Annotated in this window: 198 protein-coding genes, 11 tRNA genes, 3 rRNA genes, 2 pseudogenes, 3 riboswitches and 1 other annotated feature (2 of these 218 cut by a window edge); of the genes and pseudogenes, 169 read left to right on the forward strand and 45 right to left on the reverse strand. The window is 41.1% G+C overall.

The features are described from left to right. The 3 genes from MKZ05_RS02510 to MKZ05_RS02520 all read left to right on the forward strand — a co-directional run. A protein-coding gene (locus MKZ05_RS02510) for a hypothetical protein (RefSeq protein ID WP_050945533.1) crosses the window boundary here: on the forward strand, nucleotides 1-228 show its end. The gene continues 282 nt to the left of window position 1, outside the view; 228 of the gene's 510 nt are visible here — the last part of the coding sequence; its start codon lies beyond the left edge, outside the window; its stop codon occupies nucleotides 226-228. Nucleotides 229-450: 222 nt separating this feature from the next. After that, a complete protein-coding gene (locus MKZ05_RS02515) occupies nucleotides 451-897 on the forward strand; it encodes a hypothetical protein (RefSeq protein WP_339162339.1) in 447 nt (148 codons plus the stop codon). An 89-nt stretch (nucleotides 898-986) separates the two neighbouring features. Further along, entirely contained in the window at nucleotides 987-1211 is a 225-nt protein-coding gene (locus MKZ05_RS02520) for a hypothetical protein (protein WP_003214145.1), read from the forward strand. Between the two features lie 39 nt (nucleotides 1212-1250). On the opposite strand, the gene MKZ05_RS02525 is transcribed toward MKZ05_RS02520, so the two are convergent. The 4 genes from MKZ05_RS02525 to MKZ05_RS02540 all read right to left on the reverse strand — a co-directional run bounded on the left by MKZ05_RS02525 (nucleotide 1251) and on the right by MKZ05_RS02540 (nucleotide 4014). Then, complete coding sequence (locus tag MKZ05_RS02525) at nucleotides 1251-1514, reverse strand: hypothetical protein (RefSeq protein WP_003214365.1); 264 nt, start codon at nucleotides 1512-1514, stop codon at nucleotides 1251-1253. Between the two features lie 98 nt (nucleotides 1515-1612). After that, the gene (locus MKZ05_RS02530) at nucleotides 1613-2182 is read right to left on the reverse strand and encodes a GNAT family protein (protein ID WP_310026086.1); all 570 of its coding nucleotides are present in this window, start codon (nucleotides 2180-2182) and stop codon (nucleotides 1613-1615) included. Between the two features lie 70 nt (nucleotides 2183-2252). After that, nucleotides 2253-3530 carry an Nramp family divalent metal transporter gene (locus MKZ05_RS02535; RefSeq protein ID WP_003214137.1) on the reverse strand — a complete coding sequence of 426 codons (1278 nt, stop codon included), beginning with the start codon at nucleotides 3528-3530 and terminating at the stop codon, nucleotides 2253-2255. Nucleotides 3531-3753: 223 nt separating this feature from the next. Next, a complete protein-coding gene (locus tag MKZ05_RS02540; RefSeq protein ID WP_003214275.1) occupies nucleotides 3754-4014 on the reverse strand; it encodes a GlsB/YeaQ/YmgE family stress response membrane protein in 261 nt (86 codons plus the stop codon). 157 nt (nucleotides 4015-4171) lie between these two features. On the opposite strand from MKZ05_RS02540, the gene MKZ05_RS02545 reads away from it, so the two are divergent. Next, complete coding sequence (locus tag MKZ05_RS02545) at nucleotides 4172-5002, forward strand: EcsC family protein (RefSeq protein ID WP_050945536.1); 831 nt, start codon at nucleotides 4172-4174, stop codon at nucleotides 5000-5002. A gap of 25 nt (nucleotides 5003-5027) precedes the next feature. Here the strand turns inward: MKZ05_RS02545 and MKZ05_RS02550 are convergent, their stop codons facing one another. Further along, nucleotides 5028-6125 carry a DctP family TRAP transporter solute-binding subunit gene (locus tag MKZ05_RS02550; protein WP_137055552.1) on the reverse strand — a complete coding sequence of 366 codons (1098 nt, stop codon included), beginning with the start codon at nucleotides 6123-6125 and terminating at the stop codon, nucleotides 5028-5030. Nucleotides 6126-6208: 83 nt separating this feature from the next. Here MKZ05_RS02550 and MKZ05_RS02555 point away from each other — a divergent pair, with 83 nt between their 5' ends. From MKZ05_RS02555 to MKZ05_RS02590, 8 genes are all read left to right on the forward strand, one after another. Next, nucleotides 6209-7813 (forward strand): sensor histidine kinase, encoded by a 1605-nt coding sequence (locus MKZ05_RS02555; RefSeq protein WP_339162342.1) that lies wholly within the window; start codon nucleotides 6209-6211, stop codon nucleotides 7811-7813. Beyond that, nucleotides 7810-8493, forward strand: a complete 684-nt coding sequence (locus MKZ05_RS02560) for a response regulator (RefSeq protein WP_339161267.1) — start codon at nucleotides 7810-7812, stop codon at nucleotides 8491-8493. The genes MKZ05_RS02555 and MKZ05_RS02560 overlap by 4 nt, the downstream gene beginning before the upstream one ends. 124 nt (nucleotides 8494-8617) lie before the next feature. Next, complete coding sequence (gene dctP, locus MKZ05_RS02565) at nucleotides 8618-9886, forward strand: C4-dicarboxylate transporter DctP (RefSeq protein ID WP_339161269.1); 1269 nt, start codon at nucleotides 8618-8620, stop codon at nucleotides 9884-9886. A gap of 209 nt (nucleotides 9887-10095) precedes the next feature. After that, nucleotides 10096-11118, forward strand: a complete 1023-nt coding sequence (locus MKZ05_RS02570) for an AI-2E family transporter (RefSeq protein WP_050945541.1) — start codon at nucleotides 10096-10098, stop codon at nucleotides 11116-11118. A 63-nt stretch (nucleotides 11119-11181) separates the two neighbouring features. Then, a riboswitch (cyclic di-AMP (ydaO/yuaA leader) is annotated at nucleotides 11182-11314 on the forward strand. A gap of 78 nt (nucleotides 11315-11392) precedes the next feature. Then, a complete protein-coding gene (locus MKZ05_RS02575) occupies nucleotides 11393-12634 on the forward strand; it encodes a dicarboxylate/amino acid:cation symporter (RefSeq protein WP_034620244.1) in 1242 nt (413 codons plus the stop codon). Nucleotides 12635-12760: 126 nt separating this feature from the next. Beyond that, nucleotides 12761-13687, forward strand: a complete 927-nt coding sequence (locus MKZ05_RS02580) for an ABC transporter ATP-binding protein (RefSeq protein WP_339161272.1) — start codon at nucleotides 12761-12763, stop codon at nucleotides 13685-13687. Continuing rightward, nucleotides 13665-14432 carry an ABC transporter permease gene (locus MKZ05_RS02585; RefSeq protein ID WP_339161275.1) on the forward strand — a complete coding sequence of 256 codons (768 nt, stop codon included), beginning with the start codon at nucleotides 13665-13667 and terminating at the stop codon, nucleotides 14430-14432. The genes MKZ05_RS02580 and MKZ05_RS02585 overlap by 23 nt, the downstream gene beginning before the upstream one ends. A gap of 117 nt (nucleotides 14433-14549) precedes the next feature. Then, entirely contained in the window at nucleotides 14550-14885 is a 336-nt protein-coding gene (locus tag MKZ05_RS02590) for a hypothetical protein (protein ID WP_003214381.1), read from the forward strand. Nucleotides 14886-14984: 99 nt separating this feature from the next. Here MKZ05_RS02590 and fbpB read toward each other — a convergent pair whose 3' ends face one another. Further along, the gene (fbpB, locus tag MKZ05_RS02595; RefSeq protein WP_003214266.1) at nucleotides 14985-15134 is read right to left on the reverse strand and encodes a Fur-regulated basic protein FbpB; all 150 of its coding nucleotides are present in this window, start codon (nucleotides 15132-15134) and stop codon (nucleotides 14985-14987) included. A 346-nt stretch (nucleotides 15135-15480) separates the two neighbouring features. Then, on the reverse strand, nucleotides 15481-15801 hold the full coding sequence (locus tag MKZ05_RS02600; protein WP_034663973.1) for a thioredoxin family protein: 321 nt from the start codon (nucleotides 15799-15801) through the stop codon (nucleotides 15481-15483). A gap of 183 nt (nucleotides 15802-15984) precedes the next feature. Between MKZ05_RS02600 and MKZ05_RS02605 the strand changes: the two genes are divergently transcribed. The 7 genes from MKZ05_RS02605 to MKZ05_RS02635 all read left to right on the forward strand — a co-directional run bounded on the left by MKZ05_RS02605 (nucleotide 15985) and on the right by MKZ05_RS02635 (nucleotide 23431). After that, nucleotides 15985-17067 carry a D-alanine--D-alanine ligase gene (locus tag MKZ05_RS02605; RefSeq protein WP_044140559.1) on the forward strand — a complete coding sequence of 361 codons (1083 nt, stop codon included), beginning with the start codon at nucleotides 15985-15987 and terminating at the stop codon, nucleotides 17065-17067. A gap of 81 nt (nucleotides 17068-17148) precedes the next feature. Beyond that, nucleotides 17149-18513: a UDP-N-acetylmuramoyl-tripeptide--D-alanyl-D-alanine ligase gene (gene murF, locus MKZ05_RS02610; protein ID WP_339161279.1), complete on the forward strand. Its 1365-nt coding sequence runs from the start codon at nucleotides 17149-17151 to the stop codon at nucleotides 18511-18513. Between the two features lie 27 nt (nucleotides 18514-18540). Next, nucleotides 18541-19233: an alpha/beta fold hydrolase gene (locus tag MKZ05_RS02615; RefSeq protein ID WP_339161281.1), complete on the forward strand. Its 693-nt coding sequence runs from the start codon at nucleotides 18541-18543 to the stop codon at nucleotides 19231-19233. A gap of 127 nt (nucleotides 19234-19360) precedes the next feature. Further along, nucleotides 19361-19699, forward strand: coding sequence for a hypothetical protein (locus MKZ05_RS02620; RefSeq protein ID WP_003213982.1), 339 nt, complete (start codon nucleotides 19361-19363; stop codon nucleotides 19697-19699). Between the two features lie 165 nt (nucleotides 19700-19864). After that, a complete protein-coding gene (locus MKZ05_RS02625; RefSeq protein WP_003214093.1) occupies nucleotides 19865-21355 on the forward strand; it encodes a DEAD/DEAH box helicase in 1491 nt (496 codons plus the stop codon). A gap of 110 nt (nucleotides 21356-21465) precedes the next feature. Next, the gene (locus tag MKZ05_RS02630; RefSeq protein WP_003214135.1) at nucleotides 21466-21945 is read left to right on the forward strand and encodes a PH domain-containing protein; all 480 of its coding nucleotides are present in this window, start codon (nucleotides 21466-21468) and stop codon (nucleotides 21943-21945) included. Next, nucleotides 21935-23431 (forward strand): PH domain-containing protein, encoded by a 1497-nt coding sequence (locus MKZ05_RS02635; RefSeq protein WP_339161286.1) that lies wholly within the window; start codon nucleotides 21935-21937, stop codon nucleotides 23429-23431. Before MKZ05_RS02630 ends, MKZ05_RS02635 begins: the two co-directional genes overlap by 11 nt. Before the next feature lie 57 nt (nucleotides 23432-23488). Here the strand turns inward: MKZ05_RS02635 and MKZ05_RS02640 are convergent, their stop codons facing one another. Next, a complete protein-coding gene (locus MKZ05_RS02640; protein WP_339161289.1) occupies nucleotides 23489-24094 on the reverse strand; it encodes a rhomboid family intramembrane serine protease in 606 nt (201 codons plus the stop codon). A 94-nt stretch (nucleotides 24095-24188) separates the two neighbouring features. Here MKZ05_RS02640 and acpS point away from each other — a divergent pair, with 94 nt between their 5' ends. The 14 genes from acpS to MKZ05_RS02710 all read left to right on the forward strand — a co-directional run bounded on the left by acpS (nucleotide 24189) and on the right by MKZ05_RS02710 (nucleotide 35180). Beyond that, nucleotides 24189-24554: a holo-ACP synthase gene (gene acpS / locus MKZ05_RS02645; RefSeq protein ID WP_106066426.1), complete on the forward strand. Its 366-nt coding sequence runs from the start codon at nucleotides 24189-24191 to the stop codon at nucleotides 24552-24554. Between the two features lie 160 nt (nucleotides 24555-24714). Further along, nucleotides 24715-25731 carry an outer membrane lipoprotein carrier protein LolA gene (locus MKZ05_RS02650; RefSeq protein ID WP_106066425.1) on the forward strand — a complete coding sequence of 339 codons (1017 nt, stop codon included), beginning with the start codon at nucleotides 24715-24717 and terminating at the stop codon, nucleotides 25729-25731. A gap of 134 nt (nucleotides 25732-25865) precedes the next feature. Next, nucleotides 25866-27047, forward strand: coding sequence for an alanine racemase (gene alr, locus MKZ05_RS02655; protein ID WP_339161293.1), 1182 nt, complete (start codon nucleotides 25866-25868; stop codon nucleotides 27045-27047). Nucleotides 27048-27341: 294 nt separating this feature from the next. Then, nucleotides 27342-27623: a hypothetical protein gene (locus MKZ05_RS02660; protein ID WP_003214273.1), complete on the forward strand. Its 282-nt coding sequence runs from the start codon at nucleotides 27342-27344 to the stop codon at nucleotides 27621-27623. Nucleotides 27624-27627: 4 nt separating this feature from the next. Continuing rightward, complete coding sequence (gene ndoA, locus MKZ05_RS02665) at nucleotides 27628-27978, forward strand: type II toxin-antitoxin system endoribonuclease NdoA (protein ID WP_003214169.1); 351 nt, start codon at nucleotides 27628-27630, stop codon at nucleotides 27976-27978. A gap of 113 nt (nucleotides 27979-28091) precedes the next feature. Then, a complete protein-coding gene (locus MKZ05_RS02670) occupies nucleotides 28092-28922 on the forward strand; it encodes an RsbT co-antagonist protein RsbRA (RefSeq protein ID WP_044140569.1) in 831 nt (276 codons plus the stop codon). Between the two features lie 4 nt (nucleotides 28923-28926). Beyond that, nucleotides 28927-29295 carry an RsbT antagonist protein RsbS gene (rsbS, locus tag MKZ05_RS02675; RefSeq protein ID WP_003214235.1) on the forward strand — a complete coding sequence of 123 codons (369 nt, stop codon included), beginning with the start codon at nucleotides 28927-28929 and terminating at the stop codon, nucleotides 29293-29295. Between the two features lie 2 nt (nucleotides 29296-29297). Further along, nucleotides 29298-29699 (forward strand): anti-sigma regulatory factor, encoded by a 402-nt coding sequence (locus tag MKZ05_RS02680; RefSeq protein WP_003214085.1) that lies wholly within the window; start codon nucleotides 29298-29300, stop codon nucleotides 29697-29699. A gap of 10 nt (nucleotides 29700-29709) precedes the next feature. Further along, nucleotides 29710-30717 (forward strand): PP2C family protein-serine/threonine phosphatase, encoded by a 1008-nt coding sequence (locus MKZ05_RS02685; RefSeq protein ID WP_065097543.1) that lies wholly within the window; start codon nucleotides 29710-29712, stop codon nucleotides 30715-30717. Between the two features lie 59 nt (nucleotides 30718-30776). Beyond that, on the forward strand, nucleotides 30777-31106 hold the full coding sequence (locus MKZ05_RS02690) for an anti-sigma factor antagonist (protein WP_044140572.1): 330 nt from the start codon (nucleotides 30777-30779) through the stop codon (nucleotides 31104-31106). Then, nucleotides 31103-31591: an anti-sigma B factor RsbW gene (gene rsbW, locus MKZ05_RS02695; RefSeq protein ID WP_111913360.1), complete on the forward strand. Its 489-nt coding sequence runs from the start codon at nucleotides 31103-31105 to the stop codon at nucleotides 31589-31591. Before MKZ05_RS02690 ends, rsbW begins: the two co-directional genes overlap by 4 nt. Further along, complete coding sequence (sigB, locus tag MKZ05_RS02700) at nucleotides 31557-32345, forward strand: RNA polymerase sigma factor SigB (protein WP_012009000.1); 789 nt, start codon at nucleotides 31557-31559, stop codon at nucleotides 32343-32345. Before rsbW ends, sigB begins: the two co-directional genes overlap by 35 nt. After that, entirely contained in the window at nucleotides 32345-32944 is a 600-nt protein-coding gene (locus MKZ05_RS02705) for a PP2C family serine/threonine-protein phosphatase (protein ID WP_044140574.1), read from the forward strand. The genes sigB and MKZ05_RS02705 overlap by 1 nt, the downstream gene beginning before the upstream one ends. Before the next feature lie 76 nt (nucleotides 32945-33020). Continuing rightward, on the forward strand, nucleotides 33021-35180 hold the full coding sequence (locus tag MKZ05_RS02710) for a Tex family protein (protein WP_309217964.1): 2160 nt from the start codon (nucleotides 33021-33023) through the stop codon (nucleotides 35178-35180). 19 nt (nucleotides 35181-35199) lie between these two features. Here the strand turns inward: MKZ05_RS02710 and cmpA are convergent, their stop codons facing one another. Then, nucleotides 35200-35334 carry a cortex morphogenetic protein CmpA gene (gene cmpA, locus MKZ05_RS02715; protein ID WP_095286213.1) on the reverse strand — a complete coding sequence of 45 codons (135 nt, stop codon included), beginning with the start codon at nucleotides 35332-35334 and terminating at the stop codon, nucleotides 35200-35202. 99 nt (nucleotides 35335-35433) lie between these two features. Here cmpA and MKZ05_RS02720 point away from each other — a divergent pair, with 99 nt between their 5' ends. From MKZ05_RS02720 to MKZ05_RS02780, 13 genes are all read left to right on the forward strand, one after another. Beyond that, nucleotides 35434-35907 (forward strand): SprT family protein, encoded by a 474-nt coding sequence (locus tag MKZ05_RS02720; protein ID WP_309217961.1) that lies wholly within the window; start codon nucleotides 35434-35436, stop codon nucleotides 35905-35907. A 194-nt stretch (nucleotides 35908-36101) separates the two neighbouring features. Next, the gene (locus MKZ05_RS02725) at nucleotides 36102-37079 is read left to right on the forward strand and encodes a thiamine pyrophosphate-dependent dehydrogenase E1 component subunit alpha (protein WP_065097539.1); all 978 of its coding nucleotides are present in this window, start codon (nucleotides 36102-36104) and stop codon (nucleotides 37077-37079) included. Between the two features lie 20 nt (nucleotides 37080-37099). Continuing rightward, a complete protein-coding gene (locus tag MKZ05_RS02730) occupies nucleotides 37100-38137 on the forward strand; it encodes an alpha-ketoacid dehydrogenase subunit beta (protein ID WP_309217960.1) in 1038 nt (345 codons plus the stop codon). A 17-nt stretch (nucleotides 38138-38154) separates the two neighbouring features. Further along, nucleotides 38155-39285 carry a dihydrolipoamide acetyltransferase family protein gene (locus MKZ05_RS02735; RefSeq protein ID WP_309217959.1) on the forward strand — a complete coding sequence of 377 codons (1131 nt, stop codon included), beginning with the start codon at nucleotides 38155-38157 and terminating at the stop codon, nucleotides 39283-39285. Between the two features lie 18 nt (nucleotides 39286-39303). Continuing rightward, nucleotides 39304-40683: a dihydrolipoyl dehydrogenase gene (gene lpdA, locus MKZ05_RS02740; RefSeq protein ID WP_327840876.1), complete on the forward strand. Its 1380-nt coding sequence runs from the start codon at nucleotides 39304-39306 to the stop codon at nucleotides 40681-40683. A 108-nt stretch (nucleotides 40684-40791) separates the two neighbouring features. After that, nucleotides 40792-42639, forward strand: coding sequence for a sigma-54-dependent Fis family transcriptional regulator (locus MKZ05_RS02745; RefSeq protein ID WP_339161298.1), 1848 nt, complete (start codon nucleotides 40792-40794; stop codon nucleotides 42637-42639). A 208-nt stretch (nucleotides 42640-42847) separates the two neighbouring features. Next, nucleotides 42848-42922, forward strand: a tRNA-Asn gene (locus tag MKZ05_RS02750). A 4-nt stretch (nucleotides 42923-42926) separates the two neighbouring features. Beyond that, nucleotides 42927-43017: transfer RNA gene (locus tag MKZ05_RS02755), tRNA-Ser, on the forward strand. Nucleotides 43018-43026: 9 nt separating this feature from the next. Next, nucleotides 43027-43098 (forward strand) — tRNA-Glu (locus MKZ05_RS02760). A 21-nt stretch (nucleotides 43099-43119) separates the two neighbouring features. Beyond that, nucleotides 43120-43194, forward strand: a tRNA-Gln gene (locus MKZ05_RS02765). Between the two features lie 30 nt (nucleotides 43195-43224). After that, a tRNA-Lys gene (locus MKZ05_RS02770) sits at nucleotides 43225-43300 on the forward strand. A 7-nt stretch (nucleotides 43301-43307) separates the two neighbouring features. Further along, nucleotides 43308-43390: transfer RNA gene (locus tag MKZ05_RS02775), tRNA-Leu, on the forward strand. Nucleotides 43391-43437: 47 nt separating this feature from the next. Next, a tRNA-Leu gene (locus MKZ05_RS02780) sits at nucleotides 43438-43521 on the forward strand. A gap of 166 nt (nucleotides 43522-43687) precedes the next feature. Here MKZ05_RS02780 and MKZ05_RS02785 read toward each other — a convergent pair. Next, entirely contained in the window at nucleotides 43688-44557 is an 870-nt protein-coding gene (locus MKZ05_RS02785; RefSeq protein ID WP_309217954.1) for a LysR family transcriptional regulator, read from the reverse strand. Nucleotides 44558-44732: 175 nt separating this feature from the next. On the opposite strand from MKZ05_RS02785, the gene MKZ05_RS02790 reads away from it, so the two are divergent. From MKZ05_RS02790 to MKZ05_RS02825, 8 genes are all read left to right on the forward strand, one after another. Beyond that, nucleotides 44733-45290, forward strand: a complete 558-nt coding sequence (locus tag MKZ05_RS02790; RefSeq protein ID WP_309217951.1) for an NAD(P)H-dependent oxidoreductase — start codon at nucleotides 44733-44735, stop codon at nucleotides 45288-45290. A gap of 102 nt (nucleotides 45291-45392) precedes the next feature. Then, on the forward strand, nucleotides 45393-47726 hold the full coding sequence (locus MKZ05_RS02795) for a molybdopterin-dependent oxidoreductase (RefSeq protein ID WP_339161301.1): 2334 nt from the start codon (nucleotides 45393-45395) through the stop codon (nucleotides 47724-47726). Nucleotides 47727-47967: 241 nt separating this feature from the next. After that, nucleotides 47968-49155 (forward strand): MFS transporter, encoded by a 1188-nt coding sequence (locus tag MKZ05_RS02800; protein WP_309217946.1) that lies wholly within the window; start codon nucleotides 47968-47970, stop codon nucleotides 49153-49155. 241 nt (nucleotides 49156-49396) lie between these two features. Next, complete coding sequence (locus MKZ05_RS02805) at nucleotides 49397-50182, forward strand: arylamine N-acetyltransferase (protein WP_309217943.1); 786 nt, start codon at nucleotides 49397-49399, stop codon at nucleotides 50180-50182. A gap of 46 nt (nucleotides 50183-50228) precedes the next feature. After that, a complete protein-coding gene (locus tag MKZ05_RS02810; protein WP_309217941.1) occupies nucleotides 50229-51404 on the forward strand; it encodes a macrolide family glycosyltransferase in 1176 nt (391 codons plus the stop codon). Between the two features lie 758 nt (nucleotides 51405-52162). Then, complete coding sequence (locus tag MKZ05_RS02815) at nucleotides 52163-52957, forward strand: alpha/beta hydrolase (protein WP_309217939.1); 795 nt, start codon at nucleotides 52163-52165, stop codon at nucleotides 52955-52957. A gap of 195 nt (nucleotides 52958-53152) precedes the next feature. Continuing rightward, complete coding sequence (locus tag MKZ05_RS02820; RefSeq protein WP_044140587.1) at nucleotides 53153-53659, forward strand: GrpB family protein; 507 nt, start codon at nucleotides 53153-53155, stop codon at nucleotides 53657-53659. Nucleotides 53660-53945: 286 nt separating this feature from the next. After that, entirely contained in the window at nucleotides 53946-54149 is a 204-nt protein-coding gene (locus MKZ05_RS02825) for a cold-shock protein (protein WP_003214229.1), read from the forward strand. Between the two features lie 280 nt (nucleotides 54150-54429). Here MKZ05_RS02825 and MKZ05_RS02830 read toward each other — a convergent pair whose 3' ends face one another. After that, nucleotides 54430-54891, reverse strand: a complete 462-nt coding sequence (locus tag MKZ05_RS02830) for a CarD family transcriptional regulator (protein ID WP_003214090.1) — start codon at nucleotides 54889-54891, stop codon at nucleotides 54430-54432. Between the two features lie 248 nt (nucleotides 54892-55139). Then, nucleotides 55140-56189, reverse strand: a complete 1050-nt coding sequence (locus MKZ05_RS02835; RefSeq protein ID WP_253621820.1) for an NAD(P)-dependent alcohol dehydrogenase — start codon at nucleotides 56187-56189, stop codon at nucleotides 55140-55142. 217 nt (nucleotides 56190-56406) lie between these two features. On the opposite strand from MKZ05_RS02835, the gene MKZ05_RS02840 reads away from it, so the two are divergent. Next, nucleotides 56407-56808, forward strand: a complete 402-nt coding sequence (locus tag MKZ05_RS02840; RefSeq protein WP_310026165.1) for a MerR family transcriptional regulator — start codon at nucleotides 56407-56409, stop codon at nucleotides 56806-56808. Between the two features lie 42 nt (nucleotides 56809-56850). On the opposite strand, the gene MKZ05_RS02845 is transcribed toward MKZ05_RS02840, so the two are convergent. Further along, complete coding sequence (locus MKZ05_RS02845; RefSeq protein WP_003214284.1) at nucleotides 56851-57582, reverse strand: glycoside hydrolase family 16 protein; 732 nt, start codon at nucleotides 57580-57582, stop codon at nucleotides 56851-56853. Between the two features lie 303 nt (nucleotides 57583-57885). Here MKZ05_RS02845 and MKZ05_RS02850 point away from each other — a divergent pair, with 303 nt between their 5' ends. From MKZ05_RS02850 to MKZ05_RS02885, 8 genes are all read left to right on the forward strand, one after another. After that, nucleotides 57886-58464 (forward strand): TetR/AcrR family transcriptional regulator, encoded by a 579-nt coding sequence (locus tag MKZ05_RS02850; RefSeq protein ID WP_050945624.1) that lies wholly within the window; start codon nucleotides 57886-57888, stop codon nucleotides 58462-58464. 72 nt (nucleotides 58465-58536) lie between these two features. Then, on the forward strand, nucleotides 58537-59976 hold the full coding sequence (locus MKZ05_RS02855) for a DHA2 family efflux MFS transporter permease subunit (protein ID WP_050945631.1): 1440 nt from the start codon (nucleotides 58537-58539) through the stop codon (nucleotides 59974-59976). 195 nt (nucleotides 59977-60171) lie between these two features. Then, a complete protein-coding gene (locus MKZ05_RS02860; protein ID WP_284907724.1) occupies nucleotides 60172-61065 on the forward strand; it encodes an alpha/beta hydrolase in 894 nt (297 codons plus the stop codon). A gap of 140 nt (nucleotides 61066-61205) precedes the next feature. After that, on the forward strand, nucleotides 61206-61571 hold the full coding sequence (locus tag MKZ05_RS02865; protein WP_003213869.1) for an MmcQ/YjbR family DNA-binding protein: 366 nt from the start codon (nucleotides 61206-61208) through the stop codon (nucleotides 61569-61571). A 105-nt stretch (nucleotides 61572-61676) separates the two neighbouring features. Then, nucleotides 61677-62438: an SDR family NAD(P)-dependent oxidoreductase gene (locus tag MKZ05_RS02870; RefSeq protein ID WP_050945638.1), complete on the forward strand. Its 762-nt coding sequence runs from the start codon at nucleotides 61677-61679 to the stop codon at nucleotides 62436-62438. A 105-nt stretch (nucleotides 62439-62543) separates the two neighbouring features. Further along, nucleotides 62544-63296 carry a MerR family transcriptional regulator gene (locus MKZ05_RS02875; RefSeq protein ID WP_327840869.1) on the forward strand — a complete coding sequence of 251 codons (753 nt, stop codon included), beginning with the start codon at nucleotides 62544-62546 and terminating at the stop codon, nucleotides 63294-63296. Continuing rightward, nucleotides 63293-64303, forward strand: coding sequence for an alpha/beta fold hydrolase (locus MKZ05_RS02880; protein ID WP_327840867.1), 1011 nt, complete (start codon nucleotides 63293-63295; stop codon nucleotides 64301-64303). The genes MKZ05_RS02875 and MKZ05_RS02880 overlap by 4 nt, the downstream gene beginning before the upstream one ends. A 387-nt stretch (nucleotides 64304-64690) precedes the next feature. Next, complete coding sequence (locus MKZ05_RS02885; protein WP_339161311.1) at nucleotides 64691-65839, forward strand: type II asparaginase; 1149 nt, start codon at nucleotides 64691-64693, stop codon at nucleotides 65837-65839. Nucleotides 65840-65871: 32 nt separating this feature from the next. On the opposite strand, the gene MKZ05_RS02890 is transcribed toward MKZ05_RS02885, so the two are convergent. Together MKZ05_RS02890 and MKZ05_RS02895 are read right to left on the reverse strand one after the other, a co-directional pair. Further along, a complete protein-coding gene (locus MKZ05_RS02890) occupies nucleotides 65872-66771 on the reverse strand; it encodes an alpha/beta hydrolase (RefSeq protein WP_327840863.1) in 900 nt (299 codons plus the stop codon). 56 nt (nucleotides 66772-66827) lie between these two features. Next, nucleotides 66828-67280: a MarR family transcriptional regulator gene (locus MKZ05_RS02895; RefSeq protein WP_113386753.1), complete on the reverse strand. Its 453-nt coding sequence runs from the start codon at nucleotides 67278-67280 to the stop codon at nucleotides 66828-66830. 204 nt (nucleotides 67281-67484) lie between these two features. Between MKZ05_RS02895 and MKZ05_RS02900 the strand changes: the two genes are divergently transcribed. The 7 genes from MKZ05_RS02900 (at nucleotide 67485) to MKZ05_RS02930 (ending at nucleotide 76101) form a co-directional block, all read left to right on the forward strand. Then, entirely contained in the window at nucleotides 67485-68090 is a 606-nt protein-coding gene (locus tag MKZ05_RS02900) for a TetR/AcrR family transcriptional regulator (protein WP_050945645.1), read from the forward strand. A gap of 31 nt (nucleotides 68091-68121) precedes the next feature. Beyond that, complete coding sequence (locus MKZ05_RS02905) at nucleotides 68122-69318, forward strand: MFS transporter (RefSeq protein WP_137055580.1); 1197 nt, start codon at nucleotides 68122-68124, stop codon at nucleotides 69316-69318. Between the two features lie 132 nt (nucleotides 69319-69450). Further along, complete coding sequence (locus tag MKZ05_RS02910) at nucleotides 69451-70482, forward strand: acyltransferase family protein (RefSeq protein WP_226804695.1); 1032 nt, start codon at nucleotides 69451-69453, stop codon at nucleotides 70480-70482. Nucleotides 70483-70631: 149 nt separating this feature from the next. Beyond that, nucleotides 70632-72818: an MMPL family transporter gene (locus tag MKZ05_RS02915; RefSeq protein ID WP_327840857.1), complete on the forward strand. Its 2187-nt coding sequence runs from the start codon at nucleotides 70632-70634 to the stop codon at nucleotides 72816-72818. A 103-nt stretch (nucleotides 72819-72921) separates the two neighbouring features. Further along, nucleotides 72922-74106, forward strand: a complete 1185-nt coding sequence (locus tag MKZ05_RS02920) for a sensor histidine kinase (protein WP_339161315.1) — start codon at nucleotides 72922-72924, stop codon at nucleotides 74104-74106. A 5-nt stretch (nucleotides 74107-74111) separates the two neighbouring features. Continuing rightward, nucleotides 74112-74762, forward strand: coding sequence for a response regulator transcription factor (locus MKZ05_RS02925; protein ID WP_212046662.1), 651 nt, complete (start codon nucleotides 74112-74114; stop codon nucleotides 74760-74762). Between the two features lie 643 nt (nucleotides 74763-75405). Further along, a complete protein-coding gene (locus tag MKZ05_RS02930) occupies nucleotides 75406-76101 on the forward strand; it encodes a GNAT family N-acetyltransferase (protein WP_233421747.1) in 696 nt (231 codons plus the stop codon). Here the strand turns inward: MKZ05_RS02930 and MKZ05_RS02935 are convergent. Then, nucleotides 76096-76569 carry a GNAT family N-acetyltransferase gene (locus MKZ05_RS02935; RefSeq protein WP_050945651.1) on the reverse strand — a complete coding sequence of 158 codons (474 nt, stop codon included), beginning with the start codon at nucleotides 76567-76569 and terminating at the stop codon, nucleotides 76096-76098. The two genes, MKZ05_RS02930 and MKZ05_RS02935, sit on opposite strands and share 6 nt — an antisense overlap. 54 nt (nucleotides 76570-76623) lie before the next feature. On the opposite strand from MKZ05_RS02935, the gene MKZ05_RS02940 reads away from it, so the two are divergent. After that, complete coding sequence (locus MKZ05_RS02940; protein ID WP_050945652.1) at nucleotides 76624-76893, forward strand: YesK-like family protein; 270 nt, start codon at nucleotides 76624-76626, stop codon at nucleotides 76891-76893. On the opposite strand, the gene MKZ05_RS02945 is transcribed toward MKZ05_RS02940, so the two are convergent. After that, nucleotides 76890-77429, reverse strand: a complete 540-nt coding sequence (locus tag MKZ05_RS02945; protein ID WP_106030203.1) for a GNAT family protein — start codon at nucleotides 77427-77429, stop codon at nucleotides 76890-76892. The two genes, MKZ05_RS02940 and MKZ05_RS02945, sit on opposite strands and share 4 nt — an antisense overlap. Continuing rightward, nucleotides 77426-77821 (reverse strand): VOC family protein, encoded by a 396-nt coding sequence (locus MKZ05_RS02950; protein WP_289406221.1) that lies wholly within the window; start codon nucleotides 77819-77821, stop codon nucleotides 77426-77428. Before MKZ05_RS02950 ends, MKZ05_RS02945 begins: the two co-directional genes overlap by 4 nt. A 193-nt stretch (nucleotides 77822-78014) precedes the next feature. On the opposite strand from MKZ05_RS02950, the gene MKZ05_RS02955 reads away from it, so the two are divergent. From MKZ05_RS02955 to MKZ05_RS02975, 5 genes are all read left to right on the forward strand, one after another. After that, nucleotides 78015-78557, forward strand: a complete 543-nt coding sequence (locus tag MKZ05_RS02955; protein WP_137055587.1) for a dihydrofolate reductase family protein — start codon at nucleotides 78015-78017, stop codon at nucleotides 78555-78557. 108 nt (nucleotides 78558-78665) lie between these two features. Next, the gene (locus MKZ05_RS02960; protein WP_003213943.1) at nucleotides 78666-79139 is read left to right on the forward strand and encodes a MarR family transcriptional regulator; all 474 of its coding nucleotides are present in this window, start codon (nucleotides 78666-78668) and stop codon (nucleotides 79137-79139) included. Further along, complete coding sequence (locus MKZ05_RS02965; protein WP_050945654.1) at nucleotides 79123-79746, forward strand: nitroreductase family protein; 624 nt, start codon at nucleotides 79123-79125, stop codon at nucleotides 79744-79746. The genes MKZ05_RS02960 and MKZ05_RS02965 overlap by 17 nt, the downstream gene beginning before the upstream one ends. A 17-nt stretch (nucleotides 79747-79763) precedes the next feature. Continuing rightward, nucleotides 79764-80816, forward strand: a complete 1053-nt coding sequence (locus tag MKZ05_RS02970) for an LLM class flavin-dependent oxidoreductase (protein WP_050945655.1) — start codon at nucleotides 79764-79766, stop codon at nucleotides 80814-80816. 348 nt (nucleotides 80817-81164) lie between these two features. After that, nucleotides 81165-81458, forward strand: coding sequence for a hypothetical protein (locus MKZ05_RS02975; protein WP_044140610.1), 294 nt, complete (start codon nucleotides 81165-81167; stop codon nucleotides 81456-81458). A 33-nt stretch (nucleotides 81459-81491) separates the two neighbouring features. On the opposite strand, the gene MKZ05_RS02980 is transcribed toward MKZ05_RS02975, so the two are convergent. Further along, nucleotides 81492-82055, reverse strand: a complete 564-nt coding sequence (locus MKZ05_RS02980) for an XRE family transcriptional regulator (protein WP_050945656.1) — start codon at nucleotides 82053-82055, stop codon at nucleotides 81492-81494. 111 nt (nucleotides 82056-82166) lie between these two features. Between MKZ05_RS02980 and MKZ05_RS02985 the strand changes: the two genes are divergently transcribed. Next, entirely contained in the window at nucleotides 82167-82754 is a 588-nt protein-coding gene (locus MKZ05_RS02985) for a LysE family transporter (RefSeq protein WP_003214091.1), read from the forward strand. A 4-nt stretch (nucleotides 82755-82758) separates the two neighbouring features. Here the strand turns inward: MKZ05_RS02985 and MKZ05_RS02990 are convergent, their stop codons facing one another. Then, a complete protein-coding gene (locus MKZ05_RS02990; RefSeq protein ID WP_050945657.1) occupies nucleotides 82759-83310 on the reverse strand; it encodes a GNAT family N-acetyltransferase in 552 nt (183 codons plus the stop codon). A gap of 122 nt (nucleotides 83311-83432) precedes the next feature. After that, nucleotides 83433-84326, reverse strand: coding sequence for a LysR substrate-binding domain-containing protein (locus MKZ05_RS02995; protein ID WP_137055591.1), 894 nt, complete (start codon nucleotides 84324-84326; stop codon nucleotides 83433-83435). Between the two features lie 162 nt (nucleotides 84327-84488). On the opposite strand from MKZ05_RS02995, the gene MKZ05_RS03000 reads away from it, so the two are divergent. The 3 genes from MKZ05_RS03000 to MKZ05_RS03010 all read left to right on the forward strand — a co-directional run bounded on the left by MKZ05_RS03000 (nucleotide 84489) and on the right by MKZ05_RS03010 (nucleotide 86627). Further along, a complete protein-coding gene (locus MKZ05_RS03000) occupies nucleotides 84489-85478 on the forward strand; it encodes an aldo/keto reductase family protein (protein WP_050945658.1) in 990 nt (329 codons plus the stop codon). Nucleotides 85479-85630: 152 nt separating this feature from the next. Beyond that, nucleotides 85631-85816 carry a CsbD family protein gene (locus MKZ05_RS03005; protein ID WP_003213978.1) on the forward strand — a complete coding sequence of 62 codons (186 nt, stop codon included), beginning with the start codon at nucleotides 85631-85633 and terminating at the stop codon, nucleotides 85814-85816. A 148-nt stretch (nucleotides 85817-85964) separates the two neighbouring features. Further along, nucleotides 85965-86627, forward strand: a complete 663-nt coding sequence (locus MKZ05_RS03010; protein ID WP_339161325.1) for an O-methyltransferase — start codon at nucleotides 85965-85967, stop codon at nucleotides 86625-86627. A 36-nt stretch (nucleotides 86628-86663) separates the two neighbouring features. Here MKZ05_RS03010 and MKZ05_RS03015 read toward each other — a convergent pair whose 3' ends face one another. Continuing rightward, nucleotides 86664-86984: an AzlD domain-containing protein gene (locus MKZ05_RS03015; protein ID WP_106030211.1), complete on the reverse strand. Its 321-nt coding sequence runs from the start codon at nucleotides 86982-86984 to the stop codon at nucleotides 86664-86666. Beyond that, nucleotides 86981-87706, reverse strand: coding sequence for an AzlC family ABC transporter permease (locus MKZ05_RS03020; protein WP_327840848.1), 726 nt, complete (start codon nucleotides 87704-87706; stop codon nucleotides 86981-86983). Before MKZ05_RS03020 ends, MKZ05_RS03015 begins: the two co-directional genes overlap by 4 nt. A 293-nt stretch (nucleotides 87707-87999) precedes the next feature. Between MKZ05_RS03020 and MKZ05_RS03025 the strand changes: the two genes are divergently transcribed. Both MKZ05_RS03025 and MKZ05_RS03030 read left to right on the forward strand, forming a co-directional pair. Next, nucleotides 88000-88875 carry a DMT family transporter gene (locus tag MKZ05_RS03025; RefSeq protein ID WP_251191070.1) on the forward strand — a complete coding sequence of 292 codons (876 nt, stop codon included), beginning with the start codon at nucleotides 88000-88002 and terminating at the stop codon, nucleotides 88873-88875. 71 nt (nucleotides 88876-88946) lie between these two features. Further along, the gene (locus MKZ05_RS03030; protein WP_226804703.1) at nucleotides 88947-89966 is read left to right on the forward strand and encodes a S66 peptidase family protein; all 1020 of its coding nucleotides are present in this window, start codon (nucleotides 88947-88949) and stop codon (nucleotides 89964-89966) included. A gap of 192 nt (nucleotides 89967-90158) precedes the next feature. Here MKZ05_RS03030 and gltP read toward each other — a convergent pair whose 3' ends face one another. Beyond that, nucleotides 90159-91409, reverse strand: coding sequence for a glutamate-aspartate/proton symporter GltP (gltP, locus tag MKZ05_RS03035; RefSeq protein ID WP_034620243.1), 1251 nt, complete (start codon nucleotides 91407-91409; stop codon nucleotides 90159-90161). A 369-nt stretch (nucleotides 91410-91778) separates the two neighbouring features. Between gltP and MKZ05_RS03040 the strand changes: the two genes are divergently transcribed. The 12 genes from MKZ05_RS03040 (at nucleotide 91779) to tsaD (ending at nucleotide 101024) form a co-directional block, all read left to right on the forward strand. After that, nucleotides 91779-91855, forward strand: a tRNA-Arg gene (locus tag MKZ05_RS03040). An 11-nt stretch (nucleotides 91856-91866) separates the two neighbouring features. Continuing rightward, nucleotides 91867-91940, forward strand: a tRNA-Gly gene (locus MKZ05_RS03045). Nucleotides 91941-92076: 136 nt separating this feature from the next. Then, a 16S ribosomal RNA gene (locus MKZ05_RS03050) occupies nucleotides 92077-93625 on the forward strand. A gap of 182 nt (nucleotides 93626-93807) precedes the next feature. Next, a 23S ribosomal RNA gene (locus tag MKZ05_RS03055) occupies nucleotides 93808-96738 on the forward strand. Nucleotides 96739-96799: 61 nt separating this feature from the next. Then, nucleotides 96800-96915 (forward strand): 5S ribosomal RNA (gene rrf / locus MKZ05_RS03060). Together the 16S, 23S and 5S rRNA genes with 4 tRNA genes alongside form the textbook arrangement of a ribosomal RNA operon. 18 nt (nucleotides 96916-96933) lie before the next feature. Then, nucleotides 96934-97010 (forward strand) — tRNA-Met (locus tag MKZ05_RS03065). 48 nt (nucleotides 97011-97058) lie between these two features. Next, nucleotides 97059-97135: transfer RNA gene (locus MKZ05_RS03070), tRNA-Asp, on the forward strand. Between the two features lie 276 nt (nucleotides 97136-97411). Beyond that, on the forward strand, nucleotides 97412-98389 hold the full coding sequence (thiL, locus tag MKZ05_RS03075; RefSeq protein WP_226804704.1) for a thiamine-phosphate kinase: 978 nt from the start codon (nucleotides 97412-97414) through the stop codon (nucleotides 98387-98389). 13 nt (nucleotides 98390-98402) lie between these two features. Then, the gene (tsaE, locus tag MKZ05_RS03080) at nucleotides 98403-98879 is read left to right on the forward strand and encodes a tRNA (adenosine(37)-N6)-threonylcarbamoyltransferase complex ATPase subunit type 1 TsaE (RefSeq protein WP_003214433.1); all 477 of its coding nucleotides are present in this window, start codon (nucleotides 98403-98405) and stop codon (nucleotides 98877-98879) included. Further along, on the forward strand, nucleotides 98860-99549 hold the full coding sequence (gene tsaB, locus MKZ05_RS03085; RefSeq protein WP_327839965.1) for a tRNA (adenosine(37)-N6)-threonylcarbamoyltransferase complex dimerization subunit type 1 TsaB: 690 nt from the start codon (nucleotides 98860-98862) through the stop codon (nucleotides 99547-99549). Before tsaE ends, tsaB begins: the two co-directional genes overlap by 20 nt. Nucleotides 99550-99574: 25 nt before the next feature. Continuing rightward, nucleotides 99575-100003 carry a ribosomal protein S18-alanine N-acetyltransferase gene (gene rimI / locus MKZ05_RS03090; protein WP_003214231.1) on the forward strand — a complete coding sequence of 143 codons (429 nt, stop codon included), beginning with the start codon at nucleotides 99575-99577 and terminating at the stop codon, nucleotides 100001-100003. Continuing rightward, complete coding sequence (tsaD, locus tag MKZ05_RS03095; protein ID WP_339161333.1) at nucleotides 99996-101024, forward strand: tRNA (adenosine(37)-N6)-threonylcarbamoyltransferase complex transferase subunit TsaD; 1029 nt, start codon at nucleotides 99996-99998, stop codon at nucleotides 101022-101024. Before rimI ends, tsaD begins: the two co-directional genes overlap by 8 nt. Nucleotides 101025-101295: 271 nt before the next feature. Here tsaD and MKZ05_RS03100 read toward each other — a convergent pair whose 3' ends face one another. Next, entirely contained in the window at nucleotides 101296-103218 is a 1923-nt protein-coding gene (locus MKZ05_RS03100; protein WP_339161335.1) for an ABC-F family ATP-binding cassette domain-containing protein, read from the reverse strand. A 139-nt stretch (nucleotides 103219-103357) separates the two neighbouring features. Here MKZ05_RS03100 and moaC point away from each other — a divergent pair, with 139 nt between their 5' ends. Genes moaC through tatC form a run of 4 tightly spaced genes read left to right on the forward strand, consistent with a single transcriptional unit; the run spans nucleotide 103358 to nucleotide 105490 of the window. Continuing rightward, a complete protein-coding gene (gene moaC / locus MKZ05_RS03105) occupies nucleotides 103358-103849 on the forward strand; it encodes a cyclic pyranopterin monophosphate synthase MoaC (RefSeq protein ID WP_339161337.1) in 492 nt (163 codons plus the stop codon). A gap of 15 nt (nucleotides 103850-103864) precedes the next feature. Further along, entirely contained in the window at nucleotides 103865-104518 is a 654-nt protein-coding gene (locus tag MKZ05_RS03110; protein WP_003214118.1) for a redox-sensing transcriptional repressor Rex, read from the forward strand. 27 nt (nucleotides 104519-104545) lie between these two features. Then, a complete protein-coding gene (locus tag MKZ05_RS03115) occupies nucleotides 104546-104725 on the forward strand; it encodes a twin-arginine translocase TatA/TatE family subunit (RefSeq protein WP_003214302.1) in 180 nt (59 codons plus the stop codon). A gap of 6 nt (nucleotides 104726-104731) precedes the next feature. Next, complete coding sequence (gene tatC / locus MKZ05_RS03120) at nucleotides 104732-105490, forward strand: twin-arginine translocase subunit TatC (protein ID WP_095117754.1); 759 nt, start codon at nucleotides 104732-104734, stop codon at nucleotides 105488-105490. Between the two features lie 39 nt (nucleotides 105491-105529). On the opposite strand, the gene MKZ05_RS03125 is transcribed toward tatC, so the two are convergent. From MKZ05_RS03125 to MKZ05_RS03135, 3 genes are read right to left on the reverse strand one after another with little or no spacing between them, the layout of a single operon-like run. Continuing rightward, a complete protein-coding gene (locus MKZ05_RS03125) occupies nucleotides 105530-106156 on the reverse strand; it encodes an NUDIX domain-containing protein (RefSeq protein WP_339161340.1) in 627 nt (208 codons plus the stop codon). 56 nt (nucleotides 106157-106212) lie between these two features. After that, nucleotides 106213-106407, reverse strand: a complete 195-nt coding sequence (locus MKZ05_RS03130; protein WP_003213897.1) for a YdiK family protein — start codon at nucleotides 106405-106407, stop codon at nucleotides 106213-106215. Continuing rightward, complete coding sequence (locus MKZ05_RS03135) at nucleotides 106404-107138, reverse strand: CPBP family intramembrane glutamic endopeptidase (protein WP_226804708.1); 735 nt, start codon at nucleotides 107136-107138, stop codon at nucleotides 106404-106406. The genes MKZ05_RS03130 and MKZ05_RS03135 overlap by 4 nt, the downstream gene beginning before the upstream one ends. 230 nt (nucleotides 107139-107368) lie before the next feature. Between MKZ05_RS03135 and groES the strand changes: the two genes are divergently transcribed. The 5 genes and pseudogenes from groES to MKZ05_RS03160 all read left to right on the forward strand — a co-directional run bounded on the left by groES (nucleotide 107369) and on the right by MKZ05_RS03160 (nucleotide 115740). Beyond that, complete coding sequence (groES, locus tag MKZ05_RS03140) at nucleotides 107369-107653, forward strand: co-chaperone GroES (RefSeq protein WP_003214120.1); 285 nt, start codon at nucleotides 107369-107371, stop codon at nucleotides 107651-107653. 55 nt (nucleotides 107654-107708) lie between these two features. Continuing rightward, a complete protein-coding gene (gene groL / locus MKZ05_RS03145; protein ID WP_003213977.1) occupies nucleotides 107709-109343 on the forward strand; it encodes a chaperonin GroEL in 1635 nt (544 codons plus the stop codon). A gap of 1171 nt (nucleotides 109344-110514) precedes the next feature. Then, nucleotides 110515-114414: a hypothetical protein gene (locus tag MKZ05_RS03150; protein ID WP_339161342.1), complete on the forward strand. Its 3900-nt coding sequence runs from the start codon at nucleotides 110515-110517 to the stop codon at nucleotides 114412-114414. Between the two features lie 627 nt (nucleotides 114415-115041). Further along, nucleotides 115042-115167 (forward strand): annotated as a pseudogene (locus MKZ05_RS03155) (MarR family transcriptional regulator); the annotation flags it as partial. A gap of 156 nt (nucleotides 115168-115323) precedes the next feature. Next, nucleotides 115324-115740: a hypothetical protein gene (locus MKZ05_RS03160; protein WP_284907741.1), complete on the forward strand. Its 417-nt coding sequence runs from the start codon at nucleotides 115324-115326 to the stop codon at nucleotides 115738-115740. 45 nt (nucleotides 115741-115785) lie between these two features. Here MKZ05_RS03160 and MKZ05_RS03165 read toward each other — a convergent pair whose 3' ends face one another. Both MKZ05_RS03165 and MKZ05_RS03170 read right to left on the reverse strand, forming a co-directional pair. Further along, nucleotides 115786-116253 carry a hypothetical protein gene (locus tag MKZ05_RS03165; protein WP_339161345.1) on the reverse strand — a complete coding sequence of 156 codons (468 nt, stop codon included), beginning with the start codon at nucleotides 116251-116253 and terminating at the stop codon, nucleotides 115786-115788. A 123-nt stretch (nucleotides 116254-116376) separates the two neighbouring features. Continuing rightward, nucleotides 116377-117051 (reverse strand): hypothetical protein, encoded by a 675-nt coding sequence (locus MKZ05_RS03170; RefSeq protein ID WP_044141452.1) that lies wholly within the window; start codon nucleotides 117049-117051, stop codon nucleotides 116377-116379. Between the two features lie 209 nt (nucleotides 117052-117260). On the opposite strand from MKZ05_RS03170, the gene MKZ05_RS03175 reads away from it, so the two are divergent. After that, nucleotides 117261-117629 (forward strand): septal ring lytic transglycosylase RlpA family protein, encoded by a 369-nt coding sequence (locus MKZ05_RS03175; protein ID WP_044141453.1) that lies wholly within the window; start codon nucleotides 117261-117263, stop codon nucleotides 117627-117629. 73 nt (nucleotides 117630-117702) lie between these two features. Continuing rightward, nucleotides 117703-118752, forward strand: coding sequence for a hypothetical protein (locus MKZ05_RS03180; protein WP_335365501.1), 1050 nt, complete (start codon nucleotides 117703-117705; stop codon nucleotides 118750-118752). A gap of 216 nt (nucleotides 118753-118968) precedes the next feature. On the opposite strand, the gene MKZ05_RS03185 is transcribed toward MKZ05_RS03180, so the two are convergent. The 3 genes from MKZ05_RS03185 to gabP form a co-directional block, all read right to left on the reverse strand. After that, entirely contained in the window at nucleotides 118969-119343 is a 375-nt protein-coding gene (locus MKZ05_RS03185; protein ID WP_003214068.1) for a carboxymuconolactone decarboxylase family protein, read from the reverse strand. Between the two features lie 285 nt (nucleotides 119344-119628). After that, the gene (locus MKZ05_RS03190) at nucleotides 119629-121161 is read right to left on the reverse strand and encodes a multicopper oxidase domain-containing protein (RefSeq protein WP_050945680.1); all 1533 of its coding nucleotides are present in this window, start codon (nucleotides 121159-121161) and stop codon (nucleotides 119629-119631) included. A 97-nt stretch (nucleotides 121162-121258) separates the two neighbouring features. Beyond that, the gene (gene gabP, locus MKZ05_RS03195; protein WP_003214237.1) at nucleotides 121259-122647 is read right to left on the reverse strand and encodes a GABA permease; all 1389 of its coding nucleotides are present in this window, start codon (nucleotides 122645-122647) and stop codon (nucleotides 121259-121261) included. 482 nt (nucleotides 122648-123129) lie between these two features. Between gabP and MKZ05_RS03200 the strand changes: the two genes are divergently transcribed. The 5 genes from MKZ05_RS03200 (at nucleotide 123130) to guaA (ending at nucleotide 130222) form a co-directional block, all read left to right on the forward strand. Continuing rightward, a complete protein-coding gene (locus MKZ05_RS03200) occupies nucleotides 123130-124029 on the forward strand; it encodes a cation diffusion facilitator family transporter (RefSeq protein WP_050945681.1) in 900 nt (299 codons plus the stop codon). A 102-nt stretch (nucleotides 124030-124131) separates the two neighbouring features. Further along, nucleotides 124132-125094 (forward strand): MoxR family ATPase, encoded by a 963-nt coding sequence (locus MKZ05_RS03205; protein ID WP_339161349.1) that lies wholly within the window; start codon nucleotides 124132-124134, stop codon nucleotides 125092-125094. A 101-nt stretch (nucleotides 125095-125195) separates the two neighbouring features. Beyond that, entirely contained in the window at nucleotides 125196-126281 is a 1086-nt protein-coding gene (locus tag MKZ05_RS03210; protein ID WP_339161351.1) for a DUF58 domain-containing protein, read from the forward strand. 9 nt (nucleotides 126282-126290) lie between these two features. Beyond that, complete coding sequence (locus MKZ05_RS03215; protein ID WP_339161353.1) at nucleotides 126291-128495, forward strand: transglutaminaseTgpA domain-containing protein; 2205 nt, start codon at nucleotides 126291-126293, stop codon at nucleotides 128493-128495. Nucleotides 128496-128680: 185 nt separating this feature from the next. After that, complete coding sequence (gene guaA, locus MKZ05_RS03220) at nucleotides 128681-130222, forward strand: glutamine-hydrolyzing GMP synthase (protein ID WP_113386774.1); 1542 nt, start codon at nucleotides 128681-128683, stop codon at nucleotides 130220-130222. A gap of 79 nt (nucleotides 130223-130301) precedes the next feature. Here guaA and MKZ05_RS03225 read toward each other — a convergent pair whose 3' ends face one another. The 4 genes from MKZ05_RS03225 to MKZ05_RS03240 form a co-directional block, all read right to left on the reverse strand. Next, nucleotides 130302-130787 carry a YbaK/EbsC family protein gene (locus tag MKZ05_RS03225; protein ID WP_339161356.1) on the reverse strand — a complete coding sequence of 162 codons (486 nt, stop codon included), beginning with the start codon at nucleotides 130785-130787 and terminating at the stop codon, nucleotides 130302-130304. Between the two features lie 18 nt (nucleotides 130788-130805). Further along, the gene (locus MKZ05_RS03230; protein ID WP_339161359.1) at nucleotides 130806-131885 is read right to left on the reverse strand and encodes an AraC family transcriptional regulator; all 1080 of its coding nucleotides are present in this window, start codon (nucleotides 131883-131885) and stop codon (nucleotides 130806-130808) included. After that, nucleotides 131886-133547, reverse strand: a complete 1662-nt coding sequence (locus tag MKZ05_RS03235; RefSeq protein WP_339161362.1) for a 2-isopropylmalate synthase — start codon at nucleotides 133545-133547, stop codon at nucleotides 131886-131888. It abuts the gene before it with no gap. Between the two features lie 57 nt (nucleotides 133548-133604). Continuing rightward, nucleotides 133605-133869 (reverse strand) — a binding site (T-box leader). 259 nt (nucleotides 133870-134128) lie between these two features. Beyond that, nucleotides 134129-135016, reverse strand: coding sequence for an AraC family transcriptional regulator (locus MKZ05_RS03240; protein ID WP_339161365.1), 888 nt, complete (start codon nucleotides 135014-135016; stop codon nucleotides 134129-134131). 661 nt (nucleotides 135017-135677) lie between these two features. Between MKZ05_RS03240 and MKZ05_RS03245 the strand changes: the two genes are divergently transcribed. The 8 genes from MKZ05_RS03245 to MKZ05_RS03280 all read left to right on the forward strand — a co-directional run bounded on the left by MKZ05_RS03245 (nucleotide 135678) and on the right by MKZ05_RS03280 (nucleotide 143041). Next, nucleotides 135678-137441 carry an ABC transporter ATP-binding protein gene (locus tag MKZ05_RS03245; protein ID WP_106029990.1) on the forward strand — a complete coding sequence of 588 codons (1764 nt, stop codon included), beginning with the start codon at nucleotides 135678-135680 and terminating at the stop codon, nucleotides 137439-137441. A gap of 37 nt (nucleotides 137442-137478) precedes the next feature. Then, nucleotides 137479-140073, forward strand: a complete 2595-nt coding sequence (lanKC, locus tag MKZ05_RS03250; protein WP_339161368.1) for a class III lanthionine synthetase LanKC — start codon at nucleotides 137479-137481, stop codon at nucleotides 140071-140073. A gap of 253 nt (nucleotides 140074-140326) precedes the next feature. Further along, entirely contained in the window at nucleotides 140327-140446 is a 120-nt protein-coding gene (locus MKZ05_RS03255; RefSeq protein ID WP_189282669.1) for a class III lanthipeptide, read from the forward strand. A gap of 39 nt (nucleotides 140447-140485) precedes the next feature. Next, a complete protein-coding gene (locus MKZ05_RS03260; RefSeq protein ID WP_189282668.1) occupies nucleotides 140486-140602 on the forward strand; it encodes a class III lanthipeptide in 117 nt (38 codons plus the stop codon). 32 nt (nucleotides 140603-140634) lie between these two features. After that, nucleotides 140635-140751: a class III lanthipeptide gene (locus MKZ05_RS03265; RefSeq protein WP_189282667.1), complete on the forward strand. Its 117-nt coding sequence runs from the start codon at nucleotides 140635-140637 to the stop codon at nucleotides 140749-140751. A gap of 130 nt (nucleotides 140752-140881) precedes the next feature. Continuing rightward, nucleotides 140882-141739 (forward strand): ABC transporter ATP-binding protein, encoded by an 858-nt coding sequence (locus MKZ05_RS03270; protein ID WP_106029992.1) that lies wholly within the window; start codon nucleotides 140882-140884, stop codon nucleotides 141737-141739. Continuing rightward, complete coding sequence (locus tag MKZ05_RS03275) at nucleotides 141736-142374, forward strand: ABC-2 transporter permease (RefSeq protein ID WP_106032818.1); 639 nt, start codon at nucleotides 141736-141738, stop codon at nucleotides 142372-142374. Before MKZ05_RS03270 ends, MKZ05_RS03275 begins: the two co-directional genes overlap by 4 nt. Before the next feature lie 376 nt (nucleotides 142375-142750). Beyond that, nucleotides 142751-143041, forward strand: a complete 291-nt coding sequence (locus MKZ05_RS03280; protein ID WP_106029994.1) for a YfzA family protein — start codon at nucleotides 142751-142753, stop codon at nucleotides 143039-143041. Nucleotides 143042-143134: 93 nt separating this feature from the next. On the opposite strand, the gene MKZ05_RS03285 is transcribed toward MKZ05_RS03280, so the two are convergent. Further along, the gene (locus MKZ05_RS03285) at nucleotides 143135-143698 is read right to left on the reverse strand and encodes a GNAT family N-acetyltransferase (protein WP_339161372.1); all 564 of its coding nucleotides are present in this window, start codon (nucleotides 143696-143698) and stop codon (nucleotides 143135-143137) included. Nucleotides 143699-143701: 3 nt separating this feature from the next. Next, a complete protein-coding gene (locus MKZ05_RS03290) occupies nucleotides 143702-143887 on the reverse strand; it encodes a Fe3+ hydroxamate ABC transporter substrate-binding protein (protein ID WP_339161374.1) in 186 nt (61 codons plus the stop codon). Nucleotides 143888-144066: 179 nt separating this feature from the next. Here MKZ05_RS03290 and MKZ05_RS03295 point away from each other — a divergent pair, with 179 nt between their 5' ends. Next, nucleotides 144067-144612: a sigma-70 family RNA polymerase sigma factor gene (locus tag MKZ05_RS03295; protein WP_339161378.1), complete on the forward strand. Its 546-nt coding sequence runs from the start codon at nucleotides 144067-144069 to the stop codon at nucleotides 144610-144612. Beyond that, entirely contained in the window at nucleotides 144581-146026 is a 1446-nt protein-coding gene (locus tag MKZ05_RS03300) for a DUF4179 domain-containing protein (RefSeq protein ID WP_339161380.1), read from the forward strand. The genes MKZ05_RS03295 and MKZ05_RS03300 overlap by 32 nt, the downstream gene beginning before the upstream one ends. A gap of 18 nt (nucleotides 146027-146044) precedes the next feature. Here the strand turns inward: MKZ05_RS03300 and MKZ05_RS03305 are convergent, their stop codons facing one another. Then, a complete protein-coding gene (locus tag MKZ05_RS03305; protein ID WP_339161382.1) occupies nucleotides 146045-147232 on the reverse strand; it encodes an MFS transporter in 1188 nt (395 codons plus the stop codon). 101 nt (nucleotides 147233-147333) lie between these two features. On the opposite strand from MKZ05_RS03305, the gene MKZ05_RS03310 reads away from it, so the two are divergent. The 23 genes from MKZ05_RS03310 to ablB all read left to right on the forward strand — a co-directional run bounded on the left by MKZ05_RS03310 (nucleotide 147334) and on the right by ablB (nucleotide 171126). After that, nucleotides 147334-148230, forward strand: a complete 897-nt coding sequence (locus MKZ05_RS03310) for a LysR family transcriptional regulator (protein WP_339161385.1) — start codon at nucleotides 147334-147336, stop codon at nucleotides 148228-148230. A 597-nt stretch (nucleotides 148231-148827) separates the two neighbouring features. Continuing rightward, nucleotides 148828-149370 carry a hypothetical protein gene (locus MKZ05_RS03315; RefSeq protein WP_111912132.1) on the forward strand — a complete coding sequence of 181 codons (543 nt, stop codon included), beginning with the start codon at nucleotides 148828-148830 and terminating at the stop codon, nucleotides 149368-149370. A gap of 228 nt (nucleotides 149371-149598) precedes the next feature. Continuing rightward, a riboswitch (purine riboswitch) is annotated at nucleotides 149599-149700 on the forward strand. A gap of 144 nt (nucleotides 149701-149844) precedes the next feature. Then, a complete protein-coding gene (locus MKZ05_RS03320; RefSeq protein WP_050945706.1) occupies nucleotides 149845-151170 on the forward strand; it encodes an NCS2 family permease in 1326 nt (441 codons plus the stop codon). Between the two features lie 219 nt (nucleotides 151171-151389). Further along, on the forward strand, nucleotides 151390-152190 hold the full coding sequence (locus MKZ05_RS03325) for a hypothetical protein (RefSeq protein WP_339161389.1): 801 nt from the start codon (nucleotides 151390-151392) through the stop codon (nucleotides 152188-152190). Between the two features lie 206 nt (nucleotides 152191-152396). Further along, entirely contained in the window at nucleotides 152397-152951 is a 555-nt protein-coding gene (locus MKZ05_RS03330) for a DUF2179 domain-containing protein (RefSeq protein WP_024424505.1), read from the forward strand. Next, a complete protein-coding gene (locus MKZ05_RS03335; RefSeq protein ID WP_050945708.1) occupies nucleotides 152948-153148 on the forward strand; it encodes an NETI motif-containing protein in 201 nt (66 codons plus the stop codon). Before MKZ05_RS03330 ends, MKZ05_RS03335 begins: the two co-directional genes overlap by 4 nt. Nucleotides 153149-153227: 79 nt before the next feature. Continuing rightward, a riboswitch (purine riboswitch) is annotated at nucleotides 153228-153329 on the forward strand. Between the two features lie 169 nt (nucleotides 153330-153498). Next, nucleotides 153499-153987, forward strand: coding sequence for a 5-(carboxyamino)imidazole ribonucleotide mutase (gene purE / locus MKZ05_RS03340; RefSeq protein WP_230031543.1), 489 nt, complete (start codon nucleotides 153499-153501; stop codon nucleotides 153985-153987). After that, nucleotides 153980-155122, forward strand: coding sequence for a 5-(carboxyamino)imidazole ribonucleotide synthase (purK, locus tag MKZ05_RS03345; RefSeq protein ID WP_268458145.1), 1143 nt, complete (start codon nucleotides 153980-153982; stop codon nucleotides 155120-155122). The genes purE and purK overlap by 8 nt, the downstream gene beginning before the upstream one ends. Beyond that, the gene (gene purB, locus MKZ05_RS03350) at nucleotides 155119-156414 is read left to right on the forward strand and encodes an adenylosuccinate lyase (RefSeq protein WP_003213884.1); all 1296 of its coding nucleotides are present in this window, start codon (nucleotides 155119-155121) and stop codon (nucleotides 156412-156414) included. The genes purK and purB overlap by 4 nt, the downstream gene beginning before the upstream one ends. A 72-nt stretch (nucleotides 156415-156486) precedes the next feature. After that, nucleotides 156487-157209 carry a phosphoribosylaminoimidazolesuccinocarboxamide synthase gene (purC, locus tag MKZ05_RS03355; protein ID WP_113386794.1) on the forward strand — a complete coding sequence of 241 codons (723 nt, stop codon included), beginning with the start codon at nucleotides 156487-156489 and terminating at the stop codon, nucleotides 157207-157209. Continuing rightward, nucleotides 157202-157456 (forward strand): phosphoribosylformylglycinamidine synthase subunit PurS, encoded by a 255-nt coding sequence (purS, locus tag MKZ05_RS03360; RefSeq protein WP_003214349.1) that lies wholly within the window; start codon nucleotides 157202-157204, stop codon nucleotides 157454-157456. The genes purC and purS overlap by 8 nt, the downstream gene beginning before the upstream one ends. Beyond that, nucleotides 157453-158136 (forward strand): phosphoribosylformylglycinamidine synthase subunit PurQ, encoded by a 684-nt coding sequence (gene purQ / locus MKZ05_RS03365; RefSeq protein WP_044141518.1) that lies wholly within the window; start codon nucleotides 157453-157455, stop codon nucleotides 158134-158136. Before purS ends, purQ begins: the two co-directional genes overlap by 4 nt. Next, nucleotides 158120-160351 (forward strand): phosphoribosylformylglycinamidine synthase subunit PurL, encoded by a 2232-nt coding sequence (gene purL, locus MKZ05_RS03370; protein WP_050945711.1) that lies wholly within the window; start codon nucleotides 158120-158122, stop codon nucleotides 160349-160351. Before purQ ends, purL begins: the two co-directional genes overlap by 17 nt. Further along, nucleotides 160327-161757, forward strand: a complete 1431-nt coding sequence (gene purF / locus MKZ05_RS03375) for an amidophosphoribosyltransferase (RefSeq protein WP_003213939.1) — start codon at nucleotides 160327-160329, stop codon at nucleotides 161755-161757. Before purL ends, purF begins: the two co-directional genes overlap by 25 nt. A 95-nt stretch (nucleotides 161758-161852) precedes the next feature. After that, the gene (gene purM, locus MKZ05_RS03380; protein ID WP_034620207.1) at nucleotides 161853-162893 is read left to right on the forward strand and encodes a phosphoribosylformylglycinamidine cyclo-ligase; all 1041 of its coding nucleotides are present in this window, start codon (nucleotides 161853-161855) and stop codon (nucleotides 162891-162893) included. After that, nucleotides 162890-163459, forward strand: a complete 570-nt coding sequence (gene purN, locus MKZ05_RS03385) for a phosphoribosylglycinamide formyltransferase (RefSeq protein ID WP_044141522.1) — start codon at nucleotides 162890-162892, stop codon at nucleotides 163457-163459. Before purM ends, purN begins: the two co-directional genes overlap by 4 nt. A 15-nt stretch (nucleotides 163460-163474) precedes the next feature. Next, a complete protein-coding gene (gene purH, locus MKZ05_RS03390) occupies nucleotides 163475-165013 on the forward strand; it encodes a bifunctional phosphoribosylaminoimidazolecarboxamide formyltransferase/IMP cyclohydrolase (RefSeq protein WP_284907767.1) in 1539 nt (512 codons plus the stop codon). Nucleotides 165014-165025: 12 nt separating this feature from the next. After that, complete coding sequence (purD, locus tag MKZ05_RS03395) at nucleotides 165026-166303, forward strand: phosphoribosylamine--glycine ligase (RefSeq protein WP_309217293.1); 1278 nt, start codon at nucleotides 165026-165028, stop codon at nucleotides 166301-166303. A gap of 139 nt (nucleotides 166304-166442) precedes the next feature. Continuing rightward, nucleotides 166443-166679 (forward strand): hypothetical protein, encoded by a 237-nt coding sequence (locus tag MKZ05_RS03400; RefSeq protein ID WP_212046334.1) that lies wholly within the window; start codon nucleotides 166443-166445, stop codon nucleotides 166677-166679. 70 nt (nucleotides 166680-166749) lie between these two features. Continuing rightward, the gene (locus MKZ05_RS03405) at nucleotides 166750-168252 is read left to right on the forward strand and encodes a hypothetical protein (protein ID WP_339161396.1); all 1503 of its coding nucleotides are present in this window, start codon (nucleotides 166750-166752) and stop codon (nucleotides 168250-168252) included. Next, nucleotides 168212-168730, forward strand: coding sequence for a stage II sporulation protein M (locus tag MKZ05_RS03410; protein ID WP_212046332.1), 519 nt, complete (start codon nucleotides 168212-168214; stop codon nucleotides 168728-168730). The genes MKZ05_RS03405 and MKZ05_RS03410 overlap by 41 nt, the downstream gene beginning before the upstream one ends. Before the next feature lie 604 nt (nucleotides 168731-169334). Next, nucleotides 169335-170081, forward strand: coding sequence for an ABC transporter ATP-binding protein (locus MKZ05_RS03415; RefSeq protein WP_212046331.1), 747 nt, complete (start codon nucleotides 169335-169337; stop codon nucleotides 170079-170081). Between the two features lie 199 nt (nucleotides 170082-170280). Beyond that, nucleotides 170281-171126, forward strand: a complete 846-nt coding sequence (gene ablB / locus MKZ05_RS03420) for a putative beta-lysine N-acetyltransferase (protein WP_212046330.1) — start codon at nucleotides 170281-170283, stop codon at nucleotides 171124-171126. On the opposite strand, the gene MKZ05_RS03425 is transcribed toward ablB, so the two are convergent. Further along, complete coding sequence (locus MKZ05_RS03425) at nucleotides 171121-172779, reverse strand: PucR family transcriptional regulator (RefSeq protein ID WP_212046329.1); 1659 nt, start codon at nucleotides 172777-172779, stop codon at nucleotides 171121-171123. The two genes, ablB and MKZ05_RS03425, sit on opposite strands and share 6 nt — an antisense overlap. Before the next feature lie 190 nt (nucleotides 172780-172969). On the opposite strand from MKZ05_RS03425, the gene MKZ05_RS03430 reads away from it, so the two are divergent. The 4 genes from MKZ05_RS03430 to MKZ05_RS03445 are packed head-to-tail and all read left to right on the forward strand — an operon-like array spanning nucleotide 172970 to nucleotide 176954. Then, nucleotides 172970-174334 carry an aspartate aminotransferase family protein gene (locus tag MKZ05_RS03430; RefSeq protein ID WP_212046328.1) on the forward strand — a complete coding sequence of 455 codons (1365 nt, stop codon included), beginning with the start codon at nucleotides 172970-172972 and terminating at the stop codon, nucleotides 174332-174334. A gap of 12 nt (nucleotides 174335-174346) precedes the next feature. After that, a complete protein-coding gene (locus MKZ05_RS03435; RefSeq protein WP_050945719.1) occupies nucleotides 174347-175033 on the forward strand; it encodes a CoA transferase subunit A in 687 nt (228 codons plus the stop codon). Next, nucleotides 175009-175674: a 3-oxoacid CoA-transferase subunit B gene (locus MKZ05_RS03440; protein WP_339161401.1), complete on the forward strand. Its 666-nt coding sequence runs from the start codon at nucleotides 175009-175011 to the stop codon at nucleotides 175672-175674. The genes MKZ05_RS03435 and MKZ05_RS03440 overlap by 25 nt, the downstream gene beginning before the upstream one ends. A gap of 14 nt (nucleotides 175675-175688) precedes the next feature. After that, the gene (locus tag MKZ05_RS03445) at nucleotides 175689-176954 is read left to right on the forward strand and encodes a peptidase (protein ID WP_050945721.1); all 1266 of its coding nucleotides are present in this window, start codon (nucleotides 175689-175691) and stop codon (nucleotides 176952-176954) included. A gap of 32 nt (nucleotides 176955-176986) precedes the next feature. Here MKZ05_RS03445 and MKZ05_RS03450 read toward each other — a convergent pair whose 3' ends face one another. Then, complete coding sequence (locus tag MKZ05_RS03450; RefSeq protein ID WP_034320223.1) at nucleotides 176987-177208, reverse strand: DUF2892 domain-containing protein; 222 nt, start codon at nucleotides 177206-177208, stop codon at nucleotides 176987-176989. 124 nt (nucleotides 177209-177332) lie between these two features. Between MKZ05_RS03450 and MKZ05_RS03455 the strand changes: the two genes are divergently transcribed. From MKZ05_RS03455 to MKZ05_RS03465, 3 genes are all read left to right on the forward strand, one after another. Further along, the gene (locus tag MKZ05_RS03455) at nucleotides 177333-179075 is read left to right on the forward strand and encodes an adenine deaminase C-terminal domain-containing protein (RefSeq protein ID WP_003214450.1); all 1743 of its coding nucleotides are present in this window, start codon (nucleotides 177333-177335) and stop codon (nucleotides 179073-179075) included. A gap of 549 nt (nucleotides 179076-179624) precedes the next feature. After that, a complete protein-coding gene (locus tag MKZ05_RS03460) occupies nucleotides 179625-179939 on the forward strand; it encodes a YerC/YecD family TrpR-related protein (protein WP_003214053.1) in 315 nt (104 codons plus the stop codon). A gap of 159 nt (nucleotides 179940-180098) precedes the next feature. Continuing rightward, a complete protein-coding gene (locus tag MKZ05_RS03465) occupies nucleotides 180099-180503 on the forward strand; it encodes a VOC family protein (RefSeq protein ID WP_050945722.1) in 405 nt (134 codons plus the stop codon). Nucleotides 180504-180653: 150 nt separating this feature from the next. Here the strand turns inward: MKZ05_RS03465 and MKZ05_RS03470 are convergent. Together MKZ05_RS03470 and MKZ05_RS03475 are read right to left on the reverse strand one after the other, a co-directional pair. Continuing rightward, nucleotides 180654-181058, reverse strand: a pseudogene (locus tag MKZ05_RS03470) (DUF3916 domain-containing protein). Between the two features lie 102 nt (nucleotides 181059-181160). Further along, nucleotides 181161-182744 carry an FMN-binding glutamate synthase family protein gene (locus tag MKZ05_RS03475; protein WP_050945723.1) on the reverse strand — a complete coding sequence of 528 codons (1584 nt, stop codon included), beginning with the start codon at nucleotides 182742-182744 and terminating at the stop codon, nucleotides 181161-181163. Nucleotides 182745-182883: 139 nt separating this feature from the next. Here MKZ05_RS03475 and MKZ05_RS03480 point away from each other — a divergent pair, with 139 nt between their 5' ends. Beyond that, nucleotides 182884-183114: a hypothetical protein gene (locus MKZ05_RS03480; RefSeq protein WP_003214314.1), complete on the forward strand. Its 231-nt coding sequence runs from the start codon at nucleotides 182884-182886 to the stop codon at nucleotides 183112-183114. On the opposite strand, the gene MKZ05_RS03485 is transcribed toward MKZ05_RS03480, so the two are convergent. Further along, a complete protein-coding gene (locus MKZ05_RS03485; RefSeq protein ID WP_050945724.1) occupies nucleotides 183095-183508 on the reverse strand; it encodes a DUF2283 domain-containing protein in 414 nt (137 codons plus the stop codon). The two genes, MKZ05_RS03480 and MKZ05_RS03485, sit on opposite strands and share 20 nt — an antisense overlap. 272 nt (nucleotides 183509-183780) lie before the next feature. On the opposite strand from MKZ05_RS03485, the gene MKZ05_RS03490 reads away from it, so the two are divergent. The 18 genes from MKZ05_RS03490 to MKZ05_RS03575 all read left to right on the forward strand — a co-directional run. Then, nucleotides 183781-184473 (forward strand): heptaprenylglyceryl phosphate synthase, encoded by a 693-nt coding sequence (locus MKZ05_RS03490; RefSeq protein ID WP_041816135.1) that lies wholly within the window; start codon nucleotides 183781-183783, stop codon nucleotides 184471-184473. Nucleotides 184474-184530: 57 nt separating this feature from the next. After that, nucleotides 184531-186753: a DNA helicase PcrA gene (gene pcrA, locus MKZ05_RS03495; RefSeq protein ID WP_050945726.1), complete on the forward strand. Its 2223-nt coding sequence runs from the start codon at nucleotides 184531-184533 to the stop codon at nucleotides 186751-186753. A 44-nt stretch (nucleotides 186754-186797) separates the two neighbouring features. Then, a complete protein-coding gene (gene ligA / locus MKZ05_RS03500) occupies nucleotides 186798-188804 on the forward strand; it encodes an NAD-dependent DNA ligase LigA (RefSeq protein ID WP_212046324.1) in 2007 nt (668 codons plus the stop codon). A gap of 42 nt (nucleotides 188805-188846) precedes the next feature. Continuing rightward, the gene (locus MKZ05_RS03505) at nucleotides 188847-190007 is read left to right on the forward strand and encodes a CamS family sex pheromone protein (protein WP_223251227.1); all 1161 of its coding nucleotides are present in this window, start codon (nucleotides 188847-188849) and stop codon (nucleotides 190005-190007) included. A 133-nt stretch (nucleotides 190008-190140) separates the two neighbouring features. Next, nucleotides 190141-191340 carry an MFS transporter gene (locus tag MKZ05_RS03510; RefSeq protein ID WP_034620241.1) on the forward strand — a complete coding sequence of 400 codons (1200 nt, stop codon included), beginning with the start codon at nucleotides 190141-190143 and terminating at the stop codon, nucleotides 191338-191340. A 91-nt stretch (nucleotides 191341-191431) separates the two neighbouring features. Then, nucleotides 191432-195898, forward strand: a complete 4467-nt coding sequence (locus MKZ05_RS03515) for an amino acid adenylation domain-containing protein (protein WP_339161405.1) — start codon at nucleotides 191432-191434, stop codon at nucleotides 195896-195898. Beyond that, on the forward strand, nucleotides 195895-197436 hold the full coding sequence (locus MKZ05_RS03520) for a serine hydrolase domain-containing protein (RefSeq protein WP_339161408.1): 1542 nt from the start codon (nucleotides 195895-195897) through the stop codon (nucleotides 197434-197436). Before MKZ05_RS03515 ends, MKZ05_RS03520 begins: the two co-directional genes overlap by 4 nt. Next, entirely contained in the window at nucleotides 197399-198379 is a 981-nt protein-coding gene (locus tag MKZ05_RS03525; protein WP_339161409.1) for a C39 family peptidase, read from the forward strand. Before MKZ05_RS03520 ends, MKZ05_RS03525 begins: the two co-directional genes overlap by 38 nt. Beyond that, a complete protein-coding gene (locus MKZ05_RS03530; RefSeq protein WP_050945731.1) occupies nucleotides 198376-199086 on the forward strand; it encodes an alpha/beta fold hydrolase in 711 nt (236 codons plus the stop codon). Before MKZ05_RS03525 ends, MKZ05_RS03530 begins: the two co-directional genes overlap by 4 nt. Next, nucleotides 199083-199940 (forward strand): 3-hydroxyacyl-CoA dehydrogenase family protein, encoded by an 858-nt coding sequence (locus tag MKZ05_RS03535; RefSeq protein WP_003214220.1) that lies wholly within the window; start codon nucleotides 199083-199085, stop codon nucleotides 199938-199940. The genes MKZ05_RS03530 and MKZ05_RS03535 overlap by 4 nt, the downstream gene beginning before the upstream one ends. 14 nt (nucleotides 199941-199954) lie before the next feature. Continuing rightward, nucleotides 199955-201010, forward strand: coding sequence for an HAD-IIIC family phosphatase (locus MKZ05_RS03540; protein ID WP_113386809.1), 1056 nt, complete (start codon nucleotides 199955-199957; stop codon nucleotides 201008-201010). A gap of 27 nt (nucleotides 201011-201037) precedes the next feature. Beyond that, the gene (locus MKZ05_RS03545; protein WP_050945733.1) at nucleotides 201038-201307 is read left to right on the forward strand and encodes an acyl carrier protein; all 270 of its coding nucleotides are present in this window, start codon (nucleotides 201038-201040) and stop codon (nucleotides 201305-201307) included. Then, nucleotides 201294-202436: an acyl-CoA dehydrogenase family protein gene (locus MKZ05_RS03550; RefSeq protein ID WP_339161412.1), complete on the forward strand. Its 1143-nt coding sequence runs from the start codon at nucleotides 201294-201296 to the stop codon at nucleotides 202434-202436. Before MKZ05_RS03545 ends, MKZ05_RS03550 begins: the two co-directional genes overlap by 14 nt. A gap of 19 nt (nucleotides 202437-202455) precedes the next feature. Then, nucleotides 202456-211545, forward strand: coding sequence for an amino acid adenylation domain-containing protein (locus MKZ05_RS03555; protein WP_339161415.1), 9090 nt, complete (start codon nucleotides 202456-202458; stop codon nucleotides 211543-211545). Nucleotides 211546-211565: 20 nt separating this feature from the next. Beyond that, nucleotides 211566-214235, forward strand: coding sequence for a non-ribosomal peptide synthetase (locus MKZ05_RS03560; protein ID WP_327840035.1), 2670 nt, complete (start codon nucleotides 211566-211568; stop codon nucleotides 214233-214235). Beyond that, nucleotides 214228-218733 (forward strand): type I polyketide synthase, encoded by a 4506-nt coding sequence (locus tag MKZ05_RS03565; RefSeq protein ID WP_339161418.1) that lies wholly within the window; start codon nucleotides 214228-214230, stop codon nucleotides 218731-218733. Before MKZ05_RS03560 ends, MKZ05_RS03565 begins: the two co-directional genes overlap by 8 nt. Before the next feature lie 18 nt (nucleotides 218734-218751). Further along, on the forward strand, nucleotides 218752-225984 hold the full coding sequence (locus MKZ05_RS03570) for an SDR family NAD(P)-dependent oxidoreductase (RefSeq protein ID WP_339161421.1): 7233 nt from the start codon (nucleotides 218752-218754) through the stop codon (nucleotides 225982-225984). Further along, nucleotides 225977-230686, forward strand: the 5' portion of a protein-coding gene (locus MKZ05_RS03575; protein WP_339161424.1) for an HAD-IIIC family phosphatase. It continues 1701 nt past the right edge of the window; 4710 of the gene's 6411 nt are visible here — the first part of the coding sequence; its start codon is at nucleotides 225977-225979; its stop codon lies beyond the right edge, outside the window. Before MKZ05_RS03570 ends, MKZ05_RS03575 begins: the two co-directional genes overlap by 8 nt.

Here is a 230686-nt window from a genome sequence, read left to right on the forward strand (position 1 = left end):
CAGATAGAAGAATCTAATGATAATACCTATATAGACGAAAAAGGTAAATTAGACGTGTATATAGGTAGGGATAAGGTATTCATTTCATTCTCAGAAAATGATGCAGTATCTATTTTACAAAATGATACAGTAGGATTTGCTTTGGATAAAGAAGAAGTAGTATGTGGTATTATCATAAGTGGTATGTTAGAACATGAAAAGAAAACATTAGAAGATGCATTGAATTAGAGTATTATGAAATACAAAAACCTTGATGACTAAATGTCTTAAAAGGTTTTTTGTGTTGATCGGAGTTTAGAAAATTATTTGATAGTGATGAATATGGTGAAGGAATTTTTCATTATCAAGAAAGTGCTAGAAGCCACCTCATGAGCAAGTGAAAACGGATTATATAATTTTTTACAGCTGTTTTTTGTTTTGTTCAAACATAGAAACGGAAAGGGTTTTTAAATATTGAATGATATATTGACAAAGAAGTTAGTTGTAGAAAGTGGTATTGAGTTTGAAAAGTCTCTAGAGTATGGGGGACCCTATGAACTAGCGATTGTAGAATATACTCAAGGAGGGAAAGAAAAACTATTTACGGGACTAGCCTATGATATGTACGAAAACGGACATGTTGAAAGTTATTTCTATGTAGAGAAAGGTATTAAACAGGGGAAGTACGTGGAGTTTTACCAAAATGGCAGTTTGAAAAAAATAGGGTATATGAGGAAGAACACTACAGAGGGATATCAAGTGGAGTTTTTTGAGAATGGAAATAAAAAGTATGAGTGTGAATGTATTGCTGGCCGAGAGATGACTTACATAAAATATGATAAAGATGGTCATGTGAAAGAGTATAAGGAAGAACCTAATGAATCAGATTTAATATATGCTGAAAAATTCAATGAATGATCAATGGTCAAATGAATTATCAGTTAAAAAAGCTTAAAATGAGAAGAAATCAAATAGAAGTCATTACAAATTGAAAAGGAGAAACAACCATGCTATGGATCCTCACACAAAACCAACAAACGCTGATTCATGTCCAAGAAGTCTCAGTAAGCGGCAAAAAAATTGAAGGGATGATCTTGGGGAGTACTTCCTGGGCAAAGATGCTCGGCAAGTATGACTCAAATGATCGCGCAGCCGAGATCCTTCAAGACATGATGAAGACGATTGAAGAACATCCAAATGCCACAATGACATACCGAATGCCGCTTCAATAAAAAGAAACCACCTTTCCATCGTGAAAAGGTGGTTTTTGTTTAGGATGGTGTTTTTCCAAAGGCTAAGAATAAGGGAATGCCTGTGCCAACAAGGGTGGTGGCAAATAGGAACATACCGCAAATAAATAGAAAATGGCTGGCTGAAAAGACGAGTGCCAGAATGAGAAAAACGATGCTGAGTCCTATCATGCTATAGGATGGGACAAAGCGGCGTTTGTAGGTGGCTTTCTTTGTTAGGAAGGAGAAGAAAATACCAAATAACAAAGGGACAATCCATAAGTAAAATAAAATAATAAGAGACATACATCATACCTCGATTTTTCCTTCTATTTTATCAGATGCCGATCACAACGGATACTACAAAGCTTCACTTTGTAAAATAATTCATGCAATCGACACAATTAAGTGGGCTGATTCATCGAATGCGTTTTTTGTTTCATATATTCAGGCTGTAAAAGGGCGTACACACAATGATCGGTAAAGCGATTGCCCAGCCATTCACATTGTCTTAAAATTCCCTCAAGCGAAAAGGATAATCGCTCTGGGATGCGTCTGCTTTTCTGGTTATCGACAGCAGCCCTAATCTCAATACGATGCAGCCCGCACTCTTCAAATAAATAGCGAATGACTGCTTGGCATGCTTTTGTCATGATGCCTTTTCCTTGATGGCCTTCTCCGAGCCAATAGCCGACTGAAACGGTTCTATTGATCCAATGAATTTGATGGGTGCCAATGATGCCGACAAGTTCTCCATGTGACCAAATGCCCGCTTGAAAACCGTTGTTCTGCATCGCTTGCTGCATCGCACCTTGGATAAACGCCATACTGTCTTCCTCTGTCTGCGTTGAATCCACCCAAAGCATCCATTCACGTAAATGCTCTCTCGACCGCTGGATGAGCAAATACAGACTTCTTGCGTCTCTTGGCTCAAGCAGCCGCATGGATATCTCTTGATCCTGATAAACAAACATGTACCCACATCCTCTCAGGGGAATTCTACCATAACCAAATGGAAAGAAAAAGACAGCTCAACACGGTCTTTTACATAAACGTATCTACAATTAAGAAGAGATTAAGTGCTACAACAAGAGCTGCTATCACCCAAGATATTCCTGTCACCCAGCGGGCATTCGTTAATTCACCCATAATTCGTTTTTTACTTGTAAATAAAATGAGCGGAATTAAAGCAAAGGCAATCCCAAACGATAAGACGACCTGACTCATCACAAGCGCAGAGGTCGGATTCACTCCAGATGCAATAATCGCAATAGGAGGAATGATGGTAATCAGCCGGCGAACATACAGCGGGATCCGGTATTGAATAAAGCCCTGCATAATGATGTCGCCTGACAATGTACCGACAGAAGAGCTGGATAGTCCGGCTACAAGCAGACCTACACCAAATAAGATGGCTGATACAGGCCCTGCGAGTGTACCAAAATGCTGAAACGCAACATCCAAATCTTCAACAAAAAGACCATTTTTATAAAATAAAGCGGCTGCCACAATCAACATGCTGGCATTGATGGCCCCGGCGACGATCATTGCAATGAGGATATCTAAAAACTCAAAGCGGAAAATCTGCTTTTTCTCCTTTTCCGTTCTGCCGACGACTCTTCTTTGGGTTAAAGCTGAATGTAAGTAGATTGCGTGAGGCATGACAGTGGCACCTAAAATTCCAGCTGCAAGCAGCACGCTGTCTGCGCCATCAAATTTTGGAATGAACAGTCCGCCAGCGACACTTGCGATATCTGGTTTGGCGACAAAGGTTTGTACAGCGAAAGCGATCACGACAACGAACAACATGCCTGTGATACCTGCTTCTAATGCTCGATATCCTCGTCTTTGCAGCTCCAATATCGCAAATGAACCGATAGCCGCGATAATGGATGCTTCAAGCAGCGGGATTCGAAAGAGCAAGTATAAACCAAGTGCCGCCCCGATAAACTCAGCTAAATCCGTGGCAATAATGACGAGCTCTCCCTGAATCCATAAACCGATCGAAACGGGCTTTGGAAACTCTTCACGTGCGATTTCAGGTAAGTTTTTGCCTGTCGCAATTCCAAGCTTTGCGGATAAAGACTGGATGAGCAAAGCCATGAGATTTGATATGAGAATGACCCATAAAAGGAGATATCCATATTTGGAGCCAGCCGCAATGTTGGTGGCGAAATTTCCTGGATCAATATAAGCAATGGCTGCGATAAAAGCAGGACCGAGAAAAGGAAGGAGTCTTCTAAATCCCTTGACTTTTCCTTCAAGTGCACGCTCAGCTGCCTCTGACATGTGTGCCTGTGCCTCGATGTATTTGTTTGTCATATGTCATCACCTAGATTCTACAAAGTTTTGCTTGGGCACAAAATGTTTCCTTGATGCAATTTTTAATCATCATATGCCCATCTTCATGAAAAGTCAACTATCTGAACTAATAGGTTTGTTTATCATATGTAAGTGAAAAAAATAGATACCTTGTCAATCCAACACATAAAAAACACCGCCTTTATAGACGGTGTCCCTACTGCTTCCTCTGTTATTTGTTTTTTTAAGATACCCTTGATCCCACACTACGGAAGATCAGGCTTAAGATGATGACAAAGATCGCTGCACCTAAGATTGCTGGAATGATCGCAAAGCCTGCCAAACTAGGACCCCACGTTCCAAGTAATCCATGACCAATCCAAGCACCTGCAAGTCCTGCAATCATTGAACCGATCCATCCTCCTGGTACACTACCTCCAGCGAGTGCACTGCCAATAAGGCCGATGACAATCGCCACAACTAATGAAATCAGAAATCCTAACATGTTGATCACTCCTCTTTTTGTTTGTGTATTAAGCAATAACCGTTTTGAAAAAGTTTCAAACCTTTCGAAACCGATTCAATGTTCTATACGTATGATGGAAAAGGATTGTGTATAATAACAAACAAATACTTCAGCAGCATCTAAGGAGGAAAAAGGCATGGAGGAAAGAGAGTGGCTAAAAGCACAATTAAAGCAGATTGAACAGTGGGAGAAAGATCAGCAAAAGGTATGGTTTTGGGAGAAACTCAGCCGCCTGCCATTTCAAATGCTGGACAAGCTGACGCCTGCCTTTATCCAGAAAAAAATCGGTGTGCTGCTAGATGAAATGGGGCATTACATTCAATCAGGCGGTGCCTATTTGACATCAGAAAAAGGCATCATCCATCAATTTCAAAAGAAATGTGCCGACGAATCGATTCAGCGTATAGAAGATATAGAAAAAGCTCCAATTGAAATCATGGATGCGATTAGTGAACATATGGGGAGAAATAGGACGAATCTCGCCACGGTACAAGGGGCGACAACGGGTGTCGGTGGTATGTTTACACTGGCTGCAGATATTCCTGCGGTACTTGGTCTCTCCCTTAAAACACTACAGGATATTGCCGTCACCTATGGCTATGATCCTAAAAACAAGGAAGAGCGGGTCTTCATCATAAAATGCTTACAGTTGACCTCTGCTGATGTGGTTGGGAAGAAATCGATATTAAAAGAACTCAGGAGCTATCATGCTTCCGAAGGGAAACACGAAAACATGTTCTCACAAATCCAAGGATGGCGTGAGGTAGTCTATAATTACCGAGATTCATTTGGCTGGAAGAAACTGTTTCAGCTTGTTCCCGTAGCAGGGATTTTATTTGGCGCAGTTTCCAACCGCTCACAACTAAAAAGTATTGCCGAAACAGGCATGATGCAATACCGAAAGCGAAGAATTGTCTCAAGATTAGAAGAGCTCACGCAGCAAGAACAGAGTGAATCTGGTGCATAAAAAATCCCTTTCTCAAAGGGATTTTTTATTTGGTCTTATCCTCTTCTTGAAAAGCATGGATCGGAGAATGTTCATAACGCGCACGCAGCTCACGTATCTGTTTGATTAGGGTAGAACCAATGGTTTTTTCGGCTTCCTCATACAAAGGATCGAGGGCTTTCATCCATTTTTGTCTTTCTGCTGGCGTCAATTCATGAATGGCAATCTGCGATTCCCGTTTAATGTCCTCCAGCTGATCTTTGTTCATCTGTTCTGCATGTTTTTCATTCCAAGCTGTTGTTTCTTCCATCGCTTCAAGTAAAATTCGTTTCGTTTCAGGTGTCTGGCGATCAAAGAAGGATTGATCTGTTAAGACCACATAGCCTAAATACCCGTGATTACTGATCGTCATATAGTCTTGTATATGATAGAATTTTTTTGAATAAATATTTGAAATGGTATTTTCTTCACCATCTACTTTTTTTGTTTCTAATAGCTGAAACGTCGAATTAAACGATTCCTGATAGGGCTTTGCGCCAAGAAGTTTGAATTGTTTTTCAATCATGTCGCTTTGCATAATGCGGAGAGATTGGTTTTTTAAATCACTAGGCTGTTTGATTGGACCTTTATTAGAGGTGATTTGCTTAAAGCCATTTGTCCAATACGCCATTCCCTTTAGCCCGTCTTTTTGCAGGGTGCCAAACAATCTTTGTCCAATTGCACCGTGCAAGCCTTCCTGAACCGCATCATAATTAGAAAAAGCAAAAGGAAGGTCAAGTGCCAGCCACTCAGAGGATAGCATGCCGAGCTTCGAGGTAGATGGTGCGATAAATTGAACTTGATTCTCTTTGAGTGCATTAATTTCTTCTATATCAGAATAAAGACTTCCGTTGGAGAAAATTTGAATGGTGATCTTCCCATCGGATTTTTCGTGCACAAGCTCAGCAAATTTCTTTGCGGCAAGTCCTTTTGGTGTATTATCTGCCACGACATGGCTAAATTTGAACACAAGCTGATCCTTCAGCCCTGTCTGTTCATCGTCAAAGGTCGTCGCTGCCTTTGGCATCATATGATAAAAACCAAAGTATAAAGCGGTTACAAAACCGATCAAGAGCAATAGTGTATAGGCGAGTAAATTCTTCATGCGTCCGATCCCCCTTATGTCAAGCATACTTGACCGAGGAAGAATTCGTAAAGATACAGGTGAAAAAAATGATGAGAAATCGATTGAAATTACAACAATTATCTATTAGATGGAAGCTCACCATCCTCACATATTTCGTTGTCATTTTCGCCCTTTTAATCGGAGGAATTGTCCTTGTTGGGGGAATCCAGCAAACAGAGGAACGAGAGCTTCGAAAAAGGCTCATGAACACAGCGAGAACAGTTGCGGAGATGAATGAGGTGAAGCAGGCGTTAGCTGATCAAACAAAGAAGCGTGACCGATTACAGCATGCCATCGAAGAGATTCGGATTATTCAAGACGCTGACTACATTGTCGTCATGGATATGGAGCATGTGAGATTAACGCATCCAGTGAAAGCAAGGATTGGCCAGCGTTCGGAGGGAACAGATGAAGAGCCTGCTTTTGCCGAGCATATTTATTTCTCAGAAGCAGAGGGAGAGCTTGGGACCGCCATCAGAGCCTTTTATCCAGTGAAGGATGATCAATTTAATCAAACAGGGGTCGTCCTTGTAGGGAGAACGCTGCCAAGTATGATCGATATATTAGGAGAAATGAAGCGGGATATCCTCATGATCCTTTTGCTGACGCTCAGCTTTGGGCTTGTAGGTTCATTTTTACTCGCTCGTCATATTAAACAGCAAATGTTTAAGCTGGAGCCGCATGAGATTGTCAGAATGCTAGAGGAGCGAACCGCAACCTTTCACTCTATTAATGAAGGGGTCATCGCCATTGATAATCAGCACATGATCACCATTTTTAATGAAAAGGCGAAGCAAATCTTTGGCGTGACAGGGGATGTCGTAGGCCGGAATATTTGGGATGTGCTGTCTGACACAAGACTTCCAGAGATCATTGATCGTGCTGAGCCTGTCTATAATGAAGAAATTCATATGAGCGGAAAGCGGATTATGAGCAGCCGGATTCCGATTGTCATGAAAAAGAAAATTATCGGAGCGGTCGCCATTTTTCAGGACCGGACAGAAGCGGCAAAATTGGCAGAGGAGCTAACCGGAGTTAAGAACTTTGTTGACGGTCTGCGGGTACAAAATCATGAGCATATGAACAAGCTTCATACGATTGCTGGGCTGATTCAGCTTGGTAAACCCGATCAGGCACTTGATCTAGCCTTTCAAACGACGGAAGAGCAGGAACATGTGCTGGACTTTCTTCACCGCGTTATTCAGCATGATGCCGTTGCGGGATTATTGATGAGCAAAATCAGAAGGGGCAAGGAGCTAGGCATAAAGGTCGAAGTAGACGAACATAGCTGTCTGCGTGATTTCCCTGAGCGTCTAGATCAACATGATATGACGAAGCTGCTTGGCAACCTGATCGAGAACGCCTTTGCTTCGTATGATACTGTAGAAAGAGACACAAAATGCATTTCGATTAGTATTGATCAAACCGAGGATGTCCTCGCGATTTTAATTGAAGACAACGGCTCCGGGATTGAAGAGGAAATGATTCCTTCTATTTTCGATAAAGGCTTCACACACGGCAAAGAAGGCGGAACAGGCTATGGCCTGTATATTGTAAAAACGATTATCGACAAAGGGATGGGAAATGTAGAAGTCACATCAAGCATCGGCATTGGTACCACCTTCTCAATCGAATTCCCAATGATCATAGAGGAGAGAGACAGATGACTCAGATTAAGGTGCTATTAATTGAAGATGATCCGATGGTGCAAGAAGTGAATAAGGAGTTCATTAAGAGTGTTCCTGGCTTTCAAGTGGCGGCAATCGCAGGTAATGGGGAGCAGGGCATCCAGCTCATCAAAGAAATTCGTCCAGACCTTGTTGTCCTCGATGTATATATGCCAAAAAAAGATGGCGTAAAGACGCTTCAAGACATTAGAAAGCAAAAGATACAGGTGGACGTGATCGTTATTTCTGCGGCAAAGGACAAAGAGACGATTGGCACCATGCTTCAAAATGGTGCACGAGATTATATCATCAAGCCATTTAAGTTCGAACGTATGAAAGAATCACTTGAAAGCTATAAAGCGTTTAAATCTAAAATTCGCACAGCAGCAGAATTTTCTCAGGAGATGCTGGATGATATCATACGAAAGCCTGCTGTTATGCAGGAAGATACTTGGCTCCCTAAGGGGCTGAATGTGCATACGATGAATGAAATTAAAGCCTATATGGGCATGCAGGAAGGTCCGCAGTCTGCAGAGGAAGTTGCCAATGCACTCGGCATTGCACGTGTCACGGCACGCCGGTATTTAGACTTCTTAGTGAAAGAAGGCGAGCTGAAATTAGATATGCAATATGGCGGGGTAGGCCGGCCTGTCAATAAATATATCGTACATTCTGACTAAGAGACCAAAAAGACCAAAATGTACGATATGTTCATAAGCTTCACAGCCTTTGATGAAATCGCTATCATTTAGCTACAGATAACAGTTAAGCGTTTACATCAAAGGGTGAGGGAGTTGATTTTTTATGAAGAGGCTTTTGAAGAACCTGACATTTCAGGTGATTGCAGCTGTCATTATCGGGATCATTGTCGGGATGGTTTGGCCAAACGTCGGAAAAGAAATGAAGCCGCTTGGTGACACCTTTATCAATGCCGTTAAAATGGTCATCGCACCAATTATTTTCTTAACCATTGTTCTTGGTATTGCCAAGATGGGGGATATGAAAAAGGTTGGAAAAGTTGGGGGAAAAGCATTTATTTATTTTGAAGTCGTCACGACGCTTGCTTTGGTCATCGGTCTTTTTGTCGTCAATATCATGAAGCCAGGTGCAGGTCTGGACTATAGCAAGCTTGAAAAAGGGGATGTTTCACAGTATACCCAAAACGGGGGACAGGGTATCGACTGGATGGAATTTGTCACACACATTGTGCCATCTAACATGGTAGATGCTTTTGCAAAGGGTGATATTTTACAGGTCTTATTCTTCTCTATTTTATTCGGTGTTGCGCTTGCTGCACTTGGCGAGAAGGGGAAAGGAATCATTGAGTGGCTTGATAAGCTGTCACTTGTTTTCTTTAAAATCATTGGATATATCATGCGTGCTGCGCCGCTTGGTGCATTTGGGGCAATGGCCTATACAATCGGTCACTTTGGTTTGGCATCGATTAAACCGCTCGCAAGTCTGATGCTCTCCGTTTATTTGACTATGTTCCTGTTCATCTTCGTTGTGCTGAATATCATTTGTAAAATGTATGGCTTCAGCCTGTTTGGTTACCTGCGATTTATCAAGGATGAAATTTTAATTGTTCTTGGCACAAGCTCATCAGAATCCGTGCTGCCAAGAATGATGGATAAAATGGAACGCTACGGGTGCTCTAAGTCTGTTGTGGGTCTTGTCATCCCAACAGGGTATTCCTTTAACTTAGATGGAACCTCGATCTACTTATCGATGGCTGTGGTCTTCTTAGCGCAAGTGTTTGGTGTAGACTTGTCTATCGGCCAGCAGATCACCATTATCCTTGTTCTAATGCTCACATCAAAGGGAGCGGCTGGGGTGACAGGAAGCGGATTTATCGTGCTGGCTTCTACACTCGCTGCACTACAGGTCATTCCGCTAGAGGGGCTTGCACTTCTGCTTGGAGTAGATCGATTCATGAGCGAAGGAAGAGCCATCACAAACCTCATTGGAAATGGAATCGCGACAATTGTTGTGGCGAAAAGTGAAGGTGAATTTGACGAAGAGAAGAGCAAAACAGCCCTTCAAGAAATGCGCAATATGAAGCAAGCTGTATAGTATAAAAACAACCAAAAACCGAAACCTTATGTCTACATGGGGTTCGGTTTTTTCTTGTGTTGAAAAGAAAAAACATGAAAGCTTGATAAATTTAGGTCGAATCGTAAGACCTCAATGACCTTTTGTTATATAATTTACAGAAAGATCCGATATAATGTATATCAGATCCAATGAAAAATAGACTTTAGTCCTGGCAGGTGTATAACGAAATGGCAGCATTTTTAAAATTGTTCGAAAAACCCGGTGTTAAGCGGTTTTCTGTATTTGTAGTATTAGCCACAGCCTTATATTTATTAAGAGGAATGATGAATTTAATTCTCTTGACCTTCATATTCACCTTTTTGATGAATCGGTTAGAAGAGGTCATTAGAGGCTTTTTAAGTCGCTTCCTGAAAATAGGGCAGAAATCGGTTATTACCATTTTGTATATTCTTTTGGCTGGTGGATTGACGGTTGGCGGATTCGTGTTTGTGCCAATCATCGCCAAACAGGTGGAGCAGCTATTTCATTTAGGAAAGAAAATTGCAGATCATCCACAAGATTTACCCTTCATTGATGTCATCACGAACGTATTCGGAGATTTTAAAATATCAGCTTACTTTGAGAAAGGGTTTAATTTCCTCTATACATACTTAACTGATTTCAGTACGTTCAGTATCCAGGTCATTATGTCCTTAATATTAAGCATGTTCTTCCTGTTCGAAAAGGAACGCCTCATTCAATTCATGAACAAGTTCAAAACGAGTAAAATCTCTGTGTTCTATAACGAAATCGCCTTCTTTGGACGTAAATTTTCCAGAACGTTCGGAAAGGTACTCGAAGCACAGTTTATTATTGCAACTGTTAACTGTGTTTTAACAACCATTGCGCTAGGTATTATGGGATTCCCGCAATTATTTGGATTAGCGGTCATGGTCTTTTTGCTAGGCTTAATCCCTGTGGCAGGTGTGGTTATCTCACTTATTCCACTCAGCATTATTGCGTATACGCTTGGAGGCGGCATGTATGTCCTGTATATCGTGCTTGTGATCGTCATCATCCATGCCATTGAAGCCTATTTCCTAAACCCGAAGCTCATGTCAGCAAAAACAGAACTCCCTATCTTCTTCACATTTGTTGTGCTGATCTTCTCTGAACACTACATCGGCATTTGGGGACTGATTATTGGTATCCCGATCTTTGTGTTCATTTTAGATATTTTGGAGGTCACGAATAAGGAAGAAAGTAATTAAAAAGTTCATATGAACCTGTTTACAATTTTCCGAAAATAAGGTATAAATAGTATGAAAATATCATATTACCACACGCTTAATCCTTCTAAAGGAATGGGGGACCCATGTTTTTGGGGTGAATTTTTCTCTGTGAGAAAAAAGGACATCTCTTCGTCCTAACCCGTCAGCTAACCTCATCGGCGTGAAGAGAGTAAACAGTGGTACGTGTATGGAAACAAAGACCCACGAGAAAACTCTCTTGTGGGTCTTTTTTGATGAGGAAGGGGAGATTTTATTGAAGCTAGCGACGAAAATTATTATTGCCTTGTTTGTAGGTGCAATCACAGGACTATTGCTTAACATTTTTGCTCCAAATGTATTCAAAGTGTTAGACCCTTATCTATTTACGCCTCTAGGTCAAATCTTCTTAAACCTGATTAAAATGTTAGTGGTGCCGATCGTATTCTTTTCCATCACACTAGGTGTAGCAGGTCTAGGTGATCCGAAAAAGCTTGGCAGAATCGGCGTAAAAACCATTACTTATTTCCTGCTTACTACTACTTTTGCCATCATCATTGGCATTTCATTAGCCTTATTAATCAAGCCGGGAGCATTCGGTCATTTTGATACGAAAGCAGCTGATTATTCCGCAGAGGAAGCCCCATCAATGGCAGAAACACTACTCAACATCATCCCAACCAATCCAGTCCAATCTTTAGTTGAAGGAAACATGCTTCAAATCATCGTCTTTTGTGTATTTTTAGGTCTTGGCATTGCCATGCTTGGGAAGAAGACGGAAGGTTTGCTAAAGCTGTTTGAACAAGGAAATGAATTAATGATGTACCTTGTCGGCATAGTGATGAAGTTCGCACCGTACGGAACATTCGGTTTGATCGCAACTGCCATTGGCAGTCAGGGATTTGATGCGATGAAAGCGATGGGCCTTTATTTCTCGGTCGTGTTAGTTGCGCTCGTGCTGCATTTCTTCCTGACTTATGGGTCAACTGTCGCCATTTTAGCGAAACGAAATCCGATGGCATTTTTCAAAGGTTTTTCTCCAGCAATGGTTGTTGCATTTAGTACATCAAGCAGTAACGCAGTCCTGCCAGTCTCAATGGAAACAGCCCAGAAACGTTTGAAGGTGCCGGAGCCGATTTCAAGCTTTGTACAGCCGCTTGGTGCAACCATTAATATGGATGGCACAGCGATTATGCAAGGGGTCGCGACTATTTTTATCGCGCAAGTGTATGGAGTTGAACTGACGCTTGTCCAAATGCTGACGGTTGTCTTAACGGCTGTCTTAGCAAGTATCGGTACAGCGGGTGTGCCAGGAGTTGGGCTCATCATGCTCGCTATGGTACTGAACTCTGTGAATCTGCCGGTTGAAGGCATTGCGCTCATCCTTGGCATAGACCGCTTATTAGATATGGCAAGAACCGTTGTCAATATTACAGGTGACGCCGCATGTGCGGTGATTGTGACAGAAACGGAGAAAAAACACGAGACAGACGCAGCATCACCGAACCTATCCATGTAATGTAAAAGAAGGGCTGACTCGATCAGCCTTTTTTTCATGGAGTCCCTTGTCTTGCGTGATATACTTTTAACAGAATGAGCGGTCTTATTTGCCGCCATAGGCTTTACATCAGAAGGAGGAACCACGTTGGAATCTGCTGTTCTAAAAGTAGAGAAAGTCGATAAACGAATTGGCCGGAAAATGATCTTACAAGATATATCTATAGAAATAGGGAAGGGGGAAATCGTCGGCTTACTAGGACCAAATGGGTCTGGAAAAACAACCTTGATTCGTTTGATCGTTGGCTTGATGAAAAAAAACAATGGCCGAATCATGATCAATGGATATTCACAGGATGAGGATTTCCTACATGCGATGTCATCTGTTGGTGCCATCATAGAAAATCCCCAATTTTATTCTTATTTAACAGGCTTCGAAAACCTTGAACTGTATGCGGCGATGCACGATGGAGTGACAGAGGAACGAATGCAGGAAGTGGTGAAAAGAGTTCGTCTGGAGCACGCCATTCATCAGAAGGTGAAGACATATTCACTGGGGATGAAACAAAGGCTTGGGATTGCACAAGCCATATTACATCAGCCGAACCTGCTCATTTTAGACGAACCGACAAATGGACTTGATCCTGCAGGTATGAAGGAATTCAGGGAGCACTTGCAAACGCTAGTAAGAGAAGAAGGAACGTCCGTCTTATTCGCCACACATTTATTGCATGAGGTTGAAGAGCTGTGTGACCGCATGATCATCATTCAAAAAGGACAGATCAAAGCCAGTGCCATGCTTCGAGACATAGAGGGGAAAGAACAGATGCTCATGAATATTCAGCCAGTGGAAAAGGCGGCTGCATGGCTTGATACACATGCCTATACATATGAACGAAACGGAGCGCATGTATTACTTCAATTGAACAAAGACCAAGTGCCTGAGCTGAACAAACAGCTTGTTCTGGCTGGATTTGCTGTACTTGAAATGACGCCTCAAAAGCCATCAATTGAAGAGGCATTTATGAAATGGACGGAAGGCGGGACGGCAGATGCTTCAACTCATCAAGAATGAGCATAAGAAAATTACGAGGAAAAAGATCACGTTCATTGCACTTGGATTGATTGTTGTGTTTCAATTAGCGATGGCTCTAGCGTTGAAACGAGTCATCTCCAGCTTTGGTGGACAAGACACTGTCGCCAACTATTTTGCTTATTCCACAAATGTCGTGTTTATTTTACAGGTGCTCGCGGTTGTCATTGGCGCGACCTTGATCTCAACAGAATTTCAAAAAAGAACGATCAAGTTTTTATTGATACGGCCCAAAACAAGGCTGCAAATTTTCCTGTCAAAATTCATCACACTTGTGCTGACGGTCATCTATTTGTTTGTTTTTTATTATGTCATTGCTTTCCTATTTGGCTTTATTTTCTTTGGTACTGCATTTGATGAAAGTACGGGACGATTATTTGAGCATACATTTGCTGTGATCGGATCTCAGTGGGTGGAAGTGATCATGATGGCAAGCTTCGCTTTTATGTGTTCCAGCTTGTTTAGGAACAGCCTCGTTGCGCTTGTGACCTCGTTTTTTGTTTTATATGCAGCTAAATCACTTGTGCCTATTATGTCTCTTTTAGAAAATCAGTGGGGGAAAATCCTGCTTTTTGCTAATACAGACTTTACTCAGTACAGCTTTCAAGGACCGCCGCCGTTCCAAGGCATGAGCCCTTTGTTTTCTCTATTTATGGTAGGGGCGCATTTTGTTTTCTTTGTTGGCACGGCTTGGGTTCTTTTTTGGAAGCGTGATGTAAATGTGTAAAAATTGTGTCAAATAACAAGAAAAATTCGTGACATCTTTGTGAAAACGAGTCTGCATTTCACGATAACCGGCTGATTTTGTCTTATAATAAGAGGGAGTCTTGGAGGTGGCACTATCGTGAAAAATTTCATTACGGCTTTACCCATTTTGTTGCTGCTGTCGTTTTCGTTTGTGTCTTTTGCCTTCCAGTTTGATCATCTTATTTATTTCAGACTAGCGCTGGGGATCTTTTCGTTAGCGGGTCTTTTCTTTCTGTATACACTTAAAAGAAACATGAAATGGTTCATGGTTTATTTATATGCGAGCTGGATCATACTTGCAGCTGTCACAACATTTGAGGAGCCTGTCTTTTCTCAGTTCTTCTTCGGTGGTTTAACAATGACTATGGGTTATCTCACATATATGCTCATTTATTTAGGAATGAAGCAGGACCGTGTAGCGAAATCACATTAAAACAAAAGCCGATAAAATCACAGCATAGATTTTATCGGCTTTTTTTGTTGAAAAAGACAAAAGAGAGGAGCAGCCAGCTTTGACTGCTCCCCCTTATGTTTATGATTCACGTCCAGCAGCTGCAAGCTGCTTCTGATGCTTTTTGTCGATGGTTTCGTATATACTTTCCATCATTTTAGGATCGCGCATGATGGCTTTCTTGTTTTCTTCAATCAATTGCTGATACGTTTTGATTTTCTTCTTAGACATGTGACTCATCGCTCCTTTATAAGAATAGACGTCTATAGGATTCCACATAGATGAAATTGATAATCATTTTCAATTAGCACCTCTATTATACAAAGCACAATGCCGGAAGTAAAGATTATATTCAGAAAATTCACGTAATCGACAAATTCGAAGCCTAGTCGACGCTCATTCTTTCCCAGGAAATAATTTCTGTCATTTCTTGTCGTAAGAGAAGCCTCTATATAAAACATTCTTTCGCTCATTGAAACGTTTTGACTGAACAATTCGTCTTATGAAGAGATTTGATGTAAGAGATGGAGAAAAAAAGACACCAGCAAGTGTTTGCTGATGTCCTTCGTTTCACGATTTAAGAAACGTGCCCTTGAAGAAACTCTGTCACTTCTTCAGGTGATTTTGCGTTTGCACTGTGTAAATGACCTGTTTTTTCGCCATTTTTGAAAATTAACAGGCTTGGAATACCCATGACCTGATACGTTTCTGCTAATTCAGGGAAATCATCTTTGTTTATTTCAAACCATTCATGGTGAGCATACGCCTCTAAGATGTCTGGAATGAACATGTCCATTCTTGTACAGTCAGGACACCATGTTGCAAAGAATTTAACGATGACTTCTTTGTCAGATTGAATGATTTCATTGAATTGTTCAGTACTTGTGATTTTTTTCAATTTGTCACAACTCCTTTTCAATGTCATTTTAATATAAAATAAAGGCGAATGACATACAAATGCTCGGGAGGCGCTTACAACTTTACAAATCATTTCAATTCCGTAACAACAAAAATTAATTAGAGCATTTTTGCTTGAAAGTGATAAGATAGTAAAGATGAATTTTAGTGGGGGGAGTATCCATTGAAAATAAGTTTAGGATTGATTTACGGCGGAAAGTCAGCCGAACATAATGTATCACTGCAAACAGCCCTTGCAGTTACAAAAGCACTTAACACTGAGAAGTTCGATATACATCCAATTTATATTACAGAAGAGGGCGAATGGCTAAGAGGAGAAAAACTCACTGAACCAGTATCAAACGTCAGAATGCTTCAATTTGAACAGAGCGCAAAGACGTTTTTACCAACTTCTTTAAATGAGAGCATGTTTCCACAGCCTGCATCCGCTGATGAGAAGATTGATGTTGTCTTCCCATTGTTGCACGGGCCAAATGGTGAAGATGGAACGATGCAAGGATTACTTGAACTGCTAAATATCCCGTATGTCGGCAACGGCGTTCTTGCTTCTGCCGCGGGTATGGATAAAGTCATGATGAAAGATGTTTTTGCTCAAGCAGGACTTGCACAAGCAAAGCACCTTTCCTTCAATAAAAAAGACTATGAGAAAGCCACAGCAGACAGCTTAGAACAGGTAGAACAAGTACTTGGCTATCCATGCTTTGTGAAACCTGCCAACATGGGATCAAGTGTTGGAATAAGCAAATGCCGCAGCAAAGAAGAGCTGCAAACCGCATTCGACTTGGCTTTCCAATATGATCGTCGTGTGGTCGTAGAAGAAGGCGTCGTAGGAAGAGAAATCGAGATAGGTGTATTAGGAAATGACGAGCCGAAGTGCTCTGTCGTTGGTGAAATTGCACCTAAAACAGATTTTTATGACTACAAAGCAAAATATGAAGATGGCGATACAGATTTGATCATTCCTGCGAGTGTGTCAGAAGATGAATACAAGACGATTCATGATATGGCGATTAAGGCATTTAAATCCCTAGATGGTTCTGGTCTTGTACGTGCAGACTTCTTCCTCACAGAAAAAGGCGAAGTGTTGATCAATGAAGTGAATACAATGCCTGGATTCACACCATTCAGTATGTTCCCGCTTCTTTGGAAGCACACTGGTGTAGAGTATCCAGAGCTAATTGAAAAGCTAGTGTCACTTGCAATTGAACGCCATCAAGAAAAACAAACCATTAAAACGACTTTTTAATGTGAGCAACAAGCAGACACTATCCTTTGGTAGTGTCTCTTTTCCTTCAAACGTGAAATGAGAAAGAGAGGCGAAAAAATCATGATCAAACGTACAGTGAATCAAATCGCCCAAATGGCTGGTGGGACACTATCTAATCAAGCTTTTGGCGAAGAGCAAATTTACGGAGTGACGACAGATACACGAAAAGTATCAAAAGGTGCATTGTTTATCCCCTTAATTGGAGAACATTTTAACGGTCACACATTTGCTTCTAAAGCAGTAGAGCTTGGAGCCGCAGCCGTTCTTTGGAATCAAAAAGAAGCCAATCCACCGTTCGGTGTACCTGTCATTCTTGTCGACGATACACTGGCAGCACTGCAGCAATTGGCAAAATCATATTTAAAAGAAGAAAACCCCCGTGTTGTCGGTATTACAGGAAGTAACGGGAAAACGACGACAAAAGATATGATTCATTCCGTTTTACAAACAACGTATCAAGTTCATAAAACAGACGGTAACTTTAATAATCATATCGGTCTTCCGCTCACCATTCTAGCGATGCCAGAAGGTACAGAGATAGCTGTATTGGAGATGGGCATGAGTGCAAGAGGCGAGATCGAGTTCTTGTCGAACCTAGCTGAGCCTGATGCAGCAGTCATCACCAATATCGGAGAATCTCATATGCAAGATTTAGGATCAAGAGAAGCCATTGCTGATGCAAAATGTGAGATCGCAAAAGGGCTAAAAAAGGATGGCATCTTTTACTACTTAGGAGATGAACCTTTGATCCGCGACAGAGCGACTGCACTTTCGCAGCAAGTGAAAACCTTTGGAGAAGCAGAGAACTGTGATATCAAGGTAACGCATATCAACCAGCTTGCAGAAGGAACTGAATTTCAGGTTGAAGGGTATACCCAGGGGTTTCTCATTCCTGTATTAGGGAAACATAATGTAAAGAATGCCCTTGCTGCCATTGCCATAGGCCAGCATTTCGGACTGAATGAAAGACAAATCGCCCAAGGACTCATGCAAACAAAGTTGACAGGGATGCGTCTTGAACTGTTTAAAACGGAAAAAGGAATCACTGTTATCAATGATGCGTATAATGCAAGTCCTACTTCCATGAAAGCTGCCATTGATCTTGTAGGAGATATGGACGGCTTTGCAAATAGGATTCTTGTCCTTGGAGACATGCTTGAGATGGGCAGCGAGGAAGAAACGTATCATTATGAACTAGGCCGCTACATCAAGCCTGAATTCATTGATCATGTGATGACGTATGGCCGCCTAGGTGCATTCATCGCTGAAGGAGCAAAGAAATCATTCGGTGATGCGCGTGTGTTCTCATTTATGGACAAAGAGGAACTGAAGAAAAAACTTGCTGATGTAGCAGGTCCTGACGATGTTGTTCTCGTCAAAGCCTCACGCGGCATGAGATTAGAAGAAGTCATTACTGCGCTATAAAAAGTGAGCGGCAAAGAAGGTGACAGAATGATTGGCTGTCTATGTATACATGGATTCACTGGCGCCCCCTATGAAGTGGAACCGCTAGCGCAATATTTAAAGCAGAAGACAGATTGGAACGTTCAGTCTGTCACGCTTCCGGGGCATGGAGATGAACTTCAGCTAAAGGGTATTCTCTATCAAGAATGGATTGCGACAGCTGAATTAGAACTTCTTTCTCTTTACAGAAAATGTGATACCATTTTTTTGATCGGGTTTTCCATGGGAGGAATGATTGCTTCTTATCTTGCAGCGAAGTATCCAGTTGCTCGTCTCGTCCTTTTAAGTGCTGCAGCGAAATATGTGAATCCAAAACAAATGATTCAAGACACAAGGCAGTTGGTGAAAGAATCATTGTCTGGGCTGATTGATACGAACCCTTTGTATGATAGATACCGTCATAAGCTAACGAGCACACCGCTGTCAGCCGCTGTTGAATTTATGAAGCTGGTGAAGCAAACGAAGAGCTCCCTTGAGAAACTACACCTCCCTGTGTTAATTGTTCAAGGGGAAAGCGATGGGATTGTGCCAGCTTCAAGTGCACAATTTATTGATCATAAAATCCCGTCTCGTCAGAAAGAAGTGTTTTATTTACCTGACTGTAAACATCATGTTTGTCACGAGCCGTGTGCACAGCAATTGTTTGGAAAAGTAGAGCAATTTCTAAAAAAAACAATTTAATCTATAGAAAAGCGAAAATGTGGCTAAACTAATATAAATTGAATCCCACTTGTTAAAAATTGCATCATTTTTGTCGAATGAGTGACAAGCCTATGGTACAATAGGAAAGAAAAGGTGGCTGATTCGGTTGTTTCAATACGACGGAAAAACCTTTGTCCCGCAGTCTAATTCGAGTAACGGAGAAGTATCGGCAGGCACCATATTTCAATATCGTCAGGACGGGAATATATTAACGGGCACATATCAAGGCGGCAGTATTGTATCTGGTGTACTTGTAGGAACTGTAAATGAGGATGGAACACTTCATTTTAGATACCACCATGTCAGCAAAGACGGCAGCATGAGAAGCGGGTCTTGCAATTCTACACCTAAGCAGTTGGATAACGGAAAAATTCAACTGTTCGAAAAGTGGAAATGGATGGATGGCGATCAAAGTGATGGTGAATCTGTCATTGTGGAACAGTAGATATATCCATTTCTGTCTTGTTGAAAAACAAATAGTGTAATGGTAAGATATAAGGTAGGGTAATTCGGGCTTTGTATATAATGGACCTGTCCTTTCGGGTAAGGGCAGTTTTTAATGATCATTCACGAGATTACTGAAACAGCAATTAGAAGGAGTTTGAATAATTTGACTATAACGTTTCAAGATTTTCAATTAAGCGAAAGTCTCATGAAAGCTATTAACCGCATGGGATTTGAAGAAGCAACACCGATTCAAGCGGAAACAATTCCTCTCGGTCTTCAGAATAAAGATGTCATTGGACAAGCACAAACAGGAACAGGAAAAACTGCAGCGTTTGGTATTCCTCTTGTAGAAAAAATTGACCCAGCGTCTCCAAATATCCAAGCGATTATCATTGCGCCAACAAGAGAATTAGCGATTCAAGTATCTGAAGAGCTATACAAAATTGGCCAAGACAAGCGTGCGCGTGTACTTCCGATTTACGGTGGACAAGATATCGGTCGCCAAATCCGTTCGCTCAAGAAAAATCCTCATATCATCGTAGGGACTCCAGGACGTTTACTCGATCACATTAACCGTCGTACAATGCGTCTTCAAAATGTTGAAACTGTTGTGCTTGATGAAGCAGACGAAATGCTAAACATGGGTTTCATCGAAGACATTGAATCGATCCTTTCAAATGTACCAAGTGAACACCAAACACTTTTATTCTCTGCGACAATGCCTGCACCAATTAAGCGCATTGCAGAACGTTTCATGACAAACCCAGAACACGTAAAAGTAAAAGCGAAAGAAATGACTGTCTCTAACATCCAACAGTTCTACTTGGATATCCATGAGCGTAAGAAGTTTGATACATTGACTCGTCTTCTTGACATTCAATCACCTGAGCTTTCAATTGTCTTCGGCCGTACGAAACGCCGCGTTGACGAATTGACTGAAGCACTTAACCTTAGAGGTTATACAGCTGAAGGAATTCATGGTGACTTGACTCAAGCGAAACGTATGGTTGCGCTTCGTAAATTCAAAGAAGGTTCAATCGATGTGCTTGTAGCAACAGACGTTGCAGCACGTGGACTTGATATCTCAGGCGTAACACACGTGTATAACTTTGACGTACCACAAGATCCAGAAAGTTACGTACACCGTATTGGACGTACTGGACGTGCTGGACGTACAGGTATGGCGGTGACATTTATCACACCGCGTGAAAAAGATATGCTTCGTGCGATTGAGCAAACAACTAAACGTAAAATGGATCGTATGAAAGAACCAACACTAGATGAGGCAATCGAGGGACAACAACAAGTAACAATTGATCGTCTGCGCACAATCATCAGTGAAAACAACTTAAACTTCTACATGACAGCTGCTGCTGAATTACTAGAAGATCATGATTCTGTCACAGTGGTTGCGGCTGCCATCAAAATGATGACAAAAGAGCCAGATGCAACGCCTGTTCGTTTGACAGATGAAGCACCAATGGTTTCAAAACGCAATCGTAACAACCGCAGCTCTTCTAAACGTAGAGACGGTGGCGGCGGAGGCGGCTATCGCGGAAAAAGTCGTTCATCTTACGGTGATAAAAAGCGTTCTTCAAATGACCGCAATCGTTCTTCTAGCGATCGCCGTCAAAAGAAATCTTATAATAGCTAATTTAAAAGCGAATCCTTTGCAGGATTCGCTTTTTTTAACAGGTTTACTGAAACTTTTTAGGCTTTCTTTCGTAATATATTGATAGAAAAGTAAGAGAATGGGGGAAGAATGTGAGAAAACAGCCGCAACGTCAAATTAGTTTAAATGGTTTAAAGGTATGGCGTCTTCAAAATGGAATTATCTCATTGATTTTCTTACTCATCATCATTGGGGTATTTGTTGCTAGTTATTATCTACAGTGGCCATATTGGATTGGCGCCATCCTCGCCGGTTTATGGGTCTTACAGGTTATTTTTGGCATTTGGCTTATACCGAAAATACGTCATCGCATCTGGCGCTACGAAGTATTCGAAAATGAAATTGAAATTCAGCATGGACTCATTCGCGTTACACGTGTGATTGTACCGATGGTGCGTGTCCAGCATGTCGATACATCACAAGGGCCGCTCTTAAGGCGCTACCGTTTGGCATCTGTTCAAATATCGACTGCTGCCACAGTTCATGATATACCGGCGCTAGAATTAGAAGAAGCAGATGAGCTTCGTGATTACATATCTCGTTTAGCAAGGGTGACGGAAGATGATGTCTGAACCAAAACGTGTACATCCAATCTCGATGTTCATTGATTTTATATCAGATGCCGTATCCATGATTAAAAACTTCATTATCCCTTTTTTCGTGCTTATTTTTGTGAACTCGAATTCGAGCATTCGTTTTTATGCATTTATCTTTCTTGGTGTGCTTCTTTTATGGAAAGCTGTTTTAACCGTTTTAGCATGGAGGCGCTTCACCTACCGGATGGAAGAGGATGAATTTCGCGTAGAATCGGGCGTCATCACAAAAAAGAAAAAATATATTTCGTTAGAGCGAATTCAAACGGTGAATACAAGTGAAGGTATCTTCCAACGGATTTTTGGTTTGGTGCGGGTCCAAATCGAAACAGCTGGCGGAACAGACGGTCCGGAAGTGAGTCTGACGGCGATTACAAAAGCAGAAGCGGAACAATTAAAGCAATCGATTTTCAACCGGAAGAAAAGCTTGCAGCAAGAAGAAGTGGATGAAAATGGGGATGTCCCGCATGATCCTCTGACAGCGCAGCAACCTGTAGAAAAAGAAATCAATGTTTCCTACCGAATGGGTGTACCAGAGCTGCTTTTGGCTGCGACCACTTCCAGTGGGATCGGAGTCATTATTTCTGGGTGCCTCGCCATTTACACACAAATAGATGAAATTCTTCCTTTGGACGGTTTCCTCAAGCGGTTTTCTTTTTTAAGTCATGCGAGTGTTGAGATTTATGCGATTCTCATATTTATTGCCGTATTGATTGCTTGGATTCTTAGTGTTGGGGTAACAGCCCTTCAATATGCGAATTTTACCGCGAAACGAAAAGGGAAAGACATCATCATCACAAGAGGGCTCATTGAGAGGCATCAAATGACCATTCCGCTTGCGAGAATTCAAGCAGTGAAAATCAAAGAAAATATTCTTCGTGAACCCTTTGGCTTTGCGACGGTGATGCTTGTGAGTGCAGGAGGTTCTATTACAGAAAAAGAAACCTCTTCCGTCTTATTTCCACTGATTCGGAAGAAAAAAATCAACGAACTGCTATCTCAATTCACAGATGATTATCATTTGGCGCCAGAAGCTGAACTGAAAAAGGTGCCAAAGCGTTCGCTCAAGCGCTACCTGATCTCTTTCGGCTTTGTGCCATTACTTGTCGGCGTAATCCTATCTGTCCGTTTTCCGCCATGGGGGTATTTGGCACTTATTCCGCTGCCTATTGCTTTGTTTTTTGGTTATTTAGCTTATAAACAATCAGGCTATAAGATCAAAGATCCATTGATTCAACTGACATCAAGAGGCATTGGCAAAACCACTGGCATTGTCTTGAGAAAACGAATGCAAAACTATACGATGACGCAATCTTTCTTCCAAAAGAAAGGCCGAGTGGCGAGTATTCACACCTTTGTGAAATCCTCTGCGCTGCTTGATTCCTTTGGTGTGCATCACCTTGAGGAAGAAGATGCAGCACGTGTAATGGATTGGTATTCGTATGAAAAAAATAAATCTTCTTAAACAAAAAATGTCGATCCGCTTCCTGTTCATAGGAGTGATCGACATTTTTTTATGAGGTTAGTAGCGTCTTTTTTTTGAATGGAAAAATAGCGTAAGAGGTGCTAGGAGCATGCCGCCGATTAATCCAAATAAGTGAGCCATGATATTGATGTTCGAGTTGACGAACGTCATGATGACAGAGACGGCAAGAATTGTTAAGATCACCTGAGAATTGCCGCGGTCCATCATATGCGGTTTAAATAGAACAAGGTATAAATAAACGCCAAACAAACCGAAGATCGCACCAGACGCGCCGACATGTACATACTCTAAAGGCTCCACCCAATAGGTTCCGAGATTGCCAATGAACCCTGCATCAAGATAGATAATGAGAAATCGAACCTTCCCAAGCAAATGCTCAAGCGCTGGAGCGAATAAGAACAAAGACATAGAATTGAACAAAATATGGGTCAGACTTCCGTGAAGGAAAATAGGTGTGACGAGCCGCCACCATTCTCCAGTAGCTACACCATAATTGAAACCGACGAGATGGTCGTGACCAAGCTGTATAAGAGGGATAGGAAGCGCAAATATAAGCCATAGACCAAATTGCAAAGCAAGGATCGTTGTGACGATTGGATACGATCTAATAAATTGTTGAAAGCTCTCCGTTCGAATAAACATAACAAACCCCTTTTGACTAGATAATGGTAAGTTTATAGTAACACGTTTATGAAGAGAACATCCAAATTAGTACGAGTATCATAGGAGGTACCTCATGATCAAAGGAATAGGTATTGATATAGTAGAGATCAACCGGCTCGCGCGAGTGCTTAGCAGACAGCCTCGTTTACCAGAACGGATTTTAACGTTAAGTGAACAAGACATCTTTCACGCACTTAGTGAAAAGAGGCAGCTGGAATTTTTGGCAGGACGTTTTGCAGCAAAGGAAGCTTTCGCTAAGGCATACGGAACGGGAATTGGCCGGCATTTAAGCTTTCATGATATGGAAATCCATAAAGACGAACTTGGAAAACCCTTCATCAAAAGCGAAAAGACGAAGGGTGACCAGGTTCATGTGTCCATCACTCACACGAAAGAATATGCTGCTGCACAAGTTTTAATTGAAAGGTTGTCAAGCTAGTCTGCATATTGTTTGTCCCCCCTTCATATATTGGGTAGTGCGATAAGGAAGGGCGAGTTGCTAACAGGCTTTGATGGTTCGTGGTACGCAGTTAACTCTTGAGGCGTACTGTTAAAGTCAAACAAGCGGTTTCTTCCTTTTAACACAATTAACGAAGGGGTTGAAAAGGGTGAGGAAAAGCTTTGTTTTGCTTGTAACGGGAATCCTTTTTGTACTGATTCTCTCCGCATGCGGTCAAAAATCTCAGCAGGATATCGTTGGAGATTTAAACAAAAAGGCAGAGGAAATGACATCATACAAAGCCAAAGCAAAAATGACCATTGAGACAGGAAATGACCCGCAGGAGTATCAAGTAGAAATTTGGTACAAGAAGCCGGAACTTTACCGTGTCTATTTAGAAAATCCGAAAAAGGATCAGAGTCAAGTCATTTTAAGAAATGGCAATGGTGTGTTTGTGCTGACACCTTCATTGAACAAGAGCTTCCGTTTCCACAGTGATTGGCCGAATAATAGCAGTCAGGTCTACTTATTTGAGTCACTCGTGAAGGACATTAAAAATGACAGTGCCGCTCAATTCAAAGCGAAAGATTCAAAGTATGTGTTCGAAACCAAAACCAATTATCAGCACAACCAAATGCTGCCTACCCAAGAGATTATCTTTCATAAAAAAACGATGGCGCCTGCCAGTGTGAAAGTGCTGGATAGCGACAAAAAGCCAATGGTGAAAGTGGAATTCTCTCACTTTGAATTCAATAAATCCTTTGGCAAAGATGCATTTGATGAGAAGAAAAACATGACACTCTCTCAAATGGATGTTGCCACAAGTGCAGACCCATCTGACAGTTTTGCGGTGAAAACGCCAGTTGACATGCCAGAGGGTGTGAAAAAGATGGAAGAGAAAGAAATGATGACAGATGCCGGGAAGCGTTATGTCATGACGTATGGCGGAAAGAAATCCTTCACACTTATTCAGGAAAAAGCGAGAGTCGCTGAAGCATCTACGCCTGTGACAATGAACGGTGAGCCAGTCGACCTTGGCATGACAGTTGGGGTTCTTACAGATCAATCCCTTTCATGGACATCTGACGGAGTGGACTACTTGATTTCTTCAAGTGATCTATCGAAGGAAGAGCTCTTGATGGTTGCAAAGAGTGTAGAAGGCCAGTCAGCTAAATAAATACCTCAGGCGAGAGCCTTAGAAATGAAAAATCAGCCCTATGCAAGGGCTGATTTTTTTGATTTGTTTCACTTTATTCTTGATTTTTAGTATCATATGAGGGGATTGAATCATTCAATAGGGAAGTGTGACGGATGGACACAAATGCCTTTTATAGAGACACATGGGCAGAAATTAATTTATCAGCAATCAAGCATAATGTTTCACATATGAAAGATCATATCGGTCAAAGTGTTCAACTAATGGCTGTGGTGAAAGCCAATGCATATGGACATGGAGATATAGAAGTGGCAATAGCTGCCCTCAAAGCAGGAGCAGACGTATTAGCCGTCGCCTTTTTAGATGAGGCCGTTTCTTTAAGAAATAAAGGCATCACAGCACCAATACTTGTACTCGGCGCTGTACCGCCGGAATATGTCAAAGCCGCCGTTCGATACAATGTCATCATGACCGCTTACTCCATCGATTGGCTGAGAGACGTCACCAAAATGGTGAAAGGGCAGATGGGACAACCGATACGTTTTCATTTGAAAATAGACAGCGGAATGAACCGATTAGGTGTGAAAACGATAGAGCAAGTGAACGAAGTGAAAAAGCTTGTCAGCGAGCACTCTTATTTACAGCTGGAAGGCGTATTTACTCACTTTGCGACAGCAGATGAAAAGGATGAAGCCTACTTTGATCGGCAGGTCGACACCTTTCAAACACTGCTTGAGCCGCTTTATACGGACAAGCTGCTCGTTCATTGCGCCAACAGTGCTGCAGCTTTAAGGTTTAAAGACGTTTTGTTTAATATGGTTCGCTTCGGCATCAGTATGTACGGGCTGTCACCGTCTGAAGAAATCAAAGATGAATTGCCTTTCAAGCTCGAAGAAGCCATGTCTCTTCATACAAAGCTTGCCCATGTAAAGCATATTCAAAAGGGTGAGAGTGTCAGCTATGGGGCAACGTATACAGCCAATCAAGATACGTGGATCGGCACGGTTCCAGTCGGCTATGCAGATGGATGGATCAGGAAGCTGGCAGGAACGGAAGTGCTCGTTGGCGGAAAGCGCCGGAAGATCGCAGGAAGGGTTTGCATGGATCAATTCATGATTGAACTGAAAGACAAGCTTCCAGTAGGGGAGCCGGTCGTTTTAATTGGTCAGCAAGGAGAAGACATGGTATCAGTCGATGAAATCGCAAAAAGGCTTGAAACCATTAACTATGAAGTCACTTGCTCGATTGGCCACCGCGTCCCAAGAGTATATTTAGAGCACGGCGAAAGAGTGCATGTGCGGAATCCGCTCCTTCAAGGCGGGCCAAGTTTTTTATAAACAACATTCAAAAGAACGATAGTCAAACTGACTTCGTTCTTTTTTATTCGACAAAAGTAGGGTAAACATTCTCCCTTTTTTAGAGATTTTGGAAATACCGTATGATTTTCGGAAAAAAGCGTATAATGGGAAAGAGGAACTCCATTATCATCTTGATTTACGGGTGGCCGAACGTAATATCATCATCTAAAAAAGAAATCATGAAACAGCTTTGCTTGTGCATTGAATAATGGTATGATTAGTCTTGGAATGGATCGATACGGTATCCGTAAGTTTTGTGGAGGTGTATGTTTTTTGTCTGAATCCAGCGCAACAAATGAAATGAAGATTCGACTGCCGGAGGCTTTAATGTCTGAGATCGAACGAGTAGCAGAGCAGGATAAGGTAACAAGAAATGAATTGATCTACCGAGCGACAAAAACGTATATTCGTGAACGTAATATTCGACAAAATCGTGAATCGATGAGACGCGGCTACATGGAGATGGCGAAAATTAATCTGAATATCTCTTCAGAGGCACAATACGCAGAGTTTGAGGCTGAGAATACAGTTGAGCGATTAGTCAGCGGGGGTTAAACATTTGATTGTTAAACGCGGTGATGTTTACTTTGCTGATTTATCTCCTGTTGTTGGCTCCGAGCAGGGCGGGGTTCGCCCGGTATTGGTGATTCAAAATGACATTGGAAATCGCTTTAGCCCGACTGCTATCGTCGCAGCCATAACAGCCCAAATACAAAAAGCGAAATTACCGACTCACGTCGAAATTAATGCAAAGCGCTACGGCTTTGAACGAGATTCTGTCATTCTTTTGGAACAGATTCGTACAATCGATAAACAAAGATTGACAGATAAAATCACACATCTTGATGATGAGATGATGGAGAAGGTTGATGAAGCCTTACAAGTTAGTTTGGCTCTTATTGATTTTTAATATGGTGAGATATGGTTGCTCTACTGGAGCAACTTTTTTTGTGTTCAATTTTTATTAACGTTATAATGAAGAAAGACTAAAGAAGAGCTTTAAATGTAAGTAGGGGGTAAAACATGTCGAATCATATCGTGTTAGCTTTTGCAAGAAAGCATCAAAAGGAATTAGAAAAAGAGTGGACGGACATTTTAAAACGACTCGGAGAAAAAGAAACGGACATGATGCTGAACGACAAAATGTATGAAACCATCTGTTCGGAATATGTTCAACTAATCATTACATCTCTTTCAGAGGGGTATAGTGAGGATTTTGAAGAAAAAGTGCAAAATTTTGCTTTAAAAATTGTTCAAATGGGTATATCACTTAAGTTACTGGCAAACGGTCTAACGGAAATCCGTACACATTTATATGAAAAAATGAACGATGACAAAGATACAACACAAGAAAGTCATGACCTCATTTGGCAAATCGATCGATTCATCACACCCATCCATAACGAGATCTTAAACCAGTACTCCATCTCATGGGAAAAAACCGTCAGCCTTCAAAAAATGGCGCTGCAGGAACTTTCTGCCCCGCTAATTCCTGTATTTGAGCACATCACCGTCATGCCACTTGTTGGAACAATTGATACAGATCGTGCGAAAAAAATTATGGAGAACCTGCTCAATGGTGTTGTCAAACATCGCTCACAGGTCGTCTTAATTGATATTACGGGTGTACCTGTCGTGGACACAATGGTGGCCCACCATATCATTCAAGCGTCAGAGGCTGTGAGATTAGTAGGAGCGAAGTGTTTACTTGTCGGTATTCGCCCAGAAATAGCCCAAACGATCGTTAACCTTGGAATTGATTTATCACAGGTTACAACAAAGAATACCCTTCAAAAAGGAATTCAAACTGCTTTGGAAATGACAAATCGAAAAATTGTTTCATTGGAGGGATAACCAATTGAGAAATCACCCGAAGATTCCAATCTTAAAACTATATAACTGTCTTCTGATTTCAATACAGTGGGAGCTTGATGATCAAACAGCTCTTCACTTTCAAGAAGACTTACTGAATAAAATTCATGAAACAGGAGCAAACGGTGTTGTCATTGACTTAACATCTGTCGATATGATTGATTCATTTATCGCAAAGGTATTAGGTGATGTGATCACCATGTCCAAGCTCATGGGGGCAAAAGTTGTATTAACAGGAATACAGCCGGCAGTCGCTGTGACGCTTATTGAACTTGGTATATCACTGGAAGAAATTCAGACAGCACTAGATCTTGAACAAGGGCTTGAGACACTGAAGCGGGAATTGGGGGAATAGATATGAAAGACCAATCCTGTGTGAAAATATTGACGGAATGGGATATAGTCGCAGCAAGACAATTGGGGCGCAATGTTGCAAAAGAACTTGGTTTTGGAACAGTTGACCAAGCAAGAATTACGACGGCCATTTCAGAATTAGCTCGAAACATCTATTTATACGCTGGTAAAGGTCAGATTTGTATAGAAGAAGTGATGGAGCGCGGAAAGCGTGGACTCAAGGTCATCGCAGCCGATGAGGGGCCTGGCATCATGGATATACGTAAAGTGATGGAAGACGGATTTTCTACATCAGGCGGACTCGGAGCAGGCTTGCCGGGCGTCAGAAGACTGATGGATGAATTTAAATTAGATTCTGCACCAGAACAAGGAACGGAGATACAAGCTGTTAAGTGGCTTCGCTAGGAGGGAAACCATGGATTTTAAGGAGGTAATGGAGCAGCGGTACCATCAGCTGCTCAGTCGTTATATCAGTGATTTAACTGAAACATCGCTTTATCAAGCTCAAAAATTTAGCCGTAAAACCATTGAGCATCAAATACCTCCTGAAGAAATAGTGAGTGTTCACCGAAAAGTGATTCAGGAGCTTTACCCTGATTTGCCGGAAGATGTTTTTCATTCACTAGACTTCTTAATTGAAGTCATGATTGGGTACGGACTTGCCTATCAGGAACATTTAACACTTAGAGGCATCCAGCAAGAAATTAAATCTGAAATTGAAATTGCTGCAAATGTTCAGCAAACCCTTCTGGAAACGAAAATTCCAGAAGGAGATACGTTCGATATTGGGGCGATCAGTGTACCGGCAAAACAGATGAGTGGAGATTATTACCATTTTGTAACGGATCACGATACGATTAATATTGCGATCGCAGATGTCATTGGAAAGGGAATCCCAGCTGCGCTTTGTATGTCGATGATTAAATATGCGATGGATTCCTTGCCTGAGTCAGGGAGCGGCCCAACTAAAGTGCTGAAAACCCTTAATCGTGTTGTCGAGCAAAACGTAGACCCAAGTATGTTTATCACCATGTTTTATGGCAGTTATAATAAAGAAACGCATGAATTTAAATATGCATCGGCTGGTCATGAGCCGGGCTTTTTCTATTGCAATAAAGAGAACCAATTTTACGATTTAGATGCAAAAGGGCTTGTCCTTGGAATCGCACCAGATTTTGATTATAAGCAGTATGAGAAGCATTTGGACGTAGGAGATATGGTGATCTTATTCTCTGATGGTGTCACAGAATCTAAGTCGGAGGACGGCTTTTTAGAGCGGGAGGATATCAAAGCGCTTATAGCAGAGCACCTATCCTACTCAGCTCAGGAAATGGTCGATGCCATCTATGCCAGCTTACTCAAGCTACAAGATTTTCAGCTTCACGATGACTTCACTTTACTTGTGCTCAAAAGAAAGGTTTAGAAAGTGAAGATGCGGGTATATAAAATTCTAGGAAACAAGAATTTCGAGGTGAATGCATAATGAATATGACAGTGAAAGAGCATCAAATAGATCAAAAAACGAAAATTAGTGTCAGCGGAGAAATCGATGTGTACTCTGCTCCTCAGCTAAGAGAAACACTCATGCCTAAAGCCGAGGCGGGAGAGCATCTTGAAATTTGTTTGAAGGATGTTACGTATATGGATAGTACAGGATTAGGTGTATTTGTTGGGCTGTTTAAAGCGGCTCAAAAAGCAGGTGGAACACTAAAGCTTGAGAACTTGTCAGAACGGCTTGTAAGGTTGTTTGAAATTACTGGACTAAAGGACATCATTGACATTTCTGCAAAGACAGAGGGTGGGGTACAATGAACGAATCAGTAGATCTAATCGAGATGAAAATCCCAGCGAAACCAGAATACGTAGGCATCATTCGCCTGACTCTTTCAGGCGTAGCAAGCCGAATGGGTTATGCCTACGAAGAGATTGAAGACTTAAAAATTGCCGTCAGTGAGGCCTGTACAAATGCAGTTCAGCATGCCTACAAAGGTGAATACGGCGAAGATGGAGAGGTAGCAGTTCGCTTTCTTGTCTATGAGGATCGTCTAGAAATCATTGTTGCTGACAAAGGCGGTAGCTTTGACTTTAAGCAAAAGCAGGAAGGATTAGGGCCTTACACATCTGCTCATACGGTGGATCAATTGGCAGAAGGAGGTCTTGGTTTATACTTAATGCAAACATTGATGGATGAAGTCGAGGTGCAAGCAAACTCCGGAGTTACCGTTGCGATGACAAAGTTTTTAAACAGGGAGCGAGTTGACCATGACACAACCATCCAAAACTATGAAACTAACTAAAGATGAAGTGGATCGCCTTATCCAAAGCTATCAATCCAATCAAGATGAGCAGGCGCAGCTCACGCTGGTCGAATGCTATACAAACTTGGTCGATATGTTGGCAAAAAAGTATTCAAAAGGAAAAAGCTTTCATGAGGATCTCAGACAAGTTGGAATGATTGGTTTACTTGGCGCTATTAAGCGATATGACCCACTCGTCGGTAAATCATTTGAAGCCTTTGCCATTCCAACCATCATCGGGGAAATCAAACGCTTTTTACGAGATAAAACATGGAGTGTCCATGTACCAAGGCGAATCAAAGAGCTTGGACCAAGAATCAAGATGGCCGTTGATCATCTAACAACAGAGACGCAAAAATCACCGAAAGTCCAAGAAATTGCAGAGTACCTAGATGTGACAGAGGAAGAAGTACTGGAAACCATGGAGATGGGCAAAAGCTATCAAGCACTGTCTGTTGACCAAGGCGTAGAGGCTGATTCTGAAGGAAGTACAGTCACCATTTTAGACGTTGTCGGCTCACAAGAAGAGGGCTACGAACGTGTAAACCAAAAAATGATGCTTGAGAGTGTGCTTCATGTTCTGACAGATCGAGAAAAAGAGATTATCAACCTGACTTATTTGCAAAATAAGAGTCAGAAAGAAACAGGCGATTTACTAGGGATATCCCAAATGCATGTATCGAGACTGCAACGGAAGGCAGTTAAAAAGCTACGAGATGCATTATCAGAAGATGCGTCTATGGAGCTAGGGTAATGAAGCAGATTGAACAGCACGAGCATGTGAATGCCATTATCTATCAATCGAATAAAGAAGGGAAATCATGCTGCGGGGACAGTTTTTTTATTAAAGCAGATGATGAAGAACTAATTTGTGCTGTGGCAGACGGATTAGGCAGCGGTCAGTTCGCCAATGAATCATCTTCTTTAGTCAGCGAAATTGTCGAAGAATATGGACATGAGGATATGACGACCCTCATCGAAAGATGCAATCAGGCGATGAAAAATAAACGCGGAGCCACAGTTGCGATCTTAAAGGTGAATTTTTCCCAGCAGCAATTTACCTATTGTTCGGTTGGTAATATTCGGTTCATCTTGAATGCCCCTTCTGGCGACTATATTTATCCACTTCCGACATCAGGATACTTATCAGGGAAACCTAGAAAATATAAAACATACACCTATTCCTACGAAAAAGGATCAACATTCATTATGTATTCAGACGGATTGAATGTGCCAAACATGAGAATGTGTTTAAAGCATAGTCATTCAGTTGCAGACATTGCCAAACAACTTGAAACATACACACAAGACAAGAAGGACGATCTCACCTATGTACTTGGTCAGCTCACGTAAAATAGCTGACCTTTTTTCTGTTTTGCCGATTTTTTTGATACACTAAAAGAGAAGACACAGTGAGAGGATGCAAAGTATGAAGACATCTGACTTTTTATTGAAACAAATTGCAACAGAATTAAAGCTTTCAACAAAACAAATTGAAAGTGTCATCAAGCTCTTAGAGGATGGCAACACCGTCCCGTTTATTGCCCGTTACCGGAAAGAGCAGACAGGCTCACTGGATGAGGTGCAAATTCAAACCATTTCAGAGCGCTATACATATATCCAAAATGTCATGAACCGAAAAGAAGAAGTCATCCGATTAATCGCAGAACAAGACAAACTGACGGATGAATTAAAACAAAAAATTGAGCAGGCTCATAAACTGCAAGAGGTCGAAGATTTATACCGGCCATTCAAACAAAAACGTAAAACAAAAGCAAATGTAGCCAAAGCAAAAGGGCTCGAGCCGCTGGCTGAATATGTACTCACGCTGCCAAACGATGAGATCGAGAAGAAGGCCGCTTCTTTTATCAACGAAGAAAAAGAAGTAACAAGTGTAGAAGAGGCACTTGAAGGCGCGCAGCACATCATTGCTGAACAGCTGGCAGATGATCCTGATATGCGGAAATGGATTCGCAGCGAAACGTACCAAAAGGGAAGTCTGGTCACATCAGGAAAAGACATCGAGAGCGATGAGAAAAATGTCTATGAAATGTATTACGATTATCAAGAGCCCATCAAAAAGATAGTGCCTCACCGCGTACTAGCGGTCAATCGTGGAGAGAAAGAAGGCATCTTAAAGGCAGCCATCGAGCCACCTGCTGAAAATATTCGTTTCTATCTCGACAAACAAGTCATAAAAGGCAAACAGACGACGGCGAGACCGTTTATCGAAGCGGCAATTGACGATGCGTATAAACGCCTCATTCAGCCTTCCATCGAACGAGAAATACGCAAAGAGCTGACAGAAAAAGCAGAGGAACAAGCGATTCATATTTTTGCTGAAAACTTAAGAAAACTACTGCTTCAGCCGCCGATGAAAGGGAGACGTGTACTTGGAGTGGACCCTGCATTTCGTACAGGCTGTAAATTAGCCGTCGTGGATGATACAGGAAAAGTCCATCATATAGGCGTCATTTACCCGCACCCGCCTGTACAGAAAAAAGCGGAAGCGAAACAAAAAGTGAAAGAGATCATTCAATCATCTAACATTGAAGTCATTGCGATTGGAAACGGAACAGCCTCAAGAGAGACCGAACAATTCATTGCAGACCTCATTCAAGAGCTGGATCAGCCGGTCTCCTATTTGATTGTGAATGAAGCAGGAGCAAGTGTATACTCTGCGTCTGCACTGGCGCGAGAAGAGTTTCCAGACCTGCAAGTCGAAGAACGAAGTGCTATATCCATTGCTCGAAGATTACAAGATCCTTTAGCAGAGCTCGTGAAAATTGATCCGAAGTCTGTCGGAGTGGGCCAATACCAGCATGACGTGAGCCAAAAACAATTAAACAGCTCGTTAACCTTCGTGGTAGAGACGGTCGTCAACCAAGTCGGTGTGAACGTCAATACGGCCTCACAGGCGCTGCTGCAATATGTGTCAGGTCTTTCAAAAGCCGTCGCAGGGAATATCATCAAGCGCCGCGAAGAGATTGGAAGATTCACAAGCAGAAAAGAGCTAAAGGACATTCCAAGACTTGGGGCAAAGACTTATGAGCAGTGTATCGGTTTCCTGCGCATCGCAGATGGACAAGATCCACTTGATCGGACAGGCATTCACCCAGAGAGCTATAAAGAAACAAAACAGTTCTTACGCATGATCAAGATGACACCAAATGATCTTGGCACAGAGCAATTAAAGGAGAAAATCGCAGAGGTCAAACTGGACGAAGCAGCAGAGCAGCTTGATATTGGTATCATTACACTTCAGGACATCATCGATCAGCTGACAAGACCTGAGCGTGATCCGCGCGATGAAGTACCAAAACCTCTTTTAAAAACAGATGTGTTGAAATTGGAGGACTTGAAGCAAGGAATGGAGCTGCAAGGAACGGTAAGAAACGTCGTAGACTTCGGCGCATTCGTTGATATCGGTGTAAAACAGGACGGGCTTGTCCATATTTCTAAACTCAGCAGCCGTTTTGTGAAGCATCCGCTTGACGTTGTATCAGTTGGTGACATTGTGACTGTATGGGTGGACTCCGTTGATCAGGTAAAAGGCCGCGTTGCCCTCTCCATGCTGAAACCAGAGTAAACAAAAAACGAGGCGCACCTTAGGATGGGGTGTGCCTTGATGTGACTGAATGTTTTTTTCTGTAGAAGTACCAGCATTGATTCAGCAACTTGATTTGGTAATGATTTTTTTCGAAAAAAGCCTTCTGCATCTGATTTTTCAGCCAGTTGGGCATCGCCCATTCCTCCTTTGATCAAAACAGTGGATGTACCTTCAATGTATGCAAAGGGGAAATTGTCCTGTTCGATGTTTTTATAGAAAGGAACGATCTTGATTGAAGGAGAGCGAGTTACAGCAGTTAACAGAGCATATTTCTGAGCATTTCTTTGGTAAGGCATTCCGCCATCAGGCTGTTTTTAATGACCGTCTCAAAACGACAGGCGGGCGATATTTACTTGGTACACACAATATCGAACTGAACCGCCGATACCTAGAGGAACATGGACGAGAAGAATTAATCGGGATCATTAAGCATGAGCTGTGTCATTATCATCTGCATCTTGAGGGAAAAGGCTATCAGCATCGTGACCATTCCTTTAAAGAGTTATTAAAACAAGTAGGAGCCCCGCGTTTTTGTACACCGCTAAAGACCGTACAAAATAAACGGCGTGTACAGAAGCGGCATGAATATGTCTGCACAGGATGCGGTCAGTATTTTATCAGGAAAAGACGGTTTGATACCTCTCGTTATGTGTGCGGCGTCTGCAAAGGAAAATTAAAGTGGCAGCGTACAATCGGTTCAGAGTGATAAGCATTCCTTTAGAGGATGCTTTTTTTTTGTGAGATGAAGTAGACACATTGAGACAAATAGAGACGCAAGTCTCATTTTGTCTCTTTTTTGATCGATGTGAATCGCTCAAAGCCTAAGCTTTCAAGTGCCATGATGTTGGCACGCTTTTTGCTTGTATAGAAGTGCAAGCAAAAAAGATAGGAGGTTTTATCATGGAAATGGCACTCACAAAAGAAAAAGCCGTTTGGATGTATCAAAAAATGCAGGAAATTCGCCAATTTGAAGATCAAGTACACACGCTTTTTACAAAAGGGATCTTGCCAGGTTTTGTCCATCTTTATGCTGGTGAAGAAGCTGTTGCTGTCGGAGTCTGCGCTCATCTGAATGAACAAGACAGTATTACAAGTACACACCGCGGCCACGGTCATTGTATCGCGAAGGGCTGTGATCTAAAAGGAATGATGGCAGAAATCTATGGAAAAGCCACAGGTCTTTGCAAAGGAAAAGGTGGATCTATGCACATTGCAGATTTTGATAAAGGAATGCTAGGTGCCAACGGAATTGTTGGAGGCGGCTTTCCACTTGCGTGCGGGGCAGCCCTCACAGCTAAATATAAAAAAACAGATAATGTAAGCGTTTGCTTTTTTGGGGATGGTGCAAACAATCAAGGGACTTTTCACGAAGGAATCAACCTCGCCGCTATCTGGAAACTGCCAGTCATTTTCATCGCAGAAAACAATGGTTACGGGGAAGCGACCCCATTTTCCTATGCTTCAAGCTGCAAATCGATTGTGGATCGAGCCGCCAGTTATGGTATTCCGGGTATTCAAGTAGATGGAAAAGATGTGACAGCCGTTTATCAAGCAGCAGAACAAGCGATAGAACGAGCAAAAAATGGAGAAGGTCCGACATTGATTGAATGCATGACATATCGGAATTATGGTCATTTTGAAGGGGACGCCCAGCGCTACAAAACAAACCAAGAAAAAACAGAACACCAAGAAGAGAAAGATGCCATCACTCTTTTTAAAAATGAATTATTAAAGGAGCAGCTGCTGACGGATCAAGAGATATCAAGTATTGAAGCGGCTGTAGCAGAAGCGATAGATGAAGCTGTTAGATTCAGTGAAGAAAGTGAATATCCAGATCAATCCGAATTATTGACCGACGTGTATGTTTCGTATCAATAAATCAGAAAGGGGAGAGGGAAATGACAAGAGAAATCAGCATGTCTAGTGCTTTGAATGAAGCGATTAAAATGGCGATGAGAAGAGACGAAGATGTCATTTTAATGGGAGAAGATGTTGCGGGAGGCGCTCATGTAGATCACTTACAGGATGATGAAGCATGGGGCGGTGTTCTTGGTGTAACGAAAGGAATCGTACAGGAATTTGGACGTGAGCGTGTCCTTGACACACCGATTAGTGAAGCTGGCTATGTTGGTGCGGCTATGGCAGCTGCGTCAACAGGGCTAAGACCAATTGCGGAGCTTATGTTTAATGATTTTATCGGTACTTGTCTGGACCAAGTCCTGAATCAAGGCGCAAAATTTCGATACATGTTTGGCGGAAAAGCAGAGGTGCCAATCACAATTAGAACGACACATGGGGCGGGTTTTAGAGCAGCTGCCCAGCATTCGCAAAGTTTGTATGCACTATTTACAAGCATCCCTGGTTTGAAAGTAGTTGTGCCTTCTTCACCATATGATGCCAAAGGGCTGCTGCTGGCAGCGATCGAGGATCAGGACCCTGTCATCTTTTTTGAAGACAAGACGCTTTACAATATCACAGGAGATGTGCCGGAAAGGTATTACACACTGCCACTTGGGAAAGCAGATGTGAAGAGAGAAGGATCTGATGTAACAATCTTTGCAGTAGGCAAACAAGTGCATACAGCACTCGAAGCAGCAGAAGAGTTAGCTGCTCAAGGTATTGAAGCGGAAGTGATTGATCCAAGAAGCTTGTCGCCGCTCGATGAAGAGGCCATTCTGACTTCAGTAGAAAAAACAAATCGTCTTGTCATTGTCGATGAAGCAAATCCAAGGTGCGGAATTGCCGCAGATATCTCTTCTTTGATTGCAGATAAAGGATTTGATTTACTTGATGCTCCAATCAAAAAAGTGACGGCTCCTCATACACCGGTACCATTTTCACCACCTCTTGAAGATATATATCTACCAACACCTGATAAAGTTGTGAACACCGTATTAGAGATGATTGGCAAGAGTCATGAGAAGATCTTGAACTGAAGAAAGGAGAGAGGGAGATGGCTGTCGAAGTTGTGATGCCTAAATTGGGCATGTCGATGAAAGAAGGAACGGTATCTGTCTGGAATAAGGAGGTTGGTGAGACCGTAAATAAAGGGGAAAGCATTGCAAGCATCAACTCCGAAAAAATTGAAATGGAGATCGAATCACCTGCTGAAGGAACCATATTGGATATAAAAGTGTCAGAGGGAGAAGGTGTACCGCCTGGCACGGTCATCTGCTATATCGGTGAAGGAAATGAACCAGTGGAGGAAAAGAAAGCTAGAGACAACCAGTCAAAACCAAAGAAAGAGAGAAAGAAAATCTCACCTGTTGCCCGTAAAATGGCGAATAGCGCAAACCTAGACATTGATACGCTCGTGGGGACAGGACCAGGTGGAAGAATTACAAAAGAGGATGTGCTTCATGCGCTTCCTGAACGGGAAGAGAAAAAACAAAATGAGACAGAGCATCAGCCTATTAACATGATGCGGAAAACAATTGCCTCAAGAATGATGGAAAGCCTGCAAACAAGTGCACAATTAACCATTACGATGAAAGCGGACGTGACACAACTTACAAACTTACAACAACAGCTAAATGAAACAGCCATAGCACGTTACGATACAAAGTTGACCATCACCGATTTTGTAGCCAAAGCAGCGATCCTTTCGTTGTTAGAACATCCTGCGATGAACAGTCAATATCATAACGGAGTTTTGGAAACCTTTGAGAATGTTCATCTTGGGATTGCTGCTGCGTTAGATAACGGATTGGCTGTACCGGTCATTCAGCATGCGGAGCGGTTAACGCTGATAGAGCTAGCGAAGAGCATTAAATTGTATGGCCAAAAAGCACGTGAAGGAAAGCTTCTCCATGATGAAATCCAAGGTTCGACCTTTACATTGACCAATCTTGGAGCCTATGGTGTAGAGCATTTCACACCAATTTTGAATCCGCCGGAAGCGGGTATCCTTGGTGTCGGCACAATGTATGACACCCCGGTTTATCAAGAGGATGAATTGTGCAAAGGGACCATCCTGCCTCTCAGTCTTACGTTTGATCACCGCGTGCTGGATGGAGCGCCGGCGTCCGCATTTTTATCAACGGTCAAAGCACATTTAGAAGAACCAATATCCACTCTTTTATAGGAAGGAGGTGAACGTACCATGACACTGGTCATTATAGGAGGCGGACCAGCAGGTTATGTGGCGGCCATAACAGCCGCCCGTTTCGGCAGGGAGGTTGTGTTAATTGATCAAGGTCAGCTGGGAGGAACCTGCCTCAATGAAGGCTGTATTCCGACCAAAGCACTTTTGCAAAGCGCCGATATGTATGAGCATGTGAAATCGGCTGGACATTTTGGAATTGAGCTTCCAGAACATGAGCCTATCATCCAATGGAATGCTGTCCAAAAACGGAAGCAGTCTGTCGTCAAGCAGCTCACTGATGGTGTTCGCTACTTGATGAATAAAAACAAAGTTACCGTGGTGAATGGGAAGGCTTCATTTCTATCAGCACATGAGCTATTGATAGAAAGTGAAGGGAAGTCTGACATCATTCAAGCAAAACAAATCATTATTGCATCAGGGGCAGCGCCTGCTGCTTTACCTTTTGCACCTTTTGATGGCGAATGGATCATTCACAGCAAGGATGCCATGTCACTTTCTTCGATACAAGATTCGCTTTGCATCATTGGGGGCGGGGTGATCGGCTGTGAGTTTGCGAGCATCTTTAGCAGAATGGGATCAAAGGTTGTCATGGTTGAACGGGCAGTACACATTTTACCTGAAGAAGATCGTGATACAGCACAATGTCTTCACGAGCAACTCGAAGAAACGGGTGTAGACATTTTGACGTCCGCCGCAGTCAAACAGCTTGATTCCTCTTCAAGAAAAGTAGTGGTGGAGAATAATCAAGGAGAGCGGTGTGAAATCCAGTCGGATCTTTGCTTAGTGGCCATTGGCAGAAATCCGCAGCTTGGAGAATTGAATCTTGATCAGGTTGGTATTGATTTTGATAGAAACGGCATCTACGTCAATGAACATATGCAAACCAATCACCCGCATATCTATGCGTGCGGTGATGTAACAGGTGGGGTCCAGCTTGCTCATGCTGCTTTTCATGAAGGAACGGTTGCGGCATCCCATGCATCAGGAGAACATGTAAAGGTCAATGAGCAAGTAATTCCGAGGTGCATCTACACTTCTCCAGAAATCGCCAGTGTTGGGTTAAATGAAGAGAGTGCTAGAAAACAATATGAGGAGATTCGGATAGGGACATGTGCATTTTCTGCAAATGGAAAAGCATTAATCTTAAATCAACCAGCCGGTCACGTAAAGGTCATTGTAGAACCGCAATATCAAGAAATATTAGGTGTTTCAATCATCGGACCAAATGCAACAGAACTGATTGGACAAGCGGCGGTGATGATGCATACAGAGCTGACCGCTGATACTTTAGAGCAGTTTATTGCGGCACATCCGACACTTTCAGAGGCGATACACGAAGCCTTGCTGCAAACCATTGGACGAGCGGTACACTGCTGAAAAAGGCTTCTTTTCTATCCGATTGACTTCTTGGGTTAGCTAATGATAATTGAAAGCGCTTTTATAATTATCTATAATGAATAAAAAGCCCCTAGAGGAGAGGATGGAATGAATCCGACGCCTTGTTATTTAAATACGTGGAAACGTTTTGTTCGTGAAGGTTTGCTTGATCAGTCTCGTCTGAATAAGAGAGTGGTGGAATCATGGCACAGGTGTAAACAGGCAAATGTGAATCCGTATTTAGATAAAGGACAGTCGTTGTTAGAAAAGGAAAGATTCAGTGCCCAAAAAAAGAAATATTCATTATTCCTAAATGCGGCTCTCCCTTACTTAAATAAAATCAGTCAGCAATTAAAAGAATCTGACATGCTGGCCTTACTCATCGATGCAGACGGTTATGTGCTAAGTCTGACAGGAAGCGAAAGAACGATGGTGGAAGCAAGAAGAATAAATTTTATGGAGGGTTCACGCTGGACCGAAACTGATGTAGGGACAAATGCGATCGGAACGGCACTCGTCATCGGAGAAGCGGTGACGATCAATGGAACTGAGCATTTTTCTATCGCCTCTCACCATTGGAGTTGTTCAGCCGCCCCTATTCGCGATGTAGACGGTACAATCATAGGGGTGATTGACATCTCCTGTATGACGGATAACAAGCACCCTTTTATGCTTGGAATGGCATCAACGGTTGCTTATGCCATCGAGAGAGAAATTCAAGTCCAGCAAAAAAGGAGGGAGATGGAGCTAATCACTCACTGTCTCCAGCAGGTGGAAGTAGACAAACCGTATGTGGTCTGTAATGAAAAAATGCAAATTGTTTCTGCCAGCAGGTCGATTAGAGAACGATTTTCAGACTGGTATGGAATGGATGTCGAGCGGCTTAAGGATCATCCATTTGTTATCAGAGGGAAACAGATCATTCAATCAGAGCACGATGGAAAGATGCTAGGCATATCCCTTTCCCTTGAAGAAGCAACGAAAAGCAGCATAACCGTTTCTTTTGCTCAATTTCCCGGGGAATCCGGAACAAGTAAGGTATTTCAACAGACGCTCAGCGAAATGAAACGAGCGGCACAAACAGATGCAAATGTATATATTTGGGGAGAAACAGGTACAGGAAAGGAACTGACCGCTAGAGCTATTCACTCTGCCAGTGAAAGGCATAAAGGACCGTTTATTGCTGTTAATTGCGGAGCCATTCCTGAAAGCCTTTTAGAAAGCGAATTATTTGGCTATGCTGAAGGGGCTTTTACAGGGGCAAAACGTCATGGAGCTAAAGGGAAATTTGAACAAGCTCATAAAGGAACACTCTTTTTAGACGAAATTGGCGAAATCCCATATGCGATGCAAGTAGCGCTTCTTAGGGTGATAGAAGAAAGGAAAGTCGTACCGCTCGGCGGGACACACGAAACCCCTTTGGATATTAGAATCATTACAGCGACACACCGTAATATGAACGAACTGCTGAAGGAAGGAAAAATACGAGAAGACTTGTATTACCGTCTTCATGTCTATCCAATCAACATCCCGCCGCTTAGAGAAAGAAAAGAAGACATTCATGATTTATATCGCTATTACCAAAAGAAGCACCACTGGCATGCGGCGTTTCCTGAATCATTTTTTCAGAAATTACTGGAGTATCATTGGCCAGGAAACATACGAGAGCTTTTTAACCTATTTGAACATCTAAGGGTCCTCTTTCCGCAAGGCGGATGGATTGGTGAATCGCAATATGCTTCAGTATTAGAGGCGATTGATCAGAAAAAGCAGAAGCTGCATCCAGCAGAGTGTACTGAAACTCCAAAAGAACTCACATTCAGGGAACGCATTCAAAAGCAAACAGTGATAGAAGCACTGCATAAAACAAAAGGTCATGTGTCAGAAGCAGCGAGGTTAGCAGGAGTGCCAAGAAGTACTTTTTATAAATGGATGAGAAAGTTTCATCTGTCTTAATCTCATGGAAGGCTGGATTTAGGCCCTTGGTCTACGTGAAGAGGTCGGGGGCTTTATGCCAAGTAAACAAATGGCATGGAAAAAGGCTTGACTGTTATATTAGTATATGTTAAATTATAAAAGCCGTCGCAAATGAAGCAGGGATGAAACGCTTAAAAATTCTTGACACATTTTTCTGGCATATATATAATGAAACATGTCTTATTATTCCGCAGTAGCTCAGTGGTAGAGCTATCGGCTGTTAACCGATCGGTCGTAGGTTCGAGTCCTACCTGCGGAGCCATAATGGAGAAGTACTCAAGTGGCTGAAGAGGCGCCCCTGCTAAGGGTGTAGGTCGCGCGAGCGGCGCGAGGGTTCAAATCCCTCCTTCTCCGCCATTATTTTATGGCCCGTTGGTCAAGCGGTTAAGACACCGCCCTTTCACGGCGGTAACACGGGTTCGAATCCCGTACGGGTCATGTTTTGTTTTTTTGATTCGTTGGGCTATAGCCAAGCGGTAAGGCAACGGACTTTGACTCCGTCATGCGTTGGTTCGAATCCAGCTAGCCCAGCCATTTTTTTATATGTTTTTCTGCATAGCAGATGAGCCATTAGCTCAGTTGGTAGAGCATCTGACTTTTAATCAGAGGGTCGAAGGTTCGAGTCCTTCATGGCTCACCATTGTCACGCGGGTGTGGCGGAATTGGCAGACGCGCTAGACTTAGGATCTAGTGTCTTTATGACGTGGGGGTTCAAGTCCCTTCACCCGCATTGTTTTTCAAACAGTGCACTTATGAATATATGAGCACATCATACACGCGGTCGTGGCGGAATGGCAGACGCGCTAGGTTGAGGGCCTAGTGGGTGAATAACCCGTGGAGGTTCAAGTCCTCTCGGCCGCATCAATGATACCAAGGGTTGTAGACCTTTGGTATTTTTATTTTATATAACTTCTAAATGAATCTGTCCAAAATAAGTCCACTTACCTTAAGTAAGTGGACTTATTTGTTTGAAATTATATTTTTATAGAGTGTCGTTCAATTGCAGCCATACCCTTTTGAAGTCAATCTAGCTCTTAAAAAGAGAACAAGCCGTTTGAATAAAGACTTCTGTAGCCTTAGAGATATCCTTCATATTTGGAACAGCTATACCGATGTCTCTATATGTGTTTGGCTTCAATTCACGAAAAACCACATCTTCAGGTAGGGATAATATGTTTTTTTTCGTTGTAATTGTAATCCCTAACCCTTCTTGTACCATACATAATGCTGTGTCGATGTAATCAATGACAAACCTAATCTTAGGTTTCAAATTTAAATCTTTAAATAAAGAGAGAATTTGAAGCTCATAACCCCCTCTTCCAATGATGATGTCTTCATGTTGTAAGTCAGGAATACCGATTGTGTCTTTTTGATATAAAGGATGACTCGAGTGCATAATGACAATTAATTGATCTTTCATTAAAGGCACGATATCAAAATCTTCTTCAGGTGGAATAATCATTCCTACATCCACCGTTTTAGAACGTAACCATTCTTTGACTTGAACTACACTTCCTTCTGAAATCTTGACTTCAAGGCCTGGATATTGATCTTCCATTGTTCGTATAATCTTAGGGATAAATCTTGTACATGCCGTTGGATAAGCCCCAATATGAACTTTTCCAATCTCTAACCCCTGTTCAGCTGCAATTAATTCATCTACCTTCTGCAAATCACTCAGGATATTTCTGAAAATAATTAAGACACGTTCTCCTACGTCAGTAAAGAACAACCGATTCTTTTTATTTCTCATGATTAGTTTTGTTCCTAATTCTGCTTCAATAGTTGCTACAGCGCGGCTTACCGCAGGCTGTGTCATGTGTAATTCCTCACCAGCTTTTGTGAAACTTCTTGTTTCTGATATTTGGACAATCAGTTGAATTTGTGATCTATTCATAGCGTTTTCGTTATCTCCTATATAATTAATATGCATTTTAATTATGTTGGAACTTAATGTATCATAATAGTAAATATAAATTCAAGAAATCAACCGGAAAGTGAGTTCGTTATCATATTTTATTTTTATTAAACAATACATGAATTTGGATTTAAATTTTTGGAGGAGGATCATAATGAAAAATATTTTAATCATTAATGCTCATGAATATCATGAGATGGCAAAAGGCCAATTAAATCAAACGTTAACAAAAAGAATGGTAGACAAGTTAAGCCCATTTTATCAAGTCAAAACGACAAATGTGGATAGCGGTTATGAAATAAAAGAAGAACAGGACAAGTTTATATGGGCTGATATGGTTATCATTCAAACACCTGTTTATTGGTATCACTACCCGGCTGCATTTAAAAAGTACATGGACACGGTATATGAACATGGAATTTTTTATAAAGGAACAGAAATTTATGGTGAAGGCGGTTTATTAAAAGGTCGTCAATACATGCTTTCTGTTACTTGGGGTGCAGGTGAATGGATTTTCAATAATCCAGCTGAGCAGCCTTTCTTTGAGGGAAGAGAAGTAGATGAGATACTATTTGCAATGCATAAAGCACAGCAATTTATAGGAATGAAACCTCTGAAAACACTTTCAAATCATTCGGCTCTCAAGCCGGATATAGAGAAAATATTTGAGAAGACGGATCAGCATTTAGAAGAGGTATTTTCTTTATCTTAGAATGACGGGAAATCTGTATTTAAGCTGTATGCATCATCATTGGCCCGGAAAAATTCCTGGATTTTAACTAATGACTTCAGCCTGAAAAAGGAGAGAAGTATGATGAGTACTAGTGAAAAAAGGAGATCGGGATTTTGTTCACAATGCGTTTCAAAATGTGGAGTTATATCCATTACGAAAAATGATCAGTTAATAAAGGTGATTCCTGACAAAAATCATCCGAATGGAGGAATCTGTCCAAAAGGAGCCGCAGCCCCTCAAATAGTCAATCATCCTGATCGTATTCTGTTCCCTTTAAAAAGAACTAATCTAAAGGGACAAGACCCTGTATGGGAAAGAATCACATGGCAAGAAGCCTTTCGAACCATTACTGATAGGCTCAAACAGATTCGTTCAGAAACAGGGGCGGAAACTGTTTCATACACTTATCCAACTGTTGGTGCGAGTGGAAGTTTTAACTGGGGCCCATATTTGCAGCGATTGATGAATCTTTATGGTACCCCCAACTATATATCCCATACAAATGTCTGCCAATGGGCAAGGGACGAGGGATCAAAATACACTTATGGTGTTGGGTTGCCTCAACCTGACTTTGAACATGCCAACTTGATATTAATATGGGGACATAATCCAGCAGATACGAATCTACAGACTTGGAAAAGACTGATGGCAGCACGAAAAAGGGGAAGTAAACTAGTGGTCATTGATCCACGTCGAACAACGACAGCTGGAGCGGCAGATTTGTGGATTGCGCCGAATCATGGAACTGATATTGCTTTAATATTAGGTTGTATTCAGTTTTTGATTAAGAATCAATCATATGACGATCAATTTTTACTCAACTGGACAAATGCCCCTTTCTTAGTCGATAAGCATACAGGGAAATTCCTTCGACCTGAAAATCATCAGTCGAATGAATTTTTAACTCTTCATCACAAGCAGAAACCATTTAAAATTAATACTTTAGAAGATCCTGAGATATGGTCAGAACAAATAGTGCTTACAGGTGAATATGAAAATGAGGACGTTTCTTCGGAAACCGTATTTTCACAATTAATGAAAAGAGTTTCTTCTTTTACGATTGAACATGTAGAAAACATCACGGGTGTTCCAGCTGAGAAGTTAACGGAACTGGGGGAATTATTATGCCAAGTAAATCCGATCGCTTATTATTCATGGAATGGCTTAGAACAGCATGTAAATAGTTCATCAACCAATCGAGCATTATGTATCCTTTATAGTCTGACTGGTTGTTTTGATAAGCAAGGGGGAAACATTATCCTCCCATCTTTACCAGTAGGCTTAATTAAAGGTGGAAATTTGATACCACTTTCACAACAGCAGAAACGTCTAGGATTAGAACAGAGACCCTTAGGTGCTCCCAAAATATCCGCATCTGGATATGATTTTGCCGATGCTGTATTGAACAAATCTCCTTATCTGATAAGAGGATTGTTAAGCTTTGGCGGTAATATGGTCACTCAAAACCCAGGAAGTGAAAATATGATAGAAGCCTTGAAAAAACTAGAATTTCATGTCCATGTCGATTTGTTTCATAGTCCAATGACAAGGTTTGCAGATATTGTCTTACCTGCTGCTCATGCTTGGGAGTCACCGAGTTTGTTGACTGGTTTTGAGGGGGATTTACAAACGGCGCAACATATTCAATACAAACCTCCGATGTCAAAGCCTCCTGGAGAAGCTCGTCCTGACCTACAAATCATAATGGACCTAGCTTTAGAAATGGGTTATCAAGAAGAATTTTGGGATGGGGATATTGAGGCTGCGTTTAATTACTATCTTGGCCCTCTCAATGTAACCGTAGCTCAACTCTTAGCTCAGCTAGAAGGAATATCCATTCCCTTAAACGTGAATTATTGTAAATATACGGAAAATAAGAATGGTGGAGTCAGTGGCTTCTCCACTCCAACGCGTAAACTAGAAATTTATTCTGAATTTTTGTTAGAGCGTGGGTATGATCCACTACCCCAGTTTGAGAAACCAATAACTGTTCCGCATTATCAGAAAAAATCTAAAGACTTTCCATTAGTTCTTTCTTCTTTTAAATTAAAAGGTTTTTGTCATAGCCAGCATCGAAATATTGCAAGACTAAGGAAAATGCATCCCGATCCTTTTGTTGAAATCCATCCACAAACAGCTCAAGTGTACAGCCTAAATGAAGGAGAATGGGTTTATTTAGCATCTCCTCATGGCAGGATGAAGGCAGTCGCTCGACTGACACAAAGTATACCCTTGGGTACGGTCTATACCCAAGCAGGCTGGTGGGATAAGTGTGATGAACTAGAATTAGCTGAATTTGATCCATCCTCAGTAGAAGGTGCAAATGTAAATCAGTTAATAGGCACAGATCAGCTAGATCCCTTATCAGGCTCCGAACCATTGAAATCTTATCACTGCCAGATTTATAAAATATGATGAACATTTTTATCTAATTGAAGAATAGAAAAAGTAAAAATACTATTAAAAGCTGAAGATTCCAAACATTGGGAAATTCGGCTTTTTTCATCTATATTACATAAAAACAGACTGATTTTATTTTGAAATGCATATCATTTTTGTTATCTCTTATATAATTAATATGCATTTTATTTATGTAATGACTTCATGTACCATTAAAAAGGATTGCGCATCAAGAAACGTATCGGAGGTAACAAGTATGATCAATCGTAATAGATTATTTCTATTTGCACTTATATTAGCTGCATTTAATCTGAGACCGGGTATCACGTCAGTTAGCCCAGTTCTAAATGGAATAACGGAGGAACTAAGCATGAGTTCGATGTCAGCAAGCTTACTCACGTCTATTCCTTTAATTTGTTTTGGTTTTTGTTCATTATTTGCAGGCCGATTGGCCAGTCGCTATCAATCAGAGAAAATTATTACCTTTTTTATCGCCTTGATAGGAGTTGCAACACTTTTACGTGTCTTTTCAAATTCTTCCGTAAATCTATTGATAACGGCTTTGTTTATTGGTGCGGGAATCGGAATTGTCAGTCCTTTACTTTCAGGTTTTATCAAAAGCTACTTTCCAGAGAATGCTGCTTCTATGATAGGCATCTATTCTACATCAATGGTCGTTGGTGCATCTATTTCAATTGGACTGACGACACCGCTGCAACACATGCTAAATGATTCATGGAAAAACGGATTAGCCTTCTGGAGTATTTTTGCTCTAGTCGCACTTCCACTTTGGTTCTTGGTTACTAAGCAAGCTCAAAAACACACCCATAAATCGTCCAAAAAGATTCGTGCGTCCTTGCCTTTAAAGAATAAAGAAGCCTGGCTATTAACTTGTTTTGTTGGTCTTGTCATTCTACTGTTTTATTGTTTTGCAGCTTGGCTGCCAGCAATTGTAGAGGAAAAAGGAGAAACTGCGGCATTTGGTGGTCTTATTGGTACTATAACCATGCTCGCACAGCTGCCGGCCACCCTTTTCTTGCCTAGTCTCTTAAAGGTAATGCCAAGCAGAAGATTTTGGATTACATTTTTCACACTCAGCGTGATGATTGGTTTATCACTGTTATGCTTTACAAACATCACACCTATTGTTGCGAGCATATGTCTCGGAATAGGCAGTGGGGGACTTGTTTCACTCACTTTATTATTACCAATCGATAAGACAGCTTCACCAATTGAAGCAAGCACCTGGTCAGCAATGACTCAAGCAATTGGATATATGATAGGTGCAGTGGGTCCATTTATCATTGGGTTCCTGCATGATTATTTAGGAAGTTTTGTTCCTACATTGTATCTGCTTATCACTCTAGGCTTGATTATTATCCTCTTGGGATGGAAACTGACGAGACAAGTTGGCTCTTTAGGAGTGGGAGTACCAGTGAAATAACATCATCACGAATGGTCATCCATTTGTTTGGTTGTGAAATGTGAGCCTGAAGAAACTAGAGTATTGAATTTAATGATAACCAAGGCTCTCTGACTATAAAGTAAAACTTGTTCAAGTAAAGTTTAGTGAACATATAAAGAAGCGATTTTGAGTAAGAAAATTGAAAATCATCTTTATTCAACTTAAAATAAAGGTTGGTAAATGATAATAATATACTTAAATGTAAAATGGAGGTTATCTGGTGTCGTCATTAAGGGAGCGTATTTTTTCAAGAGTAGATTTAGAATCAAAAAGGGTCATACAGTTTGAAGATTTACCTGATCTCCTTCAATCTTTTGCGAGGAGTATTCCTTTTGAAAATATAGATGTCATCTATAAAAATTATAGAGTCATTTCTAAAGAAAATCTTCAAAAGAAACTTTTAGATCATCATCGAGGCGGTTTATGTTATGAGATAAATCCACTCTTATACTACTTCCTTAAAGATTGTGGATTTGATGTTCAATTAATATCAGCAACAGTATATGATCATTCATCAGAGAACTGGTCAATTGATCATACACATGTAGCTATTATGTTAACATACCATCACAGAATGCATCTAATTGATTCGGGTTTTGCATCATTTCTTCCTCTTTCACCAGTTCCTTTTACAGGTGAGGTTGTACAGTCTCCCGTTAGAAATTATCGAGTAAGAAAACTGAACACTGAAAAAGGGTCCTATGTTTTTGAAATGCAAGAAAAAAATACATTAGAATATGGAGAATGGAAACTAGGATATGCTTTTAATCTGAACGAGATATCAGAAATAGAGTTAAATGAGATGCAAGAAACCATAGCAAAAAATAAAAAATCACCGTTTAATAAAAACCTTCTCGCTGTAAAAATAATAGAAGATGGACATATTACGTTAACAAAAGAAAAATTCATCAAAATTAAAAACGGTAAAAAAACGAAGAAGGTTTTGAATGAAGATCAGTATGTCAAGATACTGAATGAAAAATTTAACATTAATCTTTTTAATTAAAAGTGTATATCTTTTAGGCTCGTTTCATTAGGGAGGAGTATGACTTATGAATGTATTAATGATCAATTTTCCAGGGGAGGGGCATGTTAACCCAACTCTTGGCATAGTGAAAGCATTAATTAATCGGGGAGATACGGTTTATTATGTTACAACAGAAGAGTTTAAGGAACGAATTGAAGCTTTGGGCGCGAAAACATATCTCCACCCAAATTACCTTAAGGGACGGACACCTCAAAACACAAGCATTCATGAATTCGTGCAAGTCCATTTAAGGATTTCTATTGATATTTTAACGATCGTTCAGGAGCTTGCTCAATCCATTACGTTTGATTATGTGTACTATGATACGTTCGGTGCAGGATTATTGGTCAAAGAATACTTAAATATTCCAGCCATTTCTTCATCATCGTCGTTTGTTGTTCCTGAAGAACAATTCTTAACAACGTTAGAAAACAGCTCTGTATCACTCAGCTCGTCTTCAGAAGTGGAGAGGGAAAATGAAATGTTAATAAAGAAAATAGAGCACAGCTTCAATGTTAAGGTGAAGCATCCTTTTCAATTTCTTATGAATACAGCTGATTTGAATATCGTCTATACCAGTAGAGAGTTCCAGCCAAATAGCGAACATATAAACGATTCTTATATCTTTATTGGGCCAACTATCACGAAACGCAAGCAAACCAACAATTTATCATTAGATGAATTAAAAGCCCAGAAAGTCATTTATGTATCGATGGGTACTCTTTTTTTGGGTGGAGAGCCCTTTTTCAAAACTTGTATGGAGGCATTTAGAGATTTTAAAGGTAAAGTAGTATTTTCAATTGGAGATAATACGAAAATCTCTAAATTAGAGCCCTTCCCAGAGAATTTCATTGTTCGTCACTATGTACCACAGCTGGATGTCTTGCAGCATACAGACGTCTTTATTACGCATGGTGGAATGAATAGCACGAGTGAGGCTGTCCATTATGAAGTGCCCCTTATTGTGATCCCTCAAGCTAATGATCAGCCAATGATCGCCAAACGGCTGGAAGAACTTCAAGCTGGCTATACAATTCATCCAAATGAGGTCAGTGTACCAAGGTTAAAAGAAGCTGTTGATCTTATACTTTCTAACCCTTCATATCGAGAGAATGTTAGAAAGTTAAGTGTAAGCTTTAAAGAATCTGGAGGAGAAGAGAAAGCTTTGAGAGCAATAGATGAGTATTTAGCATCGTTCTAAAAGGTGAATTTTTTAAAATTTTTACTGGGAGTATTATTCATTTGAATTCAAGTTCTCTCGGCCGCATCAATGATAGCGAGGGTTGTAGACCTTTGGTATTTTTGTTTTTTATGACTTCTAAATAAATCTGTCCACTCACCGTAAATAAGTGGACTTTTTTTGTTTGAGATAGATATTTTTATCTAATGAAAGAATTTTAATAAGAACGCTCAGTTTTGATTATAAAAAGATGGCGCATGCTATCTTATCCGAATATGCTGAAGTGTATACTTTAGAAAGATTCTTAGACTATTTAAGTAATGAATTGCCGAAGCAACCGGAACAAATTGCATTATTTGATAGAATGGATTTATTTAATTAACTTTGATCATGCTTGCCCATTTTTATTTCACTTCTTTATTTTTGTAATTCAATATAGAAAAATGAAGAAACATCAGTTGACCTGAGAATGTCCTGGATTAATGTTAAAAAGTCTAATTAAATATAAAGAAAACAAAAAAATGTAATGTAATCAACTTTTCGTAAGTGATGTTACAAATTTTCTAGGTTGAGGGCCTAGTGGGTGAATAACCCGTGGAGGTTCAAGTCCTCTCGGCCGCATCTAAGAAACCAAAGGTTGTAGACCTTTGGTTTTTTTGTGTTTTCGAAGTAATTGAACTGTTATTTATGACAGTTTACGGTGATACCAAATTCAGTGGAACAAAGAATTTTGCTAAAATTGTGATAAAATATTGAAGGATAGGAAAGGGGAAAAATACATGTCAATTTACCATAAAGTCATTGGAGAAGGATTTCCAATTGTAATATTACATGGTTGGACACTTGACCATCAAGTGATGTTACATGCATTGGAACCGGTATTTGAAAAACAAAGCGGTTGGAAAAGAATATACATAGACTTACCGGGGATGGGACGTTCCGAGCCGCATCCATCTATTCAGAACTCAGATGATATGTTAGAAGCGGTATTGCGTCTTTTGGACGAGATTATTCCTGATGAACAGTTTATTGTTTGTGGTTATTCGTATGGAGGGTACATAGCTAGAGGTATTGTTCATTCACGCCGGGAAACCGTTCGTGGATTACTGCTTGTGGCCCCAATGACTATACCTGTATTCGATAAAAGAGTCGTGCCAGAGAAGACCGTTCTAAAAAGTGACAGCAGCTTGATATCACAACTTTCTCCAGAGGAGACGGATGAATTTTGTTCCATGGCAGTTGTGCAAGGAAAAACGGAATGGGAAAGATTTCGAGATGAAATTCACCTTCCTTCTAAACAAACAAATCATGAATTCATCAATAACATTCTTCAAAATGGGTATGGCTATACCTTCGACATTTCAGCTGAATTTCAGTATCCTACGCTCATTATCACAGGGCGTCAAGACGATGTAGTCGGATATCAAGATGCGTGGCGGCTGATCGAAAACTATCCAAGGGCAACTTTTGCAGTGCTTGATATGGCTGGCCACAATCTGCAAATCGAACAACCCGATGCATTTAACTCATTAGTTCATAACTGGTTAATCAGACTTGAATCGGAAAATGTGTAGTTGTACACCTTTGTATAAATAGAAGGTTTCTTGATTCGGGTTCATAGCTGTATTAATGATTTTTATAGTTTCTAAACGAAAAAGTCCACTCAACTTAAGTAAGTGGGCTTTTTGTTTGAGTTATCTTAAAGGCTTCAATTAGGTTGTGCTGAAATTTCCAACTAAACAACGAAATAATAAGGAGGGGTGGAGCTTATGCTTGGATTACCAAGAGGGGAAGTTTTTTTAGTTCCTTGGTCTGCTGAATGGGGCAAAGAATTTGAAAGGGAAAAGAAACGAATAGTAGAGGTCATTGGGCAGTACACGGTGAATGTGCATCATATTGGAAGTACAGCAGTAAATGGTTTGAGTGCGAAACCCATTATAGATATTGCGATTGAAATAGATTGTTTTCTGGACGGGAAACAGTGTGTAACAGCTTTGCAAGAGCTTGGTTATTCATATAGAGGAATCAATGTATTACCTGAAAGACACTATTTCAACAAAGGAGAACCACGTACACACCAAATCCATATGTATCAAACAGGCAATAGGTATTTACTTGAACAGTTAAATTTCAGGGATTATTTAAGAAGTAACGAATTAGTGAGAAATGAGTACGAGCAGCTCAAACTGAACCTATCAAGTTTAAATAAAAAAGACAAACACAAATATGCCGAGGGAAAAACTAACTTTGTTCAGTCGATTTTAGAGAGAATTTAGATAAAGATTGCTTTTCGTGCTGAAAATAACATATTTTATGCGCAAATGATTGAACATAGCTAAATGAACGTTTCATCATTAAATCCCTGTCTTATTTGTGTTACCATAGCACATTTTGTGCTCTTTTAAATCCTAAATTGCAATTATTTCCGAATCATGTTACAATAAGGTTAATTATTTTTGTTCGGCGTAAAGGATAGCATGAAGAAAGACTTTTCGTCTTGAGGATACTTTGGGCAAGGATAGTATAATACATTGTGTGATAACGCACTAGGAGGCAACAAACATGGAACAAGGTACAGTAAAATGGTTTAACGCAGAAAAAGGTTTTGGATTTATCGAACGTGAAGAAGGCGACGATGTATTCGTACATTTCTCAGCTATCCAAGGTGACGGATTCAAATCTTTAGACGAAGGTCAAAAAGTAACATTTGACGTAGAGCAAGGTTCTCGTGGAGCTCAAGCTGCTAACGTTCAAAAAACTGCTTAATCTTCATTTTTTAAAACAGGTTCTCTGTAGAGAGCCTGTTTTTTTGTGCTTTCATTTATTTCTTCAATAAAAAACCCTACTCAGCGTACAAGTAGGGAGATGTTACAAGGTAATCGTAAAAAAATTCATGCTTCAAAGGTTTATCAACAGTATAGCATATTGGATTTACAATATGCGGAATTTGCCTAAATAAATTCTTTTTTCTTTCATTAATTGAAGGGTGGGTCAGAGAACTTGAATTCAAAAATGGTGAGGGATGCCCAAAAGAGCGGCAGAGTTCTTAACAGAAACTTTTGATTTGTTTTTCTGTAATCCCTTTGATGACCTCTAATTCACTTAGCAAAAATTCATGGGCGTCATCTAGCATTTTCTTTTCACTTGCATTTAGTGCTTTCTCTTTTTTCATACGCATCAGGTCACGTACAACTTCAGCACCGTCTTGGATGCTACCCGTTTTTATTTTGTTTGTATTAATTGTATGCCGTTCTTTCCATGTCGGTATTTGATCTGATTCGCCATGCTGGAAAATGTCCATCACATTGTTTAATGCCAGTATATCTGTAACAGGTCTAATGCGTGAACCCGATATTTTCCGTGTTGGAATCATCACTTTCATATGACTGATTGACATATTAATCACATAATACTGTTGTTTTTCATCTGAAAATTCTTTTTCTTCTATGGCTTCAATTATACCTGCTCCGTGCATTGGATAAACAATGTTATCACCAATTTGAAACATATCATCCGCCTCCATATCATGTATCTACTTTAAGGGTACCACACTTAGAGATAAAATAATCAAATTTTTAATAATAACATGTTTATTTATTTTTTGTCAATAAATTTAGTTCTAAAAAAAAGAGATGATTTCATGAAAATGTTGGATGATTTTTGAACATATCCTCTAAAATCTCACTACAAGAAAAACAGGATATCCACCATTAAAAAAGACCAGCCATTGAGCTGGTCTTTCCAGATAGAATCCGATCATAATGTCGAAATATCAATGACAAACCGATAACGCACATCACTTTTCAGCACACGTTCATACGCTTCATCAACTTGACTTGCGTTAATCACTTCAATTTGTGGTGCGATATGGTGAGCAGCTGCGAAATCGAGCATTTCTTGTGTTTCTTGGATGCCGCCAACGAGTGAACCAGCAATGCTACGGCGGCCGGAAATTAATGAAAAGACATGGAATTGATCTGGATTAGGCGGTGCACCGACATTCACTAAGGTTCCATCCACGCGAAGTAAGGATAAATAGGCGTCTACATTGATATTGGCAGAGACTGTATTGAGAATGAGGTCATATTGACCGGCTAATGTTTTAAATGTATCGGGATCACTTGTGGCAAAATAGTCTTTTGCACCAAATGACAGTGCCTCTTCTTTTTTATTCATAGAGCGGCTCAATACCGTGACTTCAGCGCCAAGTGCACGTGCGAATTGAATGGCCACATGACCGAGTCCACCCATCCCGACGATGGCCACTTTTTTACCCGGGCCTGCCTTCCAGTGCTTTAACGGAGAATAAGTGGTAATGCCAGCGCAGAGAAGAGGACTTGCGGCATCAAGGGATAATTGATCTGGAATGCTGACGACAAAGCGCTCTGTCACGACAATCTTCTGACTATAGCCGCCATAAGTTGGTTCTCCGTCATAATCAATGCTACTATAGGTTTGGACGACTCCTTTCGTGCAATATTGCTCGTCTCCGTTTTGGCAATATTCACAGGTGCCGCAGGAATCAACAAAGCAGCCAACGCCTACACGGTCTCCAATCTGAAATTTCGTCACAGCATCACCGACAGCCGCAACAACTCCAGTAATCTCATGACCCGGAACCATTGGGAAAATACCGCCGCCCCATTCATCAAAGGCGCTGTGGATATCTGAATGACAGATCCCGCTAAATTGAATATCAATTAAAATATCATGTGGACGAAGCGCTCTTCGTTCAATGGTTGTCCGTTCAAAATTCGCTTTTGCATGTGAAACACTTAAAACGTTTGATTGGTGCGTCTGACACATTCTGGATCATCCTTTCAAAAGTAAGATTCTGTTCTACTTCTATACTGTACGTCTTAAAGTAAACTCTAAGTCAATAGAGAACCCTCTTCAGGCTTTTCAACATCCTTAAATAAAGAATTGAGCCAAAAGGATCTTGCGTTCTCTATCAAATTGGAGATGATAAAAATAAGGAATTTCATTTTTCATAAGGTGAGAGAAGAAGAGAAGGGTGAAAACAATGAAAATAGCACAAGCCGCCAAGCAGCTTGATTTATCTACTGCTACGCTCAGATACTACGAGAATATTGGGTTAATTCGACCGATCCGTCGTGATGAAAACGGTGTTCGTGATTATGCAGAAGAGGATATTCAGTGGATTGAATTTATAAAATGTATGAGAAAGGCGGGTCTCTCAATTGATGCACTTCGAGAATATACGGCTTTATTTATCGAGGGCGAGGATCATACCCTGTCCTCGCGGAAAAGTATTTTGGTCAATGAGAGAGAAAGACTTGTAGAAAAGCAAAAGGAAATTGAAGAGACGATTAAGCGGTTAGATTACAAGATAGAAAGTTATGAAGATATTATCCACAGTTATGAACAAAAGCTCGTTCATCAACTAAAAACCAATTCCATTTGAATGAAGAAAAACCTGTGACAAGTCACAGGTTTTGTAATGTGGTTATCTTTTTGTGTAACGCACCCAGTTATAATGTGCGTGGAGTGGTGTAACACCGTTATAGGAGCCGAGCCATTCATCGACACCTGCACCATTCCAGAGGTTCATCATAATCTTTCCTGGAGTTTGAGGGATTTGAGTAGTGGCAGTATGTTTTAATTGTCCGTCCACATACCATTTAATCGAGTTAGGCTGCCAGTCAAATGCATACGTGTGATAAGAGTTTGCTGCATCAAAACCAAGGTTGACGATCTTTTCATGATTTCCTACACCATTGGTATAGTAGTTAAACTGAACCTTTGTCGTATCTTTTCCTAGAAATTCGATGTCAATTTCATCCCAAGGCGTACCATCAGTCGGTCCTGTATAAGTAAAGAACGAAGACACGATCCCAACATTTTTGGCTGGTTTCATGCTGACTTCATAAAGCCCGTAGCCATATGTTTGAGTGGAACGATTTTCTCCGCAGTCAAACTTATTATAGGAAGGACTTGTAAGCGATAACCGCATTTCCCCTAACGACGTCATGGAGACATTGTTTGCACGCCACGTACAGTTAAACATGTTTCCATTCGAGTACCCATCGGCTTTTTGCCATAACCCCGTATTATAGTTGTTAAAAGGCTCATAAAACGACCCGCCTGTTTGGGCCGAGGCACCCGCAGTAAATGTGGACAAACTCAAGACGATTCCAGTGACAAGCAGCATTAACATTCGTTTCACACGGTAAGACATGTAGGCATTCCCCTCTCTTTTTTGAAAGCGTTTTCTTAATTGATCATACATGATTCTCTCGAAATGGAAAATCGGTCTAATATATGATATTAAAGAGGATTTTTTGCTAGATTTTTCTCTTGTTTCATAGGAAGTTACGAAAAAGATGATCTTTTTCAGGCGATTTACTAAAGAATGATTGACAAAGCGGACAGTTGTCCGTAAGATAATACCGGTACAATTGTCCTAATGAAAATCAAAAAGTTTTGATTGAACACATAGAGAGAAGTGCACTATGGATGAAGGTAAAGAAGGTGAAGCATCATGGAAAAGGATATTGGGAAGGAAATTGAAGAAGTCGCTTTTACTTTGTTTCAGGAATTTGGCGTGGAAAATGTCAGCATGCATAAAATTGCCAAAACAGCTGGTGTTGGGCAGGGTACTCTTTATCGCCGTTATGCCAATAAAAGTGATTTATGCCTTTCGATCCTTGGAGAAAGATTTGAACAGCTGATCCCTGCTTTGCATCTTTACTTGAGCAAAATCAGTGACCAGCCGGTTCGTGAACGTTTGCGTTATGTGCTCGAAGAAATTCATCTCATTGTCGGTCATCATTTAGACTGGATTCGGATGCTTACGATATCTGGGAATTTAGAGCAGACAAGCAAAGTGTATGACTGTCATTACAGTCAATCGCTTAGGCAAATGATTCGTGATTTGCTAGAAGAAGCAGATGAAAAAGGGGAAGCGAACATACAGGATATTGAACTGACGACACTTTGTATGTCCTCTCCAATGACGCCTGAACTGATGTTTTATATTCATGAATCTGGTTATTCAATCGAAAAAATCGCTCAATTCGCTGCAGAAAAACAGATTTTATCTGTTTTCAATAGACATTGAAGTGGCTCATTTCTGACCGTCCTTACTTCCTATGATTGATTTAATTTGAAAAAGAAAAGGAGCCAACCTACTATGAACAAACAGCAAGCAGCAGCTTCTCATATTCGAACGCTGCCCATTATTATCTCATTTATCACAGCCGGTTTTATTGGCCTGTTCAGTGAAACGGCACTAAATATGGCGCTGAGAAGCTTAACGTTAGACTTTGGAATTGAAGCGACGACAGCTCAGTGGCTGACAACAGGATATTTATTAACACTTGGTATTCTCGTACCAATTTCAGGACTCATTCTTCAATGGTTTACAACAAGACAGCTTTTCATGACATCGCTCGTCTTTTCGATCATTGGAACTTTTATCGCAGCAGTTGCGCCAGTCTTTAGTATTTTAATGGTGGCACGTGTCGTACAGGCAGTCGGAACAGCATTGCTTCTTCCATTGATGTTCAATACGATTTTGGTAATTATCCCGCCTCATAAACGAGGTAGATCTATGGGGATTATAGGTCTTGTGATCATGTTTGCACCAGCTGTTGGTCCAACAGTCTCTGGCCTTATTTTGAAATCGCTGACTTGGCATTGGATTTTCTGGATTTCACTTCCGCTATTAATAGCTGCACTCGTCTTTGGTTTTATCTTCATGCAAAATATTACAGAACCAACAAGACCGAAAATTGATATCTTATCGATTGTGCTTTCAACCATTGGTTTCGGAGGAATTGTGTATGGCTTTAGTAGCGCCGGTGAAGGCGGCGGCTGGAGCAGTATGCATGTGATCGTGGCAATTGTAGTAGGTGTCATTGGGATTCTTGTATTCTCTCTCAGACAGTTGAATATGAAGGAACCGATGCTGAACTTAAGCCCGTTTAAATATCCGATGTTTGTCATTGGGTTACTGCTGATCTTAGTGTGTATGATGGTGATGCTGTCTGCTATGATGATTTTGCCATTGTATTTGCAAACATCCTTGGCACTAACGACCTTTACAGCAGGTTTAATGCTATTGCCAGGTGGAATTATCAACGGTCTGCTATCTCCTATCATGGGTGGTTTATTTGATAAGTTTGGACCGAAATGGCTTGTGATTCCAGGGCTTGCGATCGTCGCAGCGACGATGTTAGGTTTCACCAATCTAAGTGTGAATACATCAATTGGATACATTGTGACTCTTCATATTACATTAATGGTCGGAATCGCGATGATCATGATGCCTGCACAAACAAATGGATTAAATCAGCTGCCGCCAGAGCTATATCCGCATGGTACAGCGATTATGAATACATTGCAGCAGGTGTCAGGAGCCATTGGTACTGCGGTCGGTATTTCAATCCTTTCATCAGGAACCCGCAGCTTTATGGAAAATGTGGCTGATCCTGCAAATCCGATGAACAAGCTGCTCGCCTTTACAAATGGCGTCCAGCATGCATTTATCTTTGCTGTGATTATGACAGTCATTGGTTTGATCATCGCTTTCTTCATTAAACGAGTGAAGGTAGAACAGCAAGTTTCATAAAACAGATGAAAAGCACTGAGGACTTAGCGCCGCAGTGCTTTTTTTATTTTCTCAATGCTTGTTTCAAAGAGGGCGAAAATGGGGAGATAGATAAAAAGTGAACCAATGTGAATGTGCTGCTGATTCAGTAGAAGGAAAAGAGGAAAAAGAAACGAATGAGTTAAGAAGAAATAAATAAGACAGGAGACTGAGATCATGAACTTAGAAGAACAAATCAAAATCGCTGAGTCATTACGTCAACCATCTGAAGGTTCATTACCGAGTCAATCGGAACTAAAACCAGTCCATCCACCTGAAGTGAACAAAATGGAATATGACATTCCAACAAGTGCTGGCGAAACAAAGGTATGGGTATTTAAGCCGGTCAACACATCAAAGCAGTCGCTTCCTGTTTTTGTGAATTTACATGGCGGAGGATTTATTCTAGGCAGTGCTGAAATGGATAACCACTGGTGTCCGGTCATTGCAGACCGAGCCCAATGTATCGTCGTCAATGTCGAGTATCAGCTTGCTCCAGAGCACCCTTTCCCAGCCGCTCTTCATGAATGCTACGATGTGCTGAAGTGGCTGTATGAACACCCTGAGGAGCTTCAAATAGATCCTAATAGAGTAGCCATTGGCGGACATAGCGCAGGAGGAAACTTGGCAACGGCTGCTTGTCTCTTAAATATTCAAAAAGGGAACCAACTCCCGATTGTCTATCAAGTGCTTGATTATCCGCCACTTGATTTAGCCACTGATCCAGCACAAAAGCCAGCGTTTGAAGAAGCGATCCCAGTTGAAATGGCGAGGCTCTTTAATGCCTTCTATCTGCAAGGCCAAGATCCGCGCAATCCGCTCGTTTCTCCAATCTTTGCCGATCGTTCATCCTTGGCACAAATGCCACCAGCTCTCGTTATCACAGCTGAAAGAGATTCGCTAGCTCAAGAAGCCGAACAATATGCTGAGAAGTTAAAAGAAGCAGGGATAGACGTCACGTACAGACAGTTTAAAGGAGTCCCTCACGCCTTCACGCATGCCGGAGATTTAGAAATAGCTGAAGAAGCTTGGCATCTCATGAGTGATCAATTGAAGAAGGCATTTGAATAAGAAAGAAGCATTGATAGAAAAGCACAGAACCCAGCGGGTCTGTGCTTTATTGTTGTGAAGTGAATGAAAAAAATCAGATATATGCCTTCATTGTCGATATAATAGAAAGATAGAAGACGACTTAAAAAGGAGCGAATCTAATGGAAAAAGAGAATCTACAGGCATTTTGCCTTTCTTTAAAAGGAGTCACCCATGATTATCAGCCAGAATGGCAGGCAGATCGATATCATATTGGTGGAAAGATGTTTGCTATGATGGGCGGAGATGCGAATCGAAAGCCTGTGATCACTTTAAAATGTGACCCTCAACGTGCTGAAGAACTAAGAGAGATGCATGAGGGGATTATTCCTGGCTATTATATGAATAAGACTCATTGGAATTCCATCTACCTTGATGCAGACATTCCAGCTTCATTTGTAGAGGAGTTAATCGAACATTCCTACCAATTGGTTTTTCACAAATTAACAAAAAAATCTCAACATGACATCCTCCAACATGATGAATGAAGATAGACAAGCTAATCACCCCTGTGATTCTCTTCAAAATTGACTAGAGCGAAGTGCTGTCGTTATAATTTAACTAGTTAGAAGACGTTCATAGGGGGATATAAAATGAGCTATACAGTCATTACAGGAGCAAGTTCAGGTATTGGATATGAGGCGGCACTGGCCTTTGCAGCACGAGGCAAAAATCTTATTTTAGCTGCACGCCGGCTCGAGAAACTCCAAGAACTGAAGAAGGAAATTCTTGATCAATATCCCGATATCGAAGTAAATATACAGTCTGTCGATTTAACCGACATGGAGCAAGTGTATTCATTTTATGAATCATTGGCTGAATATGAGCTCGACACCTTCATTAATAATGCAGGATTCGGCCATTTCGGCTCGATAGGAGAACAGGATGTAAGTAAAATTGGAGATATGCTTCATCTGAATATCGAAGCCTTAACGATTTTATCCACTTTATTTGTTCGTGATTATGAGCAAGTAGAAGGGGCTCAGCTGATCAACATTTCTTCAAGAGCGGGCTATACAGTCGTCGGCAATGCCGTCACCTATTCGGCCACAAAGTTTTACGTGAGTGCCTTTACAGAAGGACTGGCACTAGAGTTGAAAGAAAAGGGAGCTAAGTTACAGGCAAAAATATTAGCACCTTCTGCAACAGAATCGGAATTTGCAAAGCGTTCATTAGATGTAGATCAATTCGAATATGAAGGCAATATCAAGAAATATCATACATCAAAAGAAATGGCAGCTTGTCTGCTCGAGCTGTATGATCATGAGAAAACAGTCGGTATTGTTGACGGCAAGACATTTGATTTTGAATTGAAAGATCCGATTTTTTCACATGCTGGTCCAAGTATGAAATAGAAATGACACATCACTGAGGGAAGATGTCCTCGGTGATTTTTTTATGGCATGATTGACTGTGTGGTAACCACATGGTTTAGACTATGTACACAAGGAGGGAATCTAGTGACGTATGTAACAAGTGGAGAAGTATGTAAGCTATTAAACATCACAAAGTATACGCTTCGTCATTATATAGAACAGGATCTCGTTCGCCCTGCGAAGGTCGCTCAAAATGGATACCAATTATTTGATGAAAAAGAAATTTACACCCTTTATCAAATCCTCTTCTTAAAAAAGGCGGGGTTTTCTTTAAAAGATATCAGCGAGAGCTTTTCGAAAGAACCCGGTATGACTCTGTCCTATCGAGGTATGCTGGATCAGGTCGAGAAGCAATTACAGGAATTGAGCGAAGTGAAACAGCGTCTGGAGCATATGCTGTCGATTCAAAACAGCCTTCAGCTTAATCAAACAACGACTCAAGATCGGCCAATTCGTTATTTAAAACAGATCCCAGATCATCTTCTAAAGACTGAAACAGAGCTCGACTTTAAACAAATCGTTCACCAAAAGGAGCTGGATCTGTCTCTTTTTGAGGAGAGATATTATGTGATCAATCTGCAAGATGACTCAACCATTTCTTATTATGTATCAAATGAACAGGATTACGATGTGAGACTGGATGCTGGTTCTTACGCGGTCAAAAGTTTTTTAGCCGAAGATGAAGAGAAAGTCATTGAAGAAATTGAGGCTTTTCTACACGAAGCTCCGTTTGACCAGCCTTCTTATATGATCTTATATGAGAATGTACCAGTCTCTGTCACGTACCAAGATTCCATGGTGTATACAGTTGAACAGAGAGCGGGGAATAGAACTTGAAAAAAAGGATTTGGCTGATCATCGCTGCATCGGCATTCATTTTTATCACAGCATTTGTATTTTATGAAAACAGCTTTGCTATGAATGAAAAGGAAGTCGTCATGGAGACTGCGGATGGGACATTATCAGGTATCGTCACAACACCTAAGAAGGAGTCGGTAAAAGGAATTGTCCTTTTTGTACACGGAGATGGTCCACAAAATGCCACATATGACGGAGGATACAGACCTTTAATGGAACGCTTTGCAAAGCAAGGCTATGCGTCTATATCATGGGATAAGCCCGGGGTGGGTCAATCAGAAGGAAACTGGCTGCATCAATCCATGGATGATCGTGCAAAGGAAGTAGAGAATGTGATCAAATGGGCGAAGAAAGAGCCCAATCTTCAATCAAAACAAATCATTTTATGGGGAGCAAGCCAAGCGGGCTGGGTGATCCCAAAAGTAATGACAGATCGAACCGATATCACAGCCTCCATCCTTGTCGGGCCTGCTGTCAATTGGATGAGACAGGGAAGGTACAATACACTTCAAACATTAAAAGAAGCGGATGCATCTAAAGAACAAATTCAAAAAACACTCAAAAAAGAAGATGAGCAAAACAAATTATTAGAAGAAGGCGCAGCATTTCGCACATATCAAAAGAAAACGGACGATCAAGAGATGACAAAAGATCGTTATGAATTCATTCAAAAGAACATGAAAGCCGATGCCACTTCAGATATCAAGCGCATCCAATCACCGATCTATTTGGTTTTGGCACAAAATGACCGAAACGTAGATTCCGCAGAAACAAAAAGGATCTACGAGAAAGAAGTAGCACCTCAATGGTTGCATATTCAAACAATAAGAGACGTAGAGCATTCAATGCTGAATCCGCTCATTCATCATTCCAATGCCCTGATCACATTAGCAGCGATCGCCGCACCGAAAGACTTCCTGCTTAGCCAAGCGTACTTGGATCATTGTGAGCATATACTCGAGCAGCTAAAAACACCTTCACATTAGGTGTTTTTTTTATGCGTTCTTTGATAAAGCAAAGAATCAAAGATCCAGTAGATGAGACTGCTCATGATAATGATAGGTATAGATACTGAGCTTCCAGTTAGATAAAGAGGATGGAAAGCCTGTGGCTTTGTAAAATTTACTATATTTTATCATAAATTGATGATCTAGCATCGTTTACTATTCTTAATTGAACAACCTCAATACTCCTTTTTAAAAAGTAAAGTTAGGTATTTAGATGTAAAAAATAAGTGTAATAATGCCCTTTTTTCCTTTATTTGGTTCTATAACTTTCGCCTCATGCTGATGAATGAAGGAATGTTATAAAGTAAACCCTATAGAAAGAGATCTAGCTTTGAATCCATCACATTTAAGAAAAGAGATGATCGAATGAACGTAACAAAATGGTTAGGTGCTGTCCTTCTTTCAGTTTTATTAATGTCGACAGCAGCTTGTGCCAATACAAGTACCCAAGAGAAAAATCAAAGCGAAAACGAAACCGCATCTAAGGAATCAAAGGACAAAACGACAGCCGTAGAAACAGGGAATAAGTCCTTGTCTAATATTAAGGTATTAGCGACAGGCGGGACGATTGCTGGCAGTTCAGACAGTGATACAGATACGACAGGATATAAATCTGGTTCACTTGGCATCGATAAAGTCATTGCTTCAGTTCCTCAGCTCAAGGATATTGCAAACGTAACAGGTGAGCAGGTGGCAAACGTAGGTAGTGAAAATGTGGATGATGCTCTTCTTTTAAAATTAGCTAAACGAGTCAATAAACTCTTAAACGATGATCAAGTCGATGGGATTGTCATCACACATGGAACAGATACACTTGAAGAGACCGCTTACTTTTTACATTTGGTTGTCAAAAGTGATAAGCCAGTTGTGGTCGTTGGCTCAATGAGACCAGCGTCTGCTATCAGTGCGGATGGCCCGCTAAACTTGTATCATGCTGTCAAAATTGCCTCTGCAAAAGAAGCAAAGGGCAAAGGGGTCATGGTCACATTAAATGACCGAATTGCATCAGCTCGTTTTATTACAAAGACAAACACGACGACAACCGATTCCTTCAAGTCTCTTGAGCAAGGCTACATTGGAGAAATTGCTGGTGAAGTGGTTTCCTTTTATAACGAACCAACAAGAAAACATACGTCTGAAAGTGAATTTGATGTATCAAAAATAAAAGAATTACCACAAGTCGATATTTTATACGGCTATCAAAATGATCAAAAATACATGTATGATGCAGCAGTAAAAGCAGGAGCGAAAGGCATTGTCGTTGCCGCAGCTGGCAATGGAACGATGTCAACTGAAGCCATCAAAGGGGCAACAGATGCCGTAAAGAAAGATGTAGTCGTCGTGAGGTCAAGCCGTGCAGGAAATGGGATTGTGACCCATGAAAAAATGGATGATGAACATCACTTTGTCTCATCAGATTCATTGAATCCACAAAAAGCTCGCATTCTGCTTATGCTCGCTCTAACGAAGACAAAAGATCCAAGTAAAGTGCAGACATATTATGAAAAATATTAATGAAGAAAGGGACCCGAAGCTTCGGGTCTTTTTTATGCGTGCTCCTGATGATGCTCTTTTGCACGTGTTTTTAAAGAGAGTAAAATATCTCGCCAAATATCGTCTACATCCGTAAGAAAATGTCCCGCTTCATCGATATAATAGGTTTTGACGTTTGGAATGCTAGGCGCCATTTTTTCTATTTCGGCAAAAGGAGCCATCGCATCTTCTTTTCCATGCCATACATCAACAGGGATTTGTATATCCTTCATATCAAATGCCCACGGACGCGAGAGCAAATCTGGTTCATGAATACATTCATCCACCGATTGACGAGTGGCTTCGTGTAAATGTGTCATCATCATCTCTAATTGCTCATCGGTTTGAAGAAATTGACGGTCCCATGGATGTAAATGCTTGTTCCCGTTTTTGGCCAGCTTCTTAAATTTCTCTGGTTTGTTCTCAATCATTTTCTTCTGGGAACGATAGCTTGCTCTTAATAGCCAAGGGAACTTCTTACTGAGGAAAAAAGCCAATTTGTTTTCTTTGAGCATACTTTTAGGCGGTTTTCCGTCCTGAAATGGCGTTGTACTTGAAATCAGAGCGGCTGAAAGGACTCGGTTCGGCAATTGATAAGCACAGCCAGCGGCGAATGCGCCGCCTCCAGATACACCCATCACTGAAAAATGGTGAACGCCGAGATGATCTGCGACTTCCAACACATCTTTTGCCCAATCTAAAATCGTACGTTCAGGTTGAGGGGTAGATAAACCAAATCCTGGTCTGTCTAAACAGATGAGACGAACACCGAGCTCTTTAGAAATGGGGTCATCATCTAAAAACATCACTCTTGATCCAGGAGTTCCATGAAAAAAGAATACTGGAAACCCTTCAAGATCCCCGTATTCACACAAACCAATATGACGTCCATCTTGTAAATGAATACTATCCATATTTTCATCCCCTTAATAGTTTATCTAACTTAAATGTCGGAGAAAGAAACACCGGATTAAGGCGTTTCTTTCGCAATCTGATAGATTTTTTCGTATAGAGACAATAATGTTTTTAAATCTTCTTTTGGAAGCTTTGCATAGTATTTTTGAATGAGGTGCAATTGAATTTCTTCTGTATTCTTGTGAAAGTCATGACCCTTTTGAGCACAATCAACAATGATTTCCCGCCGGTTATGTGGATTAATTTCTCGTTTGACATAGCCAAGTTGTTCAAGCTTTGATACAAGCTGGCTGGCGGCACTTGCCGAAATGGAAAAGTAATCAGCTAGTTCGTTGATTGTTCTTGTTTTTGTCCGTAATAATTCAAGTGTCAGCTCTTGTTTGGCTGATAAATCTGCATATTCATGTTTTAAAAATCGTTGATACTCTTCTACGTAGATGGAGCCTAGTGCATTCGAGTATTCAATGATTTTTTTACTGTAATGAATGATTTCTGCATCCAATGACATCACCTCTACTCCATTATAGGCAATGTTTATAGTTAAGTGAAGTTAAATATTAAGGGAATTTAAATGAGGAGATGGCATGAGTGGTTGTTTCGACGACTTTTTCATTGTATTTTGAAAAAGATCCATTTATAATAAAAAATAAACCAACTGGTCGGTTTTGAATTGTCCTGATGAAGAAAAGCAAGATAGAAGGGATTGTAAAAGATGACAAGTACACAAAGCGGGGCTGAAAAGAGCGAGAAGACGAAGCGAAAAATCGTCACCGCTTCACGTGATTTATTTGCAAAAAAGGGGTACTCAGAAACATCTGTGCGAGATATTCTAGAGGCGGCTGAAGTGAGTAAAGGCAATCTTTATCACCATTTTAAAGGAAAAGAGTTTTTGTTCCTTCATATCATGGAAGAGGATCACCTCTTGATGATGGAGACGTGGCATCAGGAAAAACAAACGATGCACCAGGCCATTGATCAGCTCGCAGGATTTGCAGAGCTGCTCAGTCAAATGGGCATTAACTACCCATTAATGAGAGCAAGTGAGGAATTTTGTGCAAGTGCCTTTACATCAGACGAGGTCATGGAACGGCTGAACAAGATTGACGCCGACTTTGATGATGTGATGAGAGACATCATACTTGAAGGTAACAAAGATGGCAGCTGGTCGATCCAGCATGTCGAGTCAACGGTGAAAATATTATTATCCGTTTTTTACGGATTAGACGTGTTGTATAAAAATGATCCAATCGAAGAGAAAAAAGAATTACAAAAACAAGCGATCTCATTGATTATTCACGGAATCAACCATCATGAGTAACAATTGAATCAATAAAGGGGAAACAAACATCATGCAAAAACCGATTCGTGAGCAAAAAGCTGTACTCGTTATTTTATTAAGTAACATATTTATTGCGTTTTTAGGCATTGGTCTTATTATTCCTGTCATGCCGCTATTCATGAATGTGATGCATCTAACAGGGAGTACGATGGGATACCTTGTGGCGGCGTTTGCTGTGGCTCAGCTCATTGCATCACCTATTGCAGGGAGATGGGTAGACCGCTATGGAAGAAAGATTATGATTGTGTCAGGACTATTTCTATTTGCGTTATCAGAACTCGTCTTCGGTCTTGGGACACACGTGTATGTGCTGTATTTTGCAAGGCTGCTAGGCGGTATTAGTGCGGCATTTATTATGCCAGCTGTGACTGCTTATGTCGCAGATATCACGACCGTTCAAGAAAGATCAAAGGCAATGGGATATGTATCAGCGGCCATTAGTACCGGCTTTATTATCGGACCTGGGATTGGCGGATTTATTGCAGAATACGGTGTACGCCTGCCATTCTTCTTTGCAGCAGGGATTGCCTTTATTGCCGTCATTTCGTCTATGCTTTTGCTGAAGGAGCCATTAACAAAAGAAGAGCGAGCGAAGCAGATGGATCAAGTGAAGGAATCGACCTTCTTTAAGGATTTGAAAAAATCGATCCATCCAAGCTATCTCATCGCTTTTATCATTGTGTTTGTCCTCGCGTTTGGACTGTCTGCGTATGAAACGGTCTTCAGCTTGTTTACAAATCATAAGTTTGGATTTGGTCCAAAAGATATTGCGGTGATTATTACGGTCAGTTCGATTGTGGCGGTTATCATCCAAGTGCTGGTTTTTGGGAAACTCGTAAATACCCTCGGGGAAAAAAGAGTCATTCAGCTCTGCTTGATTGTCGGAGCGGTGCTCGCTTTTGTTTCAACTGTCGTCTCAGGATTTATGGTAGTCCTCATTGTCACATGTGTGATTTTCTTAGCGTTTGATTTATTGCGTCCAGCATTAACGACCTTCTTATCAAAAATCGCTGGCAATCAGCAAGGATTTGTCGCAGGGATGAACTCTACCTACACAAGCCTAGGTACGATTTTCGGCCCAGCCCTTGGCGGGATTTTATTCGATCAAAATATACATTTCCCATTTCTATTCGCAGGTGTTGTCTTATTTCTCGGATTAGGCTTAACCCTTATTTGGAAGGGGAAGGCGACGGTTGTATCTAATTAAGGGCTCTAACTAGGGCTCTTTTTTTTGTTCCTGTGGATAGAGTATTGAAATCATCACAAAGTCCCTGTTGATGAGGTGTTATTCATGTTAACATGATACATATTTTACCAAAATGCTAAAGGAGGATTTTTAATGCAAATTAAAGAGATTTTTTATATTCGGTGTATCTCGTGTTTGAGTGTTGTGCTCATTCATGCAATAGCCATTTTATCTAGCCCACAATCATCATCTATTCTTGTAGCACTACTTATGTTCAGTACACCGAGTTTTATTTTCATTTCTGAGTTTTTATTGGCGCATTCTTATCCAAATGGTACACCTAAAGGATTTATGTGGAAGAGAGTGAAAGCCATCTTTTTCCCATTTGCATTTATTGGGATTGTCGATGGGTTTTTGTATTCTGCATCGTTAAATGGAGGGGCAGCTGACTTCTTTAAAAGAGCTTCAGCAAATGTCTTATTGGGAAATTATATTGGTTATTTTGTTCTGATTATTTTTCAATTTTACTTTTTGCATATGTTTTTTCACAAAATGGCTAAGCGTACCTCAGCCAAATGGGTATTGCCGATCTCCTTTATCATCACAGTTGGTTATTTAAGTGTCATGAACCTCGTCAAAATCCCACAACCTCAATTACCTAATCCAATGTTCGGCTTAGAATGGATTCCATTTCCAGGTTGGTTATTCTATTTTTGTTTAGCCTATTATTGTGGAGTGAATTATCAGCAGTTTATCACAAGACTTCATCAATTTAAGTTTGCCGTGTATGGACTTGTTCTGATTTCAGCAGTGACCCTTCTAAGCAATACATATGTAGGCTTTTTCGAGCCTTCTTCTAAGAGGCCAGATGTTGTTCTTTATACAATCAGTATTGTCTTCTTATGCTTTCTCTTGTTTTCTAAAGTAAAAAGCGTTCCATCTTTCGTAGCTGTCATTAGTCAATATTCATTCACCATCTATTTGCTTCACGGGTATTTTCTAGGTATCTCTGTGTTACTATGGGGACAATTAAAAGATTATCCATTCTTTGTGGGGACATTCATAATATCAGCACTTGCAATTGCTGGACCTATCCTATTGTCTCGGTTAGCAAATCATTATAAATATGGCTATATGTTTGTCGGTAAAATCAACAGAACGAGACGAAAAACAGTCGCCTCATAAACGATTTAAAGGGGATCTTAAGAAGATGCCCTTTTTTTGTTGCCTAAAAGTACAGTGCTTTTTGCCCAAAAGTACAATTTTAATCGATCATCTCATTGATTAGAATAAAAAGATGAAGTTCATGAAGTTGAAGAAAAAGGAGTAAGTGAATGGCAAAATTTTTATATCATTTAGGAAAAAGTGCTTTTTCTAAGCCGAAACGGATGATTATCGGTTGGTTACTTGTTTTAGTAGCTGTTGTGGCGGCAACAATAGGGACAGGTGTTTCATTTAATGGAGATATGTCGATTCCAGGAACAAAGTCAGAAAAGGCAATGGATCTCTTGGAGAAAAAGTTCCCAGCAGGTGATGATGGCGGGACCATTCGTCTGATCTTTAAAGCACCTAAGGGCGAAACATTAGAAACAAAAAAAGTAAAAAATAAATTGAACGAAACGATCAAAGAAGTCAAAAAGGATAAAGCAGTCAAGCAAGTGACGGATTTATATCAGACATTTGCTATTAGTAAAGATAAGAAAATAGGGTATGCGGATATTACATACCGGGTGAAGGCGGGTGAGGTAAAAGCATCCTCAAAAGAGAAAGTATTAGATAGTATTAAGATTTCAAGAAAGGCTGGCATCCAAACAGAATTAGGAGGCTCCGTCACATTCTCAGAAATTGAGGTAGGCGGGATTTCGGAAGTCATAGGTATTGTCATGGCCTTCTTTATTTTAGCCTTTACCTTCGCTTCATTATTGATTGCAGGACTACCGATCTTGACGGCTGTCATTGGGTTAATAATCGGCGTGATGGTCATATTAATTACCTCAAATTTTGTTGATATGTCTGCATTTAGTCTTACATTAGCTGTGATGATTGGACTTGCCGTAGGAATTGATTATGCATTATTTATCATTTCTCGATATCGACAGTTATTAGCAGAGGGTTACGAATTGAAAGAAGCAGCTGCTAGAGCTGTTGCTACAGCAGGCAGTGCTGTATTGTTTGCAGGTGTCACCGTCGTGATTGCACTATGCGGACTTGTATTAGTCGGTATACCATTTTTAGGCGTTATGGGTCTTGTAGCTGCATTCATGGTATTATCAGTTATGCTTGTGTCTCTGACAATTGTTCCTGCGATACTAGGGATTCTTGGTGATAAAGTAAGCCCTTCAAGAAAGAATAAATGGTTCTCTAAATTACAATCTCAACAAAAAGAAGAAACAACATCTTGGGGAAGGTTTATCAAAAAGTATCCAGGTAAAATCATCCTAGGTGTCATTGTATTGACTGGTCTATTTAGTTGGCCAGCACTTCATATGGAGTTGGGTCTTCCTGATAACGGTATGAAGGGGAAGGAAACAACTGAACGCAAGGGCTATGACCTGTTAGCAGAAGGGTTTGGCAAAGGGTTTAATGGGCCACTGGTTGTTATCATTGATGCCTCCCATGCAAATAACGCAATGAAATCTATTGAGAAAACAACAAAAGTATTAGAGAAGATGGATGGCATCAAACAAGTGGCACCGGCTGTTCCTAATCCATCGGGTAAGTACGCCATGCTGACCATCTTACCGAAAAGCGGTCCAGAAGATAAGGCGACAAAGCAATTAGTCAAAGATATACGAAATGAATCTAGTCAGACTGCTGCAAAGTATGATACGAAATTACTTGTTACTGGTTCTACGGCAGTTAATATAGATATTTCAGATAGACTCAGTGAAGCGTTACCGAAATTTGCAGGAGTCATTATTGGATTTGCTTTGATTTTGATGATTCTTGTGTTTAGATCATTCCTTGTTCCATTAAAAGCGGTTTTAGGATTCCTTATGACATTGACGGCTACACTAGGTTTTTCAGTCTTTGTTTTACAGGATGGACACCTTGCGCCATTGTTTGGAATACCAGCAAATGGCCCATTGTTAAACTTTATGCCTGTACTAGTGACAGGAATATTATTTGGTCTTGCAATGGATTATGAAGTCTTTTTAGTCAGTCGAATGAGAGAAGATTTCCTTCTATCAGGTGATGCGAAAAAGTCCGTTGTATCAGGTTTGAAGCACAGTGGAAGAGTAGTGACTGCCGCAGGCTTAATCATGATCCTCGTCTTTGCTAGTTTTATCTTTGCAGATGACTTGATCATTAAAACAATGGGGTTAACGTTGGCATTCGGTGTTCTGTTTGATGCATTTGTCATAAGAATGACTTTTATCCCAGCTTGTATGATGCTGATCGGACGAGCTGCTTGGTACTTACCCAAATGGTTCGAAAGCTGGCTTCCACGTATAGACATTGAAGGTGAGTCTATTTCTCAGAAAGATGAGAAAGCAGAGAAAGAAGAGAAAGTGATTTAGTCACTGATAGTCTTACATGGTATGATTGATGATACCGCCATTACCTCGATAAAGGGTGGGCGGTATTTTTTGATTGAATATGAGGCTCGGATGGTGATTATTTATGGCGAAACGACGGGTAGACCCTTTTAATGAAATGATCTATTCGCGGATTCCAACATTATTATGGGTCATTCTTGTTTATATTGCAGCAATGATATTTCAGTTTATAACCACCCCAATAGCAATTTCTGGCCTGTTTTTTTCTGCACTTATTGCCATACATCTGATTCTGCATTGGTGGTCATTTTACTGGTTTCAGCAGAATCCATGGGTATATTTTCTGATTCAAGGAATTGTGATTCTACTTTGTGTTTCAGTCATGCAGGCGGCTTCCCCTGTGATCTTAATTGGTCTGTTACCAGTACTAATTGCGCAAAGTATTGGGGTATATTATCATACATTGAAGGTGATTTTGACAGGGCTTAGTTTTTATGTCCTTTTTTTTCTTGCACTTATTTTGGTCAATGATACAGATGATTTGACGGTATACATTCCTATTTTGTTTTTGATTCTGATTGTAGTCATCGCATACTCCATTTTATTTTTTAGACAAGTCAAAGCTAGAATTCGCACACAAACATTTTTAAAGGAACTTGAATTGGCACATCAACAAGTGGAAGAGCTGACACTTGCAAATGAGCGTCAAAGAATGGCGAGAGATTTACATGATACCCTTGCACAAGGACTGGCAGGTATTATTATGCAGCTAGAAGCGGCCCATGCACATTTAGAGAATCAGAATGTTGAGCGTGCTCAAAGCATTATTAAAGGTTCTATGAGCCATGCGCGGACGACATTAGGTGAGGCGAGATTGGTCATCGACGACCTTCGAACATTTAGCCAGGATCAATATGACTTAGCTGATTCTGTGAAAGATGAAGTGAAGCGCTTTATGACGGCGACGAATATTCCAGTTCATACAAAAGTGGCTGTCTCCTATCAAGTGTCCCCTTTTCTCATCGAACATACCGTATACATTGTCAGTGAATGTTTGACGAATATTGCCAAGCATGCCAAAGCAAGTAAAGTCGAATTGGTGATGGAGCAAAAAGAAGATCACATCTCCTTGCAAATCACAGACAATGGAGTGGGTTTTGATGAGAAAAAACAAGAATCCACTTCCGGGCATTACGGTCTAATAGGTATGTCAGAACGTGCCCGACTGCTTGATGCACAGCTACACTTAAAAAGTGAAAAAAATGAAGGTACACAAGTGACGGTAACCATACCTTTGAAAAAGGAGTAAAAACAATGTCTTATCAAATTGTGATTGTCGATGATCATTTTGTTGTTAGAGAAGGATTAAAATTAATTCTTGAGACAGATCAACGATTTGATGTTGTTGGTGAAGCAGAGGATGGGGCAAAGGGGTTAGATGTCTTGAAAGAGAAGGCTCCAGACCTTGTATTACTTGACCTCAACATGCCTAACATGAGTGGGCTTGAGATGCTAAAAGAGATGCAGTCTCTTCAATTAAAAGTACCGGTCCTGATTCTCACTACCTATAACGAAGAGAAATTAATGATTGAAGGGCTGCAACTTGGAGCAAAGGGCTATCTTTTAAAGGATGCCAGCAGGGAAAATTTATTTTATACAATTGAAGCAGCTATCAGAGGAGATATTCTTCTTCAAGCAAACGTCGCTGCTAAGGTATTTGAATCAACAGAGCATCAAGTGACTCCGAACCATTTGAAAAAAGAAATAAACATGCTGACTGAAAAAGAGATGCTTGTCTTGCAAGCAGTGGCTAGAGGATTTCGAAGTAAGGAAATTGCATTTGATATGGGGATTTCTGAGAGAACTGTCAAAGCTCATTTAACAAATATTTATCAAAAGCTGGAGGTCACTTCAAGAGCGGAAGCAATTAAAGCAGCAGTAGAATTAGGGATGATTCATTTTTAGAGAGAGCGAATGATCATATGAGATGATGACAAGAAACATTGCTCTGTTAAGTTTCAGCGTCAAGTGATTTATTATCTCTTCCACTGCGGTTTCAGTATGTGTAGGAAAATGAACTCTGCCTACATAAGTAATGGTACGATCTTTGACCCGGCACTAGGCGGCATATTATCCGATCAAAATATTCATGTCCCATTTTTATTCGCAGGTAGGCTTACCCCTTATTTGGAAGGTGAAGGCGACAGAAGAGACAGCAGCAGAATAATGAATGAAGAAGTAAGAGACCTTTTAAACGAGGTCTCTTTTTTTAAGACTGCGGCTTCAGGTGTTTTAATGCCTGTGCCATGTGGATGGTTGATGACGTTTACTTATGTCACAACCTTTTCTTGTTTCTAAATAAAACCAAACCCTCATTCATAAACCTCCTTTCACAATGAGCATAGCAATAGAGGAAAGCAAATGAGAAAGAATTTTATTAGTTGCAAAGAGTCACTGCATGCGCGCATTTTTTTATATATAATGGAAGGAAAGAACATGTTTGGAAAAGGGGAGCGCCATGCATCTTTTGGAAAAGCAAAGGACAGCATCGATAAAAGAAGGGATTCGCTAGATCGATCCGGCATATCCAGTGTTTGTAGATGCGGTCATGGATGGTTTCATACAAGGGAATCTTTATGTAGATGATGCAGTGCACCCTCGTATTTATTTTCTCGAAACAGCATGCGGCATTTATTATGTTGCAGGCAAGAGAGAAGAAGAGCTGTCACACTTCTCGGCGTTTATTGTGGATATTTACGAAAGGCAGAAAAGACAAAACGGCCGATTTACCATATTTTCAGCGAATCAATCGACAGATGTGATGATGAAAAATTGTCTTGGATCACATCTGAAAGAGATGGAAAGACATGCGTACGTTTTTTCGCAAGCACAATCTTATGTTTCTGCGTCTCATCCAGGCTACAGAGTAGAGCGGACAAAAGAACAGGTGATCAATGCAAGCAGGGCTTTCACGCCTAGCTATTACGAAGCCTATTGGGGGAGAGCGGCGCGCTTTCTATCAAAAGGAATCGGAGTTGCCATCTTAGATGGTGAGAACGTGGTGAGTGAATGTGTCTCCATTTTTTTAAGTGAAGATCGTGTAGAGATAGATATTTGGACAGAAGAAGCCTGCCGGGGGAAAGGTTTAGCGCAGCTGGCGGGTCAGCATATGATCAAGAGTTGTCTTGAAAATAAGAGGACACCGCATTGGGATTGCGATGTCCATCACCTAACTTCGATCAAACTGGCAGAAAAGCTAGGCTTTCAGCGGACAAAAACCTATCGATTGTTTTACAGCTCATGATGAGAAGGTTTTGAGATACCAAGCATCCATTGCAGAATGCTCAGAGCCTTCAATCGGCTCTGAAAGAAGAGAAAAGCCATATCGCTGATAAAGGCCGGTGGCTGCAGTTAATTCCTGGCGGGTTTCTAAATAACATGCTTCATAGTATGTAGAGGCATATTGTAGCGCTGTATCCATCAGTTTTTTGCCAGCACCTTTTCCTTGAGCATTTGGACTCAGATAAAGCTTTTGTAATTCACATATTCCGTTAGTAAATGGAGCAATGCCAACGCCGCCCACAATATCGCCATTCTCTTCAGCAATCCAATAGGCTGCATGAGTCAATGATTGATAGTATTCGAACAGCTGGTCAAGGTGGGGATCAGTGTAGGCGGTTCCTTCAATCGCCAGATTCGCCGATTCTAGTGACTGGCGGATAATCGCTGCGATATACGGGTTGTCTTTTTGCTCAATGGGTCTCATGTTCATTGGAAGTACCTCCATCGTCATAAAATAAAAAAAGAGAAAGTGAGTTGAAACAACATGTTTTGGCTGCAAACCGCTATTTTTACAATCGTTGTATTGTGTCTCTCATGGTGGGCAGGGAAAAAAGGCAGAAACCGTCATGCGGGTCTGATCCTCCCTATATGCTTTATTCTATTTGGATTGGTTTTATTGATAGCCAGTTTCTTCATTGGCAGATGGGAAGGCATGGCGCTTAGTATATCAAGCGTCTCTATCGTTCTCTCTTCCATGATTTGTTTGATCATCGTCACAGCGATTCAATTTTTAAAAAAAGATGTCCCTTCTTAAGCAGGGGCATCTCCACTGTTCATCTGATTGTATTCTTCACGAAGGATGCCCATGATGATCACATCTGAGTAGGTACCATTGAAATAAAGCGCTTGGCGCCTTTTTCCTTCATATTGAAATCCGGCTTTCTCATAGCTTCTGAAGGCTCTCGGATTGTGGGAAAAGACTTCGAGCTCAAGGCGATTGAGTTCTAATGTCTCAAAGGCGAATGCTTGAACCATTCGGACAGCTTCGGTGCCATAGCCTTTTTGGAAATGTTCTGGTCCATGAAGCGCAATGCGGAAGCTTGCCGTATGATTGATTGGATCAATATCCACAATCGCCGCATCCCCAATCATTTCTTTCGTGTCTAACAGACAAATGGCGAAATCTCGTCTGCTGTCATCTTGTAAAAATCGGGTGTAGGCTGAACGAATTTCTTCTAGTGTGAACGTTTTTCGTGTGCCAGTCATGTAAAGTGTTTCTTCATGCTGGCATCCTCTTTGAATACCCGGATAATCCTGTTCTTCAATCGGTCTCAAAAATAAGCGGGTCATGACGGATCACCCTCCTCTATATATCGAGATATTTCAATTAAATTCAGATCAGGATCACGGATATAAACAGATTCAACCGGACCTAATGTACCTGTGCGCTTGACGGGTCCCTCTTCAATAGGAACTACTTGCTTGCGAAGGTGCAGCAGCAAACTGTCCATATCTAAATCGGTGATAAAGCACAAATCACTAGAGCCTGGAAGTGGGTGAGCCGCTGCCGGCTCATATTCATGACCAGCTTCATGAAGATTGATCTTCTGTAAACCAAAACGAAGCGCTTTACGGCCTTCTCCAAAGGTTTCTTCCTTCATTCCTAATACGTTTGTATAAAAGCGAATGGTGTCCTCCATATGTTGTACAGTCAACACGATATGATCAAGTCGTCGTATCATCAGTTTCTCCTCCAAGTATGATCATTGATTGAACTGATTTTATTATATCATTACTTGAAGAGGATACCTTAGTGAATCACGGTGTTGAAGGCATGAAAACGGATGATGAAAAATCCATGTATACTTTGTCTTTTCTTTCTGATACAATCGAAATAGAATGTATGTTCTCGTTTAAGATAAGGGAGTGATGGAATTGAGTCAGAAAAGGAAGCTGCTTTTTTATGGGGCAATGAGTATCGATGGCTATTTAGCGAGAGAGGATCACAGGCTCGATTGGTTAATAGGAACAGAGGGCGAAGAAGAAACGAGGTATGATGACTTTTATGCGTCAGTTGATACGCTGATCATGGGGCGAAATACATATGAGCAGGTTCTACAGCTGTCACCAGATGAGTTTCCTTATGAAGGAAAGACATGTTATATCATGTCACGTACTTTACAAGACAGTTTGAAAGGAACCCATATCATTCGTGAAGATATCTTATCTTTTATGAAAAAATTAAAACATGAAGAAGGTCAGCATATCTGGATTGTCGGCGGCGGGGAACTGCTTCAGTTTTTCTTAAAAGCAGGATTGGTTGATGAGCTTTATCTTCAAATTGCTCCTGTCATGATTGGGAGAGGCATTCCCCTGTTTTCCCCAGCGGATATAGAATCCAGGTTTTCATTAAAAGAAGTCAAACAATACAAGCAGATAGCTGAATTGCATTTTGTCTTAAAAGAAGAAGATCACTGATTTGAGGTGGTCTTTTTTTTATGAAACAAACTCGTTGACAATCATATATCCTAGTGTTAGGATAAATTTATCCTAGTTTTAGGATTTCTTAAAAAGGGAGTAGTTGCCATGGTGCAGCATGAACATGAATTAGACTTAAGGCTATTCCGCGTGTGGATGAAAGCCTATCAAGCTCTTTTTACAAATATTCAAACAGACATTGAACGTTATGATATCGGATTTGAAAACTTTCAGATCCTTGAATTGCTCTATAGTAAGGGGCCACATCCCGTCCAAAAAATCAGCGACATCCTGTCAATCCCAAGTGGAAGTATGACATATGTCGTGAACAAACTAGAAAAACAAGAGCTCGTGAAAAGGCAATGTGCGCCCTCTGATAAACGTGTATTTCATGTATTACTGACGGAAAAAGGAAAGCAATTGTTTGACGACATTTTTCCTAAACACACAGATGTCATTTCACAAAACCTATCCTTTATTGAAAAAGAAGAAAAAGAACAGCTCATTGAATTATTAAAAAAAGTCGGTTTAGGTGCAAAACAACTTCACGAAAAGGGGAAACAAGATGACTCTCAGCTTTGATACATTGGTACGTGAAAGACGATCCGCATCAAATTTTTTGCCAAATATCTCGATTTCGAGAGAAGAGCTTAACAGCATTTTTGAAGAGGTCAAAATGGCACCATCTGCTTTTAACTTACAGCACACACAATATGTCGTCGTCCAAACAGAAGGTCTCAAAGAACAAGTAAGAGAAGCTGCATTTGGACAATATAAAGTGCATTCTGCCTCAGCAGCGATCATTGTATTGGGAGACCCAAAGGCTTATCAGCAAGCGGCGAACATTTATGAAGGTCTGAAAATGCTTGGCATTTTAAACACGCAGCAATACGAAGAAATGGTCAGAGAGACGATGAGCTTTTATGAACAGAGAGGAGCGGATTTTCAGAAAGAAGAGGCAATCCGCAATGCTTCATTATCTGCGATGCTGTTTATGCTCGCCGCCAAAAACAAGGGCTGGGACACGTGCCCAATGATCGGCTTTGACCCTGATGTCATGAAAAAGGTGCTCAACATCGAGTCGGATTTGGTTCCCGTGTTAATGATCACACTAGGAAAAGAAAAAGTAGAGAGCAGACAACCGAGAGGCTACCGAAAGCCAGTCTCTGAATTCGTAACATACTTATAAGATAGGGGGTTCCACTCATGGAACTAGGAATTAGTACATTTGTAGAAACAACGCCTGATTTTCAAACAGGAAAAACAGTCAGTCACGCACAGCGTATTCGAGAAGTAGTCGAAGAAATTATTTTAGCAGATCAAGTCGGTCTCGATGTATTTGGCGTAGGTGAGCATCACCGTGAGGATTTCGCTGCATCGAATCCCGCTGTTGTCTTAGCGGCTGCGGCAACACAAACAAAGAATATCCGCCTGACAAGTGCAGTGACAGTCCTTTCATCAGCAGATCCTGTTCGTGTCTTTCAGGATTTTGCAACGCTAGATGGACTATCAAACGGGCGTGCAGAAATTATGGCAGGCCGTGGTTCATTTATTGAATCATTCCCGCTCTTTGGCTATGACCTTGATGACTATGAAGAATTATTTGAAGAAAAGCTTGATTTGTTGCTCAAATTACAGCAGTCTGAGCGTGTCACATGGAGCGGAAAGCATCGCCCAGCTATTCAAGATGTCGGCGTATATCCAAGACCTGTTCAAGATCCGCTTCCAATCTGGATCGGCAGTGGAGGAAACCGTGAATCTGTCGTACGTGCTGGATTATTGGGACTGCCTTTAGTACTTGCCATCATTGGCGGAAGTCCTAGACAGTTCGCACCGCTCGTTCAGCTGTACAAGCAAGCGGCAGTGCACGCTGGACATGACCCTGAGAAATTAACCGTGGCGTCACATTCGCATGGATTTGTTGCGGAAGAAACAGAACTGGCAGCAGACCAATTCTTCCCTTCCACACAGCATGTGATGAATACGTTAGCAAGAGAGCGAGGCTGGGGACCTTATACTCGTTCTACATTTGATGCAGCGAGAACGTTAGAAGGCGCGCTGTATGTAGGAGATTCAGATGCAGTGGCAGAGAAAGTGATTCACCTAAGAAAAAATGTAGGAATCACGCGTTTTATGCTTCATGTACCAGTTGGTTCAATGCCGCATGATCAAGTATTAAAAGCCATTGAGCTATTTGGAAAAGAAGTCGCTCCTAAAGTAAGAGAAGAGGTTGCCCGCTGGGAAGCAGAGCAAGCATAACGAAAAAGGTCGATCAAGTGAATAGGCTTGATCGACCTTTTTGATGCTTAAGGATCAATGACACAAGGTTTCACTGTAGGGCATGAAGCAGCAGAAGCAAGTGGTGTGGTCGTCAAGGTGAAGAGAAAAACAAGTTGAAAACAGATGAGCCATTTTTTCATGAAATCACCTCCGTTCACAATTGTTTGACGGAATGAGATGAGGATAAAAGCACAGAAGTATAAAACACTCTCTATCCAACATAAGACAATCATATCATAATTTTCAAAAAAATGAAAAAATATCTTATATAAGTACTGAATTATGGTATGGTTATTATGTTCTACAAAAAAAAGGAGGGATTTTTTTATGAAAAAGGTCATGTCTTCTGTTTTAGTTGGAGCAATTGTCTTAACGGGTGCTGGGGTCACAACTACTCCAGTGGAAGCAAAGGAGCAAACAAACAGTGAAATAACGGCTCAGGCCAGTCGAACTGTTTCAGTAACAAGAACATATACGACATCAAACATCCCAGAAAGTATTGTATATGCAGAGGATGGCTGGGTCGGTATTTTAAAACAAACCTCTATTAAAGAATTGGGATTAGGAAAATATAGTGTCACATTTACTGGAACAGTGGTACGCGATCCAGGATTTAATTAAATAAAATGCAAAGCTGACAGGTGGACAAGCCTGTCAGCTTTTTTCATGAGGATAATAAAGAATCATTTGCAGCCGGACCATTTGTTCTCCGGTTTGTTTATATGCATGCGTACGGTCCGCTTTAAAACGAATGGAGTCGCCGGCGTTTAAGCTGTATTGCTCATCTCCAATGGATATATCAAGCGCTCCCTCAAAAACGGTAATCAATTCCTCTGTCCCGCCAATGTGTTCATTTGCATGCAGCGACCCGCCAGGATCAATTTCTACTCGGTACACTTCAAATTTCCCCCGGTCATCAAAAGGAAAAGTCGTATATACGCGATATCGCCCATCATCTTCCGTTAAAATCTGTGCATCTTCATTGCGTACTACTTTGATTTCAGGCTGTGGTGCGTGAATGAGCTCACTAAAAGATACCTTTAATCCGTTGGCGATTTTCCATAAAGTCGTGATGGTAGGGGTTGATTCTCCTCTTTCAATTTGTCCAATCATGGTTTTGCTGACACCTGTTAATTCTGCCATCTTTTCGAGGCTTAATTTCTTTTGGTCTCTAAGAAGCCTCACATTTTTAGAAATAATCGATTGTACATCTTCCATGAAAAAAACTCCTTTCTCTATTTACTTTATAAAGACCGAACGTTACAATAAAACGTAACATACGCAATAAAGTAATTAAAGTCTTAATAACGTACAAGGGAGGCGGCAACTATGATTCTTTCTATGTTGATCTATGCTTTTGTGAGCAGCTTTACCCCAGGGCCAAACAACATCATGGCCATGGTCTTTACGAATAAATATGGGGTCAAGCAAACATTTCGATTTTGTTTAGGTGTGGGTATCGGATTTCTCGTTATTTTGTGTTTGAGTTGCTTCTTTAATATCATTCTTTATCAAGTGATGCCGAAAATAGGCTGGGTCATGGCGTTCATCGGAGCTGCATACATGATTTATTTAGCGGTCAAAATCATGAAAAGTAAAGGCGGGGATGACGAAACACTTGATCGTTACAATCATTTTGTCCCTGGTATGATGCTGCAATTTATCAACCCAAAAGCGATCTTGTATGGATTGACTGTGATTTCAACATTTGTTTTGCCATATGGACAATCGAATATGCAGTATGTCATATGGACGCTGATTCTCGCACTTATTGGATTTCTCGGTACATTTAGCTGGAGCCTATTTGGCTCTTTGTATAAGCGCTTTTTGACTGCTTATGAAAGACCGTTCCAGTATGTCATGGGGCTGCTTCTAATATACAGTGCGATTTCAATGGTATGGGGTTATGTGATGTAAGTAGTCAGAAGCTTGGCCGCTGCCTGCCCATCACAACAGTATTGTAATAAAGTCCATCTGCCAGACGTTTATCCTTTTTTAATACCCCTTCAATCAGAAAGCCATGGTGCTCATATAACCGAATGGCTTTTTGGTTCGTTTCTAGCACTTGAAGTGACATCTTCTGGATGCCTTGCTGATCAGCCCAGTCAATAGAAGCGGCTAAAAGCTCTTTGCCAATGTGATAGCCCCAAACATCCTTTTGAATGGCGACCCCAAAAGTCACTTTGTGAGCAGAGCGCTTGAGTGAATGTCCCTCACATCTGGAGAAACCAACAATTTCCCCTTCAATATCAGCGACCAAAAATAAATGTTTGCTTTTTTTGGTATCATCTTGAATCAACACCTCAAAATCTTTTTCATGAAGAAAGGCTTCGCCTGGTTCACGGTCTAAATATTCTGTTTCACCATCAATTTTCAGTCTGAGCGCTGATAACTGCTTGGCATCGCCAATTGCAGCAGACCGAATACGATAGGTCAAGTTACGAACGGTGAATATGTTTTCAGAGATAATCATAGAACACCAACCTTTCTTTCCATTATGTCTATCATACCTGAAACGTGTACATAGCAGGTGAAAGCTTTTAAGTCTGTCTTATAGATCATTATTTTTTAATCCAGCTGACCCTGGCTGGATTTTCATGATTTAGACTGAGAACTTAAATAGGCTTCTCTCACAACTGTTAAAAAGTGGTCAGCGACGGTTGATGTTTCATCTTGTCTCCATGAAACATATAAATTTACTTTTGGTGTAGTTTCTTGGATTTTTCTATAAACAACCCCTGAACGTTTTACGCTTTCTACTGAGGATGGAACCACAGAGATTCCCATTCCTGCAGCAACTAAATTCACAATCGTATGCATTTGAATAGCTTCCTGAACTACGTTTAAACTTATGCTATTTTCCCAAAAGTAGCTGATAATTAAATCATAAAATGCTGCACCTAGATGACGTGGAAACATGATAAATGGTTCATTGGCTAATAAATGAATTGGAACTTTGGGAAATGAAGCTAAAGGATGATTTTCTGGCAAAACCAAGCTTAATGATTCCTCACAACAAATTTCTGAGGTAAGTATCTTATTATTTTGGTTAGAACGAATAAATCCTATTTGAATTTCTTTCTTATATAGTGCTTTTAACTGCTGTTCTGTAGCCATTTCACATAAGACAAGTTGGATGTTAGGGAAACTTTCTCGAAACCTTTTAATAATATCAATCACAATATCAGTAGAATCAACGAAGCCGATCGTCAAATGACCTATTCTTCCGTCATCTGCAAGTTGTGTTGCTTTAATCGTTCTATCTACTTGAAGAAGCGTACGGCGGGCTTCTTCTAAAAATACTCTCCCCGAATCTGAAAGTTCAACCTGTCTTCTCGTTCTATGAAAAAGCGTAACACCTAACTCTTCTTCTAATTTGCGAATTTCCTGACTTAATGGAGGCTGTGCCATTTTAAGACGTTCAGCTGCCCGGCTAAAATTTAGTTCTTCAGCAACCATGATAAAATAACGTATTTGTCTCAGATCCATTTTTTATGCCCCCTATAAATTTCAACATTGCTTATTGTGTTTTTTTAATGGAAATATTTTTAGTTATATAAAATATATATATATTTATCTGAATATATATATTATACATATTAAGGGCCTCTTTTTATAATGAAAGTATTCTTTCAAAAGGAGGGCATTATTATGGAGTATAGTAAACTTGGAAATAGTGGATTAACAATTAGTAAACTTGCATACGGAAACTGGATTAATCATGGTGGTAAGATAAATGAAGAAACTGCCCATGATTGTGTGAAAGCTGCTCTTGATGTTGGTATTACGACGTTTGATACTGCTGATGTTTATTCAGACACCAAGGCTGAAGAGATACTAGGCAGGTCTTTAAAAGGGATCCGGCGGGAGAGCATTGAACTATGTACAAAAGTATGTCATCCAACCGGTACTGGGAAAAACGATAGAGGATTATCACGCAAGCATATTTTGGAAAACTGTCATGCCTCTTTGCGACGTTTACAAACGGATTATATTGATATTTACTATGCACACAGGTTTGATCCAACTACACCTCTGGAAGAAACGATGTTAGCTTTCGCAGATTTAGTAAGACAGGGGAAAGTGAACTATATTGGTGTAAGTGAGTGGACAGCAGAACAAATTACTCGAGGGGCAGCGCTTGCACGAGAGCTAAAAGTCCCCCTAATTGCCAGCCAACCTCAATACTCCATGCTATGGAGAATCATTGAAAGTGATGTAATACCGACCTGTCAGCGCGAAGGACTTGGCCAGGTAGTATGGTCGCCTTTGGCCCAAGGAATTCTTACTGGAAAGTATCTCCCAGGAAAATCACTTCCGACTAATTCGCGTGCTAACTCACCTGCTGGAAAACCTTTTTTTAAAAACCTTGCTCAACGCTGGATGAATAATAATACCTTAGAGGCGATCCAAAAGCTTAAGCCCATCGCACAAGAGGTTGATCTTACTCTCGCTCAGCTTGCGATAGCATGGGTACTGCAAAATCAGAACGTTTCTGCAGCAATTATCGGTGCTTCTAGTCCAGAACAGGTGAGGGAGAATGCTTTAGCATCTGAGGTGAAAATTGAAACTGAGATGATGAATCAGATTGACGAAATTCTAGGTGATCTTGTTGAGTACGATCAGAGTAAAACAGGTTAAAGCTTTTAAGTCTATCTTATAGATCATTATTTTTAATCCAGCCGATCTTGGCTGGATTTTCTTGTTGCTGTAGTTTCTTGGATCGCACACTCAGATGTTTTGTATCTGTGAAAAAGGCTAAATGAATAGTATCAAACGTGGAGGTGGAACAAATGAGTGAAGAAAAAGGACATATGGATAAAGCGAAAGGAAAAACAAATCAAGCCAAAGGTCAATTGAAAGAGAAGCTTGGCGAAGCAACAGATCATCAAAACCTGAAAGCAGAAGGGAAAAAGGATCAAGCCAAAGGAAAGCTTCAAGATAAAAAAGGGGATTTGAAAAATCACCTGAACCAGTAAATCCGAAAACACGGCATTGCTTCATGTCTCCATCATGACATGTCTTTCATCAATAAAATGAATAGATGTGTGAAAAGAATTGATTATACGCGCTCGCTATCATCATGTAGACTTGAGACAGAAGACATGATCAAGGGAGATGGTTGAGATGGAGCAAGTGTGGGAGAAAGTTGACGAGTATATCACAGACAAGTTGATTCCTAAAGATGATGTTTTGGAGCAAGCTCTTACTCATAATAAGCAAGCAGGACTGCCAGAAATTGATGTGTCACCAGCTCAAGGGAAAATGCTTTATTTATTAGCAAAAACCAAGAATGCAAAGCGCATTTTAGAGATCGGGACACTTGGTGGATACAGTACCATTTGGTTGGCGCGTGCTCTTGAAGAGGATGGAGAACTCATCACATTAGAGGCTGTCAGCCACCATGTACAGATTGCGCAGCAAAACATTAGTAGAGCGGGCTTATCGGAACGGGTGAGCATTTTGCAAGGAAAGGCATTGGATACGCTATCTCAGTTAAAAGAGAGGGATGTGCTTCCATTCGATTTGATTTTCATTGATGCAGATAAACCGAACAACCCGAAATATCTAAAGTGGGCGTTACACTTCTCAAAAAAGGGAACAGTCATTATTGCAGACAATGTCGTGAGAAATGGAGCAGTCCTTCATGACTCTAATGGGGATGAGCGAGTTCAAGGAACTCGTGAATTTTTCAATTTACTCAAACAAGAGTCAAGAATAGAGGCTACAGCCATTCAAACTGTTGGTGAAAAGGGTTACGATGGATTTGTATACGGAATCGTAAAATGAAACAAAGCTTAACCACATGCGGTTAAGCTTTTTCTTTTAAAAAAACCATCTGGCAGTCCCCATCAGCAGGACGCCTACAAGAACAGTAAGTGATAAGCTCTTTGTCCAAACGGCGATCACGACGGTCGGAACCAAGACAGCAAGGTACATCCAGTGAATGGTGACACCTGTTGTGGTATGAATGAACAAATGCTCTGCAATTAAAGCCGTAAAGATACAAATGGGAATAAACGATAACCACTTGAGCACCACTTCAGGCAGCTCGATACTTCGTACAAATATAAAGGGAACGACCCTTGGAATCACAGTGACAATCATACAGCCGAGAATGAGCCACATCATAAAACTGCTGATCATTTATCTGTCACCACCCCAATGGTTGCGACAATTATGGTGGCTAATAGAACAGCCACGTGTGATGGAACAAAATGAAGCAGGACAAACATCGCAACGACCATATACAAAACAAGTGACAGGCGATGGGTTAATTTACTTTTAGGTACAGTTTGCAAAGAAAGAACCAGCAGTGCAGCAAACATAGCGGAAAGAGCAAAATCAAGACCAAGTGCTTCAGGATTTGAGATCCAGTGTCCAAAAATGCCGCCAAGTATACAGGCAGCAATCCAGCACAAATAAGCCGTTATGTTCAGCCCGTGCATCCACCGGTTATTCAGCTTTCCATGCTGAGCTAATTTATTCATGGCTACGCCAAAGGATTCATCAGTCAGCAATAGACTGAATCCAATATTTTGTTTTAAAGAGTAGCGTGTAAAATGAGGAGCCAGCGTCAGGCTTAGTAATAAATGACGCAGATTCACAATAAATGTAGTGAGAATAATAGCGGAAAGGGGGCTTCCCGTGACAAGCAGTGCACAGATAATAAACTGTGAAGCACCTGCGTAAATAAAGATTGCTAGAAGCGCAATGTCCCATAGGCTCAACTGTGCGCTAATTCCAACAATTCCAAAGGCAAACCCGATACTCATATAACCAAGCAGGGTTGGCACACAATCTTTTATTCCCTCGAGAAATGGTTCATGTTCCGTGCTGGGAATATGTTTTCTAGCTTCAATATCCAACGACCTCTACTCCTTTTCTGCGTGACGACCTATAGTTTTACTTACTATATGAAAACGAATTTAGCATGTCAATATCCCCTTATCTTCTATTATATAAAGAAAAAAGGTGCAAAAAGGATTGAAGTCATCCAGAATCTGTTATAAAGTATCAGAAAATAAAAAAATTGGAGTGACGACAATGCTGTGCAAACCTTTGTTTGAACATGATGTTCCAAATGCCCTCCGTCCATAACGGAGAGTGATCTCCGTTTGTGGATATGGTATTCAAAATATCCAATAACGGAGGGAAAATGATGAATGAAAAATATATAGGCGCCCTTTACCTAGCAATCGCAGCAAGTATTTGGGGCGGCATGTACGTTGTTGTCAAAGTAACAGTAGCGGTTGTTCCGCCACTTGAACTCGTCTGGATGAGATATGCTGTAGCAGGAGTCGTGTTGGTGATCACCATTTGGCACTTGGGCTATTCCTTTCGATTAGATAAAAAAGATATCCCCCTTATGGTGTTGATTGGGCTGATCGGAAATTTCCTTTCAATCGTGACCCAAGAAATTGGGACGATGTATACCTCTGCACAAATGGGGGCTGTTATTACATCTGCAACTCCTGCGTTTATGGTGCTGTTTGCTTTCTTTCTATTAAAAGAAGCCATGACTGTTCGAAAGTGCGCATCCATCCTGCTTGCTACAGCAGGTGTATGGCTCATGATTGGACCAGTTGCAGTACAGACAGATGAATTTGTCGGTGGTCTTTCATTGGTCTTCGCTGCTTTAACATGGGCGCTGATGTCTGTTTTGCTCAAACGTGTCCCAGGAAAGTACCCTCAGGTGGTGACAACCACATATGCGATCATCATTGCATTCATTGTTTTAACACCGCCTGTATTATTTCGTTTACCTCACCTAGATGTGGAACAGATGGCAAGGCCGGAGATTTGGGGCGGTATTCTTTATCTAGGCATCATCTCAACAGCTCTAGCATTCTTTTTATGGAATAGAGGGCTTCAATTAATGGATGCCTCAAGCGGCGGTTTGTTCTTTTTCTTTCAACCGATCGTAGGTGCCGTTCTTGGCTGGCTGCTTTTGGGAGAAGAAATGGGATTACGCTCATTCATTGGCATTCTATGTATCTTTGCAGGTGTCTATACTGTGCTGCGTCAAAAGGAATAAAAGAAGATGTCCCTTGTAATAGGGGCTCCTCTTTATAAATGAGAGATTGAGAGAGGATGGAGGGAAATAGGATGATACAATTTCCACAATTACAAAAAGGACAAACAATTGGCGTCACAGCACCTTCCTCAGGTGTACAGCCGTCTTTGCATGACATGTTTCAGCTCTCATGCGAGCGAATGAAAAAAAGAGGCTATGATGTCATATGTGGAGATACGGTATGGCACCAGGAAAAGGCAAAATCAGCTCCTGCCGTAGAACGAGCAAAGGAGCTTCAGTACATGATGACCTGTGATGAGATTGATCACATCATCCCGCCATGGGGAGGGCAGCTTCTGATGGAGGTGTTAGAGCACCTTGATTTCTCATCGATGCAAAAAAAGTGGATTCTTGGTTACTCGGATACGAGTGCGCTTCTGCTGGCGTTAACTTTAAAAACAGGCATTGCCACTGCGCATGGACCGAACCTAGTAGATCTTCAGGGAGAAGAGCTTGATCAAACAACTGTCATGTGGGAAGAAGTACTTTCAACAAAAGGGGAAATGGACATCAGCCAATATTCTTCATCTATGTATCAAAAGGAATGGCAGTATGACAATCCGATTGAACATGTTTTTCATTTAACAGAACCGACCGCATGGCATACGGTTGATCGACAAGAAAAGATGGTAAAGGGGAGGCTAATGGGCGGCTGTATTGATGTCATACGCCACTTAGCTGGGACGCCTTTTGGAGATGTCAAAGCTTTTCAAAAAACATTCTTAAAAGATGAACCAATTCTCTGGTACTTTGAAAACTGTGAATTAAATGCTGTAAGCGTGAAGAGATCGCTTGTTCAATTGAAACTAGCAGGATGGTTTGACCATTGTTCAGGTATTATGTTTGGGCGAAGTGCAGTAGATGTGCCTGTGGAAGGGTATCAGTATCATGATGTATATGAAGAATTACAAAAGGAATTACAAATCCCCATTTTTTACGATATAGATTGTGGGCATGTCCCGCCGCAAATGACGCTGATTAATGGCGCATATGCAGAAGTGCAGCTGCAACCTCAAGGCAAAGCGGTCCTAAAGCAAGCATTTTTATCATAAGAAAAGGAAAGGGGAAGCCCTTTCCTTTTGTTTTCTTTTCAGCGTGATAGAAAACCTTTGAAGTCTAGGAAGGACGAGTACCGGAGCGGAGCGAATTTGACATTCGTGAGCACCGGAGCGCAGGACTGACAACGAATGCGAGGGTTTGTCTACACGCTGAAGGAAAGGGGAAGCCCTTTCCTTCATATAACACTACATTCCTTTTGTTTCTTCACCTGCTTTTGGAACTTCCCAAGCAGACTCACGGAATACTTTCTCCCATTTCGATACGACAATACATGCAACGGCATGACCTGGAACGTTCACACCAGTTCGTGCCATATCCATAATTCGATCGACACCGGCGATAATGGCGACGCCTTCTGCTGGAAGACCTACTGCATGGGCGGTTGCCAAAAGTACGACGAGTGAACCGGATGGCACCGCTGCAATCCCTTTACTCGTTAACACAAGAACAAGCATCATCAAAAGCTGCTGTGACAAACTCATGTCGACACCAAACGCTTGTGCAAGAAACACACAGGAAACCGATAAATATAAACTGGACCCATCACAATTGAGAGAAAGACCAGATGGGATGACAAAGGAGACAATTCTTTTCGGACAGCCGTATTTCTCCATTCGTGACATAAGCTGAGGAAGGACGGTTTCTGTACTTGTAGTAGAGAAGGCAACCAAGAACAAATCCCAAATCATTTTTAAAACTTCGAAGTAGTTAAAACGGAAGATCAGTGCGACCAGAGGGAACAAAGCAAAGAGAATAATGAATAAACCTAAAAATACAGTCCCAACAAGCTTCATCATTGGAATTAATAACACAATGCCATATTGACCAACGGAAGCAGCCATTAATGCAAGCACTCCAATAGGTGCTGTCACCATGACCATCTGCGTTAGCTTAAACATAATTTGTGCCACTGATTCAAAGAAGTTGAGAACAGGAGCGGATGCCTTACCGATACCGCTTGCCGCTACACCAAATAATATGGCGAAGAAAATGACAGCTAGTAAATCATTTTGAGCCATGACATCGACGATATTCGTTGGAATGATATCGAGTACCATTTGTTTAAAGTCGACGACTTTCTGCGTATAGCCGTCTAATTCACCAATATCTTTCTTAGCTAATTTAGAGAAGTCAAGGCCAACGCCAGGCTTTAGAACATTAGCCAGCAATAGACCAATTCCTAGAACGATGGTTGTGATGACCTCAAACCAAATGATCGTCTTTAATCCCAGGCTTCCCATTTTCTTCATACCACCACTGCCGGCTGCACCAATAACAATGGTAGAGAAAACGATAGGAACAACGATCATTTTAATCAATCTGATGAATCCATCTCCAATTGGCCTGAGAGCCATCCCGAAGTCAGGAAAGAAATGGCCGATAAGAGCTCCTATCACCAAAGCGATCATGATTTGAAAAGCGACGAACTTTTTCATCATCTCCTACCCCCTTTAAATGCTTGGAAAATTTTAAGAATTTTCCAATAAATAAAAATTCTATGTGACCATGTTTTGTCCTCCTTTGGATTTAGAAAGATTTTATTTAAGAATCATTGGGATTATGAAGAAAGAGAAGAAAATAGGGCTATTGCATCTCTATTTATCTAAGAGAAAACCACTTCTTAAAAAACATGAAACTTTTTTAGAAAAATGTATTGACCCTTTTATGTGATCCATGGTATATTTTTATTCGTCGCTGATGACGTATTTGAAACAAAGACATTCAAACACATGCGACAAACAAATCTTAAAAAGATGTTGACTTGATAAAAACGATATGTTAAGATAATTAAGTCGCCTGATTAAGCGCCCGTAGCTCAATTGGATAGAGCGTTTGACTACGGATCAAAAGGTTAGGGGTTCGACTCCTCTCGGGCGCGCCAATGCAAACCACGCGGGTGTAGTTTAGTGGTAAAACCTCAGCCTTCCAAGCTGATGTCGTGAGTTCGATTCTCATCACCCGCTCCATTTTTTGAAATATGATCTTTGAAAACTAAACAAGACAAAACGTACCTGTTAATTCGAGTTTTTATAAAAAAATCCTATGTTATATCATAGGTAGTCAGTCAAACGCTGACGAAAAACAAAACTTCGGTTTTGTACTTTTTCGGAGAGTTTGATCCTGGCTCAGGACGAACGCTGGCGGCGTGCCTAATACATGCAAGTCGAGCGAACAGAAGGGAGCTTGCTCCCGGATGTTAGCGGCGGACGGGTGAGTAACACGTGGGTAACCTGCCTGTAAGACTGGGATAACTCCGGGAAACCGGAGCTAATACCGGATAGTTCCTTGAACCGCATGGTTCAAGGATGAAAGACGGTTTCGGCTGTCACTTACAGATGGACCCGCGGCGCATTAGCTAGTTGGTGGGGTAATGGCTCACCAAGGCGACGATGCGTAGCCGACCTGAGAGGGTGATCGGCCACACTGGGACTGAGACACGGCCCAGACTCCTACGGGAGGCAGCAGTAGGGAATCTTCCGCAATGGACGAAAGTCTGACGGAGCAACGCCGCGTGAGTGATGAAGGTTTTCGGATCGTAAAGCTCTGTTGTTAGGGAAGAACAAGTGCGAGAGTAACTGCTCGCACCTTGACGGTACCTAACCAGAAAGCCACGGCTAACTACGTGCCAGCAGCCGCGGTAATACGTAGGTGGCAAGCGTTGTCCGGAATTATTGGGCGTAAAGGGCTCGCAGGCGGTTTCTTAAGTCTGATGTGAAAGCCCCCGGCTCAACCGGGGAGGGTCATTGGAAACTGGGAAACTTGAGTGCAGAAGAGGAGAGTGGAATTCCACGTGTAGCGGTGAAATGCGTAGAGATGTGGAGGAACACCAGTGGCGAAGGCGACTCTCTGGTCTGTAACTGACGCTGAGGAGCGAAAGCGTGGGGAGCGAACAGGATTAGATACCCTGGTAGTCCACGCCGTAAACGATGAGTGCTAAGTGTTAGGGGGTTTCCGCCCCTTAGTGCTGCAGCTAACGCATTAAGCACTCCGCCTGGGGAGTACGGTCGCAAGACTGAAACTCAAAGGAATTGACGGGGGCCCGCACAAGCGGTGGAGCATGTGGTTTAATTCGAAGCAACGCGAAGAACCTTACCAGGTCTTGACATCCTCTGACAACCCTAGAGATAGGGCTTTCCCTTCGGGGACAGAGTGACAGGTGGTGCATGGTTGTCGTCAGCTCGTGTCGTGAGATGTTGGGTTAAGTCCCGCAACGAGCGCAACCCTTGATCTTAGTTGCCAGCATTTAGTTGGGCACTCTAAGGTGACTGCCGGTGACAAACCGGAGGAAGGTGGGGATGACGTCAAATCATCATGCCCCTTATGACCTGGGCTACACACGTGCTACAATGGACAGAACAAAGGGCTGCGAGACCGCAAGGTTTAGCCAATCCCATAAATCTGTTCTCAGTTCGGATCGCAGTCTGCAACTCGACTGCGTGAAGCTGGAATCGCTAGTAATCGCGGATCAGCATGCCGCGGTGAATACGTTCCCGGGCCTTGTACACACCGCCCGTCACACCACGAGAGTTTGCAACACCCGAAGTCGGTGAGGTAACCTTTATGGAGCCAGCCGCCGAAGGTGGGGCAGATGATTGGGGTGAAGTCGTAACAAGGTAGCCGTATCGGAAGGTGCGGCTGGATCACCTCCTTTCTAAGGATATATGGAGCAGCGTGCGTTTTCGTCTTGTTTAGTTTTGAAGGATCATTCCTTCAAGACATGTCTCTAGCGAGACAGGATTGTTCTTTGAAAACTAGATAACAATAAGTAATACATTCACATTGAATGCAATGCAAAGTTCATCACACATAGTGATTCTTTCTAAAGTAAGAAATGGTTAAGTTAGAAAGGGCGCACGGTGGATGCCTTGGCACTAGGAGCCGATGAAGGACGGGACGAACACCGATATGCTTCGGGGAGCTGTAAGCAAGCTTTGATCCGGAGATTTCCGAATGGGGAAACCCACTGCTCGTAATGGAGTAGTATCCATACTTGAATACATAGAGTATGAGAAGGCATACCCGGGGAACTGAAACATCTAAGTACCCGGAGGAAGAGAAAGCAAATGCGATTCCCTGAGTAGCGGCGAGCGAAACGGGAACAGCCCAAACCAAGAGGCTTGCCTCTTGGGGTTGTAGGACACTCTATACGGAGTTACAAAGGAACGATATAAGCGAAGAGGTCTGGAAAGGCCCGCCAAAGAAGGTAACAGCCCTGTAACTGAAATGTTGTTCTCTCCAGAGTGGATCCTGAGTACGGCGGAACACGTGAAATTCCGTCGGAATCCGGGAGGACCATCTCCCAAGGCTAAATACTCCCTAGTGACCGATAGTGAACCAGTACCGTGAGGGAAAGGTGAAAAGCACCCCGGAAGGGGAGTGAAATAGATCCTGAAACCGTGTGCCTACAAGTAGTCAGAGCCCGTTAAAGGGTGATGGCGTGCCTTTTGTAGAATGAACCGGCGAGTTACGATCCCGTGCAAGGTTAAGCAGAAGATGCGGAGCCGCAGCGAAAGCGAGTCTGAATAGGGCGCATGAGTACGTGGTCGTAGACCCGAAACCAGGTGATCTACCCATGTCCAGGGTGAAGTTCAGGTAACACTGAATGGAGGCCCGAACCCACGCACGTTGAAAAGTGCGGGGATGAGGTGTGGGTAGGGGTGAAATGCCAATCGAACCTGGAGATAGCTGGTTCTCTCCGAAATAGCTTTAGGGCTAGCCTCAAGGTAAGAGTCTCGGAGGTAGAGCACTGATTGGACTAGGGGCCCCTACCGGGTTACCGAATTCAGTCAAACTCCGAATGCCGATGACTTATCCTTGGGAGTCAGACTGCGAGTGATAAGATCCGTAGTCGAAAGGGAAACAGCCCAGACCGCCAGCTAAGGTCCCAAAGTATACGTTAAGTGGAAAAGGATGTGGAGTTGCTTAGACAACCAGGATGTTGGCTTAGAAGCAGCCACCATTTAAAGAGTGCGTAATAGCTCACTGGTCGAGTGACTCTGCGCCGAAAATGTACCGGGGCTAAACGTATCACCGAAGCTGCGGACTGTTCTTACGAACAGTGGTAGGAGAGCGTTCTAAGTGCTGTGAAGTCAGACCGGAAGGACTGGTGGAGCGCTTAGAAGTGAGAATGCCGGTATGAGTAGCGAAAGACGGGTGAGAATCCCGTCCACCGAATGCCTAAGGTTTCCTGAGGAAGGCTCGTCCGCTCAGGGTTAGTCGGGACCTAAGCCGAGGCCGAAAGGCGTAGGCGATGGACAACAGGTTGATATTCCTGTACCACCTCCTCACCATTTGAGCAATGGGGGGACGCAGGAGGATAGGGTAAGCGCGGTATTGGATATCCGCGTCCAAGCAGTTAGGCTGGGAAATAGGCAAATCCGTTTCCCGTAAAGGCTGAGCTGTGATGGCGAGCGAAATTTAGTAGCGAAGTTCCTGATTCCACACTGCCAAGAAAAGCCTCTAGCGAGGTGAGAGGTGCCCGTACCGCAAACCGACACAGGTAGGCGAGGAGAGAATCCTAAGGTGATCGAGAGAACTCTCGTTAAGGAACTCGGCAAAATGACCCCGTAACTTCGGGAGAAGGGGTGCTTCTTAGGGTGTTAAAGCCCCGAGAAGCCGCAGTGAATAGGCCCAGGCGACTGTTTAGCAAAAACACAGGTCTCTGCGAAGCCGTAAGGCGAAGTATAGGGGCTGACGCCTGCCCGGTGCTGGAAGGTTAAGAGGAGCGCTTAGCGTAAGCGAAGGTGCGAATTGAAGCCCCAGTAAACGGCGGCCGTAACTATAACGGTCCTAAGGTAGCGAAATTCCTTGTCGGGTAAGTTCCGACCCGCACGAAAGGCGCAACGATCTGGGCACTGTCTCAACGAGAGACTCGGTGAAATTATAGTACCTGTGAAGATGCAGGTTACCCGCGACAGGACGGAAAGACCCCGTGGAGCTTTACTGCAGCCTGATATTGAATGTTGGTACAGCTTGTACAGGATAGGTAGGAGCCTTGGAAACCGGAGCGCTAGCTTCGGTGGAGGCATCGGTGGGATACTACCCTGGCTGTATTGACCTTCTAACCCGCTGCCCTTATCGGGCAGGGAGACAGTGTCAGGTGGGCAGTTTGACTGGGGCGGTCGCCTCCTAAAATGTAACGGAGGCGCCCAAAGGTTCCCTCAGAATGGTTGGAAATCATTCGCAGAGTGTAAAGGCACAAGGGAGCTTGACTGCGAGACCTACAAGTCGAGCAGGGACGAAAGTCGGGCTTAGTGATCCGGTGGTTCCGCATGGAAGGGCCATCGCTCAACGGATAAAAGCTACCCCGGGGATAACAGGCTTATCTCCCCCAAGAGTCCACATCGACGGGGAGGTTTGGCACCTCGATGTCGGCTCATCGCATCCTGGGGCTGTAGTCGGTCCCAAGGGTTGGGCTGTTCGCCCATTAAAGCGGTACGCGAGCTGGGTTCAGAACGTCGTGAGACAGTTCGGTCCCTATCCGTCGCGGGCGCAGGAAATTTGAGAGGAGCTGTCCTTAGTACGAGAGGACCGGGATGGACGCACCGCTGGTGTACCAGTTGTTCTGCCAAGGGCATCGCTGGGTAGCTATGTGCGGACGGGATAAGTGCTGAAAGCATCTAAGCATGAAGCCCCCCTCAAGATGAGATTTCCCATTCCGCAAGGAAGTAAGATCCCTGAAAGATGATCAGGTTGATAGGTCTGAGGTGGAAGCGTGGTGACACGTGGAGCTGACAGATACTAATAGATCGAGGACTTAACCTATATTCTAATGTGAAGCTTGAACATTGTTATCTAGTTTTGAGAGAACATTCTCTCCATCAGGTTTGGTGGCGATAGCGAAGAGGTCACACCCGTTCCCATACCGAACACGGAAGTTAAGCTCTTCAGCGCCGATGGTAGTTGGGGGTCTCCCCCTGTGAGAGTAGGACGCCGCCAAGCTTGTTATATTTATATCGTCGCGGGGTGGAGCAGTTCGGTAGCTCGTCGGGCTCATAACCCGAAGGTCGCAGGTTCAAATCCTGCCCCCGCAACCAAATTATTTTATATGCCAATGGGTAGTGCTCAGTGAGTGCAACCAAAATGGTCCGGTAGTTCAGTTGGTTAGAATGCCTGCCTGTCACGCAGGAGGTCGCGGGTTCGAGTCCCGTCCGGACCGCCATTTTTATGACTTGTAAACGAAAACGTATAGTTTCGTTTTTTTTTATGTCTTTTTCTTTTCATACGTATCCAATATACATTGAATGGCTTTTTGTTTGGCTACACGTTATGTAAAAAGAAAAGATAGATCACTTCAACCCAGCCTGGTTTTTTCATACCAGGCTTTCTTTATATCATTTTTAATTGAAACTGAAACTCATATTGGCTTACACTAATACTAATTATGTCTGACATCGTGTCTACTCAATCAACTGATTGCATGAAGGGGCTGCTTTTTATGGATGAATTTGATCTTATTCGCCGAATTACACCAAAAGAAACACATCAGCGTTCTTTGGTTATGGGTATCGGAGATGATGCAAGTGTTTATCAACCTCATTCACATTGTGAAGAGGTCGTTTGTGTTGATACAATGGTGGAGCATGTTCATTTTCGCTTTGATTTTTCCACACCTTTTGAGATTGGCTTTAAAGCACTAGCGGTCAATGTCAGTGATATCGCCGCAATGGGAGGGACTCCAAAGTATTATCTTGTATCAATTGCGATCCCGCCTCATGGTGATGAGACGATCGTTTCAGCTCTTTACGAGGGAATGAGAGCATTGGCTGATACTTATCATATGGATTTGATTGGTGGAGATACGGTTGCCACTCGCAGTGACTTTGTCATTACAGTGACGGTCATTGGAGAGGTACCAAAGGGGAAAGCTTGTTATCGTCACAGTGCTCAGACAGGAGACGTCGTCTTTGTCACAGGTGAGCTTGGTTCATCAGCTGCTGGCTTATCACTTTTAATGAACGAAGTAGCCCCTCCCAAGGCAGTCGACACAGCCTTTTTTCTTGAGCGTCATAAAAAGCCTCAGCCCCACATTGCTGCTGGCCTCATTTGCTCAAGCTTCCCGCGGGTCACCTTGAATGATGTGAGTGATGGATTAGCGAGTGAGCTGAATGAGATAGCTGAAGCGAGTCGTGTGACGATAGAGATAGAAGCAAACAAGCTCCCTGTACATCCAAATTTACCAGTGCTGCGTAAAGACTGGCTGGAATGGGTGTTATTTGGCGGGGAAGACTTTGTATTAACTGGTACAATTTCAGAGGCTGATTGGGATAGCTTTGAAATGCAATGTAGAAAAAAAGACATTCAAGTCAAACGCATTGGACAAGTCAAAGGTGATCAAGCAGCAAGCGTTCTATTAAAAGACAATGAACAGCAAACAATGTTAATGAAAAAAGGATATAATCATTTTAAGAAATGAGGTGACATCAACTGTGAAATTAACGTGGACGACAAAAGGTGCGGATGAGACGAAACGAATTGCCGCTGCATTGGCCAAACTTGTGATGCCAGGCGATGTTTTGACATTAGAAGGAGATTTAGGCGCAGGCAAAACGACTTTTTCAAAAGGTTTTGCAGGAGGCTTAGGGATTACCCGAATCGTCAACAGCCCTACCTTTACGATTATTAAAGAATATACCGATGGCAGACTGCCACTTTATCATATGGATGTGTACCGCATGGAAGATGCGGAAGAAGATATCGGGCTCGAAGAATATTTTGAGGGCGAAGGTGTATGCTTGGTTGAGTGGGCACATCTCATTGGACCTCAATTGCCTTCCTCCTACTTGAAAATAGAAATGCTAAGAACAGAACGTGAAGAAGAACGTCATCTTACGTTTAGTGCAAAAGGGGAACGCTATGAGACCCTTTGTAAGGAGATGAAAGAATTTGACCATACTGGCAATTGATACGTCAAACCATACACTAGGAATTGCCCTTGTCAAAGATTCCACAGTGATTGGCGAGAGCATTACGTATTTAAAAAAGAACCATTCCGTCCGAGCGATGCCGACTGTTGAGGCATTGATGAAAGAATGTGGTGTAGCCCCAAGTGAACTAAGTAAAATTGTTGTAGCAAAAGGACCTGGTTCCTACACTGGGGTCCGAATTGGTGTGACCATTGCCAAAACACTCGCATGGACGCTGTCTATCCCGATATCAGCTGTTTCGAGTTTAGAAACACTTGCGGCAAATGGTCAATACTTTGATGGATGGATCTCGCCACTATTCGATGCGAGAAGAGGACAAGTATATACTGGGCTATATACGTTTGAAGAAGGAAAAATCAAAGAGATCAAACCAGACCAAAATATCTTGCTCACGGATTGGCTTCATGAGCTGAAGCAGACAGGAAAGCCTGTCCTATTCCTTGGACAGGATGTGCATCTTCATGAAGAAAGCATTGGCTCCATTTTAGGAGAAACGGCTGTGATAGCGGAGGGAGCTTTTCATAACCCAAGACCTTCAATGCTTGCGTTTTTAGGGGCAGATCGTCCTGCTGAAGATGTCCATCAGCTTGTTCCTAACTATATTCGTTTGGCAGAAGCGGAAGTGAAATGGCTTGAAGGACAAAAATAATCTCAACATAACCGAGATTCGAAAAATGACGGTAGCGGACATTCCAGAGGTATATACGATTGAAGTGCATTCGTTTACTGCGCCTTGGAAAAAAGAATCATTTGTCTATGAGATTCTCCATAACCAGTACAGCCATTATTTCCTCATTGAAGAAGATGAGCAGCCTGTTGGCTATTGCGGGGTCTGGATCGTCATGGACGATGCACAAATTACGAACATTGCGATTCTCCCTGAGCATAGAGGAAAGGGTTACGGGGAAGCGTTGCTGCGATATGTCATGGAATTTTGTAAAGAAAAAAAGACAGATCATCTTTCTTTAGAGGTGCGGGTGTCAAATACACCTGCACAATCCCTTTATGAAAAGCTTGGTTTCAGACCAGCTTCTATTCGAAAGAATTATTATACGGATAATGGGGAAGATGCATTGGTCATGTGGGTGAATATAAATGAGTAAACAAACAGATCGATTTATATTAGGTATAGAGACAAGCTGTGATGAAACAGCTGCATCTATTGTGAAAAATGGGAAAGAAATTGTAGCGAATGTTGTCGCATCGCAAATAGAAAGCCATAAACGATTTGGCGGAGTTGTCCCAGAAATTGCTTCAAGGCATCACGTGGAGCAAGTCACCATCGTGTTAGAAGAAGTGATGGCACAGGCCAATATGAGCTTTCGGGATTTAGATGCCATTGCTGTCACAGAAGGACCGGGCTTAGTCGGTGCTCTTCTGATCGGTGTCAATGCAGCCAAGGCACTGAGCTTTGCTCATCAAATTCCTCTTGTTGGTGTACATCATATTGCGGGGCATATTTATGCAAATCAACTTGTAGATGAATTGCAGTTTCCATGTTTGGCTCTTGTTGTCTCTGGTGGACATACTGAGCTTGTACTAATGAAAGAGCACGGGTCTTTTGAGGTTATCGGAGAAACATTAGATGATGCGGCTGGAGAAGCATACGATAAAGTGGCCCGGACGATGGGTCTCCCGTATCCAGGCGGACCTCATATTGATCGGTTAGCACATGAAGGAGAGCCAACGATTAAGCTTCCACGTGCATGGCTTGAAGAAGGTTCTTATCACTTTAGCTTTAGTGGATTAAAATCAGCTGTTATTAACACACTACACAATGCATCTCAAAAGGGAGAAACAATTGCTCCAGAGAATTTGGCAGCAAGTTTTCAAGCAAGTGTCATTGAGGTGCTTGTTGGGAAAACATTAAAAGCGGCTGAGGCCTATGGCGTCAAGCAGGTTGTCCTAGCTGGTGGAGTCGCTGCCAATAAAGGACTGAGAGAAGCTTTAACGACAGCATTCACGAAGCTTCCTGACGTGAAGGTCATTATTCCACCATTATCTCTTTGTACAGACAATGCAGCCATGATCGCTGCTGCTGGAACCATTGCGTTTGAAAAAGGTATAAGAGGCGATATGGCGATGAATGGCCAGCCGGGCTTACCGCTTGTCTCATATGAATGAAAACTCCTGTGGATACACAGGTTTTTTTCATTTTTAATGAAAGCGATTTATTCACAAGTAAACATGATATATCCACAATTGTTAGAAAATTTCGTTTTAAAATGAAGTGGATGTGCACAAATACGTTCTTTTATGTGGATATGTGATTAAATCTCTGTGGATAAAGTGGATAAGTCCGATTTTTAAAAGAATAATAAAGAAGTTATTGTGGATATTAATGTGGATAAGAAATTTTCACTAAAAGAAAAAAGAGCACCCATTAGGGCACTCTTTACGATTCGGATAGCTCTTCCCACTCTGCGAAAAGGGATTCCAGCTCTTGATGAAGTGTATCGTTTTCTGTTTGAATGTTTTGGACCTTCTCGTGATCTTGAAAAATAGCAGGATCACATAGAAGCTCTTCATTTTCACCAAGCTTCGCTTCAATGACAGCAATCCGTTCTTCAATTTCCTCGATTCTGCGCTGCTTTTGTCTTTCTTTCTTTTTCAGTTCTTTTTCTTCCGCATACGAAAGCTTTGCCGTTTCAACTGGCTTGGCTGCTTGTTTTTTCAGCGCCTCATTTTCTTGAATCGCTTCAAGCTCTAATTGTTCATTTTTCTTTTCAAGGTAGTAGTCATAATCACCGAGATACTCTTTTGTTTCTGTAGGCGACAGTTCGAATACTTTCGTTGCCAGACGGTTGATAAAATAACGGTCGTGAGACACAAATAAGATGGTTCCTGGGTAATCAATCAGTGCATTTTCTAAAATTTCCTTACTATCTAAGTCTAAATGATTCGTAGGCTCATCAAGTATCAGGAAATTGGCTTTTTGGAGCATCAGCTTTGCCAGGGCAAGGCGCGCTTTTTCTCCACCGCTTAATGCATGAACGGGCTTTAAGACGTCGTCACCGGAAAAGAGGAAGTTCCCTAAACATGTCCGAATTTCTTTTTCATTCATATGAGGATAGTCATCCCAAAGCTCATTCAGCACTTTTTTAGAGGATGTCAGTTTGGCTTGTTCTTGGTCATAGTAGCCGATTGTGACATGAGATCCAAAGGTGATGTCGCCTTTTACAGGCTTTATTGTGTTCGTTAACGTTTTTAAAAGGGTTGATTTCCCGATCCCATTAGGACCAATGAGTGCCACGCTATCCTCTCGTTTGATCTGAAAAGAAAGAGAGGATAGGAGCGGTGTTTTTTCATCATAACGAATGTCGAGATCATGTACCTTCAGCACATCATTGCCGCTTTGTCTCGTAATATCAAAATGAAAGTTTGCAGATTTTTCATCACCTAATGGCTTATCTATACGATCCATCCGTTCCAGCTGCTTGCGTCTGCTCTGAGCGCGCTTTGTGGTTGAGGCTCTTGCTAGGTTGCGATCTACGAAATTCTGAAGCTTTGAGATTTCTTCTTGCTGCTTTTCGTAAAGCTTCATATCGCGCTCTAGCTGCTCAGCTTTCAGATCAAGATACTTACTATAGTTGCCTGCAAACTTTTTCATGGCAGTTCTTGAGACTTCATAAACATGGTTCACCACTTTGTCTAAGAAGTAGCGGTCATGGGACACGATCAGAATGGCGCCTGTATAATTTTGCAAATACTGCTCCAGCCATGATAAGGTATCAATATCTAAATGGTTGGTCGGCTCGTCCAGAATTAAGAGTTCTGGTTTCATTAATAAGAGCTTTCCAAGCGCTAGACGGGTTTTCTGGCCGCCGCTTAAGGATTGAACGGTTGTCCCATCTTCAAAGTGACTAAAGCCGAGCCCATGAAGAATGGAGCGGACGTCTGCTTCGTATTGATAGCCGCCTTGGTCTTTAAATTCCTGCTGTAGCCTGTCATAGGTTTTCATGAGGGAATCTAGCTCAGAACCTGTAGAGGAAGCCATTTTCTCCTCGATGGTTCTCATCTCTTGTTCCATCTTTTTCAAATGATCAAAAACCGATAATAATTCGTCTTTTAACGTACGTGTAGACGTCACATCGGTATGCTGTGCTAAATAGCCGATCGATAGGTCTTTCGGTTTGATGATCTCACCTTGCTCGTAAGACAATTGACCGGCAATGATTTTCAAAAGGGTGGATTTGCCTGCGCCGTTACGACCTACAATGGCAATCCGATCCCTTGCTTTGACTTCCAATTTTATATTCGTTAAAACGGTATCAGCACCAAACGATTTGGACAGCTGATTCACTTGTAGAATCATCATGTAACTTCACCTCTGCTATAATATGTTAAGTGTAGCTTATCAGCAGTAAACCAGCAAATGTTACATACAATCGCCATATTCAAATGAAAGACAGATAGGAAAAAATAGTGTATCATTTGAGTGAGGGAGCGTTGAAAAGATGAGTCAATTTAGCCACTTTAACGAACAGGGAAGAGCAAAGATGGTCGACATTAGTGACAAATCGTCTACCGTGAGAACCGCCGTTGCTGCTTCAAGTGTTCGTATGATAAAAGAAGTGTTTCATAAAATAGAGCAACGTGAAATTGGAAAAGGCGATGTGCTGTCTGTTGCACAGGTTGCTGGCATTATGGCAGCAAAGCAAACATTTACCATCATTCCAATGTGTCATCCGCTTGCACTAAAAGGTGTGGATATCTCCTTTGATTGGGAGGAAGACGGAAATGCGCACATTCTGAACATACAAGTACAAGTGAAAACAAAAGGAAGTACGGGTGTGGAGATGGAAGCGCTCACTTCTGCTTCAGTATGTGCACTGACTGTTTACGACATGTGCAAAGCGATTGATAAAGGCATGATCATCGGTCCTACCTATTTAATTGAAAAGACAGGCGGGAAAAACGGTGATTTTCACAGAGCATCTGATATTTAAGTTGGAGGACCTTATATGAATATAGATCAGTCAAAAATTCCACAAGCGACAGCCAAACGTTTGCCGCTATATTACCGTTTTTTAAAAAATCTGCATGCATCAGGAAAACAAAGGGTGTCATCAGCAGAGCTTAGTGATGCAGTCAAAGTGGATTCTGCTACCATTCGCCGAGATTTTTCGTACTTTGGTGCACTTGGGAAGAAGGGCTATGGCTATAATGTCGATTACCTTTTGACCTTCTTCAGAAAGACACTTGACCAAGATGAAATGACCAATGTCATGCTCATCGGTGTCGGGAATTTAGGGACTGCTTTTTTACACTATAATTTCATCAAAAACAATAATACAAAAATTTCAATGGCTTTTGACGTCAATGAGAGTAAAATAGGAAGTGAGATAGGCGGCGTGCCTGTCTATGATTTGGATAAGCTTGAAGAGCATGTTCAAGAGGTAGGAGATATTCCTGTTGCCATTTTGACAGTACCTGCTGTAGCAGCTCAACCCATTACAGATCGTTTGATTGCCCTTGGCATCAAAGGAATCCTTAATTTTACGCCGGCTCGATTGAATGTGCCGGAACACATTCGAATTCATCATATAGATTTGGCGGTTGAACTTCAGTCACTTGTGTATTTCTTAAAGCATTACTCTGTTACACAGGAGGATTGACGAAAAGGGGTAAAGGGGGTGGAGCAAATGGGTCCGATCGGTCCTGGAAGTTTGGTTCTGATTGCGATTGTTGCGCTCATTATTTTTGGGCCGAAAAAGCTTCCTGAATTAGGAAGAGCAGCAGGAGATACATTACGTGAATTCAAAAATGCCACAAAAGGTTTAGCTGATGATCAGGAAGAAAAAAAGAAAAAAGAAGATCAGTAGAATAGGATGAGCTTCATGAATGTCAAAGATATGCCGCTTATGGAGCATATTGTGGAACTGCGAAAACGTTTAGTGATCATTGCGATGTTTTTTGTCGCCTTTATGGTGGCTGGTTTTTTTCTTGCTAAGCCGGTCATTGTGTATTTACAAAATACCGATGAAGCGGCCACACTGACACTGAATGCATTTAAGCTCACAGATCCGCTGTACGTGTTTATGCAGTTCGCATTTGTCATCGCTTTGGTTTTGACGTGTCCCGTGATTTTATATCAGCTTTGGGCGTTTGTGAGCCCCGGCTTATATGAAAAAGAAAGAAAGGTGACACTTGCTTATATTCCGATTGCACTGCTTTTATTTTTGAGCGGTGTGGCTTTCTCTTATTTTATTTTGTTTCCGTTTGTCGTTGATTTTATGATGCGAATGTCGAATGATTTAAATGTAGAGCAAGTCATTGGGATTCATGAGTATTTTACATTTCTGATGCAGTTAACACTTCCATTTGGCTTTTTGTTTCAGATGCCCGTTGTGTTGATGTTTCTCACAAGACTTGGCATCATCACACCGATGTTTTTATCAAAAATACGGAAGTATGCCTATTTTGTCCTCCTTGTCATTGCCGCACTCATTACACCACCAGAGCTTGTTTCTCACCTCATGGTCACCTTGCCGATGCTCGTTTTATACGAAGTGAGTATCGTCATTTCGAGAGTGACCTATCGCAAAATGCAGCAAACAGAGGAGAAAGAAAGTTATGATGTCACATAAAAAAGCATCGTGATCCGAATAAGGGTCACGATGCTTTTTCTATTGTGAAAGGAATTGATTGATCGCTTGAAATAGATGCTGATAATAGGAAGGCTCATGCGGGACAAAATCTTGTATACAGACTACTCTGCTTTTCTCACGTCGTTCTCCGAATTCATCAACTTCAAAGCCATCAAGCTGCATGTTTTCACATTTTCTTGTGAAAAGCTGCTGTGCATCCATTAGCTTTGCTCTGTAAAGTCCAGCGACTTCTTCCTTTTGTAATTGAATGTTCATCTGCTCTTCTTGATGGACGTAAAGATAGACATGGCAACATTCACGATCAGTAAAACTGGGTAGATGGATTTCCTCCTGTATAACACCTGCAAAGGCTAGATCTTCAAAAGGGACAGTAAGACCAAGCTCTTCTTCTACCTCTCTCACACCGTCAGAAGGCTGTTCATTTGCAAGAAGATGACCTGCTGCGGTGATATCAAAAAGAGAAGGGAAATCCTTTTTTGTGGGACTTCTTAGCTGAAAATAGAGATAGATGGTGTCATGTTCCTTTTTGAGAAGCCAAAAATGAAAGGTTTCATGCCAAAGGCCTTGGGCATGGATATCTGATCGGGCAGCGACTCCAATCGTTTCATGCTGCTCATTTAAGATGTTCAGTTTTTCTTGTTCCATGAAAACTTGTCCTCCATAAAAAAACCATTTTCCAAGTGCGGAAAATGGTTTTTGACTTATTTTTGCTGCTGTTTTTTGAGTTTGACAGAGAAGGCAAACATTTTAAGCGCGATATTAATATTATAGGCTGCAAACACCATCAGCAAAATGCTGTAAAATGACCACATGTCACCTGGATTTTGAATGGCCATATAGGTGAAAGCCACACCTACGGCAAAATAAATGATGCCCCATACAACAGGGTTTCTCATGAGAAAAAGCCTCCAATAATCATTTGCATTGTTTGAGATTGTTCTTCAATCATTTTTCTTACTGGCTCAATCTGCACAAGAATAACGAGTGAGTTCATCAGCATATGAGCACCGATTGGAACAATGATTCGTTTTGTTTTCGCATATAAAAAGGCAAAGGTAAAGCCCATTGCGGTATAGAGCAAGATATGGGGAAAATCATTGTGTACAGCAGCGAAAACCACTGAACTGACAAGTGCTCCAATGAAAAAATTCGTTTTTTCATAAACCACACCAAAGATGATTTTTCGAAAAATGATTTCCTCTAATATCGGTCCAATCAGGGCGATGACGATCACAAGCCATGGAACTGCATCCATTATGGCTAAAATGTTTTGAGTATTTTCGGATTCACGGCCAATGCCAAATGCATATTGTTCAATCGCTCCTGCAATCGATTGTGCAAAGAGGGAAAGAAAGAAACCACCAATGATCCAAGCGATTGCCGCGCCGACTGAAGCCGGTGCCTCATTTCGAAGTGAAGCTTTTGGCACAGTCCGAAGAATGAGCAGAATAATGATTAATCCGACACAGAAGCTGATAATTGTCCATGTACCTGACAATTTAGAGAGCTCTGCTTGTGTCATCGGTGTCTGAATGTAACCTAACCACTTCATGATGAATACATACGGAAACGCAGAAAACTGCACCAATATATACGTTAAGATGATGTACCAATATTGTTTTTTCAAGTAACGAAAACCCCTTTACTAAAAGAACTAGATTTATTGTAACACAAGTCTTCTTTTTCGATGAAAAGGAAAGAATCTGAGATGAAAAAAGATCATGAAAGCGTAAAAATTTTTAAAGGTTTTTACTTGAAATTGCAGAAGACATTCTTTATTATAATAAATGTGTTAGCACTCACTGGTGATGAGTGCTAAAAAAAGACTACATATAAAAATTGAGGAGGTTGTTTCTTATGTTAAAGCCATTAGGCGATCGCGTAATCATTGAACTCGTTGAATCTGAGGAAAAAACCGCTAGCGGTATTGTGTTACCGGATTCTGCAAAAGAAAAACCGCAAGAAGGTAAAATTGTTGCAGCAGGTTCAGGTCGTGTACTTGAAAGTGGTGAGCGCGTTGCGTTAGAAGTAAACACAGGCGACCGCATTATCTTCTCAAAATATGCAGGCACTGAAGTGAAATATGAAGGCAAAGAATATTTAATTCTTCGTGAGAGCGACATTTTAGCTGTTATTGGTTAATCACATAAAAAACATTGAGATACATTTTTAAAAAGACTGAGGAGGTTTCGTTATTATGGCAAAAGATATTAAGTTCAGTGAAGAAGCACGTCGCGCGATGCTACGTGGTGTAGATGCACTTGCAGATGCTGTAAAAGTAACTTTAGGACCTAAAGGACGTAACGTGGTTCTTGAGAAAAAATTCGGTTCTCCACTTATCACAAATGATGGTGTAACGATCGCAAAAGAAATCGAATTAGAAGATGCATTTGAAAACATGGGTGCAAAACTTGTGGCTGAAGTTGCAAGCAAAACAAACGACGTAGCTGGTGACGGTACAACGACTGCAACAGTTCTAGCTCAAGCGATGATCCGTGAAGGTCTTAAAAACGTAACAGCTGGTGCAAACCCTGTTGGCGTTCGTAAAGGGATCGAAGAAGCAGTGAAAGTAGCACTTGAAGGCTTGCACGAGATTTCTAAACCAATCGAAGGCAAAGAATCAATTGCTCAAGTTGCGTCTATTTCTGCAGCAGATGAAGAAGTGGGAAGCCTAATCGCTGAAGCAATGGAGCGTGTAGGTAACGACGGCGTGATCACAATCGAAGAATCTAAAGGGTTCACAACTGAGCTTGAAGTGGTTGAAGGAATGCAGTTTGACCGCGGATATGCATCACCATACATGGTGACAGATTCTGATAAGATGGAAGCAGTTCTTGAAAATCCTTACATCTTAATCACTGATAAAAAAATCACAAACATTCAAGAAATCCTTCCTGTACTTGAGCAAGTTGTACAACAAGGAAAACCATTATTGCTCATTGCTGAAGATGTAGAAGGCGAAGCACTTGCAACACTTGTTGTGAACAAACTTCGTGGAACATTCAACGCAGTGGCAGTAAAAGCACCTGGATTCGGTGATCGTCGTAAAGCAATGCTTGAAGACATCTCTGTTCTAACTGGCGGAGAGTTAATCACAGAAGATCTAGGACTTGACCTGAAATCAACTGAAATCGGTCAGCTTGGCCGCGCTTCTAAAGTCGTTGTGACAAAAGAAAACACAACCATCGTAGAAGGTTCAGGAGATTCTGCTCAAATCTCAGCACGTGTGAACCAAATCCGTGCACAAGTAGAAGAAACAACTTCTGAATTCGATAAAGAAAAATTACAAGAACGTCTTGCAAAACTAGCTGGTGGCGTCGCTGTCATCAAAGTTGGTGCTGCAACTGAAACAGAACTAAAAGAGCGTAAACTACGCATCGAGGATGCACTCAACTCAACTCGTGCAGCAGTTGAAGAAGGTATCGTATCCGGTGGTGGTACAGCACTTGTGAATGTATACAAAAAAGTCGCTTCAATCGAAGCTGATGGTGACGTTCAAACAGGTGTAAACATCGTTCTACGTTCTCTTGAAGAGCCAATCCGCCAAATCGCTCACAACGCAGGTCTTGAAGGATCAGTCATCGTTGAGCGCTTGAAAAACGAAGAAATTGGCGTAGGCTTCAACGCAGCAACAAACGAATGGGTAAACATGATCGAAAAAGGAATCGTTGACCCAACAAAAGTAACTCGCTCTGCACTTCAAAACGCAGCTTCTGTTGCAGCAATGCTTCTAACAACTGAAGCAGTCGTTGCTGACAAACCAGAAGAAGGCGGCTCAGGCGGCGGAATGCCAGATATGGGCGGCATGGGCGGTATGGGTGGCATGATGTAATCATGCTCCCTGAATCCCATTAAAAGTGGGGTTTGTAGAGCTTTATTTACTCTGAAAGTAATGAAATAGTAACTTTTTTAATAAGGGTCTAAATTAGAGGTTTTCCATAAGTTCATTGAACTTTTGGGAAGCCTCTTTTTATCATTTTGTTAAATGTAAATACAAATAAGTTCAAGAGATACTTAGGTTCAGTTATTAGAATGTTTAGATAATGAAAGGAGTTGACTAAATTAGCTGGCGATTTAATTTTAATTCACTTCTCTTTCAAAATGGGGCAGAGACCAAAAGATAGTTAGTAAATTTCTAGTGAAAGTAGCCGATTATTTTGAGGTATCAACAGTTACAATGCTTAATCGTCCATTGATAAAGGTAGATAAAGAAATATTTTATAGAGAGGGTGAGTTTGGTATTCGAAGGTCCTAAAGTTATTCTTGATAATTAGCAAGCTACTAAATTTGAAGTATTTAAAACCATGTGCGATATAATTGCTAGAGAGGCAGAATTGAATGAAGAGCGGTACTCTCATAGTAAGTTCAGTTAGTTAATGGAAATGGACTCGAATTCCCTAGGTGTAAATATATAACCTATTGTTACAACAGCTACAAAGGGCTATTACATAGTATACTTATATAAAACAGATATGAGTGAAGTTTATATATGGCTTAAGCAGGGTTAGACTAATTTCAGAAACAAGTACAGAATAAAGCAGGACATGAAAAAATAAAAACGACAGGAACATTATTAGGAAAAAGTTAAACACTGTCCCATCTAATATGACTGCTACAGAATTAATTTTTTAGGTGGATGTGGAGATTTAGCATTTAAGGTCTTCAAGATAACTTTGATAGTTTACATTACTCAGTGGAACTCAAGGAATTGTTAACCTCTTATCATCGACAAATTATGTTGCTAATGGAGAAACAGAGATAATGCTAAGGAAATTGTAAGGCTAAATCAGTAAAAATCTGTATGAAGGGGCTTCTAAATAAAGGGTCTTTCCATAAAACTTAGAAGGAAATGATAGTTGGTAAGTAAGCCAATATGTAATAATATAGGTCATTTTGTGAGGGATGAACATATTGGAATTTATAAGATTCGATAATACGTTATAGGGAATTATCGGACCGGCACTAAAAGATTCGTAATGAATTCTTAATGTGAGGTGACAAGAATGTCAGTAGAGATATCTGGACCAAAAGGTTATGAATTCCAGTACCTTATAACCGCATACATGGTTATTTCTAACTTAGAAGAAAAAAAACTTAAAGTAATAGTCGAAAAAGAAGATGGGGAAGATTTCGAAATATCTTTCGAAAGAGAGAATAAAAGTTACATAATTGAAAGTCAAGTGAAAAGTACTGCTGACGACTTAAGTTTAAAGAAGTTAGTAAGTTGGTTGCATCATTTCGCTGATAACAGTAGTAATAATAACCTTATCTCCAGAATAGAGAATGATGAAAATAGATATGCCTTGTTTATAACGAAAGGAAGATGTACAGATGAAACAAAATATTTTATTTCAAAACAATTTGTCGCTCATAATGATGCCATTTTTAAAAGGGGCGAATTAAGTAACTATCTAGGACATATTTCCACGCTTTTTACTGGCTCTACAAAATTACAAAAAGAGCGAAGGGAATACAGTGAATTACAAAAAGAGAAATTTAATAGTAACCGTCCCCTTCTTACTTCTCTTTTAAGAAAAACAATTATACAAGAAAACATTGATGAGAATAATATAATTGAGGAAATTTACAAGATCTTAAAACAAAAATTTAATATCCCAATTGTGAAATGTGAGGATGTTTTATTAAAAGTTCTAGAGGCTGTTAGAAAGGCTAGAAGTCATCGTGGTGATGTAGTGCCGGAGGTCATAGAAATTATACAGACTAATAAGATTAATGTAATTTCAACTGGGGAAGTAAATATTGAAAGAGGTTTAGAGAATCCCCTCTTAGGTAAAATAAAAGAGAATAATTATCTACTGTTAACAGGAATATCATTTTGCGGTAAGACCCATATGGCAAGACAAATTGCGAAGAAGTATCAACAATATGGGTATCACTATAAAGAAGTGTCAGATGTAAATGATGCTAAAAGGTTTTTATTAGAGGAATCTTCAGAAGAAAGACTTTGTATAGTTGAGGATCCTCTAGGCCACATGAAGTTAAAAGAAGAAGCATCTGAAATTTGGAGTCAACTCGCAGATTTGATAACTAAAATTAATAGTAATAGGTTGCTTATAATTACATCGAAGATAGAAATGATAAAGGAATTTAATGGGGCAGAAAGGTTGGAAGATTGCTCTTTAGAAGGCGGAGAGTGGATTGACCTGACTGTTAGTGATAAAGAATTTCTTCTAAAGGTTTGGAAAGGGTACCTTGATTATAACGGGTTGTCAGAGGATTTATTTGAAAGGATACGAGGTATAATTAAAAATCAAGATAAAGCCCATCTTTTACAGCCTGGTCAGATAAGGTACCTATCATTACAGGGAATTGATGAACATAATTACACAGACGATGAAATTATAAGAATAGCAACGATTGATGCCCAAAAAATAGGGAATTATTTTAATAGTCTCCCAGAGAATTATAAGTTGATTATATATGTGTTAGGTCTAGGGGCTACAACTCTTGATTCAATTAACATTAGAGAATTATCCTATATTTTAGGTGATGTGGAGGAATATCCTAGTTCTGGGTGGGAAGATTCTGCTGAATTTTCAGAGATTGAATTTGATAATGACAGTATTGACTTTCCTGTTTATTCTAGTGAGCTTCCTTTAGAGGATGTATACTATAACTCTTTATATTATTTAGAAACTAAAGGGTATATAAAAAACCAAGATGAAAATTATGTGTTTAGTCACCCTACCTTTCAATATGCAGCACAGTTTACATTAAGTAGGACAAAAGAGCGGTCACAGGAAAAAAGATTACTGGAAATAATTAAAAAAGGGCTATCGTGCCTTGATGATCGTATTGCTATAAATTTTATTAATAAATTTGATTATTTGTATGAGAATTGTAGAAGGGAAATACCAAAGAGCCTTGATAAATATGCTGAAAGATGTTTAAGATCAATATTTCCAGCTGTAAGAGATGAAGCTCTAATTTTCTTACTCAAAATTTTTGAGAGTCTGAACCCTGAAACGCAAAAAAAGGTCCATAATTATTTACAAACGAATTTCTCTCCAGAAGATAATATAAAGTGGAATATGGGACAACCATGGATTTTAGAAAAGACACACTATAACTTATTTGATATGAAAGACTTTTTTATACAAAAGATGCCTGTGCCAATAGGGGAATATAATAGAATTAGGGAAAAAGTAACTGGTGAAAGTTTATATAATATAAGCGTTAGGGATATATGGAATTTTGTGAAAAGTATTGAAAATTTTACAGATAATATAAGCGAAGATGCCCATCTTCTAATTAAGGTTTTTAAATCTAATGAATCATTTATTAGAGCTAATATAGCAAGGATATTAATGGAGAATATTGGATATTATCAGGGGATTAGAGAAATTGTGCTAAATGATCCTCATCCATCAGTACTATATCAAGGTGTGAGAGGAATATTTATTGGTTGGAAAAATTTTGATGAACAGTCTAAATTGTTTCTTACCAATAAATTAGAAGAATTATTTAATGATTCATCAGTTTCGATAGTAAGTATTCACTTTATGATTGACTTTGGAGATGAATATGGTTTCGATTCGATACATCAACAAGAGTTAAGTGATTCTGAAAGAGTGGATGTTTGGAATCTTTGGGCTAAATTGTTCGCAGTTTTTTTTAGAAGTATTTCGAACTCGTTATATTTAAATGATTCACATCTGTATAATACTATTATACAAGCTTCGAAAATACTGGAGACTCCGAAATTTATACCAATAATTGATGCATGGTTAGTGTGGATAGAAAAAAAAATTGAGAACAATAAATTATTGTCTGGATCAGCTCTAGGTGTTGCTAGGCCATTGCTTGAAAATTCTAGGGATAATCATAAAGCACGCGAACACATTTCTGAAAAACTGTTAAGTTGCAAAGATACTAACTTTATTGCAATTACTCTCTCGGATTATATAAATAATTGGGATTTGTTAAGTGACACAGAAAAAGAAATTATAATAAGGTTATTTGAAAATGATAAAAGGGTCGATAAAGAGTGGTTAAAAGCAATTTCTTTGACTAGAAGATATGTTCCAACAGAAATTCAGAAAGTTATTTCTGGTGAAGATATTCTTAATAAAGATCCACAACTAATTATTTCAAATATGGATGATCAACTATTATTAAAGTGTTTAAATATATATCTAGGATATCCGCAACCATTATGGTGGATTGGGACTCACCATGAAATAGATACACCATGGTCGGATATATTAATAACATTGCTAATTGAAAATAAAACTGAACATCTAGGTTATATAATTGCTTTAAGGAACTTTATTGAGCAGTATTCGCGAAAAGAATATCCAAATAAAAATAAAGGGTATGCTACGAAAATATGGAAGGTGGTATGTGGAAATAGTAATCTTTATGATGAAATTTTTGAATTGCTCTTAATGTGGTCAAGGAAAATAGTAGGTGTTAATGTAATCGGACTTTGGGAAATCTTTTTTGAATTATGTCCGGGAAAAAAAGATGAGGAATATTTATCAATAATTGTGGAGAATGCAGTTATATTAAATGATCGGAACCATTTATATGAAATTTTCGGTGAAAATATATTTTTTAATAAAATATTTCCAAATTTGAAGAGTGACTATTTAATATACAATATATTAAATACATTTATTAGAAGTAAACAATTAGAGGAACCTATTTTAGAGAATTTAACAACTTTTATAAAAAGTATTTATGAGGCTATGACACCATTAACAAAAATAACAGATAGATTTGTGGAGTTTTTTTATAAAAAATACTCTCACCCTAATAAGGAAGAATACAATATGATAGTAAATCTTATTAACAAAAGAAGGCAAGAACTTTTGGAGGAAGCCCGGAAAGAGGAAGACAAGCTAGAGGATGACTATGAGTTAGAGGGTTGGAATTATTAATAATGAAACTTGTAGTGAGAAGTTCGCTTTAATGTGATAGTTAAATTTAATGTTGGGGTTACAGGTAGAAAGAGTTTAATATATTACAGGTCTGGTTCGGTTTCCAACTCGACTCACACCTACTAATTTTAGTTTCATGTTTGTAATACTTTTGCTTTTATTGATTTTTGGTAACACAAGGTAAATAAAATCCTGAATTACTCTATTAATTAAAGTAAAAGATGTTACATTATACTCTTAAAAAGACCTTTAATGACTCAGGTTAATGAATTTATAAAAACTAACATTTTAATATGTTACAAAGCAGTTGACTTGTGGTTGAAATGATGTAAACACCCGAAAACTCCTTGAAACAAAGGAGTTTTTGTTTTGTCTTTTTTAAAAATTAATAACGTATTGAGATACAACGATTTTGTATTCTTATAATTGGTGACACAATGAAATCGAAACCTTCACCATTTTTCATTCGTTAAAATAAGATACAGTTATTTTTGAAAGAGTTACCTCTAATCATAATAGAATAGAAAAGCGGTGTTCATATGAGCTTAACTACTTGGAGTCTATCAACGTTTCACTAGCCTGTTTGGATTTTTTGGAGCGAAGCAGCGTGATAAATGAAAGAGATTTTTGCTGGATATCAGTGTTATTGCTTGCGCGTTTGATTCGATTAGTAATATTGAATTTAAAGTGTACTATTTAACGAAGGGTCAGTATTTGTATCTTGTGCGTATTTGTGAGGAACCTGGCACTCTTATGATCAAGAGTGCTTTTTTGTTTTAAGAGATATAAGATATCTTGACTTATAATGTCACATTTTCTTTAAAATTACATAAAAAAATCCACTTATTCCATAAAAAATCAGATCAATTCCTTATAATAAAAGTATCTGAGAATGGGGAGTGAGTCGAGATGGACCAAAACTTGCTGCAAATGAATCAAGTGAGATCAGAGGATGAATTAGCGGTTGTGAATATTTCTTCTACAGAAATTGGGGCGCTGTCAAAGGAAGCGGCTGAGCGGATTTTACAAACGAACGATACGGATAATATTCATCAATTGATGTATGTTCCGATTGAAAAGAAAGCAGATTTGCATTGGTTGATTCAAAGTGTTGGACAGGCGTTAGAAGATGAGGATGACGATAACGTTGCACTTGAATTGGCTGATTTGCTCTATTTCTTTGTCATTCCATTTTATAAGGAGTATATTTTGAGGGAACATCATTTGTATGAGTGTATAGATGATCTGTTGGTACGATTAGCATCGTGGGCTCACTCAGATATTCACACACTGGTCGATGCGATGAGAGACGATTTGTCTGTATAAACTTGAAAAAAGCTTGTAGAGCGATCCTCTACAAGCCTTTCTAAATTACTGGGCTCTTTCCCAAATAATCTTTGTTTCATTTGTTTTTTTCGTTCCCTTTGCCAGCACCTTACCGTTTTCTTGTTTCACGGTGATGTTTAGGTCGTAAAAGGAATAGAGAGCACCAAGACTGTCATTTTCGGGTTTGTGCAGGTTGTTTTCTTTTTCAGTTGAAGCTCCAATGGCCAGTGTCTTGGCAAAGTTTAAACCGATGACTTCAGCGTAATCACTATTGGTATCAGAGGAAGCCGTCACGTTTAATGAAATGACTTTTTTCTTTTGATCAACGGTAATCGCTGTGTCTTGTATGAGTTTAGACTGTTCCATGACTTCTTTCGTTTCTTTTTGAATGCGTTCATTGATCGTTGGAAGTGCCTTCGTTTCTATTTTTTGTTCGTTTGTTGTATTTGAGCAAGCTGCTAGCATGAAGAGACTTGCAACTAGGCTCATGAAAACAAGTAGACTTTTTTTCACGTTCGTTCTCCTTTTTTCTTCGAAGTATGTATGTTTATGTTACCACGAATCCTTGATTTGATTAAAAGAGAAGTGTTGATAAGCTGTGAACAATAAAAAGCACCCAAAAAGGGCGCTTTTTTCTTATTGTGCGGAAAGGCTTGTACTTAATGGAACAGAAGAAATGACGGTGAATTTAGGAGCCGCAGCACCTGATTCTAAATTTTTACGTAAAAGCGATGATTTGATGGACCCATCCCATTTTTTATAGACGCTTCCTGATGTATCTGCACGAAGCTGTACATTCGAGAAGCTTGCTTGTGTGTAGCTGTTTGCCCCATTATCCTGAACGCCGTGTACCATTTTGACGACATCGAGGTTTTTCAGACGGCTAGGTTTGTAAACAGGCTGTTTATAGCGCAATGTCCCATTGACGTATAGTGACACTGTGCCATCACCATTGTTGATGAGCTTTAAGTTGACACGTGCACCATCCTTAATGCTCTTATCATATTCGCTGTTCCAATATTGACTGCCACCTTGTGAGCCGCTGCCTAGAAAGACTTTATAGCCAGAAGACGTTTTTGAAATACCGCTCTCTATAACGGCAGAGCCGAGACCGAGGTACCAGTCCGCATAGCCATTTTTAATCGTCGCTGTTTTCGGAAGCACAATATCAGCGGAGATGCCTGACCATTTGGCTTCATCCGTTTGTGTCACAATCGCACCGTGACGAGGACTAGCTGCTGAGGCAGGAAGACTTGAAAGCATCAAAACCAACGCTAAACTCACACTCAAAACGATGAACCACTTTTTCATAAAAATTCCTCCTTATATTTGATTCATTTTTATTATATAAAATGAAAGAGAGGAGTTGCTTACATTGTTCTGGCTGATTTTGGTATTTTTTATGAACAAAATCGGTCATAAAGTGGTCAATTTGTATTCGAATTGTAATGTGACTGTAAAATAACTGGGGGCATCTTCATGTATAATAAGTGCAGAAACCAAATACGGAGGATTTTTTAATGAATAAAAAGCTTATCGCGACAATCGTAACAGTAGCTAGTTTATTTTTGGCGTTTAGTTTCTCACATGGAGCAAGTGCAAAAAAAGTAAGCGGCAATATTACTTGGTATAATGGTGTCGGTAAAAAAGGCGCAGATGGAAAAAAACTCGGTCATTGGGATGCAGCAACTAAAATGGGATTTGACGTACCGAAAAAAGGTACAAAACTAAGAGTGACAACAAAAGCGAAACCACATAAAGTGATTACAGTATATAAATATGATGTAGGTAGAATGCCAAACGCTGTATTAGACGTCAGCCCAAAAGCATTCAAAGCACTAGGGTTTAAAACAAGTAAAGGTGTCGTAAAAGGACATTACACTTATTAATACATAGGCATGCAAAGAAGCGGGAAAAGTTCATTTTCTGGCTTCTTTTCTTGTAGAGAGGGTCTGAAAGGCAATGAAAAAATCAACATGGTGGATCATCACGGTCATCGGAGTCGCAGTGATTGCGGCCATCATTTTCTTTATGATGAAGCCGGGGCAAGAGCCGAAGCATGCGGTAAAAGTGAAAACAAATCAGGATGCAAAAGACGAATTACTCGTTTCATTTACAGATCAACAGTTAAACAATACGTATTACTTGCATGACCGGGCACTTCATACGGAGAAACTGACAGCCTATCCTTCGATTGCTTATGATTCTACGAAACAGCTTTTATATTACACGTATACGGATGAAGACACGCAAAAAGTGAGTATTCGAGAACTGAATGTAAAAACGGATGAAGAAAAAACGCTATTTACGAGTGAAGATTCCATCGACAGTATGAGGCTGTCTGGAGACGGAAAACAGTTATATCTTAGGTATAATAAGGATTCTGGGGAACAATTTTATGTCGCTATGTTTGATGTAAACACACACAAAGTGAAGGTATTATATCCAGAAAAAAGCAAGGATGACACGGTAAGTTCTTTTGCATATGATCCGGCGTCAAACCTTCTGGCAATCCAGCATTATTCCTTAAAAGAAGATTACAAGAAAACCGATGAAGCGAATGAAAAGGGAAGAGACCCTGAACCAACGACCATGAAGATCACCCTTCAAACAGGCGTGAAGGGGAAGCGAATTGCACGCATCTCGCAAACGATCAATGATATTTCATTTTCACCAGATCATAAGACATTGATTTATACAGAAGTGAAGGTGCGAAACGAAAAAGAAGTAGCCTCTATTAAAATGCTTGATGTAGGAACAGGAAAACAGGCGACACTCGTTAAGAACAGTGAGGATGTGCATATTTTAAGTGCCGCACAGCCGCAATTTTCTACGGATGGGTCTTCTATTTATTTCTTAGGTGTTGCTAAAAACGCAAAGGAATTAAAGGATGACACCGGTCGAAAAGCAAAGGTAAGAACGATATTTGAATACAATATCAAGAAGAAAACAGTGGAAGCCGTTTGGGAGAAGGATGGCGGGATTGTTAACAATTTCACTGTCAATCGATAAAAGGTACGTTCAGTTATTTTTATATAACTGGACGTTTTTTTATTTTGCCATTTGACATGTTGCAGAAATTAAGGAATTTATGTAAGGAAAATCAGTTTTTAAGGTGGGAAACGTGTGGTATTTTCATATTTTGCTTAAGTGACAGAGGAAAGGAAAGAGAGTAATATGAGCGGACATAAAAAAACGAGAGGACATATGCTTCTCGTTTTCTCTGATTTATTTGGTGTTATTGTCTAATAAGTTTTGAAAAATAAACAGGGCATTAATGGAGTGAGGGAATCCAGCAACCTTTGTACAGTGCTTAATAATCTCCATAATCTCTATGACAGAAAGTCCGATATGTAATGCTTGTTCAAAATGAGTCTTTAATTCTTCATCACAATCGCCTTTTGTAATGAGGGCAGATAATGTGCTGATGGCCTTTTGTTTTTCATCTAAAATGAAGTGGTTGAATTCTTTTTGTTCACCGAGTTCAATTGTTAGCTGTTCAATATTTGACCGAATGCTCTCGTTTTTCTGAATTGAAAGCTTCTCTATGTTACCTGCCGTTGTTTCTTGTGTGATCTGGCAAGTCTCTTTTTCTTCATTCAAATTGAACTCCTCCGTTTTTTATCGCAATTTTCCATTTGTTCGTTCAGTGTGGCAAATGTGCCTTTTGATAGATGCAATGGGTATATAGTAGTATTATCGGTTTGCTGCGTCAATTTTTTAAGTGTTGAATGTACAAATAAATGCCATTTCAAGTCATGCATTGTTTTATTTTAGAATGATTCAATGAAAAGAAAGGAAAGGGCTAATATAACGCTGTCTGTTAGCCCTTCGCAATGATGTAGTCAATATATGTGTTTACGCATGTGACGGGAGATCGGTTTCATGTTACTTAATAATATCCATCGGCCGCATCATGTCATAATCCTCGTGCTCTAATATATGACAATGCCACACATACCTGCCGCTGTATGGAACAAAGCGAGCGATGATCCGAATGACTTCACCGGCATGCGCTTGAATGGTGTCCTTGTAGCCTTGTTCATGTAAGGGAGGTGCTTCGTTTGGTCCTGTATACACAATGTCCCCTGTCGATTGATAGACCTCAGTATCAAATGGTCTTCTGTCTATCACTCTGAATTGAACAAGGTGTAAATGAATAGGATGTGTGACTCTTGTTGGATTGACGATAGACCAAACCTCCACACTGCCAAGACGAGGATTTTCCGTGACAGGGTCATTCCAAAATTGGTTATCTAGCAATAAAATGGGGCGGCCGTATTTATCCTGTGTGCCGCTAAGTGTGAGCGTACGCTCTTTATCAGCTCGACTAGGACGAAGCGGTGGAAGCGGTTTGAAAATAGGCCGTAATGTTTTAGGTGCTCTCCCTTTTAGCGGACGTGTGACTTTAAATTGCATGATGTTCGCATCTGTTTCAGGATTCACTTCCTGTCCGCAGCCGGCTTTATTTTTAAGGATGATCGTTTTGTTTTCATAAGCTGAAAAATCGATGATAACATCAAATCGCTCAGCAGGAGCAATGCTAAAGGATTGATGGTGAACAGGTCTTGGTAAAAAGCCGCCATCAGATCCAATTTGCAAAATCGTCGCATCGTTGTCTAGATGCAGCTCGTAAGTTCTTGTATTGGACGCATTTAAAATACGAAAACGGTATTTTCGCGGCTCTACTTCTAAATACGGCCATACTTTTCCATTGACCAAAATGGTTTCTCCGCAAAAGAAGGGCACGATAGACGGATCTGGTATGTCACTGTCTTCTGGCGTGTTGTTTGGTCTGCTTGGATAAAACAGCGCGCCATCCTCCTGAAACGTACGGTCCATGATCATTAGCGGAATATCATACTCACCCTTCGGTAATTCTAGCGATTTTTCAAACGCATCTGAAATCAAATAAAATCCAGCTAATCCGGCGTACACATTTAATCGTGTCAATGCCATCGCATGATCGTGATACCACAATGTGCAGGCTTGCTGATGATTTGGGTATTCGTACACCTCTCGTTCAAAGAAGGGGCCGGTTGCTTCAAAGTCTCGTGAAAACCAAGCCTCTGGATAGCCGTCACTGCTTGCTGGTGTGACGCCGCCATGTAAATGAACGACGGTTTTGACTTCTGGTTCATCATGATGGCCTTCGTGAATGGTGTGATCGACCGGTAGAAAATGCTTAAGTGGCAATTTGTTCATCCATTTCACTTTGACTTTTTCATTTCGATTCGCATGAATGGTTGGACCAGGCAAACTGCCATTATAGGTCCATAGCTTGGTTGGGGGCAGGTCTCTATGAACTTTTAGAAATACCTCCTCCATAGCGATTTCATAATACGTTTGTCTTGGGTTCTTTTTGACGGGCTTCGCAACTTCTGGAATTGGCAGCTCGTCAACAAATTTTTCTAGGTTCATGTTATCTAATCCTCACTTAAAATCCAATTTGATACAGTATAAGTGCGGACATCAAAATAGGTGAATAAAATAAAAAACCCGCTTTTCAGCGGGAGCATTACGGATGTTTATTTTCAAGCGCTGCATTTGCAGGCACTTTTTTATTCGGTTTAAAGATGAAATAAGCGGCAAGCACACCGAAGGTAATGATACTCGTCAAAATGAGCTGCGGTCTCATTGATTCGATAAACAGCATTGATGCCAAGATGGCGCAAATGACCAAAATGGTAAAATACGTGAGGTATGGGAACAGCCACATTTTGATTTTGAGCTGTTCTGGATTGTCTTTTTCGATTTTACGGCGCATTCTTAATTGTGAAACAGCAATGACCAAATAGACAAGAAGGGCAATGGCGCCGGATGCGTTGACTAAGAACAAAAAGATGGTTTCAGGATAAAAGTAGTTCATCATGACGGCAATGTAGGAAAAGAAGGTGCCTGCGACTGTAGCCGCTACAGGAACACCACGTTTGCTGATTTTCATAAAGCGTTTCGGTGCTTCGCCTCTTTCTGCCAATGAATAAAGCATTCTGGACGTTGTGTACAACCCAGAGTTTAAGCAAGATAGAACAGCTGTTAAAACAATGACGTTCATCACTTGAGCAGCTGATGGGACACCGATGTATTCTAATACCGCAACGAACGGGCTTGTTAAAATACTCGCTGAATTCCATGGAAGCAAGGTCACAACGACAGCGATGGAACCGACGTAGAACACGATGATACGCCATACAACAGAGCGGGTAGCTGTTGTCACAGACTTGACGGGGTCTGCTGATTCTCCGGCCGCTATTGCCACAATCTCGGTTCCCATGAAGGAAAAGATGACGACGACAATTCCGAGTAAAACAGAGCTGAATCCATTTGGAAGGAAACCGCCGTTCCCCGTTAAATTGGCAAGACCTACAGTATGATGACCACCAAAACCAAAGATAAATGCAAAACCGATGAGTAGAAAGAGAATAATGCTGACGACTTTTATTAATGAGAACCAATATTCAAATTCGCCAAAAGATTTAACAGAAAAGATATTTGTTAATGTTAAGAGGATAGTGAGGATAAGACTTGTGAGCCAAACAGGTGCATCTCCATACCAATACTGAATAATGGCAGCACCGGCAATGGCTTCGATCGCGATGACAATCACCCAGAAGAACCAATAAAGCCAGCCAATTGTAAAACCGGCCCATGGACCGATGGCATCGCTCGCATATTGTGAGAAGGATCCGCTTGTCGGATAGGCGCATGCCATTTCTCCAAGCATTCTCATAATAAAGATCACGAGAAGTCCTGCAAAAGAATAGGAAAGAATGGACCCAGGCCCTGCAGAATGAATGACAGCGCCGCTACCAACAAATAGCCCTGCGCCAATAACCCCAGCAATGGAGATCATTGAAATATGTCTTGTTTTCAGATTTTTTTGAAGACCGTTTGTCATGTTGGACATGTCTTTACCTCCAAACATTTCTCCTTATAGAGAATTTGTTTTTAGAATATTTTAAATTTTATCATACTGAATTGTCATTCAGCATTGGACAGGTTATCAAACCGACATTTCAAACCTCTTAACATGATGTTAAAAAGTATAAAGGATTTGAGAGATTATGTTCCCTCTTTTTCCTCTGTTCATTCTTAAAAATAGCATAAGATCGGATGGGGAGAAGTTGTGTCTCAAAATAAAATTATTCTGATAATTTCTCAGAAAGAGTGATATTACCAATATGATCATCACAGAGTGAATTGGAAAAAGGTTGATGGGAGTAGGTCTTGAGGTCAATTGACCTTATAAAAATAAGTTTACATAGGTCAACACATTTCTATGTATCCTATTTTGCTGACACAAGCGAATCATGTTGCTGTAGACCCACACGGGCTTTGCTTTGTAAGATAAATAATAGAAAAGTGATGTGTGAGGAGGCGCGGTTCGACATGGAGCGCTATAACGAATTAAGACAAGGTGAAACAGGTGCTTGGGTCAGTATCATTGCCTATGTGATCTTATCTGCGGTGAAACTTCTGATTGGGTATACGTTTCATTCAGAGGCTCTTTCGGCAGATGGATTGAATAATACGACGGATATTATTGCATCCCTTGCAGTGTTGATTGGATTGCGTATTTCTCAAAAGCCGCCTGATGAAGATCATCCATACGGTCATTTTAGAGCAGAGAATATTGCGTCTCTTGTGGCGTCCTTTATTATGATGCTTGTTGGACTTCAGGTTCTGCTGAGTGCAGGCCAGTCGCTCTTCTCATCTAAGCATCAAACGCCTGATATGATCGCAGCTTGGACGGCAGCAGGAAGTGCTGTGGTGATGTATGGTGTGTATATTTACAACCGCAATCTGTCCAAACGGATCAATAGCCAAGCTCTTCATGCAGCAGCAGCTGATAATAAATCAGATGCGTATGTGAGTATCGGAACATTTGTAGGGATTATTGCCTCTCAATTTCAACTGGCATGGATTGATACGCTTGCAGCGTTTGTGATTGGCCTCATTATTTGTAAAACGGCGTGGGAGATTTTCAGAGATGCCTCTCATTCGTTAACGGACGGTTTTCATATAAAAGATATGTCCAAATATAAAGAGACCATTGAAGCAACACCTGGGGTGGGCGATTTGAAAGATATTAAGGCACGGTATCTCGGAAGTACGGTCCATGTGGATGTAGTAGTGGAGGTCGAGCCGCACTTGAACATTGCAGAAAGCCATGATATTGCAGATGAGATCGAACGTAGAATGAAGAAGGAACATGATATTTTACACTCTCATGTTCATATGGAGCCAGCAGGTGAGCCAAAAGAAGAGAAGAAGTCTTTTCCATCGTGAGAAGGCTTTTTTTTTCTACGTGTTGATGTTTTATGCTATTGCGCGTTGTATGGTAAAGTTAGACTATATGAAATTTAACGGAAACGTGATAGGAGGATCAGGATGGCATTTGATGAACCGATGCATTCAGATTTACAAAAAATCGTAGATAACATCCATAAAGTCATGGTTGGGAAAAAAGACATTGCGATATTAAGCCTTGTTGCGATTTTGGCGAAGGGGCATGTGCTGCTAGAGGATGTGCCTGGTGTTGGGAAGACGATGATGGTTCGTGCTTTGGCAAAATCCATTGGCTGTGAGTTTAAGCGAATCCAATTTACTCCTGACCTTTTGCCTTCAGATGTAACAGGCGTGTCGATTTATAATAAAAAGACAAATGAATTTGAATTTAGACAAGGACCGATTATGGGGCAGATTATTTTGGCTGATGAGATCAACCGGACCTCTCCCAAAACACAGTCGGCATTGCTTGAAGCGATGGAGGAAGGCAGTGTTACAGTGGACGGAGAAACAATGCTGCTTGCTGATCCTTTTTTCGTCATGGCTACGCAGAATCCAGTTGAATATGAAGGGACCTATCCACTGCCAGAAGCACAAATGGACCGGTTTTTATTCAAGCTGCAAATGGGGTATCCGACCATGCTGGAGGAGCTGGAGGTACTCAACTTGCAGGAAAAGCAGTCCCCGATTGATACGCTCCAAGCAGTCATGACAAAGGATCATATCCATGCGTTGCAGCAAGCGGTTCAGACTATTCATGTGGATGTATCCATTAAAGAATATATTGTTGAAATTGCACAAGCGACGCGGCAGCATCCATCTGTTTATTTAGGTGTGAGTCCAAGGGGATCGATCGCCCTCATGAAAGCGGCTCAGGCGTATGCCCTGTTGAATCGGCGCGATTATGTGATTCCTGATGATGTACAGTATTTAGCGCCATATACATTACCGCATCGTATGATTTTGACTTCAGAAGCGACGTATGAAGGGAAGAAGGCGGAGACACTGCTGCGACAAATGCTTGAGCAAATTGGCGTGCCAGTTCAAAAGTCGATGACTCAATGAAATTAGGTCATCGTTTCGCTTTTTCATTATGGTTACGGGTGATGATGCTCATCATCCTCACTGCGGCAGTCTTTTGTTATGCCATGTTTCAGGGAGGGTTTGTGAGCTGGTTCCTTTTTTATGCATTTTTACCCTATACTTTGTATGCTTTGCTGTTTGCGCTCGTTCCGCTGAGAGTGACAGCGAAAAGGACTTTACAACAAACCCGCTTGAAGGCGGGAGACGTGCTGCCTGTTGATCTTGAAATTAAGCGGACAAATCTATTTCCATACGTTTACGTCTTGATTGAGGATGATCCGCCGGACACCTTTCGTTTACAGGAACAAATTGCAATGAAGCAAATGCTGTTTCCTTGGTTTCGGAAAACGTGGCGTTTTTCCTATCAATTGAATGATGTCATGCGCGGAGAACATCATTTGTCAGCAGTTCGAATCAAAACGGGTGATATGTTTGGTTTTGTGGAGAAAGAAGTCATCATTCCGTTAGAAAAAAAGCTGCTTGTTTATCCGAAAATGCTCGATCTTCAGGTGGAGTCTGCTGAGTCATTGAATGAAAATGGAGGCAAAGCGGTTCACTCGTGGTTAAATGAACCGACCCATGTGACAACAGGCGTAAGGGAATATCAGCAAGGAGATCGTTTTGCTTGGGTGGACTGGAAGACGACGGCTAGAAGGGGTCAGCTGATGACGAAGGAATTTGAACAGAATCAAACAAAGGATCTTGTCGTGTTTGCTGATTTTACCGATGAAGCAGTTTTTGAGACCGTCGTGTCTATTGTAGCATCTGTCCTACAATCGGCAGTGAAAAAAGGGGTGCCGTCAGGTCTTGTACCTCTAGGAGATCAGCATGCCTTTCGAGTGGATCAAGGAGAACTTCATTTGCAGGACATGCTTTATTATTTAACAAGAGTGCAGCATCACCCTTCTCGCGTACAAGAGTATAAGGCGTTAGCAGCGAGTGAGTATCAGCATTCTGGAAAATATGTCATCACGGGTCAGCTGCAGGAGGAGCTTGCTGCGAGCCTCTTTGGAAATCGAAACAGAAAGAACATCACTGTTCTTTTAGTGAAGAGAGCCGTGGATCGATTCACGACAAAAGAAAAACAGCTTGTAGACCGGCTTAGGGCATCTGGAATACGCATGACCGTTTTATTTGAAGACCGGCTGTACGAAAGAACTGTGAGGTGACAAACATTTATGCTGCATACGCATCAGCGGCAAAGCCGTTTTGAGTTGTTCATCTATTATGCTGTAGCATTTCTGCTGCTTTGGGAGTGGCTTCGACCGCTTCAAGATTTTACAGAGACGAGTCATACGTCTTATTTCATCATTTTTATAGGGCTTACATGTTTGTTTACATTCTTTCGTTTGAAATGGTATGTGACGTTTCCTATTTGTACTGGCTTGATTTTGCTCGCTTTATATTTGATCTTTTATCAAGCAGAGCCAAGCTATCCGGCTGCATTATTAGGTGATATTAAAGATAATATCACCTTGATGAGCACAGGCATGTGGAGTGACATGTACCCCTCCTTCCGCACATTATTGTTTTATATTTTGTTATGGCTGCTTGTCTACTTGCTTCATTATTGGGTGGTCTATCAGCAGCGTATCTTTTTCTTTTTACTCATGACGATTGTGTATGTCACGATTCTGGATACGTTTACGCCATATGATGCAACCTTTGCGATCGTTCGTATTATGGTATTTGGTTTTTGTCTGCTTGGGTTGCTGTATTTCGATCGACTGCGTTCGGCTGAAGGCATTCGGGTGACGCAGAAGGCGCGCCTAAAGTGGTTTTTGCCCATGCTGGCGCTCGTTCTTCTGTCAGCGACACTTGGTGCTTCTTTACCAAAGTCTGATCCGAAATGGCCTGATCCTGTCCCATTTTTTAAGGCGGTGACGAATCAAGATGGCTCTGCCGGACAGAATAAGGTGGGATATAGTACAGATGATTCGTCGCTTGGCGGACCGTTTAGTGAGGACCGCACACCGGTCTTTAAATGGAGCGGAAAAGAGCCGTCTTACTTTCGTGTTGAAACAAAAAGTATCTATACCGGAAAGGGCTGGGAGGATGCCTCAAATGATACGAAGCCTACGCGGCTAAAAGAGAACAGTGTGCGGAATCGTTGGTTTACCGAGCGTGTAAAAACAGAGGTGCACGAAACGAGAGTCGATATGGAATCAAACTATCGATTTAATCATGCCGTCTATCCGATTGGGACGATCATGCTGATGCCAATGGAAAACATTCCGCTGCAAATGATGGGGAAAACGGAGAAAATTGTCCCATCCATTCAAAATCCGCCGAAAAATTTAGGGAACTACCAAGTCAGCTTCTTATCGCCTACATTTATCCTTGAGGATTTGCAGAGCATCAAAGTACCGACGAAGCAGAAGGTCAATCAGGAGGTTGGCCGTGAATACTTGCAGCTTCCTTCCTCATTGCCAGAGCGAGTGAAAACATTGGCAAACAGCTTAACGGAAACGAAGGATAATATGTACGATAAGACCAAAGCGATTGAGGACTACTTAGGGTCAGCGAAATTTTCATATGAAACGCAAAATGTCGCTGTGCCTAGTCGTAATGAAGATTATGTGGATCAATTTTTATTTGATACGATGATCGGCTACTGTGATAATTTTTCATCCTCTATGATTGTGATGCTCCGTTCGATCGGGATTCCGGCGAGATGGGTGAAAGGGTACACGTCAGGTCAATTATATGAAACACAGATGGATGGAAACAATGTGTATGAAGTAACCAATAACAATGCGCATTCATGGGTAGAGGTGTATTTTCCAAATAGAGGCTGGGTGACCTTCGAACCGACAAAAGGGTTTACGAACCCAGAGACCTTTACAAATGAATCGGTTTCTAGCGATCAGACAGATGATAATCAAAAGGAAGAAGATCAGCCTAGCTCTAATACAAACGAAGATCAGCAGGCAGAACAGCCACAGCAGCAGGAGACAGAGCGACCGGTAGAACCAAAGAAACAAACAGCGCAAGCGAAGCCTAATATGGTACATGTTGGTTCAATCTTGGGTTTCGCGGCAGGAGCTATGGTCCTTCTAGGATTGATCAGTTGGCTGCTTTATCGATTCAGAGCAAGATGGCTGCCATTCTTTATTGTGAGAAAGGTGAAACGTCTGCCAGAGGAGGAAGCATTCTTTTATGCGTATGCTGCTCTATTAAAGCAGCTGAAGCGCAGGGGAATTGAGAAAAAACCTGGCATGACGCTAAGAGAATTTGCTTCTTTGATCGATGACAAGGATGGAGATCATCGCATGTCAGAGCTGACGCAGCTCTATGAGCGGGCACTCTATCGACGAGAGGATGCGTCGGTGCTTTGGCGGCAATCGGCAAAGTTATGGGAAAATTTAATAAACAGGAGATAGTCTTGACCCCGTACCTTCCTGTTGTTAGAATAGGTGAATATTAAAACCTTCTAAAATACATGAAATTGAAGCGTTCGGATGTGAGTCTGGGCGCTTCAAAAGCGTGATTTACACTGAGAGCAGGTTTTCTCCTCTCATTTTTTCTGTGCGTTTATAAAAACTATATTGGACATAGAGGTGACACCATGACAAATTTAGTAAATGAAATGATTTTGGTTCTAGATTTCGGCAGTCAGTACAATCAGCTGATCACACGCCGTATTCGTGAATTTGGTGTGTACAGTGAGCTTCATCCGCACACTTTAACTGCTGAAGAAATTAAAGAAATGGCGCCTAAAGGAATCATCCTTTCTGGCGGTCCAAACAGTGTTTATGATGAAGGATCTTTCCGCTGTGATGAAAAGATTTTTGATCTAGACATTCCGGTTCTAGGCATTTGCTATGGCATGCAGCTTATGACTCATTATTTAGGCGGGAAAGTAGAAGCGGCAAGCCAGCGTGAATACGGAAAAGCAGATATCCACATTAATGGAACGCCTGCTTTATTCAAAGACCTTCCGACTGATCAAGTCGTATGGATGAGCCATGGTGACCTTGTTGTTGAAGTACCAGAAGGCTTTACAGTTGATGCAACAAGTGCACATTGTCCAAACTCAGCGATGAGCTTAGCTGAGAAGAATTTCTATGGCGTTCAGTTCCACCCAGAGGTTCGTCACTCTGAGTACGGAAATGACCTATTGAAAAACTTTGTCTTCGGCGTGTGTGACTGCGATGGCAAATGGTCAATGGAGAACTTCATTGAAATCGAAATGCAGAAAATCCGTGAAACAGTAGGCGACAAACAAGTATTGTGCGCACTAAGCGGCGGTGTAGATTCATCTGTTGTGGCGGTATTGATCCACAAAGCAATCGGCGATCAGCTGACATGTATTTTCGTTGACCACGGTCTTCTTCGCAAAGGCGAAGCAGAAGGGGTTATGAAGACATTTAGCGAAGGTTTCAACATGAACGTGATTAAAGTAGATGCGAAAGATCGTTTCTTAAACAAGCTAAAAGGTGTGTCTGATCCTGAGCAAAAACGTAAAATCATCGGTAACGAATTCATCTATGTATTCGATGATGAATCGGACAAGCTAAAAGGAATCGACTACTTAGCACAAGGAACACTTTACACAGATATCATTGAGAGCGGAACAGCAACGGCACAAACAATCAAATCTCACCACAACGTAGGTGGTCTTCCAGAAGACATGCAGTTCGAATTGATTGAGCCTTTGAATACGCTATTCAAGGATGAAGTCCGTGCCCTAGGTTCAGAGCTGGGTATTCCTGACGACATCGTCTGGAGACAGCCATTCCCAGGTCCAGGACTAGGTATCCGTGTACTAGGTGAAATTTCTGAAGAAAAACTAGAAATCGTCCGCGAATCGGATGCGATTCTACGCGAAGAAATTGCCAACTTCGGCCTTGATCGCGACATCTGGCAATACTTCACGGTACTCCCAGACATCCGCAGTGTAGGTGTTATGGGTGACGCAAGAACATACGACTACACAATCGGTATCCGTGCTGTTACTTCGATTGATGGGATGACGAGTGACTGGGCAAGAATCCCTTGGGATGTCCTTGAAAAGATCTCTACTCGTATCGTGAATGAAGTGAAGCATGTTAACCGCGTGGTGTATGATATTACGAGTAAGCCGCCTGCTACGATTGAGTGGGAATAGTTATAAAAGAGCTAGAAACCTTTGTGTATCAAGGGTCTCTAGCTCTTTTTTATTTTTAATTGCACTTTTTCCTTCCTTTTTAATGTGTTAATGAATCATTCCATCCCTTACACACATCAATCCATTGTGAATAACCGGAGTATTTTTCTAATTGTTTTATTGTTAGTTCAATCGCACTGTTACTGCTCCCGCAGGCTGGATAAACTGTCTCAAAACGTTTTAGTGAAATATCTAAATAAACAGAAACGCCATTCTTTATAGCAAAAGGACATACTCCGCCAATTTCATGACCGACCAAGTCAACGACCTCATGAGGAGGCAGCATTTTAGCTTTTGTTTTAAAATATTCCTTGAATTTTTTGTTATCAACTTTTGCATCGCCAGAGGTCACAACTAAAATAGCTTGTCCATTTACTAGAAAGGAGAGTGTTTTTGCGATTCTTTCAGGTTCGCAGCCCAATGCAGAAGCAGCCAAGTCTACGGTTGCACTAGATACTGAAAATTCCTGAATTCGAGTATCCATAGCATATTGTTTAAAATAATCTTTTACTTTCTTGATCGACATGATGATTTCTCCTTTTTATTAGTATTGATTTGAAGTTTGCTCGACTTTATTATTTAAACGATATTGATGTGGTGTTAGGTGAAACTTTCTCTTAAATAAACGAATGAAATGCTCTACATTTTGATAACCAACAGCTGTCGCAATATCATCTATTTTCAAATCACTACCAGTGAGCATTTTGCAGGCTTTTTCCAATCTTATTTCTTGTCGAATCTCACTAAATGATTTGCCAAGCTTACGAGCTATATATTTTGACAGATAAGATTGTGAAAGGTTAAATTCCTCTGCCATCTCCTGGATTGTGATATGCTCACAACATTGCTGAATATATTGGAGCATTTGAATAATACGTATATCACTATATTGTTTGACTTGATTTACGTTCATATGACTTGGTTTGAATCTTAATAAGAGGCTTAATAATATCTCAAACAAATTATTCATAATCAATTGGTAACTAGGAAACCGATTATAATTTTCTGTAAATAGTTGAAGAGAGCAGTCTAGCAAATGTTTATCCAAGCGACTATGGAAAATAAGAATATTTTTATTTTCTTTTATATACAATGCATTCAAAAAGAACTCTGAAATGACATGATTGCCTTTTAACATTTTAAAAAACACTTTTTGAAAAGTACTTTTACGGATCATGATTTGGATTGCGATTGTATTCTCCATGACAATTGGCTTGTGTATTGTATCAGGTGGAATAAAGGCAATATCTCCTGATTTTAAAGTCATTTTTTTATCTTCCACTTCTACATACATCTCATTTTCCAGAACATAGATCATCTCAAAGAAATCATGGATAGCCGACAATGGAGGCATAAAACGGCTATACTTTCTCACTTCGATATCTTTCTCCTGACCTAACCACATGGTATCCTCTTTTTCAAATTCGTTCTGCCCTTTAAGCAAAAATTCTTCTATATATATTTGCTTATGCATTAAATTGGTTTGATCATAATCCTTCAAAAATAATTGCAATGATTGATTGTCATGCCTTTTCTGTTGGTATTGTTGATAAAAGATTTCTTGCTCGTTATATTCTCTTAAATATTGCATCGCTTCATGTTTTTCAAGTTTATTTTTTTCCATCTATATCCAAACCTCTAGTCTATTTACTGCAACCACCAGGGCCTTCACTGTTGCTTCAATAATATCTTTATCAATTCCAGCACCCCAATGCATTTTTCCTTGATATGAAATTCCAATCTGTGCACAGGCTTTTGCTTGGGAATCCTTGCCCAAAGAATTCTGTTCATAGACTTCCAAAACATACTCGAGATGAAAATATGCTTTTAACGCATTACTAATTGCATCTAAACTTCCAGTGCCAGTTCCTTGTATTTCAATTTGTTGATCATCTCTCAGCAAAGTTAAGGTGACTTCCTGCTTCTCTCCTTTATGAAATTGATAATCAAGCAGCTGGAAATGAGGGTGAAAATCAACATACTGTTCTTTAAAAACATGATATATTTCTTCGACAGACAATTCCCTATTTGTCTGATCAGATACTTTCTTCGCTGCATATCCCATGGCTTCATTCATTTGATAAGGAAGTTGAATGCCATAGTTTGTTTCTAGTATATAGCCTATGCCGCCTTTTCCAGACTGGCTGTTGATTCGAATCACATCCGTTTGATAATTCCTCCCCAAGTCAACGGGATCTACTGGGATATACGGAACGTCCCATTTATCAACTTTATTTTCTTTTCTATATTTCATACCTTTAGATATCGCATCTTGATGTGACCCAGAGAATGCGGTGAAAACCATTTCCCCAGAATAGGGCTGCCTCTCAGGAACAGTGATTTTTGTTAGTTTTTCATATTTTTTACGAATAGCTTCTAGGTTATTGAAATTCAATTTTGGATCATAACCTTGTGAATACATATTCATCGCCAAGGTAATCAAGTCAACGTTCCCTGTACGTTCACCGATACCAAATAATGTACCTTCGACTCTTTCTGCGCCAGCTAGAACACCAAATTCTGCATCACTCACCCCAGAGCCGCGGTCATTATGAGGATGAACAGATAATGTCACACTGTCTCGGTAAGACAGATTTTTGTGTATATACTCAATCTGACTTGCAAAGATATGAGGCATTGAATATTCAACTGTTGTCGGAATATTGATGATTGCTTTATGAGTTGGTGTCGGTTTCCAAATATCTAAAACACTATTACAAATATCTAACGCATAATCAACTTCAGTTCCTGGAAAGCTTTCTGGACTATATTGAAAATAAATATCACTATTTGTTTTTTCGGCAAGTTCTTTTACTAAAATAGCTCCATCAATGGCAATTTGTTTAATTTCATCTTTTGTTTTCTTAAATACCTGTCTGCGCTGCGCTTCTGAAGTCGAATTATATAAATGAACAATCGCTTTCGGTACCCCCTTAATGGCTTCGAAGGTTCGGCGGATAATATGCTCTCTCGCTTGTGTGATCACCATAATCGTGACATCGTCTGGAATCATATGATGATCAATCAGTGTCCGTAATAGCCTAAACTCCGTATCAGAAGCAGCTGGAAATGCGATCTCAATTTCTTTAAAACCTATCTCTACTAATAACTGAAACATTTCCAATTTTTCTTCTAAGTTCATAGGAATAGGTAATGCTTGATTTCCATCTCGCAAGTCCACACTGCACCATATCGGAGCACTTTCTAATGTTTCTTTCTTTACCCAATCATACGTAAGGTTCGGTGGCAAAAAGTATTTCTTTTCGTATTTTTTGTGGTTAAACATGATCGATTCCTCCTAGAAAATAGAATATAAAAAAAGCCTATCATCTCCAATATTTACCTTGGAGACGAAAGACTTCTGCTTACGCGGTACCACCCCTGTTTCATGATAACCGTACATTATCATGCCCTTATTCGGATACAGATTGTTTGATCTTATATCCTTCCCATATAACGGTGGGGTGCCGACCTTAACTACATCAATCCTTTTCATTTCACTAAGGCTACTCTAAGGTGAGTTCCCTGCCTTTTTGTTATTGCTTCTCATCAACCAGCAACTTTCTGAAAACATTTCGGCAAGTACTATTCCTTATCATCGCATTCTAATTTTTCTGATTTTTTCTATTATACCAAGATTACAAAAAAGAGATAGTGGTAGGGATATCTTTTTCAATTGATTTTTTTTGTCCTATTGGTGTCTTATCTTCATTTTCAATTTTATTTATTTTACTTCTGTTTTAATGTGGTATCCTCTTCACCAAATAAAAACCCAAGGCCACAAATAAAGGTGAGTGTATGAACAGCGAACAATAAAATCGCACCAATTTTTTTCATGGCAATCAACCTCCTCTTAAATTCAGTCTACTAGCCTTCAAAATTTAAATTCACTGGTTCATCCTCTAAATGATCCACAGTATTTTGTTCTGTCACTGGCACACTTTCATCTACAATTTTAAAACTAAGTTCGTCCATCCAAATTTGACCTGGACCTTGTAGTAATATGCCAAACGCAATGACTTCACTTTTTACTGGAACATCTAGTACGACACTAAAATGATTCCATCCATTTGTTCCTGTAATAGGACGGTTCATCATATTGTCAAACGCAAGAATTTCACCTGAAGAATGGTCTATCCTCATCCATAAACCAGCTGAGCCTTTCACATCTTCGCTTTTGACAAAAGCAGAAAATTGAAGACGTTCCCCTCTGTAACGCTCAGATTTAATTTGCTGCATCAATGTTGCGAAACCTCCAGCTTTTTCATCTTTTGATTTCAAATAAGCGGAGTTAGTACCACTGTGTACAATTCTGTTATCCAAACCTGTTTCATAGTCAGAAGGGGTGTCCCCCGTCATAATCCAGCCAGTAGGTGTGTTCTTATTTGCAGCCATATTCTTTTCCTCCTTATCAATTACATTCCTTAGTAATCTCCGATAACGTGCTGGTGACATGTCATATATCTTCTTAAAGGCTCTAGTGAAGGATTCCTGTGAACTAAATCGATACTGCAATGCGATGTCAATCGCCCGTTGGTCCGTATGAATTAAATCCTTCGCCGCTTGGGTCATCCGTCGTTCTCTTATATAATCAACAACTGACTTCTTAATCACTTTTTTGAACATACGGTGAAAGTGAAATCTAGAATAACCAGCGTGTTTCGCTAGAGTTTGAAGCGGTAAATCGTCTTTCAGATGTTGTTCAATATAATGTAATGTTTCTTGAATCGTTTTTTCATGTTCTTGATAGGACAACCGAGCACCTCCTTGCCTTACGAGTTTAGTATAGCGGAAATGCTCTTTAGGAAACTTGACTTTTTGTGCTATGTTTCGATAGTAGAATGGGTATTCTTGTCCTAGGTCCTGGACTGGTATATCTATAGTGAATTTAACTCAACATGAAGTGACAACAGTGTGTAAAAATGGCTATTCCACAGATTTAAAATTGGTAAAGAAAGATATTCGTAATTCTCTTTATAAAACAAATAAAATTATAGAATATAAGCTTTAAAAAGTTTGGAATCCTTGTGTGACAGGCTTCTGAGCTTTTTTATTATTTTGAAGCTTCTTTTTCTTGACTGAATCATTATTATGAAATGTATAGTAATTGAGTCGAACGATTGGATTTTCAAATGTATGATTAGTTTTAATTAGTTATTAATTATAAAGATACACCTAGATATGACTATGAGAAACCTTATATCAGAACCAAAGTTTGATTTTTTTGGAATCTTTTATTGACTTTTAAATGGGAAATGTGGGAGTATATACATAATAACAATTTAACCCATTAATTATAATAATTTGAAATAATCCCGATCATTACAAATTTTTTAGTAAATGTATATCTTACTCCCACACCTAAAGAAAATCTAACTCGATATTCACTAAATAAAGAATATAAAAGGTGATAAATATGGAATACAAAGAAACCAAGTGGAAGGTATTTTTTTCTTTAATTAGGAAAACGAGAATCAGCATAAATCTGTTTATCATTGCAATGATTTTAACTGCAATAAGTGCAACTGCTTCAACTTTAGTACCACATTTTTTGAAGAAAATAATAGATTCATATAATTCTACGAACACTATTCACTCTTTGGATTTAACCGCGTTAATCGGAATATTTCTATCTAGTGCTATTTTAGGAGCGATTGGTAGTTATATGTTGAGTGTTGAAGGACTGAAGGTAGTAGCGAATCTCAGAATATTATTGTGGAGGAAAATAGTAAAATTACCGATTGGTTTTTACGACAAAAACCGTTCAGCAGATATAGCCAGTAGGTTTGTAAATGATACTTCTGTGATTTATAACTTGGTTAGTAATTCATTTTCACAATTTGTAAACGCAATCTTAATGATTTTATTTTGTGGATTTTGGTTATTTTATTATGATTGGCAATTAACATTGATCATTATTGTTGCAATCCCACTCTATTTAATATTCTTTATCCCATTAGGAAAAATATTAGCAAAACTCTCAAAATTAACTCAGACTTTAACAGGAAATTTAAATGTACGAGCTGTTGAAACAATCTCAGCGATTAAATTGGTGAAATCTTCAACAGCAGAGGAATTTCAAATTCAAAAAGGAAGTCAAGATATTGAAAGGTTACAGAATATTAGTTTAAAACAAGCGAAATGGATGGTCTTAGTTAATCCAGTAATTAATTTAATTATGATGATCATCATAGTCACCATTATTATGGTGGGCGGAGTTAAATTAGCTAATGGAGATTTAAGTCCAGGAACATTTATTGCATTTTTAACACTTATATTTTATGTCATAGGACCAATCACAAATTTTGGTTTGTTTTTCACTCAATTACAAAAAACTATTGGAGCAACTGAAAGGGTTTCTCAACTATTGTCTGAAAGTGAAGAAGTGCAAAGTGAAGGTGAAGATTTAACTATAACCAATAATGATTTAGTCATTAGAGATTTAAGATTTTATTACAGTGAGAATGACACATTTTCACTGAAAAATATTAATTTAACTATCAAGGGTGGAACTACAAATGCATTAGTGGGACCGAGTGGTAGTGGTAAAACAACTCTAATTTCTCTATTGGAACGATATTATAAACCAACTAGTGGAACAATTTTTATGGATGGGAAAGATATAGAAACATTTTCGCTAAAGTCTTGGCGCAATCAAATCGGATATGTATCACAAGATCATAGTTTAATAAGTGGAACAATAAGAGAGAATCTTCTCTTTGGTTTAAATGAAATTCCAGACGAAGAAAAAATAATCGATGCTTGTAAATCGGCGTACGCATGGGAGTTTGTGAAAAAATTTACAAATGGATTAGATACTGATATTGGAGAAAAAGGTCTCAATTTATCTGGTGGACAACAGCAAAGAATTGCTATTGCAAGGATGTTTCTAAAAGATCCAAAAATTATTTTTTTAGATGAAGCTACTTCAAATTTAGATAGTCAATCAGAAAAATTCGTAAATGAAGCGATGGTGAAAATCATAAAAGGTAGAACATCTATTGTAATAGCACATAGATTATCAACTATTATTAACGCCGATAACATTATTTTTATGGAGAATGGTGAGGTAACAGGGAACGGGAAGCATCACGAATTAAAAAATAACCATCAACTTTATCGTCAATTTTGTGAGCAACAGTTTAAAGAAACAAAAAATGATCTGCAAGAAAGCAGTTAATAAAAAAATGACATAATTGAGTAAGGAGAACATTAAGATGGATAAGAAATTTGTTTATTTTCAGCACATGAGTGATGATTCTAATTATTATGTAGAGAAAAAATCTTTAATTCCAAGCAGACCTTACGAGATTGATAACTTACCTAAAGGTTACAAGATAACAATAGAAGAGAATTCACCATGGATTTATTATTCTAACCCTAGCATTAGTATAAAAGAACAAGGATGGAAAATACATATAAGTGCGACAATAAATGATGCACAAGATATTTTAAAAGTGGTAAGCAAATTATTGTTTAAGAGAAAAGTTGCTTTTAAGCATATTAAGGACAAGCAGACGTTATTCAATTTAAATTCAAAGCATGGAAATAGAATCTCTTCGGGAAAGTTTATAGCGATATACCCCCCAACAGATAAAGAGTTTTTACAATTGCTCAACGATTTGTATGAAGAGTTACGAGGTTACGAGAATGGCCCATATATTCTTAATGATAAATCATGGAAAGATAGCAACATATATTATAGATATGGGGCTTTCAAAAATATTTATAACGAAAAAGGTGAACTTTGTATAAAGGATGAACAGGGAAATCTCATTCTAGATAACAGACAACCATATTATAAAGTTCCCGAATTTGTAAAGGAGTTAGATCAATATTTAGATTCAATAAATATTTCCCATGAAAATGAAGAAAGTGAGAAATTTAATGGTTATGACTTTCAAGGCGTTCTTAGATTTAATAATGGAGGTGGGATATACACAGGTATAAGGAAATTGGATCAAAAAAGTGTGGTCATTAAAGAAGGAAGACCAAAAGTAGGTCTGGATGGAGAATATAATGATGCTATTGATCGTTTGAACATTGAATATGATGCTCTGACTAAGCTTGCAGATATTAGTGGAGTAGTGAATGTTGTTGATTATTTTAAAACATGGAAGCATGTGTTTCTTGTGGAAGAATTTATAGAAGGTTTAACTTTACAATCTTGGTGTGCAGTAAACTATCCATTCAACTTGGAAAACGATAAAGATGCATATATCAGGAAAGTAAAAATCATCTTAAATAAGCTAATCACCACAGTTAAACAAATGCATGAAAGAGATATTGGCATGGGAGACTTACAGCCGTTAAATATAATGATTACACCTGATTTGGATGTGAAAATTATTGACTTTGAGTCAGCAGCTAGTGCAAAACTTGAAGAAAAAAGTACTTTGCAAACAATCGGTTTTACTCATGTGAAGAATAAAAATCATAAAGAACGAGATTGGTATGCTATCAAGAAAATTTTGCACTTTTGCATTTTACCTATTGGCCCTGTTACGGACTTAGAACCGAGTATTAAAAATACACATAGAAATTGGATAGAACGTGAATTCGGAAAAGAGGTTTATGAATTTGTTTTGAATATAGAAAAAGAATGTGATGAAGAACTATCAGAAACTAAAGAGCAAACATTTCAACAGAATATTCGCACGGAAATGACAAAAAAGAATGATATTTCAACAATTATTAGTGGTCTGAGAAATGGAATAGAAAACAATCTTTTGCTTGATAGTTCTTTGGTTCATGGGGATGTTAGACAGTTTGTTAACCCAGACGGAAAATTTAATATACTTACAGGTGGAACAGGATCAATTTTAGCTTTATCTAGATCTGGAAGTTTAAATACACAAGTGATTGAATGGGTTTCCAATGTTTTAATTAAAAACTTGAATCATTTTGAAGAGGATGGATTGTTTACAGGAAAAGCAGGTATTGGAGTCATTTTATATGAACTAGGTTACAAAGAGGAAGCAAAAAAGTTATTCAGAAAAATTGAATACTCTAGTTTGAATGATATGTCATTAAGATCAGGTTTGCCTGGAATAGGATTATCATTAATCAGTTTGTATTTAGAAGAAAATAAATCAGAATACTTAGTTATTTGTGAAGAGATAGCAAATATTATTGAAAACAAAGTAAGGGAAGAAATTAAATTGACATCGACAGATTGGACGGGTGTTCCTATTGGATTAATTGATGGGTGGTCAGGAATATCTTTATTTTATACAGCTTTGTTCTCAATTACTAAGAAAAGAGACTACTATTTAAAATCGCTCGAATATATAAATAGAGACCTGAAAAGGTGTAAAGTGGATTCTAGCACAAACACTTTGCAAACATTTGATGATAATCATCGATTGCTACCTTATTTATCAGGAGGTTCCATAGGAATTGGAGTTGCTATTTGGTACTTGAACTATATAAATTCAAGCAATCTATTTGAATTAGAGATGGAGAAAATCATTAATTTAAATAAAGTTAGATGTGCATTTAGTGGAGGACTTTTCGATGGAGTGGGCAGTTTTCTTTTAATTCCATCAATGATTAAAAATGAACAAATGTTATCAGATGAAATAGATCTGGTAAAGAGAAAATTAGAATTATTTCTTATATATAAAGATGATCAAATTTTGTTTCCGGGAAATTTTTGTTATCGCTTATCAGATGATTTTTATTCTGGAAGTGCAGGAATCATATTGGGCTTAAAATCACTTCAATATTCAAACCCTATGTATTGGTTGCCGATTATTCATGTTGATCAATTTTTAGAGAAAACTAGAGGAAATTTATTGAAAGTGATGTGAAAAAACTCATTTGATTTATTTTAAGTGACTTTAAGATTTAAACTAAACAATTTGATTTATGGAGGGGTGAAAATATGAAAGATGTTTTAAAACTTCAACAATTAACAGAGAATACCGAAACGAAAAATGAGGAAGTGTGGTTTACTATTACAACCATTTCAGTCACATTATCAACAATTAGTAATCACTGTTAATTGATAATATCTAGTTGAATTATAAAGTCTATATTATCCTTGAAAGGAGGTGAGAAAGGATGAAAGATGTTTTAAAACTTCAACAATTAACAGAAGGTTCTGAAGTAGAACCAGAGAGATGGTATACGATTTTCACCACATTAGTGGGAAGTTCAACGGTTAGCAATAACTGCAAATAATATCGGTAATAAAATAATTTCTAAATGTGGGGGATAGTTATGAATGAAGTTTTAAAACTCCAGCAATTAAATGAAGATTCTGAAGTAAGTCCAGAGGCGTGGTATACCATTTTCACCACATTAGTGGGGAGCTCAACCATTAGTAATAACTGCTAAAAAATTTACTCATATTGAAAAGAGGGATAATAATGAAAGATGTATTGAAATTACAACAATTAACAGAGAATTCTGAAGTAGAGCCTGAAAGATGGTATACGATTTTTACCACATTAGTGGGAAGTTCAACAGTTAGTAACAATTGCTAAAAAAAGCAAAAAAATAAGTTCAAATTTCACATGTAAAAAATTTGAAATGTCAATTATAATTGAAGTCAATCTGAAAAACTAGGAAAAGGATAGTAAATCCTTTTCCTGTTTATTAAGAAAGGTGAATAGAGTGGAATACGTATTAGAAGTTCAAAAGGTTTCAAAAAAGTACTCTCATTCCGATTTTCAATTAAGAGATATATCATTTAAGATTCCTAAGTCTTCAATTGTTGGCTTTATTGGGGAAAATGGTGCCGGCAAAACCTCAACTTTTGGGACGATATTAAGCTCATTAAAAAAACAAAATGGAACGATTAAAATCTTTGATAAAGTAGAACCGCATAATGATATCTCGATAAAAGAGAACATAGGTGTTGTTTTTGATAATAATAATTTTTCAGAAAACATAAGTATTACTCAATTATCAAAGGTATTATCCAACATCTATCGCCAATGGGATAATGAAAAGTTTTTTAAGTATATAGATTTATTTTCATTACCTAAGAATGGATTAGTAGGTAAACTCTCGCGAGGGATGTCTATGAAGTTGTCTATTTCTGTAGCACTTTCCCATAATGCAAAGTTGTTATTACTAGATGAAGCAACCTCCGGACTAGATCCTGTTAGTAGAGATGAAGTTTTGACTATCTTAAAGGATTACGTAAAGAATAATGAATGTTCAATTTTGCTATCTTCGCACATTATTAGTGATATAGAGTTAATTGCTGATCATCTTATATTTATAAAGTCCGGTGAAATTCTATTAGATATTAGTAAAAGCAAACTTCTTGATGACTATTCTATTTTAGAATGTAAATCAAAGGACTTAGAAATGGTTAAAGAGATAGCACTTGCCTATACTTATAAAAACAAAGATTTGATAGAAGTACTTGTATCAAATGATAAAGTAATTCCTGATCGCTTTTTTCGGAAAAATTCCTCACTTAATGAAATAACATTAATGTTATTAAGAGGAAAAAGAATATGAAAGGGTTAATTTTAAACGATATTTACATTATACAAAAAGGAATTAAAACCGCCATCATCCTCTCTACATTATGTATATTATTCCTTTTATTCACAAAAAGTGATATTGTATTTAAAGTAGCTGTCTTGTTACCCTTTTTAATTATTCCTGTAAAATCATTTGAAATACTAAAATATGATGTGAAATCTGGTTGGGACAAATTTTCATTTACGTTACCGGTTAAAAGAACAAATTTAGTTAAGGCTAAGTACATTACATTTTTAATTTTAATAACTTTAAGTTTTCTTTTAAGTTTTGGTTTATTTTTTTCAATTGATCTTTTATTATTTCCTACATTAACCTTTGAATATTACAACCAACTATTGAGAGGATTAGGATTAATTATATGTGTGGGTGCTATGTTATATCCTTTGACATATAAATTAGGAATTGAAAAATCTGATTCGATAACCATATATAGTTTGGGTTTTTCTTTTGGTGTGTTTTTCTCGTTAGCTTTTGTGGCTAAGCTTGTACTAGAACCGAATAGAATTGCTGACATGATATTTTCAGTCGTGTTTTTTGGGTTATCAGTTTTCTTTTTAATCATTTCATATCTAATTTCGTGTTCGTTTGTTAAACGTAAAGAATTTTAAAATGGATAAAATAATCATGAATAAAAACTGGTGAATTTATTCATCAATAAAATTTGGAGGAATAATAATGAAAAAGGTATTAGAATTACAACAACTTAACAATGAAGAGCAACCAGAAATAGGACCAACAATAACAACAATCACAGTAATTCCCACTACTTTCATTTCACTCCTGAGTAACCATTGTGATAATCATGCATCGTAACGCAATCTAATTTCTTTGTGAGTTTTTTGAAAAAGGAAAATTTGAAAATTAGCCCATTATGATGATTTGTCCAAATGTAAGAAATTTTAGTGTAAGTAAAAGAAGTGAGCTAAAAAGAAAGATTAAAGATACATTCTTACTAGTCAGTCATACAGAAGGGAGTGTGAAGATGTGGACAAAAAAAACAGTCAGCGTTCTTTGATCAAACGCAGTTGGTTTCACACCTTTTTAGCTTTTATTGCATCACAGCTATACATTATGTTTGTAGAGAGAACCGGAATTGGTCCTAACATGAGGGGGATCAATGGTACGTTTATTGAAAATATTGTGGATTTAGATTTATATCAAAGGTATTTTACCTTTTATGAAACTCCTTGGTATAATATGTTTACCATTTTTTTTGGGGCAATTACAATTATACATATGACAACAGGTATTATGAAAGATATTCGAAATGGATAAATATTTATTAGAAAAACGAGAAACACGTTATGCTAACTCTGAATCCCGCTATTAGTTTTTTTAATAGAGGGATTTTACCTTATTCTTCATCTGTTATCTGTTGAATTCCATTTTTAGAATAGAATACATACACACATTAACAAACCCCTTTTGACCTAACTCGTACTCTCTTAATAACCCCTCTTTTACAAAATAGAACATTTCAACTAATTTTATAGAAGATGTATTTTCAGGATCAATAATCGCTTCAATCCGATTCAGGTTCATTTCCTGAAACCCATATCGTAGCACCGCAGCAATCGCTTCGCTCATAATGCCTTTTTTCCAATGATCGTGATGTAATTCATAGCCAATTTCCGTACGGCAGTGCTGTTTTTCTAGATTGAGAAAGCCGCAGCTGCCGATAATGGCTGGATTGTCTTTTAGAGAAATGCCCCAGCGGAGGCCTGTTTGTTCTTTAAAGATATTGTCATACCACTGGATTTCTCCTTTTGTGTCTTCGATGGTTTCATGTGCATCAATGCCCATGTAGCGGCACACGGTTTTATTAGATAAATAGATGTGCATATCCTTAGCATCTTCGGTCGTTGCTTGTTTTAAGATCAATCTTTCGGTGTGTATTGTTGGAAATGATTGTGGAAAGGTGATTTTGTTCATTTTTTATCCTCCATGCGATGTCTTTTGTTCTGTACATGCCTTACAATAAAAAAGCCCTTCATTCCTCAGCCAAGCTTTCACTTCTGTCATTCCTTTTCTCTTTGGATAGACCAGCTTGACGTACACTTCTTCGTTTCCTTCTATCTTTTTCCGACAGCTAGCACACGTGGGTTCTTCGAATCGAAACAATCGACATACTCCTTTTTGTAGATATTTCTTCCATTATATCAAATATCCAACTTATTCTTTCGACTCCATTATTCACTTTTTCTGTTTTTATCCGACATATGCTAAGTAAAAGAAATGTCCGTTTGTTGAAACCGTTTGAGAGAAAGCGTGCTCTAACAGGTGTAGGAGGTGTGGATGAGATGAAGCAAGTGCGTCTAATTAAAAAAGCACAAAAAGGGAATGTCCCGGCATTTGAGAAATTAATGCTGATGTATCAGGAACGTTTATATAAAACGGCTTTTCTCTACACAAGAAATAAAGAGGATTCGTTAGATGCTGTTCAGGAGACGGTATTTAAAGCGTTTAAGCATCTATCTGGCTTGAAAGAACCAGCATATTTTTCTAGCTGGCTGACTCGGATTTTGATCAATACGATTTTTGCGATGAAGAAAAAGCAGCAAGATGTTGTTCCGTTTGAACAGCAGCACGAAAGCATTGAGCGGAATGATTTTTTGGAAGACAAATTAGATTTAAAACATGCTCTTGATGTGTTAGATGAGCAATACCAGATTGTGATTCAGCTATTTTATTTTCAAGATTATTCGATTTCAATGATTTCTCAGCAGATGGGTATGCCTGAAGGAACGATTAAAACTCATTTGTATCGAGCAAGAAAGTTATTAAAGCAAACGTTGGAAAAGGAGGAGAGTGTCGATGGAACGAAAAGAAATGAAAAAGCTCTATGATGAGATTGATGTACCAATGGTTGAAGTGACCTCCGCGATTCGTCAAGCCATTGGGGATGTGAAAGCGGAAAAGAAACGACGTTGGTTCACATGGAATTGGAGAACGCCAATATACTCTGTCATCGTACTCATCGTCCTTTACTTTTCATCTGGTTTCCTTTTTCCTTCTCTTAATACAGCGATGGCACGTGTCCCGATTATTGGGCAGTTTTATATGATGTTTCACGATAAAGTAGGAATGTCTCTTTTTCAGAGTGATTTGGTGAAGCATGTCAATGAGGGGGCTGAATCAAGAGGGGTTACTGTGAAAGTAAACAGTGTGTATTATGATGCTGGGCGGCTTGTTTATACGTTTACGGTGGAGAATTTCCAAACAAAAGAAGATTTTGTATCGTTTAGAGTGAATCCAGAAAAAATCGATGGAAACTTTCAACTGAATTTTGATAAAACAGAGTTGAAAAAATTAAAAGATGGCCGCTATGTTGGGCAGACGGAAGTCTATACAAATGGACAAACGATCAAACAAGGTCAACAAGTACCGCTTGTTATTTCGAAGATTGGGGATATTGTAGGAAATTGGCGGTTCAAGTTACCTGTGGTCAAGCAAAAAACCACTTTATTAGCGGGGCAAAAAGACGTGTCTATTTTAAATGGACGTTATCAAATAAGAAACGTAAAGGTAGAAAATGGAGTGAAGGGCTCTGCTATTCAATATGCCATTGATTACAATGGTTTTGCCAAAGATGATAGAGTTAGTATTGATGGAATGAAGGATAATTTAGGGAATGAGTATGAGCTTGAGATTGGAACCGTTTTAAGAAAAAAACAACTGACTTCTGACAAAACTAGAAAAGATCATTTGACGATTTTGAATCAACCGATTAATCCAAAGGCGACTGAATTGACATTTTACACGGATGTGAGAAACGAACGAGAATACAGCCACATTATTCCTCTTCAGACAAAGCTGCCTGTTCAGTTCAAAACAAAACACCATGGCATCGGAATCAAAATCAATAAGATAGAGCAAAAAGACCGTTCTGTGATTGTTGATTATCAATTTACTGGAGTAGATCAAAAAGAATTAGATCAGGATGTGATGGAGAATATAGGTGAATTCATTGGATTAGGCGATGTTGAAAAGATGAAATCATGGCCCGATCCACAAGCAGACTATGAAAACGGATATTACTTGAAGGGGAACCATGCGAAGATGACGAATTTAAAGACAGCTTCTATGCAATCCACCTTTGATTTTGATGTGAAGGAGTTAGACACATTATCATTAAACCATTTTTCATTTAAGGATTATGGGCTTTATCTTGATTTGTCAGTTCTGAATACGTTGGCACCACACAAAGATATAACTGTAACCATTCCAGTCAAAAAAGAAACATCAAACGCTAGTCAATAAATAAGAGAGCGAACATGATTACACATGTTCGCTTTTTGTCTGCTTTTGGACCAGCCGATTACGATGGAACGAGTACCGAATCAACATGAATGCGACAAAACTGGCTAAACCGCCAATCCAGCTTAAGTTCGTGACATTTGTATATTGTATAATCACACCGCCCATTGACGATCCGAGCATCATGCCGATATTCATAATCGCTGTATTAAAACTCAGCACGGTTTCTGATGCTTGGGGTTTTAGAGAGATGAGGTAAAACTGCTTCGCCGGAGTTGTCGTCCATGTAGCGATGCCCCATATGGCAAGCGTAATCAAGATACTTATTGTAGAGAATTGCGTAAAGAATAAAGCAAAGAGAGCGAGCATCTGGATCATGATGCTGATCGAGATGGTTCGGTTTGGTCCCCATTGATCAACGGCGAAGCCGCCAAATCGTGAGCCTATAAAAGCAGCGATTCCTAAAATGAGCAAGGCGATACTTGTCATTTCAAGAGAGAAGCCAGCAGTCTGTCGTAATAAAGGCGAGATATAAGCGAATACCATTGTGTAGCCTAAGATCCAAAAGACGGTCGTGGCTAAGCCGCTGATCACCCTGCTATCTTGAAGGAGATGTAATTGCTGCTTCAATGGCAGATGTGAATGTCCCTCCATGCGAGGCAGTAATTGATAAAGCAGTAGTAAAAGACAAGCAGTACCTAGTGCAATGATGAGAAAAATATAGTGCCAATCCACATGACCTGATAGAAATGTGCCAATAGGGACACCAAGTACGAGTGAAACGGTAAAACCAGTAATGACCGTTGCCATCGCACTTCCCTTTTTTTCTGGAGGGGCGATCTGCGCTGCATAATTCGTGGCGACGACAATATATAAGCCGCCACTCATCGCCATGATGACTCGGGATAGCAGGAGCAGCACAAAGTGATGGCTAAAAAAGGCGACCACATTGCCTAAAATAAACACAAAAATAGCCGATAACAGAACCTTTTTTCGGTTTAATTTCGATGTTGCCATGACTAAAAAGAGAGCACCTACTGCATAAAAGAGAGAGTAAACGGTGATAAGCTGTCCGGCAGCAGGAATGGAGATATGTAAATCAGCAGAAATCATATCTAGAATGCCTGACACGACGAATTCTGACGTGCCTGTGACGAATGAACCGACAGCTAAAAGAATAATCAATAGCTGATGTGATGTGTTTTTCATTTTTGAACCCTTCCTTCAATTTGATACGTTGTTTTTAGTTTAAATTCCGTGCTAACATAAGTAAAATTGATGTTTTTCATGAAGGAGATGAGTGAATACTCATGAGCTTTGTTCGCTTTGATATCATCGCAAAAGTGGTCGAGCTTGGCAGTTTTACCGCAGCAGCTGAAGCATTAAATATGACGCAGTCCGCAGTGAGTCATGCGGTGGCGAGTTTAGAAACGGAGTGGGGTGTGTCTTTATTCATTCGTGATCGAAAAAAGGGCATCATGCTGACAGATATCGGTCAAACGCTTCTCCCGCATATTAGAGAAGTGTTAAATAGAGTGGAGAAGATCCAGCAGGAAATTGCGTTAACGAAAAATATCGAAACGGGCTTGATTCGTATCGGCACATTTGCCAGTGCATCTGCTTGTTTATTGCCTAAACTGCTTGTGAGCTATCAGAAAAAGCATCCGAAAATCGAATTTAAATTTTATGAGGGAACGTATGAAGAAATATTGGAGTGGCTGGACTCTGGCATCATTGATGTTGGTTTTGTTGTGAAAGGCCATGCAGATGAAGCCTTTGACTTGCTTCCGCTGATCAAAGATGAGATGGTGGTCGCCTATCATCCGAATCATCGATTTCACCAGCAGTCCATTGTAGACATCACAGATTTGGCGGATGAACCATTTATTATGCCGACTGGCATGTATCAATCACATGTAGAGGATATATTTTCTGAGGCTCAATTGAAGCCAGCTACTTTATTTGAAGTACACGATTGTACGACCATTGCTCGTATGGTTGGGGAAGGGCTTGGTGTCACGATAGGTCCTGAGCTGTTTTTAAAAACGCAGCAGCTTGTGCACATTCGTCAGTTGAATGTCTCTCATCATCGTGAGGTTGCGCTCGCCTGTCCGTCTCTCTCCCAAGCTTCTCCGGCAGTGAGAGAGTTTTTCCATGTAGCCGAAGCGGTTTTTGCAAAAGAGAAGGATTTGGAGAAGGGTGTATAAAGAACTAGATGTGATTTTCCAAATTCGTGTAATAAGACGAATGAAGCGGACATTTCTTTGAAAAATGTTCGCTTTTCGTATTGTGTTTTAAAAATGAAGTTGGTATTTGGTACAATAGACAAAGGAATCAAAAAGATGAAGGAAATATTGTTCAACGAACTGTTTCCAGCAGCCTAATGATTGAAAGAATTCAAGTCGTAACATCCCAATAAACTTTGAGAAAATAAATAACGGCCCGAATTCAACTAATGTGGTAATACGATGAAATTCCTAATATTAGCTAATTTTTCAAAATGGTTGATGTGAATATCAGAGGTTAGTATTTTAGAATCATTGAAAGTCGTAATTAACGAATTCCTTGTACAACCAGGTATTAATTTTTTTCAAAGTGATTGTGATGTAGCATTAGCTAGAAGTTTTAAATGTTTAAAAGATTATACCAATAACCGTTACTGCTCAACTAAAAATAAAAGTACAGCCGGCAAATGTTCTCCTAACATTGCTAAGCATTCAAGGCTCTATCATAAACATACAGGATGGTTCTCACCTAGTAAGTAAAGAAGGGGGGGTATTAGAATTTTGGGAGTTACGCTAATTATGGGTGTATTATTAATATTATCAATGTTTTTTTTAATTTTTTTGCTTTTAAAGAAGATTATAGATTTGAAATTAATCATTATAATAGGTATTCCTTTTTTAATAATAATAATTGTTTTTTCTATATTAATTTTTGTGAATTTCCATTCAGTTTCACTTGAAAATGAATCTTTAGGCAGTTTTAAAATTGGTGAAGAGATAGATAACAATGAACTCGAAAAAAATGATCAGTTTTCGTTTGAAAATGAAGTGGTATATTCCAAAAAAGGAAATGAAGATTTTTTAGTAACATCTAATAATAAGCAACAAATTATCTCTATTATTAATGAATCACAAAATGGAAATATTAAGACATCAAAAGGTATTAAGGTTAACGATACGTTTCAAGATGTAGTAAAGGCGTATGGGAAAGAATACAAAAATCTTTGGTTTGTAGAAGGGTATGAAACAGGTATTCAGTATCAAGATAAAGATGAACAGCTTCTCCTAGAATTTTTCTTTAATGAAGATAAATTGTACCGTATTGAATTAATTAAAAAGTGATGCGCTAAATTTTTGAAATAGTATAGCTTGATTTTTTTCCTGTTAGAAAGTTTATATTTTCATGCTTTCTCTATGTTTCTTAGCAATTTCGAATATTTAGATAAGAAGTAACAAGAACTAGATGCGATTTTCCAAATTCGTGTAATAAGACGAATGAAGCGGACATTTCTTTGAAAAATGTTCGCTTTTCGTATTGTGTTTTAAAAATGAAGTTGGTACAATAGACACAGAAATCAAATAGATAGAAGTCGTATAATAGCGGGGATATGGCCCGCAAGTTTCTACCAAGCTACCGTAAATAGCTTGACTACGTCAATTCACACTCGTTTGATATAAATCATGCATTGTTCTTGTTTTATGTCACCGTCTGAATTCACATATGTAGTCAAGCGTCCCAAAACTGTTGGGGCGTTTTTTATTTGACTTGTGAATGGGGCAGACTAAAGCAAAAGGACATGAAGGGAGTCAGTTGGCTTGAAACAGTTTTTTCAATTTGATGAGTTAGGAACGAATTACCGCAGAGAAATCATCGGAGGTTTAACCACATTTTTGTCGATGGCTTACATTTTGTTTGTCAATCCGATCACACTTGCTTTAGTGTCGGTACCGGATTTTCCAGATAAATTACGAATTGATCAGGGCGCTGTCTTTACAGCGACGGCGTTAGCCTCTGCCGCAGGGTGTATTCTGATGGGGCTGATTGCTAGGTATCCAATTGCGATTGCACCAGGTATGGGCTTGAATGCCTTTTTCGCCTTCTCGGTTGTTCTTGGCATGGGCATCACATGGGAAGCAGCACTTTCTGGTGTATTTGTTTCAGGATTGATTTTCGTTGCCCTTTCTTTAACAGGTTTCCGTGAAAAAATCATCAATGCCATTCCGGCTGAGCTAAAGCTTGCGGTTGGTGCAGGTATTGGTCTATTCATTACATTTGTCGGTCTGCAAGGATCTGGCATTATCGCTAATAATGATAATACGCTCGTTTCGATTGGAAACATTCATAGTGGTCCTGTCTTATTAACGGTGTTTGGTATCGTGGTGACTGTCATTTTAATGGTTCTTCGAGTGAATGCAGGTGTCTTCATTGGGATGCTTGTGACAGCTATTGCTGGAATGATTGTTGGTCTTGTCCCAGTACCGACGCAAATTGTGGGAAGTATTCCAAGCTTATCTCCAACCTTTGGACAAGCCTTGATTCACTTGCCAGACATTTTCTCGATTCAAATGCTTGTCGTGATTTTAACGTTCTTATTCGTTGGGTTCTTTGATACAGCAGGAACGCTTGTGGCTGTTGCAACCCAAGCTGGTTTAATGAAAAATAATGAGCTGCCGCGTGCAGGAAGAGCACTTCTAGCGGATTCATCTTCAATCGTTGTAGGTTCTATTCTTGGAACATCGACGACAACATCTTATGTTGAATCTAGCTCAGGTGTTGCTGCTGGTGCGCGTTCAGGATTTGCAGCTGTCGTGACAGGTATTTTCTTCTTGCTTGCGATGTTCTTCTCGCCGCTTTTATCCATCGTTACTTCGAATGTGACAGCACCTGCTTTAATCATTGTTGGTGCACTGATGGTCGCTCCGCTTGCGAAGATTGCATGGGATCGTTTTGAAATTGCCGTACCAGCGTTCTTAACGATGATTATGATGCCACTCACATACAGTATTGCAACAGGGATTGCGGTTGGCTTTATTTTCTACCCGATTACGATGATCTTTAAAGGGAAAGCCAAAGAAGTACATCCGATTATGTACGGATTGTTTGTAATCTTTATTCTATACTTTGCTTTCTTAAATCATTAATGGTTCGCCTGAAACAGCAGCTCATGGAAGCTGCTGTTTTTTTGTTTTGCCCTAATTTTCTTGCCATTTTAAAACCTCTGCTGTCTTTTATCCGTCTATTCGTATGAACGTCAAGGAATCTTGACTGAACAGAGAGACTCCGCTACTTTAAGAGGAGTCATCCTTACAGGTCATTCGTATGAGCCTGTAAGGATTGTGCTGGATAGGAGTTGATATGAGATGTTAGAAAAAGATGAAGAGCAAAGTACATCAGACGTAAAAAATGAAGAGCCATCAATAGATCAAGAAACGAGACAATCCCGTCTTAGCAGAAGCGCCGCAAAACGTGGAAGAACGTCGAAAGTCAAAGTAGCAGCCGATGATGAGCGTTCTGCCATTCAGCGTATGCTGCAAGGTGTAGGAGGCGCGTTTAAGCGCTATGGCTCATATGGACTTGCGATGTTAAAATCACCGAGCTGGGCCATCAATCAAGCGGAAACATTACGGATGAAGTATGCCTGGATCTCGATTGTGTTATTCAGCGTGTTTTTTGCTTTAGGCAACTATGTTCAATTAAAGGCGTCAAAGACTCGTTTATTAGGCTTTGGCATTCATTACTCTTTTGGTGACGCCTTTTTGAGGGTAGCGGTCTTTACACTCATTCTGCTCACATTGATGATGCTGACCGTCTGGTTACTCGGTAAGTACATGCTAAAAGGAAACATATCACTGAAAGAAGTAATCATGAAGTTTGGTGCCGCACTTGTACCGGTTTTGGTTTTATCCATCCTTTGGCTTGTATTTGCCATGCTGAATATTCCATATGTGACGGTCATTTTATCTGTGATGATGTTTTTTGGTCTCCAGTTGATTGCGGTCGTGCTGTTTCGCTCGATTCAATCGGAGCATGAAGCGGTGCGCGGTGATTTGATGTATGCTGGCTGGATCTTTTTATTGGTGGAGCTTGTCATCATTGCACTGCTCTGGGGCATTGTCGGAGAGTATTTGATTCCTTCACTTGTGCCTGTTCGATTTGGATAATACACACACTGAAAACCTCCTTTTTCAAAAAAGGAGGTTTTCATGTTGAGAAGAGGAAAAAACGGGTAAACTCTTGGTAACAAAGACCACCGTTCTTGTCGAAAGATATATGTGTTTTTCTCGCGCAAATTTGATTGTATCAAGGTATGTTCTCTAGTAGAATATGGGGTGCTTTATTTGATTTTTTAGTGCAGGGGGTTCGAATCGTGCTTCAACAACTTTTATCCAATGCGTTCACCATGGTTTTGATCATTTTAGTGATTAATATTGTCTATGTTTCATTTTCCACCATGCGTTTGATTTTAACAATGAAAGGCAGACGGTACGCAGCAGCTTTTGCTGGTACGATTGAAATGCTGATTTATGTGATTGGATTAAGTATCGTACTTGATAACTTAGATCAAATCCAAAATGTCATTGCGTATGCGTTAGGTTATGGGATGGGGATCATTGTCGGGATGAAAATTGAAGAGAAGCTGGCACTTGGCTACACAACTGTTAACGTGATCACAAAAGAATTAGATGTCGATCTCCCAAGGCAATTGAGAGAAAAAGGATATGGTGTCACCAGCTGGGTAGCAGGCGGTCTTGAAGGAGACCGGACAGCATTGCAAATTTTAACACCGAGAAAATATGAACTGCAATTATATGAAACGATTAAAACGCTAGATTCAAAGGCATTTATCATTTCATATGAGCCCAAATCGATTCACGGCGGCTTCTGGGTGAAGGCTGTGAAGAAAAGGAGAATTAAAGAATGACCGCAAAACCAAAGAAGAAGAAATTCTATGTGGAAGACGACATGACGATCGATCAAGTGTTGTCCCAGATGGCAGCGGAAGGCTACGCGCCAGTCCGACGAATGGAGGAGCCCATTTTTCAGGAAAAGAAGGAAAATGGGTCGATTCAGATCATTCCGATTGGGAAAAAAATCGTATTTGAAGGAAAAACAGTCTAAATCCGAACATTAAAACGACGACTTCATAGATTGTTCGATAAATCCGTTGACATCATGAACATCCGTTGTTAAGATAAACATGAATTCAAAACACGAACCTCATATAATCTTGGGAATATGGCCCATAAGTTTCTACCCAGTTACCGTAAATGACTGGACTATGCAGGATAGTGAACAAAACTGACATGGCGTTTCAAAAGCGAACAGCGCTTACCATGGCCCGGTTTGTGTTGCTTCCTAACAATGCAATGCAAATCGGGCCTTTTTGTTCGGCGTTTGACAAGCTGCTTAGGTTTGGGAAGCGTGTCAAACGATACAAAATCGAATATCAGCTTAAAGGTGGGGACAAAATGAAGCCGCTTGTAGGTGTCATCATGGGAAGTACATCTGATTGGGAAACAATGAAGAATGCGTGCGATATCTTAGAGGAATTAGACATTCCGTATGAAAAACAGGTAGTATCCGCACACCGGACACCTGACTTGATGTTTGAATATGCGACAGAAGCAAGAGGTAAAGGACTAAAAGTCATCATTGCCGGTGCTGGAGGCGCAGCACATTTACCGGGGATGGTCGCAGCGAAAACGACACTGCCGGTCATTGGTGTGCCCGTACAATCAAAAGCACTAAATGGACTGGATTCCTTATTATCCATCGTTCAAATGCCAGGCGGTGTACCAGTTGCGACAGTGGCGATTGGCAAAGCCGGTGCAACAAATGCAGGCCTTCTAGCCGCGCAAATGATTTCAGCATTTGATGAAACAATCGCTTCTCGCCTTGAAGAAAGAAGAGAGCAAACAAAACAGACTGTACTAGAAAGCAGTGATCAGCTTGGCTAAGCAGACCATTTTTCCAAACGCAACCATCGGTATTATCGGCGGAGGACAGCTTGGCAGATATATGGCCGTCAGCGCAAAGCAAATGGGATACCGGGCAGCTGTCTTAGACCCAGTCGCACAATCTCCTTGTGGACAGGTTGCTGATATAGAAATCACAGCTGCTTATAGTGACCTCGATGGGATTCGACAGCTGGCAGAAATCAGCGATGTCGTGACATATGAATTTGAAAATATTGATTATGATGCACTTAATCAATTGAAGGAAGAAGCCAATTTACCGCAAGGAAGTGAACTTCTTCTTTTAACTCAAAATCGTGAAACGGAGAAAAAAGGGATTGTAGATGCAGGCTGTGAAGTCGCACCTTACCGCATCATTCATGATGAAAAAGAGCTGGAAGACGCAGTAACCGTACTTGGTTTGCCAGCCGTGCTGAAAACATGCAGAGGCGGCTACGACGGAAAAGGGCAGTATGTGATCAAGGAAAAGGGACAGCTTCACGAAGCAGCTGAATTGCTCGCACATGGAGCATGTATTTTAGAAAGCTGGGTCCCATTTCAAATGGAGCTCTCGGTGATCGTCACTCGTTCTATTCACGGGGAGATTGCGGTATTTCCAGTCGCTGAGAACATTCATAAGCACAACATTTTGTTCCAAAGCATTGTGCCTGCAAGGGTAGAGGAAAGCATTCAGGAGAAGGCAAAAGTGCTGGCAACGACACTGGCTGAAAAGCTAGCACTAGTTGGTACACTTGCTGTAGAACTGTTCCTGACAAACGAAGGAGAGCTACTCGTCAATGAACTGGCGCCTCGCCCGCATAATTCTGGTCATTATACGCTCGATTTATGTGAGACGAGTCAGTTTGAACAGCATATTCGCGCGATATGCGGTTTGCCGCTTGGCGGTACAGCCCTTTTATCAGAGGGCATGATGGTGAACTTATTAGGCGATGAAGTAGACATCCCAAAAGAGCATCCTGAGCTTCTCAAAGAAGCGAAGCTTTATCTATATGGAAAGCATGAAGTAAAAACCGGCCGCAAAATGGGTCATATGACTTTTATGAAACAGCTTGATGATGAATGGATGACAAACATCACAAAGATATGGACTGAAAGAGATGGAGGAAACGGGAAATGATCGAACGTTACGCACGACCAGAAATGTCAGCAATCTGGACAGAGGAAAACAAATTTAATGCATGGCTTGAAGTAGAAATTCTCGCTTGTGAAGCTTGGGCAGAGCTCGGCGTTATTCCAAAAGAAGACGTTGTGACTATGCGCAAGAATGCAAGCTTTGATATTGATCGTATTCTAGAGATTGAACAAGACACGCGCCATGACGTGGTTGCCTTTACGCGTGCTGTATCTGAATCTCTAGGAGAAGAAAGAAAGTGGGTTCATTACGGGTTAACCTCTACAGACGTAGTGGATACGGCGCTTTCATATCTATTAAAGCAGGCGAACGATATCTTGCTCAAGGACATTGAGAGATTTGTTGACATCCTAAAAGAAAAAGCAAAAGAGCACAAATATACCGTCATGATGGGCCGTACACACGGTGTACACGCTGAACCGACAACATTTGGCCTGAAGCTTGGTCTTTGGTACGAAGAAATGAAGCGTAACCTAGAACGTTTTAAACAAGCAAAAGCTGGCATCGAATACGGTAAAATTTCTGGAGCTGTTGGCACATATGCGAACATCGACCCGTTTGTTGAGCAATATGTATGTGAGAAGCTTGGCATCAAAGCTGCACCAATCTCAACCCAAACCTTGCAGCGTGATCGTCATGCCGATTACATGGCTACTCTTGCACTCGTCGCAACAAGCATTGAGAAATTTGCTGTTGAAATTCGTGGACTTCAAAAGAGTGAAACACGTGAAGTAGAAGAGTTCTTTGCAAAAGGACAAAAAGGATCATCAGCAATGCCGCATAAACGCAACCCAATCGGCTCTGAAAACATGACTGGAATTGCCCGCGTCATCCGTGGATATATGCTGACAGCTTATGAGAATGTACCACTTTGGCATGAGCGTGATATTTCTCATTCGTCTGCTGAGCGCATCATTTTACCAGATGCAACGATTGCACTGAACTACATGCTCAACCGTTTCTCAAACATCGTGAAAAACTTAACGGTCTTCCCTGAGAACATGAAGCGCAACATGGACCGCACACTTGGCTTAATTTACTCACAGCGCGTTCTTCTTGCATTAATCGATACAGGCATGGCACGTGAAGAGGCATATGATACGGTTCAGCCGAAGGCAATGGAAGCGTGGGAAAAGCAAGTCCATTTCCGTTCATTAGTAGAAGCGGAAGAAAAAATCACATCACGCTTAACACCTGAACAAATCGCTGACTGCTTCGATTACAACTATCACTTGAAAAATGTCGATATGATTTTCGAACGTCTAGGTCTTGCGTAAGAAAAGGGCCACCTGCTTGTCAGGTGCCCAATCCTGAAAATTGCCAACATTCAAATTAGGAGGCCAACCTGAATGACTGTGAAACAAGAACTTCTCTACGAAGGCAAAGCGAAAAAAATCTATCAGACCGATGACGAGCAAATTTTATATGTCGAATATAAAGATTCAGCGACAGCATTTAACGGCGAAAAGAAAGCTGAAATCGAAGGCAAGGGCAGACTGAATAACGAAATTTCAAGCTTAATCTTTCAAATGCTACATGAGAAAGGGATCAACAATCACTTTGTGAAACGACTTTCTGAAACAAAGCAGCTCATTCAAAAGGTGCAGATTGTGCCGCTTGAAGTCGTTGTACGAAATGTGGTGGCAGGCAGTATGTCAAAGCGCCTTGGCATTCCAGAGGGAACAAAACTGGATACACCATTGATCGAGTTTTACTACAAAGATGATGCACTCGGCGATCCGCTCATTACAGAAGATCATATTCGCATTTTAGATGCAGCGACACCAGAGCAGGTCGAGGAAATGAAGCAGATCACAAGACAAGTAAATGAAGAGTTAAAGCAAATCTTCTCAGACTGCCATGTGAATTTAATTGATTTCAAGCTTGAATTCGGAATAGATCACGAGAATCGTATTTTGCTAGCTGATGAGATTTCACCTGATACGTGCAGGCTTTGGGACAAAGATACAAACGAAAAGCTTGATAAAGACGTGTTCAGACGAAACCTGGGCGGCTTAACAAATGCATACGAAGAAATTTTCAAAAGACTTGGAGGCCATAAACATGTATAAAGTGAAAATTTTTGTCAGCTTAAAAGAGAGCGTTCTTGATCCACAAGGAAGTGCCGTGCAGCACGCCTTGCACAGCATGTCTTATCAGGAAGTAAAGGATGTCCGTATCGGGAAATACATGGAGCTTGTCATTGAAAAATCAGATCGTGATTTAGACACAGTCGTCAAAGAAATGTGTGAAAAATTACTGGCCAACACGGTGATTGAAGATTACCGCTATGAGGTGGAGGAGGTTGTCGCACAGTGAAGTTTGCAGTGATCGTCTTGCCTGGCTCTAACTGTGATATCGATATGTACCATGCGATTCAAGATGAGTTAGGTGAACAAGTTGAATATGTATGGCACGACGAAACGAGTCTAGACCGATTTGACGGTGTACTCGTACCAGGCGGTTTCTCTTATGGGGATTACTTAAGATGCGGTGCGATTGCTCGCTTTTCAAACATCATGCCGGCGGTGAAAAAAGCAGCTGCGGAAGGAAAACCTGTTCTTGGTGTTTGTAATGGGTTCCAAATCCTTCAGGAGCTTGGCATTCTTCCAGGTGCGATGAGACGAAATAAAGACTTAAAATTTATCTGTCGTCCAGTTGAACTCATTGTAGAGAACAACGAAACGCAATTTACAAGCGGCTATCAAAAAGGCGAATCCATTTCGGTTCCTGTAGCGCACGGTGAAGGCAACTTCTACTGTGATGAAGACACTTTAGCGAAGCTGATTGAAAATAACCAAATCGCTTTCACTTACGGAGACGATATTAACGGCAGTGTCAATCGAATTGCAGGTATAACGAATGAAGAGGGCAATGTACTCGGCATGATGCCGCACCCTGAGCGCGCGGTGGATACATTACTAGGCAGCGCAGACGGACTTAAATTGTTTCAATCTATCGTGAAAAATTGGAGGGACACTCATGTCACTACTGCTTGAACCAAGTCACAAGCAAATTAAAGAAGAGAAATTGTATCAGCAAATGGGATTGAGTGATGAAGAATTCGCTTTAATCGAATCCATTATTGGCAGGCTGCCAAACTACACAGAAATAGGCATTTTTTCTGTCATGTGGTCAGAGCATTGCAGTTATAAAAACTCAAAGCCTGTCTTAAGCAAATTCCCGACAAAAGGAGAGCATGTTCTTCAAGGTCCTGGGGAAGGCGCTGGAATCGTTGATATTGGAGACAACCAAGCGGTTGTATTTAAAATCGAATCACATAACCATCCATCTGCGATTGAACCGTATCAAGGAGCAGCTACTGGTGTCGGCGGAATTATCCGTGATGTATTCTCCATGGGTGCGCGTCCAATTGCTGTACTAAACTCTCTTCGTTTTGGTGAACTGACTTCACCGCGCGTGAAGTACTTGTTTGAAGAAGTAGTGGCAGGGATCGCAGGCTATGGAAACTGTATCGGAATTCCTACAGTCGGCGGAGAAGTTCATTTTGATCAAAGCTATGAAGGCAATCCGCTCGTGAATGCGATGTGTGTTGGATTAATCAATCATGAGGACATCAAAAAAGGGCAGGCAAAAGGTGTCGGCAACACGGTAATGTATGTTGGTGCTAAAACCGGACGTGACGGTATTCACGGTGCAACATTTGCGTCTGAAGAATTTTCTGATGAATCAGAAGAAAAACGTTCAGCGGTTCAAGTCGGTGATCCATTCATGGAAAAACTTTTGCTTGAAGCGTGCCTTGAAGTCATCAAAAACGATGCGCTCGTTGGAATTCAAGATATGGGAGCGGCTGGCTTAACAAGCTCAAGTGCGGAAATGGCGAGTAAAGCAGGTTCTGGGATTGAGATGAATTTAGACCTCATTCCGCAGCGTGAAACAGGCATGTCCGCATACGAAATGATGCTGTCTGAATCACAAGAGAGAATGCTTCTAGTCATTGAAAAAGGCCGTGAGCAAGAAATCATTGATATTTTCGAAAAATACGATCTTGAAGCGGTATCAGTCGGTCATGTGACAGACGATAAAATGCTTCGTTTACTCCATCAAGGTGAAGTGGTGTGTGAACTTCCTGTTGATGCTCTTGCAGAAGAAGCACCGGTTTATCATAAGCCGTCAAGCGAGCCTGCATACTATCGTGAGTTTTTAGAAACGAAAGTGGAAGCTCCAGCGATCACAGATGCAGCAGAGACATTAAAGCAGCTCCTTCAGCAGCCAACGATTGCAAGTAAAGAATGGGTCTATGATCAGTATGACTACATGGTTCGGACAAATACCGTCGTTGCACCTGGCTCTGATGCAGGCGTTTTAAGAATCCGTGGAACGAAAAAAGCTCTAGCGATGACAACAGATTGTAACGCACGTTATCTCTACCTTGATCCAGAGGTCGGCGGGAAAATCGCCGTCGCAGAAGCAGCACGTAACATTGTCTGCTCAGGCGCTCGTCCACTTGCAGTGACAGATAACCTGAACTTCGGTAACCCAGAGAAACCAGAAATTTTCTGGCAAATTGAAAAGTCTGCTGACGGGATTAGCGAAGCATGCCGCACGCTAAGCACACCAGTTATCGGTGGGAACGTCTCTTTATATAACGAATCAAATGGAACAGCGATTTACCCAACACCAGTCATTGGGATGGTTGGTTTGGTCGAAGATACTGCTCATATTACGACGCAATCGTTCCAGCAGGCTGGCGATGTCATTTTCGTCATTGGTGAGACGAAGGAAGAATTTGCAGGCAGTGAGCTTCAAAAGATGACAGAAGGTCGTATTTACGGAAAAGCACCGGAAATTGATTTGAACGTAGAGCTTTCGCGTCAAGAAGCCCTGCTAGCCGCGATTCAAAATGGTCTCGTTCAATCAGCACACGATGTGTCTGAAGGCGGACTTGGTGTAGCACTTGCTGAAAGTACATTTGGAACTGACGGGCTTGGTGCAGATATCCAAATCGATTTAAACAGCGAAGCTTCATTATTCAGTGAAACACAGTCACGTTTTGTCGTCACAGTTAAACTGGAGCACCGCGAAGCGTTTGCTGCGGCTGTCAAAGATGCGAAAGAAGTCGGAACGGTTACAAATGATGGTGTGTTTACTGTCAAAAATCAAGAAGGACAACAATGGATTCATGCAGCGGTCAACGAGCTTGAACGTGCATGGAAAGGAGCGATCCCATGCTTGCTGAAATCAGAGGCTTAAATGAAGAGTGTGGTGTCTTTGGGGTTTGGGGACACGAAGAAGCCCCGCAAATCACATATTACGGATTGCATAGCCTTCAGCATCGAGGACAAGAAGGTGCGGGAATCATTGCAACAGATGGTGAGAACCTCACATCACACAAAGGCCTTGGACTGATTACGGAAGTCTTTCAAAACGGTGAGCTAAAGGATTTGAAAGGAAAAGGTGCGATCGGACACGTTCGATATGCGACAGCAGGCGGAGGCGGCTTTGAAAATGTGCAGCCCCTCTTCTTCCGTTCGCAAAACAATGGCAGCCTTGCCCTTGCTCATAATGGGAACTTAGTGAATGCAACGCAGTTAAAACAGCAGCTAGAAAACCAAGGGAGTATTTTTCAGACCTCTTCTGATACCGAAGTGCTGGCTCATTTAATTAAGCGCAGTGGGCATATGGAATTGAAGGAACAGATCAAAAATGCGCTGTCCATGCTTAAGGGAGCATATGCTTTCTTAATCATGACGGAAACAGAAATGATCGTGGCGCTTGATCCAAACGGCTTACGCCCGCTTTCACTTGGTATGCTTGGGGATGCTTATGTTGTCGCTTCTGAAACATGTGCATTTGATGTTGTCGGTGCCACATATTTACGTGATGTGGAGCCTGGCGAAATGCTGATCATTAATGATGAAGGCTTAAAATCTGAGCGCTTCTCGATGAATATTAACCGCAGCATGTGCAGCATGGAATACATTTATTTCTCAAGACCTGACAGCAATATCAACGGCATCAATGTGCATAGTGCGAGAAAGAGTCTTGGCAAAAAGCTTGCTGAGGAAGCGCATGTCGAAGCAGATGTTGTGACAGGTGTACCAGATTCCAGTATTTCTGCAGCGATTGGATATGCCGAAGCAACAGGTATTCCGTATGAGCTCGGTTTGATTAAAAACCGTTATGTTGGCCGGACGTTTATCCAGCCGTCTCAAGCATTGCGTGAGCAGGGCGTACGGATGAAGCTGTCTGCTGTGCGCGGGGTAGTCGAAGGAAAGCGTGTTGTGATGGTGGATGATTCCATCGTACGCGGGACAACGAGCCGCAGAATTGTCACGATGCTAAGAGAAGCGGGTGCGACGGAAGTCCATGTACGCATTAGTTCACCGCCAATCGCACACCCATGTTTTTATGGAATTGATACATCCACACACGAAGAGCTGATTGCTTCATCTCATTCAGTGGAAGAAATTAGACAGGAAATCGGTGCGGACACCATTGCATTTTTATCTGTAGACGGTTTAATGGACGGGATTGGCAGGAAGTATGATGATCCGCAGCGCGGTCAGTGTTTAGCATGCTTTACTGGGAAATACCCGACCGAAATATATGAAGATACGGTTCTTCCGCATGTGAAGGAAACGGTCTTGACGAAATAATCGAATAAAGGAGCAGCAGTCAAGATGAGTTGATATGCTGCTCTTTCATTCTGCCGAAAATACATGGAAAGCAGCAGCTAAAAGGAGTGAATGGGATGTCAGAAGCATATAAAAACGCCGGTGTCGACATCGAAGCAGGGTACGAAGCCGTCAAACGAATGAAAACACACGTTGAACGTACAAAACGAGCAGGTGTTATGGGCGCTCTAGGTGGATTTGGCGGTATGTTTGATCTATCTGAGCTGCCATACAAAAAGCCCGTTCTTGTTTCAGGAACAGATGGTGTCGGAACGAAATTAAAGCTTGCCTTTTTAATGGATAAACACGATACGATCGGCGTCGATGCCGTGGCCATGTGTGTCAACGATGTGCTTGCACAAGGGGCAGAACCGCTCTTTTTCTTAGATTACTTAGCCGTTGGAAAAGCAGATCCGGTAAAAATTGAATCCATTGTCAAAGGTGTGGCTGACGGATGTGAGCAGTCTGGTTCAGCACTTGTCGGCGGTGAGACAGCCGAAATGCCAGGTCTTTACACAGAAGAAGAATATGATATTGCTGGTTTTTCAGTAGGTGTAGTTGAAAAGGATGAAATCGTAACGGGAGAGGGCATCAAGGAAGGGCATTTGCTTATTGGACTCAGCTCAAGCGGAATTCATAGCAATGGATACTCTCTCGTTCGTAAAGTCTTGCTGGAAGACGCTGGTCTTGACCTGCATCAAACGTATGAACCTTTTACAAGACCGCTCGGAGAAGAGCTTCTTGAACCGACAAAAATTTATGTGAAGCCCGTACTCAAACAAGTGAAAGCCGGCAAGGTTGACGGCATGGCACATGTGACAGGCGGCGGTTTTATTGAGAATTTACCACGTATGCTGCCTGAAGGTCTTGGTGTTGAGGTAGATAACGGCTCATGGCCAGTACCACCCATTTTCTCCTTTATTCAAGAAAAGGGTCAGTTGAAGGCAGAAGAGATGTTCAACGTGTTTAATATGGGCATTGGCTTTGTCCTAGCTGTCAAAGAGGACGATCTTGTGGATGTGATTAGCGGACTTGAACAGGATGGAGAGAAAGCATTTCTCATCGGACGTGTTCAAAAAGGAGAAGGTGTCACATTCGGCGGTGGAAGCCTCTCATGAAGAAGTTTGCGATCTTCGCCTCTGGAAGCGGGACGAACTTTCAAGCCATTATAGATACGTTAAAAGAAGAAAAGTGGCAGGCAGAGGCCGCCATTGTGATTTGTGATAAACCGGGTGCAAAGGTGCTGGAGCGTGCTGAGAAAGAGGGCATTCCCTCCTTTGCTTTTACCCCGAAGGCTTTTCCGAATAAAGCCGCTTTTGAACAAACAATCATCGAACAACTGAGGCTTCATGAAGTAGAATGGGTTTTCCTTGCGGGGTATATGAGACTAATCGGCCCGACATTACTTGAAGCATACAAAGGGAAAATCGTGAATATCCACCCATCCTTGCTGCCAGCTTTCCCTGGTCTTGATGCCATCGGACAGGCGTATCAAGCAGGCGTCAAAGTGGCAGGCATCACCGTCCATTTTGTTGACGAAGGGATGGATACAGGTCCGATTATTGACCAAGCCGCGATCTATATTGAACAAGGCGAAGAGCTTGAATCAATTGAAAAAAGAATGCATGAACTAGAACACACACTATATCCAAAAGTGATCAAATCACTTTTAGAATTATCTTAATGAGGTGACGAAGGCATGACGATCAAACGCGCATTAATCAGTGTTTCCGATAAAACGAATCTTGTACCTTTTGTGAAAAAATTAACAGAACTTGGTGTTGAAGTCATTTCAACTGGAGGTACTCATAAGCTTCTTCAAGAAAATGGCATTGATGTCATTGGGATTTCTGAAGTCACTGGATTCCCTGAAATCATGGACGGACGACTCAAAACGCTTCACCCGAACATTCATGGTGGATTATTGGCAGTGAGAGAAAACGATGAGCATATGGCACAGATTGAAAAGCATGGCATTCAGCCGATTGATCTTGTTGTCGTGAATCTCTATCCATTCAAAGAGACGATCTCAAAAGACGATGTAACGTATGAAGAAGCAATTGAAAACATTGATATTGGCGGACCGGGAATGCTTCGTGCGGCATCGAAAAACCACCAAGACGTCACAGTGATTGTCGATCCTCGTGATTATGATACAGTCGTTCAGCAAATCAAAGAAGGCGGCGTGTCACTTGAGAAAAAACGTGAGCTTGCGGCGAAGGTATTCCGTCATACAGCTGCTTACGATGCCCTCATTGCAGATTATTTAACGAACTTTGTTGGCGAAACAGAGCCAGAGCAGTTCACCGTCACGTTTGAGAAAAAACAATCCCTTCGTTATGGAGAAAACCCGCACCAAGCGGCGACTTTCTATGAAAATGCTCTTCCAAGCAAAGGCTCTTTAGCTACTGCAACGCAATTACACGGAAAAGAGCTTTCCTACAACAACATCAAAGATGCAGATGCAGCTCTTCAAATCGTACGTGAATTTACGGAGCCAGCGGCTGTTGCTGTAAAACATATGAACCCATGCGGCGTTGGTACAGGAGAAACGATTGCAGAAGCGTTTGACCGTGCCTTCAAAGCAGATGAAACCTCTATTTTTGGCGGCATTGTGGCGCTTAACCGTGAAGTTGACAAGCAAACGGCTGAGGTGCTCCATACGATTTTCTTAGAAATCGTCATCGCTCCATCGTTTAGCCAAGAAGCGCTTGACGTGTTAACAGCGAAAAAGAACCTTCGTCTATTAACATTAGATGTAGAAGCGGATCTTGAGAAAAAAGAAAAGCAGCTGACAAGTGTTCATGGCGGACTGCTTGTGCAGGATATTGATACGTATGGCTTAGAGGAAGCAACGATCTCTATTCCAACGAAAAGAGAACCTACAGAAGACGAATGGAAAGACTTAAAGCTTGCTTGGAAAGTCGTCAAGCATGTGAAATCAAATGCGATTGTCCTTGCAAAAGATCAAATGACAGCAGGGATCGGCGCTGGTCAGATGAACCGCGTGGGCTCAGCAAATATTGCGATTGAGCAAGCAGGTGAAAAAGCGAAAGGAAGCGCACTAGGCTCTGATGCATTCTTCCCGATGGGCGATACAGTGGAAGCTGCTGCAAAGGCAGGCGTCACAGCAATCATCCAGCCAGGTGGTTCCATTCGTGATGAAGAATCAATCCAAAAAGCAGATGAATACGGCATCGCCATGGTCTTCACTGGCGTTAGACATTTCAAACATTAAGGGGATGACAGTGTGAACGTATTAATTATCGGCAGAGGCGGAAGAGAGCATACCATCGCATGGAAAGTGAACCAAAGTGAACTTGTCAGCCAAGTATTTGTCGCACCTGGCAATGATGGAATGGCAGACGCTGCGAAGCTTGTACCGATCGACGAAGGTGATCATGAGGCATTAATTCGTTTTGCAAAAGACAATGAAATCGGCTTAACGATTGTCGGTCCAGAGGTTCCTTTAATTGCAGGTGTCGTCGATGCATTTGAAGAGGCAGGTCTAAAGGTATTTGGACCAAATGCAAAAGCCGCAGTCATTGAAGGCTCAAAGGAATTTGCAAAAGACTTAATGAAAAATTATGAGATCCCGACCGCCGCTTATGCCACTTTTACATCGTTTGAAGAAGCGAAGGCATATGTGGAAGAAAAGGGTGCGCCGATTGTCATTAAAGCAGATGGTCTCGCAGCAGGAAAAGGCGTGACAGTTGCGATGACACTTGAAGAGGCGATCAACTGTCTGCACGACTTTTTAGAAGATGAAAAGTTTGGCGATGCAAGTGCATCGGTCGTCATCGAGGAGTTTTTAACAGGTGAGGAATTTTCATTGATGGCCTTTGTCAATGGAGAAAAGGTGTACCCAATGGTGATCGCGCAAGATCATAAACGGGCATTTGAAGATGACAAAGGACCGAACACCGGCGGGATGGGCGCTTACTCGCCAGTTCCGCAAATTTCAGATGAAGTCGTCCAAAAAGCGGTGGAAGATGTCGTCAAACCGGCGGCTCGCGCCATGGTGCAGGAAGGGCGTCCGTTTACAGGCATTTTATATGCAGGCTTAATGCTGACACCAGAAGGCTCAAAGGTCATTGAGTTCAATGCACGCTTTGGCGACCCTGAAACGCAAGTGGTTCTTCCTCGTCTTGAATCAGATCTAGTTCAAGTCTTCCTCGACATTCTGGACGGAAAAGATGTGGACTTGCAGTGGAAAGACACTGCCGCTGTCAGTGTCGTTCTTGCTTCAGAAGGATATCCGGAGGACTACGCAAAAGGCGCGCCAATCGGTGCTTTGCAAACAACGGTGTCTGATGTCGTGACCTTCCACGCAGGAACAAAAAAAGAAAACGACCAATTCGTCACAAATGGCGGCCGTGTAGCGAATGTGACAGCATTTGACGACACATTTGAAGCGGCAAGATCAAGAGTGTATGAAGCGGTTGAAGAAATCATTCAACCAGGGCTATTTTATCGCCGTGACATTGGCGCCCGTGCGCTGAAGGCTGCGGGGAAATCTAAGCACTGAATTTCATACAGTACAGATGGTAGATAGTTAACGAATCTTTTGATTCATAGAATGATATGATAATAACAGAAAAAATATTGAAATATATATATAATGTGATAATATGGTTTTATGTCCAATTAATAGGGAGGTGAATACTATGAAATTATTAATTATGCTAACTGGAACTTTCGGTATTTCATCAGGTACTGCTGGTGCGATTTATGTAGCTTTAAATCAGGCTTTTAAAAGCGGAGCGTTATCAGTTGGGAGAGTTATGCTTTTAATGGCTGGCACAGGTGTTGGTGCACTATTAATTGGCGCTATTTTTGCTTTTGGTGGTGCTTTTATTATTAAGAAATTGAAAGCCGGCAGAGCAGCAACTGTAGCTTGGTAACAGTGATAAATCCGATATTACGATATCGGATTTATTTTTAATAGGAGGTAATATGTTTAGGATAGTTATATTGGAAATTAAAGCAATTACAAGACAATATAAAGATATATATAAGATCAGTTCTCAAGAGGCCTTTATGTATCTTCTTTTTTTTATGTTGACCATACTTTTATTTTACATACTCAGTTTATTTAAAATTAAGTTATTAAATGTTCAAAAAATCATTTATGTCTTTTCTATTTTCTTATCAATAAGCATTCATAAAAATTTCCTTTACGAATACGTAAAAAATAAAAGAATTGAATATCCCGAGGTTTTCCCATTAAACAGAGAAAAATTCTTTTACATCAAAGCAATAAAGTATGATTATATTGTACTGATGGAAAGTTTAATTATATTCATACCAATTGGAATAGCTTTTTGGTTAGCTGGTTACTCTTCATTATATAACGCTATATTTTTCATAATTACGGCACTTCTTATTTATTTGATAACAAATAATATAGTTTCAGTAGTGAAATTTTTAAAGATGAAGTTAGCAAAACCAGTGGTTACAATCTTTTTTAAATCATTGATGTTAGTCTCATTCTTTTATATTGTTTCAATAGCTATTAGTGAATTAGAAAAAATAATAGGTTATTTGTATAATGATAAAAAAATAGATCTAGTTACCTATTCCGATAGCCTTAGATATTTTTTCTCGTTAGATATATTTAATTCTATTTTTATAATGCTCAGCTTTATGATATTGTTGATAGTTGTTTTATTAAAAGTCTTACTATATTCCCGATTAAATTTAGTGAATAATATGGAAAATAAAAGAGGGATGTTATTTAACAGAAGATTCTTCAAGTCGCCGATATTAAATAAAGAAATTAAATATCTTACATCTCAAGGTATATTAGAAAAGGTTCTTACCAACTCTTTTGTTTATTTCATCGCAAGTATGCTTTTATTAATGCTCAATTTTATAATTAAAGTTGAAATAATAATTCCTAATAATTTAGTATTGTTGTTATTGATTGGTGAGAGTTTGAGAGCAGTTGAGGAGTTATCAAAAAATTATTTAGGAAATGAAAAAAAATACGTAGAAAATTATATTCTTTCTGGGTTTGATTTAACTAATTTGTTAATAAATAAAATCATACTAAACAACATTATTATTTTGGTTAGCATGCTTCCAATTTTAATTTTATTTACTATTATATTTAAATTCTCACTAGCATTTTTTCTTTTAGCCCTTGTATGTCTAATATTAAATACAATTAGTTTTTCAATAATAAGTGTTTATTTTAATAGTGCTAAAACTTCATTTGTGAATAAACTGGCAATCCCGCATAGATATGCTCCATATAAAAAAATGGCATTCAATACTTTGATTTTATACTCGAATTTAATTATTATTATTATTTTCGAACTGATTTTTAATGGTTGGTTTAGAATTTTTCTTAGTACTGTTTTTTTAATTGTACAAACATTAATAGTCATAATCAGTTTTTCTTTAATTTTAAGAAAGAAACGTGAGGTTTTGTATGGGGAATATTCTTATTCAGTATATAAAAAAAATAGATAGGGTGATGATAATTAGTATCATGCTATCTATTATCACACTAGCGATATCTTTTTTTACAGGATTTAATATGAAAGATAGTTTTGTTGAAAATCATCTAGAACTAAGTTTTTGGGATATTTTTATAAATAATTCCATAGTATCTATTATGTTTTTTTTAGGAGCTATAACCTTTGGTTTGTTAAATTTTATATATCTTTTTATAAATGGTTACTATATCGGGACAACATTTTCATATAAAATTTCTAGTGAAGGTCTTCAACAAACAATTGACCTTGTTTTCTGGCATGGATTATTAGAAGTACCTTCACTAATTTTGAGTTCTTCATTAGGGTTTGTACCGTTGTTATTGGTAATAAGCAGTGCGCACTCAAGTAAAAAAATAAAAATAAAAAAATATCTAAAGTATGCAGTAGTGGTTATTTTATTAGTATTTATTTTAAATGCTTTGGCAGCCCTAATAGAGAGTATGACATTTTAAAGGAGGATTATATGTACATATCGAACATTTTTAATCAAAAGAAATATATAGTGTTGTGTTTATTTATTAGTATCTTGTTGTATTCTCTAATATATCAAAATGTAGACACTGGTATAAAATCCGCATTTAATGATATTATCAAAGCTTCAGGTACGGATATAAATTCATTAGAGTTTGAAGGAATAAAGAAGATTGAGTCAATATTGTCAAGTGTCTATTTTCAACTACCTATGCAACTCATTACAAGTTTAATTAACTTGTATGCAATTGGTGTTTTATACTTTATTTTTAATAAAGTCATAAATATATTTAAAACTAAGAAGACTGAGCTTACTTATTCAGGAATTGTCAATATACTTTATGTGGGGCTGTATATTCAAGTAGTTGATCTCGTAGTGCAATCTATAATAATGATAACTTCTAAAACTTCTTTAGACTACTATCAAAATTCATGGTCTTCTATATATTGGTTGTACTTTATTCTAATTCAAACAACAGTAGTTATAATGCTTTTCAAAAAGTATTATAATGTTCTGTTCTCTCCTGTAATCTTCTTTTTATTTCTAATCTTGATTCAATGTGTAATAAGGTTTGGTGATTTCTTTTGAGTTTACTAAGTGTTAGAAATGTTACTAAAGTATTTGAGCGGGAAAAAATCATTTTGGATAATATATCTTTAGACTTAGAAGAGAATGATATTACGTTTATTTTGGGGTCAAACGGTGCCGGGAAAACAACATTATTGCAGATACTTTTAGGATTAATTGAAAAGCAAGAAGGTGATATTTTATTTGAAGGGAAAAAATTGAATTATCCTCTATCAAATGAGTTTAAAAGAAAAATCGGCTATGTTTCAGATCAACCATTATTAATTGAGTATTTAACTGCACTAGAAAATTTAGAGTATATTAGTTTTATCTACAATGTTAAATATACCCAAAACGATTTCATTGAAATCCTACAAAGGTATGGTTTAATGGATGTTGATGATAAATTGGTAAAGAACTTTTCTCGAGGAATGCGTACAAAATTAAATCTATGTTTTTTAGATATTATTGATCCAATGGTTATCTATATGGATGAACCGACAATCGGCTTAGATGTAATGAGTATTCAATATCTAACATCTAAAATTCTGGAGTATAAAAAAAATGGTAAGACTCTTCTCATCACATCTCATGATATGGCCTTTGTTATGCAACTTGCTGAGCATATATATATACTTCACGGTGGAATAATTAAACGTATGAACGATTTGAAGGTCAATTCTTCTAATTCTTTAAAAGCATTTAATGAATATATACAATCAGAAATAAAAACAATGAACGGGGACATAGAAAATGATTTTTAAAGGATTTATTGTTTTTTCACTATTTTTACTTATCCTAACTATTGTTTTTTCAAATCTTTTGATGTTTCAAGCAGAAAAGCAAAACAAAGTCAAAAAAGCCTCAGCCATTAGCTATATGATCATTTCGATTTTTTCTGGCATTGCTATTTCTTCATTTTTAATTTGGAAGTTTTTCATTAGCTAAGAGAGGAATGAGTGTATGGTGCAATTGAAGAAACTTGCAAACGAGCGTTTTTCTGCCTTGATCTGTATTGATTCATTTAATGAGCGAATCCGATTAGATGATTATAGCGGGAGGGTGCGGGATGTCATTCAATCCGTTCTTCAGGAAGCGGCGGCCTGTAAGGCTTCTAAGGTCATTGTGAAAGTAAGACGTGAGCATGTGCCGCTTTTTTTAGAAAAAGGTTTTCGGCTTGAAGGCGTATTTTCTCATTATTTTCTTGGAAGTGACGCTTACGGTATGTCGCTTTTTCTCACTGAGGATCGAATGAACAGTTCGTATTGGTTGGAGGAAGATGAGATCGTAGCATCCATTCAAGCAAAAGAAATCAAAAAAGACCAAGGCACATGGCAGGATGAGTATGTGATGAGGAAAGCCGATCTGAAGGATGTGCACAAGCTGGCAGAGCTCTATGATACCGTCTTTGAAACGTATCCTACGCCAATGAACGAGTCAGATTACATCCAAAAGGTGATGGAGGAAGGGACTGTTTTTTATGCCGTTGAACATGACGGACACATTGTGAGTGCAGCATCCGCTGAAATCAATGCGCCGTATGGTCATGCGGAATTAACAGATTGTGCGACCCTTCCTTCATATAGAAAACTAGGATTCATGCATCATTTGATTCTAGCACTTGAAAAAGAACTCCAGTCGATGCATATCTATGTCTTTTATTCACTTGCCCGTGCACTGTCCTATGGAATGAATCAAGTGTTTTATCAGCTTGGATATACATATACCGGGCGCTTCCAAAACAACTGCTATATTTTTGACAAAATTGAAGATATGAATCTATGGGTCAAAACGCCGAATGAATCATGAAATGGTTCTCATCTGATCAAGCAGACCAGATAGGCGGTACGCCATGATACTGAGCTGCAGCTTCATCCGATCATCAGTGGATTTGAGGCTGCAGCCTGTTCTCGTTTCAATTTGTTTCAGCCGGTAGCTTAGTGTATGTCTGTGAATAAACAATTCTCCCGCAGATTTTTGAATATTTTCATTGTGTGCCAAATACACTTCGAGTGTATGGATCAGGTCAGCCCCTTGTTTTTTCGTATAAAGCAAAGGACTTAACAGCTCCACGTAAAAATCATGCAAATTCATACCCGCTTCATTCATTTCAAGAAGCATCCCATATAAGCCGAGCTTTTGATAATGAATGATGCTTTCGTCTGTTTTTAAAAGCGGAAGAAGCCTTGCTGCATACTGCGCTTCCTTTGCGCTTTTTGCAAAGAGACTGATTTGGTCATAGGCTCTCCCGATACCAATGACAATCGGATGGACGGGGAAAAAATAAGACCAAGTGCTCCGGCATTCCTCTGCTGCGCGATACCACTCCGCTTCTTGAAACACTTTTTTTCCGGCTGGTGTTAGGACAAAAATGGAATCGAGCCTTGTCTTTAGTAAAAAAGGAATATGTCTGCGTTCAAAGATCGAGGTGAGTAATTGCGATAGACGCTGCATCATTTGGTGATCGAGCTGTGTGTGCTGATGCTGGAATTGAAAGTAGATCACCACCTGCTCCTCGCTCATATCATATTGCAGCTTTGTTGCTTGTTCGACCACGTAGCTTTCTTCTGTATATTGCTGCTGCAAAATATCATCTAACAAATGTCCCTGCATTTGGTTTTCTGTATCTTGAATGGCTTTTTGCTTCAGCCATTCAATCGCATACACGGCCCCGGCATGCTCGATTGCAATCGCGTCGAGATGATGCCACGTATCCTTTTTCTTTAAAGACACAATGAACCCGAAAATATCACCCATCGCAATCACCGGACATGCGGCGAGGACAAATGCTCCGCACGTGTCATAAACGAGCCGCCCTTTTTCTTCTGCCTGCTTGAGAAGGGGCAAGGTTTCAATTGGTTCATGATCTGTCAGAAAGCCAAAAGCAGGAGAGTACGTCACTTCATCTTTTATGAGATGAGCCGCTGTTTGATGTAAAAAGACATCAAGAACGACAATGTTTGCTGCAGTGAGATGTGCCAGTTCCTCTGTAATTTGCGTCACATTTTTATTCCTTACATTTAATTGGGTCAGTCTTTGATGAATCGCGGATGAATATTTAAGCTGATGAAGCTGACTGCTCACGATTTGCTCTAACACGGCTTTTGTAATATCTGAGAAATTGATGTGTGGCGGAATCTCGATGAGCGGAATGCCGCTATTTTTCGCCGCTTGAATGAGTGATGCTGGAATGTCGCTTAAGTATACACCTTTATAAATAGCGATGGCTGATAGCCTTTTAGATTGAATCAATTCTTCAAGCCGGTCGCGTCTTTCTTGATTGTCTGCGAGTCCAAATCCGGTTGTGACGAGCAATTCTCCTTCGGAAAGCCTCGACGTGTCTTCGATGATTTCCACGATGGTCACCCATTGAATGAGTCGGTCCAGTCCATTTTCTCCAGCGAGCAGCTTTGTTCCCTTCATGATATCGAGCGAAAGTGCATCTTTGACGAGAATCGCCATAGACTCATGACCTCCTTTTGAACACTCTTATACACGATGTATAAAAAATGCGTCTGAAATTCGGGCATGTGGCGAATGGAGGATGACTGCCCTCTTGATTAAGCTAATCTTATAACAAGTATACAAAATTTTCTTGCGATTCATGAAAAAGAAAGAGGCAGCTGCTGACGAGAGAGGGAGGAATGGCAAAGTGGAGACCCGGGATTACTTAATCAAACCGATGTTGAATCAGCATTATCCTGTGGCTGTGAAAGGAGAGGGAATTTATTTATATGATCGGGACGGAAAAAAATATATAGACGGCTCATCGGGGGCTGTCACGGCAAGTATTGGACATGGCATACGTGAAATCGTTGATGCCATGACCGAGCAAGCGGAAAAAGTGAGCTTTACGTACAGATCACAATTCACAAATGAACCAGCAGAAGAACTTGCTTATGAATTGAGTACGCTTTGTCCAGGTAACCTGAACTGGTCTTTTTTTGTCGGAAGCGGATCAGAGGCAACGGAAACGGCTATGAAAATTGCAATTCAGCATTGGCAGGAGCAAGGAAAGGCTGAGAAGAATCACATTATCTCACGATGGATGAGTTATCACGGCATCACCCTCGGTGCACTGTCGATGTCCGGACATATTGCAAGGAGAGAGCGCTTTGAACCATTGCTCGAAAAGAACCCAGTGCTGTCTCCGCCATATAGCTATCGTTCATGGCTGCCGAAGGAAGAGGGCAAGCAGGTTGAATGGTATGTTCAGGAATTTAAAACCGTCATTCAGCGTATAGGAAAAGAGAGGATTGCCGCTTTTATTGCAGAGCCGATTGTCGGAGCATCGGGAGCGGCACTTGTACCGCCAGATGGATATTTTGATGCAATGAAGCGTGTCTGTGAGGAAAACGATATTTTAATGATTGCAGACGAAGTCATGACAGGCTTTGGACGAACTGGGAAAATGTTTGCGATGGAGCATTGGGGCGTCGTACCAGATATTATGGTTCTCGGCAAAGGGATGAGTGCTGGCTATTCACCGATTGCGGCAGCCGTCTCAGCGGATCATGTCATCGCACCAATTCTGAGCGGTTCCGGCTCTGTGATGGCAGGTCACACCTATAGCGGCAACCCGCTTTCAGCAGCCGTCTCACTGGCTGTCATTCGATATATGAAAAAACATCAGCTTCCTGAACGAGCGGATCTGTCTGGCCGCTATTTAATGAATGCTTTAAAGGATGTGCAAACAAACCATTTCATCATAGGAGATGTGAGAGGAAAGGGACTGCTCATCGGCATTGAGTTTGTCGCAGACCGTTTATCGAAAACACCATTTCCTGCCCATGCTCAAATGACGCATTTAGTCGTTGAGACAGCGAAGCAAAATGGCTTGCTCGTTTACCCAGCAAGCGCTGGAGAGGATGGAGTGGGAGGTGCAGCGGTCATGATCGCTCCGCCGCTTTCTATCACGCAGCAGGAGATGGATGAACTCATTCAATTATTTGAGCAGACAATCACGCAGGTCGAACAAGAAGTCATCAACCGAGGGTTTTTCCCATCTGCGATGTAGGGAGGAAAGATGATGAACAAAACAGTGAATGTAGATGAAGTGATCACGCATTTTAGGGACGGCATGACCATCATGTTTGGCGGATTTGGCGGCGTAGGGTCCCCGCCATCATTGATCGATGCCATCCTAGAAGCCAATATCAAAGATCTGACATTGATCGGAAACGATGCAGGCTTCCCGCAAATAGGTGTTGGCCGGCTGATCACAGAAGGAAGAGTCAAGAAGATCATTGCTTCTCATATTGGCTCAAATCCAATAGCCGGACAGAAAATGCAATCAGGTACACTAGATGTTCATTTTTACCCGCAGGGCATTCTAGCAGAAAAAATACGAGCAGGCGGGATGGGCTTGGCAGGCATTGTAACAGATGTCGGCATGGATAGCCTCAATCTTGATGAGAAGCAGCTCGTGCCACTAAACGGAAAGACATATATCCTTGAACCTGCGCTGACAGCGGATATTGCCATTGTGAATGCCTTCAAAGCAGATGAAGCAGGAAATCTGATATTTGATAAAAGTGCACGGAATACAAACCCGATTGTGGCGATGGCAGGAGACTGGACCATTGCGGAAGTGGAAGAGATTGTGCCTGTAGGTAGTCTTCATCCAGAAGAAATCGTGACACCAGGCGTATTTGTGAACCAGATCGTGCAATCAAAAGGAGTGAACTGGACATGGGCATGGGAGACAACGATATAAGACACCGCATAGCCAAACGGGCGGCGCAGGAAATTGAAGATGGCATGATCGTCAATCTTGGGATCGGCATCCCAACCCTTGCGGCTGATTACATTCCAGCGCATTACAACGTATGGCTTCATGCAGAAAACGGCATTATGGGGGCAGGCGCCTCACCAGCACAAGGAGAAGAAGATTCGAACTTGTGCAATGCCGGTGGTTTTCCTATTACGTTAACAAAAGGCGGCTCATACATGGACAGCACGACTGCTTTTGGCATCATTCGAAAAGGCATGCTGGATATGACCATTTTAGGTGCACTTGAAGTAAGCAGTCAGGGTGATCTTGCGAATTGGATTGTGCCAGGCAAACGAGTATCCGGGATGGGCGGAGCGATTGAGCTTGCACAAAAGGCGAAAAAGGTTGTGGTGGTGATGAGCCACCTCGATAAACACGGTGAATCAAAGGTGAAATCTGCCTGCACACTGCCCTTAACTGCTAAGTCTTGTGTGGATCTGATTATAACGGATATGGCAGTCATTGAGGTCAAATCGCAGCTGCTCATTTTACGTGAAGTCATGCCGCCGTATCAGCCGGAAGATGTCATAAGGGCGACAGAGGCACCTTTAATTTTAGCGCCTGATGTCAAATCTGTTGTGTAGAAAGGATGAATGACTTGCAGCCAATCACACGTATCAGAAGCTGGATGAGAGAGCACCAAGATGAAGCGATTGCGCTTCTTCAGCAAATGGTGCAATGTGAGAGCACCCAAGGGAATGAACAAGGTGTGCAGCAAATCGTAGCAAATAAGCTGTCTGCCATTGGTTTTGATGTAGATGTATGGGACATTGGCGGAGAAGACTTGCTAGAACACCCGTATTTCTATTCCCCGAGACGTTCCTTTAAAGGAAGTCCCAATGTCGCCGGACGATTGAAGGGAAAAGGGGGCGGCAAATCCATTTTATTAAATGGGCACGTCGATGTTGTGCCAGCAGGAGATACGAAACAATGGACATATCCGCCCTACAGCGGGCATATCATAAACGGGAGACTTTATGGACGCGGGGCAACAGATATGAAAGGCGGAAACGTTTCTTTACTCTTTGCACTAGAGGCACTGCATGCGCTCCAGATTCCGCTGAAAGGAGATGTCGTGTTTCATAGTGTCGTCGAAGAAGAGAGCGGCGGTGCAGGCACCCTTGCAGCCATACTGAGAGGGTATACAGCAGATGCGGCCATCATTCCAGAACCAAGTCATATGAAAATCTTTCCGATTCAGCAGGGATCTAAGTGGTTCAGACTGCATATTAAAGGAAGGGCAGCTCATGGCGGAACAAGATATCACGGCGTTTCCGCTATTGAAAAAGGTATGATCGTTCTTTCACATATAGCAGCACTTGAAGAAAAACGAAATCAGCGCATCACCGAGCCGTTATTTCAGCATATCCCGATTCCAATCCCCATCAACATAGGGAAAATTCAAGGCGGTGATTGGCCGTCCTCTGTAGCAGATCTGGTCACAATGGAGGGAAGACTTGGTGTGATGCCAGGTGAGACGGTTGAGCAGGCAGAGAAGGAACTAGAAAATTGGATGATGGGACTTGGGGAAAAGGATGAATGGTTCAAAGAGCATCCTGTTGAGGTCGAATGGTTTGGGGCAAGATGGCTTCCAGGCTCAATTGATACGGATCATCTACTTTTAGGTCTATTGAAGGAACAATATGAAGCGGTCAAGAAGGAGCCGCCAAAGATCGAAGCCGCTCCTTGGGGAACAGACGGCGGATTACTGTCACAGGCGGCAGGTATCCCGATCATCGTCTTCGGACCTGGAACAACGGAGCTTGCCCATTTCCCGAATGAATCCATCGACATTGAGCATGTGATTGAAGCAGCGGAAATTATCGCAGGTACGATGGTGGAATGGTGTGAAGCAGCGGAGTGATATGAAAACGATCACAAAAAAAGAAGGCTGTCTCACTCAGCCTTCTCTTTATGTGTGTCTTGCTGCTCACACATATACGTCACTGGACAAAAACGAAGAATGCCAGATGCCAGTTTCATTCCGCCGAACATGATGCTGAAAAGCAGCATTTTACTCCATGGTTTTCTAGCATATAAAGAACCAGCTACAGTACATATTGTCATTCCACAGGCAATTCGAATGAGCGCTTCCATTAAGCCGAGATTAGGTTTCATTGAAGGTAAATCTCCTTTTTTAAATATTTTAAGTGTGATTTCAAGAAATTGTAACGTTTCATTAATGCGTAACGTGGTTCGTTATGTTACGATAGGGCTAATACAAATGAAGGAGAGTATGTGAATGTCCGAACGTACTTTTAATTGGAGAAACAATGACATCCGCACACAAATCGATGTAGTCGACTCAAAAATAGTTCCAACACTCCTTTTAACGAATGGACTCGTGCTAAACCCGTTTTTAAAACAATGGGTGAAGGCAAATATTTGGATACATGATGATCGAATTGTTTATGTCGGAGCAGAGCTTCCTCAAAATAAATCAGCTAAACGTGTGATTGATTGTGAAGGGAAATACATTGTGCCTGGGTATATAGAGCCTCACGCGCACCCGTTCCATATTTATAATCCCCAATCACTTGCAGAATATGTGTCTCAATTTGGCACAACAACGATGGTCAGTGATAACTTATTTCTTCTTTTGCAGAGCAATGAAAAGAAAGCGCTTTCCACTCTGTGTGAATTAAAACAGCAGCCATTTCAGTATTTCTGGTGGTCTAGATATGATCTTCAAACTGAAGTCAGATATGAAGATGAGATGCTTCCTATCAACTACCGGAAGGAATGGATTGATCATCCTGATGTCCTTCAAGGCGGCGAATTAACAAGCTGGCCAAGATTGATGGACGGTGATGATCTCATTTTATATTGCATGCAAGAAACGAAGAAGCAGCGGAAACGAATTGAAGGGCATTTCCCCGGAGCTTCTGAGAAAACGCTAACAAAAATGAAGCTGTTTGGCGCGGACAGCGATCATGAAGCGATGAATGCAGACGATGTGCTCAAACGCTTGTCCCTTGGCTACCATGTCTCACTTCGTCATTCTTCCATCCGCCCAGATTTAGTGAACATTTTAAGAGAGCTGCACGAGCGTGATTTTAGACACTATGATCACTTCTTCTATACAACAGATGGAGCAGCGCCTCATTTTTATGAGGAGGGTATGATTAATCGTTTGATTTCAATTGCCCTTGAAGAAGGCGTGCCTATCATCGATGCATACAATATGGCGACCTTTAACATTGCGAAATACTATCAAATTGATGACCTATTAGGTGTTGTCGGTCCAGGACGTCTGGCTTCATTGAATGTGTTAGATGATCCAATGAATCCAAATCCGGAAACGGTGATATCTAAAGGGGTTATCCTCAAATTAGATGGAGAGAACCAGCATCAATTTCAAGAAACTAAATGGGAAAATGGCGGGCTTGTTCCATTAGATTTAGGCTATGATCTGACGACGAGTGATTTGCAATTTTCCATGCCGCTAGGTGTCAAAATGAGAAATGCTGTCATCATGGAGCCTTATACAGTGGAGATTGATAACTCTGTGAACCAGCTGTCATGTGATCATGATCAAAGTTTCTTTAGCCTGATTGACCGAAAAGGCGAGTGGCGTGTGAATACGATGCTCAAAGGCTTTGCAAACAAAGTGCAAGGGTTTGTCAGCTCATTTTCGCTCACGGGTGACATTTTAGTGATCGGGAAAAATAAAGAAGATATGATGCTGGCACATAAGCGAATGAAAGAAATCGGCGGGGGGATCGTCCTCACAGAGAACGGGAAAATTTTGCACGAAATCCCGCTGCAATTATCAGGCTGTGCCTCTGCTGAACCGTTTGAGACAGTTCTTCAGCAAATACAAACCTTGCGTGAGCTGCTCATTGAGCGAGGCTATCCATTTGATTGCCCAATTGATACACTTGTCTTTTTCCAAAGTACCCATTTGCCGTATATTCGAGTGACACCAAGAGGAATATTTGATGTCATGAAAAAAACTGTACTCTTTCCGTCTATAATGCGTTAAAATATAACAGAGTGGAGCTGTATCATCTTTGCCACATTTCTGACAACTGTTATAGGGCAGACGTGAGCAATGGATCTCTTCACTGCCATGTAAGTGAAAATACTTATGTGGAGTTGTTGAAGCAGAGGGCTTTGACATGACGAGTGAAATGGCCTGATTGAAAAATGAATCTGTCGGTTACGCTGACCGACCAACATATTTTGAATAATTGAGCGAGGCGGGGCGCATGTTTGTGGTCTCGCCGAGCTTTCCGCACAACCTGTATTTTTAGGGCAGACCTAATCAAGCAGAAGTGTTCTTGATATCGGAAGCAAACAAGTTTGTCAGATTGTCGAACAAGGAAAATGACAGAACTTGTCGATTTTGTATACGATAAAGAAGCTTCGGCTTACGAAAGAACTGACGGCATTTCCAGCGTATAACCAAACCTGTCATGATTCGTTCAAAGCTCATTGCTGAGGTTGAAAAAAAATAGTCAGGAAAGATACCGCTTTCTCCGCAGAATGTCGTGCGAAGCGGTGCCAATAGTAAAGGAGAAGATGTATAAAGATGCAAATTGATAAATTAAGGGGCAAAAGCTTAGATCAGTTATTCAACTCCATCTTATCCCTTAAAGACCTGGAAGAATGCTATCGATTCTTTGATGATTTGTGTACCATCAATGAAATCCAATCTTTATCACAGCGTCTTGAAGTAGCACGTATGCTTCGCGAGGGGAACACGTATCATAAAATTGAGACGGAAACAGGTGCGAGCACTGCAACCATCTCACGTGTCAAACGCTGCTTGAACTACGGAAATGATGCCTACACAATGGCACTTGACCGCGTAGCAGAACAGCAGGCAAATGACGAAACAAAATAAAGCAGACTTCACTGTAAACAATCCTATTCAAAAAGAATGGCGTTGTTTACAGTTTTTTTATGAAGAGCGCTGAAAAGACAAGCAAGGACTGGCTTGAAAGAAGCAACAAACGGGTCATTTAACCGAATAACTTTATCAGAAGGTTGTGGAGAAGAAAAAATGAGATTCAATGCTTTGATTCCAGAGTTATCTGTAACAGACATCGAAAAGTCTAAATGGTTCTATATAGAATTGCTTGGTTTTAAATTGGAATATGAGCGTGAAGACGATAAATTTATATTTGTTTCGTTGGAAGAGGAAACACAAATGATGTTAGAAGAAATCAATGGCCATTGGGACACTGGGGAGTTAAAACACCCATTTGGACGGGGAATCAATTTTCAAATAGACATTAAAGACGTACAGCCTGTCATTGACCGTTTAAGAAAGCAAAACATTCCACTATTCAGAGAGCCAACTGTTAGCAAATATAAAAGTAATGATACTACGTTTATACAAAAGGAATTTCTTGTTCAAGATCCTGATGGATATTTACTTAGGTTCTCGCAAGAAATGGCAGGTTAACATGAAAGTCTCTTTCAGAATAGGGCGCGATTGTTGAATAAGTAAAATTAAGAGTGGCTGCGGCTACTCTTTTTTATTTTGAGATACATGAGTACAGATACAAAAAATTGACTATTGCCGAAAAGGACAACGGTTATTTTTAAATTTGTGTTACTGCCATTCCCTTTGAATGTTTCTCGCATCGGAAAGAGGCAGCCAACTCTGATCATCATCATGTCTATTGAAAAAGTCTTTAAAATAGGAATCTCCTTTAAACACAATGATTTGTGATTCCCATCATTCAGTGGCATCTACTGCAACCATGACACGATATACTTCTCCATCAATTGGCTTCAAATCAATGAGATGTTCAGCTCTATTTATCAGTGTCTGGATGGACAATCGCTTGATTTTTTGAGGTGTTTTGTTTGTACAAATAAAATCATAAGCAGCTGGTAGAGGAAGATGCCAATACCCTTGTTCAATATCTGCCGGGAACTCTCGTGTACTTTCCTCAATTCTTGTAACCATCTCATTCGTCTTCCGTTTCATCCCGCGAACCTTTTTCTCACGCATCCTCCATCTCTCCACTTCCTGGTCATTTGCCCTAAGTTCTTTATACGCGATTGAGCCAAAATGTCAATTGAAAAAAAGGTGCAAAAATGCACCTTTCTCAAACTAGACGGATGGCTGTGTCCCTGTAAAAATAGGCACTTCACTCGTCTGACCATTTTCTTGTCTATAGACAATATGTTTCTCATTAAAATGAATGGGAGATTCAATACCAGCGGCTGCGGATAAGTTAAACAAGCCTTCTCTTAGAGAAAGGATATAATTGCAGACTCGGTATTTCTTTTCTTCAATTGATAAACCCTTTTGCAGTTTTGGATCAGTTGTGGCGACCCCGACTGGGCATTTATTCGTGTGGCACACTTGGGCGCGAATGCATCCGACTGAAAACATGAGTCCCCGTGCGATATTGACAAAGTCAGCACCCATGGAAAGGGCAATTGCAATTTTATCTGGTGAGAGAAGTTTGCCAGAGGCAAAGAGTTTGACCTGATCTCTGACACCGTATTCCTTCAATATTTGATGAACCATTGGGAGTGCCGTGAAAATCGGCAGCCCTGCGGAATCTGCCAATTCATGAAAAGATGCGCCAGTGCCGCCTTCTCCGCCATCCACTGTAATGAAATCAGGGTGCTTTCCGCTTTTTTTCATGTACGTTGCAAGCTCTTCAATGTTTTCTTTATGTCCGACCACAAGCTTGATGCCGACAGGCTTTCCGCCTATACTTCGCAGCTGTTCAATGAAATCAAACATATCCGGAATGGAGTGGAACATCTCAAATCGGTTTGGGCTGTCAATAGATTGATGGGGCGGCAATTTACGGATGTTCGCAATTTCTTCGGTGACCTTTTCGCCGTCAATATGACCGCCGCGTGTTTTAGCTCCTTGAGCCAGCTTCAGCTCAAAGGCTTTGACTTCCTCATGCTCGCTTTTTTTCTTAAATTCTTCAAAGGAAAAAGCGCCATCTTCTGTTCTCACGCCGAATAGACCGGGCCCAATCTGGCATATGATATCGGCTCCGCCTTTGAGATGATAGGGAGAAAGCCCGCCTTCACCTGTGTTCATCCACGTACCGCCAGCCATTTTTAATCCCGAGGATAGTGCTGTAATGGCCCTGTCGCCTAAAGATCCGTAGCTCATGGCAGACTGTCCAATCAGGCCTTTTACACGGAATGGCTTTTGACATGTGTGCTCGCCAATCACTTGTACATCGTCTTGATGGAGATAGTAAGGTTTTGCTTCCACCTCTTTGGTATGTTCACTTCTTCGTAGTAAATTGTCTTGATCAATCTGATACACTTTTGTTTGGATTTTTTCAGATTGATCGATGCGTAACTCATCTCGCTGCTTTGGAAATAGGACGTTGCGAATGTAGTAACCAGGCTTGTCAAAATCACGTTTTGATCCAAAGCCCATCGTCCGGCTTTTGTACTTCCCAGACATGACAGCTTGCTCGTATTCTCTTCTTGAGAAAGGAAGCTCTTCGCGATCATTCAGAAACAGATATTGACGAAGCTCAGGTCCTATTTTTTCAAAAATAAACCGCAGCTTTCCAATGACCGGATAATTTCGCAGGACAGAATGCTCTTCCTGTTTTTCATCTCTCATCCAAATCCAGATGAATAAAATGATTGGTATGATGAAACAAATCACTAATAGTGCGCCAACAATGACAATGAAAGTTGTTGTCACGAAGATCCCCTCTTTTCTCTATCATTGTTGTTGTTATTCCACTTTTCATTGAAAGAGAAACCACTTCAACATATTGTGACGTTTAGAAATGAAAAGCCGGGGTAACTTACAAATAAGATCATAAGGGGAGGGAACATACATGAATAAGCGTCCGAATGCGTATGTACTTGCAGGATTAGGGGTTGGTGGTGCAGTGTTATTAGCAGTAAAAAATAAACAGCATCTCAAAAAATGGGCAAGCATGTTCCGCTCAGATGAAAAGATTCCTGAAAAAGCTGGACACCCTGATCCATTAGATATTCAAGACAACAAGATGGTCGATGAAGGGGCCATGACATCCGTCCATTATTTCAATGAAGTGAGACAATAGCTTGGAAAAACCGTTTTGACCATTCAAAACGGTTTTTTCTTGTCTTTCTTTTGACGTTATATCGATGAGGATCGACAATCGTAAAACCGATTAGCCCTTTGTGATCAGGCGTCGAGAAATGAAATTCAATGCCTGATAAATGATAGGTTGAGAGAACGTCCTGATCTGTAAAACGTAAAGAAAGCTCGTCCTCATACACGGGTGCATGCTTCAAAACTTCGGCTTCTTCTGCAAATAACTCCAGACCAGCTACTCGTCCCTCTTTGTCGATATCTGCGTTCATACATTCATTCACATCTAATTCAATGGTTTCTTTGATTGTCCCGATTCCTACAGGCAGGAGATAGATGTATCCGATATTGATCGTTTGATCATATGTGATGGTTCTTTTCATGTGGGTCACCTACTTTATGTATGGTTTTTTGATCAATAGTAAAATGTCCCTTTATTGTATAATAACATGTGGTGATACAAAGCTTTCCTATCAGTGAACGGTCAAAGATCATCCCTCTCAGCTCCTAGATGTTTTCAGCATTCTAACCTAAAGTCACGAACCCCATTTTCAAAAGAATGAAACTTTTAGCTGAAGAAGGTTACCCATTTTTTGCGGTCACTGATTTTGTTATAATATTTAAATGGAATGAAACGAATGGAGGAACGTTTTTCATGTATGATGTTACCGAGTGGAAGCATGTCTTTAAACTCGATCCAAATAAAGAAATATCCGATGAACAGCTAGAGGCAATTTGCGAATCTGGTACGGATGCTATATTGATTGGCGGCAGTGACAATGTGACAGAGGACAACGTGCTTCAATTGATGTCAAAGGTCCGCCGGTTTCTTGTGCCATGTGTACTCGAAATCTCAACACATGAAATGATTGTGCCGGGCTTCGATCTGTATTTCATCCCGACTGTCTTAAACAGTTCTCATCCTGATTGGATTGTTGGGCTTCACAAGGATGCGATGAAGGAATTCGGTGATTTGATGTCGATGGAAGAGATCGTGCCTGAAGGCTATGTTATTTTAAATGAAGAGTGTAAAGCGGCCAAGCTCACAGAGGCAAATACAGCACTGGACATCGATGACGTAAGAGCATATGCAAGAGTGGCAGAGCATTTAATGAAGCTGCCCATTTTTTATCTAGAATACAGCGGAACGCTTGGAGATATAGAACTTGTGAAAGAAACGAAAGCAGTGCTTTCTGATACGGTTCTTTTTTATGGCGGGGGCATTGAAAACGCAAAGCAGGCGGAAGATTTTGCGCAGCATGCGGACGTGGTTGTTGTAGGAAACGTCATTTATGACAATTTCAAAGAAGCATTAAAGACAGTGAGCGCAGTCAAAAAGTCATCATAGTCAAACAAGACGAAAAGGGTTAAAATAGAACATAAGTTCGAATTGGCGGTGAATGAAATGAATGAAATATCGAATCATCTATTAGAAGGGCTAAATGACGCGCAAAAAGAAGCGGTCAAAGCAACAGACGGTCCGCTACTCTTGATGGCAGGAGCAGGAAGCGGGAAAACGAGGGTGCTCACACACCGAATTGCCTACTTAATGGCAGAAAAGCATGTGGCTCCGTGGAACATTTTAGCGATTACGTTTACAAATAAAGCAGCACGTGAAATGCGTGAGCGTGTCCAAGCCATTTTAGGACCTGGTGCGGATGACATTTGGATCTCTACGTTCCACAGCATGTGTGTGCGTATTTTACGACGCGATATTGACCGTATTGGTGTAAATCGCAACTTCTCTATATTAGACACATCTGATCAGCTTTCAGTCATTAAAAACATTTTAAAAGAACGAAATATCGATCCTAAAAAGTTCGATCCTCGCAGCATTTTAGGATCAATCAGCAGTGCAAAAAATGAACTCATTGACGCAGAGGAATACGCCAAAACAGCCAGTGATTTCTATGATCAAGTGGTTAGCGACGTCTACACAGATTACCAAAAGCGATTACTTAAGAACCAATCACTCGATTTTGATGATCTTATTATGATGACGATTCGTCTGTTTGAGCGCATCCCTGAAGTATTAGAACACTATCAGCGAAAATTTCAATACATTCATGTCGATGAGTATCAGGATACGAACAGAGCGCAGTACATGCTTGTGAAACTGCTTGCTCAGCGTTTTCAAAATATATGTGTGGTCGGTGACTCGGATCAGTCCATCTACCGCTGGCGCGGAGCGGATATTACAAACATTCTCTCCTTTGAAAAAGATTATCCATCCAGTGAAGTGATTCTGCTTGAGCAAAATTACAGATCGACGAAACGTATACTGAATGCCGCAAACACGGTGATTCAAAACAATTCAAACCGTAAGCCGAAAAACCTTTGGACAGAAAATGATGAAGGGGCGAAGATTGCCTATTACCGTGCAGATAATGAATTCGGCGAGGGTCAATTTGTTGCTGGAAAGATTCATCAGCTTCATCAGAGCGGTAAGCGTAAATTATCCGATTTTGCGATTCTTTATCGAACCAATGCCCAGTCTCGTGTCATAGAGGAAACATTATTGAAGTCAAACATTCAATACAACATTGTCGGCGGCACAAAGTTCTATGACAGAAAAGAGATTAAGGACATTTTGGCGTACTTACGCCTAGTAGCTAACCCAGATGACGACATTAGCTTTGCACGAATTGTGAACGTACCAAAGCGCGGAATCGGTGCGACATCTGTTGATAAAATCGCAGCATACGCGGAGATGAATGACCTGTCTATGTTTGAAGCGCTTGGTCAGGTAGATTTCATTGGACTCAGTGCAAGGGCAGCCAATGCACTTGATGAATTCAAACAGCTCATTGATCAAATGACAAATATGCAGGATTATTTATCTGTCACAGAACTAACAGAAGAAATTTTAGAGAAAACAGGCTATCGTGAAGCACTAAAGGTTGAAAAAACGATTGAGGCACAAAGCCGTCTAGAAAATATTGACGAGTTTCTCTCTGTGACTAAGAACTTTGAAGAACAAAATGAAGACAAGTCCCTTGTGACCTTCCTGACAGATCTTGCTCTTGTCGCAGACATTGATAAGCTGGATGAGAATGAGGAAGAAGATCAAGATGCGGTCATTTTAATGACGCTTCACGCCGCAAAAGGTCTAGAATTCCCGGTTGTCTTCTTAATGGGCATGGAGGAAGGTGTCTTCCCGCACAGCCGCTCATTAATGGAAGATGCAGAGATGGAAGAAGAGCGCCGCCTTGCTTATGTAGGCATCACACGGGCGGAAGAAGAGCTTTATTTATCAAGTGCCAAGATGAGAACACTCTTCGGCCGGACAAACATGAACCTTGAATCAAGATTCATTCGAGAAATACCAGCCGATTTATTGGACAACCTAAATGAGAAAAAAGAAACGAAAACACCATTTGGCCAAACTAGAGAAAGACCACAAAGACGGGGACCTGTCTCACGTCCGCAAACTCAAACCATTCAAAACACAGGCGGCGGAAGTATTGGCTGGGCTGTGGGCGATAAAGCGGCTCATAAAAAATGGGGCGTTGGAACGGTTGTGAGCGTAAAAGGCAGTGGAGACAGCACGGAGCTTGATATTGCTTTCCCAAGCCCTACAGGCATTAAGCGTCTTCTCGCAGCATTTGCGCCAATTGAGAAGCAATAAACCGATAGGACATATAAAACGGATGAATTGAAAGGAAGAAGCAGATGGATAAAGAAGCAGCGAAACGCCGGATCGAGGAACTGCACCAGATTTTGAACCAATACAACTACGAATATCATACACTGGATCGTCCAAGTGTTCCTGACGCTGAATATGATGCGCGGATGCGTGAGCTGATCTCTTTAGAGGAAGAGCACCCTGATTTAAAAGCAGCGGATTCTCCCTCACAAAGAGTCGGAGGCGCTGTGTTAGACGCCTTCCAAAAAGTGCGCCACGGCACACCGATGCTCAGCCTCGGGAATGCGTTTAATGAACAGGACCTTCTTGATTTTGACCGCAGGGTTCGTCAAGCAGTCGGTGACGATATTGCATACAATGTCGAGCTGAAAATTGACGGACTCGCTGTTTCTCTCCGTTATGAAAATGGCCTGTTTGTCCGAGGTGCCACACGTGGAGATGGGACAACGGGTGAGGATATTACAGAAAACCTCAAAACCATTCGATCCATCCCGCTCAAAATCAAACGTCCTTTGTCAATTGAAGTGAGAGGCGAGGCATTTATGCCAAAACCTTCTTTTGAAGCATTAAACGAAAAAAGATTACAAAACGAAGAAGAGCCGTTTGCGAACCCGCGTAATGCGGCGGCAGGCTCGCTTCGTCAGCTTGATACGAAAATTGCGGCGAAACGAAACCTTGATATCTTCGTCTACAGTATAGCGGAGCTTGATGAAATTGGTGTTGAATCGCAAAGCGAAGGACTTGATCTTCTTGACGAACTTGGCTTTAAAACGAATAAAGAAAGACGGATGTGCCAAACGATTGAGGAAGTGATTGAGCTCATTGAAACACTAAAAACGAAGCGTGCCGACTTTTCATATGAAATCGATGGAATTGTGATCAAAGTCGATTCGTTAGCTCAGCAAGAAGAGCTCGGCTTTACAGCAAAAAGTCCCCGCTGGGCTGTTGCGTACAAGTTTCCAGCTGAAGAGGTCGTGACAAAGCTGCTTGATATTGAACTAAGTGTCGGGCGTACAGGTGTCATCACACCAACGGCGATCCTTGAGCCTGTCAAAGTAGCAGGAACGACAGTGCAGCGAGCTTCCCTTCATAATGAAGATTTGATCAAAGAAAAGGATATTCGCCTTTTTGATCAAGTGATTGTGAAAAAAGCGGGCGATATTATTCCGGAAGTCGCAGGTGTACTGATCGATCAGCGTACAGGAGAAGAAAAGCCGTTTCACATGCCGACTGAATGCCCAGAGTGTCATAGTGAGCTGGTGAGAATTGAAGGCGAAGTGGCTTTGCGTTGCATCAATCCAGAATGCCCTGCCCAAATACGTGAGGGACTCATTCACTTTGTTTCCCGCAATGCAATGAACATTGATGGGCTTGGCGAGCGGGTCATTACACAGCTTTTCCAAGAACAGCTTGTCTCTCGTGTGTCTGATCTTTACCGATTAACGAAAGAAGAGCTCATTCAGCTTGAGCGAATGGGCGAAAAATCTGTCGACAATTTACTGCGTTCGATTGAGCAATCGAAAGAAAACTCTCTAGAGCGTTTACTATTTGGACTCGGTATACGATTTATTGGCTCTAAAGCGGCGAAGACCTTGGCGATGCATTTCGGTGATATCGATCAATTAAAGCAAGCGACGAAAGAACAATTACTCGAAGTCGATGAAATCGGTGAAAAAATGGCTGATGCTGTCGTCACGTACTTTGAGAAAGAAGAAATACTCAATCTGCTAAATGAACTAAAAGAGCTTGGGGTTAATATGACCTACACAGGACCAAAACCGGTGAAGGTTGAAGAAAGTGATTCCTATTTTGCAGGCAAAACCATTGTGCTGACAGGGAAATTAGAAGAAATGGCTCGAAACGATGCAAAAGCAGCGATCGAAGCACTAGGCGGTAAACTGGCAGGTAGTGTGAGTAAGAAAACAGATTTAGTCATAGCCGGAGAAGCAGCGGGAAGTAAGCTGACAAAGGCAGAAGAACTCAATATAGAAATTTGGGACGAAGCTAAAATGCTCGAGGAGCTAAAGAAATAAGAGGAGTGTTTTCTATTGAAAAAGTTGTTATTGCTGCTGACAATGCTCACACTGATATTGTCAGCGTGTGCACCTTTTGGGGGAAAGGAAGAGGAAGAGGTCACACAAAAAACGGATGAAACGAAGGAAACAGCCATCATCCCGATGTACAATATCTCTGACTCCTATTACAAAATGGTGCTGCCGTTTAAACAAGGGGCTGCGAGAGGATTAACAGCAGAGCGTCTCAACACACGCTTGGACATCGATGAATTTGAAACAGGACTCATGCGCCTTGCAACAGAGTCATTTAATACAAACGACTACCTTTTCCAAGAAGGACAGCATTTTGATGAGGACACCGTTCTAGGCTGGCTGGCGCGCAAAAAAACAGGCAGTGATCTGAAAAAGGCAGAAAAAGAAGATAAAGACTTTAAGAATCTAGGCTTAAACCCTGCTCTTCCGAACTCAGGTTCAACAAAGTCTAAAAATGAAAGTAGTCCAATTTACTTAGCTTCGATGCTAGAGCATAATTACTTAATTCGAAAAGATAAAAACAGCTTACAGCTTGGCGGAGTTGTCATTGGACTTGCGCTGAACTCTGTTTATTATTACCGTGAAAATATCGGTGACCCGCAGCAAGAAGTGACGATCGATTCTTCGAAAAATTCAAAGAAACTTTTGGCAGAAGGCGAAAAAATTGCTGAACAAGTGATCAAACGAATTCGTCAAATGGATGGGCTGCAAAAAGTGCCTGTCATGATTGCCCTTTATAAGCAAGCACCAAAATCATCTATCGTTCCAGGAAACTTTATCGCCAAAACGGATGTGAAAGCGGGCTCAGCTGATATCGGCAATTGGGATACGATCAAAGAGGAGAATGTCTTCTTCCCTTCAGATAATGCGAAAGGCAACTACAAAGATGATTCCGAGCGATTTGACCGCTTCAAAACAAAAGTCGAAGACTACTTTCCGAATTATACTGGTGTCGTAGGAAAAGGGTTTTACAAAGACGGCAACCTGCAAAAAATGAAAGTCGAAATTCCAATGCAGTTCTACGGAAAAACGGAAGTCGTAGCCTTCACGCAATATTTAACAGGTGAAGTCATGGATTACTATAAGAGTACCAATATCGAAATTAACATCACATCTTCAGATCAACAAGAAGCCTTGATCACGAAAAATGCTGAAGACAAAGAACCAACCGTCCATATATATGACTAAATAAAAACCGCCTTTTGGCGGTTTTTTAAATTAGTCATAATGTATCAAATTATGAAAATATTGTTATAAAAAGTAGAAGTGTAGAAAATAATGTATTATTATGGGTGATAATGAAGAGAAAATGGAGATCACTATGAAAAATAAATCATTTTACTTTTTATTAGGGGGACAATCCCTAGCAAATTTTGGGGATTCGCTATATGTCCTCGTATTGACCATCCTGACATATCAATTAACAAATTCTACACTGATTGCTTCAATGGTGGCTGTCTCACAGTTTGTTGGACAAGCACTTGGAGCGGTACTCATTCCTTTCTTTATGTATCAATTTAAGCTAAAAAGACTCATTATCTATTTACAAATGTGTCAAATTGCTTTCTTCGGTTGCTTAATTTTCATTTATATTCTACAACTATCAACTTTTACTATTCCTCTCTTTTTTATCATTGTATTTTTCCTTTCTTTGATAGATGGAGGAACCATTCCTGTTCGAAATTCGATGATCCCACGTTTAGTAGAAAAGAACTTTTTACTAAAAGCCAATAGCTATATCTTAACTTCTGATCAAATGGTCCTTTTACTAGGCTGGCTGTTAGGAGGGCTGTTTATTGGCATTCTTGGACCACAGTTTCTCCTATTGACGACACTTGTTTTATACAGTTTGTCACTCATATCTATGCTCTTTATCATTGATACTGGGGCTGCAGCTAAACAAGAGCAACAGTCTGAATCATTTGCTACAAGGGTCTTTTCAGGGTGGAAGCTCATGTATGAAAAACCAACTATTCGAACATTAACGATTTTAGAAATGCTATCCATGAGCGGTAGAAGTATTTGGACTGGTGCCATTATCCTTGTGTATGTCACAGAAGTTTTACATCAGCCTGAAACATGGTGGGGCTTTATTAACGCAAGCTATTTTGGCGGAACCATTCTAGGCGGCCTGCTTGTGTTGCGGTTCGCAAAGCATGTGGAACAGCGTTTGTTTGATCACATTTTTTACAGTTCGGTGATCGTAGCTGTGCTAACCCTTTGCTTAGGATTGAATCATTCTGCATGGATGAGTTTGTTGTTTGTCTTTTTATTAGGACCAGCCTTTCAGCTTCGCAGTATTTCCATTCGAACCTATGTACAAGATACACTGAGTGAAATTGAATTGCCCAAAATACTATCAGCTCAACATACACTATCAACTTTTATATACGGAATGTCCATCCTCGTTATGAGCACCATGACCGATCTCTTTGGGGCAAGAGTCGTCTTTTTTATAAACGTTGCCCTGTTTACTGTGTCGGCTTTCCTAGCGTCTAGATTAAAAAATGAACAAATTTAGACATTTTATCTCAATTATTTACAAAAATACCATTATGTGATTTAATATGTTGGTAGAAATGTTAACTATATGAAAAGTAGAGGTGGCGTAATTGACTAATAGTTTAGTATATTGGCCATTAACACATCCGCAGCGGCGCGTGATGAACATGGAAACATTTTATCCAGGAACACCGATCAATCATATTGGCGGTATCATTTTCGTCAATGGGCCATTGCAGCTCGATAAACTGAAGCAGGCCATTGCATCTTGTATCATGATGACAGAATCTCTTCGTCTCAAGCTAGTAGAGAAAGATGGTGAAACGCTTCAATACGTTGATCCAAACGCCGATAGCCCTATTCCTACCTATGAGTTTTCCACACATGAAGACATGCTAGAATGGGCCGAAAAAGCCTTCAAAACACCATTTCAATTAACAGAAACCTCTCTCGCCGAATTTGCGGTACTAAAAATCAGTGAACAACAATCCGGTTATTTCATCAAATGCCATCATACAGTAGCAGATGGATGGTCGATGAAAGTAATCATCGATAAAATTAGCCAGCTTTACACTGCTCTTACCCACAGCTCCTCTATCGAACAAGAAGCAGACAATCACTCTGTATTTATTGATAAAGAATCAAAATATATGAACTCCCCAAGATTTAAAAAAGATCAGCAATTTTGGAAAGAAGCATTATCTGATGTGTCTGATAGTTATTTGGTACAGGGAACTGACCAAATCAAAGGCCATCGGCAAAGCCATTATCTTGATCGACAACTCTCAGAACGAATCTATGAATTTATAGATGTCCATCATTGTTCAATCAACTCTTTATTTACTTTAGGACTCTTCGTCTACTTGCATAAAAGATACCAGCAAAAAGATTTTATTATTGGGACGCCAGTTCTCAATCGTTCCGGACAAAAGGAAAAAGCCACGTCCGGTATGACCGTGAGTACAATGCCATATCGAATGAAGATCGATCCTCATCTCTCTTTGTTAGAAAGTTTAACAGACGTTCAAAAAAGCTATAAGGCTTACTTCCTGCATCAGCGTTATCCCTATGATGCACTTGTCAAAGATTTAGAGCTTGCAAAAGCAGGGTATGATCAGCTTTTTCAAATCTATATCAACTCCTACAGCACAAATATGGTGCAGGAGATGGAAGGATACAAGGTTGAATACATAGAGCTTTACAATGGCTTCCAGCCATATGGCTTACAAGTTGCTGTGAAAGAATGGGATGAAAAAGGGCAAATCGAGCTTCAATATGATTACAAGATCTCAGATTACAGCAATGAAGATATCGACTTTCTACACGAAAGAATGCTTCTCTTTGTCGAAACGATACTCGCTCAGCCAAAGCAGCTGTTAAAAGACGTACTTCTCATGACAGAAGTCGAGACACATCGAGAGCTATATCACTGGAACGACACAGGCATGCTGTTTCCACAGAAACAAAAAATCCATGAATTGATCACAGACATGTCAACGTCTTCTCCTGATCGAATTGCACTTCAGGACGGATCTCATAGCATGACATACGGTGAACTTGAGAGAAAAACCAATCAAATGGCGCATTTTCTACAAACACATGGCTTACAAAGACATGACTTTGTTGCCGTATGTATGAATCATTCACCAGAACTTATTGTGCTGCTGCTGGGGATTTTAAAGGCTGGAGGCGCATATGTGCCGATTGATCCTGAGTATCCAGAGGAACGTATTCAGTTTATTTTGGATGACAGCCAGGCAAAGCTGTTTTTCACAGATGACGCATCTGCATACCATTTTAATGGCGATACGTACAATATCTACAACGTGTGGGATCAGTTCGCTCAGTATAATGCGGAACATCCATTCATTGGAGATGCTGAAGATGTCGCATATATGATTTATACGTCTGGCTCTACAGGACAGCCAAAGGGAGTCATGATTGAGCACCGAAGCTTAGTGAACTATATCATGTCTGCCAAAACACACTATACTGATTCATCAGATGATCATTTTGCCTTGTATTCATCCATTGCGTTTGATTTAACCGTGACATCCATTTATACGCCATTGGTCATTGGCAGTACCGTGATGATCTATCGTCAAGAGGATCAGCCAGGCTTTTTATTAGAACATATTTTGTTTGATCAAAAAGCGAAAGTCATCAAGCTGACACCAGCTCATATGGCACTGCTAACAGATGCTGCACTTTCTCAATCAGTTGTGAAACGGATGATTGTAGGCGGAGAACAATTATCGACCGCTTTGGCCAAAAGAATCACAGAGGCAAGTGATGGAAGGATATCCATCTTTAATGAATATGGACCAACTGAAGCAACCGTTGGCTGTATGATTCATCAATTCCATCAAGATGATGAAGGGGTATCTGTGTCAATTGGTGTGCCAATGCCCAATACAGAGATTTACCTTTTAGATGAGCATCAGCAAGCCGTGCTGCCTGGGACAGTAGGAGAAATCTATATTTCAGGTGCAGGTGTTGGCAGAGGGTATTGGCAAAGACCTGATTTGCAGGAATCACGCTTTCTGCCCAATCCATTTGTAAATGGTCGCCGCATGTATCGAACAGGTGATATCGCCAAACGAGCAAATGATGGAAAGATTGTTTACATTGGCAGAATTGATCATCAAATCAAGCTGCGAGGCTACCGGATTGAGCTCGGTGAAATTGAACTTGCACTGATGGCACTTGAAGAAGTTGATAAAGCAGCGGTTATTGATCTAACCGATGAATCTGGAGAAAAACAGCTGGCAGCCTATATTGAATTGAAAGAAAAACAGATGACGTCCTTTTTACTTAGAAAGAAATTATCAGATCAGCTTCCAGCTTACATGGTACCTGCCTATTTTGTTGTACTAGACGAGCTCCCGCTTACTCAAAACGGAAAAATCAATCGGACGGCACTGCCTGATCCATTGCTGTCTCAAGAAACAGCTGTTGAGTGGTCCAAGGAAACAGCGGACATTGAAGAGATCATCGTAGATACAGCAAAAGGCATCTTAGGGCATGAAACAATCGAACCGGCTGATCATTTTTATCAACTTGGCGGAGATTCCATTAAGGCGATTCAATTTATTGCGAAATTAAAAGACAAAGGACTCTATTTAAAAACCAAGGATCTTTTTACTTATCCCATTTTTAGAGAAATGGCACAAGTCGTTCAGCAGGAACCTGTCATACATATCTCACAAGAGCAAGCTGTGGGTGATGTGAAATCGATTCCAATTATCGAATGGTTCTGGTCCCAGCGGTTAAAAGATGAACATTTCTGGCATCAATCCATCATTGTTCATTCAAAGAAAAAGATGGATGAAACCATCGTGCAGGATGCTCTCAAAGAGCTCGTCATTCACCACGATGGACTAAGGTTAAAAGTACATGAGGCAACAAACACACTCTATTATGATGAAGACATTCAAGATATTCCGCTGATGATACACGATTTCACGGCATTGTCAGAAGAGAATGTGGAAGAAGCGTTACAAGAAGTAGGATATCAGATCAAGCAAAGGACTCATCTTTATCAAGGACCATTGATTCAGGCTGCGCTTTGTCAAACTGATTCTCAATCACATCTCATCTTTGCCGCCCATCATCTATTAGCTGATGGTATGTCTTGGCAAATTTTTGTGGAGGACTTGATTCAATTATTGCATGCAGAGAAGGTTACAGCAGAAGTACTTCCGTCTAAACCCCATTCCTATCAAACATTTGCCGAGCGGGTGAATCAGTATGCAGTATCAGAGAGTGTAAAAGAGTCGGTCAGCTATTGGCAAAAAGCGGTGCAAAATATACAGCCTCTGTATCCAGTTTCCTCAAATGAGGGATATGTCAGAGACGAAATCAAATTAACCAACGCATTATCAGTGGAACTCACGAATCAATTGCTCAATCAAGCGAATCAAGCGTATCAAACGCAGCCGCATGAACTGTTAATTTCAGCCTTGACGCAAGCCTGTTATCAGCAAACGAATCAAGAGCGGATTTCTTTGGAATTAGAAGGTCATGGCAGGGATGCAGTAGAGGATGAGATTGATGTATCTAGAACGTTTGGCTGGTTCACCACCATGTATCCTGTGAATGTTCAGGTGTCTGAATCTCTCTCGGATCACATACGAACTGTCAAAGAAACGATACGTGAAGTGCCAAATAAAGGTGCAGACTATGGGCTGTTGTCACTCATTAATAAGCAGCTTCCTCCTCATTCAGCGCCGCAATTACGCTTTAACTATCTAGGTGAAATTGATCAAGTGCTGAAACAATCATCTGATTATGAGATGTCTTACTTTACATCGGGGATGGATTCGTCATTGGATAATCCATTAACAACCGTCATCGATATGGTCGCTACCATCAAGGGCGGTCAGCTGATTTTTCATCTTTCTTTCAGCGATAAACAGCTGTGTGAAACAGACATGATGCAGCTATTGCAAGCGGTAGAGCAGCAAATTGAGCATCTTGTACAGCATTGCTTAGAGAAAGAAGGAATCGAATTTACACCGTCTGATTTTGAAACAGTGGATATGTCTCTTGAAGAAATGGATTCATTATTTACATGAGGAAAAATCAGCATGTTATCTACATTTCATTTTTATTAGCGGTCTTATGGATAAGCAGCTTTGCCGGGGGGACACATGCAAAAGCAGTGATTTCATCTAAAGCCGTTGATCAAGTGATAGAGGAACAGATGGAGCTTGGACGCATTCCAGGCATGTCCGTTGTGGTTGTGAAAAAGGACGAAGTGGTGTACCAAAAAGGCTTTGGTTATGCGGATCGAAAGAAAAAGAAGCAAGTGACAGCCAGCACTTTCTTTGAAATTGGATCTACATCAAAGGCGTTTACCGCTCTTGCGATTGTGGAGTTAGAGAAGCAAGGGAAACTTCATTTAAAAGATCCGGTGAGTAGCTATATTCCAGGTTTTTTTCCAACATACAATGGAAAGCCTCAGCGTTTAACGGTGGAGCAATTAATGCATCACACAAGCGGCATTCCCTTTCAATCCATTGCGCTTATCCAGCCAGATACTACAAAGGATGCGTTGAAAAAAACAGTTGATCAGCTGAAATCAATCGAGCTTAATCGTAAGCCAGGCAGTTCCTTTGAATATGCGACCATCAACTATGATGTCCTTGGTCTCATCATTGAAAATGTAACAGGAACATCGTATGAGGCTTATATGAAAGGACTGTTTAAAAGGCATCATCTTGACCAAACGGAGGCTGGGCTAAAACGGATGAAATCCGGCGCTGTCTCAGAAGGGTTTAAATTGCAATTCCTTGCTCCGCATGCTTATAAAGCACCAGAATATCGAGGCAATACTCCGGCAGGCTATATTGTGATGAATAGTCAGGATGTGGGGACTTGGCTGCAATATCAATTGACCGATTCAACTTGGTCTCGCTTTGTAAAAAATCCTGACCACTTAACTGTGAATGTCCCAGAAGAAGGGAAGCATGTCTATTACAATGCCGGCTGGTATATAGAAAAGGCACATGAGCAGGTAGACTCGCTTTTTCATGCAGGCTCTAACCCTAACTATTCATCATTTTTTCTGATCCAGCCAAAAGAAGAGGTTGCGATCGGAGTGTTAGCAAATATGAATAGCAGCTACACAGAGCAAACGGTACGTCTTATTGCCAAAACGATCACGGGTACAAATGAGGAAGTAGAGTCATCAATGGATCCTTTTCAGCTCATTGATCAGTTGAGTCTTGGTGCCACATGTCTTTTTATTTTGCTGCAAATAGTGTCTATCGTTCGTTTTATCAAATGGAAAAAGCGTGTAAGAAACGGCGCTTTCGTTCGCAGGGACATGTCACTTCGCGTCTGGCTGAAAAGTAGCGGCTGGGTGCTACTGCTAATTGGGATATTGCTCCTGCCAATCATTGTTGCGCAGCTAGCCTTTAATGGGCTGCCTTGGAAAATGACTTTTGTATGGGGACCTTCCTCTCTCATTGAATTAGCGATATCTTATTATTTGTTTTTCATTTGGTTTTGTACGATTGGTTTCATCAAAGGATTTATGGTGACATCTCCTGCTGGAAAGAGAGGAAAAAAAGATGACCGTCAAACAGATTTCGGGCATTCATCCTTATAATGATTTGTTTTATCGCAGCTGTTTTTTCAATTGCTTTTTTCCAATTGTGAAGCTGCATGAGCAAGAAGTTTCTCCATACTTATTAAATGATCAATTTGCCTACGGGCTTACAGAGCACGGCTTGCTACAGATTGACTGGATGTCGGCACACGATCCAGAAAAGATTATGAATTTACAAGGCATTCAAGTAGAAAAAATGACGTATTGTCCAAACCTCATTGAAAAGGTCAAGCAAGATGTGACGTGTGACCGCCCGGTAATTGTATGGGTAGACCCTTACGTTCAGCGAGGTAGAAAAGAGTATTTGACAACCCATAGCCGTCATTCCATTTTAATTACTGGATTCGATGAAAATCAGCAAATCTTTCACGTATTAGAGAATCGGCATTTAGATAATTTGTCTTATGAGCATCAAGTGCTGTCATTTAAAGATGTACAGAAAGGATATGACACCTTTCATGATCATTTTCAGCCGAATGATCAATTTCATTCCTATGCGGCCTTCTACTTTGATCCGGAAAAGCTCTCGACTGAGTTATTTGATCAAAAAACGACTTATTTCCTGAGAAATATGCATGGTCAGATAGACGTAATAGAAAAAGGAATCGCAGCTCTTGAAACATTTTATGAGCAGCTTCCGCAATGGGATGATATCGAGAAGCTCGTGGCGTCGTTCAATCAGATCATCAATACGAAGAAAGTAGAGCTGTATCGGCTGAATCTCATCAAAGGCGATCTACCTGAGCTGGTGGGATGGATGGAACGTATTTTAGCAGAATGGGAGAAAGCAAGGCATCAGGCAGCAAAACTCCTTTTTTCAGGTGAGATGTCTAGTAGGTACCAAGCCAATATCAAAGCTTCTTTAGAACAGATCATCCAGGATGAAAAACACTGGCTGGAAGCGTTGGCAATCAAATGCAAAAGGGAGTGTGGCGTGTCGTGAAGTTATTTTGCTTACCGTACGCAGGTGGAGCCAGTACCGTATTCAGTACGTGGAAATCTTATATAGACCGGTCGATAGAAATTCATGCCCTTGAACTCCCTGGGCACGGGACAAGAATGACAGAGCCTGTACTAACCGATTTACAGCAGGTCGCAGATGATCTTTATGTACAGGCGTCCTCCTCCTTAAAAGAAGGAGAGCCCTATGCCATTTTCGGTCATAGTATGGGAGCCGTCCTTGCATATGAATTACAAAAAAGAATGAAAACAAGGTTAAACAGAGAGCCTGTTCATGTCTTTTATTCTGGGCGCTTCCCGCCACATATTCCAGAAAAGAAAGTCTATCATCAGCTGTCAGATTCCAAATTAAAAGAAGCGATCATTGCGATGGGAGGCGTTCCTGAGGAACTTGCTGATAACCATGCAGTGCTTGATTTCTTTCTGCCGATTTTAAGAGCAGACTTTCAGCTTTTGGAGACCTATTTGTGTGATGAAGTCGTTCCAGCTGCTTGTCCAATTTCTATTTTTTATGGTACACGTGATTTGCCTTCTGTGCTGTTCGATTTAGACGATTGGGATCAATATACAAGCGAAGATTGTGCGTTTTTCGAATTCGATGGAGATCACTTTTTTATTCATTCATTCACAAATGAAGTCGTTGAAAAAATCAATGTCATTTTAAAGCGAATTGGAGTGTTGGAGAAATGAACACGAAGCACGTAGGCGTGATTGGAGCAGGTGTCATGGGGGCTGATATGGCATTAGACCTTTCAGCAAATGGCTATCAAGTCACATTAGTTGATGTCACAGAAGAAAAGTTAAACGAAGCGCTGGAAAAAATTAAGAAGACCTATCAATTGGTTCAATTTGTGAGAAAGAAGAAAATCTCATTGTCTTTAGAAGATGTATTGTCTCAAATCCAGCTGTCAACTTCACTTGAAGGACTACATGACGCGCATATCGTCATTGAAAATGTGACGGAAGATTGGGAGATTAAAAAACCTATTTATGAAGAGCTACGAGATATTTGTGCGAAAGAAACCATCTATTTTGTAAACACAAGCTGTATCTCCATCACAAAGGTAGGGTCTCTTATGCATCACCCTGAGAATGTCATTGGGGCGCACTTTATGAACCCTGTTCCTCTTAAAGCGTTAGTTGAAGTCATTAGAGGTAAAGCAACTTCTGATGACACAGTGGAAACGGCAAAAGATTTCTTGAAATCGTTTGATAAAACACCAGTTGTGGTGCATGATTTTCCGGGATTTGTTTCCAACCGTGTACTGATGCTGACAATCAACGAAGCGATTTGGGCGGTGCAAGATCAAGTCGCTACGCCAGCGGATGTCGATAAAATTTTCCGCGGAGGTTTCGGTCATAAAATGGGACCACTTGCGACAGGAGACTTAATTGGGCTTGATACGATTTTGAATTCATTGCTTGTTTTATACGAGAGCTACAAAGATCCGAAGTTCCGTCCATGTCCTCTGCTTGTCAAAATGGTTGATGCAGGCGAGTACGGCAAAAAATCAGGCAAGGGCTTTTTCCAATATGACATGTGAGAGGAGAATAACCAATGGCTAAGCAAATTAAGTGTGTTGTCTGGGATTTAGATCATACATTATGGGATGGAATTTTACTTGAGTCAGATGAAGTGACGTTAAAACCATCGATGAAGGAAGTACTAACAGAGTTAGATGAGCGCGGCATCCTTCTTTCTATAGCAAGCCGGAACGATGAAGCAGCCGTGAAGGAAAAGCTTTCTGCCTTCGGAATCGAACATTTCTTTCTCTATCCAGAGATTCATTGGAATGCCAAATCTAGTTCATTAGAGAGAATCAGCGAGCGCCTAAATATTCATAAAGATACCATTCTCTTTATTGATGATCAGCCATTTGAACGAGAAGAAGTGAAGGCTGTTCATCCAGAGATTACGTGCTGGGATGCAGTGGATTATCTGTCATTACTCACTGATGATCGGCTGCGTCCAGTCTTTATCACAGAAGATGCTAGACGACGCAGAAGAATGTACTTAGAAGCGGACAAAAGGCAGCAGGAAGAAGAGAAATATGAAGGGCCGCCTGAGAAATTCTTGGCGTCTTTACATATGAAATTCGTGATATCAGAAGCAGGAGAACAAGACCTCCAGCGCGCTGAAGAATTGACCGTCCGTACCAATCAATTAAATGCGAGCGGGAAAACCTACGATTATGAAGAGCTTGATTTCTTCCGTCAATCAGATTCTCACTTCCTGCTTGTCTGTGAACTTGAAGATAAATTCGGTTCCTATGGAAAAATTGGACTCTCATTAATAGAAGAAACAGGTGACACATGGCATGTCAAACTGCTGCTTATGTCTTGCCGCGTCATGTCTCGTGGTGTCGGGACCATCTTACTCACAACGATTTTGCAAGAAGCGAAAAAGCGAGGAAAGCGGCTTGTCGCTGACTTTAAACAAACCGACCGAAACCGCATGATGTACATCACATATAAGTTTGCGAATTTCAAAGAAATTGAGAAAGGGGAGGACGGCTATATCTTGTTTGAAAATGATTTAAGCATGATTCAGCCTTTCCCAGAATACGTAGATGTCAATATTGAATTAAATCAGAAAGACCCAGCCAAACAATAAAAAAGCGAAAAGCGAGGAGATTAAATCATGAACCTACACGAACAAGTAAGAGCCTATATCGAGCAAAATCTAGTGGTATTTGATGAGGAAATTGAGCTTGGAAATGATGATCATATTTTTGAACAAGGCTTTGTGAATTCTCTATTTGCGATGAAACTAGTGAACTATATCGAGCAAGACTTTCAATTCCAATTAGATAACGAAGACCTCGACATTGCTCATTTTAGTACGGTCAATCGCATTGTCGCCTTAATTGAGAGAAAACAACAGGGGGCGGCTCTTCATGAAAACAGCTGAACAAACGATTAATGCCGTTGAAGAAATTCGCCAGTATTGCGATGAACATATCCGTCCGTTTGCCAATGAATTCGATGAGACGGAACATTTGCCAGAGTCACTGATTCGAGATATGGCAAAAAGAGGCTACTTGGCAGCAGGTATCCCATCTTCCTATCAAGGGCTAGGGCTTGATCCAATCGCATATGGACAGTTCACGGAACAAGTGGGAAAAGCTTGCTGTAATGTACGCACATTATTGACAGTGAATTCACTTGTAGGAGAAGCCATTCTTCGTTATGGAACAGAAGACCAAAAACAAGGCTGGCTCGTTGAATTAGCCAAGGGAGAAAAAATCGGAGCCTTTGCTTTGTCAGAGCCGAATATTGGTTCAGATGCCAATCATGTTGAAACAAGCTATCAAAAGGAAGGGCAATCCTATGTATTAAATGGGAAGAAAAAGTGGATTTCCTTTGGAGCGATTGCCGATTTCTTTATTGTGATTGCAAGAGACGGTGAACAAGTCACGGCATTCCTTGTCGATCGAGATCAGCCGGGTGTAGAGATTGAGAGGATTACAGGAATGATGGCCAACCGAGCGTCATATTTAGCGGAAATCACCCTCGATCATGTTCAGGTTCATGAAGACTGTGTCTTAGGACCAGTTGGAGGCGGATTTAACCATGTGGTGTCACTCGCATTAGACCATGGAAGATACAGTGTTGCTTGGGCAGGGCTTGCCATCGCACAAGAAGCCGTTGATTCTCTTGTCACGTATTCGCGTAAAAGAACACAATTTAATGAAAAATTGTACAAGCATCAAATGATCAAAGGCATGATCGGAGATGCGGTGACCCAGCTCCATGCAGCGAGAGCCTTATGCCTAAAGGCTGGGGAAATGAGAGAAGCGAATCATCCTGATGCGATCACTGAAACATCCATCGCAAAATATTTCACCTCTAAAATTGCCGTTGACATTACAAATACAAATGTCCAAATTCATGGCGGAAGTGGATTTAGCCGGGAAAACTCAGCTTCAAGACTATATCGTGAAGCAAAAGTGCTTGAAATTATTGAAGGAACTTCGCAAATTCAGCAGCAGGTTATTGCTAACTATGGTTTACGCCATTATTTCGTGAAACATTCTTAGAGAGAAAGGAGATGAGCCCATGGCTTTACAGCCGCAGAAGCTGGATAAACAGAACATTGAAAATATGTTAGGTATCACTACGATCCAAGAAGGACTGCTGTTTCATCATTTAATGGAACCGAACGGAACAGCTTATTTTGAACAACTGCTGATCGAAATAGACGGACCAATAGATCGAGACATTTTTGAACAATCATGGACGAATGTCACCAAACAGCATGAAATGCTTAGAACATTGTTCAGATGGCAGGAACTAGCAAAACCAGTACAAATTGTGCTGAAGGAGCATCAGCCAGACATTCGATATCGTGATTTCACGCAAGCGAAGGAGCCTCTTCATGTGCTGAAAGAAGAGGTGACGGCACAGAACCGAGAAGAACGCTTTGATCTGCATGAAGTCCCATTCCGCCTGACGTTATGTGAAGTGAATGATGAAGTCAGCTGGGTTCTCATTAGCTTCCATCACATTTTATTGGACGGCTGGAGCCTAGGGATTGTATTAAGCGATTGGATGAGTGCATATGAGCGCTTATCGAATGGGGACAAACCTCTTCTGGAACAAAGACCGTCCTACCAATCCTTTGTTAAATGGCAGCAGAAAAACCTTCAACAGACAGAAGCACAAGCCGCCTATTGGAAAAATGTTTTCAACGGATGGAGTTATGCAGAACTGCTTCCGAAGTCAAGCGGCGCATATGAACCTTCAGAAGTGTTTCATCAATATGAACATCAAGTGGATCCTTCCATTGCGGAGAGCTTGAGCAAATTCACAAATCAATATGACGTGACGCTGGCATCTGTGATGTATACGCTGTGGGGAGTTTTGCTATCTAAGTATGCGAACCAAGATGATATTGTCTTTGGGACAACAGTATCAGGGAGAAATGCAGATGTCCCTCATATTGAAAAGATGACTGGGCTGTTCATTAACACTTTACCGCTGCGAGTCTCATTCGAACAGGAGCGGCCAATTCTTGAACAGATGCAGGAGGTGAGCCGTGAGATCGCTGTAAGAAATGAATATGAACATACCCCACTATCTGACTTAAAAAAATATGCAGGAATGACTGCAGAGCAATCATTATTCGATTCAATCGTCGTCATTGAAAACTATCCACTAGATCAAATGCTCACGAAAAACGATCAGCCAATTCGTATTCGTGGATTTGAGATGACTGAGCAGACAGAATTCGATCTCACGCTTAGTGTTCAGGCGTTTGATGATCAGCTGCACTTTTCATTGGTGTATAACCCTGTCAGCTTTTCAGCTGAGCAAATCGAAAAGTGGTGTCAGCATTTTCTTCATCTCCTGTCTGATGCCTGTGCACATCCGCACAAATCTGCTGCTCAACTACAGCTGCTATCAGAAGAAGAGAAAGAAAAGCAGTTAGCGGTCTTTCAGCAATACGGCGGAGCAACACCTAGCCATGAGCCAACGGTGATTGATCTATTTGAAGCACAAGTGGAGCGAACGCCAGCGGCAGTCGCAGTTGAGTTTGGCGATACGACGGTTACATATGAACAACTCAATAAGAGAGTGAACCAGCTCGCACATTATTTACAAAACAAAGGAGTCAAACAGGAGCAGCGTGTCGGCATTTTAGCAGAGCATTCCATTGAAATGGTGATAGCATGCTTATCGATCTTAAAAGCTGGCGGTGCTTACGTGCCGATTGATCCTGAATATCCGCAGGAACGAATAGAATATCTATTAGAAGACAGCGGAGTAGAATGGCTCTTAACTCATCCAATGAAAGGGCTCACCTATGCCTATCATGGAGAAAAAATTGATATCACGCAGCCGGATCTATACACCGGACCATCAGACAACTTGGCACAAGCCATCACCTCAGACCAAACAGCCTACTGCATTTATACATCAGGAACGACCGGAAGACCAAAAGGAGTACTCATTCATCATCTTGGCTTAGTCAACTATATTGATTGGGCGAAGCAAGTATATGTTCGAGGAGAAACAAGGCATTTTGCTTTGTATACCTCACTGTCCTTTGACTTGACGGTTACTTCTATTTTCACGCCGCTCATTTCAGGAAATACCATCATGATTTATCACCATGAAAACCGGCAGCTACTTGTCGAAGACATCATAAAAGACAACCGTGTACATGTGATGAAACTGACACCATCTCATTTACAGTTTATTAAGCATTTGTCTTTCCCAGACAGCCAAATGAAATGTTTCATTTTAGGCGGAGAGCAGCTGGAAATATCTTTAGCGAAATCCATTCAGCAGTCCTTTCCGCAGCCAATTGAAATTGTGAATGAATATGGACCAACTGAAACGGTCGTTGGCTGCATGATTCATCGATATAACCAGGACATTGATCAAGACGTGTATGTACCGATTGGAAAGCCTGCACAGCATACGGATATTCTTCTGTTTGACAGACATATGAATCTCATGCCGGAAGGAGCCGTCGGTGAATTATATATTGGCGGAAAAGGTGTCGCAAAAGGCTATTTGAATCGCCCAGAACTAACCGAAGAAAGATTTGTCGATCACCCTTTCCAGCCAGGAGAAAAAATTTATAAAACAGGTGATGCAGCGCGCATTCTCCCTAATGGTCTCATTCAATTTTTAGGTCGAAATGATGATCAAGTGAAGCTGAGAGGCTACCGGATTGAAACTGGTGAGATTGAATTTTGGTTGAATGAACAGCCAGGAATAAAAGCAGCAGCTGTTGTTGTAAAGCCAGATGTTTCTGGTACACCATGTTTGGCCGCATATGTTGTCACGACAGCCATACTTGATCAAGCGGCAATAAAACAAGCGTTGGCTGATCAACTGCCGGATTATATGATCCCAACTCACTTTGTTCAATTAGACGATATGCCGCTGACTGCCAATGGCAAACTAGATAAACGAGCTTTACCTGCTTTAAAACAGGCGCAGCAAACGAAAAAACAGGCGGGCTCTGACTATCTTTCTGATACGGAGAAAGTCATTCAAGCCATTTGGAAAAAGGTGCTCGGCTTAGATGAGGTAAGTGTTCATGACAAATTCTTTGACATTGGCGGGCATTCACTCAATTTGATCCACGTCAATCAACAGCTCGCTAAGCGATTGAATCAAAGCATTCCAATGGTCGAAATGTTCCGCCGCCCAACGATTAGAGAGCTTGCCGCATATTTAAGCGGCGATTCAGAGCAGACAGCGGCAGACACGCAGCCTGTAAAACAAAAGATAAGAAAAGCCAATGAGCCGATTGCCATTATTGGAATGGCTGGTAAATTCCCAGGTGCGAAAAATGTTGAGGCATTTTGGCGAAATTTGAAGAATGGAGAAGAATCAATTTCCTTCTTTTCCGATGAAGAACTGCTTGAAGCTGGTATTGACCGCCAAACCTTCGAGCGATCCGATTATGTGAGGGCAAAGGGTGTCATTGATGGACCTGATTTATTTGATGCATCCTTCTTCGGCTATTCGCCAAGTCAGGCAGAAATGATGGATCCTCAAATACGTCTCCTGCATGAATACGCCTATAAGGCGCTGGAAGATGCGGGGTATGTACAAGAAGATTATAGGGGGAAGGTCGGGTTGTTTACTGGGTCCACTTCGAACTTCCAATGGATTCAGCGTTTTGCCGCTTCCCTTGATAGCAGCATGTCAGAGCTGTTTGAAGTGGGTTCACTCAATGATACGTATACCGTCAGTACAAGAATTGCCCATAAATTGAATTTGAAAGGACCGGCGCTTACGCTGCAAACCGCTTGTTCAACTTCCTTGGTCGCCTTGCATTTGGCCTGTCAATCCATTGCAAATGGTGATTCAGATGTAGCTCTTGCGGGAGGTGTGTCGATCCTGCACCCAGTGAAATCAGGCTACGTTTATCAGCAGAACATGGTGAAATCAAGTGATGGCCACTGCCGCGCCTTTGATGATCAAGCAGATGGAACTGTTGGCGGAGATGGTGTTGGTCTTGTTGCTTTAAAAGCACTTAGTGAAGCCATAGAAGATGGTGACCATATTTATGCGGTTATTAAGGGCTCTGCCATCAACAATGATGGTGATCAAAAGGTTGGTTTCAATGCTCCGAGCGTCGAAGGACAGACACGTGTCATTCAGGATGCCCTGCATCAAGCAGATGTTTCACCAGATACGATTGAATATGTGGAAACACATGGAACTGGCACATCACTTGGTGATCCGATTGAAATAGAGGCGCTCACAAAGGCTTTCGACACAGAGAAAAAACAATTTTGCCGCATTGGGTCTGTGAAAACAAATATTGGACATTTAGATGCAGCGGCAGGAGCAGCTGGCTTGATCAAAGCTGTGCTTTCGCTTCAGCATCACACATTTGTACCTAGTCTTCACTTCAAAAAAGCCAATGAAAACATTGCATTTGAGCACAGTCCTTTCTTTGTAAACACTGAGCTGATCGACTGGAAGCAGCCAGCTTCCCATTTGCGGCGGGCGGGGGTGAGCTCATTTGGAATGGGTGGAACGAATGCACATGTCATCTTAGAAGAAGCACCACAAAGAGATCGTCAGCAAATGCCTCGTTCTGCTGAGCTGCTTGTTCTTTCAGCCAAGAGCAAAACGAGCTTGGAACGAATGAAAGACAAACTCGCAAGCCAAATAGAAAACACACCTTCTATCAATTTGGCAGACGCAGCTTATACCCTGCAAACAGGAAGACAATCCTTTGGTTTTCGTCAGGCATTTGTTGCGGCAAACAGAGAAGATGCTCTAAGAGTATTAACAGAAAAGCAAGGCAAGGGCATTGGAAAGCTCATGCATTCGCATGTGGAAAAGCAAAAGATTATTTTTATGTTTTCTGGACAAGGCAATCAATATCTCAATATGGGATTAGATTTGTACCGGGAAGAGCCTTACTTTAAGAAGCAAATGGATGCTTGTTTTCAAGCATATGAAGAAGCAACAGGACGAAGTCTTGCCCGTATTCTGTACCCATTAGCAGCTGAAACAGAAAAGGCACGTGAACAATTGGCAAGTACTCAATATGCACAGCCAGCCATTTTTGCCATTGAATATGCCTTATCCATGCTTTTCATTGAATGGGGCGTTCGTCCTGATGCAATGATCGGCTATAGCTTTGGCGAATTAACGGCAGCCGCCATATCAGGGCTATTCAGCTTAAAGGACGCAATGTCCATGGTCGCCTATCGTGCGAATGCGATGCAGTCGTCACCAGCTGGCGTCATGATGAGTGTTCCATTACCTGAGACAGAGCTAAAACCGATGCTTCCAAACGATATTTCTCTCGCGGTTGTCAATGATTCATCATGTATCGTGTCAGGTCTAGAAGAGGCGATAGGTGAATTTGAACAAGAGCTAAAAAGCAACAGGTTGATGTGTATGCGATTAGGTGGAACCATTGCCGCCCACTCACATGTCATGAAGGAGGCAGCGGAGCAATTCGGAGAAAAATTAACGCATATTAACGCCAAGTCGCTTCGTATTCCATTCATTTCGAATCTGTCAGGAGATTGGATGACAGATACGAGTGCGAAGGATATGTCTTATTGGAAAAGGCATATGACCGATACAGTTCGCTTTGCTGAAGGCATCACAAATATTTTACAAGAGGACAATATTCAACTAATTGAGATTGGCCCAGGACAAGATTTAAGCGTGATGGTCAACCGGTCGCTGAACGGCCTGAATCAGCATGTATGTCATGTGTTAAGACATGCAAAACAAGATGTGACGGATACTGAATTTTTACTTGGTCAAATTGGACGTCTATGGACAAACGGATTATCTATTGATTGGGATAGGTTCCATTTAAACCGTCAGCCGAGGAAAATGCCGCTGCCAACGTATGCATTTGATCAAACCTCCTATTGGTATGATGCAGCAGATCGTGTGAAACAAGACAAACCAAAGCAGTCTGGACGAAAGCAGCAAATGGATGAATGGTTCTATACCCCTCATTGGGAAGCCGATCTTTTACCTTGCGTGCCATCAGAAGATACGTCTGGCGGAGCCTTGCTTTTGTTTGCAGATCCATCTGCTTTTGGAGAGAAGATTGCGGCTGAGCTCCTGACGAAACGGAACGAGTCCGTAGTGGTTCGTAAAGGAAATGAATTTACGAAGCATGACAAAAAAAGCTATACCATTCGGTCACATGAGCCATCTGATTATGAAAGGCTCATATCAAATCTGGCAGATGATGAAATCAACGTGTCGAAAGTTTGTCATCTATGGGGGCTTGCAGAAAGACAGTCATCTCAAACGGAAGAAGAATGGGTGAAGCAAACGCAGCAAGATGCTTATTACTCCTTGCTTTATATCGGCCAGGCACTGAAAAAATATGTGTTGGACCAAAAGGTATCGATTACAGTTCTTTCCTCATTGACGTATGCCGTTGGCGGTGAGCCTGTACTTTATCCTGAAAAAGCGATCCATCTAGGGCCTGCGATGGTGATTTCACAAGAAACACCGAATTTACGTTACCGCATTCTTGATATTGATCGCCCAGTGGAAAATGGGGTTCAAGAAAAGAGATTGCTAAAGCAAATAAGCGATGAGCTAGACCGAGCGTATGGACAGCTTCTCACGGTCTATCGACGAAATAAGCGATATGTGAAAAAGTATGCGAATAGTTCAGTTCCTGAAACAGGACAGGCTCATTTGGCTAAAAAAGATGGTGTATACATTTTAATTGGCGGACTTGGGTTTATTGGATTGAATATCGCCCAGACTTTGGCCGAGCAAACGAAGGGAACATTGATCTTAACGAGCAGGTCTGGACTCCCTGATAGAAGCAAGTGGCAAGAATGGCTGTCTACGCATGATGAACAGGATCCAACAAAGAAAAAAATCCAAAGGGTAATGGCGCTGGAAGAGACAGGTGCAGATGTTCTCATTCAGAAAGTAGACGTTCGTCACAAGGAAGATATCCAGCAATTGATCAACACAGTGGATGCATCATATGGGCAGATCGATGGCGTGATCTATGCAGCTGGAGTGACAGGCGACCAATCTTTCCAGGTGATGGAGCAAACAGATGTCACTTTTTCGGAGCCGCATTTTGAAGCGAAGATGAATGGTGTGCTTCATCTTGATGCTGCCTTAAGTGATCGATCCCTTGATTTCTGTTTTGTCCTGTCATCTTTGTCACCGATCTTGGGCGGACTCGGTTTTACAGCCTATACAGCTGTGAATCATTTCATCGATGCGTACGTGTATGAACGCAATCTACGTTCAGAAACACAGTGGTCTGTCATTAGCTTTGACGGCTGGGAATTTGAGCAAGGGAAGCAGCTTGATCTTCCAATCGGAGATGATGTCACCGAAACGTTAATTACAGAAAAAGAAGGAAGAATGATCTTTGAACGATTGCTTTCGCTGGATCAAGTGGAACAAATGGTTATTTCGACAACATCTTTACATGATCGTATTCACCGATATGTAGACCGTTTATCCCTTAAGGATGAGAGCGGCGGAGAGCATGAACAAGATGGCAACCTGTATTCTCGACCAGCGCTTTCCACGAATTATGCGGCACCAGAAACGGAGCTGGAGAAGGCATTAAGTCAACATTGGCAAGCATTCTTTAAGATTGATGAAATTGGCATAGATGATCATTTCTTTGAAATGGGTGGAGATTCTCTAAAGGCGATTACCTTCATTGGTATCATTCATCGTGCATTTAGTGTAGAGCTGACGCTGCCACAATTTTTCCAAATCCCTACGATACGATTAATGGCAGCATATATCGATCAAGCAGATACTGCTGCTTATCATGCGATTGAAAAAGCCGAAGTGAAGGAGCATTATCCTCTGTCGTCTGCGCAAAAACGGTTGTATCTCATGCAGCAAATGGATGTAAACAGCACAGGATACAACGAGTTTAAAGCGGGACGAATCAAAGGGAAACTCGATATTAGCAGGTTGGAATGGGCATTTCAGCAGCTCATTAAGAGACACGAAAGTTTGCGGACAGCGTTTGTACTAGAGAATGGCGTCCCTTATCAAAAGATTGAAGAAGAGGTACCATTTGCAGTCACATTATTTGACCTCACTAACGGATCGAAACAAGGATCTGAGGAAGATCAAAAACAAGTGATTGATCAATTTTTGACTGCCTTTACGTTAAGTGAGGCTCCATTGATGAGAGTCGGTGTGATGAAGCTGGCAGATGAGGAATTCGTACTCATGCTGGACATGCACCACATTATCTCAGACGGTCTTTCTCAAGATATTTTGGTCAATGACTTTATGCAGTTATATGACGGCAGGACGCTCGAGCCTCTTGCTCTGCAATATAAAGATTTTTCAGAATGGCAAAATGACCTGCTTGCATCAGAAGCACTGAAAGAATCGAGTGATTACTGGAAAAACCGGTTAGAAAGTGCCCCGCTACTTGATCTGCCAACAGATTTCGATCGGCCAGAAGTGAGACAATTTCGCGGCGGACATTATACGTTCCGTATAGAAGAAGCGGAGCTGAACGCGTTTAAGCAGGTGATTTTACAGGAAGACGCCACACTGTTTATGGGCTTGTTAAGTGTATATCAGATTTTGCTTCACAAATTAAGCGGACAATCAGATATCACGGTCGGGGTTCCGGTAGCAGGGAGAAAACAAGAGGAGCTGCAGCAAGTGATCGGTATTTTTGTCAATATGCTGCCACTTCGTTTGTATCCTAAAGCAGAGCTGACGTACCAGCAATTCCTGCAGGATGTGAAAGCACATGTCATCGATGATTTCGGACATCAAGACTATCAATATGAACAAATGGTTCAAGACCTCCAGTTAAGCCGGAGTGTCAGCCGGAATCTATTGTTTGATGCTGTGTTCGCCTTGCAAAATATGAATCAGCCAGAACTGAAGGTAGGCGGTTTAACCTTTAGTGATTATCCGTATGAGACAGGAACGTCACGCTTTGATTTACTCTGGATTGCGTATGAGCAGGAAGACGGTCTTTCTTCAACGATTGAATATAATACTGAGCTTTTCACAGAGGAAACCATCGAGCAGATTGCGGGCTTGCTGAAAGACATCATGAGGGCTGTTTCAGTAGATGCTGTAAGAATAGAGGAGATCGAACTGACTTCTTCATTCAAGCAATTAGATGACGTATCTCTTTTCGAATTAGATGACTTGAAAATATAAGTAAAGAGGTGAATGGAAGAGTGATTGAACATGATGATTTTCAACTGAAAGCAGCGGCGAAGGAAAGGGTGTTAGAAAGAGCCTACTGGACATCGATCTTATCAGGTGTCCAGCTTGATGGCCGCATTCCTCATACGGTTTCACATGCCAAGCCTGCTGCAATGAACCGATCGCTTCATTCGTCCTTCCCTGTGGCTATGAATCATTCGTTAAAGCAATTATGTGGAGATTCTGATTTGCGCCTGTTTATCGTGCTAACCACAGCAGCTTTTGGCTTGCTTCAACGTTATAGCGGAAAAACTGAGTTGATGGTGACTGTTCCTACAATGGAACAGTCTGCTAATCAATCCGCCATCAATCATATGCTGCCGCTGAAGGCAGAGATTGAGCCTCATATGAGCTTTAGCGCAGGGCTAGAGGCAGTGAAACAATCGTTTCAGGAGGCAGTGCGTCATCAAAACTATCCTGTTTATATTTTAATGGATGAGCTTTGGCATTCAGCAGGAGAAGACAAGAAGCGTGTCAATCTGGCATGTGCATTTGAGACATTGCATGGGCAAGTTGACAGAGAGCAGCTGCATGCGGATGTGCTTATTGTTTGGAAGAAAGAACAAGATCACCTTCATGCTGAAGTTCACTGGGATGCTTCCATTTATGATGACCACATGATGGAGCAGTTCTCCAATCATTTCATGGGATTCACAGAGCAATGTCTCGAAACGTCTGAGCAAACGATGAGCACACACTCATTTTTATCTGATATAGAGAAAAATCAGCTGTTTGATTCGTTTCAAGGAGAGTCGCTCGCTTATCCAGTGGATCGTGATATTGTGTCGTTATTTCAACAACAAGTCCAATTGTATCCAGCGCGAACGGCTGTTGTGTTTGGCACCACCTCCTATACATATGAAGAGGTTGATCATTTATCAGATCGCATTGCGCTTAGACTATCTCAAAGTCAGATAACACGTGAGGCTCCTGTTGGACTCAGAATGTATCGATCTGCTGAACTTGTCATTGCCATTCTTGGCATCTTAAAGGCTGGCTATGCTTATTTACCGATTGATGTTCATCTGCCGATTGAAAGAATTCGGTATATGCTCAAAAACAGCGGCGCTACAGCTATTGTCTCGGATGCAGAAGGACACGAAGGATTGGATGTCGAGGTCCATGTGATTCAAGACATGCTTCAAGAACCATCAATAAAAGAGAATATGACTTGGTCTATCTCGCCTTCGGATATGGCGTATGTCCTGTATACATCAGGTACGACAGGGCATCCGAAAGGTGTCGTTATCGAACATCGTCATGTCATTAATTTGGTATATGGAATGAAAACGCGCTTTTTTGATCTGCTCCCTAATCCTTTGCAAGTAGGGATGCTGGCTTCTCACATTTTTGATGCGTCTGTTCAAACATTGTTCCCGGCATTGCTCTTCGGGCATACGCTGCATATTGCCAAAGATGAAGTCCGTATGGATGGGCATGCGTTATGGTCGTTTTACCAAGAACATCACATTCAGCTGTCTGATGTGACCCCCTCTCATTTAAAGCTGATGAACAAGGCAGCAGCGCAATCAAAAAAAGACTTGCCAGCGTTGAAGATGATGCTGGTGGGCGGAGAGGTGTTCACAAAAGAGCTGATGGATCAATTTTTACAGCATATATCAGGTGAAAAACCAATCATGATAAATGCGTATGGGCCGACTGAATGTACGGTTCAGTCATCATCCTTTTTGATTCCCCAAGACTGGGATGAGCAAGTCATTCCTATTGGGCAGCCGATGCCGAATGAGCATATTTTCATATGTGACGCGCAAGGAGAGCCAGTTCCGATTGGCGTCTTTGGAGAGTTATATATAGCAGGCGATGGTGTAGGTCGTGGGTACATCAATCACCCTGATCTGAGCAAGGAGAAATTTATCAAAAAACCAGAGCTGAGCAGCGGGATGTTATACGGTACGGGAGATCTTGCAAGATGGCGGTTTGATGGTTTATTAGAATTTGCCAAGAGAAACGACGGTCAAGTGAAAATTAGGGGATATCGAATTGAGCTAGAGGAAATCCGTAGAGCGATTCTTGATGACCCGCATATGCAAGGAATGATTCAAGATGTCATTGTCATTCCTAAGGAAACGCAGGATCAGGACCAATACATTTGCGCATACATGATGGCAAAACAAGTGATAGATCAGCGTGCGCTTCGTCAGTCTTTAAGTGAAAGATTACCAGGTTATATGGTGCCGAGACATGTCATCCAAATAGAGCAATTTCCTTTGAATCTATCAGGGAAATTGGATATCCAAGCACTACCGAATCCAGAAGATCAGCTGTCAAACAATCAAGAGCCTGTGACCATTCAAGCACATAATGAAACAGAGCAGAAGCTTGTTCGCATTTTCGCCTCTATTTTACAAGTCCCTGCTTCGCAGATTCGTATAGATGAACCGTTTTTTGACTTAGGCGGGAACTCTTTTAATATCGTTGAGTTGTCCAATAAAGTGAAAGAGGAATTTCAGCAGGAGCTGACAGTGATGGAGCTGTTCCAATATACAACTGTTTCGCAAATAGCTACGCAATTAAAAAACAAAGCATCAGGGCAAGAGAAACAGATCGAAGATGATGGAGAAAATGAAGCGGATGACTTAGAAAGTGCCGCTCAACTGTTAGGCGGGATGATAGATGAGTAAGTTCACAGGATTAGAGGTTGCAGTGATTGGGATGGCATGCCGTTTTCCCGGAGCAAAGAATATTCATCACTTTTGGGACAACCTTGCAAATGGAAGAGAGTCCATTACGTTCTTTTCGAAGGAAGAGCTGCTTGAGGCAGGGGTTGAGAAAGAAGCATTGGATCATGAGCAATATGTACGTGCCAAAGGAGCAGTTGATCAGCATGATCATTTTGATGCAGATTTCTTTGGTTATTCACAGCGTGAAGCAGAAGTAATGGACCCGCAAATCCGCATGTTTCATGAGGTGGCGTGGGAATCACTTGAAGATGCAGGCTATAACCCTGAAACCTATCAGGAACCGATTGGTTTATTTGGAGCCGCTTCTGCTAATTTATATTGGCAAGCTGCTTCCATGCTGATGAGAACGAATCACTCATCCGAACAATTTGCGGCTGTTCAGTTAACAGATAAAGATTTCATGAACACAAAGGTATCTTATAAATTGAATTTGAAGGGGCCGAGCGTAGCTGTTGATACAGCTTGTTCTTCCTCTTTGACTGCCATTCATATGGCGGCGCGTGCCCTGATTACTGGAGAATGTAAAATGGCACTCGCAGGCGGCGTCACCATTACGACCCCTCACAAAAAAGGATACATGTATCAAGAAGGCATGATCATGTCGCCAGATGGGCACTGCCGGGCTTTTGATGAACAGGCAGAAGGCACTGTTGGTGGTGAGGGCTGCGGTGTTGTTGTGCTCAAATCATTAAAGCAGGCACTAAAAGATAAGGACCATATCTATGGCGTGATTAAAGGGTCAGCCTATAACAATGACGGCGGGCGGAAGGTTGGCTACACAGCACCAAGCATAGAAGGACAAAGCGAAGTGATTAAAAAGGCACTCAACATCAGTCGTGTAGAAGCTGAGAGTATTTCTTATATTGAAGCACACGGCACCGGTACAACTCTTGGAGATCCGGTTGAAATTGAGTCACTAAAGAAAGCCTTTCAAACGGATAAAAAGCAGTTTTGTGCGATTGGGTCTGTGAAAACCAATATTGGTCATCTTGACTCAGCCGCAGGGGTTGCAGGTTTTATCAAGACAACGCTTAGTCTGTACCATCAGATGCTGCCGCCTAGCCTTCATTATAAAAAACCGAATCCGAAAATTGATTTTGAATCAAGTCCATTTTATGTCAATACAACCCCCGTACTATGGATGAAAACAGAGCAGCCGCTGCGTGCCGGAGTTAGTTCGTTTGGAGTCGGTGGAACGAATGTACACCTGATCATGGAAGAGGCACCCGCCGCCGACAAACCGTCAGTAGAAAGAGATCATGAACTAATGGTGATTTCTGCAAGATCGAAGCAGGCGGTTCAAAAATCGGCTGAACAAATGACATCTTATTTAAAAGAACAAAAGCGTGTCACACTATCCGAGGCTGCCTTTACACTGCAAGAGGGACGAAAGCATTTTCCTTATCGACAAGCTTTTATTGCAGGGCCTGACCGCACATTCCAGTCAGCCGGACAGCCGCAAAAGGCCTTTCAACAGCCGGCAGTTGTCTGGATGTTTTCTGGACAAGGTGCTCAGTATGTGAATATGGGCAAGGATTTATATGAGAAAGATCCTGAATTTAAACAAACGCTTCAGAAATGTTTTGCCATCATTTTATCTTTATCAGGTGTTGAGATCGAGAACGTGTTATATCCAACAACCGAAGAAGAGTTCATAAAAGCAGAACAACTCATACAGCAAACATCATATACACAAATCATCTTGTTTAGTTTTGAGTATGCGCTCGCATCGAAGCTGATGGGACTAGGCATACGTCCGCATTATTTCATTGGTCATAGTATTGGAGAAATAACAGCTGCCTGCGTGGCCGGTATCATACACCTTGAAGATGCAATCCGTATCGTTTTAAAAAGAGGCAGTTTGATGCAAAAAATGCCTCGGGGTGAAATGGCCGGAGTGTCACTCTCTGCCGAAGAGATTGAACATGATCTTCCTGAGGGTGTCGAGCTTTCTGCGGTGAATAGCTCACAATTATCTGTTGTTTCCGGTTCTCCAGAACGGTTACAGATCTATCTCGAACAAGCTGAAAAAAGAGGAGCTTCTGTCCAAACATTGAAAACCTCTCACGCCTTTCATACGAGTATGATGGCTGAAGCGTCCGTACAGTTTAAGAACGCTCTCTCAGAGATCACCTATCAGCAGGGCGAGGTTCCGATCCTTTCGAATGTGACAGGAAGCTGGTTAACAAATGAGCAAGCCTCATCGCCTGATTACTGGGCATCTCATATCAGGCAGCCTGTTTTATTTAGTCAAGGATTAGAGACGTTACTTGGACTTGGTGAAGTGGTTTTCATTGAAGTGGGACCAGGTCATACGTTGACTCAATTTGTGAGACGACATGATGACTATGATGTGAACAAAGCAGCGGCTGTTTCATTGGTGAGACATCCAAAAGAACAAGCTGCTGATGATGAATATATGAAAAAGGCTATAGGGAAGCTGTGGAGTTTTGGAGTGGAGCCGAACTGGAGCGCTGTCAGAAAAGAAAAGACCCCATATCGAGTGTCACTGCCAACATATCCATTTGAGCATCAAATATTCCCCTCTCCGCAGTTTAAAGCGGATCAGCTGATGAGCAATTTAGCACCATCAGAAATGGGGGAGACACTCTCCGCTGATTTTCAAGACTGGTTTTACATTCCGGTATGGGAGCGCTCTGCACCTGTACTAAAAGAGCAGCATCATCAAGGGAAGCGTATCTTGGTTTTTGAGAAAAATGGTCATATTGCCGCTTATTTGAAAGAGCGGCATGCAGAGGTTGTCAGCGTCTGTCAAAGTGATCATACGATCAAAGAAAATGACCAGGTGATGAAGGCTGACGTTCATATGCTGTCACACTTAGAGTGGGTGATGGCTGAACTGCAGCAATCTGGATTTATACCGGAAGAGATCATCTGGATGCATGATGAACTAACAGAAGATACAGGTGATCAGCCGAACTACTTATCTGTACTTGATCTCGTCAGGCTGATCAGTCAGCATCATAACACAACCATCCGTCTTCACCTTGTGACAAACCAAGCGCATGATGTTATCGGGATGGAGAAGGTCAATCCTCTTCAAGCAACATGTACTGGATTAGCTCTGACCATTCCTCAAGAATATCAGCATATTGCGTGTCAGCACATTGATTTATGTCAGGAAACAAAGGCGGACTGGCCGCTATTTCTTTCATATGAGGTGGCAATGCACGATCAAGAGGCAGTCGTGGCGTATCGGGGGAACAGTAGGTGGGTTCGAAAAGCTTCAAGTACACCTTTAAGCAAAGAGGAATCGTCCACACAGCCTATCAGGACTCATGGTGTTTACCTCCTGACCGGCGGTATGGGAGGCATTGGTTTCACACTAGCTCAACATTTAGCAGAAACGTATCAAGCAAAACTTGTGTTCCTCAGCCGATCACAAATACGTGAACGCTCTGCATGGCATGAACTGCGTGATGCGGATGGGAAAGAAGCTGAAACCGTGAAAAAGCTGATGACTCTTGAAGAGTTAGGAGCTGATGTACTAACTGTACACGGTGATGTGTCAGATAAAGACGCCGTGCAGAAAGCGATCCAGCTGGCTCATACATCATTTGGTGATTTACATGGTGTCATCCATGCGGCAGGAGAGGCAGATGGGAAGATCATCCAAGCAAGAACAGCAGACGATGAAATTCGCAAGTGTCTGCCAAAAATCAACGGGACCTATGTGCTGGATGAAACACTCAAGGATGAAACGCTCGACTTCTTTTTACTTTGTTCATCCCTAGTGTCCTTTCTTGGAGCGGCTGGACAAGTGGCTTATGCCGCTTCCAATGCTTTTATGGACAGCTTTGCTCATGAGAAGAGGCAGGAAGGAAAGCCAGTGATTTCTTTAAACTGGGATCGATGGGAAAAAGTCGGTATGGCACACAACTCAGCATTAGCGGCCAAAGTCAATGACATGATGACGCTCGAGGAGCAGGCGGGAATTTCACCAGATGAAGGAATCAAGGCCTTTCAGGAAGTGCTGCGTTTAGATTATCCGCAAATTCTTGTTTCTGTTCGAGACATGGGTGAGAGAATGAAACACCGATTAACACCTATGCAGCAGGAAGAAGAGTCGACTCAACAAATATCGCAGGTCATAGATGATCGTCTAGAAGCATCATTGTGTGATGTACTCAGCTCCTTTTTTCCACATGAACCGGATGTGAATGAGAACTTCTTTGAAATGGGTGCGACATCCCTTGATTTACTGCAGATGAGCGGTCATATTAAATCAATTTATGGTATAGAGGTTCCAGTGGTCATGATGTATAGTCATCCAACGATCGCGTCATTGGCTGCAGAACTGAAGAAGATACATGGAGTGAAGGAAGAAAAGCAAGCTGTCACTGAGTCATCTAATCTCCGCAAACAGGCGATGGCAGATGGAAAGAACCGCCGTAAACAGAGATTAAAACGAAAATAGATGGGAGAAATGCAGCGTATGTCTGATCAAGAGCAATGGAGCGAATCTGGACTTGAAATTGCAGTTGTAGGATTAGCAGGTACGTTTCCCGAGGCACCGAATGTGCAAGCGTTTTGGGAAAATGTATCGCAAGGGAAAGAATCCGTTACGTTTTTCACTGATGAAGAATTAAAGGCAGCGGGTGTAGATGAAACGCTGCTAAAACGTTCTGATTATGTCAAGGCAAAGCCATATTTAAAACATGCATCATCATTTGATGCAGACTTTTTTGGCTACTCTCCGCGAGAGGCATCTATTATGGACCCGCAAATTCGATTGATGCATGAATGCACATGGCATGCGCTAGAGGATGCAGGCTATGAGCCCGAGCAATACGAAGGATTAATTGGACTTTATGCCGGCGCATCTAGCAATCTATCGTGGATGGGGCAGCATATGTCGTCACTTGCAAAGAACGAAGATGTGTTTCAAATCATGCATCTCAATGACCCATCCTTTGCTTCTCGGATTGCCTATAAATTAAATCTAAAAGGTCCAAGCGTATCGGTGCAAACGGCTTGCTCCACATCGCTTGTTGCTATCCACATGGCCTGCCAAGGATTAATCGGCGGTGAATGTGACCTTGCGTTAGCAGGAGGTGTCACACTCCATCAGCCGCAAATCACAGGCTATCAATACCAAGAAGGAATGATTTATTCTCCTGATGGTCATTGCCGTCCGTTTGATGAAAAAGCAAAAGGAACCATTTTTGGTGAAGGTGCAGGCGTTGTTGCGCTAAAACGATTAAAAGATGCGATAGAAGACGGAGATTTTATTTATGCTGTCGTAAAAGGATCTGCAACGAACAATGATGGGAGCAATAAAGTCGGTTATACAGCCCCAAGTGTGAGTGGACAGGCAAGTGTCATTGAATCTGCGTTAGAAATGGCTGAGACAGAACCAGAGACGATTTCTTATATCGAAGCGCATGGAACGGGGACGCCTGTTGGAGATCCGATTGAGATTGAGGCGCTTACCCGTGCTTTTCAAACAGAACAACAAAGCTATTGCCGAATTGGATCAGTCAAAGCCAATATTGGGCATTTAGATGCCGCAAGCGGTGTAGCTGGTTTTATCAAAACAGTCATGATGCTACATCATCGTCAATTTGCCCCGATGCCGCACTTTGAGAAACCGAATCACCGCATTTCTTTTGATCAAACCCCATTTTATGTTGGGACAGACAAAGAGGAGTGGAAGACATCTCAATTGCCAAGGAGAGCGGGAGTCAGTGCCTTTGGTATAGGGGGAGCAAATGCTCATGTCATCTTAGAAGAGGCAAAGCCGAGAAAAGCAAACAGCAACGCCTCGTCCAAAGAATTAATCGTGCTGTCAGCTAGATCAACGCATGATCTGAAGAACGTGACAAAAAACTTAAAGGAATATGTCTCCTCACATCCTGAACTCTCACTTGGTGAAGCAGCTTATACCTTACAAAGTGGAAGAAAGGCTTTCAAATATCGAAAAGCGTTTGTCTGTTCCACGCGGGATGAATTATTAGAGCAGCTGCAATTGCTGAATGAAGAGACAGCAGGCAGAGAAAGTCATCTTTATAAACGGATCAGCATGAAGCTAACGGGTTATCATGAGTCAGGTTTACGTGATTACATCAAGCTGTATGAGAAAGATCCTTCTTTCAAAATAGAAGTGGATCGAATCATAAGCCTCGTCCAATCCGCAGTACCTATCAAAAAAGACGAGCTGTTCCATCCTAAACAAAGCAGTCAATCAGAAGTGACGATGCTGATCATGACATCGGCTTTTGCCAGCATGGTAAGATCACTCGGAATTGAACTAGATGGATGGGTTGGAGAAGGTAGCGGCGTCTGGACAGCTTTATATGCAGCAGGCGGCCTTGAGCTAAACGATGCGGCATCTATTGTGTGCCAACTTCATGATACCGAGACGGTTAATCAAAGGCTGGCTTCCCTGCCTCAGAGGACACTCCAACAGCCTGTTTACTTGCAGCAAACTGGGGAGGAACTAACCACTTTCGACCCATCGTCTGTAAAGGGTCTTCTTACTATGGATCAGCCTGTAAAATCACCAATAGTTGAGCAAGAATCACCAGCTTTGATCATTGACCTTTCAACGAAACAAGGGATTGTAGTTGAAAAGGGAGCAGAAAAAACAACCGAACCACTTGATGGAGACATGCTTCAAATCGCAGGTGTTCTTTGGGAAATGGGGGTCGGCTTAGCTTTCCCAATAACAGATGAGAAGAACAGACAGCGTATTCCGCTACCTGGGTACCCATTTCATAAAAATGATTTCTCTGCACAAACAAATACGATGGCAGCCATTGAACCACAAAAGCCGCAGAATGAACAGCGTGTCTTTGCTTCACTCGCTTCTTTACAAAAAGACATTCACGACATTGTGCAAACTCATTTTGGGTTTGATCAAATAGATGATGAATCGCCATTTTTCGAATTTGGTGCGACATCCCTTGATATTTCTCAGCTTGCAGCGAAAATATCTGAGCATGTGGACAAGCAAATTGACACTGTGCAATTGTATCGGTTTGCGACAGTGGCAAGTCTTGCTGAATATTTGTTTGAAGAACAGTCAGAACAGATTCAAACGCCTGCTTCTCGCCAAGTAAAAAACACGTCCCATGAGCAAACGGATATTGCGATTGTCGGAATGGCTGGAAGATTCCCGGGAGCTTCATCGCTAGAAGACTTTTGGCAGCGTCTTGTGAATGGCGAGGAAATGATTCACTTTTTCACTGAAGAAGAGCTCAAGAAAGCAGGGCTGGATTCGTCTGTCTACCAGCATCCGAATTTCATTGGAGCAAAAGGTCGTTTACAAGAAATCGAAGGCTTTGATGCAGACTTCTTCAACTATTCTGCTAGAGAGGCAGAGCTAATGGATCCGCAGTTCAGGCTCTTGCATGAATGTGCTTGGGAAGCGCTGGAGGATGCTGGCTGTGACCCTGATCGAATGGCAGGGAAAATTGGCGTTTATACAGGAACGAGTCCAAACCATGAGTGGCTGACGCGCTTTGCCCATCAAATGGAAGCAACTGAGCAATTCAGCGCCATGCTGTTAAATGATCGTGAGTTCTTTAGTACACAGCTTTCTTATAAATTGAATTTACACGGGCCTAGTGTGACCATGCAAACAGCTTGTTCGACCTCACTTGTCAATATTGGCATGGCCTGTCAAGCATTATTGAATCAAGAATGTGATGCAGCACTGGCAGGCGGTGTGACGGTTAGTTCTCCAGAAAATATCGGCTACATCTATCAAGATGGGATGATTCAATCAAAGGATGGACATTGCCGACCGTTTGACCAAGAGGCGAGCGGAACCATTTTCGGAGATGGAGCGGGGATTGTTCTGCTAAAACGTTATGAAGATGCGATGAGAGACGGTAACCCGATTCATGCGGTCATCAAAGGGGTTGGTGTGAACAATGATGGCAGCCGAAAAGCTGGTTTTACCGCTCCGAGTGTGGAAGGACAGGCAGAGGTTTTAAAAGAAACGTATGAAAAATCAGGTATCGACCCCGCGTCCATTGGTTATGTAGAAGCTCATGGTACGGGGACAAACATGGGAGATCCAATTGAGGTATCTGCTCTTAGTCAAGTGTTCAAAGGGACAGATCCGCTGACGATTCCGATCGGTTCTGTGAAAAGTAATGTCGGACACTTAAATAGTGCGGCAGGGATTGCAGGTCTGTTTAAAGCCATTTTGGCTCTCCAGCATAAAACGATTCCGCCAACCATTCATTATGAATCACCCAATCAGGAGATTCCTTTCAAAGATACACCGTTTTATGTGAATCAAAAGGCGTTGTATTGGAAGGAAGCAGATGGTCCGAGAAGAGCGGGAGTTAGCTCTTTCGGTATTGGCGGAACGAATGCCCATATGATCATAGAAGAGGGCATACAGGCGAAGCAGAAGCCAGCTTCTAACCAAAAGCAGCTGCTCGTCTTATCTGCAAAAACAGATACTGCTTTGGCGGAAATGACAGAGCGATTAAAGCAGTATGTGATCCAGCATCCTCAAGTCCCGCTTGAAGATATTGCTTATACATTACGGTATGGTAGAAAGCAATTTCCATACCGAAAAGCGATCGTACTCGCGTCTGCTGATGAATGGATGCAGCAGAAACAGCTTGAAACGAGTGTGTTCCGAAGCAAAAAATGGCGTAAAGCGACCTTTATGTTTTCGGGTCAAGGCGCTCAGTATGCTGGTATGATGCGCGGATTATATGATGCAGAGCCAGTGTTCAAATGGGAAGTAGATAGATGCTTTAAATATGTAATGGAAACGGAGCAAGTGGATTTAAAGAGCATTGTTTTTTCCGAGGATGAAACGAACGAAGACATCACAAAAACGTCAAATGCCCAGCCGCTTCTATTTATATTTGAGTATGCATTAGCCAAATTGCTTCAGCATAGCGGTGTTGAGCCAGAATCAATGATTGGACACAGTATCGGCGAATACGTTGCCGCTTGTTTGTCAGGGGTCTTTTCTCTCGAGTCTGCATTAACACTCGTGATGGCAAGAGGAAGATTGATGCAAGACATGGAAAAAGGCACGATGCTTAGTGTGCAATTACCCGAGGCGGAGCTCATCTCAATGATCGATGAATCGCTTTCTGTTGCTGCTGTCAATGCAAAAGACCTTTGTGTCGTTTCTGGAAGAGAAGAGCATATCGCTGCATTTGAAATGAAACTGCAAGACAAAGGAATTGTCACAAGACAGCTCCATACTTCTCATGCCTTTCATTCCTACATGATGGAGCCGATGCTTGAGGCGTTTCAACAATTCGTAGAGAAAGTAGAATTGCAAGAGCCGGTGATTCCGTTTATATCGAATGTCACAGGCACCTGGGCGACAAGCGAAGAGGTGATGACAGCATCTTATTGGACGAACCACCTGCGTGGAACCGTTCGTTTTCATGAAGGTCTATCTCAGCTGTTAACCGATGAAGTACGAGCACTCATTGAAGTTGGACCTGGAAACAGCTTGACGGCATTAGCGAAACGTCATGAAAACAAAGAGTCTCATCATGATGTCCTGAATATGGTGAGGCATACGAGAGAACAAGCGGATGACCATGCATATTTCTTAAAGAGAATAGGAGAGCTATGGGCAGGGGGCTACGAGGTCAAAGCGCAGCAACATCCAACTCAAGAGGAACGTCAGCTCGTATCGCTACCGACCTATCCATTTGAGCGGAAACGATATTGGATTGAAGCAGGAAAGCCCGCGTCTCCGCAGCTATCCGCTCCTAAAGAAACGAAGAAAAAAGAGATGGAAGAATGGTTCTACCTGCCTTCTTGGGAGCAGCAGCCGCTAAAACCAGTTTTCGAAAAAGAAACAGAAGAACAAACGTGGCTCATTTTCAAGGAACAGGATGCTTTTCATGAACTGTTTACCCATTCATTTAAGCAACAAGGTATCAAGGTCATTTCTGTCACAAAGGGTGAAGCTTATCAAGAGCAAGATGAGTTGTTTACGATCAATCCGGCAGAAGGCCAGCACTACCGAAACATGCTAGATTCATTGTCTAATAGAGGCATCAATATTCAGCGGATTCTTCATTTATGGGAAGCTGCGAAAGAAGATGACAACTCGAATCGTCAAGCCGCTTTTCAGGCGCACATTGAAAAAGGCTATTACAGCTTAATTTTCTTATCTCAAGCGATTGCTGCCCAAAAAAATATTCGAGAATGCCGTCTGTTTACGATCACTAGCGGAATTCAGCCAGTTACAGGCAATGAGACGATATGTGCAGAGAAAAGTGCAATGCTTGGACCGTGTAAAGTGATTTCACAGGAATACCATCATATTAAGTGCTGGAATATCGATGTGGAAGACGTGCCAGAAGTCATGTCTTGGAAGGAACAAGTCCTTGTCGATCTTATTGTGCAGGAAATCATGCAGCCTGGAAAGGACCAGCTTGTGGCGTATCGTCATCGAAAGCGCTGGGTGCAAAGCTACAAGCATTTGCCGCTGCAAAAAGAAGATGGACTTCCGAAGATGATCAGGCCAAATGGTGTTTATTTGATCACAGGAGGTTTAGGCGGTATCGGATTTGTTTTATCAAAGATGCTGGCGAAGGAAGGAAATGTACATCTTTATTTAACTGGCAGAACGGCATTGCCGCCAAGAAATGAATGGGCGTCATATGTTCAACAAGCAAATGCCGATGAAGCGCAGCGCACGAGAATTGAGAAGGTGCTTGAGCTCGAACGATTAGGTGCAACAGTAGAAGCGGTGCAGGCGAATGCAGGAGATCTGGATCAGATGAAACATGTATTTGATGCCATTCGCAAAAAGCATGGCGGTGTTCATGGTGTATTCCATGCAGCAGGATTACCAGGAAGTACATCCTTCCGTGCAATCAAAGATATCCCTTCTACAATGGCAAAGGGAGAGGATCAATTCCAATCAAAGGTGAAAGGGCTCGATGTGCTAGAGCAGCTGATGGAACAAGAACAAGCAGACTTTTGTCTTCTCTTTTCTTCCATTAGTGCATTGCTCGGGGGCTTAGGATTCTCTGCTTACTCAGCGGCTAACTTATATATGGATGCATTTGCAGCTAGACTTAATCAACATAGTCAAACCCCGTGGATGTGTGTGAACTGGGATGCGTGGAATTTCTGGGGTGAGCTAGAATCCACAATAGGTGAATCGATCAATGAGCTTGCGATTTTACCAGAAGAGGGTGCTGAGCTGTTCCAGTATGTTCTGTCTAGCCGGCAGAATCGACACATGCTCGTGTCTACAGGAAATCTTGATGAACGGATAGATCAATGGCTGTCACTAGAGCCTAAGACTGTAGCGGATGAGGATTCGTATGAAGTGTCTAAGCACGAAAGACCAGAGCTGGGCAATCCATATGTGGCGCCTCGAAATGAAACTGAAAAAGCGATCTGCCAAGTATGGCAGGATTTTATGGGCATGGAACAAGTGGGCATTCACGACAATTTCTTCGATCTCGGCGCAAGCTCACTGGATATTGTCCAAGTCACCAATCGGTTAAATCAAGCACTTCAAACAAATGAAGCGGTTGTGACGTTGTTTACGTACCCTTCTGTTGCAGAGCTTGCGAAATATATCCAGCCTTCTGAGGACTCGAAGGAAGAAGCGATGGAAGAAGAACTAGCCGTCGTCACTTCCGGTGATCGAAGAGCTCGTTTTAAACAGCAACGGAATAAAAGATTGAGAGGCGGAATCGAGAATGAATGATACAACGAATCACTATCATGGCGCAGAAATTGCTGTTATCGGTCTTGCAGGTCGTTTTCCAGGGGCCAAAAATGTAGATGAGTACTGGGAGAATCTGAAAAAGGGAAAAGAAACAATCTCCTTTTTTACAGAAGAAGAATTACGGCGTGAAGGTACAGATGAAGCTTTATTAAAAAATCCCCGTTTTGTTAAAGCAAAAGGGATGCTAGATGATGTTGATTTATTTGATGCAGATTTCTTTGACTATACACCAAAGGAAGCGGCCATGATGGACCCGCAGTTTAGACTGTTTCATGAATGTGTGTGGACAGCGCTTGAAGACGCTGGGTACGATCCGTTTGAATATAAAGGGCAAATCGGTCTTTATACAGGTGCAGGGATCAATACAGAATGGGTTATGAGAGCACTTCAAGGGGCGGCTCAAGGTGAGGATTCGAAAACACTGGAAGCTGCTGTTCTGAATATGCGTGATTATTTAGCGACAATGATTTCATATAAATTAAATCTGAAGGGACCGAGTATGGTGGTGCAAACCGCCTGCTCGACCTCGATGGTGTCGATTCATTTAGCCGTTCAGGCTTTATTAAGCGGCGACTGTCATATGGCTGTTGCAGGTGGCGTGTCCATTCGTCTGCCGCAAAAATCGGGCTATCTGTATCAAGAAGGCATGATCCATTCATCTGACGGGCATTGCCGCGTCTTTGATAACAAAGCCGATGGAACCGTTTTTGGTGATGGTGCAGGAGCCGTTATTTTAAAAAATTTAGAGGATGCCATTGAAGACGGCGATCACATTTATGCTGTCATCAAAGGGTCATCTATTAATAATGATGGAAATAGAAAAGTAGGATATACAGCGCCGAGTACGAAAGGTCAAGTTTCAGCGATTAAGACAGCACTTCGAATGGCTGAGGTGGAACCTGAAACCATTTCGTACATTGAAGCACATGGAACTGGGACAACCCTCGGAGATCCGATCGAAATTGAAGCGCTCAAGCAAGCATTTGATACAGATAAAAAAGGCTTTTGCCGCATTGGCTCTGTCAAATCAAATGTTGGTCATCTGAATGATGCATCAGGTGTCGCGGGCTTTATTAAAACCGTTTTAAGCTTAAAGCATCAAGTGATTCCGCCGACCATTCATTTTGAAACGCCAAATGAAAAAATTGAATTTACCAATTCGCCTTTCGTTGTAAACACAGACTTGACGCCATGGAGCACGCAGGAATCTCCTCGCCGAGCAGGTGTAAGCTCATTTGGGATAGGTGGAACAAATGCTCATGTCATTTTAGAAGAAGCACCTGCTACACGTGTTGCCGCTGATAGCCCTGAGGATAGTGAACTTCTTTTATTATCTGCCAAAACACCAGCAGCTCTTGAAAAAATGACGGATCGCCTTGCGGACTACTTACTTCAGCATCAGCAGCATGTTCGTCTAAGTGACGTTGCCTATACGCTGCAAACAGGGCGCCATCATTTCCCGCATAAACGTGTCATTCTTGGAAGTAACACGGCGGATATGTTACAGGCGCTGAATCAAAGGTCAAAAGAGGTGGTCAAGACGGCCAGCTCCCAAACATCGAGCCGTCCAGTCGTCTTTCTTTTCCCAGGCCAAGGATCTCAGTATGTAGACATGGGGCGTCAGCTTTATGACAAATATCCAGTCTTTAAAGAAGCGCTGGATCAATGCTTGAATCAATTCAAACAGCATGTCTCAGTTGACCCATTTAGTATTTTATTCTCAACAGAAGCAAGTGATGATCGTCAGCTGATCAATCAAACAGAATATACGCAGCCGCTTCTGTTTAGTGTGGAATATGCTTTGGCTAAATTGCTGATTCATTTTGGCGTCAAACCGCAGGCACTGATCGGTCACAGTATTGGAGAATATACGGCTGCTGCGGTATCTGGTTTACTATCTGTTGAAGATGCTGTAGATCTTGTGGCTTATCGCGGACAGCTCATTAGCCAGCTTCCAAAAGGCTCTATGCTGAGTGTTCCTTTGAGTGAACAGAACGTGCTGCCATATTTAACAGATGATCTTTCACTTGCAGCAGTAAATGGTCCTGAATTGTGCGTAGTGTCAGGTGAGACCGTAGCCATTGATGCACTTGCTGAGAAGCTGGAGGCTGCTGGACATGGGTGCAGGAAGCTTCACACCTCTCATGCCTTCCATTCTAAAATGATGGATGACATCCTGCCATCATTTAAAGAAAAGGTAGCCGAGTATCAATTGAATGCGCCGTCTATCCCGTATATTTCTAACGTCACAGGTACGTGGATTGACCATGAAGCAGTGCAAGACCCGGCATATTGGGCTAATCATTTGCGGCAAGCGGTTCGTTTCCGTGATGGAGCAGAGACGATATTAACGGAGCTTGATCCTATTTTCGTTGAAGTCGGGCCGGGGAATACGTTAAGTGCCTTTATTCGCCAAGCTTCAAAGGAACATCATCAGCAGCCGATTCCATTGATGCGTCATCCAAAAGAAGAGGCAGCCGACGACCGCTACCTGCTGGGAAGATTGGGTGACATCTGGCTTCAAGGGGTGCCGGTTGACTGGACAAAATTGCGAAATCAGACATCAAATCAAAAAGTATCCTTGCCGACCTATCCGTTTGAACGACAACGATATTGGATTGAAAAGGTAGATACATCTGCACTATCTTCATCCTCAGGTGTGCAAATGATGGTGCCAAAGGATAACAAAGGGCAGGAAATAGAAGAAAACAATCAAGTCCATGCCGCCGCATCGAATGACATTGAGGCAACGTTACAGCGGATGTGGAAAGACATTTTAGGAATTGAAAAGGTGGAAAGAGACGACCATTTCTTTGAGCTTGGCGGACATTCGTTAAATGCCACCGGTCTGATTTCTCAAATTCACAAAGAGTTTGGTGTAGAGCTAACGCTCACAGACATGTTTAACAATCCGACAATTGAAAAGCTCCAAGCATTCATCGAAAAGGCAGAGAAGCATCAATATTTCAAGATTGAACCAGTCGAAAAGAAAGACACATATCCATTATCTGCTGCTCAAAGACGGACATTCCTCATTCATCAGCGTATTGGTCAAGTGACCTCTTACAACATGCCGATGGCACTGAGATGTAAAGGGGAAATTGACGTCGAGCGCTTTGAGCAGACCTTCAAGCAATTAATTGATCGTCATGAAACATTGCGAACGACCTTTGAATTAAAAGATGGTGAACCAGTACAGCGTGTCCATGATGACTTCCAATTTGCTGTTGAAATGACAGAGTCTGATGAAGAAGGATTAGAAGCACAAATCGATGAATTCATTCGTCCATTTGATTTAAAGGCTGCACCATTGATCCGTGTGCGTTTTGTGAAAATCGCAGCTAACGATCACCTCTTATTAGTCGATATGCATAATATTGTGGCGGATGGAGCGAGCATGAACATCTTTATTAAAGAATTTACTGAGCTCTATCGAGGGGAAACTTTGCCGGAACTCACTGTTCAATATAAAGATTATGCAGAATGGCAAGACAAATATTTCCGTAGCGAGATGTTTCAAAAGCAGCAGGATTATTGGAAGCAGCAAATTGGCTCAAATGTGCCAACTTTGACAATGCCATATGATTTTGAACGGAAGGAACAATCCTTCTTAGGAAGAGCGATCAAATTCAATATTGAACCGCACATTGTTGAGAAAATTGAGCAGCTTGCTGAACAGTATCAGCTGACAAATAACGTCATCTTGTTCCAGCTCTATGGACTGCTGCTCTCACGTTATGCAGATCAAGAGGAGCTGATTGTCGGTTCACTTGTGGCTGGACGGCGTCATGCAGATATCGAGCATACAATTGGCATGTTTACAAACTTCCTGCCAATTAAACTAGACATGGTACAAGAATCAACCTTTACAGAGCAACTGGCGCAGACAAAGCAAGTATTGCTGGATGCGTATGACCATCAAGAGTACCCATTTGACCAAATGGTTGAGCATCTGAATCCAAAAACAAGACCGCATCGCAATCCATTCTTTGATACAATGCTCATCTACCATAATGAGTACGATCCGAATATTAAAATCGAAGCCGATGGACTAACATTCGAAACACATGAGTTTGCAAAGGGAATTTCCAAACTCGATATGAAAATGGATGTTGTTAGAGAAGTAACGGGGGAGTTAAAGTGCGTCCTTCAATACAATCTTGCGCTGTTTAAACATGAGACAATGCAAGCGTTCGTCAAGCACTTCGAGCACTTGGTCGAACAGGCTGTTCAAGCACCTGATCAACTGCTCAAGGATTTCGATGTGCTTACAGAGGAAGAAGAACAGGCAGCAAAGGAGAAAAGGGAGCGTGCAGAGGAAAAAGCACCGCTCGTACTAACAGTCAGCTCGACATTTACAGCAGATCCAATCGCACCTTACATTCAGTACTGGACCAAGCAGTTTGATGTGCAGCTTGATGTTCAATTTGCACCGTATGGGCAGGTATATCAGGAATTACTAAATGAGCGCAGCCTTATCTCACAGAAGAAAAACGGTGCGAACCTTCTGCTCATTCGATTAGAGGATATCACGGGTCCAGCTCATCTTTCACTGGAAGAAAAGAAAAAACTGGCTGCAGAGCATGCTGAAGAACTTGCAAACGTTCTGAAATCAAAAACGAAACATAACTTATATTTTGTTGGGATTCTGCCGATAAGTGCTGCTCTTAAAGACACGCTG

The organism is Bacillus sp. FSL M8-0277, from assembly GCF_037975305.1.
Classification (GTDB): domain Bacteria; phylum Bacillota; class Bacilli; order Bacillales; family Bacillaceae; genus Bacillus; species Bacillus pumilus.

Coding starts and splice junctions, on each gene's coding strand:
- MKZ05_RS02520 (WP_003214145.1), top strand. CDS start 987: ATGCTATGGATCCTCACACAAAACCAACAAACGCTGATTCATGTCCAA.
- MKZ05_RS02525 (WP_003214365.1), bottom strand. CDS start 1,514: ATGTCTCTTATTATTTTATTTTACTTATGGATTGTCCCTTTGTTATTT.
- MKZ05_RS02530 (WP_310026086.1), bottom strand. CDS start 2,182: ATGTTTGTTTATCAGGATCAAGAGATATCCATGCGGCTGCTTGAGCCA.
- MKZ05_RS02535 (WP_003214137.1), bottom strand. CDS start 3,530: ATGACAAACAAATACATCGAGGCACAGGCACACATGTCAGAGGCAGCT.
- MKZ05_RS02540 (WP_003214275.1), bottom strand. CDS start 4,014: ATGTTAGGATTTCTGATTTCATTAGTTGTGGCGATTGTCATCGGCCTT.
- MKZ05_RS02545 (WP_050945536.1), top strand. CDS start 4,172: ATGGAGGAAAGAGAGTGGCTAAAAGCACAATTAAAGCAGATTGAACAG.
- MKZ05_RS02550 (WP_137055552.1), bottom strand. CDS start 6,125: ATGAAGAATTTACTCGCCTATACACTATTGCTCTTGATCGGTTTTGTA.
- MKZ05_RS02560 (WP_339161267.1), top strand. CDS start 7,810: ATGACTCAGATTAAGGTGCTATTAATTGAAGATGATCCGATGGTGCAA.
- dctP (WP_339161269.1), top strand. CDS start 8,618: ATGAAGAGGCTTTTGAAGAACCTGACATTTCAGGTGATTGCAGCTGTC.
- MKZ05_RS02570 (WP_050945541.1), top strand. CDS start 10,096: ATGGCAGCATTTTTAAAATTGTTCGAAAAACCCGGTGTTAAGCGGTTT.
- MKZ05_RS02585 (WP_339161275.1), top strand. CDS start 13,665: ATGCTTCAACTCATCAAGAATGAGCATAAGAAAATTACGAGGAAAAAG.
- fbpB (WP_003214266.1), bottom strand. CDS start 15,134: ATGTCTAAGAAGAAAATCAAAACGTATCAGCAATTGATTGAAGAAAAC.
- murF (WP_339161279.1), top strand. CDS start 17,149: ATGATCAAACGTACAGTGAATCAAATCGCCCAAATGGCTGGTGGGACA.
- MKZ05_RS02615 (WP_339161281.1), top strand. CDS start 18,541: ATGATTGGCTGTCTATGTATACATGGATTCACTGGCGCCCCCTATGAA.
- MKZ05_RS02635 (WP_339161286.1), top strand. CDS start 21,935: ATGATGTCTGAACCAAAACGTGTACATCCAATCTCGATGTTCATTGAT.
- MKZ05_RS02640 (WP_339161289.1), bottom strand. CDS start 24,094: ATGTTTATTCGAACGGAGAGCTTTCAACAATTTATTAGATCGTATCCA.
- acpS (WP_106066426.1), top strand. CDS start 24,189: ATGATCAAAGGAATAGGTATTGATATAGTAGAGATCAACCGGCTCGCG.
- alr (WP_339161293.1), top strand. CDS start 25,866: ATGGACACAAATGCCTTTTATAGAGACACATGGGCAGAAATTAATTTA.
- MKZ05_RS02670 (WP_044140569.1), top strand. CDS start 28,092: ATGTCGAATCATATCGTGTTAGCTTTTGCAAGAAAGCATCAAAAGGAA.
- MKZ05_RS02680 (WP_003214085.1), top strand. CDS start 29,298: ATGAAAGACCAATCCTGTGTGAAAATATTGACGGAATGGGATATAGTC.
- MKZ05_RS02685 (WP_065097543.1), top strand. CDS start 29,710: ATGGATTTTAAGGAGGTAATGGAGCAGCGGTACCATCAGCTGCTCAGT.
- MKZ05_RS02690 (WP_044140572.1), top strand. CDS start 30,777: ATGAATATGACAGTGAAAGAGCATCAAATAGATCAAAAAACGAAAATT.
- rsbW (WP_111913360.1), top strand. CDS start 31,103: ATGAACGAATCAGTAGATCTAATCGAGATGAAAATCCCAGCGAAACCA.
- sigB (WP_012009000.1), top strand. CDS start 31,557: ATGACACAACCATCCAAAACTATGAAACTAACTAAAGATGAAGTGGAT.
- MKZ05_RS02705 (WP_044140574.1), top strand. CDS start 32,345: ATGAAGCAGATTGAACAGCACGAGCATGTGAATGCCATTATCTATCAA.
- MKZ05_RS02710 (WP_309217964.1), top strand. CDS start 33,021: ATGAAGACATCTGACTTTTTATTGAAACAAATTGCAACAGAATTAAAG.
- cmpA (WP_095286213.1), bottom strand. CDS start 35,334: ATGCCCAACTGGCTGAAAAATCAGATGCAGAAGGCTTTTTTCGAAAAA.
- MKZ05_RS02725 (WP_065097539.1), top strand. CDS start 36,102: ATGGAAATGGCACTCACAAAAGAAAAAGCCGTTTGGATGTATCAAAAA.
- MKZ05_RS02730 (WP_309217960.1), top strand. CDS start 37,100: ATGACAAGAGAAATCAGCATGTCTAGTGCTTTGAATGAAGCGATTAAA.
- MKZ05_RS02735 (WP_309217959.1), top strand. CDS start 38,155: ATGGCTGTCGAAGTTGTGATGCCTAAATTGGGCATGTCGATGAAAGAA.
- lpdA (WP_327840876.1), top strand. CDS start 39,304: ATGACACTGGTCATTATAGGAGGCGGACCAGCAGGTTATGTGGCGGCC.
- MKZ05_RS02745 (WP_339161298.1), top strand. CDS start 40,792: ATGAATCCGACGCCTTGTTATTTAAATACGTGGAAACGTTTTGTTCGT.
- MKZ05_RS02785 (WP_309217954.1), bottom strand. CDS start 44,557: ATGAATAGATCACAAATTCAACTGATTGTCCAAATATCAGAAACAAGA.
- MKZ05_RS02790 (WP_309217951.1), top strand. CDS start 44,733: ATGAAAAATATTTTAATCATTAATGCTCATGAATATCATGAGATGGCA.
- MKZ05_RS02795 (WP_339161301.1), top strand. CDS start 45,393: ATGAGTACTAGTGAAAAAAGGAGATCGGGATTTTGTTCACAATGCGTT.
- MKZ05_RS02800 (WP_309217946.1), top strand. CDS start 47,968: ATGATCAATCGTAATAGATTATTTCTATTTGCACTTATATTAGCTGCA.
- MKZ05_RS02810 (WP_309217941.1), top strand. CDS start 50,229: ATGAATGTATTAATGATCAATTTTCCAGGGGAGGGGCATGTTAACCCA.
- MKZ05_RS02815 (WP_309217939.1), top strand. CDS start 52,163: ATGTCAATTTACCATAAAGTCATTGGAGAAGGATTTCCAATTGTAATA.
- MKZ05_RS02820 (WP_044140587.1), top strand. CDS start 53,153: ATGCTTGGATTACCAAGAGGGGAAGTTTTTTTAGTTCCTTGGTCTGCT.
- MKZ05_RS02825 (WP_003214229.1), top strand. CDS start 53,946: ATGGAACAAGGTACAGTAAAATGGTTTAACGCAGAAAAAGGTTTTGGA.
- MKZ05_RS02830 (WP_003214090.1), bottom strand. CDS start 54,891: ATGTTTCAAATTGGTGATAACATTGTTTATCCAATGCACGGAGCAGGT.
- MKZ05_RS02835 (WP_253621820.1), bottom strand. CDS start 56,189: ATGTGTCAGACGCACCAATCAAACGTTTTAAGTGTTTCACATGCAAAA.
- MKZ05_RS02840 (WP_310026165.1), top strand. CDS start 56,407: ATGAAAATAGCACAAGCCGCCAAGCAGCTTGATTTATCTACTGCTACG.
- MKZ05_RS02845 (WP_003214284.1), bottom strand. CDS start 57,582: ATGTCTTACCGTGTGAAACGAATGTTAATGCTGCTTGTCACTGGAATC.
- MKZ05_RS02850 (WP_050945624.1), top strand. CDS start 57,886: ATGGAAAAGGATATTGGGAAGGAAATTGAAGAAGTCGCTTTTACTTTG.
- MKZ05_RS02855 (WP_050945631.1), top strand. CDS start 58,537: ATGAACAAACAGCAAGCAGCAGCTTCTCATATTCGAACGCTGCCCATT.
- MKZ05_RS02860 (WP_284907724.1), top strand. CDS start 60,172: ATGAACTTAGAAGAACAAATCAAAATCGCTGAGTCATTACGTCAACCA.
- MKZ05_RS02865 (WP_003213869.1), top strand. CDS start 61,206: ATGGAAAAAGAGAATCTACAGGCATTTTGCCTTTCTTTAAAAGGAGTC.
- MKZ05_RS02870 (WP_050945638.1), top strand. CDS start 61,677: ATGAGCTATACAGTCATTACAGGAGCAAGTTCAGGTATTGGATATGAG.
- MKZ05_RS02885 (WP_339161311.1), top strand. CDS start 64,691: ATGAACGTAACAAAATGGTTAGGTGCTGTCCTTCTTTCAGTTTTATTA.
- MKZ05_RS02890 (WP_327840863.1), bottom strand. CDS start 66,771: ATGGATAGTATTCATTTACAAGATGGACGTCATATTGGTTTGTGTGAA.
- MKZ05_RS02895 (WP_113386753.1), bottom strand. CDS start 67,280: ATGTCATTGGATGCAGAAATCATTCATTACAGTAAAAAAATCATTGAA.
- MKZ05_RS02900 (WP_050945645.1), top strand. CDS start 67,485: ATGACAAGTACACAAAGCGGGGCTGAAAAGAGCGAGAAGACGAAGCGA.
- MKZ05_RS02905 (WP_137055580.1), top strand. CDS start 68,122: ATGCAAAAACCGATTCGTGAGCAAAAAGCTGTACTCGTTATTTTATTA.
- MKZ05_RS02910 (WP_226804695.1), top strand. CDS start 69,451: ATGCAAATTAAAGAGATTTTTTATATTCGGTGTATCTCGTGTTTGAGT.
- MKZ05_RS02915 (WP_327840857.1), top strand. CDS start 70,632: ATGGCAAAATTTTTATATCATTTAGGAAAAAGTGCTTTTTCTAAGCCG.
- MKZ05_RS02920 (WP_339161315.1), top strand. CDS start 72,922: ATGGCGAAACGACGGGTAGACCCTTTTAATGAAATGATCTATTCGCGG.
- MKZ05_RS02925 (WP_212046662.1), top strand. CDS start 74,112: ATGTCTTATCAAATTGTGATTGTCGATGATCATTTTGTTGTTAGAGAA.
- MKZ05_RS02930 (WP_233421747.1), top strand. CDS start 75,406: ATGGATGGTTTCATACAAGGGAATCTTTATGTAGATGATGCAGTGCAC.
- MKZ05_RS02935 (WP_050945651.1), bottom strand. CDS start 76,569: ATGAACATGAGACCCATTGAGCAAAAAGACAACCCGTATATCGCAGCG.
- MKZ05_RS02940 (WP_050945652.1), top strand. CDS start 76,624: ATGTTTTGGCTGCAAACCGCTATTTTTACAATCGTTGTATTGTGTCTC.
- MKZ05_RS02945 (WP_106030203.1), bottom strand. CDS start 77,429: ATGACCCGCTTATTTTTGAGACCGATTGAAGAACAGGATTATCCGGGT.
- MKZ05_RS02950 (WP_289406221.1), bottom strand. CDS start 77,821: ATGATACGACGACTTGATCATATCGTGTTGACTGTACAACATATGGAG.
- MKZ05_RS02960 (WP_003213943.1), top strand. CDS start 78,666: ATGGTGCAGCATGAACATGAATTAGACTTAAGGCTATTCCGCGTGTGG.
- MKZ05_RS02965 (WP_050945654.1), top strand. CDS start 79,123: ATGACTCTCAGCTTTGATACATTGGTACGTGAAAGACGATCCGCATCA.
- MKZ05_RS02970 (WP_050945655.1), top strand. CDS start 79,764: ATGGAACTAGGAATTAGTACATTTGTAGAAACAACGCCTGATTTTCAA.
- MKZ05_RS02975 (WP_044140610.1), top strand. CDS start 81,165: ATGAAAAAGGTCATGTCTTCTGTTTTAGTTGGAGCAATTGTCTTAACG.
- MKZ05_RS02980 (WP_050945656.1), bottom strand. CDS start 82,055: ATGGAAGATGTACAATCGATTATTTCTAAAAATGTGAGGCTTCTTAGA.
- MKZ05_RS02985 (WP_003214091.1), top strand. CDS start 82,167: ATGATTCTTTCTATGTTGATCTATGCTTTTGTGAGCAGCTTTACCCCA.
- MKZ05_RS02990 (WP_050945657.1), bottom strand. CDS start 83,310: ATGATTATCTCTGAAAACATATTCACCGTTCGTAACTTGACCTATCGT.
- MKZ05_RS02995 (WP_137055591.1), bottom strand. CDS start 84,326: ATGGATCTGAGACAAATACGTTATTTTATCATGGTTGCTGAAGAACTA.
- MKZ05_RS03000 (WP_050945658.1), top strand. CDS start 84,489: ATGGAGTATAGTAAACTTGGAAATAGTGGATTAACAATTAGTAAACTT.
- MKZ05_RS03005 (WP_003213978.1), top strand. CDS start 85,631: ATGAGTGAAGAAAAAGGACATATGGATAAAGCGAAAGGAAAAACAAAT.
- MKZ05_RS03010 (WP_339161325.1), top strand. CDS start 85,965: ATGGAGCAAGTGTGGGAGAAAGTTGACGAGTATATCACAGACAAGTTG.
- MKZ05_RS03015 (WP_106030211.1), bottom strand. CDS start 86,984: ATGATCAGCAGTTTTATGATGTGGCTCATTCTCGGCTGTATGATTGTC.
- MKZ05_RS03025 (WP_251191070.1), top strand. CDS start 88,000: ATGAATGAAAAATATATAGGCGCCCTTTACCTAGCAATCGCAGCAAGT.
- MKZ05_RS03030 (WP_226804703.1), top strand. CDS start 88,947: ATGATACAATTTCCACAATTACAAAAAGGACAAACAATTGGCGTCACA.
- gltP (WP_034620243.1), bottom strand. CDS start 91,409: ATGAAAAAGTTCGTCGCTTTTCAAATCATGATCGCTTTGGTGATAGGA.
- thiL (WP_226804704.1), top strand. CDS start 97,412: ATGGATGAATTTGATCTTATTCGCCGAATTACACCAAAAGAAACACAT.
- rimI (WP_003214231.1), top strand. CDS start 99,575: ATGACGGTAGCGGACATTCCAGAGGTATATACGATTGAAGTGCATTCG.
- tsaD (WP_339161333.1), top strand. CDS start 99,996: ATGAGTAAACAAACAGATCGATTTATATTAGGTATAGAGACAAGCTGT.
- MKZ05_RS03100 (WP_339161335.1), bottom strand. CDS start 103,218: ATGATGATTCTACAAGTGAATCAGCTGTCCAAATCGTTTGGTGCTGAT.
- moaC (WP_339161337.1), top strand. CDS start 103,358: ATGAGTCAATTTAGCCACTTTAACGAACAGGGAAGAGCAAAGATGGTC.
- MKZ05_RS03110 (WP_003214118.1), top strand. CDS start 103,865: ATGAATATAGATCAGTCAAAAATTCCACAAGCGACAGCCAAACGTTTG.
- MKZ05_RS03115 (WP_003214302.1), top strand. CDS start 104,546: ATGGGTCCGATCGGTCCTGGAAGTTTGGTTCTGATTGCGATTGTTGCG.
- tatC (WP_095117754.1), top strand. CDS start 104,732: ATGAGCTTCATGAATGTCAAAGATATGCCGCTTATGGAGCATATTGTG.
- MKZ05_RS03125 (WP_339161340.1), bottom strand. CDS start 106,156: ATGGAACAAGAAAAACTGAACATCTTAAATGAGCAGCATGAAACGATT.
- MKZ05_RS03130 (WP_003213897.1), bottom strand. CDS start 106,407: ATGAGAAACCCTGTTGTATGGGGCATCATTTATTTTGCCGTAGGTGTG.
- groES (WP_003214120.1), top strand. CDS start 107,369: ATGTTAAAGCCATTAGGCGATCGCGTAATCATTGAACTCGTTGAATCT.
- groL (WP_003213977.1), top strand. CDS start 107,709: ATGGCAAAAGATATTAAGTTCAGTGAAGAAGCACGTCGCGCGATGCTA.
- MKZ05_RS03150 (WP_339161342.1), top strand. CDS start 110,515: ATGTCAGTAGAGATATCTGGACCAAAAGGTTATGAATTCCAGTACCTT.
- MKZ05_RS03160 (WP_284907741.1), top strand. CDS start 115,324: ATGGACCAAAACTTGCTGCAAATGAATCAAGTGAGATCAGAGGATGAA.
- MKZ05_RS03170 (WP_044141452.1), bottom strand. CDS start 117,051: ATGAAAAAGTGGTTCATCGTTTTGAGTGTGAGTTTAGCGTTGGTTTTG.
- MKZ05_RS03175 (WP_044141453.1), top strand. CDS start 117,261: ATGAATAAAAAGCTTATCGCGACAATCGTAACAGTAGCTAGTTTATTT.
- MKZ05_RS03180 (WP_335365501.1), top strand. CDS start 117,703: ATGAAAAAATCAACATGGTGGATCATCACGGTCATCGGAGTCGCAGTG.
- MKZ05_RS03190 (WP_050945680.1), bottom strand. CDS start 121,161: ATGAACCTAGAAAAATTTGTTGACGAGCTGCCAATTCCAGAAGTTGCG.
- gabP (WP_003214237.1), bottom strand. CDS start 122,647: ATGTCCAACATGACAAACGGTCTTCAAAAAAATCTGAAAACAAGACAT.
- MKZ05_RS03200 (WP_050945681.1), top strand. CDS start 123,130: ATGGAGCGCTATAACGAATTAAGACAAGGTGAAACAGGTGCTTGGGTC.
- MKZ05_RS03205 (WP_339161349.1), top strand. CDS start 124,132: ATGGCATTTGATGAACCGATGCATTCAGATTTACAAAAAATCGTAGAT.
- MKZ05_RS03215 (WP_339161353.1), top strand. CDS start 126,291: ATGCTGCATACGCATCAGCGGCAAAGCCGTTTTGAGTTGTTCATCTAT.
- guaA (WP_113386774.1), top strand. CDS start 128,681: ATGACAAATTTAGTAAATGAAATGATTTTGGTTCTAGATTTCGGCAGT.
- MKZ05_RS03225 (WP_339161356.1), bottom strand. CDS start 130,787: ATGTCGATCAAGAAAGTAAAAGATTATTTTAAACAATATGCTATGGAT.
- MKZ05_RS03230 (WP_339161359.1), bottom strand. CDS start 131,885: ATGGAAAAAAATAAACTTGAAAAACATGAAGCGATGCAATATTTAAGA.
- MKZ05_RS03235 (WP_339161362.1), bottom strand. CDS start 133,547: ATGTTTAACCACAAAAAATACGAAAAGAAATACTTTTTGCCACCGAAC.
- MKZ05_RS03245 (WP_106029990.1), top strand. CDS start 135,678: ATGGAATACAAAGAAACCAAGTGGAAGGTATTTTTTTCTTTAATTAGG.
- lanKC (WP_339161368.1), top strand. CDS start 137,479: ATGGATAAGAAATTTGTTTATTTTCAGCACATGAGTGATGATTCTAAT.
- MKZ05_RS03255 (WP_189282669.1), top strand. CDS start 140,327: ATGAAAGATGTTTTAAAACTTCAACAATTAACAGAAGGTTCTGAAGTA.
- MKZ05_RS03260 (WP_189282668.1), top strand. CDS start 140,486: ATGAATGAAGTTTTAAAACTCCAGCAATTAAATGAAGATTCTGAAGTA.
- MKZ05_RS03265 (WP_189282667.1), top strand. CDS start 140,635: ATGAAAGATGTATTGAAATTACAACAATTAACAGAGAATTCTGAAGTA.
- MKZ05_RS03275 (WP_106032818.1), top strand. CDS start 141,736: ATGAAAGGGTTAATTTTAAACGATATTTACATTATACAAAAAGGAATT.
- MKZ05_RS03285 (WP_339161372.1), bottom strand. CDS start 143,698: ATGAACAAAATCACCTTTCCACAATCATTTCCAACAATACACACCGAA.
- MKZ05_RS03295 (WP_339161378.1), top strand. CDS start 144,067: ATGAAGCAAGTGCGTCTAATTAAAAAAGCACAAAAAGGGAATGTCCCG.
- MKZ05_RS03300 (WP_339161380.1), top strand. CDS start 144,581: ATGGAACGAAAAGAAATGAAAAAGCTCTATGATGAGATTGATGTACCA.
- MKZ05_RS03305 (WP_339161382.1), bottom strand. CDS start 147,232: ATGAAAAACACATCACATCAGCTATTGATTATTCTTTTAGCTGTCGGT.
- MKZ05_RS03310 (WP_339161385.1), top strand. CDS start 147,334: ATGAGCTTTGTTCGCTTTGATATCATCGCAAAAGTGGTCGAGCTTGGC.
- MKZ05_RS03315 (WP_111912132.1), top strand. CDS start 148,828: ATGGGTGTATTATTAATATTATCAATGTTTTTTTTAATTTTTTTGCTT.
- MKZ05_RS03325 (WP_339161389.1), top strand. CDS start 151,390: ATGTTAGAAAAAGATGAAGAGCAAAGTACATCAGACGTAAAAAATGAA.
- MKZ05_RS03335 (WP_050945708.1), top strand. CDS start 152,948: ATGACCGCAAAACCAAAGAAGAAGAAATTCTATGTGGAAGACGACATG.
- purE (WP_230031543.1), top strand. CDS start 153,499: ATGAAGCCGCTTGTAGGTGTCATCATGGGAAGTACATCTGATTGGGAA.
- purB (WP_003213884.1), top strand. CDS start 155,119: ATGATCGAACGTTACGCACGACCAGAAATGTCAGCAATCTGGACAGAG.
- purC (WP_113386794.1), top strand. CDS start 156,487: ATGACTGTGAAACAAGAACTTCTCTACGAAGGCAAAGCGAAAAAAATC.
- purS (WP_003214349.1), top strand. CDS start 157,202: ATGTATAAAGTGAAAATTTTTGTCAGCTTAAAAGAGAGCGTTCTTGAT.
- purL (WP_050945711.1), top strand. CDS start 158,120: ATGTCACTACTGCTTGAACCAAGTCACAAGCAAATTAAAGAAGAGAAA.
- purF (WP_003213939.1), top strand. CDS start 160,327: ATGCTTGCTGAAATCAGAGGCTTAAATGAAGAGTGTGGTGTCTTTGGG.
- purM (WP_034620207.1), top strand. CDS start 161,853: ATGTCAGAAGCATATAAAAACGCCGGTGTCGACATCGAAGCAGGGTAC.
- purN (WP_044141522.1), top strand. CDS start 162,890: ATGAAGAAGTTTGCGATCTTCGCCTCTGGAAGCGGGACGAACTTTCAA.
- purH (WP_284907767.1), top strand. CDS start 163,475: ATGACGATCAAACGCGCATTAATCAGTGTTTCCGATAAAACGAATCTT.
- MKZ05_RS03400 (WP_212046334.1), top strand. CDS start 166,443: ATGAAATTATTAATTATGCTAACTGGAACTTTCGGTATTTCATCAGGT.
- MKZ05_RS03410 (WP_212046332.1), top strand. CDS start 168,212: ATGGGGAATATTCTTATTCAGTATATAAAAAAAATAGATAGGGTGATG.
- ablB (WP_212046330.1), top strand. CDS start 170,281: ATGGTGCAATTGAAGAAACTTGCAAACGAGCGTTTTTCTGCCTTGATC.
- MKZ05_RS03425 (WP_212046329.1), bottom strand. CDS start 172,779: ATGGCGATTCTCGTCAAAGATGCACTTTCGCTCGATATCATGAAGGGA.
- MKZ05_RS03435 (WP_050945719.1), top strand. CDS start 174,347: ATGAACAAAACAGTGAATGTAGATGAAGTGATCACGCATTTTAGGGAC.
- MKZ05_RS03440 (WP_339161401.1), top strand. CDS start 175,009: ATGGGCATGGGAGACAACGATATAAGACACCGCATAGCCAAACGGGCG.
- MKZ05_RS03450 (WP_034320223.1), bottom strand. CDS start 177,208: ATGAAACCTAATCTCGGCTTAATGGAAGCGCTCATTCGAATTGCCTGT.
- MKZ05_RS03455 (WP_003214450.1), top strand. CDS start 177,333: ATGTCCGAACGTACTTTTAATTGGAGAAACAATGACATCCGCACACAA.
- MKZ05_RS03460 (WP_003214053.1), top strand. CDS start 179,625: ATGCAAATTGATAAATTAAGGGGCAAAAGCTTAGATCAGTTATTCAAC.
- MKZ05_RS03465 (WP_050945722.1), top strand. CDS start 180,099: ATGAGATTCAATGCTTTGATTCCAGAGTTATCTGTAACAGACATCGAA.
- MKZ05_RS03480 (WP_003214314.1), top strand. CDS start 182,884: ATGAATAAGCGTCCGAATGCGTATGTACTTGCAGGATTAGGGGTTGGT.
- MKZ05_RS03485 (WP_050945724.1), bottom strand. CDS start 183,508: ATGAAAAGAACCATCACATATGATCAAACGATCAATATCGGATACATC.
- MKZ05_RS03490 (WP_041816135.1), top strand. CDS start 183,781: ATGTATGATGTTACCGAGTGGAAGCATGTCTTTAAACTCGATCCAAAT.
- pcrA (WP_050945726.1), top strand. CDS start 184,531: ATGAATGAAATATCGAATCATCTATTAGAAGGGCTAAATGACGCGCAA.
- ligA (WP_212046324.1), top strand. CDS start 186,798: ATGGATAAAGAAGCAGCGAAACGCCGGATCGAGGAACTGCACCAGATT.
- MKZ05_RS03505 (WP_223251227.1), top strand. CDS start 188,847: ATGCTCACACTGATATTGTCAGCGTGTGCACCTTTTGGGGGAAAGGAA.
- MKZ05_RS03510 (WP_034620241.1), top strand. CDS start 190,141: ATGAAAAATAAATCATTTTACTTTTTATTAGGGGGACAATCCCTAGCA.
- MKZ05_RS03520 (WP_339161408.1), top strand. CDS start 195,895: ATGAGGAAAAATCAGCATGTTATCTACATTTCATTTTTATTAGCGGTC.
- MKZ05_RS03525 (WP_339161409.1), top strand. CDS start 197,399: ATGACCGTCAAACAGATTTCGGGCATTCATCCTTATAATGATTTGTTT.
- MKZ05_RS03535 (WP_003214220.1), top strand. CDS start 199,083: ATGAACACGAAGCACGTAGGCGTGATTGGAGCAGGTGTCATGGGGGCT.
- MKZ05_RS03540 (WP_113386809.1), top strand. CDS start 199,955: ATGGCTAAGCAAATTAAGTGTGTTGTCTGGGATTTAGATCATACATTA.
- MKZ05_RS03545 (WP_050945733.1), top strand. CDS start 201,038: ATGAACCTACACGAACAAGTAAGAGCCTATATCGAGCAAAATCTAGTG.
- MKZ05_RS03550 (WP_339161412.1), top strand. CDS start 201,294: ATGAAAACAGCTGAACAAACGATTAATGCCGTTGAAGAAATTCGCCAG.
- MKZ05_RS03555 (WP_339161415.1), top strand. CDS start 202,456: ATGGCTTTACAGCCGCAGAAGCTGGATAAACAGAACATTGAAAATATG.
- MKZ05_RS03565 (WP_339161418.1), top strand. CDS start 214,228: ATGAGTAAGTTCACAGGATTAGAGGTTGCAGTGATTGGGATGGCATGC.
- MKZ05_RS03570 (WP_339161421.1), top strand. CDS start 218,752: ATGTCTGATCAAGAGCAATGGAGCGAATCTGGACTTGAAATTGCAGTT.